Source organism: Pseudomonas paraeruginosa PA7, from assembly GCF_000017205.1.
Lineage (GTDB): Bacteria > Pseudomonadota > Gammaproteobacteria > Pseudomonadales > Pseudomonadaceae > Pseudomonas > Pseudomonas paraeruginosa.
On sequence record NC_009656.1, the window covers coordinates 224,330 to 447,924 of the forward strand.

The following is a 223,595-nucleotide window of genomic DNA, read 5'->3' on the forward strand; positions in this document are numbered from 1 at the left end:
GGTCGGCGGGGATGGCTCCCCGGGATGCCGGGCGGCTGTCGGCATGCTGTGGATAACTCTGTGCGCAAGGTGGTGATGACTGTTTCGCGAGAAATGCCCACGCTCGTTCGTCGCCGCGTTGCTCGCAAATGCGTCGTGGTCTGCGGGGCGTGCCCCGGTGTGGTGCCGGCGGCTGCCACGCCGCCACTGACGGCGAGCGGGGAAACCAGCGCCACGGGCTTTCCTGACTTCCTGGCCAGGTATTTGCAACGGCGGCGCAATCGCCGAGCCACCGACCGAGCCCGCCATGACTACTGTTTCCTCCCCCGCGCCGCCGCGCCTCGAATTGCGCGGGATCAGCAAGCGCTATCCGGGTTGCCTGGCGAACGACCGCATCGACCTGCGCATCGACGCTGGCGAGATCCATGCCCTGCTCGGTGAGAACGGCGCCGGCAAGAGCACGCTGATGAAGATCATCTACGGTGTGACCCGGCCGGACGCCGGTGAGATCCTCTGGCAGGGCGAGCCGGTGCGGGTGCGCGACCCGGCCGGCGCGCGGGCGCTGGGGATCGGCATGGTGTTCCAGCATTTCTCCCTGTTCGAGACCCTCAGCGTGGCGCAGAACATCGCCCTTGCCCTGGGCACCGAGGCGGGCGGCCCGCGCCGGCTGGAGGCGCGCATCCGCGAGGTCTCGCAGCGCTACGGCATGCCGCTGGAGCCGCGCCGGCTGGTCCATGGATTGTCCATCGGCGAGCGCCAGCGGGTGGAGATCGTGCGCTGCCTGATGCAGGACATCCGCCTGCTGATCCTCGACGAGCCGACCTCGGTGCTGACCCCGCGCGAGGCCGAGGATCTCTTCGTCATCCTGCGCCGTCTGGCGGAGGAGGGGTGCAGTGTCCTCTTCATCAGCCACAAGCTGGCCGAGGTTCGCGCGCTCTGCCGGCGCGCCACGGTGCTGCGCGGTGGGCGGGTGGCCGGGCAGTGCCTGCCGGCGCAATGTTCCGATCTCGAGCTGGCGCGGCTGATGGTGGGCGACGCCGAGGGCCTGGCGGCGGAGTATCCGAAAGTCGCCGGCGGCGCACCTTTCCTCCAGGTGCGCGACCTGTACTGGCGCAACCCGGACCCGTTCGGCGTGTCCTTCGCCGGCCTCGACCTGGAGGTGCGCAGCGGCGAGATCCTCGGTATCGCCGGGGTCGCCGGCAACGGCCAGGATGAATTGCTCGCCCTGCTCAGCGGCGAGGTCCGCCTGCCGCGCGTCCAGGCCGGGCGTATCCGCCTCGGCGGCACTGCCGGCGGACACCTGGCGGCGGATGCGCGGCGCCGCGCCGGCCAGGCCTTCGTTCCCGCCGAGCGGCTGGGGCATGGCGCGGTGCCGGAGATGAGCCTGGCGGACAATACCTTGCTCAGCGCCTTCCAGCGGGGACTGGTGAAGCGCGGGTTGGTCCGGCGGCGCAAGGTGCTGGCGCTGGCCGAGGAGATCATCCGCCGTTTCGCCGTGAAGACCCCGGGAGCCGGGGCGCCGGCACGCAGTCTTTCCGGCGGCAACCTGCAGAAGTTCATCCTCGGCCGCGAGATCCTCCAGAGCCCGCGCCTGCTGGTGGCGGCGCATCCCACCTGGGGCGTGGACGTCGGCGCGGCGGCGCTGATCCACCGCGCGCTGATCGCTTTGCGCGATGCCGGTACGGCGATCCTGGTGGTCTCCGAGGACCTCGACGAGCTGTTCCTGCTCAGCGACCGCATCGCCGCGCTGTGTTCGGGGCGGCTGTCCCCGGCGGTCGCCACCGCGAGCGCTTCGCCGCAGCAGGTCGGCGGCTGGATGGCCGGACAATTCGAGGCGCCGGCGGCGGTCGCCGGCGCTGTTGCCCAAGGGAGCCTGTGATGCTGTTGTCCCTGGAACCGCGTGGCCGGCAGTCGCGCTGGATACTACTGGCCTCTCCGCTGCTGGCGGGGCTGCTGACCCTGGTCTGCGGCGCGCTGCTGTTCGCCGGTCTCGGTCACGATCCGTGGCAGGCCCTGCATACCGTGCTGGTACAGCCGGTCAGCGATCTCTACGGGATCGGCGAGCTGCTGGTGAAAGCCATGCCGATCCTGCTTTGTGCCCTCGGCCTGGCGCTGGCCTACCAGGCGCGCGTGTGGAACATCGGCGCGGAGGGCCAACTGCTGATCGGCGCCCTGGCCGGCAGCGCGGTGGCGATCCAGTTGCTCGACTGGCAGAGCCGCTGGGCGCTGGCCGGGGTGCTGCTCGCCGGGAGCGCTGCCGGGGCGTTCTGGGCCGGGCTCGCCGCCTGGCTGCGGACGCGCTTCAACGCCAATGAGATCCTCACCACCATCATGCTCAACTACATCGCGCTGAACCTGCTGCTGTACGGCGTGCACGGGCCGTTGAAGGACCCGGAGGGCTTCAACTTCCCGCAGTCGGCGCTGTTCGGCGAAGCCAGCCGCCTGCCGGCGCTGTTCGAGGACAGCCGGGTGCACTTCGGCGCGCTGTTCGGCCTGCTGGCGCTGGCGGCGGTCTGGGTGCTGGCGCAGCGCAGCTTCCTCGGTTTCCAGGTCCGCGTACTCGGCCTGGATCGCCGCGCCGCCGGTTTCGCCGGTTTCCGCGAGAAGCGCCTGGTCTGGTTCGTCCTGCTGTTTTCCGGGGCGCTGGCGGGGCTGGCGGGCGTCTGCGAGGTCGCTGGCCCGATCGGCCAGCTGGTGCCGCAGGTCTCGCCGGGCTATGGCTACGCGGCGATCACCGTGGCCTTCCTCGGCCGCCTGAACCCCTTCGGCATCCTCGCCGCCAGCCTGCTGATGGCATTGCTCTACCTGGGGGGCGAGGCCGCGCAGATGAGCCTCAACCTGCCGCTGGCGCTGACCGGGCTGTTCCAGGGAATGATGCTGTTCTTCCTCCTCGCCTGCGACGTGCTGATCCTCTACCGCCCGCGCCTGCACGGGCACTGGCGCAAGCGCCCGGCACTGCGCGACGCCCTGGCCTGAAACCGCTTCGTCGAGGAACCACGATGGACATCGATCTGCTGAACAACCTGCTGTTCGCCATGGTCCGCACCGGTACGCCGCTGCTGCTGGTGGCGCTGGGCGAACTGGTCTGCGAGAGGAGCGGGGTGCTCAACCTCGGCCAGGAAGGGATGATGCTGTTCGGCGCGGTGATCGGCTTCATGGTCGCCTTCTCCAGCGGCAGCCTGTGGCTCGGCGTGCTACTCGCGGTGCTCGCCGGGATGCTGCTGGCGGCGCTGTTCGCCGGGGTCGCCCTGTACCTGAACGCCAACCAGGTGGCCTGCGGCCTGGCGCTGACCATCTTCGGCGTCGGCCTGTCGTCGTTCGTCGGCGCCGCCTGGGTCGGCAAGCCACTGCAGGGCTTCGCCCCGCTGGCGCTGCCGGTGCTGGGTGAGTTGCCGCTGCTCGGGCGCATGCTGTTCGCCCAGGACGCGCTGGTCTACCTGAGCCTGGCGCTGTTCGCCGCGGTCGCCTGGATGCTCCTGCGCAGCCGTGCCGGGCTGGTCCTCCAGGCGGTCGGCGAGAACCCCGACGCGGCCAGCGCGATGGGCTTGCCGGTACTGCGCGTGCGCACCCTGGCGGTGCTCTTCGGCGGGGCCATGGCCGGCCTGGCCGGCGCCTACCTGTCGCTGGCCTATACGCCGATGTGGGCGGAGAACATGACCGCCGGGCGTGGCTGGATCGCCCTGGCGCTGGTGGTGTTCGCCAGTTGGCGGGTATTCCGCGTGCTGCTCGGCGCCTGGCTGTTCGGCCTGGCCAGCATCCTGCACCTGGTGGCCCAGGGGGTCGGCCTGGCGATTCCGGCCAACCTGCTGGCGATGCTGCCCTACGTGGCGACCATCCTGGTGCTGGTCCTGCTCTCCCGCGACGCCTTGCGCACCCGGCTCTACGCCCCGGTTTCCCTGGGCCAGCCGTGGAAGGCGGGTCTCTGACCGAGGTGGGTTTTACGATTAGTTGTTTTAACTATTTATATATCCTTCGATAGATTTAGATAATTTCACTGATGGCCTAAATCAATGGGGCATTTTTGTCGAACCCCGTTAAGATTCTCCCAGTCGATTTGAAACACCCCCATTCAACTGAGAGAGGAACGACTGATGTCCCTGATCAACACTCAAGTCCAACCGTTCAAGGTCAACGCTTTCCACAACGGCAAGTTCATCGAGGTGACCGAGGAATCCCTGAAGGGCAAGTGGTCGGTCCTGATCTTCATGCCGGCTGCCTTCACCTTCAACTGCCCGACCGAGATCGAAGACGCCGCCAACAACTACGGCGAGTTCCAGAAGGCCGGTGCCGAGGTCTACATCGTGACCACCGACACCCACTTCTCGCACAAGGTCTGGCACGAAACCTCGCCGGCCGTCGGCAAGGCCCAGTTCCCGCTGATCGGCGACCCGACCCACCAGCTGACCAATGCCTTCGGCGTGCACATCCCGGAAGAAGGCCTGGCTCTGCGCGGTACCTTCGTGATCAACCCGGAAGGCGTGATCAAGACCGTCGAGATCCACTCCAACGAGATCGCCCGTGACGTCGGCGAGACCGTGCGCAAGCTGAAGGCCGCCCAGTACACCGCTGCCCACCCGGGCGAAGTCTGCCCGGCCAAGTGGAAGGAAGGCGAGAAGACCCTCGCGCCGTCCCTGGACCTGGTCGGCAAGATCTAAGACCGCGCCGGCGGCATTCGCCGCCAGCCTCTCCGGCGGACGATCCTTCCCGGATCGTCCGTCCTTCACCCAGCCAACGCGCCGTGCAGGGCGGATGTTCCATCCGCCGGGGACCCCGTTTGCCCGAATTTCGAGGAGCTGAACCATGTTGGACGCCAATCTTAAAGCCCAGTTGAAGGCCTACCTGGAAAAGGTCAGCCAGCCGTTCGAGATCGTCGCGTCCCTCGATGACAGCGACAAATCCCGCGAGCTGCTGGGCCTGCTGCAAGACATCGTCGGCCTGACCGACAAGATCACCCTGAAGACCGACGGCAGCGATGCGCGCAAACCGTCGTTCTCGCTGAACCGCCCGGGTGCGGACATCGGCCTGCGCTTCGCCGGTATCCCCATGGGCCACGAATTCACCTCGCTGGTGCTGGCCCTGCTGCAGGTAGGCGGCCATCCCTCCAAGCTCGACGCGGAGGTGATCGAGCAGGTCAAGGGCATCGAGGGCACCTTCGAGTTCGAAACCTACTTCTCGCTGTCCTGCCAGAACTGCCCGGACGTGGTCCAGGCGCTGAACCTGATGGCCGTGCTCAACCCGAACATCCGCCACGTCGCCATCGACGGCGCGCTGTTCCAGGACGAGGTCGAGGCGCGCCAGATCATGTCGGTGCCGAGCATCTACCTCAACGGCGAAGTCTTCGGCCAGGGCCGCATGGGTGTGGAAGAGATCCTCGCCAAGATCGACACCGGCGCCGCCGCCCGCGACGCCGAGAAGCTCACCGCCCGCGAAGCTTTCGACGTGCTGGTGGTCGGCGGCGGTCCGGCCGGCGCCGCGGCGGCGATCTACGCCGCGCGCAAGGGCATTCGCACCGGCGTCGCCGCCGAGCGCTTCGGCGGCCAGGTGCTGGACACCATGGCCATCGAGAACTTCATCTCGGTGCAGGAGACCGAAGGGCCGAAGCTGGCGCGAGCGCTTGAAGAGCATGTGCGCCACTACGAGGTCGACATCATGAACCTGCAGCGCGCCAGCAAGCTGGTGCCGGCGAAGAACGCCGGCGAGTTGCACGAAGTGCAGTTCGAGAGCGGCGGCAGCCTCAAGGCCAGGAGCCTGATCCTCGCCACCGGCGCCCGCTGGCGCGAAATGGGCGTGCCCGGCGAGCAGGAGTACAAGGCCAAGGGCGTGTGCTTCTGCCCGCACTGCGACGGCCCGCTGTTCAAGGGCAAGCGCGTGGCGGTGATCGGCGGCGGCAACTCCGGCGTCGAGGCGGCCATCGACCTGGCCGGCATCGTCGCCCACGTGACCCTGCTGGAGTTCGACAGCAAGTTGCGCGCCGACGCCGTGCTGCAACGCAAGCTCTACAGCCTGCCGAACGTCGAGGTGATCACCAGCGCCCTGACCAGCGAAGTGAAGGGCGACGGCCAGAAGGTCACCGGCCTGGTGTACAAGGACCGCAACTCCGAGGAGTTCAAGTCGATCGAGCTGGAAGGCATCTTCGTGCAGATCGGCCTGCTGCCCAACACCGAGTGGCTCAAGGGCAGCGTCGAGCTGTCGCCGCGCGGCGAGATCATCGTCGACGCCCGTGGCGAGACCTCGCTGCCCGGGATCTTCGCCGCCGGCGACGTGACCACGGTGCCGTACAAGCAGATCGTGATCGCCGTGGGCGAGGGCGCCAAGGCTTCGCTGAGCGCCTTCGACCACCTGATCCGGACCTCCGCCCCGGAGTGATCCCCCCTGTCGAAAGCGGAACGCCCGGGGCGCGACAGCGCCCCGGGCGTTTTCATTGGCGCGACCGCCGGCCTCAGGCCGGGATATCCAGGTTCGCGTGGCCCGGCGCGGCGGCCGCCTCGGCGTAGACCTTCTCGTCTTCCTCGATCACCCGCGAGGCCGGCCCCACCAGCAACGGATCGGGCTCATGGGCGATGCGCCGGTCCTTGCCCGGGTAGTCCAGCGCGTGCAGGAAGTGGCGGATGCAGTTGAGTCGCGCGCGCTTCTTGTCGTCGGACTTGATCACCGTCCACGGCGCGTCGGCGGTGTCGGTATGGAAGAACATCGCCTGCTTGGCGGCGGTGTAGTCGTCCCACTTGTCCAGCGACTTGATGTCGATGGGCGACAGCTTCCAGTGCTTGAGCGGATCGTCGCGGCGCGAGATGAAGCGCCGCAGTTGTTCCTCGCGGCTCACCGAGAACCAGTACTTGAACAGCAGGATGCCGCTGTTGGTGAGCATGCGCTCCAGCTCCGGCGCCTGGCGCATGAACTCCAGGTATTGCAGCGGCGAGCAGAAGCCCATGACCCGCTCGACGCCGGCGCGGTTGTACCAGGAGCGATCGAAGAAGACCATCTCGCCGGCGGTGGGCAGGTGCTGGATATAGCGCTGGAAATACCACTGGCCCTGCTCCTGGGAGGAGGGTTTCTCCAGGGCGACGATCCGCGCGCCGCGAGGGTTCAGGTGCTCCATGAAGCGCTTGATGGTGCCGCCCTTGCCGGCGGCGTCGCGGCCTTCGAACAGGACCACCACGCGCTGGCCGGTCTCCTTCACCCAGCTCTGCACCTTGAGCAGCTCGATCTGCAGGTCGTGCTTGGCCTTCTCGTACTCGTTGCGGCGCATCCGCGTGTGATAGGGGTAGTTCGCCGGCAGGCTCGCCGAAGTGCTGTCCTCGCTGCTGCCGTGGGGCGCGCTGGCGACCTGCAGGGCCACCGGCTTCTGGCTGATCGCCTGGATCTCCTCGCGAGCCTTCTGCGCCGGGCTGGCCACCCGCGGGCGGCGGGTCGCCGGCTTGCGCGGGGCGCGGCGGGCGGCGGGCCGGGCCGGCTTGGCCGGCTGCGCGGCGGGTTGCTCGGCGGAGGGGGGACTGACAGTGGGTTCTTCGCTCATGCGGGGCTCCTTCCGTTCTACGTTTTCAGCTATGCAGTCCCCCACTCTATGCCCCTGCCGGGGGACGTCCGTTGACCCCCATCAAACCGCGCCCGGCCGCCGCCGGGAGGAAAGCCTTACACCTCTCCAGAAATCCCTTGTAGGATATCGCCACGCGCGCGGCGTCCCGTCGCCCCGCGGACCTGGATCAGCAGACAGGGTGAACACTGAGCTGGCTCTCATCAACCGAGGGCCGGCAGCGTTCGCGCCGGCCCGCCGATCCGACGAAGGTCCGCACATGTCCCGCACCTGGATTCGCAACCCCCTCGCCATCTTCACCGCCAACGGCCTCGACGCCGCCGGCGGCCTGGTCGTCGAAGACGGCCGCATCGTCGAGCTGCTCGGCGCCGGCCAGCACCCCGCGCAACCCTGCGCCAGCCAGTTCGACGCCAGCCAGCACGTGGTCCTGCCGGGGCTGATCAATACCCATCACCACTTCTACCAGACCCTCACCCGCGCCTGGGCGCCAGTGGTCAACCAGCCGCTGTTCCCCTGGCTGAAGACCCTCTACCCGGTCTGGGCGCGGCTGACCCCGGAGAAACTCGAACTGGCCACCAAGGTGGCGCTGGCCGAGCTGCTGCTGTCCGGCTGTACCACCGCTGCCGACCACCACTACCTGTTCCCCGGCGGTCTCGAACAGGCCATCGACGTGCAGGCCGGGGTGGTCGAGGAGCTGGGCATGCGCGCCATGCTCACTCGTGGCTCGATGAGCCTTGGCGAGAAGGACGGCGGCTTGCCGCCGCAGCAGACGGTGCAGGAAGCCGAGACCATCCTCGCCGACAGCGAGCGACTGATCGCCCGCTACCACCAGCGCGGCGAGGGCGCCCGCGTGCAGATCGCCCTGGCGCCCTGCTCGCCGTTCTCGGTGACCCCGGAGATCATGCGCGCCAGCGCCGAGCTGGCGGCGCGCCATGACGTGCGCCTGCACACCCACCTGGCGGAGACCCTCGACGAGGAAGACTTCTGCCTGCAGCGCTTCGGCCTGCGCACCGTGGACTACCTGGACAGCGTCGGCTGGCTCGGCCCGCGCACCTGGCTGGCCCACGGCATCCACTTCAATGCCGAGGAGATCCGCCGGCTCGGCGAGGCGGGCACCGGTATCTGCCATTGCCCGAGTTCGAACATGCGCCTGGCCTCGGGCATCTGCCCGACCATGGAGCTGGAGGCGGCCGGCGCGCCGATCGGCCTGGGGGTCGACGGCTCGGCCTCCAACGACGCCTCGAACATGATCCTCGAGGCGCGCCAGGCCCTGTACCTGCAACGCCTGCGCTACGGCGCCGAGCGAATCACCCCGGCGCTCGCCCTGGGCTGGGCCACCCGTGGCTCGGCGCGCCTGCTCGGGCGCGGCGACATCGGCGAACTGGCCCCCGGCAAGCAGGCCGACCTGGCGTTGTTCAAGCTCGACGAGCTGCGCTTCTCGGGCAGCCACGACCCGCTCTCGGCGCTGCTGCTGTGCGCCGCCGATCGCGCCGACCGGGTAATGGTGGGCGGCACCTGGCGAGTGGTCGACGGTGCCGTGGAGGGCCTCGACCTGGCCGCCCTGATCGCCCGCCACCGCGCGGCGGCGAGCGCCCTGATCGCCGGTTGACGCGGTTGCCGACGGAGGAAGCGCTACGCTTCCTCTGTCGGTTCGCATAGGTCGGCGCGTGGCCCGCGACTGGCTAGACTGTGGCATTCCCCACCAGGAGCCACCCCCATGTCACGCGCCGCCCGCCCCCGCAACCGCTTTTGCCGCCTGCTGCTAGGACTCGCCCTGCTGATGCCCGCCAGCCTTCCCTTCGCCGCCGCCGAAACGGCCGCGCCGCAATCGCCGCGGACGCTGATCATCGACACCGATCCGGGCGCCGACGACGTGATCGCCCTGCTGTTCGCCATGGCCTCGCCGAAGGAACTGAAGATCCAGGCGCTGACCACCGTCGCCGGCAACGTGCCGCTGGAAAAGACCGCGCGCAACGCCCGCCTGGCCCGCGAGTGGGGCAAGCGCCCGGACATCCCGGTCTACGCCGGCGCCCCGCGGCCGCTGCTGCGCACGCCGATCTACGCCGCCGACGTGCATGGCAGCGAAGGCATCAGCGGCGTCGAGGTGCATGAGCCGAAGCAGCCGCTGGCCGAAGGCAACGCCGTGGACTACCTGATCCGCACCCTGCGCGCGGCGCCGGAGAAGAGCGTGACCCTGGCCATGCTCGGCCCGGAGACCAACCTCGCGCTGGCCTTGACCCAGGCCCCGGACATCGTCAAGGGTATCCGCGAGATCGTGATCATGGGCGGCGCCCACTTCAACGGCGGCAACATCACCCCGGCCGCCGAATTCAACATCTTCGCCGATCCGCACGCGGCGGAGATCGTGCTCAAGAGCGGGGCGCCGATCACCATGCTGCCGCTCGACGTGACCCACAAGATCCTCACCAGCCCCGAGCGCATCGCCAGGCTGCGCAACCTCGGCAACCGGGCCGGCAAGACCGTCGCCGACATCCTCGACGCCTACGTCCAGTACGACATCAAGTACTACGGTCTGGAGGGCGGCCCGGTGCACGACGCCACGGTGGTCGCCTACCTGCTCGAGCCCTCGCTGTTCAAGGGCAAGCGGATCAACGTGCAGGTCGACAGCCGCGAGGGCATCACCTTCGGCCAGACCGTGGCCGACTGGTACGGCGGCCTCAAGCAGCCGGCCAACGTCAACTGGATCAACGAGGGCGACGCCCAGGGTTTCTTCGACCTGCTCGCCGAGCGTATCGCCCGCCTGCCCTGAATCTTTCGGCCGGCTCAGCCGTGGTGCCCGGCGAGTTGGCGCAGGGCCTGCTCGGCGTCGCCGACGACTAGCGTTGCCGGCACCGCCAGCATCAGGTTGAGCGGCAGGCCGAACTCTTCCAGGGCCATGCCGTCGCGGTCGCGGCTCGGGTCCTGGCCGATCAGCGCGGGAGCGTGGCGGCGGATTCGTTCGGCGTAGCTGCCGGCGTCGTCGACGTAGCCATAGACCGGCTTGCCGAGGGCGGTGGCGTAGCCGACCTCGAAGGCGGTGCCGCTGTCGGGCTCGGCGCCGCGGAAGAAGTTCAGGTTGGCCAGCACCGCGTCGGCGCGTTCGATCAGGCCGAGATTGGCGCGGTAGATCCAGGCCGCCTGTTCGCGCGGATCGGCGATGCGCTTCGGCAAGGCGTTGTCCAGCGGGTAGAGGCCCTCGAAGCCGTAGCGTGCGCAGAGTGCCTTGAGCGCTTCGCCGTGGGCGACGGCGTCGGCGCGGAACACATCGGGACCGGCCAGGTAGAGTTTGCGCGGCCTGGCCGCGGCGCGTACGCCCGGCAGGCTGCCGAGCAGGGCGCCGGCGGGCAGCAGCAGGGCTGCCAGGCGCAGGAAGCTGCGACGGCTGCTGGAACCCTTGGATCGGCTCATCGGATGCTCTCCTGGAGGCCGGCCTCCCGGATGGGGCCGTTGTTGTCCAGGATTATGGCCGGCAAGCGGCGGGCCGGGCGGCGTCTATCTGCCAGCAGCTAGGCGACGGTTTTCACGCCGCGCTTCAGGTGTTCCGGCCGAGATCCTCGGCGAGACGCAGCAGGGCCTCGCGCGGGCCGCCCGCGACCAGCCGCGAAGGCACCGCCAGCATCAGGTTCAATGGCAGGCCGAAACCCTCCAGTTGCCAGCCGTCGCGGTCCACGCCGGGGCGCTCGCCGAGCCATTCCGGGGCCAGCCGGGCGAGACGCTCGGCGTAGGCGCCGGCATCGTCGAGATAGGCGTAGACCGGCTTGCCCAGGGCCAGGGCGTAGCCGACCTCGAAGGCGGTGCCGCTGTCCGGCTCGCTGCCGCGGAACGGGTCGAGGTTGGCCAGCACGCAGTCGGCGCGCTCGATCAGGCCGACATTGGCGCGGTAGATCCAGGCGGCCTGGGCGGCCGGCTCGCGGATGTCGGCGGGCAGGGCGTGGTCGAGCGGGTAGAGGCCGACGAAGCCGAACTCGGCGCAGAGCGCCTTGAGGGTTTCGCCGTGGGCCTCGGCGTCGGGGCGGAAGACGTCCGGCCCGGCCAGGTAGATCGCGGTCATCGCGTGCGTGCCTTGTTACGGAAAGCCAGCGCCCATGGTAGGCCATCGTGGTGGCGCCGGCATGCACCAGGCGATGGCGCGCTGCACCGTCCTGCAGCCGCGCCGGCATGGCGCGGCACGCAGAAGCGCGGGCTTGAGCGGAGTTGTCCGGGTGGTCAGGTAATTGCATCGGCGGGCGGGCTGAACGCGAAGCCACGTCCGATGGCCAACCCTGCACTCACCGGAGCACACCCATCCATGAAACACCGTCGCACGCAATCCCGCACCTCCGTCCTGTGCCGCCTTGCCGCCGTCCTCGGCCTCGGCGCCTGCGCTCTCGCCGCCGAGGCCGCCGAACCACTGAAGGTCGGCTTCGTCTATGTCGGCCCGGTCGGCGACCACGGCTGGACCTACCAGCACGAACTGGGCCGCCGCGAACTGGTGGAGCACTTCGGCGACAAGGTGAAGACCAGCTTCGTCGAGAACGTCGCCGAGGGCGCCGATGCCGAGCGGGTCATCCGCAACCTGGCGAAAGACGGCTACGGCCTGGTCTTCACCACATCCTTCGGCTACATGAACCCCACCGCCAAGGTGGCCCGGCAGTTTCCCAGGGTGACCTTCGAGCACGCCACCGGCTACAAGCGCGACAGGAACCTCGGCACCTACCTGTCGCGCTCCTACGAGGGCCGCTACGTCGGCGGCTTCCTCGCGGCGAAGATGACCCGCAGCCACAAGATCGGCTACATCGCCTCGTTCCCGATTCCCGAGGTGATCCGCGACATCAACGCGATCCGGCTGGCGCTGGACAAATACGACCCGCAGGCCGAGCTCAAGGTGATGTGGGTGAACACCTGGTTCGATCCGGGCAAGGAGGCCGACGCGGCCAACGCGCTGATCGACCAGGGCGTCGACGTGGTGTTCCAGCACACCGATAGCCCGGCGCCGATCCAGGCCGCCGAGCGTCGCGGGGTATACGCCGTGGGCTACGCCTCGGACATGCAGCACTTCGGGCCGAAGACCGTGCTCACCTCGATCGTCAACGACTGGGGCCCGCACTATATCCGCTCGGCCCAGGCGGTGATGGACGGCACCTGGAAATCCGAGGACTTCTGGGGCGGCCTGGCCGAGAGCATGGTGGTCCTGCCGCTGAACCAGGAGGTGCTGCCGGCGCCGGTGCGGGAAGAGGCGGGCAGGCTGATCGAGTCGATCCGCAGCGGCGCCTTCCATCCCTTCACCGGGCCGATCCGCGACCAGTCCGGCAAGGAGCGTTTCGCCGCCGGCGTCAGCGCGACCAATGCCGACCTGGCGTCGATGAACTATTACGTGGAAGGCATCAAGGCCGACCTGCCGAAGTGAACCCTGGCCTCGTATGAGACAAGACGCCGAGCGCAGGCACTTTCCGTACAGGGCCCATCGAGGAGAGCGCGAGTGGACCGTCTACCCATCATCGACATCGCCCCGCTCTACGGCGCCGACCGCGGCGCCTGGAACGACGTGGCGCGGCGGATCGACCAGGCCTGCCGCGAGTGGGGCTTCTTCTATATCGCCGGGCACCCGTTGCCGGCCGCGCGCTTCGAAGCCCTGCTGGCGGCGGCGCGGGAGTTCTTCGCGCTGCCCGTCGAAGAGAAGCTGAAGATCGATATCACCCGCAGCCGCAACCATCGCGGCTACGGCGCGATCGCCACCGAGCAGCTCGACCCGGCGTTGCCCAGCGACTTCAAGGAAACCTTCGACATGGCCCTGCACCTGCCGGCGGAGCATCCGGACGTGGGCGCCGGCACGTCCTTCTACGGGCCCAACCGGCACCCCGACCTGCCCGGCTGGGAGGCGCTGCTGGAGGGGCATTACGCCGACATGCTGGCGCTGGCCCGTACCGTGCTGCGCGCCCTGGCCATCGCCCTGGGGATCGAGGAGGACTTCTTCGACCGCCGCTTCGAGCAGCCGGTCAGCGTGTTCCGCCTGATCCACTATCCGCCGGCCGCCGACCGGCAGAGCGCCGACCAGCCCGGCGCCGGCGCGCACACCGACTACGGCTGCGTGACCCTGCTCTACCAGGACGCCGCCGGCGGCCTGCAAGTGCAGAACCGCCAGGGCGAATGGATCGACGCACCGCCGATCGACGGCACCTTCGTGGTCAACATCGGCGACATGATGGCGCGCTGGAGCAACGACCGTTATCGCTCGACCCCGCACCGGGTGCTCAGCCCGCGCGGAGTGGACCGTTATTCCATGCCGTTCTTCGCCGAGCCGCACAGCGACACCGAGATCCGCTGCCTGCCGGGCTGTTTCGACGCGGACAATCCGCCGAGGTACCCGCCGACCACCTGCGGCGAGTGGCTGACCTCGCGCTTCGCCCAGACCTATGCCTATCGGCGCGGCGAGACGGCCTGAGTTGCCGCTGGCAGCGGCCCGGGGGATTCCCTCGGGCCTGGCTCGCGGGACAGGTTAAACTTGCCGGCAACGACCAGCCTGATCGCGAGAACCCACCCCATGTACGAATGGCTCAACGCCTTGCCCAAGGCCGAACTGCACCTGCACCTGGAAGGTACCCTGGAGCCGGAACTGCTGTTCGCCCTCGCCGAGCGCAACCGCATCGCCCTGCCGTGGAACGACGTCGAGACCCTGCGCAAGGCCTACGCCTTCAACAACCTGCAGGAATTCCTCGACCTCTACTACGCTGGCGCCGACGTGCTGCGCAGCGAGCAGGACTTCTACGACCTGACCTGGGCCTACCTGCAGAAGTGCAAGGCGCAGAACGTGGTCCACGTCGAGCCGTTCTTCGACCCGCAGACCCACACCGACCGCGGCATTCCCTTCGAGGTGGTGCTCGCCGGCATCCGTGCCGCGCTGCGCGACGGCGAGAAGCAGCTGGGCATCCGTCACGGGCTGATCCTCAGCTTCCTCCGCCACCTCAGCGAGGAAGAAGCACAGAAAACCCTCGACCAGGCCCTGCCGTTCCGCGACGCCTTCGTCGCCGTAGGCCTCGACAGCTCGGAAGTCGGGCATCCGCCGCGCAAGTTCCAGCGCGTCTTCGACCGCGCCCGCAGCGAAGGCTTCCTCACCGTCGCCCACGCCGGCGAGGAGGGGCCGCCCGAGTACATCTGGGAAGCCCTCGACCTGCTCAAGGTCGAACGCATCGACCACGGCGTGCGCGCCTTCGAGGACGAACGGCTGATGCGGCGGCTGATCGACGAGCAGATCCCGCTGACCGTCTGCCCGCTGTCCAACACCAAGCTCTGCGTGTTCGACGACATGAGCCAGCACACCATCCTCGACATGCTCGAGCGTGGCGTGAAGGTGACGGTGAATTCCGACGACCCGGCCTACTTCGGCGGCTATGTCACCGAGAACTTCCACGCCTTGCAGCAGAGCCTGGGAATGACCGAGGAACAGGCCAGGCGCCTGGCGCAGAACAGCCTGGATGCGCGCCTGGTGAAGTGAGGGCCGGCGGGGTTCCACCGGGCGTTTCGTCGTCACCGGCTTCTCGGCATTGATGATAAGCATTATCATTTGAGGGTCTGCGCAGCATCCCCATGGCGCCGTTCCGGCGCCGGCTTTCGTGCAGCCGTCCCTCACCGATGTCCGACCGCGACCTACCCTCCGGCCCGCGCCCGGATGCCTTGCCGGCAGACGGCGAGGCGGCGCGCCGCGCGGATCTGCTCAAGGCCTTCCTGGCCCAGCGCCAGCGCATGGAAAGCCTGGTCAGGCGCCGGGTCGGCTGCCGGGCGACCGCCGCCGACCTGGTCCAGGAGCTGTTCCTGCGCTTCTGGCGGCGCCCGGCCGCCCCGGTGGAGGAGCTTGGCAGCTATCTGCTGCGCAGCGCGCGCAACCTGGCCATCGACCACTTGCGTGGCGAGGGCTCGCGGCAGCGGCAGCTGGACGACTGGCTGCCGGAGCAACGCCAGGGCGAGCCGGTCGGACCCGAGCAGGCGCTCGAGGCCGGCGACCAGTGGCGGCGGGTCGAAGCCGCTCTGCGCGACCTGCCCGAGCGGACCCGGCGGATCTTCCTGCTCAACCGCATCCATGGCCGCACCTACGCGGAGATCGCCCGGGCCATGCAGTTGTCCCAAAGCGCCGTGGAAAAACATATGATGCGCGCCCTCGACGCCTGCAAGGCGAGCCTGGCCGGCCCGGCCGGCGAGCAGACCCGGAGCGCCCAGCCATGACCCGAACCGACAGCGACGCCGCGCCCTGCGATCCGGCCCTGGAGCAGACCGCCCAGGCCTGGCTGGTGCGCCTGCGCGGCACATCCGACGTGGCCGTCCGGCGGGCTTTCGAGGATTGGCTGGCGCAGCGCCCCGAGCATGCCCAGGCCTACGCCCGCGCCGAGACGCTCTGGCGCCTGACCGAGATGCCGGCGACCCGGCTGGCCCTGGAAGAGGCCGACGCCCTGGAGATCTACCTGCGGCCGCGGCGGGCGCCGCGCAACCCACGGCGCTGGGCTTACCCGCTGGCCAGCGTGGCCTGCCTGCTGGCGATGCTCTGGCTGGGCGGCTGGTGGCAGCCCGGCGACTGGCTGCAGGACTGGCGCGCCGACTATGTCGCGGCGCCGGGGCAGGTCGCCGAATGGAAGCTGGCCGATGGTTCCTACCTGAGCCTGGACGCCGGCAGCGCGGTGCGCGTGCGTATCGACGGTGGCCAGCGGCGGGTCGAACTGCTGCGCGGCGCCGTGGCGTTGCGAGTGAAGCGCGACGCGCTGCCATTCGTGGTCGAGGCCGGCGAGGGCAGGGCGCGGGTGCTGGGCACCGAGTTCGAAGTCCGTCGCGGCGCCAGGGCGACCCGCGTCACCGTGCTGCAAGGGCGGGTCGCGGTGAGCGCCGGCACGGGCGCGGGCGCCGCCGAGGAAGTGCTGGGTGCCGGCCAGCAGGTCGGCTTCGCCGACGGCGAGCTGGGCCGGCCCGTGGCCGTCGACGCCGCCGCCGCGCTGGCCTGGCGCCAGGGCTGGCTGAGCTTCTACCGGCAGCCGCTGGCGGAAGTGCTCGACGAACTCGCTCGCTACTACCCCGGCCGCATTCTCCTGCTCGACGACGCGCTCGGCCGCCAGCCGGTCAGCGGCAGCTTCCGCAGCGACGATCCCGAAGCCGCGCTGAAGTCGCTGCAGGCGGTACTCGGCTATCGCCAGCAGATCCTGTTCGGACGCCTGGTGGTGATCCGCTGACGACGGCCCCGGTCCGTTCGGGTGCCGGAATTTTTCCCGGCGACGAATTTTTTTTGCGCCGCGGGGTGAGGTAAAACCACCGCCGCTTCGTGTAGTGCTCATGACCGCGATTGATTCGCATTGGAAAAGCGACCGACACGAGCAACCCATGACCCCGTTCCCGCGCTTCGCCCTGCATACTCTCCCCGCCCTGTTCCTCAGCCTCGGCTGTCTGGCCGCCACAGCGCAGGCCGCCGAGGCGGTGCGCTACCGCTTCAGCCAGGCCGCCGCGCCGCTGGCGCGGGCGCTCGACGCGTTCAGCCGGGCCAGCGGGCAGACGCTGCTCTACACCGCCGAACTGCCGCCGCAGGCGACCGCGCCGGCGTTGCACGGCTCGTTGGGCGCGGAGGAGGCGCTGCAACGCCTGCTGCAGGGCAGCGGCCTGCGCGCGCGGCGGGTCGACGAGCGGACTTTGACCCTGGAGCCGATCCCCGCCAGCGGCGCGCTCGACCTCGATGCCACCACGGTGTCCGCCGCCGCACCGGCGCAGGGCTACCGGCCGGCGGCCAGCGCCTCGATCAGCCGCGGCGATGCGCCGGTGCTGGAAATCCCCCAGACGATCAGCGTGGTCCCGGCACAGGCGCTACAGGACCAGCGTCCGCGCAACCTTGACGACGCGCTGGGCAACATCAGTGGCATCACCCAGGCCAACACCCTCGGCGGTACCCAGGACGCGGTGATGAAGCGCGGCTTCGGCGACAACCGCGACGGCTCGATCATGCGCGACGGCATGCCCTCGGTGCAGGGCCGCAACTTCACCGCCACCGCCGACCACGTCGAGGTGCTGAAGGGGCCTGCATCCCTGCTCTATGGCATCCAGGACCCGGGCGGGGTGGTCAACGTGGTCAGCAGGAAGCCGCAGTTGCAGCAAGCCAACGCCCTGACCCTGCGCGGCTCGGCCTACGCCCACGGGCGCAACGGCGGCGGCGGCCAGCTGGACTCCACCGGCCCGCTGGGCGACAGCGGACTGGCCTACCGGATGATCCTCGATCATGAGGACGAGGATTACTGGCGCGACTTCGGCAAGAGCCGCGAGACGCTGGTGGCGCCCTCGCTGGCCTGGTACGGCGAGGACACGACGGTCAACCTGAGCTACGAGCACCGCGAGTTCACCACGCCGTTCGACCGCGGCACGGCCATCGACCCGCGCACCAACCGCCCGCTGGACATCCCGCGCAGCCGGCGCCTGGACGAGCCCTTCAACATCACCGAGGGCCGCTCCGACCTGACCCGCCTGGACCTCGAACGCCAGCTCGACGACAGCTGGAAGGCCCACTTCGGCTACGGCTACAGTCGCGAGACCTACGACGACAACCAGGCCCGGGTGATGGCCGTGAACGCCGACGGCACCCTGACCCGGCGCATGGACGGCACCCACGGCGCGGTCAGCAGCGACAGCTTCGCCACCCTCGGCCTGAGCGGCGCGCTGCAACTGGCCGGGATGCGGCACGACCTGCAGTTCGGCATGGACCACGAGAAGCGCAAGATCTTCCGCGCCGACCTGCTGCGCGACAGCAGGACCAGCCGCTTCGACTACCTCGACCCGGTCTATGGCCAGGTGGTGCCGTCGACCCGGGTGGTCGCCGGCGACAGCGACCAGACCGACAAGCTGCGCAGCGACTCGTTGTACTTCCAGGACTCGATCCACCTGGACGACCGCTGGATCCTGGTCGGCGGCGCGCGCTACCAGATCTACGACCAGCTCGCCGGGCGCGGCCGGCCGTTCAACGCCAACACCGACATCAATGGGCAGAAGTGGGTGCCGCGCGGCGGCCTGGTCTATCGCCTGAGCGACGAGGTCTCGCTGTACGGCAGCTACACGCGCTCGTTCAAGCCGAACTCGACCATCGCCCCGCTGAGCACCGGCGAGACCATCGACTCGGCGATCCTGCCGGAGGAGGCGACCTCCTGGGAGCTGGGCGCCAAGCTGGATGTGCCGGGGCGTCTCAGCGGCACCCTGGCGCTGTTCGACATCCGCAAGAAGAACGTGCTGGTCAACGAACTCGACGGCGCCGGCAACAGCAGCGTGCGCGCCGCCGGCCGGGTCCGCTCGCGCGGCCTGGAACTGGACCTCACCGGCCAGCTTAGCGAACGCTGGAGCCTGATCGGCAGCTACGCCTGGCTCGACGCGGAAGTCACCGAGGACCCGACCCTGGAGGGCAAGCGCCTGCAGAACGTGGCGCGCAACACCGCGTCGCTGTCGGCGGTCTACGAACTCGGCGAGGTCCTTGGCGGCGACCGCCTGCGCCTGGGCGGCGGCGCGCGCTACGTCGGCGAACGCCCGGGCGACCCGGGCAATTCCTTCGACCTGCCGTCCTATACCGTGGCCGATGCCTTCGCCAGCTACGACACCCGCTTCGGCGGCCACGGGGTGAAGTTCCAGCTCAACGTGAAGAACCTGTTCGACCGCACCTACTACCCGTCCAGTGCCAATCGCCTGTACGTGGCGATGGGCGAGCCGCGGCAGTTCCAGGTGTCGACGACGGTGGAGTTCTGAGTCGGGGATCCCTCCAGGCGGGGCACCTGGACGACGGGAGGCAGGCCCGCCGCCCTCCCCCCACGCCCTGGCTAGGGAGAGGGATGCGGAGAGCCCCCGGGCACTACCTCGCCAAACGCCACCTCGTCCCCAGCCTGCCCGTTGGGTACCATGCCCGCACCACTCGCCGCCACGGCCGCCCCATGAACCTCGACAACCGCATCAAGTTCCGCCACCTCGCCTGCTTCCTCGAAGTCGCCCGCCAGCGCAGCTTCGCCAAGGCGGCGGACGCCGTGGCGGTGTCGCAGCCGGCGATCTCCAAGACCCTCAAGGAACTGGAGGAAATCCTCGGCGCGCGTCTGTTCGAGCGGAGCAAGGCCGGCGTCGAGCTGACCGAGGCGGGCGTGACCTTCCTGCGCTATGCCGGCCCCTGCGTGCAGGCCCTGCGCGATGGGGTGAACACCCTGCGGGGCCACGAGGCGCAGGTGGAGACGGTGCGCGTCGGCGTGCTCTCGACGGTGGAAAGCCTGGTGGTGCCCGAGGTGCTCCGCCGCCTGCACCGGCGCCACCGCGCGCTGGTGGTCAGCGTCGCCACCGGGCCCAGCGCCTACCTGCTGGCGCAGCTGAAGGTCGGCGAGCTGGACCTGGTGGTCGGGCGGATGACCGACAGCCCGGAAATCCAGGGCCTGACCTTCGAGCACCTGTACAGCGAGTCGATGATGCTGGTGGTGCGCCCCGGCCATCCGTTGCTCGCCGCACCGCTCCGCGACCCGCAGCGGCTGGCCGACTTCCCGCTGGTGCTGCCGCTGGCCGGCACCACCATCCGCCGCCATGCCGACAGCCTGTTCGTGCAGTGTGGCATCCCGCTCGCCGGGCAGCGCCTGGAGACACTCTCGCCGACCCTCAGCCGCAGCTACGTGCTGCGCAGCGAGGCGATCTGGGTGGCGCCGCGCGACGCGGTGCGCCTGGACGTCGGCAACGGCGAGCTGGTCGAACTGGACCTGGGCATCCGCGAGCCGGGCGGTTCGGTCGGGCTGTGTCACAACGCGGCCCTGCCATTGCCGCTGGGGGCGCAGTGGTTCAGCGTGGTGCTGCGCGAGGTGGCCGCCGAGCTGCACTGATTTCGCATAACCAAACGGTTATGTGTCTGGCCGGATAATTCACTGTCCCCGTCCCGCTTCCTGCGCAAGACTTCCCTCTCCATGCCTGAATCCACAAGCCTGGCGACCGACAATGCGAATAACAGGAGCCTGACATGCACGACGCCGAGAATCGTCGTTTCGTCATCCGTGACCGAAACTGGCACCCCAAAGCGCTGACCCCCGACTACAAGACCTCCGTGCCGCGCTCGCCGAGCCAGGCGCTGGTGAGCATTCCGCAATCGCTCTCGGAAACCAGCGGGCCGGACTTCTCCCATCTCAAGCTGGGCCGTCACGACAACGACCTGCTGCTCAACTTCGACCACGGCGGCCTGCCCCAGGGCGAGCGGATCATCATGTTCGGCCGGGTCTTCGACCAGTACGGCAAGCCGGTCCCGCATACCCTGGTGGAGATGTGGCAGGCCAACGCCGGCGGACGCTACCGGCACAAGAACGACCGCTACCTGGCGCCGCTCGATCCGAACTTCGGCGGTGTCGGCCGGACCCTCACCGACAGCGAGGGCAACTACTACTTCCGCACCATCAAGCCCGGTCCCTATCCCTGGCGCAACGGCCCCAACGACTGGCGTCCGGCGCACATCCACGTGTCCGTGAGCGGCCCGGCGATCGCCACACGGCTGATCACCCAGATGTACTTCGAGGGCGACCCGCTGATCCCCAGGTGCCCGATCATCCGTACCCTTGCCGACCCGGAGGCGGCGCAGAGCCTGATCGGCCGGCTCGACATGAGCATGGCCAATCCGATGGATTGCCTGGCCTACCGCTTCGACATCGTCCTGCGCGGGCAGCGCAGGACCTTCTTCGAGAACGCCTGAGGAGCCGACCATGAGCCACGAACTGCTGCGGGAAACCCCTTCCCAGACCGCCGGCCCCTACGTCCACATCGGCCTGGCGCTGGCCGCCGCCGGCAACCCGACCCGCGACCTGGAGATCTGGAACCGCATGGCCCGCGAGGACGCGCCGGGCCAGCACATCCTCCTGCTCGGCCACGTCTACGACGGCAACGGCCACCTGGTCCGCGATTCCTTCCTGGAGTTCTGGCAGGCCGACAGCGAGGGCCGCTACCAGGAACGCTACGACCCGGAACAGCCCTTCAACAGCTTCGGCCGCACCGCCACCACCTTCGACGCCGGCGAGTGGACGCTGCACACGGTCAAGCCGGGGGTCGTGCGCAATGCCCAGGGCGTACCGATGGCGCCGCACATCAACGTGGCGCTGTTCGCCCGCGGCATCAACATCCACCTGCAGACCCGCCTGTACTTCGACGACGAGGCCGAGGCCAACGCCGCCTGCCCGGTGCTCAACCTGATCGAGCAGGCGCCGCGGCGGGACACCCTGGTGGCGCGGCGCTGCGAGGTGAACGGGCAGCTCGCCTACCGCTTCGACATCCGTATCCAGGGCGATAACGAGACGGTGTTCTTCGACTTCTAGCGGTACCGGTCGCGCGCAGGACGCGCGGGGGAGGAGAGGCGCCCTTGCCGGAGCGGCAAGGGCGTTACCCAGAACCCGCCGATGGGTACCTGACATTACTCCCGGAGGGCGATGGGTAGCCCGACAGTACTACAGTCGGAGCCACCAGGGTCAATTGCGATTACCGCACAACTGTTCGATAATCGGCTCGTTTACCCGTGAAGCGAGCGCAAATGTCCATGAGCGAACATCCGGAACATCCCGCCACCCTGGCGCCGCCGAGCGTTCTCTCGCCGGCCAGGCGCATCGCGGCCTTCACCGGCGATCCCAACTTCATGACCTCGCTGGCCCGCGGCCTGGCGGTGATCCATGCGTTCCAGGAACGCAAGCGGCACCTGACCATCGCCCAGATCAGCCACCGCACCGAGATTCCTCGCGCCGCCGTGCGCCGCTGCCTGCATACGCTGATGCAGCTCGGCTACGCGACCACCGACGGGCGCACCTACTCGCTGTTGCCGAAGGTGCTCACCCTGGGTCACGCCTACCTGTCCTCGACGCCGCTGGCGATCACCGCGCAGCCGATCCTCGACCGCCTCAGCGAGCAGCTCCACGAAGCCTGTTCGATGGCCACCCTGGAAGGCGACGACGTGCTCTACATCGCTCGCTCGGCGACGCCGCAGCGGCTGATCTCGGTGGACCTCAACGTCGGCAGCCGGCTGCCCGCCTACTGCACCTCGATGGGGCGCATCCTCCTCGCCGCGCTGGACGACGACGCGCTGCACGGCTACCTCGGCGAGGTGGAGATGCAGGCCAAGACCAGCCGCACCCTCTATACCCCGGATACCCTGTTGCCGTGCCTGATGGATATCCGTCGCCAGGGTTGGTGCATCGTCGACCAGGAGCTGGAGGTCGGCCTGCGCTCGCTGGCGGTGCCGGTGCGCGATTCCGCCGGCCACGTACTCGCCGCGCTGAACGTCGGCACCCATGCCGGCCGGGTTTCCCGCGCCGAGCTGGAAAACCGCTTCCTGCCGTTGTTGCTGGAGGCCAGCCGCGAGTTGAGCGCGCGCCTGTTCAGCTGACGCCTGTAGCGAACCCCTCCACAAGTTTGGAAAAGGAACCCCCGCTTCCATCTGATAGTCGCAATCCTTGGGGACGCGGCTAGAATCCCTGCCAATTCTGGGAGTTTCCGGCCGGTTCGGCCGGTATCTGTATGGATCGCGAAGGGGAAGGCATGTCAGACGCCAGAGGCGCTTTTCATTGCAAACGTCACTGGCCACGGATGGCGCTGCCCGCCATCCTGTGCGCCAGCCTGCTGGCCGGCTGCGGCGCCGAGCCGCCTACCGAGGAACGCACCCGCGTGCTGGCGCAGACGGTGAAGCTGGCCGAGTTCGCCTCGGCCACCTCGATCACCGGCGACATCCAGGCGCGGGTGCAGGCCGACCAGTCGTTCCGCGTCGGCGGCAAGATCGTCGAGCGCCTGGTCGATGTCGGCGACCACGTCGCGGCTGGCCAGGTGCTGGCGCGGCTCGACCCGCAGGACCAGCGCAGCAACGTGGAGAACGCCCAGGCGGCGGTCGCCGCGCAGCAGGCGCAATCGAAGCTCGCCGACCTCAACTATCGGCGGCAGAAGGCGCTGCTGCCCAAGGGCTACACCAGCCAGAGCGAGTACGACCAGGCGCTGGCCTCGGTGCGCAGCGCGCAGAGTTCGCTGAAGGCCGCCCAGGCGCAGTTGGCCAACGCCCGCGACCTGCTTTCCTACACCGAGCTGCGGGCCTCCGACGCCGGGGTGATCACCGCCCGCCAGGCCGAGGTCGGCCAGGTGGTGCAGGCCACCGTGCCGATCTTCACCCTGGCCCGCGACGGCGAGCGCGACGCGGTGTTCAACGTCTACGAATCGCTGTTCAGCCACGACGTCGAGGGCCAGCGGATCAGCGTCAGCCTGCTCGGCAGGCCGGAGGTCACCGCCAGCGGCAAGGTCCGCGAGATCACCCCGACGGTGGACGAGCGCAGCGGCACGCTGAAGGTCAAGGTCGGCCTCGACGCGGTGCCGGCGGAAATGACCCTCGGCAGCGTGGTCAATGCCAGCGTCGCCGCGCCGGCGCAGCACAGCGTGGTACTGCCCTGGTCGGCGCTGTCCAAGCTCGGCTCCCAGCCGGCGGTGTGGCTGCTCGACCAGGAGCGCAAGGCGCGCCTGCAACCGGTACGGGTGGCGCGCTACGCCAGCGAGAAGGTGGTCATCGCCAGCGGCCTGGAGGCCGGTCAGACGGTGGTCACCGTCGGCGGCCAGCTGCTGCACCCGGGGCAGGTGGTCGAGGTCGCGCAGCCGCCGCAGCCGACCCAGACCACCGCCAGCCGTGACGCCCTCGGTGGAGGCCAGCCATGAAGCCGGTTGTCCTCGCCAGCCTGTTCGGCTGCGCCCTGTTGCTCTCCGCCTGCGGCGACGAGCAACCCTCGGCGCCGCCGCGACCGGTGCTCTCGGTGACCGTGAAGACCCTGAAGAACGATGACCTCGGCCGCTTCGCCGGAAGCATCCAGGCGCGCTACGAGAGCGTGCTCGGCTTTCGCACCAATGGACGGATCGCCTCGCGCCTGTTCGACGTCGGTGACTTCGTCGGCAAGGGCGCGCTGCTGGCGACCCTCGACCCCACCGACCAGCAGAACCAGCTGCGCGCCAGCCAGGGCGACCTGGCCAGCGCCGAGGCGCAGCTGATCGACGCCCAGGCCAATGCCCGGCGCCAGGAAGAACTGTTCGCCCGCAGCGTCACCGCCCAGGCGCGTCTGGACGACGCGCGGACCCGCCTGAAGACCAGCCAGGCCAGCTTCGACCAGGCCAAAGCGGCGCTGCAGCAGGCCAGGGACCAGCTTTCCTACACACGCCTGGTGACCGACTTCGACGGTGTCATCACCACCTGGCATGCCGAGGCCGGGCAAGTGGTCAGCGCCGGCCAGGCGGTGGTCACCCTGGCCCGGCCCGAGGTGCGCGAGGCGGTCTTCGATCTGCCCACCGAGGTCGCCGAGAGCCTTCCGGCCGACGCGCGCTTCCTGGTCAGCGCCCAGCTCGACCCGCAGGCCAGGACCACCGGCAGCATCCGCGAGCTGGGCCCGCAGGCCGACGCCTCGACCCGCACCCGCCGCGTGCGCCTGAGCCTGGCGCAGACGCCGGAGGCGTTCCGCCTCGGTTCGACCATCCAGGTCCAGCTGAGCAGCGCCGGTAGCGTGCGCAGCGTACTGCCGGCCAGCGTGCTGCTGGAGCGCGACGGCAAGACCCAGGTCTGGGTGATCGATGCGAAGCAGTCCAGCGTGGCCCTGCGCGAGGTACAGGTGCTCAGCCGCGACGAACGCCAGGTGGTGATCGGCCGCGGCCTGGTCGATGGAGACCGGGTGGTCAGAGCCGGGGTCAACAGCCTCGAGCCCGGGCAGAAGATCAAACTCGACGAGGATGCGCGATGAAGGGCGGTTTCAACCTGTCGGACTGGGCCCTGCGCCACCAGTCGCTGGTCTGGTACCTGATGGCGGTATCGCTGGTGATGGGTGTGTTCTCCTACCTCAACCTGGGCCGCGAGGAAGACCCCTCGTTCGCCATCAAGACCATGGTCATCCAGACCCGCTGGCCGGGCGCCACGGTGGACGACACCCTGGAGCAGGTCACCGACCGCATCGAGAAGAAGCTCGAGGAGCTGGACTCGCTGGACTACGTGAAGAGCTACACGCGGCCCGGCGAATCGACGGTCTTCGTCTACCTCAAGGACACCACCAAGGCCGGCGACATCCCGGACATCTGGTACCAGGTACGCAAGAAAATCTCCGATATCCAGGGCGAATTCCCCCAGGGCATCCAGGGGCCGGGTTTCAACGACGAGTTCGGCGACGTCTTCGGCAGCGTCTACGCCTTCACCGCCGACGGCCTGGACTTCCGCCAACTGCGCGACTACGTGGAGAAGGTGCGCCTGGACATCCGCTCGGTGAAGGACCTGGGCAAGGTGCAGATGATCGGCGCGCAGGACGAAGTCATCTACCTCAATTTCTCCACCCGCAAGCTGGCCGCCCTCGGTCTCGACCAGCGCCAGGTGGTGCAGAGCCTGCAGGCGCAGAACGCGGTGACCCCCTCGGGGGTGGTCGAGGCCGGCCCCGAGCGCATCTCGGTGCGCACTTCCGGCAACTTCCGTTCGGAAAAGGACCTGCAGGCCATCAACCTGCGGGTCAATGAGCGCTTCTACCGGCTGTCCGACCTGGCCAGCATCAGCCGCGACTTCGTCGATCCGCCGACCTCGCTGTTCCGCTACAAGGGCGAGCCGGCCATCGGCCTGGCGGTGGCGATGAAGGAGGGCGGCAACATCCTCGAGTTCGGCGAGGCGCTGAACGCGCGCATGCAGGAGATCACCGGCGAGCTGCCGGTGGGGGTCGGCGTGCACCAGGTGTCGAACCAGGCGCAGGTGGTGAAGAAGGCCGTCGGCGGCTTCACCCAGGCGCTGTTCGAGGCGGTGGTGATCGTCCTCATCGTCAGCTTCGTCAGTCTCGGCCTGCGCGCCGGGCTGGTGGTGGCCTGCTCGATTCCGCTGGTGCTGGCGATGGTCTTCGTGTTCATGGAGTACACCGACATCACCATGCAGCGGGTTTCCCTCGGCGCGCTGATCATCGCCCTCGGCCTGCTGGTGGACGACGCCATGATCACCGTGGAGATGATGATCACCCGCTTAGAGCTGGGCGATTCGCTGCACGACTCGGCGACCTACGCCTACACCTCGACGGCCTTCCCGATGCTCACCGGGACCCTGGTGACGGTGGCCGGCTTCGTGCCCATCGGGCTCAACGCCAGCTCCGCCGGCGAATACACCTTCACCCTGTTCGCGGTGATCGCCGTGGCCCTGCTGCTGTCGTGGATCGTCGCGGTGCTGTTCGCCCCGGTGATCGCCGTGCACATCCTGCCCAAGACCCTCAAGCACAAGTCGGAGCAGAAGAAGAGCCGCATCGCCGAGCGTTTCGACAGCCTGCTGCACCTGGCGATGCGCCGGCGCTGGACGACCATCTTCCTCACCGCGCTGCTGTTCGGCGTGTCGCTGTTCCTGATGAAGTTCGTCCAGCACCAGTTCTTCCCGTCTTCCGACCGGCCGGAACTGCTGGTCGACCTCAACCTGCCGCAGAACAGCAGCATCCACGAGACCCGGGCGGTGATGGACCGCCTGGAAGCGACGCTGAAGGACGACGAGGACATCGATCACTGGAGCGCCTACGTCGGCGAGGGCGCGATCCGCTTCTACCTGCCGCTGGACCAGCAGTTACAGAACAACTTCTATGGCCAGCTGGTGATCGTCACCAAGGACCTGGAAGCCCGCGAGCGCGTCGCCACCCGCCTGCGCGAACGGCTGCGCAAGGACTACGTCGGTATCAGCACCTACGTGCAGCCGCTGGAGATGGGGCCGCCGGTGGGTCGGCCGATCCAGTACCGGGTCAGCGGGCCGCAGATCGACAAGGTCCGCGAATACGCCATGGGCCTGGCCGGGGTGCTCGACGGCAACCCGAACATCGGCGATATCGTCTACGACTGGAACGAGCCCGGGAAGATGCTCAAGATCGACATCGCCCAGGACAAGGCGCGCCAGCTCGGGCTGTCCTCCGAGGACGTGGCGCAGATCATGAACAGCGTGGTGACCGGTAGCGCGGTGACCCAGGTGCGCGACGACATCTACCTGGTCAACGTCATCGGCCGCGCCGAGGACAGCGAGCGTGGCTCGCTGGAGACCCTGGAGAGCCTGCAGATCGTCACGCCCAGCGGCACCTCGATCCCGCTCAAGGCGTTCGCCAAGGTCAGCTACGAGCTGGAGCAGCCGCTGGTGTGGCGCCGCGACCGCAAGCCGACGATCACCGTGAAGGCGTCCTTGCGTGGCGAGATCCAGCCCACCGACCTGGTCGCCCGCCTGGCCCCGGAGGTCAGGCGCTTCGCCGACGGCCTGCCGGCCAACTACCGGATCGAGGTGGGCGGCACGGTGGAGGAGAGCGGCAAGGCCGAGGGCCCGATCGCCAAGGTGGTGCCGCTGATGCTGTTCCTCATGGCGACCTTCCTGATGATCCAGCTGCAGAGCGTGCAGAAGCTGTTCCTGGTGGCCAGCGTCGCGCCGCTGGGGCTGATCGGGGTGGTCGCGGCGTTGCTGCCGACCGGCACGCCGATGGGCTTCGTGGCGATCCTCGGGATCCTCGCGCTGATCGGCATCATCATCCGCAATTCGGTGATCCTGGTGACCCAGATCGATGCCTTCGAGAAGGACGGCAAGACGCCCTGGGAAGCGGTGCTGGAAGCCACCCACCACCGCACCCGGCCGATCCTGCTGACCGCGGCGGCGGCCAGCCTGGGGATGATCCCCATCGCCCGCGAGGTGTTCTGGGGACCGATGGCCTATGCGATGATCGGCGGCATCGTCGCCGCCACGCTGCTCACGCTGATCTTCCTGCCGGCGCTGTACGTCGCCTGGTACCGGATTCCGGAGCCGGGACGCTGAGCGCGGCGGAGAGGGAAAGGGGCGTCGCCGTAGCAGAGTCTGTGCGGGGGGAAGGAAGGCGGGCGGCGGGTGGGCCATCCGCCCCGACGCCGGGCAGGGTATGCCCGGCGTTGCTACGGCGACGAGGGCCAGTATAGGCAGCCCGGCGCCGCGGAAAATCCGACCAATTTACGAATCTGTTTTGCAACCGAGGTAACAGTGGACACATTGCAAGGCATGCGCGTGTTCGCCAGGGTGGTCGACAGCGGCAGCTTCACCTCCGCCGCCCAGGCCCTGGACCTGTCCACCGCGCAGGTGTCGCGGCTGATCTCCGACCTGGAGGCGCACCTGCAGACGCGCCTGCTGCACCGCACCACCCGGCGCCTGGCCCTGACCGAGGCCGGCGAACGCTACCTGGAGCGCTGCCGGGCGATCCTCGCGGACATCGAGGTCGCCGAGGCCGAGGCCAGCGGTGCGCACATCCGCCCCTGCGGACGCCTGCGCGTGCAGTCGCTGATGGGCCTGGGGCAGCACCACCTGGTGCCGATGATCGCCCGCTACGGCGCGCTGTTCCCCGACGTGGTGATCGAGCTGACCCTGTCCCAGCGCAACCCGGACATGCTCGAGGAAGGCCAGGACGTGCTGATCACCGGCGAGCGCCAGTTGCCCGACTCGGAGTTCGTCGCCCAGCGCCTGGGCAGTATCCACAGCGTGCTCTGCGCCAGCCCCGGCTACCTGCAGCAACGCGGAGTGCCGCGTTCGGTGGATGAACTGGAGCAGCATGTCTGCCTGCGCCTGCAGGACCCGGCCTATCCGGAGGGCTGGCTCTTCGTCGACGAGCAGGGCGAGCGCACCGTCAGCCCGCAGAACACCTTCATGGTCAATGTCGCCGAGGTCATGGCCCAGGCGGCCAGGGCCGGTCTGGGCATCGCCCTGCTGCCCAGCTACGTGGCCGCCCCGGCGCTGCGCAACGGCGAGCTGCGGCGGGTGATGCCCGGCCACACCATGCATGAACGGACCATCTATGCGCTGTATCCGTCGCGGCGCTACCTGGACGCAAAGATCCGTACCTGGGTCGACCTGTTGCAACAGGAATTGCCCCAGGCATTCGCTCGCGACGAAACCACCATGCAAAGTTCAAGTTACTGGGCGCAATGAGGGATTATTGTTATTGAGGTAATACTCTCTCGTCTGTTTGGCTATTTTTCCGACCATGGCGGTTAACTAATATGGCTCCCGTCCCAAGTGAAAAGGGTGTCATCGGAGACCCGCCATGAATCGCCAGATCCTTGCTGCCGCCGTACTCAGTCTGTTTTCCCTCGCATTTTCCCAGGTCGGTTTCGCCGAAGAGTCCTCGCTGATGACCAACCGCATGGTCGACGCCAACCAGCAGGCCATCGAGCACCAGCAGGAACTGTCCGCCTCCGCCGCGCCGGCCGAGACCCGCCGCGACTCCTGATCCAGTGCATGGCGCCGGGCGCGCCATGGCTTCCCCCGGGTACTCGGGAAGCGTGAGCCTGGGTACCCTGTCCTTGCGCCGCATACGATATGCGGCGTTTTTTTTGCCTTTCCGAGCGCCCGGATAATTCTTGCAAAATATGTAAAGGACTTTCGTTTGATAGCGGGGTTTTTCCAATAATGGCGGAAAAATATAATCGGGCCAGCTCAATGGATAATTATCGCCGGCTGTAGACGATTATCCGTTCTGTTTGCCTCGATCTCGCCAACCGAAGAGCGGGACGTGAAAAACATGATGCCCGATGAGTCGAAGAGACTTTCCATAGAAGAGTCCGACTGCGTTCCAACCGGTTTCCAGTGTCCGGTACATACACTGGAAAGACTTCCCGACGCCGAACCTTGATTGCTCCTATTCGACGTCTTCTCAAGGCCGCTGCTACCAGCGGCCTTTTTTTTCGGGTTGCGCCCGCCTGGGCGCCCCGTGGGAGCGATCGCCCGCGCGACGCCGCCAGAAGCGCCGCCGGAAACACCACAACACCTTTCCGGCCCTGCCGGATTTCAACACGCTGTAAAAGGAGCAACCGCAATGAGGAATCTGTTCGCCTTGACGCCATTGGCGCTGGCGCTGTTCAGCGCGCCTGGCGCCTGGGCCGATGAGGGGGAAGCCGAAGAAGGCTTCATCGAAGGCTCCAGCCTCCAATTGCTGACCCGCAACTACTACTTCAACCATGACCGCCGGCACGCCTCCGGGCACGACAGCAAGGAATGGGCGCAAGGCTTCATCGCCACCTTCCAGTCCGGCTATACGCCCGGCGTGGTCGGTTTCGGCGTCGACGCCTACGGCATGCTCGGGCTGAAGCTCGACGGCGGCGGCGGTACCGGCGGCACCAGCATCCTGCCGATCACCGCGCCGAGCAAGGAAGGCTACGAGTCCGGCAAGGCACCCGACGAATTCTCCAGCGGCGGCGCGGCGCTGAAGATCCGCGCCTTCGACACCGAGCTGAAGCTGGGCGACCAGTTCCTCGGCAACCCGGTGGTCGCCGGCGGCGAGTCGCGCATGCTGCCGCAGACCTTCCGTGGCGTGAGCCTGACCAACAACAGTTTCGAGGACCTGACCCTCACGGCTGGCCAGGTCAGTTTCACCAAGTACTACAACCAGAGTGGCCACCGTCGCCTCGGCTCGTACTACGGCGAACTGCCGGGCGACCGCGACAGCCATCACCTCAGCTGGCTGGGCGGCACCTGGGGCGGCATCGAGGGCTTCACCAGCAGCCTGTACGCCGCCGAACTGCAGAACGTCTGGAAGCAGTACTACGCCGACGTCGACTACACCTACGAGATCGACGAGGACTGGTCGCTGAATCCCGGCGCGCATTACTACAAGACCGTCGACAGCGGCGACTCGCTGCTCGGCCGGATCGACAACAACACCTACAGCCTGCATTTCGCGGTCGGCTACAGGCAGCACACCGTCACCGCGGTGCTGCAGAAGGTCAACGGCAACACGCCGTTCGACTACATCAACCAGGGCGACAGCATCTTCCTCGACAACTCGCAGCAGTATTCCGACTTCAACGGCCCCAACGAGAAGTCCTGGAAGCTGCAATACGACTACGATTTCGTCGCCCTCGGCATGCCCGGCCTGACCGCTTCGGCTTCCTACTCGCGCGGCAAGCTGGACCTGACCCGGGTCGATCCGGACAGCCCCGGCTACGGCGGCTGGTACAGCGCCGACGGCAACAACGCCAAGCACTGGGAACGTGACCTCGACCTGCAGTACGTGGTCCAGGGCGGTCCGGCCAAGGACCTCTCGCTGCGCCTGCGCTGGGCGACCCATCGTGGCACCGGCGGCTACAGCGCGGTGGACAACGACATCGACGAGTACCGGGTGATCGTCGACTACCCCGTCGACGTGTTCTGAGCCCGGCGCGCCGGGCCTCTCGCCGGGCTCAGCGCTGCCTGAACAGCTCGCCGGGCGTGAAGCCGAAGAGTCCCTTGAAGGCGGCGATGTAGGCCGAGGTCGAGTCGTAGCCGCTGTCCAGGGCGGCGCCGGTGACGCTGTCGCCGGCCTCCAGCGCGTTGAGCGAGGCGAGCAGGCGCTGGCGCTGGCGCCAGAGCCGGTAGTTCATCCCGGTCTCGCGCTGGAACAGGCGCGACAGGGTCTTTTCCGAGGTGCCCAGGCGCTGCGCCCAGTCGCCCATGGTCAGGCTCTGGGTCGGTTCGTCGATCAGTGCCTGGCACAGCCGCAGCAGGCGCGGCTCGCGCGGCATCGGCAGGGAGAAGGCGACCTCCGGCAGCAGCCGCAGCTGGTCCAGCAGCACCTGCACCAGCCGCGACTCGGCGCTGTCGCCCTCCGGGTAGTCCACCGGCAGTTCGCAGAAACTCTTGATCAGCTCGCGCGCCAGCGGCGTCACCTCCAGCACCCGGCAGCGCGTGGGCGCCCAGGCGCAGGCGTCGCCACGGATGTACAGGCTGCGCATCTCGGCGCGGGTGGAGGTGACCACCTCGTGTTCCAGTTGTGCCGGAATCCAGATCGCCCGTTGCGGCGGGGCGAAGAAGCTGCCTTCGGCGGTATGCACGCCGAGCACGCCGCTGATGGCGTAGGAAAGTTGCACCCAGGCGTGGTGATGGCGCGAGGTCCAGGAACCGGCGCGCAGGCTTTCCGCGCGCGCATAGACTGGTCGTGGCAGGCGTGCGAGGCGGGGAATGGGGCGGTGGAGTTCCGCAGGCTGTCCGTTCATCGTCATGACTTGGCGTCGTGTCGCTAGTCGGCAGAGTCTGGCAGGGCTAACCTGCCGCCTCAAGTTTCCCGGAGCCCACGCCGATGCTCGACTTCTCCGCCCACGCGCTTCCCTACGCCTCGCAACGTTCGCCGGTCCATGCCCGCCGTGGCATGGTCGCCACCTCGCAGCCGCAGGCGGCGCAGGTCGGGCTGGAGATATTGCGCCGTGGTGGCAACGCCATCGACGCGGCGATCGCCACCGCCGCCGCGCTGACGGTGGTCGAGCCGACCGGCTGCGGCATCGGCGGCGATGCCTTCGCCCTGGTCTGGACCCGCGGCCGCCTGCACGGCCTGGACGCCAGCGGGCGCGCGCCGGGCCTGCTCGACCGCGAGCGGGTGCGCGCTGCCGGTCATGACAGGATGCCGCTGTACGGCTGGACCCCGGTCACCGTGCCGGGTTGCCCGGCGGCCTGGGCCGAACTGTCGCGGCGCTTCGGCAAATTGCCGTTCGGGCAGTTGCTGCAACCGGCGATCGAGCTGGCCCGCGACGGTTTCCCGGTCTCGCCGGTGATCGCCCGCCTGTGGCAGGGCGGCCTGGACAAGTTCCGCGCGGCGCTGCCGCAACGGCCCGAGCTGCGGGCCTGGTTCGACGAGTTCCTCATCGACGGTCGGGCGCCGCGCGCCGGCGAGGTGTTCCGCCAGCCGGGGCAGGCCGACACCCTGGACGAGCTGGCGCGCAGCCAGTGCGAAAGCTTCTACCGCGGCGAACTGGCCAGGACCATCGCCGGCCACGCCGAGCACAGCGGCGGCTACCTGCGCCTGGACGACCTGGCTGGCTACCGGGCGCAGTGGGTCGAACCGATCGCGCTGAACTACCGTGGCTACGACGTCTGGGAGATCCCGCCGAGCGGCCAGGGCCTGATCGCCCTGATGACCCTGAACATCCTCAAGGGCTTCGAGTTCGGCGAGCGCGATTGCGCGCAGACCTGGCACCGCCAGCTGGAGGCGATGAAGCTGGCCTATGTCGATGGCCTGCACTACATCAGCCAGCCGCGGTCGATGCGGGTCTCGGTCGAGGAACTGCTGCACGAGGACTACGCCGCCAGCCGCCGCGCGCTGATCGGCGCGCACGCGCTCGACCCCACGCCCGGCCAGCCGAAGCCGGGCGGCACGGTGTATCTGGCCTGCGGCGACGAGGAGGGCAACCTGGTCTCGTTCATCCAGAGCAACTACCACGGCTTCGGCTCCGGCGTGGTGGTGCCCGGCACCGGCATCGCCTTGCAGAACCGCGGCGCCGAGTTCAGCCTCGACCCGGACCACGTGAATTGCCTGGAGCCGGGCAAGCAGACCTTCCACACCATCATCCCCGGTTTCCTCAGCAAGGACGGCATACCGCTCGGCCCGTTCGGCGTGATGGGCGCCTACATGCAGCCGCAGGGCCACGTGCAGATGGTGATGAACCTGGTGGACTTCGGCCTCAACCCCCAGGCCGCCCTCGACGCGCCGCGCTGGCAGTGGCTGGGCGGGCTGCGCGTCGGCATCGAGCACGCCGCGCCGCGCGCGCTGGCGACGGAGCTGGCGCAGCGTGGGCACCAGGTGGAGATCGCCTACGACTCGACCAGCTACGGGCGCGGCCAGATCGTCCTGCGTGACCCGGCCAGCGGCGTGCTCTGTGGCGGCACCGAGCCGCGCACCGACTCGCAGATCGCGGTGTGGTGAGGGACTCATGTGGGGGAGGCGGGCAGACCCGTCCGGCGGATAACGCCCGGGGCGCATCCGCTCTGCGGATGGCGAAACAGGAAGTCCCGGTGGGCATGAGAAGCAGCCAGGCTACGCGGTGCTCACGCGCGCTCCGCTACGCAACATCGAGGGTGTCATGACATTGGAGCCTTGCCGGCCCTGGCGAATCTATCCCCGGGCGTCCCGAAACCCGACGAAAAGCCCCATTCGGGGATGAATTCCGCCCGCCGTCTCTGGCATCATCCGCGCCGCTTCTCGCCCGTCTGCCGGGGCGGCGATGTGTAGAAACACCACGCACTTTTTTGTGTACAAAAGTCTGCTGATTCTTTTTGTCACAAATCGTTTTTGTGTATCCAGTTTTCTTCGCGCTGCCCACCCAAAGTCGAGCACGCCCCTCCCGGCCACGCACCAGCGCAAGGCAAAAGCTGTCCTTGGGGTCAGGTTTTTGCCGTCGTAGAGAGGTTGGAGGCACTTCGCCGCCTTTGTCCAAAACACTGAAAAAACAGGCGTTCCCTTCGCCGCAGGAAACCCGGCGAAGCGTCCGCGCCGTCTTGGCTTCGTTCTTGCTATCCATGGCGAGGCCTGACCGCTCGGACAGGTTCGCCCACTAGAAAAAAAGCTATCCACTCCAGGAGCGTTTCAATGAGCCGCACACTCGCCACCGTGATGCTAGCCGGGGGGCTGCTGGCCGCAGGCCAGGCCGTCGCCGAAGACCATGACATGACGCCGACCCACGAGACCGACTCGGGGCCGCTGCTCTGGCACAACGAGAGCCTGACCTACCTCTACGGCAAGAACTTCAAGATCAACCCGCCGATCCAGCAGACCTTCACCCTGGAACACGCCAGCGGCTGGACCTGGGGCGACCTGTTCATCTTCTTCGACCAGATCAACTACAACGGCAAGGAAGACGCCAGCAACGGCAAGAACACCTACTATGGCGAGATCACTCCGCGCCTGAGCTTCGGCAAGCTGACCGGCGCGGACCTGTCCTTCGGCCCGGTGAAGGACGTGCTGCTGGCCGGCACCTACGAGTTCGGCGAGGGCGACACCGAGGCCTACCTGCTCGGCCCGGGCTTCGACCTGGCGATTCCCGGCTTCGACTACTTCCAGCTCAACTTCTACTACCGCAAGCCCGACGGCAACCGCGTGCGCGCCGGCGCCTGGCAGATCACCCCGGTGTGGTCCTACACCATCCCGGTAGGCAACTCCGACATCCTCATCGACGGCTACATGGACTGGGTGATCAACAACAAGAGCGCCAGCACCAGCCGCCGCAACCAGAGCGACTACCACGCCAACCTGCACTTCAACCCACAGGTCAAGTACGACCTGGGCAAGGCCCTCGGCTACGAGCCGAAGCACCTGTACGTGGGCCTGGAGTACGACTACTGGTCCGACAAGTACGGTGTGAAGGACTCGCAGTACTTCACCACCGACCAGAACACCGCCAGCTTCCTGGTCAAGTACCACTTCTGAGTTCGTGGCGCGGGGCTCCGGCCCCGCCCCGCCAGCGCGCCCCGACATTGCGCGCCGTGCTTCGGCACGGTGCGCGGCGGTCACCTCCGTCGCCCTTGCGTTTGTCTATCGTTGCCTGCTCGACCCGCGCCGGGCGTGCCTTGCAGCCTGGGCGGCAGGAATAAGCTGATCACCTGGACAGTTTCTTGCAGAAGCCGTGCATTCTCCTCGCCGCCCGAGGAGCGCCACCCTGAGACGGCCCCGATGCACAGCGAAGAACAACGCCCCCACGACCTCATCTACGGCCTCGACGACCGGCCGCGCCCGCTTCCCGCCTTCCTTGCCGCGCTACAGCACGTGCTGGCCAGCTTCGTCGGCATCGTCACTCCGCCGCTGGTGATCGGCTCGCTGCTCGGCCTCGGCGAGCACCTGCCGTACCTGATCAGCATGGCGCTGACGGTTTCCGGCGTCGGGACCCTGATCCAGGCGCGCCGGCCGTTCGGCATCGGCGCCGGGATGATCTGCCTGCAGGGCACCAGCTTCGCCTTCCTCGGCGCGGTGCTGGCCGCCGGCATGCTGGTGAAGCAGCGCGGCGGCGGTCCCGAAGATATTCTCGCGATGATCTTCGGCGTGTGTTTCTTCGGCGCCTTCGTGCAGATCGTCCTCAGTCGTTTCCTCGGTCACCTGCGGCGGGTGATCACGCCGCTGGTGACCGGTATCGTCATCACCCTGATCGGCGTCAGCCTGATCAAGGTCGGCATCACCGACCTCGGCGGCGGCGCCGGGGCCGCCGACTTCGGCGCGCCGGCCAACCTGGCGCTGGGCGCGCTGGTGCTGCTGAGCATCGTCCTGCTGAACCGCTCGCGCCTGCCCTGGCTGCGCCTGGCGGCGATCGTCGGCGGCCTGGCGCTGGGCACCCTGGCGGCCTGGGCGACCGGTGTGTTCGTGCCGCGGCCGCTGCCCGAGCTGCCGCTGCTCAGCCTGCCGCAGCCGTTCCGTTTCGGCTTCGCCTTCGACTGGATGGCGTTCCTGCCGGTGGCGCTGATCTACCTGATCAGCAGCATCGAGACGGTCGGCGACCTGACCGCCAACTGCATGCTCTCGCGCCAGCCGCTGGACGGGCCGAAATACCTCGAACGGTTGCGCGGCGGGGTGCTCGGCGACGGCGTCAGCTGCCTGCTGGCAGCCACCTTCAGCGCCTTCCCGAACACCACCTTCGCGCAGAACAACGGGGTCATCCAGCTCACCGGGGTGGCCAGCCGGCACGTCGGCATCTACATCGGCGGCGTGTTGCTGGCGCTCGGCCTGTTCCCCTGGATCGGCGCGATCCTCCAGCAGATCCCCAAGCCGGTACTCGGCGGCGCCACCCTGGTGATGTTCGGCAGCGTCGCCGCCGCCGGCATCCGCATCCTCGGCCAGACCGCCATGGATCGCCGCAGCGTGCTGATCATCGCCGCCTCGTTCGGCGTCGGCCTCGGCGTCGCCGCCCAGCCGACCCTGCTCGACCAGATGCCGGCGGTGGTGAAGACCCTGTTCGATTCGGCGATCACCAGCGGCGGCGTCACCGCCATCCTGCTCAACCTGCTGCTGCCCGAGGAGCGTGTTGCCCAAGCGCCGCTGGGCAGCCCGGAGGGCGGCGCCCTGGCGCGCTGGCGCAAGCCGCTGGGTTGATACGCGCGTTTGCAAATTTTTCCACCCGCGGCTTGTGTGTCCCGGCCGCGCTGGGGTATCAACGCGGGGACCTCGTCGATGGAAGCCGCCGCATGACCCTGACAGTGCCCGCCCACGCCCCGGACGCCCGCGACAAGCCGGCCGGGCGCATTCGCCAGAAGAACGAGGAAGCGATCCTCGCCGCGGCCGAGGAGGAGTTCGCCCGCCACGGCTTCAAGGGCACCAGCATGAACACCATCGCGCAGAACGTCGGCCTGCCCAAGGCCAACCTGCACTACTACTTCGGCAACAAGCTGGGCCTCTACACGGCGGTGCTGAGCAACATCCTCGAACTCTGGGACGGCACCTTCAACACCCTCGGCCCCGGAGACGATCCGGCCGAGGCGCTGGCCGGCTACATCCGCGCCAAGATGGAATTCTCCCGCCGCTACCCGCTGGCCTCGCGGATCTTCGCCATGGAGATCATCAGCGGCGGTGAGTGCCTCACCGCGCACTTCAACCAGGACTACCGCAGCTGGTTCCGCGGCCGTGCGGCGGTCTTCGAGGCCTGGATCGCCGCCGGGCGGATGGACCCGGTGGATCCCGTGCACCTGATCTTCCTGCTCTGGGGCAGCACCCAGCACTACGCCGACTTCGCCACCCAGATCGGCCTGGTCACCGGACGCAAGCGCCTGTCGAAGCAGGACTTCGCCGCCGCGACCGAGAACCTGGTGCGGATCATCCTCAAGGGCTGCGGCCTGACCCCGCCGGCGGCCTGAACCGATGCCGAGCACCCTGCAAGGCCTCGCCGAGTTCCGCGAGGAGATCCGCAAGAGCCGTTTCCACACCATTGCCGCGCCGGTCGCCGACGAAGGCGCGGCGCAGGCGTTCATCGCCGCCCACCGCGATGCCTCCGCCGGGCATAACTGCTGGGCCTGGAAGTGCGGCGCGCAGTACCGCTTCAGCGACGACGGCGAACCCGGCGGCAGCGCCGGACGGCCGATCCTGGCGGCCATCGAGGGCCAGGACATGGACTGCGTGGCGGTGCTGGTCAGCCGCTGGTTCGGCGGCATCAAGCTCGGTACCGGCGGCCTTGCCCGCGCCTATGGCGGCGGCGCGGCCAAGTGCCTGCAGCAGGCACCGCGCCGCGAACTGGTCGAGCGTTGCCGGGTGCGCTTCGCCTGTGCCTTCGCCGAGCACGCGCTGCTCAAGGCGCGCAGCCTGGCGCTGGGTGCGCGGGTGGAGGAGGAAGAGTACCGCGCCGATGGCGTCGGCCTGGTCCTGGAATTGCCCGCGGCGCGCTTCGACGAGTTGCAGGCGTTGCTGGTGGACCTCAGCCGCGGCCAGGTGCGGCCACAGCGGCTGGAGGCCTGAGCGCTCAGCGCGCCGGAGCTGGGCGCGGGCTGGCCGGGGTCGCCGGGACGGCGGCGAACACGCATTTGTCGCGGCCGCTGCGCTTGGCGTCGAGCAGCGCGGCGTCGGCGCGGTTGACGGTCTGCGAGTAGGTTTCGCCGATGCGATGCTCGGTGACGCCGACGCTGGCGGTGACGCTCAGCGCCTCGGTGCCGACCCGCACCGCCAGGGTCCGCACGCTGTCGCGCACGCGTTCGAGCACCGGGCCGGCGTCCTGCAGGCGGGTCTGCGGCAGCAGCAGGAGGAATTCCTCGCCGCCCCAGCGCCCGCACAGGTCGTATTCGCGCAGCTCGGACTCCATCGCCCGGGCGATCTCCACCAGCACCCGGTCGCCGCTGTCGTGGCCCCAGGTGTCGTTGACCTGCTTGAAGAAGTCCACGTCGAGCATCGCCAGCACGTAGCTCTGGCCGTGGCGCTGGGAACGCTCGTTCTCTTCCCGCAGGCGCTCGAGCAACATGCGCCGGTTCGGCAGGCCGGTGAGCGGGTCGCGGATCGAGGCTTCCTTCAGCGCCAGGTTGAGGTCGCGCATCATCTGCTGGTAGCGGTCGGAAATCCGCGCCACCTTCTCCAGGCGCCGCAGTTGCTTGTGGTAGCGCTCGGACAGCGTCAGGTTCTGCTCCCGCGCCATCGACTGGAAACCGTCGGAGATCCGCGCGATGCGTTCCAGCCGCACCAGTTGTTCCAGCGACTGCTGGCGCAGGCGGCCCAGCGCCTCGTGCAGCGGATGCCCATGGAAGCGCGGGTCGGCCAGCAGGCCGTCGATCCAGGCGTCCAGTTCGCGTTCGCGGCTCATCGTCGGCTACTCGTCGTGGGCCTGGATGGCGAAGGGGAAGCTGCAGTCCTCGCGGAACTCCTCGGCCAGCTCGGCGACCCGTTCGTTGCGCCGGTCGTAGTGCCAGCGCAGGTCGATGGCACGGCCGCCCTGATGGGCTTCCTCGAGCAGGTCGAAGATGTCCATCATGGCCTTGATCGAACTGGTGTTCAGGTACAGCAGGCGCAGGTCGAGTTCCAGCGGACGGCGCTCCTCGGCGAGGAAGCGCTCGACCCAGTCGATCACCTGGCCGAATAGTTCGTAGGAGTTTTCCGGGTAGGAGTCGCCTTGCATGGACAGGCGTCCGGCCTGCCAGTCGCCCTGGATGGCGGGCGTGGACTGGGTGCCGGGTATGTGCAGGTCACTCATGATGGTGTTCTTCCTAAAACACGGGGTCAGATCACGGCGCGCAGGCTGAAGAAGGCGCGCCCGTCGGGCTGCTCCTTCAGCGATGCGGCCAGTGGTTCGCTGGACTTGCGGGCGATGTCCAGCAGGCCGAGACCGGCACCGCTGGCGCTGCCGCTGTCGCGCGGGCGGCGCAGCTGCTCCTTGTAGGCGGCCTTGAGGGCGGCCTTGTCGAGGTTGGCGATGGCCTGGATGCTCTGCACCAGGCGCTGGCCGTCGTCGCGTTCCACCAGGTTGCCGGCGGAGACCACGTAGTGGCCGTCCTCGTTGCGGGCGATGGCTACGGTGGCCGCCGCCTCGTGTTCGCCGTAGCCCTTGAGGTTGGCGTAGTGGCGGATGTTCTGGGTCATCTCGATGTACACCGCGAACACGTCCATCGCCTCGCTCGGCTTGGCCTGCTCGGCGTGCAGGTAGTTGCGCAAGGCGTGGCCGATCTCCTCGATCAGGCTGCGCGAGATCGGTCCGTTGAAGCAGAGCAGGATGCGTTGGCGGGTGTAGCTTTCACGCATGGCCAGCAGGTCTAGCGTTTCCATGGGTGCCCCTAGTCGAATCGGAAGGACAGGATGGTGATGTCGTCGCGTTGCGGGTGCTCGCCCTGGTACTCGGCGAGGGTCGCCACGAAGGCCTCGGCCTGCTCGGGGAGCGGCTGCCGCGCGTGGTCGCGGAGCATGTCGGCGAAGCGCCGGCTGCCGAAGCCGAAGCCGTGTTCGCCGCCGGCCTGGTCGAGGAAGCCGTCGGTGCTCAGGTAGAAGGTCCAGCCCGGCGCCAGCGGTACCTCGATGTTGCGGTAGTCGCCACGGCGCTTGTCGCCGATCGCCCGGCGCGCGCCCTTGAGTTCCTGGACCTCCTCGCCGTCGCTGGCGTAGAGCGAGATCTTCGCCCCGGCGAAGGCCAGCTGGCCGCGCCGACGGTCGACCCAGACCAGCCCGGCGTCCATGTTGGTGGCCAGTGCCTGGGGGATCTGCTCCTGGCTGAGCATGCTGCGCATCGCCTGGTCGGTCTCGTCGAGGATCGCCGCCGGGTCGCGGCTGCCGACCGCCTCGATGGCGTGGTCGATGGCGGCGCGCGCGAGCATGGTCATCAGCGCGCCGGGCACGCCATGCCCGGCGCAGTCGACCACGCCGATCAGGTAGCCGTCGGCCTGCTCGCGATACACGTAGAAATCGCCGCCGACCACGTCGCGCGGTTTCCACAGGATGAAGTGGTGCTCGCCGAGGGTGGCGCTGAGCTGGCGGTCGGGGAGGATGGCGCGCTGGATCAGGCTGGCGTAGTCGAGGCTGTCGCCGATCTTCTTCTGCGCGGCGGCCATCTCGCGGTTGGCTTCCTCCAGCGCCTGGGTGCGTTCCTGGACCTTGTCTTCCAGCTCGGCGGTGTGCCGGCGGACCTGGTCGGCCATGCTGGCGAAAGCCTTCGACAGCGAGCCGATCTCGTCCTGCCGGGCCAGCGGTAGCGGCGTGTCGTAGCGTCCGGCGGCGATCGCCTTGGCCGAACGCTTGAGGCTGCGCAGGGGACGCAGCAGCAGGCGCTCGACGGCATAGGCGAAGCCCAGCAGCAGGGCCACCAGCAACAGCAGGAAGGTCCCCGCCAGCGGCCATAGCCAGCGGTTGTCGAGGACCTGGGCGGCATGCAGGTCGACAGCGGTGAGCACGTACCAGCGCAGCTGCGGGATGTAGGCCACGGCGAACAGCTGCTGGCGGCCGTCGAGACCGGCCCACAGGCAGTGCACCGAGCCGGCCTTGGCACGGGCCAGGCGCATGGCCTCGCGCAGGGCGTCGCGCTGTTCCGGCCGGTCGAGCAGGTCGAACACCCGGTGGCGTTCGCTGGCGCCGCCGGCGGCCGAGCTGTAGGCGATCAGGCGGCGGTCCGGGTGGGCCTGGATGGCGCCGTCGTCGCCGACGATCATCGGCGTCACGCCCGGCTCGCGGGCGATGATGAAGTCGTCGAGGAAGCCGCTCAGGTCCAGGCCGCTGCCGGCCAGGCCGATGGGGCGGCCCTGGTCGCGGATCACCAGGTTGAACCAGACCTTGGTCAGGTTCAGCTTGCTGTCGACATTCACGTTGATGTTGTAGGCGGCGCTGTTGCGCAGGGTATTGAAGTACCAGGCGTCTTCCGGGTCGTCGGCTTCCAGGGTGTAGCGCGGCGCGTCGCTGTGGGCCTGGCGGCCGTCGTTGAAATAGTAGTGGCCGGAACCGCTGGCGATGATGAAGTAGGCGTGGTCGCGGAAATCGCCGCGGTAGCCTTCGGCCTCGCGGAAGAACAGGGCGCGGCGCGCCGGGTCGTCTTCCTTCAGCAGCCAGTCGCGGGTCACCACCGATTCGGCGAAACGGCGTGACAACGCCAGTTCGCGGGAGACCGGGGCGAGGATCTGCTGCCGATGCAGCAGGGTGAAGTTCTTCGCGTAGGCCAGGCCGAAGTGCGTACGGATGTCGTCCATCGCGCGCCAACCCAGCAGCACCGCCGGAACCAGTGCCAGGGCACAGGCCAGCAACAGCGCCACCACCGATTTGCCGCGCAACCCCCAGTTCGCCGCCATGGCTATCCCTATCAGTTTCTCGCCCGGCCCGCGGCCGAAATCATGGATCGAAAGCGTGTGTCGAACTTTTGGCGAAAGGGCCAATTGTGCAGTTGTGCATTATTTCAGGCAACGTAAATTGGTTTTATTTCGCCATTAATTTGACGTCACAATGATGGCGACGTCCTGGGCGCCCATGAACCGGGCCTGTCATGACGGGCGGATAGCGGGGGCGGGTTGCGGTGACGTCTGAAAAAGCGTGCGCGGTGGCGCAAATATCCTTCGCCACGTGCCTCAGAGGCGGTTGCCGCCGCCGCGTCGGCAAGCCTGCTGGAGCAGCGCCTGGGCGATCCGCTCGAGCGGCAGCACGTCTTCCGCGGCGCCCAGTTCCACCGCTTCGCGGGGCATGCCGTAGATCACGCAGGTAGCCTCGTCCTGGGCCAGGGTGTAGCCGCCGGCCTGGCGGATCGCCAGCAGTCCGCGCGCGCCGTCCCTGCCCATCCCGGTGAGCAGGCCGGCGAGTAGGTTGCGCCCGGCGCAGCGGGCCAGCGACTCGAACATCACGTCGACCGCCGGACGGTGGCCGTTGACCTGCGGCTGGCGGTTCAGGCGGACCATGTAGTCGGCCCCGGAGCGTTGCACCTGCATGTGATAGTCGCCCGGCGCGATCAACGCATGCCCGGGAAGGATGCGGTCGCCGTCGCGCGCCTCGCTGACGGCGAGGCGGGTCAGGCGGTCCAGGCGCTCGGCGAAACTGCGGGTGAAGCCGGGCGGCATGTGCTGGGTGATGACTACCCCGGGGCTGTTGGCAGGCAGGCCGAGGAGGACTTCCTTGAGCGCCTCGGTGCCGCCGGTGGAAGCGCCGAGGGCGATGATCTTCTCGGTGCTGAGCAGCGGCGCCGCGCTCTCCGGCGGCGCCGGCGCGTCCGCCGCGCGGCGCCGCAGGCGGGCGCGGGCGACGGTCTTGAGCTTGGCGCGGATTTCCTCGGCGTAGGCCTGCATGCCTTCGGCGATGCCCAGTCGCGGCTTGGCGATGAAGTCCACCGCGCCCAGTTCCAGCGCGCGCAGGGTGGCTTCGGAACCGCGTTCGGTGAGCGAGGAGATCATCAGCACCGGGGTCGGTCGCGCCTTCATCAGCTTGTCGAGGAAGGTCAGACCGTCCATCCGCGGCATTTCCACGTCGAGGCTGATCACGTCCGGCGCGTGCTGCCTGATCAGGTCGCGGGCGACGAAGGCGTCCGGCGCGCAGCCGACCAGGCGCAGCTCCGGGTCGGCCTGGATGATCTCCTTGAGCAGGCTGCGGATCAGGGCGGAATCGTCGACGACCAGGACGCTGATGGGCATGGCGGGATCTCCCGGCGAGTCAGAACAGGTCGATGGGGCCGCCGTCCGGATTGCGGTCGATACGGCGGCGGTAGTCGCGTTCACGCTGTAGCACGGTGTCGTTCTTCAGCTCCACCAGGGACTTCACCAGGACCCGGCCATTGCGCGGGAAGAAGTAGATCTTGCGCGGGAAGGCCTCCAGCACGTCGCTGGCGAGCAGCGGGATGCGCTCGGTGGCCAGGTAGCCAAGGGTGAACTCGACGTTGCGCTGGCCGATGGCGGCGCTGATCTGGCGCAGTACCGAACCGCCGCCGAAGACCTTGGCCTGCAGGCGCTCGCGGCGGGCGCCGAGGGCCAGCATGCGGTTGATCAGCAGTTCCATGGCGTGGCCGCCGTAGCGCGCCGAAGGCGAGGCAGGGTCGCTGCCGGCGCCGCGCTCGGGAAGCATGAAATGGTTCATCCCGCCGATGCCGTTGACCGGGTCGCGCAGGCACACCGAGACGCAGGAGCCGAGCACGGTGACGATCAGCAGGTCTTCGTCGCTGGCGAAGTACTCGCCGGGCAACAGTTTCACCGCATCGCAAGCGAAGTACGGATCGTAGTAGCGGTTCAGCGGCGCGCCTTCCCGGGCCTGGAGATTCATCGCGATCAGGCCGGGCGATAGACGGTCTGGCCGACGGAGCGCACCAGGTGGCTGGCATGCACGAAGTTCTCCGAGTGGCCGGCGAAGAACAGGCCCTCCGGCCGCAGCAGGGCCACCATGCGTTCCAGCAGGCGGGTCTGGGTCGGCTTGTCGAAGTAGATCATCACGTTGCGGCAGAAGATCGCGTCGAGTTCCCCGGCGATCGGCCAGTCCGCTTCCAGCAGGTTGATCTGGCGGAATTCCACCAGCTGGCGCAGCTCCTCGACCACGCGGGCCTTGCCGGCGTTGGGGCCGGTGCCGCGTAGGAAGAAGCGTTTCTTCAGCGGCGCCGGCAACTGCTCCAGGCGGTCCAGCGGGTAGACGCCCTGGCGGGCGCAGTCGAGCACCCCGGTGTCGATGTCCGAGGCGATGATCTTCACCGGTGGGTCGAAGCGGCCCAGCGCCTCCACCAGGGTAATGGCGATCGAATAGGGCTCCTCGCCGGTGCTGGCCGCCGCCGACCAGACGCGCAGCGGGCGGTGCCGCTGCAACTGGCGGCGGGCGAGGTCGGCGAGCAGAGGGAAATGGTGGCGCTCGCGGAAGAACGCGGTGAGGTTGGTGGTCAGCGCGTTGACGAACAGTTGCCGCTCGCCCGGCTCGCGGTCGAGGTGGGCGAAGTACTCGGCGAAGCTGGCCAGCCGCAGCAGGCGCAGGCGCCGCGAGAGGCGGCTGTAGACCATCTGCACCTTGCTCTCGGCCAGGCTGATGCCGGTCAGCCGGTAGAGCCGCTCGCGTACTTGCTGGAAGTCCTCGCGGGTGTAGTGGAACTCGTGGTTGCCGAACACCGGCGAGGGCGTGGAGATGGACATTGGCGTCGGGTTTCCCTGGTCTGCCCGAGGGGCTTGCCGCCCCTCCGCCGGGGGAGGGGCGGCGTGGTCTCAGAACTCTTCCCAGCCGTCTTCCTTGCGCGCCTTGCTGGCCCGCGCCATGCCGCCGCGGGCGAGCGGCGCCGGCGCAGCGGGACGCGGCGCGGGAGGACGCGCGCTGGCGAGCTGGACCACGCTCGGCGCGTTGTCCAGCCTGAACACCGCCACCGACTGGTTGAGCAGGCCGGCCTGCTCCTGCATCGCCTCGGCGGCGGCCGCCGCTTCCTCCACCAGGGCGGCGTTCTGCTGGGTCATGTCGTCCATCTGCGATACCGCGCTGTTCACCTCCTCGATGCCAGTGCTCTGCTCGGCGGAGGCGGCGGCGATCTCCGACATGATGTCGGTGACCCGGCGGATCGCCACCACGATGTCGCTCATGGTCTGCCCGGCCTGGGCCACCAGGGTATTGCCGTTCTCCACCTTGTCCACCGAGTCGGAGATCAGCGTCTTGATCTCCTTGGCCGCGGCGGCGGAGCGCTGGGCGAGGGTGCGCACCTCGCCGGCGACCACCGCGAAGCCGCGCCCCTGCTCGCCGGCGCGGGCCGCCTCGACCGCGGCATTGAGGGCGAGGATGTTGGTCTGGAAGGCGATGCCGTCGATCACCCCGATGATGTCGGCGATCTTGCGCGCCGATTCGTTGATCGAGGACATGGTGCTGACCACCTTCTGCACCACGGTGCCGCCCTGGGTCGCCACTTCCGAGGCATTGGCCGCCAGCGAGTTGGCCTGGCGGGCGTTCTCCGCATTGAGCTTCACCGTGCTGGTCAGCTCCTCCATGCTCGATGCGGTTTCCTCCAGGCTCGACGCCTGCTGCTCGGTGCGCGCCGACAGCTCGGCGTTGCCGCTGGCGATCTCGCCGGCGGCGGTATTGATGGTGTCGGCGGCATCGCGGATCTGCCCGAGCATGCGCGACAGGCTCTGCGCGGTCTCGTTGGAGAAGTCCTTGAGCTGGCCGAAGGTGCCCTGGTAGTCGGCCTCGATGCGCTGGGTGAGGTCGCCCTGGGCCAGCGCCCCGAGCATCCGCGAGACATCGCGCAGGCCGCGGTCGGCGGTGTCCACCAGGCTGTTCAGATCCTTCGCCAGCCTGAGGAAGAAGCCTTCCTTGCCGCTCTCCTCGACGCGCTTGCTGAAATCGCCGGCGGCCGCCGCCTGGACCAGCTGCGAGACTTCCTGCTCGGCGCGATGCTCCTCGGTGCGGTCGGTCCACTGCACGGCGGAGCCGAGCCGCTCGTTGGCGTCGTTGAACACCGGCACCACGTCGAGGGCGAAGCGCCGGCCGCCGAGGTTCAGCTCGGCCTTGTGCACCCCGGTGAGGTTGGCCAGCAGGTGCCGCTGGTGCGCCGGGTTCTTGTGGAACACGTCGATGTTGGCGCCCATCAGGCGGCCGGCATCGAAGTTCGGCAACTGCTTGCGGATGTCCGCTTCGGCGCGACCGAGCATCTCGCTGACGGTACGGTTCATATAGATGATGTTGAGGTCGTTGTCGGCGATCATCACGTTGGCCGAGACGTTGTCCAGCGCGCTCTTGATCCGCGCGTTGTAGGCCGCCGTGGCCAGTTGCGCCGCGGTCGCCTCGGCGGCGCCGCGCAGGCGTTCGCGAACGCCGTCGATGGCCTCGGTGATCTGCGCCTTCTTGCCCGGCAGGCGGTCCATCAGCGGCTCGAAGTCGCCCCGGCCGTAGGCGGTGACCACGCTGACCACCTTCATCTTCACCGCGATGTGCGCGGCGACCAGTTCGTTGATGCCCTTGCCGATGCGCGCCGCGCGGCCCTCCAGGCGCTCGTCGGGAATCGTCCGGTCGATCCAGCCGGCTTCGTGCTGGCGGCTCATCTCCGCCAGCCCCGCCTCCAGGCTTTCCACCTGCTGGAGTTCGGCGCGTTGTTCGCGCAGTTGCCGCTGCAGCGCCCGCAGGCTGTCATAAAGGCGCTCGTAGCCGGGCGCCGGGGCTTCGCCGACGGCGGTGTCGAGCTGGCCGTCGGCGAACGACTGGAGGAGCGTGGCGATCCGGTCGGCGCGTTGCTGCGCCACCGCATGTGCATTGAACAGACCCATTTCGATATCCCCTGCCTATCCCTCGTTGGCGCCGCTCAGGCCGCGGCTTCGTCGACCAGCGCCATTTCGCGGCTGGTCATCAGTCTCTCGATGTCCACCAGGATCAACATGCGCTCGCCCGCGGTGGCCAGGCCGAGCAGGTATTTGGTGTCGAAGCTGGCGCCGAACTCCGGCGGCGGCCTGATCGCGTCGCCGCCCAGGGCGATCACGTCGGAGACCGAGTCCACCACCACGCCGACGATGCGCCGGCCGATGTTGAGGATGATCACCACGGTGAACGGATCGTAGGTGACCTCGGCGAGGTGGAACTTGATGCGCAGGTCGACGATCGGCACGATCGCCCCGCGCAGGTTGATCACGCCCTTGATGAAGGGCGGCGCGTTGGCGATCGCGGTGACCTGGTCGTAGCCGCGGATCTCCTGCACGCGGAGGATGTCGATGGCATACTCCTCGCGGCCCAGGGTGAAGGTCAGGTATTCCTGCGCCGGGCCGTGCGCCTGGCTTGCCTCAGTGCCGTTCATCGGCGGTGTCCTCCCGCGCCGCCAGGCGTGGCAGCGCATCGACGTCGAGAATCAGGGCGACGCTGCCGTCGCCCATGATGGTGGCGCCGGCGATACCTTCCACGCGGCGGAAATTCTGTTCCAGGCTCTTGATCACCACCTGCTGCTGGCCGACCAGTTCGTCCACCTGCAGGGCGAAGCTGCGCCCTTCGGACTCGAGGATCACCACGATGCCCCGTTCCGGCGCCGGCGCCTCGCCGCCGATGCGCAGCAGTTCGTGCAGGCTGAATAGCGGCAGGTACTCGCCGCGTACCCGGATCATCGCGTTGTCCTCGCCGCCGAGACCGCGCACGTCCTCGCTGCGCGCCTGCAGCGACTCGACGATGTAGGTCAGCGGGATCACGTAGTTGACCGCCGCCACGGCGACGATCAGGCCGTCGAGGATCGCCAGGGTCAGCGGCAGGCGGATGCCGATGCGGGTGCCCATGCCGGGCGCCGAGTCGATGTCGATGCGCCCGCCCATGGCGCCGATGTTGCGCTTCACCACGTCCATGCCGACGCCGCGCCCGGACAGCTCGGTGACCGTCTCGGCGGTGGAGAAGCCGGGCATGAACACCAGTTGCCAGACCTCGGCGTCGCTCATCCCGTCATGCACCGGCAGGTTGCGCTCGCGGGCCTTGGCGAGGATGCGCGGGCGCGACAGGCCGCGCCCGTCGTCGGAAACCTCCACCACCACGCTGCCGCCCTGGTGGCTGGCGGCGAGCTTCACCGTGCCGCTCGCCGGCTTGCCGGCGGCGAGGCGTTCGGCGGGCGTCTCGATGCCATGGTCGATGCTGTTGCGGACGATGTGGGTGAGCGGATCGCTGAGTTTCTCGATCACGCTCTTGTCCAGTTCGGTGTGCTCGCCGTGCAGGTGCAGCTCGACCTGCTTGCCCAGGCGCGCGGCGGTGTCGCGCACCAGCCGGGGGAAGCGGCTGAAGATGAAGTTGATCGGCAGCATGCGGATCGACATCACCGACTCCTGCAGGTCGCGGGTGTTGTGTTCGAGCTGGGCGAGGGCGTGCTGCAGGCGCTCGTGGCGGCTCGGCTCGAGCTGCTCGCCGAGCTGGCCGAGCATGGCCTGGGTGATCACCAGTTCGCCGACCAGGTTGATCAGGCTGTCGATCTTTTCCACGCTGACCCGGATCGAGCCGGACTCGCCATCGCCACGCGCGGACGCGGCTGCGCCCCTGGCCGTCGCGGCGATGGTTTGCGCTGGCGCGCCGGGCGCGGCGGGGCTGCCGGGGGCGCCGTCGAACAGGCCGAAGGCGCGCTCCTGCGGCAACGGCGTGCCCGGCGAATCATCGAAGAGGCCGAACGCCTCGGTCCCGGACGCTTCCCCCGGCGCGCCCGGGGCATCGTCGAAGAAACCGAAGGCATCGTCGAGCGCGGCGTCCTCGGCGGGGCTGCCCGGGGCGCCGTCGAAGAAGCCGAAACCGTCCTCGGGCTGTTCCTCCGGCGCCCGCAGCCAGCCGCGCAGGCGCTCAACGGTCTCGTCCAGCGGCACGTCGGGGTCGGCGTGGCCGCTGCGGTGGGCGTCGAGCAGGCGCTGCAGCACGTCGCGGGCTTCGAGGAAGGCGCTGATCATGTCCGGCCGCAGGCGCATCTGCCCGCAGCGGATGCGGTCGAGCAGGGTCTCCAGTTCGTGGGTGACGGCGCTGATGTCGTCGAAACCGAACATGCCGCTGGAACCCTTGATCGAATGCGCGGCGCGGAAGATGCCATGCAGCGTCTCGCTGTCCGGCCGGTCCAGGTCGAGACCGATCAGGAGGAGTTCGAGGGTGGCCAGGTGTTCTTCGGTTTCCTCGAAGAACACCTGGAGAAACTGGCTCATATCCTGGGGCATGGGACCTCCCCCGCGGGGGAACGGGAATCAGGGCAGGACCTTGCGCGTCACTTCGAGCAGCTTCGGCGGGTCGAACGGTTTCACCAGCCAGCCGGTGGCGCCGGCGCTGCGCCCCTGCTGCTTCATCGCGTCGCTGGATTCGGTGGTCAGCATCAGGATCGGCACGCTGCGGTAGCCGGCCAGGTTGCGCAGGCTGCGGATCAGCGACAGGCCGTCCATGTTCGGCATGTTCTGGTCGGTGAACACCAGGCTGTAGTTCCTGCTCTGGGCCTTGCCCAGGCCTTCCTTGCCGTCCGCGGCCTCGTCCACCTCGTAGCCGGCGGACTTCAGGGTGAAGCTCAGCATCTGGCGGATCGACGCCGAGTCGTCGACGATCAGAATCGGTTTGCCCATGGTCTTGCTTCCTCACGGTGTCCCTACCGCAGCGCCAGGTTCGGCGGCGAAGGTGGTGTGCTCGTTGGCTGTGGCGGAAGGCTCTGATGGCCCTTTGCTAGCTCCAGTAAAGACGCTGTACGCTGGATTTCAATTATTGGCGCCGGTTTCTCGTCGGATAGTTATCCGGTTAGACGGATTGGCTATCGATGCGCTTCAGAACAATTCCACTTCGCCCACCTCGACGCTGTTCTGGCTCACCGGGCTGGGCAGCGGCCGGCGCAGTTCGGCGACCTCCTGCGCGACCCGCGCCGGCCACTCCTGGCGTGGCCGCGTCCGCAGCGCGCCGAGACCGAGGGCGAAGGCGCCGAGGCGCGCGTGGTGCTTGCGCATCTGGCCGAGCAGTTGGCTGCTCATGTCCTGGAACTGCAGGGCGGTGACCGCCGCGTTGACCCCCTGGCCGACCTCCAGGGACAGCCGGTCCAGCTCGTGGATGACTTTCAGGGTGTGGCGGTTCATCGCCTCCAGGTCGTCGAGCATGCCCTGGATCTTCTGCTTGGAGTCGAGGGCGAAGGACATGTCCTTGTCGGCCAGCTGCGAGATGGCGCCCTTGGCGTCCTGGATCTCGTGGTAGACCACGTCGACGTGCTTGCGGATGGCGGCGGAGAACTCGGTGGAGCGGGTCGACAGCGCGCGCACCTCGTCGGCCACCACGGCGAAGCCACGGCCGCTCTCGCCGGCGCGGGCGGCCTCGATGGCGGCGTTGAGGGCGAGCAGGTTGGTCTGCTTGGCGATGGCATCCATGTCCTGGGTCGATTGCAGGATCTCGGCGATCTTCTGCCGCACGTGGTCCATGCGCTCCACCAGTTGCTGCGAGGTGCGGCTGGTCTCCAGGGTGGCCTCGACGAACAGGCTGAGGGTTTGCTGGGTGGTGCGGATGAAGTCCTGGAAGTTGATTCCCTCGTCGACCTGGCCATGGCCGTCGTAGCGCTCGATCAGCGAGTGCGACAGGCCGCGCTGGGTGTCGATGCGCTCGGCGAGGCCATGGAAGCTGTCGCTCAACTGGCGGATCGCCGAATGCAGCAGTTCGTCGACCTGCCGGGCATGGCCGTCGAGCTGCGCGGTTTCCTCGCCGAGCGCGCGCTGCGCCTCGTCCCAGGCCGGCAGCGCGGCGTCCGCTTCGCTGCCGCTGTTCGTCGTGGCCGACTGGCGGTCGGCGCGCCGTAGCGGCAGGACGGCCGCCAGGCTGGCCAGCCAGCCGAGCGACAACGCCAGCCAGGTGTCGAGGCCCATGGCGTAGAGCCCGGCACACAGCGCCCAGGGCAGGGACAACAGGCCCAAGGTCAGGGCCAGGGAGCGGGATGGAACCGAAACACCGAGGGACTCGCGCATGCTGCACTCCATGTGCCGGATCGGAGCTGGACTTCCTGGCGGTCCCCGGGACCGTGCGGAAGGCGCCTTTCCAAGCTCGTCGGCGGCGCTTTCTAAAACTAGAGTCCCAATCGGTAATGTCAAACTGCCATTTTTCCGGCGAGGCCGGTGCCAGGGCCTTTTCCTTGCTGCCGAGGCGACGGACGGCTGGCGCTAGCCGGATGGGAAGGCGCAGAAGCGCCGGGCCAGTTCCTGGCGGCGGAAGTAATCGACGACGAAGTCGACGAAGACCCGGGTCTTGGCCGGCAGCAGCCTGTTCGCCGCGTAGTAGAGGCTGGTGTTGCCGGCATCGACGTACCAGTCCGGCAGGACCCGCACCAGGGCGCCGGACTCCAGGTAGGCGTAGGCGTGCTGCATGCATACCAGGGTGATGCCCAGGCCCATGGCGGCGACCTCGCAGGTGGCTTCCGGGTCGCTCATGGTCATGCGTTCGCGCAGCTCGATCGGTGCCTGCTCGCCGTCGCGCCGGCGCAGCGGCCAGGGGCGCACGCGGCCGGTCTGCGGCGAGCGGATGCGGATGCCGTCGAAGTCGCACAGGTCGCCGGGATGGCGGATCGGCGGCTTGTCGCGCAGGTAGGCGGGCGAGGCGAGGAGGATCAGGTGGCCCGGCGTCAGGTGGCGCGCGACCACCCCGGGAGGCAGCTCGAAACCGCCGCCGATGGCGGCGTCGAAGCCCTCGCCGATGAGGTCGACCTGGCGGTTGTCGAAATGCCAGTCGGGAACGATGCCGGGATAGCGTTCGAGGAACTCGCCGAGCAACGGCAGGATGTAGTCGCGACCGAAGGCCAGCCCCATGCTGACCTTGAGCGTGCCGCTAGGCTGGTTGCCGACGTTGGAGACATTGGCGAGGGCGGTCTGGATGCCGGCGAGGCTGCCGCCGACCTCCTGCAGGAAACGCTCCCCGGCTTCGGTCAGGGCCAGGCGCCGGGTACTGCGCTGGAACAGGCGCACGCCGAGGTTGCTTTCCAGGCGCGCGACGTTCTTGCCCACCCCGGCCGGGGTCAGGCCCAGGCGCCTGGCGGCTTCCGCGAAACTGCCGGCCTCGGCACTGCGGACGAAGCACTGGATGTTGCTGAGGGTTTCCATGGGAGAAGGGTTCCGCATAAACCATTGGTATCGACTGAATATAGCTATTACCTGCTAGCAGGTCTGCAATGGACGGCGGAAACTCAGGGCCTGTCTTCCTTTTCCGCTGGAGATTTCCCATGTCCGTATCCTCTGCATCCCTCGCCGGCAAGGTCGCCTTCGTCCAGGGCGGTTCCCGTGGCATCGGCGCCGCCATCGTCCGCCGGCTGGCCGCCGAAGGCGCCAGCGTCGCCTTCACCTACGTCAGCTCGGCGGACAAGTCCAGGGCCCTGGCGGCCGAACTCGAGGCCGCCGGCTCCAGCGTCCTCGCCCTGCATGCCGACAGCGCCGACGCGGCCGCGCTCGTCGCCGCCGTCGACGCAGCCGCGGCTCGCTTCGGCCGCATCGACATCCTGGTCAACAACGCTGCTATCCTCGCCTTCGGCTCGGTGGAAGAGCTGCCGCTGGCCGACTTCGAGCGGACCCTGGCGATCAACGTGCGCAGCGTGTTCGTCGCTACCCAGGCGGCGATCAGGCACATGGGCGACGGCGGCCGGGTGATCAGCATCGGCAGCACCAATGCCGAGCGCATGCCGTTCGCCGGCGGCGCCACCTACGCCATGAGCAAGTCGGCGCTGGTCGGCCTGACCAAGGGCCTGGCCCGCGATCTCGGCCCGCGCGGGATCACGGTGAACAACGTGCAGCCGGGTCCGGTGGACACCGACATGAACCCGGACGACGGCGACTTCGCCGAGACCCTCAAGGGCCTGATGGCGCTGCCGCGCTACGCCCGCAGCGAGGAGATCGCCAGCTTCGTCGCCTACCTGGCGGGTCCGGAGGCGGCCTACATCACCGGGGCCAGCCTGAGCATCGATGGCGGTTTCTCGGCCTGACCCCGGGTCGCCTCGTTCCACCCGGCGAAGTAGCCCCTCTCCCCGACCTTCTGGCCAGACGTTCCCTCCTGAAGGGAGAGGGCGGGGGGAGAGGTTCCGCTTATCGCACCAGGAAAGGCGAAGCCCCCTCTACGACACCGGTTTCGCTGACGTATCGCTTCCAATGCTCGATCAGCTCCGCCAGCTTGCCCGGCTGGCTGTCAGCGAGGTCGTGGATCTCGCCCGGGTCGCGAGCCAGGTCGTAGAGCTGCCAGGTGGCCGGGCCCACCGGTGCCGGCAGGTACACCGCCTTCCAGTCGCCCTGGCGGATCGCGCGCATGCCGAACAGCTCCCAGCCGGTCACGGTGTTCTCGTCGTGGGCCGCCTCGGTCTCGCCGGAAAGCCAACCCAGCCAAGACCTGCCGCGCGGCTCGGCGATCTCGCGGCCGCGCCAGCGCTTGCCTGGGTGGCGGACACCGGCGAGGTCGAGGAGGGTCGGGGTGACGTCCATCACCGTGGCGAAGGCATGGCTGATCGCACCCTGCCGGCTTAGCCGCGGGTAGCGCACCAGCGCTGGCACGCGAATCCCGCCCTGGGTGGTGAATGCCTTGTACAGGCGCGACGGCGCGGTGGCCGCCTGGGCCCAGCGCGGGCCGTACCAGACGTAGGAGTTGGCGCGGCCGATATTGTCCAGGCTGTTGTCGTAGTGCTGGTCGAGGAAGCCCAGCAGGTCCGGGCCGAACTTCGGGAATGCCTCCAGCAGGGCGCCTTCGGCTCCGTTGTCGGACATGAACAGGACGAAGGTGTTGTCCAGTTCGCCCTGTCGGCGCAGGTAATCCACGACCCGGCCGATGTTCCAGTCCATGCGCTCGACCATCGCCGCGTAGACCTCCATCGCCCGCGCCGACTTCGCCCTTTCCTCTTCATCCAGTCTCTCCCACTCGCGGCTCAGGGCGAGCACCGGATGGGCTTCGACGTCCGCTTCCACCAGGCCCAGCTCCTTGAGCCGGGCCAGGCGATCCTGGCGCAGCGCTTCCGGGCCGGCGTCGTAGCGGCCGCGGTATTTCTCGACGATCTCGCGGGGCGCCTGCAGCGGCCAGTGCGGCGCGGAGAACGGCAGGTAGGCGAAGAACGGCCGGCTCTGGTCGCGTTCCTTGAGGTATTGCAGCAGCTTGTCGCCGAAGGCGTCGGAGGAATAGAAGCCTTCCGGCAGCGTGTCGAGGTAGTGCTCGTCCTCCACGTAGAGCGCCGGCGTACCCTTGAGGATGCGCGGGGTGCTCTCGTCGTAGGGAGGCTCGAAGCCATAGTGGTTGGCGGCGCCCGGCAGCAGCGAGAAGGAACGCTCGAAACCGCGTGCATGGGGCGTCTGTTCCGGCTTCAGGCCGAGGTGCCACTTGCCGGCCATGAGGGTCTGGTAGCCGGCCTCGCGGAGCAGCTCCGGCAGCGCCGCCACGCGCTCGTTGAGATGCCCTTCGTAACCCGGCTTGCCTTCCAGTTCCGGGGTCAGCGCCTCGGCCATGGTGCCGATCCCGGCGATGTGGTGGTCGGTGCCGGTGAGCAGCATCGAGCGGGTCGGCGAGCAGGTCGAGGCGGTGTGGAAGTCGGTCAGGCGCAGGCCGGCGATGGCCAGGGCGTCGAGGTTCGGCGTGGCGATCTCGCCGCCGAAGGCGCCGATATCGGAGAAGCCCAGGTCGTCGGCGACGATCACCAGGAAGTTGGGGCGTTTGCTCATGCGCGGGTCTCGTCTGGATGGGAGGAGGGGTGGGGCCTTCGCCCCCGCCCTTCCCGCGGGGGGAAAGGGCCAGGGCGAGGGGCTTTTCAGCAAGCGAGGAATTCGAAGGGCAGGTTTTCCACCCGTCGCGGCGGCGGCGCGAGGTACTCGCCGTCGGCGGTCAGCTCGTGCAGCAACGCCTCGCGTTGGCGCAGGAAGTCGAAGCCGCCGCGCTCGCGCGGATGCGCCAGGTCCACCTCGACCACCCGCCTGATCCGCCCCGGACGCGGCTCCATCACCACTACCCGGTCGGCCAGGTAGAGCGCTTCCTCGACGTCGTGGGTGACCAGCAGGGTGGTGATGCGGGTGCGTCGACGGATCGCCAGCAGCTCTTCCTGCAATTGCTGGCGGGTCAGTGCGTCGAGGGCGCTGAATGGCTCGTCGAGCAGCAGCAGGCGCGGGCTGGCCACCAGGCCACGGGCGATCGCCACGCGCTGGGCCATGCCGCCGGACAACTGGTGCGGGTAGGCACGCTCGAAGCCGTGCAGGCCGACCAGGCGGATGTATTCGTCGATCCGCGCCGCCTTGTCGGTTTCGCCAAGGGCTTCGTTGACCAGGCCGAGGGCGACGTTCTGCTGCACCGTCAGCCAGGGGAACAGGCGGTGCTCCTGGAACACGATGCCGCGTTCGCCGCCGATGCCGGCGATCGGCCGGCCGTCGACGCTGATCTCGCCGTCGTAGTCGCGGTCCAGGCCGATCAGCAGGCGCAGCAGGGTAGACTTGCCGCAGCCGCTGGCGCCGACGATGGCGATGAACTCGCCCTCGCCGATCTCCAGGTCGAACTGCTGGATCGCTTCCAGTCGCCGGCCGTCCACGGCGAAGTGCTTGCGCACCTGGCGGAAGCTGACCAGCGGGGTGCCCGTGGCGGGCGCGGTGAGTGCGTTCATGCGTGTCTCCAGCGCGTGGCGCGCGCTTCGATGCGTTGGCCGAGGGCATTGAGCAGGGCGCCGGTGAGGCCGACTAGGAGCATGCCGGCGCCGATCAGGTCCATGCGGAACAATTGCTGGGCGCCGATCATCAGGCTGCCGATGCCGCCGTCGGAGGGCATGAAGTACTCGGCGCCGATGGTTCCCAGCCAGGCGTAGATCAGCGCCAGGCGCAGGCCGGCGAACACCGACGGGGCGGCCCCCGGCAGGGCCAGCCGGAGCAGCCGCCGCCAGGGACCCAGGCGCAGCACCCGGGCCGCCTCGCCGAGGCTTGGCGGCAGGCTGGCGATGCCGCGCTGGGTGGCCAGCAGCAGCGGGAAGAAGGCGGCGAGGGCAACGAACGCCAGCTTGGCCGGCTCGCCCAGGCCGAACCAGGCGGTGAGCAGCGGCACCCAGGCGAAGATCGCCACCTGCCGCAGTGCCGCGAAAGTGGGGCCGAAGAGGCGTTCCGCCGGGTGCCACAGGCCGAGCAGGAGACCGCCGAGGAAACCCAGGCCGCCGCCCAGCAGGAGGCCGCCGAGCGTGCGCTTCAGGCTGTCGAACAGGGCGCCCGGCAGGCTGCCGTCGAGCGCTCCGCTCCAGGTCGCCCGGGCCACTTCCAGAGGGCTGGCGAGGATCGCCGGATCGACCCATTCGGCGCTGCTCGCCGACTGCCACAGGAGCAGCAGCGCCAGCGGCGGCAGCCAGACCTGCAGGCGCTGCCAGCCGCGTCCCGGCGGGCGCCGGCGGAATTCGCCGGTGGCGGCTTGCGGCCAGTGCAGCAGGCGCCGGTCGAGCCAGTGGATGGCGCGGTCCATGCCCACCCCGACCAGGCCGATGACGAGGATGCAGACGAACACGATGTCGAGCATGAACAGTTGCCTGCCCTGCACCATCAGGTAGCCGATACCCTCGCTGGAAGCCAGCAGCTCGACCGCCAGCAGCGAGGTCCAGCCCTGCGCCAGGGCCAGGCGCAGCCCGGTGAGGAAGGCCGGCAGCGCCGCCGGCAGGATCAGCCGCCAGATCAGCAGACGTGGCGGCAGGCGCAGCACCGCGGCGGCTTCGCGCAGCTTGGGCTGGGCGTCGCGCACGCCGACCAGGGTATGGATGGTCACCGGCACCACGACCGCCTTCACCAGCACCACCAGCTTGAGCAGTTCGCCGATGCCGAAGAACAGCATGAACAGCGGGATCCAGGCCAGCGTGGGGATCTGCGCGAGGGCGCTGAAGGTGGGGAAGACCAGGCGCTCGGCACGCGCACTGAAGCCCAGCCAGGTGCCTAGCGCGGCGCCGCTGGCGACCCCGGCGAGCAGGCCCCAGGCCAGGCGCCGCAGGCTGATCGCCAATTCGCTCCAGAGTTCGCCGGCGAGCAACTCACGGGCGCTCTGCCAGACCAGCTCGGGAGTCGGCAGCACCTGGGCCGACATCCAGTGGTAATGGCTGGCGACCCACCACAGCAGCGCCAGCCCGAGCGGCAGCGACCAGGGCAGCAGGCTGTCCCCCAAGCGCCGGGCGAAAGCCGCGGAGGACGGTGGCGCCAGGCGCGGCAGGGGCCGGCTCCAGGCGGGCGAAAGGGTTTTATCGATATTCTTCATGGGAATATAAATCGCCGAATAAATGCATTTTTCCGCTAAGAAGGGCCATTTAAAGAACGGCACCAGGCAGCGGCAAATGCATTTGGAGAATATTTTCCATGCTCTGGCTGCATATGACGCGGAGAGGCCCGTGCGGCCTGTCATACTGCTTGTGGTTATAAAAAAATGAATTTTTATTATTTATTTTCCAGGCGCCGCTGTGCATAGCTAGCCGCACACCCGCTCCCGGCGGGAATCCCTCTCTTCCCGTTCCAAGGAGCCGCCCCATGAAAGCGCTTACGTCTTCCCTGCTCGGTCTGTTCGCCGCGCCTGTCCTCGCCGGCCTGCTCGGTGCCTACGTGCCGCTGGCGAGCGCCGCTCCGCCGAAGGAGATTCGCATCGCGGTGCCGGACGTCAGCGCCGGCAACTCGCATTCGGGCGGCGGAGTGGTCGACGTGCTCTACACCCGCCAGTTGCTGGAGAAGGAATTCGCCAACGACGGCATCGCGGTGAAATGGAGCTTCTTCAAGGGCGCTGGTCCGGTGGTCAACGAAGCCTTCGCCAACGGCCAGGTGGACTTCGCCTACCTCGGCGACCTGGCGGCGATCATCGGCAAGTCCGGAGGCCTGGACAGCCGCCTGCTGGCCGCTACCGCGCGAGGGGTCAACCACTATCTCGGCGTGCAGCCGGGCTCCGGGATCAAGACCCTGGAGGATCTCAAGGGCAAGCGCGTAGGCATCTTCCGTGGCACCGCCAGCCAGTTGTCGTTCGACAATGCCCTGGCCAGCGTCGGTCTCAGCGAGAAGGACCTGAAGGTGATCAACCTCGATTTCAGCGCCGCCCTGTCCGCCCTCGCAGCCAGGCAGATCGATGCCACCTGGGGCCTGGCCGGACTGTTCGCCCTGCGCGACCGCGGCCTCGCGGAAATTCCGCTGAGCACCCGCGACCTGAACGGCGCCGGCACCCTGCAGGCGCTGCTGGTCGGCTCCGGAGCCTTCGTCGATGCCCATCCGGACATCACCGAGCGGCTGCTCAAGGTGCAGTTGCAGGCCCAGGACTGGCTGGCCCGCGAGGAGAATCGCGATGCCTATATCGAACTGGTATCGAAGCAGGCCAGCTACCCGGTGGTGATCCTGCAGAGCGAGTACCGAGGCCGCAAGCTGGGCGACGCCCTGTCGCCACGCCTGGACGCCGACTTCCTCGGCCGGCTGGATGCCTCGATCCAGGCGGCCAAGCGTTTCGGCCTGATCCGTCGCCAATTCAGCGCCGAGCAGTGGGCCGCGCCGGAACTGCTGGAGGCGGCGGACAGGCTGGCGAAAGGCAAGGCCGTGGCGCAGGCCGGACAGTGAGCCAGCGGCGCCACGACCCGGCGCGTCACCAGATCGTCCAGGGGTAGTCGAGGATCAGTCGGGTCTCGTCGACGTCGCCGCCGAGGTAGGTCGGGTTGTCCCGGTGCCAGGCCTGCGAGGCGCGCAGCGCGAGGCCGGCGAGAGGCCCCGCCTTGACCCGGTAGGCGAGGCCGAGGTCGGTTTCCCGGTGCCGGCCGTCGCGTCCGTAGAGGCCGGCGTAGATGCTTTCGGCGGCGCTGTCGGCGCTGGCCCCGGCGCGTCCGCGCGCATGCAGGGCGTGCAGGCTGAGCCCGGGCAGGCCGAGGGCGCCGAGCTCAAGGTCGTAGCGCAGTTGCCAGGAGCGTTCGCCCGGCCCGTTGAAGTCGGAATAGCCCAGCGAGTTGGCCAGCACCATCGAGGCGCTGGAACGGCCGTCGCCGAAGGCCATGTAGTCGAACGGCTGCTCGCCGCGGACGTGCTGGTAGGCCAGGGTCAGGCGCTGCGGGCCCTGCTCGTAGCCCAGCGCCAGCGAGCTGGCCAGGGTGTCGATGCGGCCGAAGCGGCTCTGCCCGCTGTCGCGCGTGCGGTAGGCGTTGAAGTCGAGCAGCAGCGCGCGCTGTTCGCCGAGCGGCTGGCGGTAGCGGGCGCCAAGGTAGGCTTGCCGCCAGACGTCGTCGAAACGCGCGGCGTACAGCGACAGTTGCAGGCGTTCCCCGGCCTGCCACTGACCGCCGAGGAAGTTCACCGTGTCGAGCCGCACCGGGTAGGCGCCGAGGCGGCCGTAGACGGTGCTGATCTCGCCGTGCATCCTGGATTCGCCGGGGCCGGAGGCGGCGCTGAAGCGTCCGCCTTCGAGCAGCAGGCCGTCGAAGGTGCGGTCCTCCAGCAGCAGGCCGTAGGCCATGCCGGTCAGCGTGCGGTTGCTGCTGGCGGCGAACACCGGCGCGCTGGTGCTGGTCTGGCCGTATTTCAGGCGGGTCTCGCCGTGGCGCAGCTTGAGCGCGCCGCCGAGCTTGCCGTAGCGATGCTCGGGATGGCCGTCGGCGCCGACCGGCAGGTTGCCGGTGCCCGTGCGGCCGCCGCCGCTGTCCAACTGCAGGCCGAGCATGGCATGGGCGTCGAGGCCGAAGCCGAGGTTGCCCGGGGTGTAGCCTGAGCCGAACAGCAGGCGCAGGCCCTGGGTGGTTTCCTCGCGGTAGCCGTTGCGTTCGCTGCGTGGCTTGAAGCGGTTGCGCCCGGCGTTGTTCGGTCCGTCGCGGTAGTCGCGGTTGAAGTAGTAGGTGCGGGCGAGGAACTGCAGTTCGCTGTCCTCGATGAACCCGCCGGCCCCGGCCGTGGCGGCCGCCCCCTCGCAAAGCGTGCCGGCAAGCAGGCCGGCGAATACAGCGTGTCTGAGATCGTGCATTTGTTGTTTTCTCCCACCTGAATGCCAGGTGGGCGCAGTCTCGGAAGTCGTCCCATGGGTCGCTTGTGTTTCCCTGCCCCGCCAATTGGCTTCCCCTGCCATTGGCACGGGCAGACATGCGCGGCGGCAGGCCGGGTCAAGCACTTCGGAACGCGCCGACGGAGAGTGAGGTGGCCGGCCGTCATCCGCAGCGGCCGCGGGAGGGAGCCTCCGGCTCCCGATGCAACCTTGCCTCAGGGAATACGTCCCATGACCCACAACAAGACCCTACGCCCTTCGCTGTTGCTCTGCCTGGCGCTGCTCGCGCCGCTGGCCTGCCTCGGGGAAACCGCTGTGCCCTATGCGCTGGCCCAGCCGCCGCGCCTGGCCGACTACCTGCCGCCCCCGCCGTCGGCGGATTCGGCGGCGGCGGTCGCCGACCTCGGCGCGGTGCTGGAAGCGCAGCGCCTGCGCACACCCGAGCAGGTGCGCCGGGTACGCGCCCATGACCAATGGGAGGACAACGTATTTCCCTTCGCCGGCGACCTGCTGGGCGAGTCCTTCAGCAAGGAACGCCTGCCGCTGGCCCGCAGCTTCTTCAATCGCGCCCAGGAAAACCTGGTCGAGGTACTGATGCCGGCGAAGAAGCATTTCGCCCGTCCGCGTCCCTATGAGGTGACACCGCTGGTCAACCCGGTGCTGCCGCCGCCAGAGGGCGAGTCCTATCCCAGCGGTCATACCATGGATGGTTACCTCAAGGCCTCGCTGCTGAGCATGCTGGTGCCGGAGCGCCACGACGCGTTCTTCGCCCGCGCCGAGGAGCACGCGCAGAGCCGGGTGCTCGCCGGCGTACACTTCCCCAGCGACCTGGAAGGTGGGCGGACCGCCGCCGCGGCGCTGGTGGCGAGCCTGCTGGCCGAGCCGGCGGTGGCCGCCGACTTCGCCGCGGTGCGCGAGGAGGTGCGCGGCGCGCTGGGGTTGCCGAAACTCCAGTAGTGGAAGGAAAAACCGCGCGACGGCTCAGGCCGCCGCGTGTTGCGCCTGGTCCAGTTCCACCAGCGTCTCGATCATCGCCTTGGCCGCCGCCGAAAGCCGGTAGCCGCTGCGGCTGATGATGCCGCAGCGGGCGCTGAGGCTATCCAGGTTCTGCGGCAGGTTGCGCCATTGCAGCGGCTGCAGTTCGCCGCGCTGCAGGTAGGGACGCAGGGTCTCGTCGCTGGCGATGCCGATGGCGTCGGTCTGGCGGACGATGCGGATCAGAGCGTGCATGTTCTCGCAGCGGATGTTGGCGGCGAAGTCGATCTTGCCGCTGAGGTTCGCCAGCAACTTGCGGATGCCCGGGGGGATCAGGGTCGAGGCCAGCGGGTAGTTGAACAGGTCGTTGGTGGACAGGCTGTCCTTGCCCAGCAGCGGATGTTGCGGACGGCAGAAGAACTGGCCACGGCGCGGGGTCAGCGGGCGGGTCTGGAAGTTCGGGTCGGCCTCGAAGTCGCGGATATCGGCGACGAAGAACTCGAGCTCCTCGCGGAGCAGAGCGCGGCTGAGCTTCTCCCAGTTGTCCACCTCCAGGCTGATCTGCACGCGCGGGTGGCGCCTGATGAAATCCGCCACCGCGTCCGGCACCAGTTCCTGGGCCGGCGCCGGACCGCTGCCGAAGCGTAGCTCGCCGGCATCCAGCTTGTTCAACTGGGCGATCTCCTGGCTCAGGTTGGCGGCGCCCTGCACCAGGTTCAGGGCGTGCTGCAGCACCACCTGGCCTTCCGGGGTGGGGCGCAGGTCCTTGCTACCGCGGTTCACCAGCTGGCAGCCGAGTTCCTGTTCCAGCCCCTGGATGCTGCGGCTGAAGGCCGGCTGGGTGATGCCCATGGCGTCCGCCGCGCGGACGAAGCTGCGGTGTTCGGCGAGGGCGATGAAGTAACGCAGCTGGCGCAGATCCATGATGCTTTACCGGCATTGGAAATATTGGACAAAGGCATTTGCCGTTCGGGATGTGCTGGTTTTAAATGCAAGCTCTTATTCCGTCAACGAAGAATAAATTAGAAAAATATGCAATGTAGTAATAAGAATAGATAGACCCCCAAGGAGTCGAACATGGTCCACCGTGCCTTTGCCGCGCCACCCCCGCCGTTCCGAATGCCCTTGCGCGACGCCGCCGGCTGTCGCCCCTGACCGCCGCCCCTGGCTGAGCTGGCTCTGCCAGCCCGCTTCGAACCTTTCGCCAGATCGCTGCCTTGCGCGGCACGGCCGCCTGTTGCCCGCGTCCGGCCGGCGCCGGGAAACCGAGGACATTCACCGATGACACGCAGATTCCGCTTTCCATTGGACCGAACGCCGCCTAGCGGCACCGACTACACCCTGGCCCTGCTCCTCGCCCTGGGCGGCGCGCTGCCGGCCAGCGCCGCCGAGGCACCCGACGACGCGGCGCCGGCGACGAGCGTGGCCGCCGCCACCCCGGGCAGGGCCGATACCGCCCTGGGCAAGGTCACCGTCACCGCGCGGCGCCGCGAGGAGGACTCGCAGAAGGTGCCGACGCCGATTACCGTGCTCGGCGGCGAGACCCTGGAAGCCCAGCGCATCTCCCGGGTGCAGGACCTGCAGCAGGTTCTGCCCAGCGTCAATGTCGCCTACATCCACGCGCGGCAGTCGAGCGTCGCCGTGCGCGGCATCGGCAACAACCCGGCCAGCGACGGCCTGGAAGGCAGCGCCGGGATCTACCTCGACAACGTCTACCTGGGGCGGCCGGGAATGGCCGTGTTCGACCTGCTGGACATCGAGCAACTGGAGCTGCTGCGCGGTCCGCAGGGCACCCTGTTCGGCAAGAACACCACCGCCGGGGTGTTGAACATCAGCACCCGCGCGCCGACCTTCACCGCCGAGCGCACCGTCGAGGTCTCCGGCGGGCAGGACGGCTACTTCCAGGGCCGCGGCACGGTTTCCGGGCCGCTCGGCGAAACCCTCGCCGGACGCCTCTCGGCCTATCGCACCCGCGACGACGGCTACATCAAGAACATCCACGACGACAACTATCTCAACGGCGGCGAGCGCCAGGGCGCGCGCGGGCAATTGCTGTTCGAGCCGAACGAGGACTTCAGCCTGCGCTGGATCGCCGACTACAACGAGGAGGATTCGAGCAACGGCAGCATGGTGGTCTACGGCGCCGCCGAGCGCTTCTGGCAGCGCGCCGCGCTGGTCGGCGCTTCGCCGTTGCGCGATCCGCAGCGCAAGAAGGTCAACGTCAACGGCCGCCAGCACGTCAGCGTGCACCAGGGCGGTAGCTCGCTGGAGGCCAACTGGAACCTCGCCAGCGGCTACCGCCTGACCTCCATCAGCGCCTATCGCTACTGGCACTTCACCCCGGCCAACGACGAGCAACTGAACGTCTCGGCGATCAACGACACCGGGGTGGAAGTGCACGACCGGCAGTTCTCCCAGGAGATCCGCCTGGCCTCGCCCACCGGCGGTGCCTTCGACTACGTGGTGGGCGCCTACGCGTTCAGGCAGAACCTCGGCAACAAGACCTTCACCTCCTACGGACCGCTGGCCGACCTGTATCTGCTCGGCGCCAATCTCGGCGCGCTGAACGACACCTACTCGAAGGCCAACGGCAAGATCGAGACCGACAGCTTCGCGCTGTTCGCCCAGGGCACCTGGCACCTCACCGAACGCCTGGACTTCACCGCCGGGCTGCGCGGTACCTACGAGGAGAAGGACGCCAAGGTCGAGCGCTTCGCTCCGCTGGGCGGCGCGGCGGTCGGCGGGATCGGCGCGGCGGTGCGCAACGGCCAGCTCGGCGCCTACGATTCCGGCGATCTCAGCCAGTACAACTTCGCCCCCTCGGCGTTGCTCAGCCTCAGCTACCAGTTCAGCGACGAACTGCTCGGCTACGCCAGCCTCTCCCACGGCGAGAAGTCCGGCGGGGTCAACCTGGCGGTGGGCAGCGCGCCGAGCGCTGGCGCCGATTCGCTGCTGGTCGGGCCGGAGCGCGCCAACGACGCCGAGCTGGGCCTGAAGAGCACGCTCTTCGACCGGCGCCTGCTGCTCAACGCCAATCTGTTCTGGACCGGCATCCACGGCTACCAGGCCACCACCCTGTACCAGGCGCCGGGCTCGACCCAGTTGGTGCAGGTGCTGGCCAACGCCGGCAGCGTGCGCTCGCGCGGCCTGGAGTTCGAGGCCACCGCGCTGCCGTTGCGCGGCCTGACCCTGAACTTCAACGGTTCCTACAACGACGTCACCTACCTGTCGTTCAAGGATGCCCCGTGCCCTGCGGAAGTCAGCACCCGGCCCGGCGCGCCGAGCAGTTGCGACCTCACTGGGCAGCGCGTGGTCGGCGCCTCGAAATGGATCGCCAATCTCAATGGCGAATACCGGTGGCGCCTCGACGACCGCTTCCAACCCTACGTCAGCGCCAGCTACGCCTACCGCTCCGCCGCCGAGGGCACGCTGGACAACTCCGACCTTTCGAAGATCGACGGCTACGCCCTGGTGAACCTCGCCGCCGGCCTGCGCAGCGATCTCGGCGACGGTCAGCTGGACACTTCGGTATGGCTGAAGAACGCTTTCGATAAGGACTACTACCTGAGCGCCTTCGCCAGCATCAACGGCTCCTACACCGCATCGGTGGGGCAGCCGCGCACGCTTGGCGTATCGCTGCGCTACGACTTCTGAGCCTTCACCCACGCAGTACCCCACGCATGAGGAACATGACATGAGCAATGCAGCACAAGCCCTCGCCACGCCGGTACGGCTCGACATCCAGCCGGTCGCCGGAAGGATCGGCGCGGAGATTCGCGGCGTGACCCTGTCCGGCGAACTGGACGCCGCCACCGTCGAGGCGATCCAGGCCGCCCTGGTACGCCACAAGGTGATCTTCTTCCGGGGCCAGAGCCAGCTCGACGACCAGACCCAGGAGGCCTTCGCCCACTTGCTCGGCGAACCGGTCGCCCACCCCACCGTGCCGTCCCGCGAAGGCACCCGCTTCCTCCTCGAGTTGGATGGCGCCGAAGGCCGCCGGGCCAATTCCTGGCATACCGACGTGACCTTCGTCGAGGCCTACCCGAAGGCCTCGATCCTGCGCAGCGTGGTGGCCCCGGAGTCTGGCGGCGACACCGTCTGGGCCAACACGGCGAGCGCCTACGCCGACCTGCCGGCGGAGCTGCGCGAGCTGGCCGACCGGCTCTGGGCGGTGCACAGCAACGAGTACGACTACGCCGGGGTCAAGCCCAGCGCCTCGGTGGAGCAACTGGAGAACTACCGCAAGGTGTTCACCTCGACCGTCTACGAGACCGAGCACCCGGTGGTCCGCGTGCATCCTCAAAGCGGCGAGCGGACCCTGCTCCTCGGTCACTTCGTGAAACGCCTCAAGGGCCTTTCGCAGCATGACTCGGCGCACCTCTTCGCGGTGCTGCAGGGGCATGTCACGCGCCTGGAGAACACCGTGCGCTGGCGCTGGCAGGCCGGCGACGTGGCGATCTGGGACAACCGCGCGACCCAGCACTACGCGATCGACGACTACGGCAACCAGCCGCGCATGGTGCGCCGGGTGACCCTCGGCGGCGACGTGCCGGTAGGCATCGACGGACAACGTAGCCGGACGATCCGGAAGGCATGACGGACCCGTCTCTCCCCGGCCAGGGGAGAGACGCACCAGGCAGGACCGATCACAGAGGAGCCCGACATGAGCCAAACCGCAACCGCCCGGCCGCTCGACAGCGACGCCGCCGAGGCCTTCCGCATCACCCCCCTGCAAGCGCCGCTGGGCGCCGAGGTCCGTGGCCTCGACGCGCGTCGTCCGCTGGCGCCGGAGCAGGTCCTGGCGCTCAAGCAGGCGCTGCGCGAGCACCACATCCTGGTGTTCCGCCAGCAGCACCTCGACGATGAGCAGTACCTGCGCTTCGCTACCCTGTTCGGCTCGGTGTTCCAGCCGCCGGCGGACATCCCGGTGCTGTCCTCGGGCGGCGACGGCAAGGTACCGGACATCGTCAAGGTGGCCAACACCGGCGACGGCGAACTGGGCAACTTCGCCCTGCCGGCACACATCGACCACCAGTGGACGCCGGTGCCGTCCTCCGGCTCCTTCCTCTACGCGCTGGAAGTGCCGTCCAGTGGCGGCGAGACGCGCTTCACCAACCTGGCGCGCGCCTACGAGAGCCTCGACGAGGCGACCCGGCGCGAGATCGATGGCCTGCGCCTGATCAACTACAACCCCTTCATCCGCCTGCGCGAGGGCGGCTACGGCGGCGGTTTCGCCACCTACCGCACGCCGGACATCGAACCGATCCAGGGCAGCGAGCACCCGCTGGTACGCACCCACCCGGAAAGCGGCCGGCGCGTACTGTTCCTCAGCGCCCACACCGAGGTGGAGATTCCCGGCTACGATCCCGCGCGGGGCCAGGCGCTGATCGGTCGCTTGCGCGAACATCTGGCGCGCCCGGAACTGAGCTACAGCCACGCCTGGTCGGTGGGCGACATCGTCTGGTGGGATAACCAGGCCGTGCTGCATGCGCGCAACGCCTTCCCGGCCAGCGAGCGGCGGCGCCTGAAGCGCATCAGCCTGGCGGGCAGCCGTCCGTTCTGAGCCGGCATCCCCCAGCGTGCGCCGGCTCCTCCATTGCCGACCGGCGCCGGTCGCTGCGCGCCGCTCTGGCGAGTCCCTTCCGTTCCGGCGAATAGCTAGCAGAACTGCGACATGCTGTCGCAGTTCTGCCATTTCTCCGCGTCTATCCTGCCCATACGGCAATTCGCCTTTGGTCTAACGAGCTGGCCTGCAGCGCCCATGGAAAGGCGATCCTGACTTTGTAGTCAAAGTTTTGCTTTGCTACTTTGGCCAGGCATCAGGGATTGCTGATACAGCGTATTAAAAACATTAATTACCCCGGCATTCCGCGGCGCTGGCAGGATATTTTCCCGTCGAAGCCGTAGCGGCTTGACTTGATAGCCGGTCATTCACGGCAGGGATGTCATATTCTCGCGCGGGCTTCCCCGGATAGGCTGCACGCCAGTCAGGACGCGCCCGGCGGCGATGGGCGGGAATTGTTGGTCGGTTTATGACTTGTAGTTTCTCTGTCGTATGCCTTCAGAACTTGTTGAAGGCTTTTCGGCTCGATTGCACAATGCCGCGCCAGGGTTCGTTCGCGAATCGCGGTATGTGAGCTAGACCCTCCGCAGCCGGTGCGCCATCCGCAGTGCCCCGGACTACTCGACAATCACGCAGGAGATTCGTGAGTGCAGATCGGTGTCCCCCTCGAGACCCATGCCGGTGAGACGCGGGTTTCCGCCACCCCGGAAACCGTCAAGAAGCTGATCGGCCAAGGCCACCAGGTGATCGTCCAGAGCGGCGCCGGCGTCAACGCCAGCCAGCCGGACAGTGCCTATGAAGTCGCCGGCGCGACGATCGGCAGCGCCGCCGAAGCCTTCGGCGCCGACCTGGTGCTGAAGGTGGTCGCGCCCAGCGCCGCCGAGCTGGCCCAGATGAAAAGCGGTGCCGTGCTGGTCGGCATGCTCAACCCCTTCGACAACGAGAACATCGCCCGCATGGCCGAGCGTGGCATCACCGCCTTCGCCCTCGAGGCCGCGCCGCGTACCTCGCGGGCGCAGAGCCTGGACGTGCTCTCCTCGCAGGCCAACATCGCCGGCTACAAGGCGGTGATGCTCGCCGCCAACCACTACCCGCGCTTCATGCCGATGCTGATGACCGCCGCCGGCACCGTGAAGGCCGCCCGCGTGCTGATCCTCGGCGCTGGCGTCGCCGGCCTGCAGGCGATCGCCACGGCCAAGCGCCTGGGTGCGGTGATCGAGGCTTCCGACGTGCGTCCGGCGGTGAAGGAGCAGATCGAGTCGCTCGGCGCCAAGTTCGTCGACGTGCCCTACGAGACCGACGAAGAGCGCGAGTGCGCCGAAGGCGTCGGCGGCTATGCGCGGCCGATGCCGGCCTCGTGGATGGAGCGCCAGGCCAAGGCCGTGCACGAGCGCGCCAAGCAGTCGGACATCGTCATCACCACCGCGCTGATCCCCGGCCGCAAGGCGCCGACGCTGCTGCACGAGGCGACCGTGGCGGAGATGAAGCCGGGCTCGGTGGTCATCGACCTGGCCGCCGCCCAGGGCGGCAACTGCCCGCTGACCGAGGCCGACCAGGTCGTGGTCCGGCATGGCGTGACCATCGTCGGCCACAGCAACCTGGCCGCGCTGGTTCCGGCGGACGCCTCGGCGTTGTACGCGCGCAACATCCTCGACTTCCTCAAGCTCACCCTGAGCGCCGAAGGCTTCAGCGTGAACCTCGAGGACGACATCGTCGCCGCCTGCCTGATGTGCCGCGACGGCCAGGCGGTGCGCAAGAACGGCTGAGCCGCTGCGTCGGGAAGCTTCGATAACGATAAATGCGCACGCCTCGCGCCTGCGCCCTGAAGACCGGTGAAAACGATGGATATCATTTCTGACGGGATCTACAACCTGATCATCTTCGTGCTGGCCGTGTACGTCGGCTACCACGTGGTATGGAACGTCACTCCTGCCTTGCACACCCCGCTGATGGCGGTGACCAACGCGATTTCCGCGATCGTCATCGTCGGTGCCATGCTCGCCGCCGCCCTGACCGTGACCCCGCTGGGCAAGGCCATGGGCACCCTCGCCGTGGCCCTGGCCGCGGTCAATGTGTTCGGTGGCTTCCTGGTCACCCGGCGCATGCTGGAAATGTTCAAGAAGAAAGCGCCGAAGGCGGGGGGCCACTGATGAGCATGAACCTGGTCACCCTCCTGTACCTCATCGCCTCGGTCTGCTTCATCCAGGCCCTGAAAGGCCTGTCGCACCCGACCACCTCGCGCCGCGGCAACCTCTTCGGCATGGTCGGCATGGCCATCGCCGTGGCCACCACCGTCGGCCTGGTGTTCAAGCTGGGCGCGGAGATCGCCACCACCGGCGTCGGCTACATCCTCGTCGGCCTGCTGGTCGGCGGCAGCGCCGGCTCGATCATGGCCAAGCGCGTCGAGATGACCAAGATGCCCGAGCTGGTCGCCTTCATGCACAGCATGATCGGCCTGGCCGCGGTGTTCATCGCCATCGCCGCGGTGGTCGAGCCGCAGTCGCTGGGGATCGTCGCGCAGCTGGGCGACACCATTCCCACCGGCAACCGCCTGGAGCTGTTCCTCGGCGCGGCCATCGGCGCCATCACCTTCTCCGGTTCGGTGATCGCCTTCGGCAAGCTTTCCGGCAAGTACAAGTTCCGCCTGTTCCAGGGCACCCCGGTGCAGTTCTCCGGGCAGCACCTGCTGAACCTGGTGCTTGGCCTGGCGACCCTCGGCCTGGGCCTGGTGTTCATGTTCACCGGCAACCTCACCGCCTTCGCCGTGATGCTGGCGCTGGCCTTCGTCCTCGGCGTGCTGATCATCATCCCCATCGGCGGCGCCGACATGCCGGTGGTGGTGTCGATGCTCAACTCCTATTCCGGCTGGGCCGCGGCGGGGATCGGTTTCTCGCTGAACAACTCGATGCTGATCATCGCCGGCTCGCTGGTCGGTTCCTCGGGCGCGATCCTCTCCTACATCATGTGCAAGGCGATGAACCGCTCGTTCTTCAACGTCATCCTCGGCGGCTTCGGCGCCGAAGCCGACGCCGGCGGCCCGGCGGGTTCCAAGGAGCAGCGCCCGGTGAAGTCCGGTTCGGCCGACGATGCCTCGTTCCTGCTGACCAACGCCGACAGCGTGATCATCGTCCCCGGCTATGGCCTGGCGGTGGCCCGCGCCCAGCACGCGCTGATGGAGCTGGCGGAGAAGCTGACCCACCGCGGGGTCACCGTGAAGTTCGCCATCCACCCGGTCGCCGGGCGCATGCCGGGGCACATGAACGTGCTGCTGGCCGAGGCCGAGGTGCCCTACGAGCAGGTGTTCGAGATGGAGGACATCAACTCCGAGTTCGGCCAGACCGACGTGGTCCTGGTGCTCGGCGCCAACGACGTGGTCAACCCGGCGGCGAAGAACGATCCGAAGTCGCCCATCGCCGGCATGCCGATCCTCGAGGCCTACAAGGCCAAGACCGTGATCGTCAACAAGCGCTCCATGGCCAGCGGCTACGCCGGCCTGGATAACGAGCTGTTCTACCTGGACAAGACCATGATGGTGTTCGGCGACGCCAAGAAAGTCATCGAAGACATGGTCAAGGCGGTGGAGTGATTCCCTGCCGAGTCCACGAGAACCCCGGCCCAGACCGGGGTTTTTCGTTTATGCGGGTTGCCAGCGCAGCGCGCTCCGGCGCTTCCAACGCCGAAAATACCAGCCTTTCAGGAATATTTTTCATGCCTGCGAGGCATGGATTCTTCGTCGGATCGCTGTAGCCCGCCAATCACGCGGCCTGTGGCGAAACCGGGGAAACCCATAGCTCCAGAAGTTATTTCCATAACAAAAATAATTACTTCAAGCGCTAAGCCGCCTTGCCAATCATGCAACTCCCTGCGCCGCTAGGACTCCAGCACGGACCTGAGCGGCCATCGAGTTCGTCAGTGCAAGGAGCTTTTCCATGGCAACCCCCCAGCCCGTCGATGCCCGCACGCAGCCCTGGCGCGAGACGCCCGGCGGCGACCTGGTGGAGTTCGGCCGGCCGGTGCGCCAGGCGTTGCACCTGGTTCGCCACAACCCGGCACAGGGTCGGGTGCTCAGCCGGCGCGAGACGATCCTGCTGGTCCTGTTCGCCCTGACCCTGCACGGAGCGGTGATCCATTGGCTGAGCCAGCAGAGAACCCCGGCGCTGCCCGAGGTGCCGCCACAGGTGCCGCCGATGACCATCGAGTTCACCGCCCCGGCGCCGCCGGTGGTGGAACCGCCGCCGCCCGAGCCGTTGGCGCCGGTGGTCGAGGAACCGCCACCGCCGGTGGTCGACGAGAAGGCGGTGAAGCCGCCACCGCCGAAGCCGGTGCCCAAGCCGAAACCCAAGCCCAAGCCGCAACCCCGGCCCGAGCCGGCGCCGAAGGCCGTCGAGCCGGCTCCGCCCGCGCCGCCGCAACCCGCCGCGCCACCCGCCCCGCCGGCGCCGCTGACGCCGCCGTCGGCGAACGCCGGCTACCTGCACAACCCGGCGCCGGAATACCCCGCCCTGGCCATGCGCCGCGGCTGGGAGGGCACCGTGCTGTTGCGGGTGCATGTCCTCGCCAGCGGCAGCCCGAGCGAGATCCAGGTGCAGAAGTCGAGCGGACGCGAAGCCCTCGACCAGGCCGCGGTGAAAGCGGTCAAGCGCTGGTCCTTCGTTCCCGCCAAGCGCGGCGACAAGGCCGAGGACGGCTGGGTCGGCGTACCGATCGATTTCAAGTTGAACTGAATCTGCAGCGTCACGAGGAGCATCCGTCATGAGTCTGTTAACCACCCCGCTCGAATCCGTCGAAGGCGCCGTCATCTGGCTGCTGGTCGGCTTTTCCGTGGTCACCTGGGGCCTGGCCCTGGTCAAGGGCGTGCAGTTCGCCCGGCAGAAGCGCCAGGACCGCCAGTTCCAGAAGCAGTTCTGGAGCGCCACCAGCCTCGACTCCGCCGGCGAGCAGGCGCAGGACAAGCAGGGCGCCGGCGCCCGCGTGGCCCAGGCCGGCTTCGCCGCGATCCAGGTGCAGGACAACGGCCAGCCCGACCTGGCCCAGTCGATCAACCACCAGGACCGTCTCGAACGCGCCCTGCGCCAGCAGATCCAGCGCGAGCGGCGTTCCCTGGAGTCGGGCCTGGCGGTGCTCGCCTCGATCGGCTCGACCTCGCCCTTCATCGGTCTGTTCGGCACCGTCTGGGGCATCATGGAGGCGCTCAAAGGGATCAGCGCGGCCGGCTCGGCGAGCCTGGAGACCGTGGCCGGGCCGATCGGCAGCGCGCTGATCGCCACCGGCGTGGGAATCGCCGTCGCGGTGCCGGCGGTGCTGGTCTACAACTACTTCCTGCGGCGCCTGAAGCTGACCGCCGCCGACCTCGACGACTTCGCCCACGACTTCTACAGCCTGGCGCAGAAGAGCGCGTTCCGCGTCATCGTCCATCCCTCCGCCGCGCGCCAGGCCGGCAACCCTTCGCGCAACGTGAAGGAGGCGTCCTGACATGGCCTTCTCGACCCAGGACAGCGACGAAGTCCTTTCCGAAATCAACGTCACCCCGCTGGTCGATGTGATGCTGGTGCTGCTGGTGGTGTTCATCGTCACCGCGCCGCTGCTGACCAACTCGATCCCGATCAACCTGCCGAAGACCGAATCGGTGGCCCCGCCGGAGCAGAAGGATCCCCTGGTGGTGAGCATCGATGGCGCCGGCAAGCTGTTCGTCAACAAGGACGAGATCCAGCCGGAGCTGCTGGAGAGCAACCTGGCCGCGGCCAAGGCGAAGGACGCCGAGGTCCGCGTGCAGTTGCAGGCCGACGAAGGGGTGAACTACGGCCAGGTGGCGAAGGCCATGGCTTCCATCGAGCGCGCCGGGATCACCAGGCTGGCGGTGATCACCGCACGCTGAAGCGAATCCACGCCGTCCGGCGCAGGCCGGGCGGGCAACGGTTTCGACCGCTCCGATCCGGGCAGGGGAGAGCGGTCTTTTTTATTCCGGATGGACGCTCCTCGGGCGTGTCCGCCGAGGCCGGGCTCGCGAATGCGTCGCGCACCCTGTCCATCGCTTGCACGTCCCACGCCTGGGCGCTCAGGCCTGGCGTGCCGGCGCCTCCTGCTCCTTGGCGTCCTCCGTTCCTTCGACTTCCCATTCACCGGCCCAGTCCTCGCCGAACAGTTCGCTGGGATGCTGGGTGCGGCTGGCGCCGTTGCCGCAGCCCATCGATTGCGCCGAGCAATAGCGGTCGCAACCCCAGCAGATGCGCTCCGGGTGGCTGGGGTGGAGGGGAAATTTCTTGGCCATGGTCCTCTCCCGATACCTGATGCCTGCGCTCAGGTATACCGCCGATATGCGTGGGAGCCCAGGCAGATCCGCGGAAAACTGCCGTCGGCTTGCGCTGGATCAACGGAATCGTCTTATAGAAATATATAGAATAATAAAATTGCTTTTTATTCCTTAGAGAATAAAGCAGACTCCCTTACACTTTCCCGGTGATGATTTCTGGAGGGATCTCCATGCACAGCGAACGTGTCCGTTATGTGTTGGTGCCCGGCTGGTACGGCTCGGAAGACGCCCATTGGCAAAGCCACTGGCAGCGTACGCTGCCCAATGCCTCGCGGGTCGAGCAGAAGGACTGGATCGCCCCGTTGCGCGCCGACTGGATCGCCGGGCTGGATGCGGAGATACGTCGCCAGCCCGGGCCGGTGGTGCTGATCGCGCACAGCCTCGGTTGCGTGACCGTGGCGCTATGGGCCGCCCAGGCCGAGCGCCGGGTGCGCGACCGGGTGCGCGGCGCCCTGCTGGTAGCCCCGGCCGACGTCGAGCGCGAGAGCTGCGCCGAGGCGTTGCGCAACTTCGCGCCGATCAGCCGCGAGCCGCTGCCGTTCCCCGCCGTGCTGGTGGGCTCGGACAACGACCAGGCCTGCAGCCCGCAGCGCGCCATGCACCTGGCCCGCGCCTGGGGCGCGGAGACGGTGATCCTGCCCGAGGCCGGGCACATCAACGTGAAGTCCGGCCACGGCGCCTGGGAGGCCGGCTACCGTCACCTGTTCCGCTTGCAGTACCTGATCGATAGCCAGGCCCGTCGCCGCGCCTGAGCCCGCTTCAGCCCACCAGCAGCGGCGACGGCTGGCGTTCGAACCAGCGGCTGGCCTGCTCGTAGGCATGGGCCAGTTGCAGCACGGCGAAGTCGGCCTGGTGCGGGCCGATGATTTGCAGGCCCATCGGCAGTCCCTCGGCATTGAAGCCCGCCTGCACGTTGGCCACCGGGCAGCCGGACAGGCTGCCGGGAACTACCACTTCCATCCAGCGGTGGTAGGTGTCCATCGCCACGCCTTCGATGCTGCGCGGCCAGGGAATCTCCTTGGCGAAGGGAAACACCTGGGCGCTGGGCAGCAGCAGGTAGTCATAGCGTTCGAACAGCCGGCCAATGGCGCGGTACCAGTCGCTGCGGATGACCGAGGCGCGGTACACCGCGTCGGCGCCCAGGCGCAGGCCGTTCTCCACTTCCCAGAGCGCTTCGGGCTTGAGCTGGGTGCGCTTCGCCGGATCGGCGTGGAGTGCCCCGAGCGAGCCGGCCACCAGCCAATGACGCAGGGTGCGCCAGGACTCCCAGAGGCGTTCCGGAGCGAAGCCGAGGGCCGCCTCCTCGACCTCGCAGCCGAGGCTGCGGAAGTCACCGAGCGCGCGCTGGCAGAGTTGCAGGATGCCGTCCTGCATCGGCAGGTAGCCATCGAGGTCGCCCAGCCAGCCCAGCCGGGTGCCGGCGAAATCGCGCTCCAGCGGCGCGGCGAACGACGCGCCGGGTTCGGCGATGGACAGCGGCGCGCGGCGGTCGGCGCCGGCCTGCACCGAGAGCAGCAGGGCGGTATCGCGCACGCTGCGCCCCATCGGGCCCTCATAGCCGAGCTGGTCGAAGAACAGGTCGGCGCTGTCGTCGAACGGCACGCGTCCCTGGGAAGGGCGGAAGCCGATGACATTGTTGAACGCCGCCGGATTGCGCAGCGAGCCCATCATGTCGCTGCCGTCGGCCACCGGCACCAGGTGCAGGGCCAGCGCGGCGGCCGCGCCGCCGCTGCTGCCGCCGGCGCTGAGGCGCTCGTCGTAGGCGCAGGCGGTGGCGCCGAACAGCGGGTTGTAGGTCTGCGAGCCGAGGCCGAATTCCGGCGTATTGGTCTTGCCGATGAGGATCGCGCCGGCGGCCCTGATCCGCTCCACCATGATTCCGTCGCGCTCGGGAACATAGTCGCGGTACAGCGGTGAGCCCAGGGTGGTGCGGATGCCGCGGGTCAGCGACAGGTCCTTGATCGCATGCGGCAGGCCGTGCATCCAGCCACGGTACTGGCCATGGGCGAGTTCGTCGTCGCGGGCGGCGGCCTCGGCCAGCAGGCGTTCCGCCGGCAGCAGGCTGACCAGGGCGTTGACCCGTGGGTTGAAGCGCTCGATGTGCGCCAGGTAGGCCTGCATCACCTCGCGGCAGGACACCTGGCGCAGGCGGATGCGTTCGGCGAGCTGGTGGGCCTGGAGCAGCACCAGTTCGTTGATCGGGGGATAGCGGTTCATCGGCGGTCGGAACCCTGGCAGTCGGAAAAGAGCGCCCCGCGAGCGGGACGCGAAACGGTGGCGCGCTCAGCGCATCAGGTTGGTCCACAGGCGGTCGGCCAGGCGGATCGCGGCTTCGCCGCAGGTCTGGCTGAACACCACGCGGGTGCCTTCGGGGACATGCAACTCCGGGGCGTCCTTGAGGCCGGGTTCGAGGTAGGGCTCGACGCCCTTCACCGGACTCTGGTGCTTGAGGAAGTTCTGCGTCAGCGCGGCGTTCTCCGGCTGGGCGAGGAAGGCGATGAAGCGCCGCGCGTTGTCCGGATTGCGGCTGCCGCGCGGGATCACCAGGTTGTCGACCCAGGCCAGCACGCCTTCCTTCGGATACAGGTACTTCAGGCTCGGCTTGAGTTCGCGCGCGCGCAGCGACGAGCCGCCCCAGAACATCGACATGTCCACCTCGCCCGCGGCGAGGTTCTCGCGGATCGAGCCGGCCTTGGAGCTGTAGGTCTTGACGAAGGGCTTCTGCGCCTTGAGCAGGTCGAGGACGCGCTGCATCTGCTTCGGGTCCTCGCTGCAGAGCGGGATGCCCAGGTACAGGCTGGCCATGTCCACCACCTCGCTCACCGAGTCGAACATGTTGATCCGCCCGCGCAGTTCCTCCGGCGGCTGGTAGAGCACCGCGTAGCTGTCGGCCGGCCCGGCGTAGCGCGCGCCGTCCAGCACCACGCTGGTGGTGCCCCAGATGAAGGGCACGCTGTAGGCGCCCTCCGGGTCCCAGGCGGGTTTCTTCAGGTTGTCGACCAGGTTGGCGTAGTAGGGTTCGGCGGCCGGGTCGAAGCGCTCCAGCAACCGCTCCTCGACCAGGATCGGGACGAACTGCTGCGAGGGGATCGCCACGTCGTAGCCGGCGCCGCCCTGCTTGAGCTTGGCCAGCAGCGTCTCGTTGGAGTCATAGGAGTCCACGGTGACGCGGATGCCGCTCTCCTTCTCGAATTTCTCCAGCAGCTGCGGTGAGAAATAGCCGCTCCAGCTGACCACGTTGAGTTGCCCGGCGGCCTGGGCGCTGCCGCCGAGGACGATACTGAGGCCGAGGCCGATGCGTGCGATGCGTTGGTACATGGGAGTTCTCCGGCGTGGGGCTCAGGCGCGCGGCTTGCCGAGCAGGTAGGACAGGCTGACGAAGATCACGGAGACGCCGAGGATCAGCGTCGACACGGCGTTGACGTCGGGCGTGACGCCCATCCGCAGCAGGCCGAAGATGAAGATCGGCAGGGTGGTGGTGCCGGCCTGGGCGACCATCATCGAGATCACGAAGTTGTCCAGCGAGACGATGAAGGCGAGCATCAGGCCGGAGAAGATGCCCGGCGCCAGCAGCGGCAGGGTCACCTTGCGCAGGGTCCGCCAGGGACCGGCGTAGAGGTCGGCGGCGGCCTGCTCCAGGGACAGGTCCATGTCGTCGAGGCGGGCGCGCACCGGCAGGTAGGCGAACGGGATGCAGAACACCGTGTGGGCGATGATCAGGTTGCCGTAGCCCAGCGACAGGCCGAGGGTGGAGAACAGCGCCAGGGTGGCGACCCCGACCACGATCTCCGGCAGCACCAGCGGCAGCATGATCGTCCCCATCGACAGGCGCAGGCCCTTGAATCGCGCACCGCGCGAGGTGCCCAGGGCGGCCAGGGTGGCGATCGCGGTGGCCGCTGCGCTGGCGCACACGGCGATCAGCAGGCTGTTGCCGGCGGCCTGGCGCAGCGCCTGGTTGGCGAAGGCGGCGCGGTACCAGTCGAGACTGAAGCCGGTCCAGACGGTGGCCGACTGGTTGGCGTTGAAGGAATACACCACCAGCACCAGGATCGGCGCGTACAGGTACAGGTAGAACAGCAGGCTGAAGGCGCCGAAGCCGGGGAAGTCCTGGACGCTTCGACGTCCGCCTCGCCACAGGCGCGCGTTCATCGGCCGGCCCCCCGCGCGAGACGCCCGGCACGCCAGGCATAGAGGCTCAGGACCAGCATCACCGCGGCCATCAGCAGCAGCGACAGGGCGGCGCCGAGCGGCCAGTTCCGGGCGTCGGCGAACTGCCGGAAGATCAAGTTGCCGAGCATCATGCGGGTTCCGCCGCCGAGCAGCTCGGGGGCGATCATCGCGCCCAGGCAGGGCACGAAGGTCAGCATGGCGCCGGCCAGGATGCCCGGCCGGGCGAGCGGCAGGACCACCTTGCGCAGCGTGCGCAGGCGGCCGGCGTAGAGGTCCTGGGCGGCTTCGAGCAGGCGCATGTCCATCTTCTCCAGGGTCGCGTAGATCGGCAGCACCACGAAGGGCGCGTAGGTGTAGACCAGGCCGAGCAGCACCGCGCCGTCGCTGTAGAGCAGCGGCAGCGGTTGGTCGATCAGGCCGAGGCCGAGCAGGCCGTTGTTGATCACCCCGCTGCCGCGCAGCAGGAGGATCCAGGCGTAGGTGCGGACCAGCAGGTTGGCCCAGAACGGCACGGTGATCAGGAAGATCAGCAGGCCGCGCCGGCGTGGCGGCTGCATGACCAGCCAGACCGCCACCGGGAAGCCGATCAGCAGGGTGACGAGGGTGGTCAGCGCGGCGATGCCGAGCGAGCGCAGGGCGATCACCAGGTAGGAGTCGGCGAAGGCCAGGCTGTCGTCCATCTGCCGCTCGAAGAGCAGGGCGACGTACGACTCGCCGCTGAAGGTCCGGTTGACCCCGCCGTAGGGGTTGGCCTCCATCAGCGAATAGGCGCCGACGATGAGGATCGGCAGTACCAGGAACAGGCCGATGGCGACCAGTGCCGGGGTCACGCCGAGGAAGCTGCGCAGGGCTTGGCGACGCTGCAGGGCGGCGCCGGGGGAGGAGGTCGGATGCATGGTCGTGGTCCGTTGCCGAGGGGCTCAATCCAGCAGGACGCTGGCGCTGTCCCTGGCCACGGCCAGGCGCGCCGCCTCACCGGCGGCGAAGCGCCGGCCGGTGGCGTTCGGCGCGCGCACCGTCAGCAGGCTGCCGTCGGCCAGGCGCACGCGGTACTGCAGGTCGGTGCCGAGGTAGACCTGGCTTTGCACCGTGCAGGGCAGGCCGTCGCCCGTGCCGGCGTCCCGCAGGCCCAGGCGTTCCGGGCGGATCGACAGGCTGACCCGCGCGCCCGGCGCCAGGTCGTCGCGCGCGGCGGCTTCGAACGACTCGCCGCCGGGGCCGCGGTACAGCGCCAGCGAGCCGTCGCGACGGAGCAGTTCGGCCTCGATGAAGTTGGTCTCGCCGATGAAGTCGGCGACGAAGCGGTTGCCGGGACGCTCGTAGATCTCCTCCGGCGGGCCGACCTGTTGCACCTGTCCTTCGGAGAGCACGGCGATGCGGTCGGACATGGTCAGCGCCTCCTCCTGGTCGTGGGTGACGAAGATGAAGGTGATCCCGGTCTTCGCCTGGATCGCCTTGAGCTCTTCGCGCATCGCCTGGCGCAGCTTGAGGTCGAGGGCCGAGAGCGGTTCGTCGAGCAGCAGCACCCGGGGCTGCGGCGCCAGGGCGCGGGCCAGCGCCACGCGTTGCTGCTGCCCGCCGGAGAGCTGGGCGGGGCGGCGCTCGGCGAAGCGCTCCATCTGGACCAGGGCGAGCATCTCGCGGACCCGTTCGGCGACCCCCGCCTTGTCCAGGCTGCGTCCCGGCGGACGCGATTCGAGGCCGAAGGCGAGGTTCTCGGCGATGCTCATGTGCGGGAACAGCGCGTAGTGCTGGAACACGGTGTTCACCGGGCGCTCGAAGGGCGGCCGCGCGGCGATGTTCTCGCCGTAGAGGAGGATCTCGCCCTCGGTGGGAAATTCGAAGCCGGCGATCATCCGCAGCAGGGTGGTCTTGCCGCAGCCGGACGGGCCGAGGAGGGTGAAGAATTCGTTGTCGCGGATATCCAGGTCGATGCGCTTCAGCGCCACCGGGCCGCTCCCGGGATCGCCGTAGACCTTGCGTACCGCGCGGATGGACACTGCATGGGTGCGCAGCGAATGCAGGGCATTCATGGACTTACCTCCGATTCCCCTTCGTGCGTGCCGCAGCGCGGCGCGACGATGGTTGTTGTTGTTCTGGCAGGGCTGGAAAGTAGGCTTCCGCGAGGTGGCGGAAGAGCGGCGCCGGCTGTCGCCACCGGCTGCTGGGGCGGATGATGCGAAAAAGGGGCGGCTGTCGAAAGCTCAATTTTCTTATATAAGGTGTTAAAAAAACTAACACCGAGCGAGGTCCTCGACATCCATGTCCATCCCCCGTCTCCCGCCGCTCAATGCGGTGCGCGCCTTCGAGGCGGCCGCCCGCCTGGGCAGCTACGTGGCGGCGTCGAAGGCCCTGCACGTGACCCAGCCGGCGGTCGGCCGGCACGTCCGGCTGCTCGAGGACTGGCTCGGTGCGCGCCTGTTCGAGCGCACCTCGCGCGGCGTGCGGCTGACCCCGGCGGGGCGGCAGTACTACGCGGCGGTGTCCGCCGCGCTGCAGCAGATCGCCGAGGCCGGCGGCCAGCTCGGCGGCGCGCGCTGGTTGCGGATCATGGCGGTGCCGGCGTTCGCCCGGCGCTGGCTGACGCCGCGCCTGGAAACCCTCTGCGCGCAGCGGCCGGGGCTGAAGATCGCCCTCGAACCCAATCCCACCTTCGACCACGTGGAAGAGCGCAGCGCCGACCTCGGCATTGTCTATGGCCTGCCGGGCCAGTACGCGAACCCGCGCGCACTGCTGATCCGGCCCAAGGTCTTCCCGGTCTGCTCGCCGGCCTACCTGGCCGCGGCCGGGCCGCTGGAGACGGTCGAGCGACTGGTGGAGCACAAGCTGATCCATGTCGACGACGGCGAATGGTGGAATCTCTGGTTCTCCGCCGTCGGCGTCGACGTTCGGGTCAGTCCGGCGGTGCTCTACCTGAGCAACGACCACGCCCTGGCGCGCGCCGAGGAAGGCCTCGGCATCGCCCTGGCCAACGAGGTGCTGGTCCGCCAGGAGCTGCGCAGCGGCGCGCTGGTGCGCCCGCTGGCCGCCGAGGCGGCGCTGGAGAGCTACCAGGTGCTGACCCCGCCGGGCGTGCCGTCGGCGGACGTCGAGTGGTTCATCGACTGGCTCGGCGAGGCACTGCGCGAGGCCTTCCCGGACGCCGTGACCTGCTGAGGGCGGCGCTTGCGCTACATCGTTAACCCCAGCGTAACGATCACACCGGCTGCTTGATTGAAGGCCATCGCCGGCCTGCCTAAGTTGGCTCCCACGACAGCGTGAACCCCGGAGCCGACATGACGACAACCCTCTCCCCTCCGCCGCAGTGGTCGCGGCGCCGCCAGGAAAAGCAGCGGCGCCTGGAACGCGCGCGCAGCCTGGCCGACGGCGTGGTGCTGCCGCGCGATCGGATCGTCGCCGCGCTGGAAGCGCTGATCGCGCCGGGCGACCGGGTAGTGCTGGAAGGCAACAACCAGAAGCAGGCGGACTTTCTCTCCCGCTCGCTGGCGCGGGTCGACCCCGGCAGGCTGCACGACCTGCACATGATCATGCCCAGCGTCGGCCGCCCGGAGCACCTCGACCTGTTCGAGCTGGGCATCGCGCGCAAGCTCGACTTCTCCTTCTCCGGCCCGCAGAGCCTGCGCATCGGCCAGTTGCTCGAGGATGGGCTGCTGGAGATCGGCGCGATCCACACCTACATCGAGCTGTATGCGCGGCTGCTGGTCGACCTGATCCCCAACGTGGCGCTGGTCGCCGGCTTCATGGCCGATCGCGAGGGCAATGTCTATACCGGGCCGAGCACCGAGGACTCCCCGGCGCTGGTCGAGCCCACCGCGTTCAGCGACGGCATCGTCATCGTCCAGGTCAACCGTATCGTCGACGACCCGCGCGACCTGCCGCGCGTGGACATCCCGGCGTCCTGGGTGGACTTCGTGGTCGAGGCCGACCAGCCGTTCTACATCGAGCCGCTGTTCACCCGCGACCCGCGCCACATCAAGCCGGTCCACGTACTGATGGCGATGATGGCGATCCGCGGCATCTACCAGCGGCACAACGTGCAGTCGCTGAACCACGGCATCGGCTTCAACACCGCGGCGATCGAGCTGATCCTGCCGACCTACGGCGAGTCACTCGGTCTCAAGGGCAAGATCTGCCGGCACTGGACCCTCAACCCGCACCCGACCCTGATCCCCGCCATCGAGAGCGGCTGGGTCGAGAGCGTGCACTGCTTCGGCACCGAACTGGGGATGGAGGGCTACATCGCCCAGCGTCCCGACGTGTTCTTCACCGGCCGCGACGGCTCGCTGCGTTCCAACCGGATGTTCTGCCAGCTGGCCGGGCAATACGCCGTCGACCTGTTCATCGGCGCGACCCTGCAGGTCGATGGCGACGGCCATTCCTCCACCGTCACCCGCGGTCGCCTGGCCGGCTTCGGCGGTGCGCCGAACATGGGCCACGATCCGCGCGGGCGGCGCCACTCGACGCCAGCCTGGCTGGACATGCGGCCTGAACCCGAGGCGCTGCTTGAGCGCGGCAGGAAGCTGGTGGTGCAGATGGTCGAGACCTTCCAGGACGGCGGCAAGCCGACCTTCGTCGAGCGGCTCGACGCGCTGGAGGTGGCGCGCCAGACCGGCATGCCGCTGGCGCCGGTGATGATCTATGGCGACGACGTCACCCATGTGCTCACCGAGGAAGGCATCGCCTACCTGTACAAAGCGCGCTCGCTGGAGGAGCGCCGGGCGATGATCGCGGCGGTGGCCGGGATCAGCCCGATCGGCCTGCGCCACGACCCGCGCGAGACCCAGCGCATGCGTCGCGAGGGGCTGATCGCGCTGCCCGAGGACCTCGGCATCCGTCGCACCGACGCCTCGCGCGAGCTGCTGGCGGCGAAGAGCATCGCCGAGCTGGTCGAATGGTCCGGCGGGCTGTACCAGCCGCCGGCGCGTTTCAGGAGCTGGTGATGAACGCCATCGCGAACCTCGCGGCGACGCCGCGCGCCGACCTCGGCGAATGCCTGGCCGACCTGGCGGTGGACGCCCTCATCGACGAAGCCGAACTGTCGCCCAAGCCGGCCCTGGTGGACCGTCGCGGCAATGGCGCGCATGCCGACCTGCACCTGGGCCTGATGCAGGCCTCGGCGCTGAGCCTGTGGCCGTGTTTCAAGGAAATGGCCGACGCCGCCCAGCGGCATGCGCGCATCGATGCGCGCCTGCGCGGCGTCCTTGGCCAACTGGGGCGCGAGGGCGAGGTGGCGATGTTGCGTACCACCGAAGGCGTGAACAGCCATCGCGGAGCGATCTGGGCGCTCGGCCTGCTGGTCGCCGCCGCCGCCCTCGCACCGCGCCGCACGCAGGCCGGCGAAGTGGCCGCGCGCGCAGGACGCATCGCCCTGCTCGACGACCCGGCGGCCGCCAGCGGCGACAGTCACGGCGAGCGCGTCCGCCGGCGCTACGGCGTCGGCGGCGCCCGCGAGGAAGCCCGCCTCGGTTTCCCCCGCGCGGTGCGCCACGGTCTGCCGCAGCTATGGCGCAGCCGCGAGAGCGGTGCTGGCGAGCAGAACGCCAGGCTCGATGCGCTGCTGGCGATCATGAGCGTGCTCGACGACACCTGCGTGCTGCACCGCGCCGGCCGCGTCGGCCTCGCCGCGATGCAGGAGGGCGCCCGCGCGGTGCTCGCCGCCGGCGGCAGCGCCAGCCTCGCCGGGCGTCGCCGCCTGCGCGAGCTGGACCGCCGCCTGCTGGCCTTGAACGCCTCGCCCGGCGGCGCCGCCGACCTGCTCGCCGCCTGTCTTTTCCTCGATCGCCTGCCCGCCGCGCTCGGCGGGTGGGCTGGGAGTCTCTGAGATGGAAACCCTGACCTTCGAATTTCCCGCCGGCGCTCCGGCGCGCGGCCGCGCCCTGGCCGGCTGCGTCGGTTCCGGCGACCTGGAAGTGCTGCTCGAACCGGCCGCCGGCGGCGCGCTGAGCATCGAGGTGGTGACCTCGGTGAACGGCAGCGGTCCGCGCTGGCAGCAACTCTTCGCGCGGGTCTTCGCGGCGGCCACGGCGCCGGCCGCGGCGATCCGCATCCACGATTTCGGCGCCACCCCCGGGGTGGTCCGCCTGCGCCTGGAGCAGGCGCTGGAGGAGGCCGGCCATGACTGACGTCGCCCGCCTGCTGGCGCTGCGCAGCTTCACCGAGCTGGGCGCCCGCCAGCGCGCCCGCGCCCTGCTCGACGCGGGCAGCTTCCGCGAGTTGCTCGATCCCTTCGCCGGTGTGCAATCGCCCTGGCTGGAACGCCAGGGCATCGTGCCCCAGGCCGACGACGGCGTGGTGATCGCCCGCGGCCTGCTCGACGGCCAGCCGGCGGTGCTCGCCGCCATCGAGGGCGCCTTCCAGGGCGGCAGCCTTGGCGAGGTCAGCGGGGCGAAGATCGCCGGCGCGCTGGAACTGGCCGCCGAGGACAATCGCAACGGCGTGCCGACCCGCGCCCTGTTGTTGCTGGAAACCGGCGGCGTGCGCCTGCAGGAAGCCAACCTCGGCCTGGCGGCGATCGCCGAGATCCAGGCGGCCATCGTCGACCTGCAGCGCTACCAGCCGGTGGTGGCGGTGATCGCCGGGCCGGTCGGCTGCTTCGGCGGCATGTCCATCGCCGCCGGGCTGTGCAGCCATGTGCTGGTGACCCGCGAGGCGCGCCTCGGATTGAACGGTCCGCAGGTGATCGAACAGGAGGCCGGCATCGCTGAATACGACTCGCGCGACCGGCCGTTCATCTGGAGCCTCACCGGCGGCGAACAGCGCTTCGCCAGCGGTCTCGCCGACGCCTACCTGGCCGACGACCTCGACGAGATACGCGCCTCGGTGCTCGCGCACTTCGCCAAGGGCCTGCCGGCCCGGCCGCGTTGCCGCCGCGCCGGGGACTACCTGCGGCGGCTGGACGACCTCGACACCGCCGGACAGCCGGATGCCGCCGATGTGCGCCGGCTTTACCGTGGACTGAGCCAAGGAGACGTCGCATGAGCCAGCCTTCCGCATCCCGTGGTCAGGCCTGGTTCCAGGCGCTGGCCGGAAACCTCCCGCCGCGCGCCGGCGATCCCGCCTCGCTGCGCGTCGCCGACCTCGAGCTGGACGGCTACCCGGCGCGGGTCCTGGCAGTCGTGCCGGACGCCGGCAACCCCTTCCCGCGCGCCCGCCAGGGCGAGGTCGGGCTGCTCGAGGGCTGGGGCCTGGCCGCCGCCGTCGACGAGGCGCTGGAGGCCGACCGCGAGGCGCCGCGCAAGCGTGCGCTGCTGGCCATCGTCGACGTGCCGAGCCAGGCCTACGGCCGCCGCGAGGAGGCCCTGGGTATCCACCAGGCGCTGGCCGGGGCGGTGGACGCCTACGCCCGCGCCCGGCTCGCCGGGCATCCGCTGATCGGCCTGCTGGTGGGCAAGGCGATGTCCGGCGCGTTCCTCGCCCATGGCTACCAGGCCAATCGCCTGATCGCACTGCGCGATCCGGGGGTGATGGTCCACGCCATGGGCAAGGCCGCCGCCGCGCGGATCACCCTGCGCAGCGTCGAGGAACTGGAGGCGCTGGCGGCGCAGGTGCCGCCGATGGCCTACGACATCGACAGCTACGCCTCGCTCGGGCTGCTCTGGAAGACCCTGGAGGTAGAGGCCATCGAAGCGCCTACGACGAACGATCTGGCGCGGGTACGCGAATGCCTGGGCGCGGCGCTGCTCGACATCCTCGCCGGCCCGCGCGACCTGGGTGGCCGCCTCGGCGCGGCCAATCGCGAGGCGTCGGCGCGCGTGCGCCGGTTGCTGCGCGAGCAGTGGTGAGTTCAGGAGCGAGCCGTGGTCATCGCGAACAGCTCACAGCGGGGCTCCAGCCGGCGACGGCTCGCTCCTGTCCCTATGCGCGAGGCGTCTGCGCCGGAGCCCCACGACCTGCTCCTGGGCATGGCCCCGGAGCACCTGGCCGACGACGCACCGCCCTGGGCCCGCGAGGTCCTGGCGGCCGGCTGGCCGGTGGTGGTGCGGCGCGCGCCGGGAGATCCGGCGACGGTGGCCATCGGCGTGCGCGGCCCGGCGCGGGAGCAGCGCTGGGCCGGCTGGATGCCGTTGGTGGCGATCACCCGGCGCCTGCGTCCGGAAGCGCTGTGCCAGCGCGAACCGCCGTTGTCGCGCGACCTGCCGGCCTGGCGCGCCCTGCGCCAGTTGCGCGCGCCGCTGAACGCGCTGGGGTTGGCCTGGGGTGTGATCGGCGGCGCCGGTTTCGAGCTGGCCAGCGGGGTCGCCGTGCTGCATCCGGACAGCGACCTCGACCTGCTGCTGCGCACCCCGCGCCCGTTCCCGCGCGATGACGCGCTGCGCCTGCTGCGATGCTTCGAGCATTGTCCCTGCCGGATCGACCTGCAATTGCAGACTCCGGCGGGCGGCGTGGCCCTGCGCGAATGGGCCGAGGGACGGCCCCGGGTGCTGGCGAAAGGCGTCGAGGCGCCAGTGTTGCTGGAAGATCCCTGGCGGGTCGCGGAGATCGGGGCATGAGCACGCTGTTCGCCTATCCCGGTCAGGGCGCGCAGCGTCCCGGCATGCTTGCGGCGCTGCCCGACGAACCGGTCGTGCGCGACTGCCTGGCGCAGGCGGCGGATTGCCTCGGCCAGGCGCCCGCCGAGCTGGACAGCGCCGAGGCCCTGCGCGGCACCCGCGCGGTGCAGCTGTGCCTGCTGATCGCCGGGGTCGCCGCCAGCCGCCTGCTGGAACAGCGTGGCCATCGACCGGGCCTGGTCGCCGGCCTGTCCATCGGCGCCTATGCGGCGGCGGTGGCGGCCGGCGCGCTGGATTTCGACGACGCGCTGCGGCTGGTCGCCCTGCGCGGCGAGCTGATGCAGGCGGCCTGGCCGCAGGGCTACGGGATGAGCGCCATCCTCGGCCTCGACCAGGCGCAACTGGAAGCGCTGATCCAGGCCGTGCGCCGCGCGCATCCGTCGCTCTACCTGGCCAACGTCAACGGCGAGCGGCAACTGGTGGTGGCCGGCAGCGACGCGGCGCTGGCCGCCCTCGCCGAACGCGCCCGCGACGCCGGCGCCAGCGCGGCGAAGCGCCTGGCGGTAAGCGTGCCGTCGCACTGCCCGCTGCTCGACGAACCGGCCGCGCGCCTGGCCGAAGCTTTCGCCGGCATCCGCCTGCGCCGCCCGCGCGTACCCTACCTGAGCGGCAGCCGGGCGCGCCTGGTCGGCGATCCGGCTGCGCTGGCCGATGACCTCGCCGGCAACATGGCGCGTCGCGTCGAGTGGCTGGCGACGCTGCGCAGCGCCTACGAACGCGGCGCCCGCCTGCACCTGGAACTGCCGCCGGGACGGGTCCTCAGCGGGCTGGCGCGGCCGCTGTTCGGTTGCGCTACGCCGGCCTTCGAGGGCACCCACCCGGATACCCTGGACGCGCTGTTGCGCGAGGAGGAGAGGCGAACCCGATAGGCTCGTGCGAGGCAGAAAAACAACAATATCGATACGCAACCGGAGGACAACAACAATGATTATCTACGGTGTCGCACTGCTGTCCCTGTGTACCCTCGCCGGGCTGTTCATCGGCGAGGTCCTTGGCGTGCTGCTCGGCGTGCCGGCCAACGTCGGTGGCGTCGGCATCGCCATGCTCCTGCTGATCTTCGTCGGCAGCTACCTGGGCAAGCGCGGCCTGCTGTCGGCGAAGACCGAGCAGGGTGTGGAGTTCTGGAGCGCCATCTACATTCCCATCGTGGTCGCCATGGCCGCCCAGCAGAACGTGATCGGTGCGCTGAGTGGCGGGCCGGCGGCGATTCTCGCCGGGATCGCCGCGGTGGCCGTGGCCTTTGCCCTGGTGCCACTGCTCGATCGCGTCGGCCGGGGAAAGCCTGAGGGCGTCCCTCCCCTGAAGCCGCACACCAGTGCGCAGGGGTGAGCGCCATGATCGAGTCCCTGAACAAAGTCATCAACGGCTACGGCCTGATCAGCGGCTTCGCCATCATCGGCGTGACCATGGCGTTGTCCTACTGGTTGTCGGCGCGGCTCACCCGGGGGCGCCTGCACGGCTCGGCCATCGCCATTTTCCTCGGCCTGCTGCTGTCCTACGTTGGCGGCCTCGCCACGGGAGGCCAGAAAGGACTGGTGGACGTGCCGCTGATGTCCGGCATCGGCCTGCTGGGCGGCGCCATGCTGCGCGACTTCGCCATCGTCGCCACGGCCTTCGGCGTGAATGTCGAGGAGCTGCGCCGGGCCGGGGTTTCCGGGGTGGCCTCGCTGTTCCTCGGGGTCGGCTCGTCGTTCGTCGCCGGGGTCGGCGTAGCCATGGCTTTCGGCTACACCGATGCGGTCAGCCTGACCACCATTGGCGCTGGCGCGGTCACCTACATCGTCGGTCCGGTGACCGGCGCGGCGCTGGGCGCCAGCTCCGAGGTGATGGCCCTGAGCATCGCCGCCGGGCTGGTGAAGGCGATCCTGGTGATGGTCCTGACTCCCTTCATCGCCCCCTACATCGGCCTGAACAACCCGCGCACGGCGGTGATCTTCGGCGGTCTGATGGGTACTTCCAGCGGCGTCGCCGGCGGCCTCGCCGCCACCGATCCGAAGCTGGTGCCCTACGGCTGCCTGACGGCGGCGTTCTATACCGCCATCGGCTGCCTGCTGGGGCCGTCGCTGCTGTATTTCAGCGTGCGCGGCCTGGTGGGATGAGGACCCTCGCCCTCTCCCTTCGGGGAGAGGGCAACGGCCAGCGCCAAGACGGTCTGGCATGGACCTCCATTCGCCCCGCGGTGCATCGTCGGCGGCTGCGTTGCGTCTCCTCAGCCCGTCGCCTCCTGTTCCAGCCGCAGGCTATGCATCCGGCATTCCGCGAGCAGCGCCAGCAGGTTCGGGTCGCGCTCCTTGGCCTTGAGGAACACCACGCCGATGTGCTGTTGCAGGCGATAGCGCGGCTGCAGCGGGATCAGCCGCACACGGTTCTCGTAGACCGCCTCGATGCGCTTGGGCAGCAGCGCGTAGCCGACCCCGGAGCTGACCATGCTGAGCAGGGTGAAGATATCGTTCACCTGCATCGCGATCTGCGGTTCGAAGCCGGCCTGGCGGAACACCCGGGTGCCGTCCTGGTGGGTGGCGAAGCCCTGGGTGAGGGTGACGAAGGGCGCGTCGCGCAGGGTGCTGAGATCGATCTCGGCGAGCCCGGCGTAGGGTGAGTCGACGGGCACGGCGAGGTAGATGTCATCGGAGAACAGCGGCAGGCATTCGCAGTCGGGGTCGCTGACGCTGTCGTTGAGCGATACCAGGATCGCGTCCAGTTCCATGTTCTTCAGTTGGTAGAACAGGTCGACGTTGGAGCCGAGGATCAGGTCGATGTTCAGTGCGCTGCGCCGCAGCTTGAGGCCCATGATCAGCTGCGGCACGGTCTTCACCGTCAGCGAGTAGAGTGCGCCGAGCTTGAAGCGCTCGGCGGAGAAGCCGGCCGCCTCGCGGGTCAGACGCACCGTGTCGAGCACTTCCTGGACCAGCTTTTGCGCGCGTTCCTCGAGCACGTAGGCGCTTTCCAGCGGAGTCAGGTTGCGCCCCTCGTGCTTGAAAAGCGGGCAGCGCAGGGCGCTTTCCAGCGAGTGGATGGCACGGTGCACGCTGACGTTGCTGGTGCCCAGCTCCACCGCCGCGCGCGCCAGGTTGCCGGTGCGCATGAAGGCGAGGAAGGTCTCCAGCTTCTTGAGGGTGATTTCTTCGTCGATCAGCATCCGCGTTCCCCTGGCCGGTGGCGTCGGGGGATTGTGCCTGAGGCGGTGCGGGAGCGGTAAAAAGGACCGTCATGTCCTAGAGCGTGGCGGAGCATGACGGCCGGAAAACGCCACTGGTGGGCGGACTTGCACTAACGGGTTGAAACGGATGCTGGCGGGCGGAGGCCCGCCAGGCGGAAGGGGTGTCAGCGGATCGACTGGATGGTGCCCTTGCTGCCGGTGACCTTGACGTCGACCTTCTTGAACACGAAGTAGTCGTTCACCGCGACCTCGTAGCGCGGCGCCACGATCAGGTCGGCATCGGCGCTCTTCACCGCCTTGAAGGCGGCGGCGGCCTTGGTCGAGGAGATCGGGTCGAAGCCCAGGCCGAGGCCCGATTCGCCGCCACCGTAGGTCACGCCGTCGGCGAACTGGCTGTCGCCGCCGAACCTGATGAAGCCGAACAGGATATTGACCGAGGACTGGCCGCTGATCGGGGCGCCGACGGCTACGTCGGCCTTCAGGTCGGTCTTCACCAGGCCGTCCACCGGTGCGGACGGCTGGCTGATGTTGTAGCTGGTGCAGCCGGTGAGCGAGGCGGCGGCGAACAGGAAGGCGGGCAACAGGTACTTCTTCATCTGACTCTCCATGATGATTCATCGATGAGGCGGCAGGCCCGACTATCCATCGATCCCTGGGCGCTGCCGGACTGCCGAACCGGGGTGGTCCGGAGCGTCGGCCACCCTAGCAACGGAGGCTTTTTGCCACAGTCATCGGATTCGTCTTTGTCAGGAAGAAAATTCCTCTTGGAATGTCGGAAAGCTGAGGGTCAGTACCGGCGCACGGCGAGCTTGCCCAGCTGCTCCCGGCAGTAGTCGACGAACAATCGTGCCGGCTTGGTCAGTTGCGCGCGTTTCAGCCAGGCGGCGGCGAGCCCGGAGGTGGACACCGGTTCGGCGAGGTCGACCATGACTACCTTCTTGCCGTCGTAGGTGCATTCCGAATGCGGGCGGGTGACCAGCAGGGAGAAGCCGAAGCCCTGGCCGACCATGCCGCGGACCATCTCGATCGACGGCGAGCTGAAGGCGATGTTCGGCGTCAGGCCGAGCTCCTCGAACAGACTGACGAAGTAGGTACGGCTGGGCTGCACGTCGAGCAGGATCATCGGCTCCAGGCACAGGTCGCGCAGCGATACCTGCGCCTGGCCGGCGAAGCGGTGGCCTTCGGGGAGCAGCGCGTGGGGTCGTTGCGGCGGCATCAACGGCTCGGTCTCGATGGTCGAGTCGAGGTCGTGCTCGTAGAGAAAGGCCAGGTCGAAGCGCCCCGAAGTGAGGCCCTGCACCAGCTCCTGCTGCTCGCCGTCGCGGATGCGGATCTCCACCCCCGGATAGGCCTGGCGGAAGCCGGCGATCAGGCCCGGCAGGTAGAGCGGGGCGACCGTCTCGAAACAGCCGATGTCGATCTGCCCGGCGATCACGTCGTTGTCGGCCAGGGCGTTCTGCTCGAACTCGTGGGCCATCCGCAGCAGTTCCTGGGCCTTGCGGTAGAAGCGCGCGCCGGCGGGGGTCAGCGACACGCCCTGGGCGTGGTGGCGGATGAACAGCTGCACGCCAAAGCTTTCCTCCAGCCCCTTCACCGCCGTGGAGATCGACGGCTGGGCGATGTACAGCTTGCGCGAGGCCTCGGCCACGCTGCCGCATTCCACGGTGGTCACGAAATACTTGAGTTGCCGCAAGGTATAGGACGCCACTGCAAGACCTCATCGGCGCATCATCCTCCCCGGGCCGGGCGTGCGCGCCTCGATTGTTGTGTTCGCCGCGCTGCAAGCAAGTTGCAGGCCGCTGCCGAGCGTCGCGGCGCTGGCCGCGAAGACAATTGCCCGCCTGCACGATAACCCAGCACGACGCACTTTGCCGGGGCACGCCTGGCCAGCTTTTTCTTATGTCCCGAGGACATTTTTAATAATTTTCCTTCGCAGCGGCTTGCGCGACCATCCTTCCCCATCGACCCCATGGACAGCGGTCCGCCACCCGGCGGTCCGGGCCATGCGTGCACAACAACGACCGGCGCAGACCGGCGAGATGACAAGGAGAAGGTGGGGTGTTCGAACTCAGCGATTGGCAACGGCGCGCCGCGACACAGCGCTTCATCGACCAGGCCCTGATCGGCGGCCGCCAGCGTCCGGCCGCCAGCGGCGCTACCTTCGACGCCATCGATCCGGCGAGCAATCGCCTGCTGGCGCGGGTCGCGGCCTGCGACGCGACCGACGTCGATGCGGCAGTGGCCGCCGCCCGCCGCGCCTTCGACGAAGGCCCCTGGGCGCGTCTCGCCCCGGTCGAGCGCAAGCGCGTGCTGCTGCGCCTGGCCGAGCTGATGCTGGCCCATCGCGAAGAGCTGGCGCTGCTCGATTCGCTGAACATGGGCAAGCCGGTGATGGACGCCTGGAACATCGATGTGCCCGGCGCCGCCCACGTCTTCGCCTGGTATGCGGAAAGCCTCGACAAGCTCTACGACCAGGTCGCGCCGACCGCCCGGGAGGCCCTGGCCACCATTACCCGCGTGCCGCTGGGGGTGATCGGCGCAGTGGTGCCGTGGAACTTCCCGCTCGACATGGCCGCCTGGAAGCTCGCCCCGGCCCTGGCCGCCGGCAACTCGGTGGTGCTCAAGCCGGCCGAGCAGTCGCCGTTCTCCGCCCTGCGCCTGGCCGAGCTGGCCCTGGAGGCGGGGGTGCCGGAAGGCGTGCTGAACGTGGTGCCTGGCCTCGGCGAGCAGGCCGGCAAGGCCCTCGGCCTGCACCCGGAGGTGGACGCTCTGGTGTTCACCGGCTCCACCGAGGTCGGCAAGTACTTCATGCAGTATTCCGCGCAATCCAACCTCAAGCAGGTCTGGCTGGAGTGCGGCGGCAAGAGTCCGAACCTGGTGTTCGCCGATTGCCGCGATCTCGACCTGGCGGCGGAGAAGGCCGCCTTCGGCATCTTCTTCAACCAGGGCGAGGTCTGTTCGGCGAACTCGCGCTTGCTGGTGGAGCGTTCGATCCACGACGAGTTCGTCGAGCGCCTGCTGGCCAAGGCCCGCGACTGGCAGCCGGGCGATCCGCTGGACCCGGCCAGCCGCGCCGGCGCCATCGTCGACCGCCGGCAGACCGCCGGGATCCTCGCCGCCATCGAGCGGGCGCAAGGCGAGGGCGCGACCCTGCTCGGCGGTGGCCGCCGGTTGACGATCAACGGTTCGGACAACTTCATCGAACCGACCCTGTTCGGCGGCGTACGCCCGGACATGCAGCTGGCCCGCGAGGAAATCTTCGGTCCGGTGCTGGCGATCAGCGCCTTCGATTCCGAGGACGAGGCCATACGCCTGGCCAACGACAGCCGCTACGGCCTCGCCGCCTCGCTGTGGAGCGACGACCTGCACCGTGCGCACCGGGTGGCGCGGCGCTTGAATGCCGGAACGGTGTCGGTGAATACCGTGGACGCGCTGGACGTCGCGGTGCCTTTCGGTGGCGGCAAGCAGTCCGGCTTCGGTCGCGACCTGTCGCTGCATTCCTTCGACAAGTACACCCAGTTGAAGACGACCTGGTTCCAGTTGCGCTGAAGACGCGACGGACACGACACGACTCGATGCCGATAACGACAACAAGAGGACGATCGAATGAACGACACGCCGAACGTGCGTGAACCGGCCCTGCGCCGCGTGCTCGGGCTGGGGCCGCTGCTGGCGGTGGCCATCGGCCTGGTGGTTTCCCAGGGCGTGATGGTGCTGATGCTGCAAGGCGCCGGGACGGCCGGGCCGGGCTTCATCGTGCCGCTGGGAGTGGCCTACCTGCTGGCGCTGAGCTACGCCTTTTCCTTTTCCGAACTGGCCCTGATGATTCCCCGCGCCGGTGGCCTGAGCAGCTACACCGAGGTGGCCATCGGGCATTTCCCGGCGATCCTGGCGACCTTTTCCGGTTACGTGGTGGTGGCGATGTTCGCCCTCTCGGCGGAACTGCTGCTGCTCGACCTGATCATCGGCAAGGTCTACCCCGGCGCGTTGCCGCCGATGCTGGTGGCCTACGGCGTGCTCGGCCTGTTCACCCTGCTCAACCTGCTCGGCATCGACATCTTCGCACGCCTGCAGAGCGCCCTGGCGCTGCTGATGATGATCGTCCTGCTGGTGCTCGGCCTGGGCGCGGTGAGCAGCGAGCACGCCTCCGCGCAGACCGCCCTGGCGAGCGGCTGGAACCCGCTCGGGGTCAGCGCCCTGGCGCTCACCGCGATGGCCGTGTGGGGCTTCGTCGGCGCCGAGTTCGTCTGCCCGCTGGTGGAGGAGACGCGGCGCCCGGAGCGCAACATCCCGCGCTCGATGATCCTCGGCCTGAGCATCATCTTCCTGACCATCGCCCTCTACTGCTTCGGCGCGCTGCTGTGCATCCCGCAGGCGGAACTGGCCGGCGACCCGCTGCCGCACTTCCTCTTCGCCAACCGCGTGTTCGGCGAGTACGGCCAGCTGTTCCTGGTGATCGCCGCGATCACCGCCACTTGCAGTACCCTGAACTCGTCGCTGGCGGCGATCCCGCGGATGCTCTACGGGATGGCGCAGAACGGCCAGGCCTTCCCGCAGTTCAGGCAGCTCAGCCGGCGGGCGCGCACGCCCTGGGTGGCGGTGCTGTTCGTCGCCGCGATCACCGGCCTGCCGATCCTGATCCTCGGCCAGGACCCGGACTCGATCAACCTGCTGCTGCTCGCCGCCGCGCTGGCCTGGCTGCTGGCCTACATCATCGCCCACGTCGACGTGCTGGCCCTGCGCCGGCGCTACCCGCACATCGCCCGTCCGTTCCGCACGCCGTTCTACCCGCTGCCGCAGCTGTTCGGCATCGCCGGGATGATCTACGCGGTGGTCCACGTCTCGCCGACCCCGGAAATGACCGGACGGATCTTCGCCAGCGCCGGCGTGGTGCTGGGCGTGGTCTCGCTGGTGGCGGTGGTGTGGATCAAGGGCGTGATGCGCAAGCCCCTCTTCGTACCCGAACCGCTCGAGACGGCCGGTGAGACTGCCCAGGGCAAGTCCGTCGCCCTCGATCCCCTGCAATCCCCTTCGGCCTGACGCGCCAAGGGAACAAGGAGAACACAGACGATGACCGCTCAGCTCAACCCGCAGCGCGACACCCGCGACTACCAGCAACTGGACGCCGCGCACCACATCCACGCCTTCCTCGACCAGAAGGCGCTGAACCGCGAAGGCCCGCGGGTGATGGTCCGCGGCAACGGCCTGCAGCTCTGGGACAACGATGGCAAGCGCTACCTGGACGGCATGTCCGGCCTCTGGTGCACCAACCTCGGCTACGGCCGCCAGGACCTCGCCGCCGCCGCCAGCCGCCAGCTGGAACAATTGCCCTACTACAACATGTTCTTCCACACCACCCACCCGGCGGTGGTGGAGCTTTCCGAGCTGCTCTTCAGCCTGCTGCCGGACCACTACAGCCACGCGATCTACACCAACTCCGGCTCCGAGGCCAACGAGGTGCTGATCCGTACCGTGCGGCGCTACTGGCAGATCCTCGGCAAGCCGCAGAAGAAGATCATGATCGGCCGCTGGAACGGCTACCACGGCTCGACCCTGGGCAGCACCGCGCTCGGCGGGATGAAGTTCATGCACGAGATGGGTGGCATGCTGCCGGATTTCGCCCATGTCGACGAACCCTACTGGTACGCCAACGGCGGCGAGCTGAGCCCGGCCGAGTTCGGCCGCCGCGCGGCGCTGCAACTGGAGGAGAAGATCCTCGAACTGGGCGCGGAGAACGTCGCCGCCTTCGTCGCCGAACCCTTCCAGGGCGCCGGCGGCATGATCTTCCCGCCGGAGAGCTACTGGCCGGAGATCCAGCGCATCTGCCGGCAGTACGACGTGCTGCTGTGCGCCGACGAGGTGATCGGCGGCTTCGGCCGCACCGGCGAATGGTTCGCCCACGAACACTTCGGCTTCCAGCCGGATACCCTGTCCATCGCCAAGGGCCTGACCTCCGGTTACATCCCCATGGGCGGCCTGGTGCTCGGCAAGCGCATCGCCGAGGTGCTGGTGGAGCAGGGCGGGGTGTTCGCCCACGGCCTGACCTACTCCGGCCACCCGGTGGCGGCCGCGGTGGCCATCGCCAACCTCAAGGCGCTGCGCGACGAGGGCGTGGTCACGCGGGTCCGGGACGAGACCGGGCCCTACCTGCAGGGCTGCCTGCGCGAGGTGTTCGGCGCGCATCCGCTGGTCGGCGAGGTCCAGGGCGCCGGCTTCGTCGCCGCGCTGCAGTTCGCCGAGGACAAGGCGACCCGCAGGCGCTTCGCCAACGAGAACGAGCTGGCCTGGCGCTGCCGCACCATCGGCTTCGAGGAGGGCGTGATCATCCGCTCCACCCTCGGCCGCATGATCATGGCCCCGGCGCTGGTGGCCGGGCGTGCCGAGATCGACGAACTGATCGACAAGACCCGTATCGCGGTGGATCGCACCGCGCGTGAGATCGGCGTGCTTTGACGCGCCCCGGCGGCCCGGCCTCGGCCGGGTCGCCTGCGACACGGAGCGTCCCCCCATAACGACGACGCGGCGCCTGGCGCCCGCGCGCGGAACCGTTTCGGCCTCTGGCCGGCAACTGCCTCAGCAACATCACAACAATGCCAATCGGCTGTGGGAGTGTTCCATGTACAAGTCCTTGCACCAGTGCGCACACGTGTTTTCCCGGTTGTCCCTGTTCGGCCTGGCGTTCGCCGCGGCGGTCCAGGCGCAGGGCCAGAGCCTGACGGTGATCTCCTTCGGCGGCGCGACCAAGGCCGCCCAGGAGCAGGCCTATTTCAAACCCTTCGAGCGAAGCGGCGGCGGGCGGGTGGTGGCCGGCGAATACAACGGCGAGATGGCCAAGGTGAAGGCCATGGTCGACGTCGGCAAGGTCAGCTGGGACGTGGTCGAGGTGGAGAGTCCCGAACTGCTCCGCGGCTGCGACGAGGGGCTTTTCGAACGCCTCGACCCGGCGCGCTTCGGCGATCCCGCGCAGTTCGTCCCCGGCACTTTCAGCGAGTGCGGGGTGGCCACCTACGTCTGGTCGATGGTGCTGGCCTACGACTCGACGAAGCTGGCCCGCGCGCCGCAGTCCTGGGCGGATTTCTGGAACGTCCGCGAGTTCCCCGGCAAGCGTGGCCTGCGCAAGGGCGCCAAGTACACCCTGGAAGTGGCGCTGCTGGCCGACGGGGTGAAGGCGGAGGATATCTACAAGGTGCTCGCCACCCCGGAGGGGGTCAGCCGCGCCTTCGCCAAGCTCGACCAGCTCAAGCCGAACATCCAGTGGTGGGAGGCCGGCGCGCAGCCGCCGCAGTGGCTGGCCGCCGGCGACGTGGTGATGAGCGCCGCCTACAACGGGCGCATCGCCGCCGCGCAGAAGGAAGGCGTGAAACTGGCCATCGTCTGGCCGGGCAGCCTTTACGACCCGGAGTACTGGGCAGTGGTGAAGGGCACGCCGAACAAGGCGCTGGCGGAGAAATTCATCGCCTTCGCCAGCCAGCCGCAGACGCAGAAGGTGTTCTCCGAGCAGATCCCCTACGGGCCGGTACACAAGGGCACCCTGGCGTTGCTGCCGGAGACGGTGCAGGAAGCGCTGCCGACCGCGCCGGCCAACCTCGAAGGCGCGCGGGCGGTGGACGCCGGGTTCTGGGTGGATCACGGCGAGGAACTGGAACAGCGCTTCAACGCCTGGGCGGCGCGCTGAACCGGGTGGGGATGGCGCAAAAAAAACGACGGGCCCCAAGTCGTCCGGGCCCGTCGGTCAAAGCGCTGACGGGGTGATCAGCGCAGCTCTTCCAACAACCCCTGCAGATACCGACAGCCCTCGGTATCCAGCGCCTGCACCGGAAGGCGCGGCGCCCCCACCTCCAGGCCGGAGAGAGCCAGGCCGGCCTTGATGGTGGTCGGCAGGCCCCGGCGGAGAATGAAGTCGAGCAGCGGTAGCTGCCGGTAGAACAACGCCCGGGCCCGTTCCAGGTCGCCATCCAGGACCGCCTGGTAGAGCTGGCCGTTGAGCGTCGGGATCAGGTTCGGCGCGGCGGTGCACCAGCCTTTCGCGCCGGCCACGAAGGCCTCCAGCGCCAGCGGGTTGCAACCGTTGTAGAAGGGCACCCGGCCTTCGCCGAGCAGGCGCAGCTTGTGCATGCGCTGGATGTCGCCGGTGCTCTCCTTGACCATGGTCACGTTGTCCACTTCGCGGACGATGCGCAGGATCAGCTCCACCGACATGTCGATGCCGCTGGTGCCCGGGTTGTTGTAGAGCATCACCGGCACGCCGATGGCCTCGCCCACCGCGCGATAGTGCTGGAACACCTCGGCCTCGTTGAGCTTCCAGTAGGAAATCGGCAGGACCATCACCGCCTCGGCGCCGAGGGACTCGGCGAACTGCGCGCGGCGCACGGTCTTGGCGGTGGTCAGGTCGGAGACGCTGACGATGGTCGGCACGCGGTGGGCGACGGTCTTCAGGGTGAAGTCGACCACCTCGTCCCATTCCGGGTCGCTCAGGTAGGCGCCTTCGCCGGTACTGCCGAGCGGGGCGATGGCATGCACGCCGCCATTGATCAGGCGCTCGATGGAGCGGCCGAGCGCCGGCAGGTCGAGAGCGCCGTCGGCGGCGAAGGGGGTGATGGTGTAGCCGATGATGCCGTGGATCGGTGCGGACATTGGTTGTACCCGTGACATTGAGTGGGAAATGCCAGGTCGGACCTGGTGGGAAAGGTCGTTCAGCTCAGGCAGTCGCTGTTGCGCGGCAGGCAGCGCCGGGCGTAGTAGTTGAACGCGGCGCCGTGGCGCTTCGGGGTGGAGATCCAGTCGTGGGCCTCGCGCGCCAGGGTCGGCGGGATCGGCTTGATCTCTCCGGCGGCCATCGCCAGCAGTTGCATCTTTGCCGCGCGTTCGAGCAGCACCGCGATCACGCAGGCTTCCTCGATGCTCGCGCCGGTGGCCAGCAGGCCGTGGTGGGAGAGCAGGATGGCGCGCTTGTCGCCGAGGGCGGCGGAGATGATCTCGCCTTCTTCGTTGCCTACCGGCACGCCCGGCCAGTCCTTGAGGAAGGCACAGTCGTCGTACAGCGGGCAGAGGTCCATGTGCGAGACCTGTAGCGGCACTTCCAGGGTCGACAGCGCGGCGATGTGCAGCGGATGGGTGTGGATGATGCAGTTGACGTCCGGGCGGGCGCGGTAGACCCAGCTGTGGAAGCGGTTGGCCGGGTTGGCCATGCCGTGGCCGTGCAATACGTTGAGGTCTTCGTCCACCAGCAGCAGGTTGCCGGCGCTGATCTCGTCGAAGCCCAGGCCCAGCTGCTGGGTATAGTAGGTGCCCGTCTCCGGGCCACGCGAGGTGATCTGCCCGGCGAGCCCCGAGTCGTGGCCGGCCTCGAAGAGAATCCGGCAGGTCAGGGCCAGCTTTTGCCGGTCAGTCCACGTATTATCGCCGAGGCTGGATTTCATCTGCTTCAGCGCGTGCTGGATCAGTTGATCCTTGGGAAGTTCCAGTGTCGTAGCCATGCGAGGTTCCTTTGACGGAGCGGGTCGGAGGAAACGCCGGGCGGTTGCGCGCCACGCAACGGCCCGGCTGTAAATGACACGGATCAAGTTATATGACACAAAGTGTCATTGGCAAGAAAAAGTTTTACTGCCATCGGGAGAAGGCTGTCCGCAATGTCCATGCGCTTGAAATTGCTGAGAAAAAAACTCGGGGTGACGCTGGAGACCCTGGCCGAGAAGACCGGCCTGACCAAGAGCTACCTGTCCAAGGTCGAGCGCGGCCTGAACACGCCGTCCATCGCCGCCGCGCTGAAGCTGGCGAAAGCGCTGAACGTCCAGGTGGAAGAGCTGTTCTGCGAGGAAAACGACGGCCTCGACGGCTACAGCATCGTCCGCCGCGACCAGCGCAAGTCGCTTTCCAGCGGCGACGACGGCCCGGCCTATGCCTCCCTGGCGCAACAGATCGGCGCCCGCGCGCTGCTGCCGTTCATCGTCCACCCTCCGCGCGACTTCAGCCACTCGACGTTCAAGGAACACCTGGGCGAGGAGTTCATCTTCGTCCACGAAGGACAGGTGGAGGTCGACTTCATGAACCAGCGGATCATCCTCGAGCGCGGCGACGCCCTGCATTTCAACGCGCAGAAGCCGCACCGCATCCGCTCGCTGGGGGAGACCCAGGCGGAGCTGCTGGTGGTGATCCACAGCGAGGAATGAGGCGTGGGCTCGTCGCCTGCCCGAGGCTCTCCGGCGCAGGACAGGCCCATTGCAGCGTAGCGGGCAGCCAGGAGCCCGGAGGGGCGCGCCGAGGGGTCGGTTGCTTGCTAACGTTATGTTCGATTATCGAACTGTTAATCGATTATCGGATTGTGAGCCCTCGGACCCCGGCGTAAGGTCTTCGTCACGTGCCGTCCAGGCAGCGCACAACAAGACGAGACCCGACCGATGGCTGAAATCCTCTCCCTGCGCGAAGCGGTGCAACGCTTCGTCCACGATGGCGACAGCGTCGCCCTCGAAGGCTTCACTCACCTCATTCCGACCGCCGCCGGCCACGAGCTGATCCGCCAGGGCAAGAAGGACCTGACGCTGATCCGCATGACCCCCGACCTGGTCTACGACCTGCTGATCGGCGCCGGCTGCGCGAGGAAGCTGGTGTTCTCCTGGGGCGGCAACCCCGGCGTCGGCTCGCTGCATCGCCTGCGCGACGCGGTGGAGAAGGGCTGGCCGCAACCGCTGGAGATCGAGGAACACAGCCACGCCGACCTCGCCAACGCCTATGTCGCCGGCGCCTCCGGGCTGCCCTTCGCGGTGCTGCGCGCCTACGCCGGCTCCGACCTGCCGAAGGTCAACCCGCTGATCCGCAGCGTCACCTGCCCGTTCACCGGCGAAGTGCTGGCGGCGGTGCCCTCGGTGCGCCCGGACGTCAGCGTGATCCACGCGCAGAAGGCCGACCGCAAGGGCAACGTGCTGCTCTGGGGCATCCTCGGCGTGCAGAAGGAAGCGGCCCTGGCGGCGCGGCGCTGCATCGTCACCGTCGAGGAAATCGTCGACGAGCTGGACGCCCCGATGAACGCCTGCGTCCTGCCGAGCTGGGCGCTCAGCGCCGTGTGCCTGGTACCCGGCGGCGCGCATCCGTCCTACGCCCATGGCTACTACGAACGCGACAATCGCTTCTACCAGGACTGGGACCCGATCGCCCGCGACCGCGACGCCTTCACCGCGTGGATCGACGACTACATCCGCGGCACCGAGGACTTCGGTGCCTTCCAGGCCAAGCTCGCGGAGGGCAAGCGATGAGCAGCTACAGCACCAACGAGATGATGACCGTGGCCGCCGCCCGCCGCCTGCACAACGGCGCGGTGTGCTTCGTCGGCATCGGCCTGCCGTCGAAGGCCGCCAACCTGGCGCGCCTGACGTCCTCGCCGGACGTCGTGCTGATCTACGAGTCCGGCCCGATCGGCGCCAAGCCCAGCGTCCTGCCGCTGTCCATCGGTGACGGCGAACTGGCCGAGACCGCCGACACCGTGGTCCCCACCGGCGAGATCTTCCGCTACTGGCTGCAGGGCGGGCGGATCGACGTCGGCTTCCTCGGCGCGGCCCAGGTCGACCGCTTCGGCAACATCAACACCACCGTGATCGGCGACTACCGCCAGCCCAAGGTACGCCTGCCGGGCGCCGGCGGCGCGCCGGAAATCGCCGGCAGCGCCAGGGAAGTGCTGATCATCCTCAAGCAGTCGCACCGCACCTTCGTCGACAAGCTGGCCTTCGTCACCTCGGTCGGCCATGGCGAGGGCGGCGACTCGCGCCAGCGCCTGGGCCTGCCGGGCAAGGGCCCGGTGGCGATCATCACCGACCTGTGCATCATGGAGCCGGAAGCCGGCAGCAACGAATTCGTGGTCACCTCCCTGCATCCGGGCGTGACCCGCGAGCAGGTGGTCGAGGCCACCGGCTGGGCGATCCGCTTCGCCGAGCGGGTCGCCGAGACGCCGGCGCCGAACGAGGTCGAACTGACCGCCCTGCGCGATCTCGAAGCGCGCACCGCGGCCGCCCATGGTCAGAAGGGGAGCGACGAATGAGCCGCGAGGTATTCATCTGCGATGCCGTGCGCACGCCTATCGGTCGCTTCGGCGGCAGTCTCGCCGCGGTGCGCGCCGACGACCTCGCGGCGGTGCCGCTGAAGGCCCTGGTCGAGCGCAACCCGGGTGTCGACTGGTCGGCGCTGGACGAGGTGTTCCTCGGCTGCGCCAACCAGGCCGGCGAGGACAACCGCAACGTGGCGCGCATGGCGCTGTTGCTGGCCGGGCTGCCGGAAAGCGTGCCCGGGGTCACTCTCAACCGCCTCTGCGCTTCGGGAATGGACGCCATCGGCACGGCGTTCCGCGCCATCGCCAGCGGCGAGATGGAGCTGGCCATCGCCGGCGGCGTCGAGTCGATGTCGCGCGCGCCCTACGTGATGGGCAAGGCCGATAGCGCCTTCGGCCGCGGGCAGAAGATCGAGGACACCACCATCGGCTGGCGCTTCGTCAACCCGCTGATGAAGGAGCAGTACGGCATCGACCCGATGCCGCAGACCGCCGACAACGTCGCCGACGACTACCGCGTGTCGCGCGCCGACCAGGACGCCTTCGCCCTGCGCAGCCAGCAGCGCGCCGGGCGGGCCCAGGCGGCCGGCTTCTTCGCCGAGGAAATCGTCCCGGTGACGATTCGCGGACGCAAGGGCGATACCCTGGTCGAGCACGACGAGCACCCGCGTCCGGACACCAGCCTGGAGGCGTTGGCCCGGCTCAAACCGGTCAACGGGCCGGAGAAGACCGTCACTGCCGGCAACGCGTCCGGGGTCAACGATGGCGCCGCCGCGCTGATCCTGGCCTCCGCCGAAGCGGTGGAGAGGCATCGCCTGACTCCGCGCGCGCGGGTGCTGGGCATGGCCAGCGCCGGCGTGGCCCCACGGATCATGGGCATCGGCCCGGTGCCGGCGGTGCGCAAGCTGTTGCGGCGCCTGGACCTGGCGATCGACGCCTTCGACGTGATCGAACTCAACGAAGCCTTCGCCAGCCAGGGCCTGGCCTGCCTGCGCGAACTGGGCGTGGCCGACGACAGCGAGAAGGTCAACCCGAACGGCGGCGCCATCGCCCTCGGTCACCCGCTGGGGATGAGCGGCGCGCGGCTGGTCCTCACCGCGCTCCACCAACTGGAGAAGAGCGGCGGGCGGCGCGGCCTGGCGACCATGTGCGTGGGCGTCGGCCAGGGCCTGGCGCTGGCCATCGAGCGGGTCTGACCGGGCAGGAGCGGGTCGCTCGCCCCGTATCAATGAGACGCGCGTCGCGCGGCGCCATCCGGGACTCGTGGATGGCGCCGCGTGCGTGCAGCGGAACAGGACGCTCCGTCACACGGTCAGGATGAAACGGACCCTGTCGAGAGAACAACAGCATGACTGCCCCTGTTCACCAGTACAGCCACGAAGAGCGCCGCAAGCGCATCTTCGCCATCGTCGGCGCCTCTTCCGGCAACCTCGTGGAGTGGTTCGACTTCTACGTCTACGCCTTCTGCGCGATCTACTTCGCCCCGGCCTTCTTCCCCTCCGACAACCCCACGGTGCAGCTGCTGAACACCGCCGGGGTGTTCGCCGCCGGCTTCCTCATGCGACCCATCGGCGGCTGGATGTTCGGCCGCATCGCCGACAAGCACGGGCGCAAGACCGCCATGCTGATCTCGGTGGTGATGATGTGTGCCGGCTCCCTGGCGATCGCCTGCATGCCCACCTACGCCAGCATCGGCACCCTGGCGCCGACCCTGCTGTTGCTGGCGCGGATGTTCCAGGGCCTGTCGGTGGGCGGCGAATACGGCACCAGCGCCACCTACATGAGCGAAGTGGCGCTCAAGGGCCAGCGCGGCTTCTTCGCCTCGTTCCAGTACGTCACCCTGATCGGCGGACAGTTGCTGGCGGTGCTGGTGGTGGTGATCCTGCAGCAGTTGCTGAGCGAAGACGAACTGCGCGCCTGGGGCTGGCGGATTCCCTTCGTGATCGGCGCGATCACCGCGGTGATCGCCCTCTGGCTGCGCCGCTCGCTGAACGAGACCGCTTCGAAGTCGACCCTCGAGCGCAAGGAGTCCGGCACCTTCGCCGAGCTGTTCGGCAAGCACAAGCGGGCCTTCTTCACCGTGCTCGGCTTCACCGCCGGCGGCTCGCTGATCTTCTATACCTTCACCACCTACATGCAGAAGTACCTGGTCAACACCGCCGGCATGAGCGCGAAGACCGCCAGCGCGGTGATGACCTTCGCCCTGCTGGCGTACATGCTGATGCAACCGCTGTTCGGCATGCTCTCCGACCGTATCGGGCGCAAGACCTCGATGCTCTGGTTCGGCGCCCTGGGCACCCTCTGTACCCTGCCGATCCTGCTCGCGCTGAAGACCGTGAGCAGTCCCTACATGGCCTTCTTCCTGATCATCCTGGCGCTGGCCATCGTCAGCCTGTACACCTCCATCAGCGGCCTGATCAAGGCCGAGATGTTCCCGCCGGAGGTGCGCGCGCTCGGGGTCGGGGTGTCCTACGCGGTGGGCAACGCGATCTTCGGCGGCTCGGCCGAGTACGTCGCCCTGGGGTTGAAGTCGGTGGGGATGGAGAACGTCTTCTACTGGTATGTTTCAGCCATGTGCCTGCTGGCGCTGCTGGTCTGCGTGAGCCTGCCGGACCTGCGCAAGGTCAGCTACCTGAACGACGAGCCCTGACGGGCCGGGAAAAAGGAAAACCATGAGCGACGTACCCGCCAACCAGTTGTTCGACGCCTACTTCACGGCGGCGCCGATGCGCGCGGTGTTCTCCGACCGGGGCCGCCTGCAGGGCATGCTCGATTTCGAGGCCGCCCTGGCTCGCGCCGAGGCGCGGGTCGGGGTGGTTCCCGCGACGGCGGTGGCACCGATCGAGGCGGCCTGCCGCGCCGAGCTGTACGACCCGCTGGCACTGGCCGAGGCGGTCGCCAATGCCGGCAACTCGGCGATCCCCCTGGTCAAGGCGCTGGGCCGCCAGGTGGCGGCTGGCGACGCCGAGGCCGAACGCTACATTCACCTCGGCGCCACCAGCCAGGACGCCATGGACAGCGGCCTGGTGCTGCAACTGCGTCGCGCGCTGGCCTTGCTCGAGGAGGATCTGCAGCGTCTTGCCGCGGCTCTGGCGGACCAGGCCGCACGGCATGCCGACACGCCCCTGGCCGGACGCACCTGGTTGCAGCACGCCACCCCGGTGACCCTGGGCATGAAGCTCGCCGGCCTGCTCGGTGCCTTGACCCGGCACCGCCAGCGCCTGCGCGAGTTGCGCCCGCGCCTGCTGGTGTTGCAGTTTGGCGGCGCCTCGGGGACTCTCGCCGCGCTCGGCGAGCAGGCCCTGCCGGTAGCCGCGGCGCTGGCCGAGGAACTGGGCCTGGCTTTGCCCGAACAGCCCTGGCACACCCAGCGCGACCGCCTGGTGGAATTCGCCAGCGTGCTCGGCCTGGTGGCCGGCAGCCTCGGCAAGCTCGGTCGTGATGTCAGCCTGCTGATGCAGACCGAGGCCGGCGAGGTCTTCGAGCCTGCCGGCACCGGGCGTGGCGGTTCCTCGACCATGCCGCACAAGCGCAACCCGGTGGGCAGCGCGGTGCTGATCGCCGCCGCCACCCGTGCGCCGGGGCTGGTCTCGACCCTGTTCGCGGCGATGCCGCAGGAGCACGAGCGCAGCCTCGGCCTCTGGCACGCCGAGTGGGAAACCCTGCCGGAACTCTGTTGCCTGGTTTCCGGCGCGCTGCGACAGGCGATCGGCTTGCTCGAAGGCCTGGAAGTGGATGCCGGACGGATGCGCCGCAACCTCGGCCTGACCCACGGCCTGGTGCTCGCCGAGGCGGTGAGCATCGCCCTGGCCCGCCGTATCGGCCGCGAAGCCGCCCATCACCTGGTGGAACAGTGCTGCCGCCGCGCCGTCGAGCAGCGCCGCGGGTTGCGCGCGGTGCTTGGCGAAGAGGCGCGGGTGAGCGCCGAGCTGTCCGGCGACGAACTGGACCGCCTGCTCGATCCCGCCCATTACCTCGGCCAGGCCCGCGCCTGGGTCGAGCGCGCGCTCGCCGAACACCATGCCCTGGGCTTCGAACCCCATCCCGCCTGACTGGAGATCCCTTCGTGCCAACCGTACGCCTCGCCGACGGCGACCTGAACTACTCCCTGGAAGGACCGGCCGGCGCGCCGGTGCTGCTGTTGTCAAACTCGCTGGGCACCGACCTGGGCATGTGGGACACGCAGATCCCCGCACTCACCGCCCACTTCCGCGTGCTGCGCTACGACACCCGTGGCCACGGCGCCTCGCTGGTCACCCCCGGACCGTACACCATCGGCCAGCTCGGCGCCGACGTGGTTGCCCTGCTCGATGCCCTCGACCTGCCGCGCGTGCATTTCTGCGGGCTGTCCATGGGCGGCCTGATCGGCCAGTGGCTGGGCATCCATGCCGGCGCGCGGATCGGCCGGCTGGTGCTGTGCAATACCGCGGCGAAGATCGCCAGCGACGAGGTCTGGAACACCCGCATCGACACCGTCCTGAAAGGCGGCGAGCAGGCCATGCGCGACCTCCGCGACGCCTCGCTGGCGCGCTGGTTCACCGCAGGTTTCGCCGAGCGCGAGCCGGCTCAGGCCGAGCGCATCGTGGCGATGCTCGCGGCCACCTCGCCGCAGGGCTATGCGGCCAACTGCGCGGCGGTGCGCGACGCCGATTTCCGCGAGCAGCTCGAGCTGGTCCAGGCGCCGACGCTGGTCGTCGCCGGCAGCCACGATGCCGTGACCACTCCAGACGACGCCCGCTTCATGCAGGCGCGCATCGCCGACGCGCAGCTGGTCGTGTTCGCCGCCGCGCACCTGTCCAATGTCGAGGCCGGCGACGCCTTCAGCCGCCGCCTGGTCGACTTCCTGCTGTCCGCCTGAGGAGCCGCCGATGGACGAGAAACAACGCTACGAAGCCGGCATGCAAGTGCGCCGCGCGGTGCTCGGCGACGCCCATGTCGACCGCAGCCTGGCCAGCCTGACGCCGTTCAACGAAGAGTTCCAGGAGATGATCACCCGCCACGCCTGGGGCGACATCTGGACCCGCCCGGGGCTGCCGCGGCACACCCGTAGCCTGGTGACCATCGCCATGCTGATCGGCATGAACCGCAACGAGGAACTCAAGCTGCACCTGCGCGCGGCGAAGAACAACGGCGTGAGTCGCGACGAGATCAAGGAAGTGATCATGCAGAGCGCCATCTACTGCGGCATTCCGGCGGCCAACGCGACCTTCCACCTGGCCGAGTCGGTGTGGGACGAACTGGGCGTGGAATCGCAGCAGGAGACCCGCTAGGCCGGTGGCGTTATTGCCGATACACCGGCAATGACGGATAGCCGCAAGTGCTTGTCCGCGCTGCGCGAGGGCCGGCGAGGCGGTGCTTCCCCTTGCCATTCGCCGGCGTTTCCCGGAAGGTCGACAGCTCCGTCACCCCTCTGGTCCGCCATGAGCCGCAAGCTGCACATCCACGCGCCCGCCATCCATTACTTCGACATGGTCCGCCGTTGCGATTCGATCCGCGAAGCCGCGCGGCGCCTGAACGTCGCCTCGTCGGCGGTGAACCGGCAGATCCTCAAGCTGGAGGACGAGATCGGCGCACCGCTGTTCGACCGCCTGCCCGGCGGCCTGCGCCTGACCGGCGCCGGGGAGATCTTCGCGCGCCACGTCACCGTGGTCCTGCAGGACATGGAGCGGGTGCGCTCCGAACTGGACGCGTTGCAGGGCCTGTGCACCGGGCATGTGGAAATCGCCACCATCGAGGCAGTGACCAGCGACCTGCTGCCCTGCGTGCTCAAGGCCATGCGCGAGCGCTATCCGGATGTCACCGTCGGTGTCACCCTGCTCGGCTCACAGGCGATCCCCGATGCGGTGGCCAGCGGCGCGGTCGACCTCGGCCTGGCCTTCGCCCTGCCGCGCAGTGCCGATCTGCAGCAGATCAGCGTCGGCCATTTCCGCCTCGGCGCCATCGTCGCTCCGCAGCACCCGCTGGCGCGGCGCGACGCCATCACCTTCGCCGACTGCGCCGGACATGGTCTGATCATGGCCAAGAGCGAACTGTCCATTCATCACCTGCTGGCGCCGCTCCAGCGCCGCCTGCGCGAGCCTTGCCGGGCGGCGCTGGAAAGCAGTTCCCTGGAACTGTCGCGGCAACTGGCGCGGCGCGGTCTCGGCGTGGCGTTCCAGACCCGCCTGGGGATCGAGGCGGACATCGCCAGCGGCGAACTGCGCTTCCTGCCGTTGCAGGACAACGGCGGTATCCACAGCGATCTCGGCCTCTACGTGCGTACCGGGCGCTACCTGCCGGTGGCGGTGGATGCCCTGGCCCGGCAGATCGCCGAGGAAGTGCGCCTGCGCGAGCGTGAGGAAGCCCGCCTGAACGACGCTTGAGCCCATGCCGGACGGGGCGGGTCCGGTGGTGGCATCGCTGATGCCGTTTCGGCATCGGTGTGATCGATATTCTGTGCTTTGGTCAGCGCGGCGATATGCCGATACTGCCCCGCGACCCCGGCGCGAAACCGGGGGCTGAGTCGCCACAAGAACAACAAGCAACCAGCAGGACACACAGCATGAAGAAGATGATGCGGGGCGCCGCCGCCCTGGTCGCGCTCGTCGGCGCCGGGGAGAGCATGGCGCTGGAGTGGATGAGCAACAGTGTCGGTTTCCGCTACGGCCAGCAGTTCACCAACCCGAACAACCCGGACAAGTTCGCCAAGCGCATATACAGCTTCACCCACGCCGACGGCTATCGCTACGGCAGCAATTTCTTCAATCTCGATGTGTTCCTTTCCGACAGCCGCGACCCGCGCAAGGGCACCGACCACGGTGGCAGCGAGGTCTATGCGGTCTACCGCCACCAGCTCTACGCCTCGCGGGTGTTCGACCGGCCGCTGGGCACCGGCCTGGTCAAGGACTACGCCTTCACCCTGGGCTTCGACGCCAGCCGCAACAACAACCTGGCTTCGGCCAAGAAGCGCGCCCTGGTGTTCGGTCCGACCCTCAAGTTCAACGGTCCCGGCGTGCTCGACCTGAGCCTGCTCTACTACCGCGAGAAGAACCACTTCGGCGTGCCCGGCGCGCGCCATCCCGACCACACCTTCGACACCACCTACATGCTCAACCTGACCTGGATGCGGCCGTTCAAGGTCGGCAACCATGCGGCGAAGTTCCAGGGTTTCGTCAACTACGTGGGGGAGAAGGGCGAGGACTACAACGACAAGGACACCGCGGCGGAAACCCTGGTCCGCGCCGCCCTGATGGTCGCCGCCCTGCCAGGCGACAAGCGCCAGCCGAACCTGTGGCTCGGCGTCGGCTACGAGTATTGGCACAACAAGTTCGGCGTCGACGGCGGCACCGGCAGCCGTACCTCGACGCCGACATTGAACATGGAGTTCACCTTCTGAGGCGATGCGCCGCCGATACACCGGCGTCCGAGGGCGGATGACCGCGAGCGGTCATGCGCCCTGCGCGCTGTCGCGATCCCGGGGTAGGGCAAATAACGCCAACGGCGTTATCCGTCGTCTCACCCCGCATCCGCGTGACTGACCAGCCCCTTCAGCAGCACCGCGGCGGTCGCCAGCGCGGCCGGCAGCACCAGGGCGGTCAGCACCTGTTCGAAGTTCCAGCCCAGGCCCAGCAGGGTGGCGCCGATCCAGGCGCCGAGGATAGCGCCGAAACGGCCGATGCCGAGCATCCAGGAGACCCCTGTGGCACGCCCCTGGGTCGGATAGAAGCGCGCTGCCAGCGACGGCATCGCCGACTGCGCGCCGTTGATGCACATGCCGGCCAGCAGCACCAGGGTCGCCAGCAGGGTGACCTGGCCGAGGCTCTGGCCGACGCACCAGGCGAACACCCCGGCCAGCAGGTAGAACAGGCCGATCACCTTGTGCGGGTTGAAGCGGTCCATCGCCCAGCCCACCGCCACCGCGCTGAGCACACCGCCGAACTGGAACAACGCGCCGATGAACGCCGCCTGCTCCAGGCTCGCGCCGCTATCGCGCATCAGGGTCGGCAGCCAGCTGGTCAGCAGGTAGACGATCACCAGGCCCATGAAGTAGGTCAGCCAGAGCAGCAGGGTGCCGGCGCTGTAGGTGCCGGAAAAGATCACCGCGAACACGTTGCGGGCCTGCACCGTGTGCTGCTCGGGGACGTGGAAACCCTGTGCCAGCGCCACCTGCGCCGGGGCGATGGGAGCCAGCGCCCGGCGTACCCGCTCGCTGCCGCGGTTGCGCACCACCAGGTAGCGCGCCGATTCCGGCAGGCGGAACAGCAGGACCAGCGCCAGCGCCAGCGGCAGCAGGCCGCCGAGCAGCAGCAGGCTGTGCCAGCCGAACAGCGGGATCAGCTTGGCCGAGACGAAGCCGCCGCAGGCCATGCCCAGGTTGAAGCCGCAGAACATGCTGGTCACCAGCAGCGACTTGAGGCGCTCGGGGGTGTATTCGGAAAGCAGGGTGGTGGCGTTGGGCATCGCCGCGCCGAGGCCGAGGCCGGTGAGGAAGCGCAGCGCCAGCAGTTGCTCGACGTTGGTGCTGTAGGCAGAGGCGAGGCTGAACAGGCCGAACAGGAACACCGCCGCCACCAATACCAGCTTGCGCCCGTAGCGGTCGGCCAGCGGCCCGGAGCCGAGGGCGCCGAAGACCATGCCGATCAGCGCGGCGCTCATCACCGGGCCGAGGCTGGCGCGGTCGATGCCCCAGTCCTGGGTCAGCGCCGGGGCGATGAAGCCCATCGCGGCGGTGTCGAGGCCATCGAGGAAGACGATCAGGAAGCACAGCAGGACGATCCGCCACTGATAGGGGGAAAGAGGCTGGGCATTGATGAAGGCTTGCACGTCGAGACGCTCGACGGCGGGCAGGCTGGAACTGTTCATGAGGCGGCTTCCGCGGCGAGAGGGAGGGGCGTGGGACGCAGTCGCACGCGGACTCAGGTGCCGGCGGTGGAGCGTGGGGTGTGCAGCGGCATGTCGGAATTCCCCTGTTGTTCTTGTATGGGCAGCCAGGCTGCCAGGGCGAGGAACACATTAGGGAGAGAGGGGGGAGCCCGCAATCCGGTAATCGATTGATGGTGCGTTGATCGAACGCTTCCGTCTGTGGCCATTTCCCCGCGGCGTCTGGCATGCTCGGATACCCGCGCCATTCATTCATCCCGGTACCGCCCAATGAACGCGACCTCCTCCGCGCTACCCGGCAACGACCAGCCGTTGCGCGGGATCTTCCTGATCTGCGCCGCGGTGTTCCTGTTCGCCAGCCATGACGGGCTGTCCAAGTTCCTTTCCGGTTTCTACCCGATCGTCATGGTGGTCTGGGCCCGCTACCTGGTGCACACCCTGCTGATGGTCGTGGTGTTCGTGCCGCGCAACGGCCTGGCGGTGATCCGTACCCGGCGGCCGTTCATGCAATTGGCGCGGGCGCTGTGCCTGATCGGCACCAGCCTGTTCTTCACCACAGGCCTGCGCTACCTGCCGCTGGCCGAGGCGACCGCGGTGAACTTCCTCGCGCCCTTGCTGGTGACCGCGCTGTCGGTGCCGCTGCTGAAGGAGAAGGTCAGCCCGGGGCAATGGCTGGCGGTACTCACCGGCTTCGTCGGGGTGCTGTTCATCGTCCGTCCCGGCGGCGCGCTGTTCACCCCGGCGGCGCTGTTCCCGCTCGGCTCGGCGTTGTGCTTCGGGCTCTACCAGCTGCTTACGCGGATGCTCGCCAACAGCGACAGCCCGACCACCAGCAACTTCCTCGCCGGCATCTTCAACACCCTGATCATGAGCCTGCTGGTGCCGTTCTTCTGGCAGACCCCAAGCCTTCTCCACGGCCTGATGATGATCGCCCTGGGCGGCTGCGGCATGGGCGGCCACCTGCTGCTGACCCAGGCCTTCCGTCACGCGCCGCCAGCGACCCTGGCACCGTTCAGCTACGGCCAGATCATCTTCGCCGGGCTGCTCGGCCTGCTGGTCTTCGGCCACGCGCCGGATGCCTGGGCGTTGCTCGGTATTCTCGTCATCTGCGCCAGCGGCCTGCTGGTGGCCTGGCGTCGCGGTCGCTGAAGGCGTCGGCGCAGTGGCGCGTGGGATTCAGAACAGGCCCAGCGGATAGCTGACGATCAGCCGGTTCTCGTCGAAACGGGTATTGCTGCCCCAGTCGCGGCGCTGGCTGGAATTGCGCCAGCGCAGGTTGAGGCGCTTGAAGGCGCCGCCCTGCACCGTGTAGCCCAGCTCGCTCTCGCGTCCCCATTCGCTACCATCGTCGGTGACTCCGGCCAGACGCACATGGCTGCCATGCAGGTAGCGGGTCATGAAGGTCAGGCCGGGCAGGCCGAGGCCGACGAAGTCGAAGTCGTAGCGCAACTGCCAGGAACGTTCGCCGGGGTTGTCGTAGCTGGCGTTGTAGCTGTCGTTGGCCAGGGTGCCGCCGCTGGTGCCGTTGACCCGCATCCAGCCGTCGTCGCCGCCGACCTTCTGCAGGCCGAGGTAGAGGGCATGCAGGCCGTGGCGCACGGAGAACAGCGCGGAAACGGTGCGGTTGTCGAGTTCGCCGGCGCGCGCGCTGCCATCGTCGCGGCCACGGAACCAGCCGAGGTTGGCGCCCAGCAGCCAGCCGCCGAGTGGCTGGCTGTGTTGCAGTTGCAGGTACTGCTGGCGGTAGATGTCCTTCAGCTCGGCGTGCCACAGGCCGAGCAGGGTGCGTTCACCGTTGAAGCGATATTCGCCACCGACGAAATCGAAACGGTCGGAAGTGGCGGCCGGCCGGCCGAACAGCGACATGTCCTGCATGCTTGCGTCGTTGCGCGGGCTGTTGCCGCGCAATTGGCCGGCGTGGAGGGTCAGGCCGGCGATCTCGCTGGCGCTGAGCTGGCCGCCGCGGAAGGTCTGCGGCAGCGAGCGGCCATCGTCGGAACGGAGGATCGGCAGCACCGGCATCCATTCGCCGAGCTTCAGTTCGGTATTCGACACGCGCAGCCTGCCGGCCACCGCCAGGCGTCCGAAGTCGTCGGCCGGGCGGCCGTCGCCGTGGGTCGGCAGCAACTGGGTGCCGGCCGTTCCCTTGCCGCCATCCAGCTTCAGGCTGTACAGGCCGAGGACATCGAGGCCGAAGCCGACGCTGCCCTCGGTGAAGCCGGAGCGGGCGTCGAGGATGAAGCTCTGCGTCCATTCCTCGGCCTTGTCCTGGCTGGCGTGGCCGACGAAGTCGCGGTTCAGGTAGAAGTTGCGCGCGGTGAGGCTGACCTTGGCGTCTTCGAGGAAACCTCGCTCGGCGTGGACCGGCAGGCCGGCGCCGAGGCAGAGGGACGCGCAGAGCGCGCGGACGAGGCTCGGGTGCGACATGGGAATGTCCCTTCGTTCTTGTTCTCGGGGCAGGGAAGCGCCCGGCGAGCGCCGGGCGCCGGGACTCAGGCTTCGATCCGACGCGGCGCCATGAAGTACAGCCAGGCCAGGGCGATGAAGTACATCGCCGGGATCATGCAGAAGAGCACCGCGTAGTTGTTGTTCGTCGCGGTCAGCACGCCGCCGACGAGCTGCGTCATGAACATCCCGCCCAGCGCCGCGCACATGCCGCCGAAGCCGAATACCGTGCTCATCAGGTGCCTGGGCGTGTAGTCCATCACCAGGCTCCAGATGTTCGCCGTCCACGCCTGGTGCGCACCGACCGCAAGGGCGATGGCCAGTACCGCGATCCACAGGCCATCGGCATTGGCGGCGAACACCACGCCGACGATGGTGCAGGCGAACAGCAGCATCGACAGCAGGCGCGCGCGGACCGCCGGCATGCCCCTGCCGACCAGCCAGGAGGAAAGGATGCCACCGCCGATGCTGCCGAAGTCGGCGGTCAGCCAGATCAGGATCAGCGGAATGCCCATCTGCGTCACGCTGATGCCCAGGCCGTACTGCTGGTTGAGGAACGGCGGCAGCCAGTAGAGGTAGAACCAGAACACCGGGGCGGTGATCGAGTAGGCCAGGGCGAAGGCCCAGGTGCCGCGGCGGCGGAGGATCCGCGAGAAGGGCACGCGGGTGACGGGAGGCTCTTCCTGCTGCTGGATGTAGTCCAGTTCGCTCCGTCGTACCCGGGGATGTTCTTCGGGGTTGTGGTAGTTGCGCCACCAGAACGCCAGCCAGACCAGGCCCAGCGCCGACATGCAGAGGAATGCCGCCTGCCAGCCCCAGACGCTGAGGACCAGCGGCAGGAGCGCCGGGGTGACCATCGCGCCGACGTTGGTGCCGGCGTTGAAGATGCCGGTGGCCACCGCGCGCTCGCCGGCGGGGAACCAGAGGCGGGTGGTCTTCACGCAGGCCGGGTAGTTGGCCGCCTCGGTCAGGCCGAGGACGAAGCGGCAGAGCATGAAGCCCGCCGCCGAGGTCGCCAGGCCGTGGAGGCCGGTGGTCAGGCTCCAGAGCAGCACGGCGAGGAAGAAGGCGCGCTTGACCCCGACCCGGTCGATGAAGCGGCCCTGGAGGATGAAGCCGATGGCGTAGCCGACCTGGAACCAGAAATTGATGTTGGCGTAGTCCATCGCCGTCCAGCTCATCTTCTCGGCGAGGATCGGTTGCATCACGCCGAGGGCGGCGCGATCGATGTAGTTCAGGGTGGTGGCGAAGAACACCAGGGCGAGCATGCCCCAGCGGGTGTGGCCGACGGCGAGGGCGCTGCGCATCCTGCCGCCGCGGGTAGCGCGCGCGGCGGTGTCGGCGGCGGGCAGCCGGGAACTGGAGGAGTGGATCATCGGTGGGGCCATCCTTTCGACGGCCGGTGCGCGAGCGCCCGGCCTGGATTTGTCGTTCTGGTTTCGCACGCGGGCGTCAGCGTGGCAGGAGCGCTCGGTCCGGGCGGGCGGCCGGGGGATGGAGCGGCGGAGCAAGGGCGAAGTCGGTGAGAGACATGGCAGGTACCCGATTATTGAAATTGTTATGTCGCTTGGGTTGCGCAGGTTCCCGGAGGGAAGCGGCGAGCGCTTCCGGCAGAGCGGGATGGCCTGCACCGGTGGCAGCGATGGTGAGCGATTGGTCGAAAAATCGTCAATTCGATAATCGCGCTTATGTTCGATGTTCGAACGGAATACTAACCGGTTCGTACATTTTGCATTGCCCGGTTCGCGCCGCAAACCAATAATCGGTCTGCCAGCCGAGCGCGCGCGTTCCTGCGCGGCGGCTCCCCGGCATATCCGCGCGGTTTCCCGCGCCTCCCTGGTTCCACTTCGTCACCCGCGCGATGCCAGGCGCCGCGGGGCGTTTTGAGTTGAGGAGTCGAAGCATGCAGCGTTCGATCGCCACCGTATCGCTGAGCGGTACCCTGCCGGAGAAGCTCGAAGCCATTGCCGCCGCCGGATTCGATGGAGTGGAAGTCTTCGAGAACGACCTGCTCCATTACGACGGCAGCCCTCGCGATGTGCGCCGGCTGTGCGCCGACCTGGGACTCGATATCCTGTTGTTCCAGCCGTTCCGCGACTTCGAGGGCTGCCGCCGGGAGCGCCTGGCGCGCAACCTGGAGCGCGCCGAGCGCAAGTTCGACCTGATGCAGGAGCTGGGCACCGACCTGGTGCTGGTCTGTAGCAACGTCGCCGCGGACGCCCTCGGCGAGCCGGCATTGCTGGTCGACGATCTTCGCCTGCTGGCCGAACGCGCTGCCGCCCGGGGCCTGCGTATCGGCTACGAGGCATTGGCCTGGGGCCGCCAGGTCAGCACCTGGGAGCAGGCCTGGGAATTGGTGCGGCGGGCCGACCAGCCGAACCTCGGTCTGATCCTCGACAGTTTCCACACCCTCTCGTTGAACGGCGATGCTCGTGGCATCGCCGGGCTACCCGCGGAGAAGATCTTCTTCGTACAGATGGCCGATGCGCCGTTGCTGGCCATGGACGTGCTGGAGTGGAGCCGGCATTTCCGCTGCTTCCCGGGGCAGGGCGGCTTCGACCTGGCGGGCTTCCTCGCGCCGATCGTCGCCAGCGGCTACCGTGGGCCGCTGTCGCTGGAGGTCTTCAACGACGGCTTCCGCGCCGCGCCGACCCGCGCCAACGCCGCCGACGGCCTGCGCGCGCTGCTCTACCTGGAGGAAAAGACCCGCGAGCGCCTGCGCCGCGAGGCACCGCAGGTGGCCGTGGACGGGCTTTTCGCGCCGCCGCCGGCGAGCGTCTGCGACGGCATCGAGTTCCTCGAGTTCGCCGTCGACGAAGCGTTGCGCGCGCGCCTGGGTCAGTGGCTGCGCCAACTGGGCTTCGCCAGGGTCGGGCAGCATCGTTCGAAGAATGTCAGCCTGTTGCGCCAGGGTGGGATCAACCTGGTGCTGAACGCCGAGCCCTATTCCTTCGCCCACGGCTTCTTCGAGGCCCATGGGCCTTCGCTGTGCGCCACCGCCCTGCGCGTGCGCGACGCCGGCCAGGCGCTGGAGCGCGCGCGCCGCTACGGCGGCCAGCCCTATCGCGGGCTGGTCGGTCCCAACGAACGGGAAATCCCGGCGGTGCGTGCCCTCGACGGCAGCCTCCTGTACCTGGTCGAGCAGGAGGGCGGGGGGCGCGACATCTACCAGACCGACTTCGAGATGACCGGCGAGGCGACGCCCGGCCTCGGCCTGCGGCGCATCGACCATGTGGCCATGGCGTTGCCCGCCGAGGGCCTGGACAGCTGGGTGCTGTTCTACAAGAGCCTGTTCGACTTCAGCGCCGACGACGAGGTGGTCCTGCCCGATCCCTACGGCCTGGTCACCAGCCGCGCGGTGCGCAGCCGCTGCGGCCAGGTGCGCCTGCCGCTGAACATTTCCGAGGACCGCAACACCGCCATCGCCCGTGCGCTGTCCAGCTATCGCGGCTCCGGCGTGCACCACATCGCCTTCGACTGCGCGGACATCTTCGCCGCCGTGGCCCAGGCCAAGGAGGCCGGCCTGACGCTGTTGGAAATCCCGCTGAACTATTACGACGACCTCGCCGCGCGCTTCGACTTCACCGAGGAGTTCCTCAGCGAGCTGGCCTATTACAACGTGCTCTATGACCGTGACGCCCAGGGCGGCGAGCTGTTCCACGTGTTCACCGAGCCGTTCGAGGAGCGCTTCTTCTTCGAGATCCTCCAGCGCCGCCATGGCTACGCCGGCTATGGCGCCGCCAACGTGGCGGTGCGCCTGGCGGCGATGGCCCAGGCCCGGCGCGGTGTGCGCCGGGTCAAACTGTGAGAATTATCGGTGCTCCGGCAGGTGCTCTTCCTACAGTCGGCCGCGGCCCGCATAATCGGCCGCAGTTTCCGCCGGCCACGAGTGAGCCACCGATGTCCAATCCCGATCCCGCCGCCGTGGAAGCGCCCGCACCACGGGGCAAGGGGCGCAAGAACAATCCCGAGAAGACCCGCCAGGACATCCTTCGCGCCGCGGCCGACGAGTTCGTCGCCCAGGGGCTGTCCGGCGCGCGGGTGGACGCCATCGCCGAGCGCACCCATACCTCCAAGCGGATGATCTACTACTACTTCGGCAGCAAGGAACAGCTCTACCAGGCGGTGCTGGAGAAGCTCTACAGCGATATCCGCGGTATCGAGAACAGCCTCCAGCTGGGCGAGCTGCCGCCGGTGAAGGCGATGCGCAAGCTGGTGGAGTTCAGCTTCGACTACCACGACCGCCACGTGGATTTCGTCCGCATCATCAGCATCGAGAACATCCACAAGGGCGAGCACATCGCCAGCAGCGAACTGGTGCAGAGCGTCAACGGCTCGATCGTCCAGGGTATCGCCGAGATCCTCCGTCGCGGCGAGGCGGAAGGGGTGTTCCGCCCCGGGCTGGTGGCGCTCGACGTGCATCTGCTGATCAGCTCGTTCTGCTTCTACCGGGTCTCCAACCGCTACACCGTGTCGCGGATCTTCCGCACCGACCTGCACGACGCCGGGGTCCGGCAACGGCACCTGGAGATGATCTGCGAGGCGGTGCTGCGCTATCTCCGCGCCTGAGCACCGACGCCTGCCGCCAGCCCGGCCCCTCTCGCGTTCCCGGTCGGAGGGGCCGCGGTCCGCTTCAGTCGCCGAGACTGGCGAAATGCGCCTGCATCCGCGCCGCGTCGGCCTTCACCCCGCTGAACAGCTCGAACGCCTTCACCGCCTGGAACACCGCCATGCTGCCGCCGTCCAGGGTCCGGCAGCCGAGGGCGCGGGCCTGGCGCAGGAGCTCGGTTTCCAGCGGAAAGTAGATAACCTCGGCGACCCATAGCTCGCTGCGCAGCAGTTCCGCCGGCAGCGGCATGCCGGGCAGCTTGGCCATGCCCACCGGGGTGGTGTTGACCAGTCCCTGGGCGGCGCCGAGGGCGCTGGCCAGGTCGTTGCCGGCGAGCGTCCGCGCCGCGCCGAAGTGCGCGTTGAGATTGTCCGCCAGGGCTTGCGCGCGTGCCGTCTCGACATCGAACAGGATCAGCCGCTCGACGCCCTCGGCGAGCAGCGCATGGGCCACCGCCGCGCCGGCGCCGCCAGCGCCCAGTTGCACCACCCGCTGGCGCGGCGCGTCCGCCAGGCCGCGCCGGAAGCCTTCGGCGAAGCCCAGGCAATCGGTGTTGTGGCCGATGCGCCGGCCGTCGCGCAGCACCACGGTATTCACCGCGCCGATACCGCGCGCCTCGGCGGAAAGCTCGTCGAGCAACGGGATGATCGCCTGCTTGCAGGGAAAAGTGACGTTCAGCCCGGTGAAGCCGAGGTCGCTGGCGGCGGCGAGCAGGGATTCCAGGTCGTCCGCCGACTTGCCCAGCAGGTCGAGATCGATCAGCCGATAGAGATAGCGGATGCCCTGGGCGTCGCCCTCGTGTTCGTGCAGGGCGGGAGTGCGCGAGGCCTGGATGCCGGCGCCGATCAGGCCGGCGAGCACCGAGCGTGGGCGGCTCATGCGGCGGCCTCGAACTGGCTGGCGAAGTATTCCAGGGCCAGGCGATAGCCAAGGCCGCCGAGGCCGCAGATCACCCCGGTCGCCAGCGGCGAGACGTGGGAGTGGTGGCGGAACGGCTCGCGCTGGTGCACGTTGGACAGGTGCACCTCGAGCACCGGCAGCTCCACCGCCGCCAGCGCGTCGCGCAGGGCCACCGAGGTGTGGGTCCAGGCGGCTGGGTTGATGACGAGGCCGGCGATCCGGCCGCGCGCCTGGTGGATCCAGTCGAGCAGCTCGCCCTCATGGTTGGTCTGCCGGAACTCCACGGCGAAGCCGCGTGATTCGGCGAAGGCCGCGCATTGCGCGGCGATCCCGGCAAGGGTCTGCCGACCGTAGGTGCGTGGCTCGCGGGTGCCGAGCAGATTCAGGTTGGGACCGTTCAGGACCAGTACCGTGCGCGTCATGGCGCAGCCTCCACAGCAGTGACATTGTCGATGCCGGGAAAATGTACCGAACGGTTACTTTTGTAAATCGGACACGGCCGCTACCAGGACGAATGCGTTCGATTATCGGTGCGCGCTCACTCCCCGGCCGCCGGCTCCGCCACCGGGCGACCGCGCAAGGGCATGTCGGGCAGCGCCGCGGCCACCGCCAGGCCAAGTAGGGCCACCGCCGCGTTGATCAGGAAGAGCACCTTGAAGGCATCCGCGAGGACGTGCTGGAAGATGATCTGCGCCGGTCCGCTGGCGGCGTTCAGGCTGCTCAGCAGGGCGCTTTCGGAGAACCCCTGGTCGATGCCGCCGCCGATCCGCAGATGCTTGAGCAGGGCCAGCAGGATCGCCGACATCAGCGCCACCCCGACCGCGCCGCCGAGGGAGCGGAACAGCGTCGCGTTGCTGGTGGCCACACCGATATGGCGTTGTTCCACGGCATTCTGCGCAGCCACCAGGCTGGTGGGGAACTGGGTGCCGACGGCGATCCCGGTGAGCAACATGAAGAGCCCCGACAGCCAGGGGTGCGTGGCCGGGGTCAGGGCCAGGCCGGCGATGCTGCACGGCAGGAGCAGGGCGCCGCCCAGGATCAATGGCTTGTAGCGCCCCAGGCTGGCGGTCAGCCGGCCGCAGCAGTAGGCGCCCAGCGGCAGGCCCATGACCAGCGGCAGCAGGTGCAGCGCGGCGCTGTCGGCGCCGGCGCCGGTGACGCTCTGGTAGCGCAGCGGCACCAGCACGGTCAGCGAGATGGCCTGGAAGCTGGCGAAGAACGCCACCAGCCAGCTGAGGGTGGCGGCGCGGATGCAAAACAGCTGCATCGGCACCAGCGGCTCGCGGAAACGCCGCTCCTGGAGAATGAACAGCAGCAGGACGACCGCCGCCAGGGCGAACAGGCCGAGCAGCGCCGGGTCGTTCCAGGCCACGCCCTGGCCGATCTGGGTGATGCCCAGCAGCAGGGCGGTGAGACCGACCACCATCAGCGCGATGCCCGGGTAGTCGATCAGCGGCTGCCGGCGCGGCACCGGCAGGCCGACCAGGGTTCGCCGCGAGATGGCCAGCGCGAGCAGGCCGATCGGCAGGTTGATCCAGAATACCCAGCGCCACGACAGGTATTCGGTGAGCAGGCCGCCGAGCACCGGTCCGGCGACGCTGGCGATGGCGTACATGCTGCTGAAGTAGCCCTGGTAGCGCCCGCGTTCGCGCGGCGGGACGATGTCGCCGACGATCGCCTGGCTGACCGCCATCAACCCGCCCGCGCCGATCCCCTGCAGCACCCGTCCCAGCACCAGTTGGCCCATGCTCTGCGCCAGCCCGCAGAGCAGCGAGGCGGCGCTGAACACGGCGATGGCGAAGAGCATCAGTCGGCGCCGCCCGTAGAGATCGCCGAGCTTGCCATAGATCGGCATCGACACGGTCATCGCCACCATGTAGCCGGAGATCACCCAGGCCAGCAGGTCGAGGTCGGCGAAGTCGGCGGAGATCGCCGGCAGGGAGACGGCGACGATGGTCTGGTCGAGGGCGCTGAGGAAGATCGACAGCATCAGGCCGACGAGGACGGTACGGACGACGGGCGGGTTGTGGGCGAGCTCTGGCAAGACGGCACCTGGGACGGACGCGACGCGAAGGGCAGCGGGCATGATACTGCGCCTGGGGTTGGACGGGTGCCGGGGAATGTTCGATCCCTTGGCGTCGCGGAGTCGCCATGCAGAGACGCCTGGAGCGCGTCCCGCGCTGCCGCTAAGCGGCGTCGCGGGTCATTCGACGGCCTCGTAGGGCAGTCCCACGTAGTTCTCGGCGATGGTCGCCAGCCCCGCCTCGGAGCCGAGGTAGTACTCCAGCTCGGTCTGCTGGATGCGCTGGCTGAACGCGTCGGTGTCGGGGAAGCGATGCAGCACCGAGGTCATCCACCAGGAAAAGCGTTCGGCCTTCCAGATTCGCCGCAGGCAGATCGCCGAGTAGCGTTCCAGCAGGTCGGCGCGGTCTTCGCGGTAGGCTTTCAGCAGCAGGTGGTACAGCGTGGCGACGTCGCTGGCCGCCAGGTTCAGGCCCTTGGCCCCGGTCGGCGGAACGATGTGCGCGGCGTCGCCGGCGAGGAACAGCCGGCCATGCTGCATCGGCTCGACCACGAAGCTGCGCAGCGGCGCGATGCTTTTCTCCAGCGCTGGGCCGGTCACCAGCCGTTGCGCGACTTCCGCCGGCAGGCGCGCCTTGAGTTCCGTCCAGAAGCGCTCGTCCGACCAGTCCTCGACCTTCTCCGTCAGCGGCACCTGCACGTAGTAGCGGCTGCGCGTCGCCGAGCGCTGGCTGCACAGGGCGAAGCCGCGCGGGTGGCTGGCGTAGATCAGTTCGTGACTGACCGGCGGGGTGTCGGCGAGCAGGCCGAGCCAGCCGAACGGATAGACCCGCTCGAAGACCTTCAGCCGCTCCGCCGGGATCGACTGTCGCGAGACGCCGTGGAAGCCGTCGCAGCCGGCGATGTAGTCGCAGTCCAGGCGAACCCGCTCGCCGTCGCGCTCGAAGGTCACGTGGGGGTGCTCGCCCTCGAGGTCGTGCAGGCGCACCTCGGCGGCCTGGTAGATAGTGGTGGCGCCGCAGGCGGCGCGGGCCTCCATGAGATCGCGGGTGACTTCGGTCTGGCCGTAGACGGTCACCGTCCGGCCGCCGCTCAGGCGTTTCAGGTCGATACGCCGGCGCTGTCCGGCGAAGGCGATCTCGACGCCCTCGTGGACCAGCCCGTCGCGCGCCATGCGCTGGTCGACGCCCGCTTCGCGGAGCAGGTCGACCATCCCCTGTTCCAGCACCCCGGCGCGGATGCGGCCGAGCACGTAGTCAGGCGCCTGGCGTTCGAGGATCACGTTGTCGATGCCGGCCTTGTGCAGCAACTGGCCGAGCAGGAGGCCGGACGGACCGGCGCCGATGATGGCGACTTGAGTCTTCATTGCGGATAGCCCTCTCGCTGTTATGGCGGGCCGGCATGGGTGGCGCCGGCGCGGATCTTGTCTGGAGGTGGCTGTATTTTTGTTTGCCATGGATGCCTGGAGAAGGCAAATTGGCTTTCTATTCCTGGACTTTTCCAAACTCTGTTCGGCAATCGGCCATTTCGGCAGGAGGTGGCGATGACGCTTCCCACAGGCGCTGTTCCGGTGTTCAAGCTCTATGGCGAGCCCCTCGAGTGGCCGACCCCGGACCTCCTGCACTGCGAGTCGATCCCCGCCCGCAGCCGCCTGCATGACTGGGAGATCAAGCCGCACCGGCATGCCGATCTCGGCCAGTTGCTGTACGTGCGCAGGGGCTGGGCGCAGTTGCAGGTGGAAGGCGAACTGACCCGCGTCGAGCGGCCCGCCATCCAGTTCGTGCCGCCCTTGTGCATCCATGGCTTCCAGTTCTCCGAGCGTATCGACGGCTACGTGCTGACCCTCGCCGCGCCGCTGCTGGCCCGCTTGCAGGCGCACCTCGGCGCGCAGCGCCAGGCGCTGGAGGCGCCGGGGCTGTATCCGGTGGGTGCGGACCGGCGCTACATCGACACGCTGTTCGACGCCATCGACGGCGAGTACGCCGGCACTGCGCCGGCGCGCGAACTGCTGCTGCAGTCGCTGATCGGCGTGCTGGCGGTGTGGCTGGGGCGGCAAGTGATGGTCCGGCGGGCGGAGGCGCGGCCTGGGCGTGGGCAGGAGTACCTGTCGGGCTTCTCGCAACTGGTCGAGCGGCATTTCCGCGAGCACCTGGGGATCGACGAGTACGCGCGTCGCCTGGGCATCACCCCGGCGCACCTTAACGGCGTGGCGCGCCGCCTCAGCGGGCAGACCGCGCTGGGCATCGTGCACCAGCGCCTGCTGCTGGAGGCCAAGCGCGACCTGGTCTACACGGCGATGACGGTGAACGAGATCGCCGACCGCCTCGGCTTCAGCGAGCCGGCCTACTTCACCCGCTTCTTCAAGCGCCTGAGCGGCGTGGCGCCGAGCGTTTTCCGCAAGGGGGGCTAATCGCCGCGACGCAGGTGGACGATTTCCAGCGGCCGTCCCTCGTCGTCCTCCTTGCGCCGGCCGGTTTCGACGAAACCGCAATGCCCATAGAACCCCAGTGCCTCGCGGTTGGCGGCGTAGACCTCGACTTCCAGCGCGCCCTTCAGGGCCGCGGCATGTTCCAGCAACTGCCGGCCGATGCCGCGGCCGTGGGCCGCCGGTGCGACGAACAGGCCGCCGATGAAGGCGTCGAGCAGGCCGATGAAGCCCAGTGGCGTTTCGCCGTCCAGCGCCAGCCAGGTTTCCGAAGCGTCCAGGTAGTGATCGCGCACCAGCGCCTTCTGCTTCTGCAGTTCGGCTTCGCCGAGGAAGCCGTGGCCGATCCGCGAGGCCTCCAGCCAGATGGCCAGGGTGGCGTCGCGGTCGGCGGGAGTGTAGCGGCGGAACTGCAGCGGGGATGACATGGCGGCGGGCTCGGAGTGGGGCCAGCCGGGATTATCGCCAAACCTGGAGGGAAAAGGGCAGGGGCCGCCATATCGGGCCGGCCCGACCGGTTCAGTCGCCGCGGATGTATTGTTCCAGTTGCTGGATCAGTTCGGCCTGCTCGGCGATCGCCGCCTTGACCAGGTCGCCGATGGACAGCAGGCCGAGCAACCGGCCCTCCTCCACCACCGGCAGGTGGCGCAGGTGGCGGTCGGTCATCAGGTTCATGCAGGTGTCGACGCTCTGCTTCGAGTCCACGCTGACCACCGGCGCGCTCATGATCGCGCTGATCGGCGTGCCAATGGACGACCGACCCTTGAGGACCATCTTGCGCGCGTAGTCGCGTTCGCTGACCACCCCGACTACCTCGCCATGGTTCAATACCAGCAGCGCGCCGATGTTCTTTTCCGCCATCAGCCGCAGGGCGTCGAGCACCATCTCGTCCGGTCCGATGGTGTACACCTGCTGGTTCTGCTTGGCGTTCAACAGTTGTGCCACGGTTTTCATGCGCGCTCCTCCGGAGCCGTCCTCACGTCCAGCAAGAATCGTAGACGGCGGACGGATCGGCAAGCGGGGAAAACGGCATCGAACCGATTGAAAAACGTCATCGGTGGATTGCCCGACGAAGGTCGGGGGCATCGGCAGGGCTCAGTGCAGGACCCGGCCGAGGCCCTCCGGGCGCTCGCCGGTCACGTAGCAATGACGGTGGCGGTCGAGGCTCAGCGGATGGGCGGACTGGCTTAGCAGCGCGCCGATGCCTTCCAGGTTCCTCTTCACCTTGACCTGGTATTCAGGCTCGGTCAGCGGCACCACCCAGAGCAGGTCGACCGGGTAGGCGGAGTCGGCGAAGCCGTCGAACAGGCCGGCGTCCTCGCGGTCGGGGGTGCCGAGCAGGAGGAAGTGCCGCAGCAGGCTGTATTCGTAGAGCGGGAAGCCGAACGCCACGCTGTGCCCGCGACCGAGCGCCAACTGGTCGTGGAACGGCATCCCGGCCAGCCACTGCAGATGGCGGAGGTCCTCGCCGCCCAGGTGATCCAGGTAGCAGATCAGTTCGGTCGACCAGCGCGCCTTGCCCATGTACGGCGCGAAATGCATGGGACGCTGGCTCATCCCGGCGGTGATCGCCACGTGGTGCGCCCGCCGGCTGTTCTCCAGGCGATAGGCGAAGACGGCCATGTCCGGCACTGCCGCGCAGTGTTTCCAGAAGCCGCGGCAGTCCAGCGTCATGGCGGGCGCGCAGCCGAAATGCTCATCGTAGCGAGCGCGCAGGCGGGCGATGTAGTCGTTCATCCTCGGTCCTCGGGTTGGGCGGATAAGGGCCGGACATGGGCGGGTGCGAGGCGCGTCCGTGTTCCATGCGAGGGCCGCCCGGTCATGGCTGGTCCTCGTTGCCGTTGGGTGACCAATGGAATGCGAACGGCATCGGCCGAGAAATCGGCTCGTTCCGAGAGGGGTGAGAGGTTTTCCTCCTTGGTGTGTGGGAAAAATCCAGGGTCGCCGGACGGGCAGGAAAAAAGCCCGTCGGGAACGGGCAAAGAAGGGGTGTTGCCAGGGGTGCGACAGCCAGGGGGCGTGCCGGCCGCGCAGCCGTATGGGCGGTGCGGCGGAACTCGGCGCGCTGGTGTCCGGCATGGCGTGACCAGGCGAGCTTGCCAAGGCTCCATGCTATCAACCGGCCAGCAGTCTTGTGACCGTCCGCTCAGTCTATCCCCGGGTTGGGAGCTGCTTCGCAAACCGCGCGTCTGCGGCGAAAGAGGGTTGCATCACTCAGGAACGCCCGTCCAAGGCGCGCAGGAGTTTTCCCAGGGCGACGACCAGCGTGCCGTCCTCGCCCGCCTCCAGGCTTGCCAGCAGCGCCTCGTCGAGGCGCGCGACCCGTTCCAGGGCCTGTTCGAACACCGCCTGTGCCGCGCGGCTGCGGCGCACCAGCACGGCACGACCGTCTTCCGGATCCGGCAGGCGGCTGGCCCAGCCACGCTGCACCAGCCGTTCGATGGTGCGGCCCAGCGCGGTCCGGTCGGTCTGCGAATGTTCGATGAGCAGGCTCATCGGTACGTCGCCGTCGAACGCATGGATGATCCGCAACGCGCGCCATTCGTGCAGGCCAAGGCCGAGCGGGGCGAGCAGGGCGGTCAGCTGCCGCTCGCGCTGGCGCACGATCTCGGTCATCAGGTTCAGCGGGCCGCGCGGCAGCCCCAGTGCGTTGGTCTCGTTCATCGGCCTTCGCCCCCTTGGTCGAGCCTTTTCCGCCAGGGCGGGATTGTAGCGCTCAGTCGTCGGCGAATCCGTATTCGCGCCAGCGCTCCTCCACCCGCTGGCGCAGCGCCGGCGGATAGGAGTGGCGGAACGACGCCGTGCTGGCGCGCATCCGCCCGGCGAACTGCTCCGGATACAGGCAGTTGATCACCAGCCGGCCGCCGCTGCCGCGGGCCCTGTCCTCGGCATCGAGGTAGGGCACCATCGGGAAGTCGCGGATGGCTGGGAAGACGAAGTGATCGTGCAGCGGGTGCGCGCGGGTCGCCAGGGCCCAAACCACCTGGTCGATCTCGCTGACGTCGATGTCGTTGCCGACCAGGATCAGCTTCGGTACCAGGTGCCCGGGGTGCGAGCCGAACGCCACCTCGGCGATCCGCGCGGCGAAGGCGGCGGCGTCGGTGCGCAGCGCCGCCAGTTGTTGCACGTCGATCGACAGCACGGCCCAGCAGGTCGCCGCCTCGTAGGAGCACCAGGTCATGTCCACCGGCAGCCCGGCGTCCTGCAGCACGTCGAGCAACTGTGCGGAAATCATCGTGCCCCAGATGGTGTGGTTCTCCTCCGGTGGCGTGCCGGCGACGCAGATCGGCAGGATCGGCTGGTCGCGGAAGGTCACCGCATGGACGTGGAACAGCGGTTGCGGCTTGCCGGTGGGGAAGCAATAGCCGTGGTATTCGCCCATCGGGCCCTCCAGCGCGGTTTCGTCCAGGCTGATCTCGCCCTCCAGAACGATCTCGGCGTTGGCCGGCACCCACAGGCCGTTGGTCCGGGCCCGCACCACCTCCACCGGTTCGCCGACCAGGGCGCCGACATAATCGGCCTCGCTGACCCCCTCCGGCAGCGGCATGCCGGCCGCCGCCAGCGCCGCTGGCGGCGCGCCGAGGGCCATCGCCCAGGGTGTCGGCCTGCCCTGCCGGCGCCACTGCTCGCGGATGATGCCGATGTGCTGGGTGGGAATGGTCGGGCCCGCCAGGGTATTGCGGTCCACCAGCATCAGCCGGCCCACCGACCAGCTGTCCCAGCGGCGGTCGGGCGTCTGCACGATGTGGAAGCCGTAGGTGCCGAAGTAGCGCCCGCCGTCCTGGGCATGGAGCAGGGGAACCGGGAAGCGGGTCAGGTCCACCCGTTCGCCGATCCAGACGTTCTCCTGCACCGGCCCGCGTTCGACGCGCCGCGGCGCGATCGGCGCCGCGCGCATCGCCGCCCGTAGCGCGGCGACGATCTCCCGGGGGCCGCTGTGGTCCGGCAGGCCGAAATGCAGCGCCAGGCGTCCATGGGCGCGCGCCTTGTCAGCCCGCAGGCCGGCCGGCGCACCGAGGATCCGCGCGCCGGGAAGGCTGCCGCGGATGGTGTGGAACAGCGGCGCGGGCGCGCCCCTTTCGTAGACCCGGCGGGTGATGGCGCCGATCTCCAGGTCGGCGTCGACTTCGGCATGGATGTCCACCAAGTCGCCCTGGTGGCGCAGGTGGTCGATGAAATGACGGAAGTCGAGAGCACTGCGGTTCATCGGTTCGCCACTCATTAAAGTGCATGTGCACGCATCTTATTGAGCGATTCCGGACGAGGTCAAGAAACGTCGCCATCCTCCCCGTCGGGCCTTCCTTCTCCGGCGGCGGGGCGCAGGGCAGGCTTGGCGGCTCAGCGCGCCATATAGTCCATCTGCCACGGTCGCGGGATCACCAGCGCCGCCAGCGCGAGGAGCGCCGCCAGCGCCGCGCTCGCCGCCATCGCGGCGAGTCCCAGTCGCTGTTCCAGCAGGGCGCCGAGTACCGCGCCGATGCACATGCCGCTCCAGGGCACCAGTTGTACCCGCCAGCCGTTGCGCCGCTCGCCCAGCAGCCAGCGCCCGAGGCCGCGGCCGAAGCGGGAGAGGGCGCCGGTGACGTAGGTCAGGCCGATGGGCAGGCCGTTGACCTGCTCGACCACCGCGTTGAGCATGCCCATCGCGATGATCGCCGCGACCAGCGCCGGCACGTTCCAGTCGAACGGCCAGACCGCCGACAGCGCCAGCAGCATCGCGCAGCAGACCAGGATCGGCGCCGCCCGGCGTCCGCTGAAGCGGGCCAGGATCACCCCCAGGGCGTTGCCGGCGACGAAGCTGGCCAGGGCGATGGCCAGGCGCGCCATGCCGCCCAGGTCGCCCTCGCCCAGGGATACCGCCAGACGGGTGGTATTGCCACTCATGAAGGACACGAAATCGCCAGTGGCGAGGAAACCGATGGCGTCGGTCATGCCAGCCAGCACCGAGAGCCCGGCCACCAGGCCAAGCCCGACACGCCCGCGCACCCGGCGCAGACGAAGGCGCCGCGCGCTGCTACCCACCACGCTGTCTGGAAGCATCCGGAGAAACCACCCGCAGAATTAGAGAAGGCCCGCCCCAATGCGGACTCCCGATCTTAAGGCGGCGCCTGGGGAAAAGGCCAGGGCGGCGGATTGCGCCCTCGGCGCGCGCCACGCCGTTCCGTACCCCGCCGGCCTGCCGCGAGCCGACTCTTTTCCTGGCGAAAGGGCTCTGCTAGATTTTTTCCGCCGGGCTGGGAAGACAGCAGCCCAGGCAAAGGCCGCGCCTCACTCCTGCGCGGCCTTTTCGTTTCCGCCGTCTTCCGCGGGCACTGGTCGGGATGGAGCGACAGGCACAAAAAAGCCCGCTCGGTCTGGCGGGCTTTGCGGGTGCTCGGTTCGCAGGGCGAATCGAGGAGGGAGATGGCGCATCCGGCGGGATTCGAACCCACGACCCCTGCCTTCGGAGGGCAGTACTCTATCCAGCTGAGCTACGGATGCAACGCCGCGGCTCGCGCGGCAGGGCGCAATCATACGCATCTCGTCCGCGTGCGTCCATTCCATGTGTTCACGTTCGTGATTTCGAACGGAAACGACCATCCGTCCGCGATGTGCTCAGCAAAGCAGTAGAATTTTCTGTCTTTCGTTGATTTTATCGAACGGGGTATTGCCCTTTGTCAGTGGGGGCCCTAGGATTCGTTTGAGATTTCAAACGCCCCCAAAGCCACAACAATAGGAGACCGGGGAATTGGCTTCAGTTCAGCCGGCCGCGTGCCCCTGGAATGACCTCTTTCTGACCTGCCCGTCGCTCGTCCAGCCTTCCGTGCTGTCGGGCCACCGTGGCGCCGGCGTGGCGTTTGCTTCGCAATCCCTTTCCCGCGTGACTCTTTCGTATCCTCCCCGACGTTCGTCGGCGGCCGGCTTCGCTCCTGCCCGCCCATTGCGCGCGGTGGCCGGCCGGTAGCGGCGGCGCCGCTGGCACAGGGCGAAGGAAATGGAGCACCGGGGCGCTGGCCCTCTCGAATAACCAGCAGGCAACACTTTCCGGTTACAACCGAACCAGACAACCAGGCACGCGGGGTAGTCGAGGTAGACCCGCTGCTCACGGCATTCCTCGAAGGAGACAGGTCATGCAACTCAAAGATGCCAAGCTGTTCCGTCAACAAGCGTACATCGATGGCGCCTGGGTGGATGCCGACAGCGGCCAGACCATCAAGGTGAACAACCCGGCCACCGGCGAGATCGTCGGCAGCGTGCCGAAGATGGGGGCCGCCGAGACCCGCCGCGCCATCGAGGCCGCCGACAAGGCGCTGCCGGCCTGGCGCGCGCTGACCGCCAAGGAGCGCGCCAACAAGCTGCGCCGCTGGTTCGACCTGATGATCGAGAACCAGGACGACCTGGCCCGCCTGATGACCATCGAGCAGGGCAAGCCGCTGGCCGAGGCCAAGGGCGAGATCGCCTACGCCGCCTCCTTCCTCGAATGGTTCGGCGAAGAAGCCAAGCGCATCTACGGCGACACCATCCCCGGCCACCAGCCGGACAAGCGCATCATCGTGATCAAGCAGCCGATCGGTGTCACCGCGGCCATCACCCCGTGGAACTTCCCCTCGGCGATGATCACCCGCAAGGCCGGCCCGGCCCTGGCCGCCGGCTGCACCATGGTGCTCAAGCCCGCCTCGCAGACCCCGTACTCCGCCCTGGCCCTGGCCGAGCTGGCCGAGCGCGCCGGCATTCCGAAGGGTGTGTTCAGCGTGGTCACCGGCAGCGCCGGCGAAGTCGGCGGCGAGCTGACCAGCAACCCGATCGTGCGCAAGCTCACCTTCACCGGTTCCACCGAGATCGGCCGCCAGTTGATGGCCGAGTGCGCCCAGGACATCAAGAAGGTGTCCCTGGAGCTGGGCGGCAACGCGCCGTTCATCGTGTTCGACGATGCCGACCTGGACGCCGCCGTCGAGGGCGCGCTGATTTCCAAGTACCGCAACAACGGCCAGACCTGCGTCTGTGCCAACCGCCTGTACGTGCAGGACGGCGTGTACGACGCCTTCGTCGACAAGCTGAAGGCCGCCGTGGCCAAGCTGAACATCGGCAACGGCCTGGAGGCCGGCGTGACCACCGGTCCGCTGATCGACGCCAAGGCCGTGACCAAGGTCGAGGAACACATCGCCGACGCGGTCTCCAAGGGCGCCAAGGTGGTGTCCGGCGGCAAGCCGCACGCCCTCGGCGGCACCTTCTTCGAGCCGACCATCCTGGTCGACGTGCCGAAGGACGCCCTGGTGTCCAGGGACGAGACCTTCGGCCCGCTGGCGCCGGTGTTCCGCTTCAAGGACGAGGCCGAGGTCATCGCCATGTCCAACGACACCGAGTTCGGCCTGGCTTCCTACTTCTACGCCCGCGACCTGGCCCGCGTGTTCCGCGTCGCCGAGCAGCTGGAATACGGCATGGTCGGCATCAACACCGGCCTGATCTCCAACGAAGTGGCGCCGTTCGGCGGCATCAAGGCCTCGGGCCTGGGCCGCGAAGGTTCCAAGTACGGGATCGAGGACTACCTCGAGATCAAGTACCTCTGCCTGGGCGGTATCTGAGCCCGGCGAGGCACCTATCCGGAGGGGCCGGACGGCAGGCAAGAGCTGCGCCGTCCGGTGTCGACGTTGCCGGTGGTGGCACCGGACGAACCGGGAGCCGCGGTCGCCGATCGCGAAGCGGCTCCGAGCCCTGGCGGGCCTGCAAGTCCCGAGACAGTCGATCATCGTATGCTGCCTTGGGGAGCTTCCTTCCCGCCTTCATCCTTTGACCCGGCCGACCCGATGAGCGGCCACTGAGGAAGCCATGAGCAAGACCAACGAATCCCTGCTGAAGCGTCGCCAGGCCGCGGTACCCCGCGGCGTGGGCCAGATCCACCCGGTCGTCGCCGAGCGCGCCGAGAACTCCACCGTCTGGGACGTGGAAGGCCGCGAATACATCGACTTCGCCGGCGGCATCGCCGTACTGAACACCGGCCACCTGCATCCGAAGGTGATCGCCGCGGTCCAGGAACAGCTGGGCAAGCTGTCCCACACCTGCTTCCAGGTGCTGGCCTACGAGCCCTACATCGAGCTGGCCGAGGAAATCGCCAAGCGCGTGCCGGGCGACTTCCCGAAGAAGACCCTGCTGGTGACTTCCGGCTCCGAGGCCGTCGAGAACGCCGTCAAGATCGCCCGCGCCGCCACCGGTCGCGCTGGCGTGATCGCCTTCACCGGCGCCTACCACGGCCGCACCATGATGACCCTGGGCCTGACCGGCAAGGTGGTCCCGTACTCCGCCGGCATGGGCCTGATGCCGGGCGGCATCTTCCGCGCCCTGGCGCCCTGCGAGCTGCACGGCGTGAGCGAGGACGACTCCATCGCCAGCATCGAGCGCATCTTCAAGAACGATGCCCAGCCCCAGGACATCGCCGCGATCATCATCGAGCCGGTGCAGGGCGAGGGTGGCTTCTACGTCAACTCCAAGTCCTTCATGCAGCGCCTGCGCGCCCTGTGCGACCAGCACGGGATCCTGCTGATCGCCGACGAAGTGCAGACCGGCGCCGGCCGTACCGGCACCTTCTTCGCCACCGAGCAACTGGGCATCGTTCCTGACCTGACCACCTTCGCCAAGTCGGTCGGCGGCGGCTTCCCGATCTCCGGCGTGGCCGGCAAGGCCGAGATCATGGACGCCATCGCTCCCGGCGGCCTGGGCGGCACCTATGCCGGCAGCCCGATCGCCTGCGCCGCGGCCCTGGCCGTGCTGAAGGTGTTCGAGGAAGAGAAGCTGCTGGAACGTTCGCAAGCCGTCGGCGAGCGCCTGAAGGCCGGCCTGCGCGAGATCCAGGCCAAGCACAAGGTGATCGGCGATGTCCGTGGCCTGGGTTCGATGGTGGCCATCGAGCTGTTCGAGGGCGGCGACACCCACAAGCCGGCCGCCGAGCTGGTCAGCAAGATCGTCGTGCGCGCGCGTGAGAAGGGTCTGATCCTGCTCTCCTGCGGCACCTACTACAACGTCATCCGCTTCCTGATGCCCGTCACCATCCCCGACGCGCAACTGGAGAAGGGCCTGGCCATCCTGGCCGAGTGCTTCGACGAACTCGCTTAAGCTTCACCGGCAAAGCGATACCCCCGAGGCCCGCGCGTCCGCGCGGGCCTTTCTTTCAGAGGCTTCACGGAAACGGAAGCCTCTTTTTTCTGCCAGGGTTTCTTCGCGAAATACCCGACGGACGGTTCCCTCCTGCTACTCTTGCGCGTCTGGCGCCTCTGCCTCCGCGAGCGTGCCGTCCGAGCCATTTAGGACGGGTCCTAGAGTCGGCCCGCGCTCGTCCGTCATACCGTTATGCGCCCGCGGGTGTCGTCGCCCGCCCCGTCACGCCTGGCGAGGCCCGGCCGGCCCACCAGGATCGAAGAGGAAAGCCATGAGCGCCGCGAAGAAGGCCCCCGTCATCCTGATCGCCGACCCGGACCCCTGGAGTCGCGACCTGCTCGGCCAACTGGTCCTCAGCGTGCGCTGCGATGCCCGCCTGATCCTCTGTGGCGACGGCGGCGAGGCGCTGGAGCACTGTCGGCGCCGGAGCTTCGCGCTGGTTCTGGCCGAATCGAACCTGCCGCAGGTCGACGGCTTCGAGCTGCTGCGCGAGGCGCGCCTGCGGCGGCCGGTCGCCGAGCAGCCGTTCATTCTCATCAGCGACCGTGCCGACCAGGCCAGCGTGCGTGCCGCCGTGGCGCTGGCGCCGACCGCCTACCTGGTCAAGCCGTTCCAGGCCGGGAACCTTCTGCAACGCCTGCGCGGTCTGTTGCTCAAGGACGACGAAGTGATTGCCTGTCCGCTGCCCGAAGTGACACCGGACGAGGATCTGCTCGCCTTCCTCGAGCGTGCCCGGGATGCCACCGAGGGCGCGCCGCTGCTGGCCGATGTCCGCGCGGCCAGTGACCGCTGCCTGGGCGCCGAGGAGCAGCCGCTGCGGGTGCTGGAGGACGAGTTCGGGCGCGATCCGCAGATCACCGCCGGGCTGATCGCCGCTGCCAACAGTGCCGCGCGGCATGTCGGACCGCCCTGCCAGACCCTGGGCCAGGCCCTGAGGCGGCTGGGCCTCGGACACAGCCTGAACCTGGTGCTCGGCTTCAGCCTGCAGCGCGCCATCCAGCTCGACGAGCCGCTGCTGGCGGCGCGTGCGCTGCAGTTCTGGGAACTGTCCCAGCGTTGCGCGGATATCGCCTGGGAACTGGCCGACGCCCTGGGGGCCGATGTCGAGCGCTGCTATACCGCGGGCCTGCTGCATCGGCTCGGCGACCTCGCGTTGTTGCGCACCCTGCAGGACTGGTGCGATGGCGGCGGTGCGCTGGACGAGGCGCGACTGGACGAAGCGCTGGGGCGCTTCGGCGCCAGCTTCGGTTCGGCCCTGCGGGCGCGCTGGCGCCTGCCGCTGGAGCTGCGCCGGCTGATCGCCGCGGCGTACCAGTTCGGTGGCGTGCTGTCGCGCGAGGAGCTGATCCTCAGCCTGGCGACCCAGGCCGCCAGCCTGCCCGAAGCGGAAACCGGACAACTGGCCGACAGCAAGGCCGCGCGCATGCTCGGGCTGGATGGCGAACGGCTGGTGAAGCTGTTGCAGCCCTGAGTCCTTCCTGCCGGCCTGGTCGGCGGTCATTCCTGCTATCCGCATCGCGCTGCGCCACGCGATGCATCGTTCCGCTCATCCGGCCTGGTCCCCCCGCTGGCAGCCAACCACGAGCTGCGCCATCGGCGCGGGCCGAGAGACTCCGGCGTTCTCGCCGCTCCGGGAGCATGTCCGCGGTCCCGGCGTGCGCGCCGCCGAGCGGGTGGCCGAAGGCATGCGGGAGCGCCTGCCGCTCTATCCGCCGCTGCGTTGCAGTTCGGCGCGCAGCAGGTCCAGCGCCGGGTCGATGTCGTCGCATTCGATGCAGCCGAAGCCGAACAGGAACCCGGCCTGTGGCGGGGTTTCCGCGTAGAAGGGTGGCAGGGTGCCCACCTCCAGGCCCTGCTGGCGCAGGTGGCGGGCGATGCGGTCGACATCCAGCGGCTCGCGGCAGCGCGCCGCGAGGTGGATCCCGGCCACTGCCGGCAGGGCCTCGAGCCAGGGCTCCAGGTCACCCCGCAGGCGTTCCAGCAGGCGGTCGCGGCGTTGCGCGTATTCGCGCTGCAAACGCCGGGTGTGGCGGGCGAAGTCGCCACGCTGGATGAACAGCGCGAGGGCGCGCTGCTGGAGGGTCTCGCTGTGCCGGTCGACCAGCTTGCGCGCCGCCAGCACGGCTTCGCGCAGGCTCGCCGGCGGCAGCAGGTAGCCCAGGCGCAGCTCGGGGAACAGGGTCTTGGAGAACGTCCCGAGGTAGGCCACCTGGCCGTGGCGGTCGAGGCTGCGCAGCGACTCCAGCGAGCGCCCGTCGAAGCGGTACTCGCTGTCGTAGTCGTCCTCGATGATCAGCGCGCGTTGGCGCTGTGCCCAATCCAGCAGTTGCAGGCGGCGCTCCAGGCTCATCGGCATGCCCAGCGGGAACTGGTGCGAGGGGGTGACATAGACCAGCTTGGCGTTGTCCGGCAGCAGGTCGACCCGCAGCCCCTCGGCGTCCACCGGCACTCCGCGCACTTCGGCGCCGGTGGCCAGCAGGCTGGCGCGGGCCGGCGGGTAGCCGGGCTCCTCGACCACCGCCAGATCGCCGGGCTCGAGCATCACCCGGCCCAGCAGGTCGAGGCCCTGCTGGGCGCCCTGGGTGATCATCAGGGCGTTCCAGTCGCACTGCACGGCGCGGCTGATCGCCAGGTAGCGGGAGGTGGCCAGGCGCAGCTCGGGATCGCCCTCGGTGTCCTTGTAGAACGCCGGGGTCCGCTGTTGCAGGCGCAGCGCCTGGAGCACGCAGGTGCGCCAGGCGTCGAAGGGGAAGCGGCGCTTGTCGGTGGTGCCGCCGGCGAAGCTGTAGCGCAGCGCCGGACGCTGGTCCATCAGCCCGGATTGCGGCTCGATCCGCGCCCAGCGCGCGGCCGGTCGCAGCGGACCCTCGGCGCCGGCGGGCGGCTGCTGCTGGGCGAGGCCGCGGGCGACGAAGGTGCCATTGCCTACCCGGCCTTCGAGGAAACCCTCGCTGGCCAGTCGCTCGTAGGCTTCGCTGACGGTCTTGCGCGACACCTCCAGGCGCTCGGCGAGGTAGCGCGTCGGCGGCAGGCGGTCGCCGGTGGCCAGGCGTCCGCGCAGGATGGCGTCGCGCAGCTGGCGGTAGAGCTGGCCGACCAAGTCGTGGCGGCCGTCGAGGGTCAGTTGCAGTTCCATGGCGGGATTGGCTACCTGGTATTTCTGGTGATTGGCTCTTCGTGGAAGCCAAAGGCAGGCTTAGTGTTACCCCATGCCGCGCCGCTTTCCACTGCCGCGGCGCCCTTTCAACCAAGGAGATTCGCCATGACCACCCGCCTCGAATGGGCCAAGGCCGCGCCCGACGCCTACACCGCCATGCTCGGCCTGGAGAAGGCCCTGGCCAAGGCCAGCCTGGAGCGTCCGCTGATCGAACTGGTCTACCTGCGCACCTCGCAGATCAACGGCTGCGCCTACTGCGTGAACATGCACGCCAACGACGCGCGCAAGGCCGGCGAGACCGAGCAGCGCCTGCAGGCGCTCTGCGTCTGGCAGGAAACCCCGTACTTCACCCCACGCGAGCGCGCCGCCCTGGCCTGGACCGAGCAACTCGCCCGCCTCAGCCAGGGCCCGCTGCCGCATGCCCTGCTCGACGAACTGCGCGAGCACTTCGACGACAGGGAAATCGCCGAGCTGACCCTGGCGGTCTCGGCCATCAACGCCTGGAACCGCTTCGGCGTGGGCATGGGCATGCAACCGGAGTGAGGTGAACCGCGATGAGACTGTCCCGAACGTTCGCCTGCCTGCTGTGCGCGGTGCTGCCGGCCCTGGCCGCGGCCCATGATGCGGAAAAGGTCGTGACCCTGCGCGACCAGCCGCTGGCGGAGCCGCCCGGCTATCGCGGATTGATGCTGACCGTGTCGTTCAAGCCCGGCCAGGTGTCGGCGCCGCACGTGCACCCCGGCCCGGTGTTCGTCTACGTCCTCGAAGGCACCGTCCAGACGCAGCTGGAAGGTGGTCCGGTGGAGACCTATACGGTCGGCCAGAGCTGGTACGAACCGGCCAACGTGGCGCACGTGCTGGCGCGCAACCCCGACCCGATGAGGCCGGCCAAGCTGCTGGTCTGGGAACTGCTCAAGGACGGCGAGCCGGTCCTGAAGCCCCTGTCGCCCGGCGCCCACTGAGGCGCCGCACCCCGGAGGAAATGCCGACATGAGCGCCAGCCAGGTGATTCGCATCCGTGCGCGCAAGGGCCAGTCCGACCGTCTCGGCCTGCGCCTGCGGCAATTGTCCGGACCGGGGCGGGAGGCGCCGGGATGTCTGGACTTCCAGGTGCGCAGGGATGCGCTCGAAGCGGACGTCTGGCTGATCCGCAGCCAGTGGCGGGAGCCGCAGCAGATGCTCGACTACCTCTGCGGCGAGATCCAGCAGGTGTTCGCCGAGGTGCTCTGGCGCTCGCTGGCGGCGAGCCTGGAGGTCCGCGACGAGGAAGGCTAGAGCAAACCTGCTCGGCGCAGACAGATGAGTATCTGTTCGCGCAGCCAGAGGTTCGCCGGGTTCTGGTCGGCGCCGCGTGGCGAGCGGCGAGGTTATCCGCCCAGCGCGGCAGGCCCCTCACTCCGCGCTCAAGCGCATCAGGCTGTCGCTCAGGACCCGCGCGTGGCGGTCGACGATGATCGGGGCCCAGGGCCTGCCGGAAGCGCTGACCAGCGCGCTGCTCTTGCTGTTCAGGTCGCGCAGGGCCTGGCTCAGGTACTCCCAGCGGTTCTCCAGTTTCTTCAGCCCCGCCGGGTTGGCGCTGTTCGCCACCAGCAGGGCGATGCGCCGGTCGATCAGCGGGACCAGCACGCTCTCGTCCTGGCCGAGATAGTCCCGGGGCTGCTCGCGGGCGATCTCCAGCCCGCCCAGGTAGGCGCGCGCCAGGTATTGCAGGGACAGGTACTCGACCCGCGCCGGCAACTGCCAGAGCGGCAGGGGCTGCCCAGGCGGAGTCGGCGGCACCTGGCGCTCCACCAGGTTGAGGAAGTCACGCAGGGCGCGACTCAGTTGCTGCGGGTAGCGCCAGGGCAGGTCCTCTTCGCGGGGACCGTAGGCCGCGCCTTCTCGGATACGCGCCACCAGGGCCTTTTCGCCCTGCCGCAGGAGCACTCCCTCGGGGACGGCGGCGAGCGCCCGGTCGAGGCTGGCGAGGTCCTTCTCCAGTTGCGCCGCGTGCTGTTCCTGGAAACCTTCGCCGCGCAGCAGCAACAGGCTGCCCACCACGCGACAGGCCTGGACCTGCAGTTGTTGCAGGGCGCGTTGCTGGTCGTCGAGGGCGGCGCGCGCCGGCAGTGTCGACAGCAGGCTGCAGAGGCAGAGCAAAGCGGACAGCGCGAGGCGGGGCATGGGGAGATCCTGTTGTTGTCGTTATGGATATCCGCACCGGGGGCAGGTGTCCTGCACACGGTAGCTGGTCATGGCGCGCCTGCAAGCGTTCGAAAGTGTGATTCGCGCGCTCAGCCGTGGCTGGCGGCGCGCAGGCCGGCGAGATCGAGGATCTCGATGCCGCCATAGCTGAGCTGGAGAATGCCCTGGGCCTCGAGATCCTTGAGGATCTGGTTGGTGGTCTGCCGCGACAGCGACAGCATCAGCGCCAGTTGTTCCTGTGGCAGGTGCAGGATCTGCCGGCTGCGGCTGTTGTCGTAGCCCTCGGCAAGCATCAGCAGGCGTCGGGCCAGGCGTTGCGCGGCCGGCAGCAGGGCCATTTCCTCGAGGGCGATGAACGCCAGGCGCAGCTTGTGGCTCATCAGCAGGGCCATGTCGCGCCAGTAGCGCGGCTCGCGCCGGAGCAGCTCGAGCAATGCCGCCTGCGGCACCTGCAGCAGTTCGGTGGGACCTTCGGCGTAGGCGTCGTGGGTGCGCGCCTGGCCGTCGAACAGGGCGATCTCGCCGAACCAGTGCGGCGGCTCCACCAGGATCAGCAGCGCCTCCTTGCCGTGCTCGCTGACCGCGCTGATGCGGATCGCCCCCTCGACCACGCAGTACAGTCCGCAGGGGGCGTCGCCGCGCGCGAACAGGCGTTGCCCGGGCGGCAGCTGGCGCGGCTGGGCGAGCGCCAGCAGGTGCGTCTGCAGGGCTTCCGGCAAGCCCTGGAACCAGCGGCCGGCCTGGAGCTGCGAGCGGTAGTCGGTACGCGCGTTCATGTTTGTCGTCTAGCTGACAGAGTGGGGAGGTGGGCAGGCGCGATGATGCGAAGACCCTGGCGTGAGACCACAACAATGAAAACCCTAGTCGATCACCTTGCGCAATACGCTGCCTACCACCGCGACCGGCGCAATATCCTCAGCCACTTCATCGGCATTCCGATGATCGTCCTCTCCATCGCCGTGTTGCTGGCGCGACCGTCGCCGGGCTTCGGCCTGTCGCCGGCATCCCTGCTGGCGCTCGCCGCGGTGCTGTTCTACCTGCGCCTGGACCTGCGCTTCGGCGCGACCATGGCTGCGCTGCTGGCGCTGACGGTATGGAGCGGCGCGCAGCTGGCGGCGGGCAGCACCGCGGCCTGGCTGGGCTGGGGCATCGGTCTGTTCGTGGTCGGCTGGATCATCCAGTTCGTCGGCCACTACTACGAGGGACGCAAGCCGGCCTTCGTCGACGACCTGAGCGGGCTGATCGTCGGCCCGCTCTTCGTGCTGGCGGAACTGGCCTTTCTGCTGGGCCTGCGCGGCGAGGTGCAGCGCGAGGTCGAGGAGCGCGCCGGGCCGACCTGCATCCGCGAGCACAAGCGGGCGGCGTGAGGTGGTCTCCCGCGAGCGCGGGAGACCGGGTCCGGAGCGTTACTTGCGATCCGCGGCGATGCGCTGGCGGATATGATCGGCGCGCGCCTGGGAGCCCGGGTGCGAATCGAACATGCTGCTGTCGCCGCCGCCCAGCCTGGCCAGCTTCTCGAAAGCGGTGACCAAGCCCTGGGTATTCACCCCGCGCTTCTTCAGCAGTTCGTAGGAGAAATCGTCGGCGTCGGATTCCTGCGACTGGGAGAACTGCGCGTTGATCAGCGACTCGGTGAGCTCGCCCAGCTGCGAGCCGGACAGGGCGGCCAGCGTGCCGCTCTTCGAGGCGCCGGCGGCGCCGCGCACCGCGGCTGCCGCATAGGTGGCCTGGGCGGCCTTGCGGGTGTGGCCGAGGGCGACGTGGCCCATTTCGTGGCCGAGCACGCCTTCGATCTCGTTGTCGCTCATCAGCTCCATCAGCCCGCTGTAGACGCGGATGCAGCCGTTGGCCATGGCCCAGGCGTTGACGTCCTCGGTGAGGTAGACCTTGTAGTTCACCGGCACGCCGTCGATCTGGTCGCCCAGGGCCTTGGCGATCTTGTCCAGGCGCTGGCCATACTTGCTGTTGGCCGGGGCGATGCGGTTCTGCTGGTCGGACTCGGCGCAGGCCTGGTCGGCGACCTGGCGGACCTCGGCGTCGCTCAGGGTGGCGGCCTTCATCGCCATCATGCCGTGCTGCATCAGATCCTGCTGGGACAGGTTCTGGCAGCCGGCCAGGGCGGCGCAGGCGAGGGCCAGGGCGGAAAGGGAAAGGCGGGTGTTCATCGTGTGCTCCTTGCTTGAAGTGGCGTTCCGTGCCGGACGGGCGTGTTCCGCCCGCTGCCGCGTGCCCGTCAGGGACCCGCGCGGCGGCGGATGATAGCGGTTCGCGCCGTTCGTCGGAAGTGCCTGGAGGGTCGCAGGAGCGTTCCGGCGCGAAGCTGGCTCAGTGGAAGCCGCGCCAGGCCAGGTCGGCGCCCAGCAGCAGGAGGCCGACGAAGAAGCAGCGCCTGAACAGCGTCGCGCTGATCCGTTGGCGCAGCCACTGGCCGAGGAGCATCCCGCCCAGCGCCGGGACCAGGGTCAGCAGGGAGGCGCCGAGCATCTGCGGTTCGAGCAGGTCGCCGTGCACGCCGAGGGTGACCGCCAGGGCCAGGGTCGAGGCGCTGAACGACAGGCCGAGGGCCTGGACCAGTTCGTCGCGCTGCAGCCCCAGGGCGCCGAGATAGGGCACCGCGGGAATCACGAAGACCCCGGTGACCGCCGTCAGCGCTCCGGTCGCCAGGCCCACCAGCGGGCCGACCCAGCGCTCGTGGCGCGCCGGCAGATGCAGGGCGATCGCCGCCAGGCCGAGCAGCGCGTAGACCACCAGGGCCAGGCCGAGCACGCCGGTGGCCTGCCTTGGCGCGTCGTCGCCGAGCCAGGCGCCGACCAGCAGGGTGCCCACGACCACCCCGAAGAGCATGCCGGCCAGGCGCTTCATCAGGCCGAGGAAGCTCGGGCCGCAGGCGAGCTGCCAGAGGTTGGTCAACTCCGTTATATATATTTTGAATATATATAACTATATGAATTTATTGAGTTTAATTTTATTTTCTTTTTTGCGTCTACCGAATTATCCCCGTTACTAACCCGTATCTGCATCTATCCTCTGTGCCACCTCGGCCTCCCCTGCCTGCTAGCATTTCCCTTGATCGACCTGACGTGCTTGCCGAACCCTGCTAGCACCCCATGTCCACGCCTCCATAGAGTGCTAGCAATTCCGCGATCGATCACCAGGTGCCAGCACCTGAGTTGCTAGCACTCCGCCGAACATGTCTGCTAGCATTCGCCCGCCTGGTGCACGTGCTCCAGGTGCAAAATTGCTAGCAAGGTAGAAGTGATGACCGAACACCGTAAAGTGCTGACCATCCGCGACCCCGACCCCGAGTTGATCCGTCAAGCCAAGATCGCTACCGGCAGGGGCACCGGCAGCCAGGCGCTCATTGCGAGCGCCGAAAAGATGATCCACCAGCGTGAGCAGATCGAGCAGATGCAAGAGCAGATCGCCCAGATGCGCGAGCAGATCAGCGCCTATCAGGCGGTGTTGGCTGATGCGCACTCGGCGGCCACCCGCCTGGCGGAAGTGGCTGGGCAGGGTGACATTTTTGCCCCATCGAACCCGCTTCGCCTTGGGCACCGCCGCCAGCGCTAGCACTTCCCGTCCTCGATCTGTCGCACCAGGTCCAGGATTGCTAGCAGAGCCGCCTCCAGGTATCGCCCTGGACCTTGCCGCCTGCTAGCAGCCTGGGCGACCCGCTTACACCTTCCCTTGCCCGCCCCTACCAGCTCAGTACGTATCGCCTCCAGCGGCAGCCTCTATTTTTCGTTACGCGTAACGGAAATTCCTCTGGCACTTCTCCGGGTCTACGGCAGGCTCCAGACGACTTACCGTGGGCATGCCTCCGCCGCGCAAGGCTTGGAAATTTCCAAATCGCCGGCAATCAGCCTGCATCCCGCGTCCTGACTGGGCTGTAGCGATTTTCCATTTCTCACGCCCCGCACTTTTTCACACTGTTGGCGTATGGGTGTTCGTTTGAAAAAATCCACCTCAAACCCTTGGTAGCCGTGGGCTGTAGCGGTTTTCCCCGGCGCTCGACTGAGCCTTTGCGGCTGAAGTTTTCTTTCCAATTTCTTCATCTTTTTTCACAGAATGAAATTCTGCTTTCCCGTGCAAGGCCCAGTAACGGCGCGGCCTGGCGGTACGGTTTCACTACCACCGGGGTTTTCACAAAATTCTGAGACAGGGCGCGCCGGCGGGAGGGGGATAAGTGCGTTCTCGAGTCGAATTTTTTTCTGGCGGGATTTTTTCCAGCCCGGCAACCGCCTAGAGCGGCGCGAGGTGAGACGATTCGCTCAACGTCGAGGGCGACCACTGCTATTCGTTCGAAACGCGCCTGTGGCCTTCTGCGGGGCGTAAAAAAGCCGCACAGGCGTGCGGCTTGGGCAAGTGGGGCGAAAGCGGTCTCAGCGTAGTGCGGTGCGCCCATTGAGCGGACTGGCGGACGCCTGTCGGAGCCGGTACAGCTCGCCCGGCGTCTCGGCCACCACTTCGTCGCGCAGAGGCGATGGCAGGCTGGCGAGCATGGGCGAACCCATGCCGTTTTCCGCCCCCGCAAATAGCCGCTTCAGCTCATCGGCAAAGGCTTCCCAGATACCCTGGGCGATGAACGCCTGCCGCTCCCGCTGACCGCTGCAACGGGCCGCCAGTACGGGTTCCAGACTGTCCAGTTGGCTCAGGTAAATATCGCGACTCAGGGTGAAGGCTTGCAGCAAGGCGTCGCGCAAACCGTCCTGGGCCAACACCTGGTCGAGCAGCGCCCGCCAGTAGGCCGTATTAATCGCGGCAGGCTCCTTTTGCAGCCCGGCGCGTAACTCGGCCATTTCGAGCAGCACGGGCGCGGTCAGGCCGCTACGCGCCTCGACAGTCGCTCGGAGCGCCTGGACCTGGCGCTTGAGGGCCGCGCCGCGCTCGATCTCCGCGCTGATCTCGGTCTGATCCACTTGCGGCTGAATGGCCCGCTTGCGCCATGCCTGTTCGGTGGCCTCGGCCTGGGCCTCCAGCTTGGATGCCTCGGCGGCCAGGCGCGTGTCTTCCTGGGCGATATCGCTGAAGCGCTGCTGGGCGTCGGCGTAAGCGTGACGGTTCATCTCGAAGTGCGCTAGGCGCTCTTTCAGTGCGGGGTTCAGCGTACCGCGGTCGATGGTCTTGAAGCTCATGTGGTGGTCTCCTGTTTCTGTCTCAGCGCACCAGTTCCAGCGACGATCCTTCCAGCGCGGCGAACTTGCCAAGCTGCTCGATCACGTAGCCTTCGTTACGCCCGTTGAAGTCCTCGGCGCGGGAGCGCTTGGGGTTCTCCAGCAGATGACGCCGCCAACTGCTGTCCTGGTAGTAGATCGACAAGTTGTCCAGGCTGGTGACGACAACGCCCATCACCGGGAAGAACGGCACCAGCAGCGAGGGCAGGCCGCCATAGGTCTCAGTGACCTTGACCTCTTCGATTCGCTCCTTCTCGGTCGGCTTCTGGCCCTGGGCGGCGTACAGCGTGCTCTTCTCCGCTGCCAGCAGGTCGGAACCGATGATCGCCACCAGGTCGCCTTCATCGCGCAGTACCGGGTCGATCATCTGTTTCACGTCATGCACCAGGGCATCCAGGTTGGCGTAGTCGCCGCCTGGGCCAAGGGTGATTTTCTTGGCCGGGTCTTCGGACCTGAGCACCTGTTCGGGAATCTGCTCGCGAGCGATCTGGAGCCAGCCCTTGTTCACGTCTTCGAGCTGGGGATATTTCGCCGGGTCGGTCTGAGTGGCGGCGTGCGTCCCCGACCAGCCGACCAGGATACGGTCCAGGGCGATGCGCTTCTGCACCGCCGTCAAGTAGCGGTCTACGAAGTCCGGGAACTTGGCCCAGGCGTCGATGGTGGCGAAGGACAGCGCCACGTCGGTTTCCGTGTGCGCGAGTTCGTAGGTGTTGTTCTTCAGGTCCAGCAGGTGGCGCGGCTCGCGGTCTCGGGCGTTGGTGTCGGTGCGACTGGTGGCCGGGCCGGACAGACCGAGCATGACTTTCTCGCCCTTGACCTCACTGACCGGAATCACGTTGATGCGGCCCAGGAAGTCCACGCGCTCTGTGATCTGGTCATTGAGTTCCTGGGCGTGGGTCGGCTCGACGGCGAAGGTCCGGGCCGCGTCGTCAACGTGGTACGCCTCGGCCACGGTGCGTTGCAGTTGGAAATACTGGGTCGAGGCCCGAGCGCTAAGGTATTTGCTCATCATGGGGTCCTTGGTTGGGGAGATGCTGCGTGTGGGTCTGCTAGACTTGCGCCTGGCTCTGCTTTCGATGGGTTTGTGGGGCCATCCAAGCCCTGAGTGCGTGCCGGATTCTCGTCCCGGCCCGTTACTCGGGGCTTTTTCGTTCAGGTCATTGCACAAGCGCTCGACGCCTCAAGCGAAAGCACAATATATGTACATGAATGTAGAATCAGACACTACATATTGTGTTTTATCGATTCTAGCAGGAGGTAGAAGTGCGAATCTATTGCCCCGAGTGCGACAGCAAGGCTCGGATAGCAACGCGTGAAGAGATTTCCCGGCAGTTCGTGAAGCTGTATTGCCAGTGCACGAACGGCCATTGCGGCCACCGGTTCGTCATGCAACTGACCTTCTCGCATGCCTTGTACGGGCCATCCAAGCCGCTGGACAAGCTGCTGTTTGACCGGCTGCGCGAGATGCCGAGCCAAGAGCGCCGCGTCTTGTTCGATCAGTTGGAAAATATGGGCGTCATGGACCGCAACACCTAGGAGGAACAGGATGAAAATCGAATGCCCCAAGTGCGGCGGAAAAGCCCGTATCTACACGCGGCAGAAAGTGACCTCGGATTTCTGCAAGCTCTACTGCCAGTGCCTTGACACGAAGGCATGTCATCAACGCTTCGTCATGAATCTGTCACTTTCGCACTGCCTCGAACGCCCCGAAACGGTCCTGGACGAACTGGTGCACGAGCGACTGCGCGGACTCAGTGTCCAGCAGATTAAAGAGATGCAAGACAGGATCGAGAGGACGGCGATCTGAGGTTTAGTCCGCCTATCCGCCGCTCCAGCCCCAACGACAAAGCCCCGCCGGGAGACCGTGCGGGGCTTTGTTGCGTCAGGGCGTCAGCGTCGTGAGGCGGGCCGCTTGCGCGTGGTCCGCCACTGCTCGTAAAGCCTATGGCAGGTTTCGAGCGCCTTGCCTCGGGACCAGTCCAGCAGCTCGCAGGCAATGGCATGCTCCCCGGCTACCGCCATAGCGGCGAAACGATCCGCCACGCGCCAAACGTGGGGTGTCTCCACTTCAAGCAGGCGTTTCCGCACTTCGTGGAACATCGGCACCAGTGTGTCCGGCCCACCACAGGCCAGCAGGCTTTCGACGAAGGCCGGGCCTAGGTGTCCGTAATGAGTCTCCAGGGCATGCCCCACGTCAAGCCGAGCTGCTTGCGCAGGCCGATCCGTCGCAATGTCCACCAGCGGCCAGTCGGTGCGCGCATCGGAGAACAACCGACGCCGACCGTGGGACAACATCAGCACGCGCCAGGCCAGCGTCGAGCAACTGCCATGGCGGTAAATGTCCAGCCGCCCCCTGGCGATGGCATCCCCCAGCTTCTCGGCGTTCAGGTCGGGCCAGTCGCCGCCATTGAGCGGCAGCACCGTGTTGTTACGCTGGATGGCTTCCTGGATCAAGGCAGCTTGGGTCGAGTGCCAGGAAGCGGTCAGGTCGAAAGGATCGCCCCACACCGAGGCCGCAACCCGCACCGCCAGCGGCGCGCTGCTGTCCGTTCCGCCCAGCAGATGCACGCCGCCACCGGGCACGCCCAGGGCATCGAGCAGCGGCCCCGCCAGGGCCAGGCAGACGGCCAGTTCTAGCGCCGGATCGCCCAGGCAGCCGAGGCCGACGCTTTGCCGCCAGCCGTCGAGCGTGCCGCGCCGATGGTACAAGCTGGCTTGCTGCCGACTCGCGTCCAGGTACACGTCCGCCGCCCCGATGGGCTTGCCCGGCAGAACGAACACCCCCGAATCGTGCCAGCCCGGTTTCGTCGCGATCTGGATCAACCGTTCAGGCCGTGGGTGTTCGCGCAGGTAGGTCAGCACTTGGCGGTGCCCTTGGTGGTCGGCGGTGAACCCCTGCCGGAAAAGCGCCTTGAGCACGTTCCCGCCGTGCGTCGCCAGCATGCCCATGGGCAACACCCATCTGACGGGCCGTCCGCGATTCGTGAAGCGCAGCAAGCGCCCCGTATAGCCATTCTCGTCGAGGGTCTCCGCCTCAATATGCAAGGGGATGGATACCCACTGGTCCACGGGTTCGACTGTTCGGGCCGCGCCCTTACGTTCTTGCCCGTGATACCAGAGGCCCGCGCGGTACGCCTTCCCGTCAATCGTTACGTCCTGGTCGTACACGGCGAAGCCGGGGCGCACTTGGGCGGACACGGCACCGAGGGTCATGTCATTCATGGACGCACCTCCGCTCCCGGAAACCGCACCCGCTTGCGGACTTCATCCAGACTCATCGGCTCGCTGACGGCGGTGCACACGAACTCGCCGCGCAGGTACACCCGCCATACACAATGCCGCGCGATGCCGTCACCCGCCGCCAGCTCGGCCAGCAGTTCGCTGCGGTGCAGATTGATCCACAGGCGCAAGGAAGGCGTCAGGTTTTCGAGGGGGAATACCGTGACATCCTGCCCCACGGACGCGACTTCAAAGCCCCGCTCGCGCAGGTAATCCAGATGCGACTTCATCCCCGAACCTCCTCATACGAAACCTGGCTTGTTGCTCCCTTTTTTCCGCCCTTTCTGCCGGGAGGGGGTGTTTTATCCGAAACATCGAAACAACCCGCGTGGTTACTGGGCTGTAGCGTTTTTTTATCCGAAACACCGTCCCCCAATGTTTCGTTTGAAAAATCGCTGGAGGCCGCGTGGTTGCTGGTTTGTTTCGATGTTTCGCTTGCAGAGGGGGGATTAGCCGAAAGGTAGCGGTTAAAGGCGTCCAAAAAGTCCTTGATCTCGTATCCCTTTTTGCTGTCGGAGCCGATGCGGATTTGCTTGGACTTGATCCCAAAATCACCCAGTTTCCCCGACAACTGCCGGGTCGATATCGGCTTGCCCCGGTTCCAGGTCGCCCAGGGCGATTCGTCGTCGCTCAGCAGTGCGTCCAGCAGCTCGCCACTGAAAATCTTGGTGATGTTCTTGTCCTCGAACACCGCTTTCACGTCCTGGAGCAGTTCCGCGCCGATGCTCGGCGCTTCCCCCTCCAGGCCATGCAGGACAATCGCGGCTTGCCGGGCCGACTTCGGCCAGTGCCCACCCGCCGCCTCGGCAATCGCCAGCAGCGGCTCCCAGCAGTCGTTGGCGCGGTCGTTGAGTCCCTGGATGGGGGCGGGGCGAGCATCGCCCACCGTGACCGCGTTATCCGCCGTCCAGCGAGCCAGCTTCGCCTGGAGCCGTTCCCACATGACCGGATCGGAGTGGCGTAGCCGCTCCACTTTCTCGCCCGCCACACGGCGGCGCAGGCGCAAGGGGATGCTGCGGTCGGCCAGGGTATCGGCGATCTTGCCGATGCCGCACAGCGCCTTGGCTCCCCACACGTTGAAGCGCGTGGGCATGTGGTCGTCGCCGACGCAACGAATCACCGAGGCGCTGTCGCGTGTGAAACCGGCGTTGAGGATGCCCCTGGCGTCGTCGTAGGCTGCCAGGAAGGCGTCTACCTCGTCGATCAGTAGCGTCGGCGACCACAGTTCGATGGCGCGATACAGCGCTGCCGGAGCGATATTCGAAACCTGCATCGGGCGATAGGCCAGCTTGCCCAATGCAGTCAGCAGGATCGACTTGCCGCAGCGTTTTTCCGGCGCGGTGATATTGGCGATGGGCGCAACCTGAACCACATCGATCAGCCAGGTGAAGGTGGACCACAGCGCGGCGGCGCGAATGGTCTCTTTGTCGGCGGCGACGTAGCGGCGCAGCACGGCACAGATTTCATCCAGCAGCTCATCACCCTTGACCGGCTTCGGCCAGGCTTCCACCTCGGTGAAGATGTCGCCGCCTGCCGCCACCTCTTCATCCTCGGCGGGAATCGTCAGGCGGTCGAACTCGGCCATGCTGAGCATCTTCGAGTCCTTCACCTTGGCGCGCAGCCGCGCGAAGGCGGCCGGGTCGCTGCCGCGCATTTTCTTCAACTGCGCCAGGGCCTTGGTTTCATACAGTGCACCGGCATCGGTGCCCAGCTTCTTGATGGCGTCGTTGAGCGTGTCGGAACCGGCCCACTGATCGCCGTAGGGGTCTTTCTTGACAGCCATTACTGCACTCCCAAACGTTGCTTGGCCAGGTTGAAGCGCTCCAGGTCTTCGGCGCTCATCTCGCCGCCCTGGTCGAGCTGGTTCTTGCCGATCAGGTAGATCGTGCGTTCGTGACGGACGGCGGCGGGGCTAGGGCCGCTGCGCTCGCGCTTCTCGCCGGGGAACAGGTCGCGCAGTTCCAGGCCGATGGCACCGACGATCTCGGCAGCGCTGCAACCGACCCAGCACTTGAGCAGCACGGTGCCGTCCTCGGCCTCGGTAACATCCAGGCTGGGCGACTTGTCATCATGGGCCGGGCAGCAGGCTTTCCAGCGGTGCTTGCCGTTGACCTTCACCCGCTTCACCTTGTCCAGGCGGCCAAGTACCTTGTCGATAGGCGTCATACGCGGGCCTCCCGCTCCGTCTTGGCCGGGACGAACTGGTGACTGCTGTCGAGGGTGTAGAAGGTGTCCGCCAGCAAACCATCCTCGCCGATATAGCCGACCGCCGTGCGGTAGCGCTTGCTCGGACTGTCCCAGTAGGTAAGGCGCAGTTCGCCGAACTCACCCGCTGCGACCGCCCCCTGAAAACCGGCACTGGCAATGCCCCGGAAACCGGCCCGAGCGCTGCCGCCATCGCACGCGGACGCCATACCGCAGTCACCGGCAATCGCCTTGCCGAACTCGCCGACCATGGCCGTGCCGAAATCGCCCGCCCGCGCCGTGCCGCGATCACCGGCCAGGGCGAAACCGCTTTCGCCCGCCAGGGCATAGCCCCGCTCACCCGCGACCGCCGTGCCAAAATCGCCAACCTGGACGCACTGCCGGTCGCCAACGTGGCGGCATGTGCGTTGTGGCGCGACGTAGCCCTCACAGTTGTCGGTCCGGTCCTGGTGCAGAGTGTCATCGGCCTTTTCCGGGCAAGCCGAACCCGTCAGCGCCGAACGGCGCTCTTGAATATTCTTCATCGCATAGATTCCCGTAGGGAGAGGGAAAGGGGTCGCAGCGGTTAACCGCGACCCGCTACACGGCGCTTACGCCGACTGGACCGGAGCGGTGCCCGCTCGCCGCTGCCTGGAGAGAAAGGCATCGACCGCTTGCGGCTCCCAGCGCAGCATTCGCCCGATGCCGGACGCCACCGGAAAGCCCGGCAGCTTTGTCCAGCGCCACAGGGTGGCCCGGCTGATCTGATAGCGCTCGCACAGCTCATCAGCGCTCAGCCCCTTGGGTAGGAAGGCGTCAACCTCTCCCGCATCCCAGCGCAGCACGCGACCCACGCGCACGGCCTTCGGGAAACCGGGGGTCTTCGCCCAGCGCCACAGGGTGGTGAGACAGACCTGGTACTTGGCGCACAACTGCGAGGCGCTGAGCCACTCGGTCAGGATCGGTGCGGGGGATGCCTTGCGGCGTGCGGCGGTCATTGCTCACCCCCTTGTTCCAGGGCAAAGGCGCGAAGCTCCGCACGGCTATCGAAATCGGCGTGGTGCCAGCGCCAGGTGGACAGGTCGATACGCCCCAGGGCCAGCAGCGTGTGCAACGCACCAAGCCCCTGATCCCAGGCAACGTCCAGTCCTTCGCGGCATTGCGCGGCTTCGATCCGCTGGCGGGCGTTATCGATCACTTGAGTTGAGGTCAGGCCGGTCATTTGGCACCCCCGATGACGGCTTGCCGTTCCAGTTCGGAGACCATCGACACGGCATAGGCCATATCGGCCAGGGCGAGCAGCCGGGTGCGGCTGGCGGACGTGCCGGTCACGCGGTTGACGATGACAGCCTCGCCGAGCAGGGCCAGGACAGAGAACCGAACCGAGGTCCGGGGTGGGGCGGGAACAAGTGCGGACATGCGCGTAGCTCCTTTGTCTGGATGGGAGCTGCCACGAATCGCTGCTAAACGATGGGAGGCAGCTGTACGCGGGTTAGCAGACCGGGGACAAAGGAACCCGGCGCACCCGAAGGTGCCCCGCGCACAGCCGCCATAACTCGGCATTGCAGACACAAAAAAAACGCCTGCAATGGGGAATTGGGCGCTGGTGCGCCTTTGTCGAAACGGGCTGCTAAACCCGGTCGCCGATTTTGCGGCGACGGGCAGACGATAGCGCCGTGTGAAACGCTTTGCAATCCTGTGAGACAGAAATTCCATGCCTCATCCCTCCCGACTGGTCAGGAAGGCTTCGACGGCAGCGCTATCCCAGCGCACGGCGCGCCCGAAGCGGACGGGGGCGGGAAAGCCCGGCGTCTTGCTCCAGCGCCACCAGGTGGTGCGGCAGACTTTGAAATGCTTGCAGAGCTGTTGTGCGGACTCCCAGGACACGGGGGAAGGCGGGGTTTGTTGCATGTCGGTCTCTCGTCGGATGTAGAAGAAACCGAGGGGTGCAAAGGCTTGCGGAAGAGAGGGCGCAGGGATAATGTCCCCGTGCGGCCTGTCCGCATGCTGTATATCGAAGCCCTGTCACACGCTTCACCCCTCGGAACGCTCACTGGTCAGCCCGGTGGCAGAGGACGCTCCCACGTCCTTTCCGAATCGGCCCCGGTACTCCCATACCGGGGCTTTTTCTTGTCTGCCGACTACGCGGAACCCACTGTTCATGCGAGTTCGCCGCTGTAGCTGGATGTTTAACCAGTGACCGCATGCTAGCGTCTGGCACGGCGCTGTCGCAAGGGTAACGGTCAGACGGAAAGACCCGTTTCAGATAGGTGCTTGGCGTTCGTTAGAGTTCATCGGAGTGCGCCGACGTTGCAGTGTCATGCCTGCCAAGCGCCTACCGTTCGTCAGATTCTTTTCTGTTTCTCGACAACAGCATGACGTTATCCGCAGGGGCGTCTCCTCGGGCCAGGCCGTCCAGGTAGTCGCCCCAGCGCTCCAGCGCGGCGCGCTTCTCCGGCAGATAGCTGTAGCGGTCGTAATGCTTGGCCTGCACGCCACTGCGTCCGTGGGAGAGTATCCAGGCGCGAATTTCCGAGCTGATGCCCAGGTGCGCCATGAGGGTTTCGGCAGTGACGCGGACGTTGCGGTAACTGAATGGGCGGGCCTTGCCGCTAGCTGCCAGTGATTGACCCGCCGCGCCGAAAATCTTCATGACCGATGAAGGGCTGGCGGTGTTGCTCTCGCGAAGAGAGAACGGACCCGGCCCAATCCGGTGCTGGAGCAATGGATGCATGATCTCGGTCAGGCGCGGCGTGATCGGCAGAATGTGCTCCCAGGGACGTTCTTTCTTGCCCTTGCTGTCCAGCAGACTGATAGTGCTGTCGGTCACAGCGGCCCACGGCACGGCGCAGAACTGGGCGATACGCTGGCCTCCGAAGTAGATCAACGCCTGAGCAATGGCGCGGTGTGCTTCGGGCAGAGTCTCTAGATGGCGCAGCAGCACACCTAGTTCGTCGGGAGTCAGTGACTCGGTGATGGCGCGGCGCGCCCCTCGGATCGCCGGAATGTCCCGTACGGGGTTAGAGCTGATGGCGAAGGTTTTTCCTCGGGTGGCCAGGCGTTCAGGTGATAGGTGGGCTTTGGCGGCATGGCTGAAGGCGGCCTGAAGGGCAAGGCGTAGGTTTTCGCACACGGTTCGCATGCCGTTGGCAGCGTGGGCTTTCGCAGTTCTTCCCGCTCCGCCGGGGAGTGGGGGGCGATTTAAAACCTGCGACAGAACGAGCTGGATATCTTCAGGCCGAACCTTCGAAGCAGGCCGCCTCAGTAAGGCCGGGTGGTGGGCTTTCACGTGAGCGTCAAGCATGCGGCGCACCGGGCGAGCGCTCACCTTTCCGGCCTGCTCCAGGTGGTCGCAATAGCTATCCAGCAGATCCCCGAACGAACCTTCTCCCGAGGAATGCAATTGCTTGGCTGCGGATAGTTTGACGTGCTCCAGTCCACCGGCTTCCAGGGCTGTTTGAGAGAGGCGCAAGGCCGCTAATCGCATGGCGTCCAAGGTGAGTTCGTCGGTGCCGCTGCGAGGCTTTCTGTTGAGGGTACCCAGGTATATCCGCTTGTCCTTGCCCTCGACCCGCTCCCGGTAATAGCCGCTGATGGTTCCGGCTGCTTTTCGCTCCAGGAGCAGGGTGCCTTTTCCGCGTGCGCCGACTGGCTCGGATTTCCGTTTTTTGACCGAGTAAGCCTCCATCTCGGTGAGCCGATTTCGCTTCGCCATATCCCCGTGTATTCCCCGTATTGCATGCAAAGGTCGTTAACCCGATTAAACAACAGGAAAACTGTAGAAACACAGAGGCATGATAAATAAAGGGTTTTAATGAACTTGGAGGGTATGTCGCGAACTTGTAGAAAATCATTTATCGGACGTTGGTCACCATCGACGGCACGATCAGCAACGCCGCCGCCTGCATCGGCGGCATGGCCAGGCCGAGCAGGCCCACCGAGACCGTCGGCAGGCCGAGCCCGACCACGCCCTTGACGAAGCCGGCGAGGAGGAAGGTCAGGGCGATCAGCGGGATCAGGGCGTGGAGGTCGACGGACATGCGGGCTTTTCCTTGTCTCGGGGCTGGCGCGAGCGGGCGATGGCGGCCAGTATCTCCCGACGTCGAGAGGGAATGTTTCATCCGGAGGTGAAGCATGCAATTCAATCCCGGTTTCAGTTCGCTGGCGGCGCTGCTCGCCGATCCCGGCCGCGCGCAGATGATCTGGGCACTGATGGATGGCAGCGCCCGCCCGGCCAGCGAGCTGGCGCTGCTGGCAGGCGTCTCGCCGTCCTCCGCCAGCGGCCACCTGGGACGGCTGGTCGAGGGCGGCGTGCTGAGCCTGGAGGCGCGCGGGCGCAATCGCTTCTATCGCCTGGCCGGGCCGGAAGTGGGACAGGCGGTGGAAGCGCTGGCCAGCGCCTCCCTGGCCCTGCAGCCGCAGCGGCGCAGCCTGCCGCCGAGCCACGGCACGCCGTCGGCGTTGCGCGAGGCGCGGACCTGCTACGACCACCTGGCCGGCGAACTCTCGGTCGGTGTGTTCGCACGGATGCTGGATGCCGGCTGGATCGAGCAGGAGGGCAGGACGGTGCGCCTGAGCGCGACCGGCGAGGCCGGGCTGGCCGGGTTGGGTATCGACCTGGTGGAGGCCCGCCGCCGCCGTCGGCAGTTCGCCTGCGCCTGCCCCGACTGGAGCGAGCGCAAACCGCACCTCGGCGGCGCGCTGGGGGCTGCGTTGCTGGAGGCCTGTCTGCGCCAGGGCTGGCTGCGGCCTCAGGACGGCTCGCGGGCGCTGCGCGTGTCGCCGAAGGGCCGCGCGGGGTTGCGCGGCCTGGCGGAACGCACGGCGGGCTGAGCCCGCCGCCGGTTCAGAGGTTGGCCACCGGCTGGAAGGCCTTCGGCTTGAAGTAGAGGGTCTCGCCGCGGGCGAGGCCGGCCAGGCTGTCGTGGTCCTTCACCACTTCGGCCTCGATCAGCTCGTCCTGGCCGTCGACCTTCAGCGTTACCCGGGTGATGGCGCCCAGCGGACGGATGTCGCGGACCTCGGCGGCGCGGTGCTCGGCCACCGCGGAACGCGACAGCGAGACTTCGTGCGGGCGGAACAGCAGGTGCTGGTCGTCTCCCAGTTGCAGGCGGTTGGAGTCGCCGAGGAAGTGGTAGACGAAGTCGCTGGCCGGGTTCTCGTAGACCTCGCCGGGCGAGCCGATCTGCTCGATCACGCCCTTGTTCATCACCACGATGCGATCGGCGACTTCCATCGCTTCTTCCTGGTCATGGGTGACGAACACCGAGGTCAGGTTGATCTCCTCGTGCAGGCGCGCCAGCCAGCGGCGCAGCTCCTTGCGGACCTTGGCGTCGAGGGCGCCGAAGGGTTCGTCGAGGAGCAGGATCTTCGGCTCCACCGCCAGCGCGCGGGCCAGGGCGATACGCTGCCGCTGGCCGCCGGAGAGCTGCTCGGGGTAGCGGTCGGCGAGCCAGTCGAGCTGCACCATGCTGAGCAGCTCGTGGACCTTGGCCTTGATCGCCGACTCGCCCGGCCGCTCGCCCTTGGGTTTCATGCGCAGGCCGAAGGCGACGTTGTCGAACACCGTCATGTGGCGGAACAGCGCGTAGTGCTGGAAGACGAAGCCGACGTTGCGGTCGCGCACGTCATGCTGCGAGACGTCCTCGCCGTGGAACACGATGTTGCCGGCGTCCGGGGTTTCCAGCCCGGCGATGATCCGCAGCAGGGTGGTCTTGCCGCAGCCGGAGGGGCCGAGCAGGGCGACCAGCTCGCCGCTCTGGATGTCCAGGTTGATGGCGTCCAGGGCCTTGAAGGCATTGAAGTTCTTGCTGACGTTACGGATTTCGATGCTCATGCTTCATTCCTCGTCAGCATTGCTTTTCAGTCGGGACATGCGGGATTCGCTCCACTGCTTGAGCAGAAGGATGACCAGCGCCATCAGCAGCAACAGGCTGGCGACGCTGAAGGCGGCGACGTGGTTGTATTCGTTGTAGAGGATCTCGACGTGCAGCGGCAGGGTGTTAGTGACGCCGCGGATGTGCCCGGAGACCACCGACACCGCGCCGAACTCGCCCATCGCTCGCGCGGTGCAGAGCACCACGCCGTAGATCAGGCCCCACTTGATGTTCGGCAGGGTCACGTGCCAGAACATCTGCCAGCCGTTGGCGCCGAGCAGGCGCGCGGCCTCCTCTTCCTGGGTACCCTGTTCCTGCATCAGCGGGATCAGCTCGCGGGCGACGAAGGGCACGGTGACGAAGAGGGTCGCCAGGACGATGCCGGGCACCGCGAAGACGATCTGGATGTCGTGCTCGCTCAGCCATTCGCCGAAGTAGCCCTGGGCGCCGAACAGCAGCACGTAGATCAGGCCGGCGATCACCGGCGAGACCGAGAACGGCAGGTCGATCAGGGTCACCAGGATGCTCTTGCCGCGGAACTCGAACTTGCTCACGCACCAGGCGGCGGCTACGCCGAACAGCAGGTTCAGCGGTACCGAGATGGCCACGGCGAGCAGGGTCAGCTTCAGCGCGGCCAGCGCGTCGGGTTCGAGGATCGCCTCGAAGAACGTGCCGAAGCCCTGCTTCAGCGCCTCGCTCAGCACCACGTAGAGCGGCAGCAGGAGGAACAGGGCGAACACCAGCCAGGCCAGGACGATCAGGGTGAGGCGGCCGCCGGCGTGGCCCCGGCGGGCGCTGGCGGTCGCAGCGGAAATGCTTGCACTGGACATGGCGCCCTCCTTACGGGGTTTCGATGCGGCGCTGCAGCAGGTTGATCAGCAACAGCAGGATGAAGGAAACCACCAGCATCAGCACGCCGATGGCGGTGGCGCCGGTGTAGTCGTACTGGTCCAGCTTGACCATGATCAGCAGCGGCAGGATCTCGGTCTTCATCGGCATGTTGCCGGCGATGAAGATCACCGAACCGTACTCGCCGACGCCACGGGCGAAGGCCAGGGCGAAGCCGGTCAGCCAGGCCGGCAGCAGCGCTGGCACGAGAATGTGGCGGAACACCTGCAGCGGCCGGGCGCCCAGGCAGGCGGCGGCTTCCTCGACTTCCTTGGGAATGTCGGCGAGCACCGGCTGCACCGTGCGGACCACGAACGGCAGGGTCACGAAGGTCAGCGCCAGGGTGATCCCCAGCGGGGTATAGGCGATCTTGAAGCCGAGGTCGCTGGCGAACTGGCCGACCAGGCCGGCCGGCGCGTAGAGCGCGGTGAGGGCGATGCCGGCGACGGCGGTGGGCAGGGCGAACGGCAGGTCGATCATGGCGTCGATGATCTTCCGTCCTGGGAATTCGTAGCGCACCAGGACCCAGGCCAGCAGCGTGCCGATCAGGCCGTTGAGCACGGCGGCGGCGAGCGCGGTGCCGAAGCTCAGCTTGAGCGCGGCGAGCACCCGCGGCGCGCTGACGATGGCCCAGAATTGCTCCCAGCTGAGCTGGGTGGTCTTGAGGAACATGGCCCCCAGCGGGATCAGGACCAGCAGGCTGAGGTACACCAGGGTGTATCCCAGGGTCAGCCCGAAGCCGGGTATGACCGGGGAGATGCGTCGTGACATGTTCTGTCCTTACTCTGCGTTGGAACGCTTGGTGGCTCTCCCGGTGCCGGATCCTTCCGGCCGTGGGCCCGGTACGGGACCGGGCCTGGCGTCCCCTCTCCGTCCGGGAGCGTATGGGAGAAGGGCCGAGGTTCTGGCGACGGACTTGTCGTCGCGCTCATTGCGCCTGGTAGATCTGGTCGAAGATGCCTCCGTCGTTGAAGAACTTCGGTTGCGCCGACTTCCAGCCGCCGAAGTCGGCGTCGACGGTCACCAGGTCGAGCTTCGGGAACTGCGCGGCGAACTCGGCGGCGACCTTCTGGTTGCGCGGCCGGTAGAAATTCTGCGCGGCGATGCGCTGGCCTTCCTCGCTGTACAGGTATTGCAGGTAGGCCTCGGCGACCTTGCGCGTGCCCTTCTTCTCGACCACCTTGTCGACCACCGCGACCGGCGGTTCGGCGAGGATCGAGAGGGAGGGTACGACGATCTCGAAGTTTTCGCCGCCCTGTTCCTTCTTCGCCAGGAACGCCTCGTTCTCCCAGGCCAACAGCACGTCGCCGATCTGGTTGTTGACGAAGGTGATGGTCGAGCCGCGGGCGCCGGTGTCGAGCACCGGTACGTGCCTGTACAGCGCCTGCACGTAGTCCCTGGCCTTCTCGTCGCTGCCGTACTGCTTCTTCGCCCAGGCCCAGGCGGCGAGGAAGTTCCAGCGCGCGCCGCCGGAGGTCTTCGGGTTCGGTGTGATGACTTCCACGCCTTCCTTGGTCAGGTCGCCCCAGTCCTCGATGCCCTTGGGGTTCCCCTTGCGCACCAGGAACACGATGGTCGAGGTATAAGGGGTGCTGTTGTCCGGCAGGCGCGCCTGCCAGTCGGCCGGGAGCAGCTTGCCGAGCTTGTTCAGTTCGTCGATGTCGCCGGCCAGGGCCAGGGTCACCACGTCGGCCTTGAGCCCGTCGATCACCGCGCGGGCCTGCTTGCCGGAGCCGCCATGGGACTGCTGGACGGTCAGGTCCTCGCCACCCTGGGTCTTCCAATGCTCGATGAAGGCAGCGTTGTAGGCCTGGTACAGCTCGCGGGTCGGGTCGTAGGAAACGTTCAGCAGTTGCGTGGCGGCGGCCGCCGGGCCGGATAACAGGGCGCTGGCGAGTGCGGCCAGGGCGAAACGACGAAGGGACATGTGCAGCTCCTGGATGTGCTGATTCGATGGTTCTAGTTGATGTGTTGGCGAAACGACGGAAACACGGGGCGTCAGGCGCGCATTCGCGGCCGACGGCTGCAATACCGGTGCGGATGGGGAATCGAACGGATGTTCATCGCGGGACGCCTCCGGTGGTCCAGTCGGGTCGCGGGCTTCAGGCCTGCTTGACGCTCGGTTGCTGCAGACGGAATTTTTCCTTGCGCTCGATCTGCACCACCTGGCCGTTGTGCACGGTGATCTCGACCGCGCCGAAGCGCAGGCCGCGCAGGGCGCTCTGGATTTCACGCAGGATGGTGGCTTCGTCCTGGCCATCCAGGCTTCTGAGGGTTGCGCTCATGGGTCTCTGCTCCTGTGGCTCGAGGTGCCGCACTGCTCGACGAAGGGGGGCGGCGTGAGCGTATGGTAAGCAGAGCGCAATATTCTTAAAAATACTGTTTAAGAATCTTTATAGGTAAACTGGTTATAAGTCGGCGCGGCGACCGGCCGCCCGCTCTCAGTCTTCCGGCAGCGCCACCGGCGGTGCGTCGAAGCGCAGCGTTTCCGGTGGTTGCGGGCGCCCGTACCAGTAGCCCTGGCCGAAGTCGCAGCCGTGCTCGCGAAGGAACAATGCCTGGTCCTGGTGCTCGATGCCTTCGGCCACCACCCGCAGACCCATGCTCTGGGCCAGGGCGATGATCGCGCGGGCGATCGCCGCGTCATCCACCGCGCCGGGCAGGCCGGCGACGAAGCCCTGGTCGATCTTCAGCTTGTGCACCGGCAGGCGCTTGAGCCGCATCAGCGAGGAATAGCCGGTGCCGAAGTCGTCGATGGCCAGGTTCACGCCGAGGATGCGCAGGCGGCAGAGCAGGTTGAGGGACTGCTCGAAGTCCTCCATCACCGCGCTCTCGGTAACTTCCAGTTCCAGATAGCGTGGTTCCAGGCCGGATTCCTCCAAGGCATTGGCGATCCGCTCCTCCAGGCCGCCGCGGTTGAATAGCCGGCTGGAGACGTTGACCGCGATGAACTCCAGTCCGACGCCTCGGTCCTGCCACTCGCGCATCTGCCGGCAGGCGCGCTTGAGCACCCAGTTGTCCAGCGCGGCGATCAGCCCGCACTCCTCCGCCACCGGGACGAACTCGCCCGGCGGCACCAGGCCGCGCTCGGGATGCTGCCAGCGCACCAGCGACTCGACGCCGACGATCCGCCCACTGGCCAGGTCGTGCACCGGCTGGTAGTGGACGCGCAGCTCGTCGTGGTCCAGCGCGTGGCGCAGCGCCGATTCCACCTGGACGTGGGCGCGAGCCCGGGCGGTCAGTACGCGGGTATAGAAGGCGTAGGCGTTGCGCCCGCTGTCCTTGGCCTGGAACAGCGCGGCGTCGGCGTGCTGCATCAAGTGGTCGACATCGCTGGCGTCCTCCGGGTAGAGGCTGACACCGAGGCTGGCGCTGATATAGATCGGCTGGCAGTGGATGTCGAACGGCGCGTTGAAACCGTCGAGGATGCGCTGCGAGAGACGCGCGACGGCTTCCGGGTCGTCGTTCTCGACGAGAATGGCGAACTCGTCGCCGCCCAGGCGTGACAGCAGGCAGCGTTCGCCGAGCTGGTGCTGCAGGCGCTTGCTGACTTCCTTGAGCAGCATGTCGCCGGTGGTGTGGCCGAGGCTGTCGTTGATGTGCTTGAAATGGTCGAGGTCGATCAGCAGCAGGGCGCCGGCCACCGCCCGGTCCTTGCCGTCCTCCAGCGCCTGCTCGATGCGCTGGCGCAGCAAAACGCGGTTGGGCAGCCCGGTCAGCGAGTCGTGGTGGGCGAGGAAGTCCAACTCGTTCTCCGAGCGCTTGATGCTGCTCAGGTCGGAGAACACCCCGACGTAGTGGGTCAGCTGGCCCTGATCGTTGCGCACCGCGCGGATGTGCAGCCACTGCGGGTAGATCTCGCCGCTCTTGCGACGGTTCCAGATCTCCCCGCTCCACACGTCCTGTTCACGCAGGGCCAGCCACAGGCGCTGGTAGAACGCCTGGTCTTGGCGGCCGGAACGGAGGATCGCCGGGGTCTTGCCGAGCACGTCCTCGGAGCGGTAGCCGGTGATGCGCTCGAAGGAAGGATTGACGTGGACGATCACCGCCTGGGCGTCGGTGACCAGCACACCTTCGCGGGTGCTGTCGAACACCGCCGCGGCCTGGCGCAGGTGGTCTTCCTTGAGCCGCTGCAAGGTGATGTCGCGAGCCACTCCGGTGTAGTGCAGCGGCTTGCCCAGGGCGTCGCGCAGGACCCGGCCGCGCGAGTGGATCCAGCGGTAGTCGCCGTCCTTGTGACGCAGGCGGTAGATGTGGTCGAGGTTGTCGGTCAGGCCCTGCAAGTGGTTGCGGTGGGCCTCCAGCACGGTGGCGAACTCCTCCGGGTGCAGGCGCTTCTTCCAGGTCTCGATGGGGTCGCCGAGCTCCTCCGGCGTCAGCCCCACCAGGGCCGCGTAGCCGGGCGAGACGAACATCCTGCCGGTCACCAGGTCCCAGTCCCAGAGCCCGTCGCGCACTGCCTCCAGGGCCCGGTTCAGACGCTGTTCGCTGCCGTGCAACTCATCGTAGGCCTGGGCCTTGCGGCGGAACTGGCGTACCAGGTAGAGGTACAGGAGCAGGCCGGTGGCGGCGAAGAAGAACAGACGCTTGGCGGTCATCCAGAAGACCAGTTGGTCGTGGTCCTGTACCTGGTTTTGTAACAAATGATCGCTCAGGAAGGCCCAGGCGATGGCGACTGCCAGGTAGGCCAGGCTCAGGCGAAGGGCACTCAGGCGGGGGTTCATGGGATGTTCAGTGGGCAATTATTGGCCGGGCAGTATAAATGATGGCCATCCGGGCCTGTTCATATCTAAAAGAACGGATGGTAATCCCCCGCTGCTTGGTGATAATGCCCCCAGGTTTTGTCAGACAAGGCCCCTCATCACTCCCATACCCCCCCGAGGTTCAGTACCGCCTATGTGGTTCAACGGTTTTCTCGACCTGTCGCCGTGGCAACTGGTGGCAGTTACCCTGGTGCTGACGCATATCACCATCGTCAGCGTGACCGTCTACCTGCATCGCTATTCCGCCCACCGTGCACTCGACCTGCACCCCGCGCTGCAGCACTTCTTCCGTTTCTGGTTGTGGTTGACCACAGGGATGAACACTCGCGAATGGACCGCGATCCACCGTAAGCACCATGCCAAGTGCGAGACCGTCGAGGACCCGCACAGCCCGGTGCACAAGGGCCTGTTCACCGTCCTGCGCGCTGGCGCGGAACTGTACAAGGCCGAGGCGAAGAACCAGGACACCCTGCGCATCTACGGCAAGAACTGCCCGGACGACTGGATCGAGCGCAACCTCTACTCGCGCTTCCCGATCGGCGGCGTGGTGCTGATGGCGCTCATCGACCTGGCCCTGTTCGGTGCCCTCGGCCTGACCGTCTGGGCGGTGCAGATGGCATGGATTCCATTCTGGGCCGCCGGCGTGGTCAACGGCCTCGGCCACGCGGTCGGCTACCGCAACTTCGAATGCCGCGACGCCGCCACCAACCTGGTTCCCTGGGGCATCCTCATCGGCGGCGAAGAGCTGCACAACAACCACCACACCTATCCGAACTCGGCCAAGCTGTCGGTGAAGAAGTGGGAGTTCGACCTGGGCTGGGCCTGGATCAAGCTGTTCAGCTTCCTGCGCCTGGCCAGGGTCGCCCGGGTCGCGCCGATCGCCCACCGGGTCGAAGGCAAGCACAGCCTGGACATGGACACCGCCATGGCGATCCTCAACAACCGCTTCCAGATCATGGCGCAGTACCGCAAGCTGGTGATCGCGCCGCTGGTCAAGCAGGAAGTGGCCAAGGCCGACGAGTCGGTGCGCCATCTGTTCCGCCGCGCCAAGCGCCTGCTGTCGCGCGAGACCAGCCTGCTGCAGGACCGCCACCACGTGCGCATCGACTCGATGCTGGCCCACAGCCAGGCGCTGAAGGTGATCTACGAGAAGCGCCTGGCGTTGCAGCAGATCTGGGCCAAGACCAGCGCCAACGGCCACGACATGCTGGCTGCGATGAAAGACTGGGTGCACGAGGCGGAAGCCAGTGGCATCCAGTCGCTGAAGGAGTTCGCCGCGCAACTGAAGACCTACTCGCTGCGTCCCGCCTGACGCCTGGCGCATCCTCGCGGGTGCGTCAGCCGCCTCTCCAACGCGCCGGCTCCTGCCGGCGCGTTGCGTTTCGGCGTCTCCAGGGCGACATCCCGCCGTTACTTCTCTTCCTCCGCAAGTCGGCTTGCCTGATCCGGGATTCAGCGCGGGCGGCGCCCGGCCTATCTTCGGCGTGCCCCGGCGTTGCGCCGGGCCTCACGCAGAACAACAAGAAGAGGAGCGCGGGCGATGTTGCTGGATTACCTGATCATGCTGGTCTACGCCCTGGCCATGCTGGGCCTGGGCTGGTACGGAATGCGCAAGGCGAGGAGCCAGAGCGACTTCCTCGTCGCCGGACGCCGTCTCGGCCCCGGCCTCTACCTGGGCACCATGGCGGCGGTGGTGCTCGGCGGCGCCTCGACCATCGGCACGGTCAAGCTCGGCTACCAGTTCGGCCTGTCCGGCTTGTGGCTGGTGTTCATGCTCGGCCTGGGGATCATCGTCCTCAGCCTGGTGTTCTCGCGGCAGATCGCGCGCCTGCGGGTATTCACCGTGACCCAGGTGCTGGAACAGCGCTACCAGGCCTCCTCGCGGCTGATCGGCGGGGTGGTGATGGTCGCCTACGACCTGATGGTGGCGGTCACCGCGACCATCGCCATCGGCTCGGTTACCGAGGTGGTCTTCGGTATCCCGCGGATCCCGGCGATCCTCTGCGGAGGCGGGATCGTCATCGTCTATTCGGTGATCGGCGGCATGTGGTCGCTGACCCTCACCGACATCATCCAATTCGTGATCAAGACCATCGGTATCTTCCTCGTCCTGCTGCCACTGTCGATCGACGGCGCCGGCGGCCTGGGGGGCATGCGGGAAGCGCTGCCGGCGGGCTTCTTCGACCTCGGCCAGATCGGCCTGGACACCATCCTCACCTACTTCCTGCTGTATTTCTTCGGCGCGCTGATCGGCCAGGACATCTGGCAGCGGGTGTTCACCGCGCGTAGCGAGACGGTGGTGCGCTACGCCGGGCTCGGCGCCGGGGTCTACTGCATGCTCTATGGCACCGCTTGCGCGTTGATCGGCGCGGCGGCACGGGTGCTGCTGCCGGACCTGGCGGTGCCGGAGAACGCCTACGCCGAGATCACCCGCGAGGTGCTCGCGCCGGGCCTGCGCGGCCTGGTGGTGGCGGCCGCGCTGTCGGCGATCATGTCCACCGCCAGCGGCTGCCTGCTGGCGGCGGCCACCGTGCTGCAGGAAGACATCTACGCGCGTTTCCTGCGCCCCGGAACTACCAGCGACATCCGCCTGAGCCGTTGCATCACCCTGCTGATGGGCGTGGCGATGCTGGCCCTGGCGTGCCTGGTCAACGATGTCATAGCCGCCCTGAGCATCGCCTACAACCTGCTGGTCGGCGGCCTGCTGGTACCCATCGTCGGCGCATTGCTGTGGCGCCGCGCCAGCCCGCAGGGGGCGATCGCCAGCATCGTCGTCGGCTGCCTGGCGGTGGTCGCCTGCATGGCTCGCGACGGCCTGCTCGCCAACTCGCCGATCGTCTACGGCCTGCTGGCCAGCCTGGCGACCTTCGTCGTGGTCAGCCTGGCCACGCGCCCCGCCGCCGGCCTGCGCGCCCAGCCGGAATGATCCATGCGGCGCCGGGCGTCCGGCGCCTTCTTCCCGCCACACGGAGATTCCTTCATGTCCAACGACAATCCGCAGCCCCTCGACGCCGCCGAGATTCCCCGCTTCGCCGGTATCCCGACCTTCATGCGCCTGCCGGCCTTCACCGACCCGGCCGCGGTGCGGGTCGGCCTGATCGGCGTGCCCTGGGACGGCGGCACCACCAACCGCGCCGGCGCCCGCCATGGCCCGCGCGAGGTGCGCAACCTGTCCAGCCTGATGCGCAAGGTGCATCACGTCAGCCGCATCGCGCCCTACGACCTGGTGCGGGTCGGTGACCTCGGCGACGCGCCGGTGAATCCCATCGACCTGCTCGATTCGCTGCGCCGTATCGAAGGTTTCTATCGCCAGGTACATGCCGCCGGCACCCTGCCGCTGTCGATCGGCGGCGACCACCTGGTGACCCTGCCGATCTTTCGCGCCCTGGGTCGCGAGCGGCCGCTGGGCATGGTGCATTTCGATGCGCATTCCGATACCAACGACCGCTACTTCGGCGACAACCCCTACACCCACGGCACGCCGTTCCGCCGGGCCATCGAGGAGGGCCTGCTCGATCCGCGGCGCACGGTGCAGATCGGCATCCGCGGCTCGGTGTATTCGCCGAACGACGACGCTTTCGCCCGCGAATGCGGGATCCGGGTGATCCACATGGAGGAGTTCGTCGAGCTGGGCGTCGAGGCGACCCTGGTCGAAGCGCGACGGGTAGTGGGCGACGGGCCGACCTACGTGAGTTTCGACGTCGACGTGCTCGACCCGGCCTTCGCCCCTGGCACCGGCACCCCGGAGATCGGCGGCATGACCAGCCTCCAGGCCCAGCAACTGGTCCGAGGCCTGCGCGGGCTGGACCTGGTCGGCGCCGACGTGGTCGAGGTCTCGCCGCCGTTCGATGTCGGCGGCGCCACCGCGCTGGTCGGCGCGACCATGATGTTCGAACTGCTCTGCCTGCTCGCCGAGTCGGCCGCGCGAAGCGCCTGACGGCGTTCCGCGGGGTCGGCTTTGGCGCTATAACGGAGAGGGTCCTGGACGCCACGGGAGCGGGGAATGCTGGGCAATCTCAACGACATCGACCTGCGCCTGCTGCGCACCTTCTGCGCCATCGTCGAGGCCGGCGGTTTCACTGCCGCCCAGGCGCGCCTGAACACCAGCCTGTCGCGCCTTAGCGTGCTGGTCCGCGATCTGGAGGTGCGCCTGGGCTATTCCTTGTGCCGGCGCGGCAACGGCGGGTTCCAGCTGACCGAGGAAGGCCAGGAGCTGTACGACGCCGCGCTCGGCCTGTTCAGCGATATCGCCCGTTTCCGCGAACAGGTTCGCGGCCTCGGCGGGCGCGACCGCGAGGCGCTGCACCTGGGCTGCGTCGACGGGGTCATCGGCCAGCACTGCCTGCCCCTGCCGCTGGCCATCCGGTTGTTCCGCCAGCGCGCTCCGGAGGTCCGGCTCAACCTGCACACGCGGCGTCCCGACGAGCTCGAGCACGCGGTGCTGGAGGAACGCCTGCAACTGGCGGTGGGGGCCTTCCATCATCGGCTGTCCGGGCTCTGCTACCAGCCGCTGTTCCGCGAGGAGCAGAACCTCTATTGCGGCCGCGCGCATCCGTTCTTCGCCCGTGCGGACGACGAGCCGACGCTCGACGAGATCTGTGCCGCCGACTACGTCGGGCGCGGCTACATGGCGGAGAACCAGCGACCGCACGACCTGCGTTTTCGCCACGGAATCAACGCCTATACCATGGAGGCCATCGCCACCCTGGTCTTCAGCGGTACCTACATCGGCTACCTGCCGACCCACTACGCCGCCAACTGGGTCGCCGAGGGCCGCATGCGGGCGATCCGTCCCAGCCAGCTGGCCTACGATTCGGAGTTCCACTGCGTCACCCGCCAGGGCCACGACGAACGGCCGACCCTGAGCCTGTTCCTGAGCTCGCTGTTCGAGGCGCAGGAACAGTTGGGCGCGCAGGCACCGGCGAATATGAGCGGCATCGCTCGACAACTGTGACCGGGCGCACTTGCTGAAGGCTTTTCCTGCCGTTCGGCGGGCATTTCCGTATTGCCGCGACCCCTGCGCTAAGTTGGCGGTCGAAGCGGTTCCGCAAGCAGAGCGACGATCCATGGACGATCTACCCAGCATTCCCGAAGACCCCCAGGAGGCCGCGCTGGCCCTGTTGCACAGCCGCGCCGAAGTGGCCCGGCTGAAGGAGCGCGAGCAACTTTTCAGCGCGCTGTTGGCCAGCGTCAATTCGGTACTCTGGGCCTACGACTGGCAGAACCGGCGAATGGTCTACGTCAGCCCCGCCTACGAGAAAATCTTTGGCCGTTCCGCGGCGCTGCTGCTGGCGGACTACGAGGAATGGCGCAACAGCATCTACCCGGACGACCTCGACTATGCCGACAGCAGCCTGCGCCAGGTGCTCGAGCGCGGCGCCGTGGAGCAGCGCGAATACCGCATCGTGCGCGGCGACGGCGAGGTCCGCTGGCTCAACGACAAGTGCTTCGTCAGCCGCCAGGGCGAGGCGGGACTGCCGCTGATGGTGGTCGGCATCGCCGAGGACATCACCGACAAGAAGCGCATGGAGAGCGAGCTGCAACGGCTGGCCACCACCGACGTGCTGACCCAGAGCAGCAACCGTCGCTACTTCTTCGACAGTGCCGAGGCGGCCTTCAAGGAGTGTCGCCGCGAGGGGATACCGTTGGCGTTCCTGCTGCTGGATGTCGATGACTTCAAGAAGATCAACGACCGCTTCGGCCACCAGGTCGGCGACCAGGTCCTCCAGCGTATCGCCCAGAGCGGCAGCGCCGCGCTGCGCCGTGGCGACCTGTTCGGGCGGATCGGCGGCGAGGAGTTCGCCGTGCTGCTGCCCGGCTGCGATGAGCAGACCGCGCGACAGATCGGTGAACGCCTGCAGCGCGAGGTGCAACGCCTGCGCTTCCAGGAGGGCGAGCACAGCTTCGGGATCACCGTCAGCCAGGGCCTGACGGTCCTCCAGGCCGATGACGAGGGGCTCGGCGCCCTCTACAGCCGGGCCGACGCCGCGATGTACTCGGCCAAGCGCCAGGGCAAGGACTGCATCGTGGTGGGCTGAGCAGCGGGCAAACGTTTCCGTTTTGTCGACAGGACCACGGAATACCTCTTTGGGGAGGCGACCGGAAGTCGGCGCTGCGGTAGAATATTCCTTAAAGCTATTAAATGTGAATAATTAATTCTTTTTAGGTTTATTGCGAATATTTTACTGTTTATTACCTACGCGCTATAAAGCGAGGGAAATAACGACTTCTGAAACTTGGCGGTAACTCGCCAGAAAGAAAGCTGTAATAGGCGGTTTTCTGCCGATACCCTTCGGCCCCGTCAGCCGGGAGAAGGGCAGGAAGCCCGAGAGGACGCGAAGGCGGAGCCTGATGGAAAGATTGGCTTACAAATTGCCTTCACTGGCGGTGGGTCGAGACACCCGCCGCACAATAACAAGACACGAGTACGCCCATGCACACGCTTCCGTTCGCTGCCTTCCTGCCTGCTTGCCTGCCCCGTCGTTCCATCGCCGCGGGTTGCGCCGTTTCCTGATCCATCGAATACCGAGTTTCGCGCGCGCCATCTTCCGGGATGGTACGGCGCTCAGTGTTTCAACGACCGGTCGGGCCCACGCGATCCACCTCCCCCGACCGGAAGACAATTAGCAATACCAATGGGGAAAAGACCAATGAAGAGTCGCAAGATCAACAAGTCACGACTGGCTCTGGCCATCACCGCCGGTACCCTCGGTGCCCTGGCGCAGCAGGCGGTCGCCGCCGGTTTCATCGAGGACAGCAAGGCATCGCTGACCCTGCGCAACTTCTACATCAACACCGACAACCGCAATGGCAGCGCCTCGCCGAGCAAGCAGGAAGAGTGGGGCCAGGGCTTCATCCTGAATTACCAGTCGGGCTTCACCCAGGGCACCGTCGGCTTCGGCGTCGACGCGCTGGGCCTGCTCGGCGTGCGCCTGGACGGCGGCGGCCGTGCCGGCAAGAACGGCCTGGACCGGCAGCCGGGCACCGTGTTCCCGCTGGAAAGCGACGGCGAGCCGGTGCACGACTTCGCCAGCCTGGGCCTGACCGCCAAGGCCAAGGTGTCCAACACCGAGTTCCGCTATGGCACCCTGCAGCCGAAGCTGCCGGTGGTCACCTACAACGATGGCCGCCTGCTGCCGGTCACCTTCGAGGGTGGCCAGGTCACCTCGACCGACCTCAAGGACTTCACCCTGGTCGCCGGCCAACTGGAGCATTCCAAGGGCCGCAACTCCACCGACAATCGCAGCCTGAGCATCGCCGGCGCCAACGGCAGCAGCGCCAGTTCGCGCGACAGCAACAAGTTCTACTACGCGGGTGGCGACTACAAGGTCAACAAGGACCTGACCCTGCAGTACTACTACGGCAACCTGGACGACTTCTACAAGCAGCACTTCCTCGGCCTGATCCATAACTGGCAGATCGGCCCGGGCGTCCTGAAGACCGACCTGCGCGCCTTCGACAGCAGCTCCGACGGCAAGAACGGCAGCCGTTCCGGCCGTGCCGACGGCTATGTCAGCAGCGGCTACTACGGCAGCGGCGTGACCAAGGGCGAAGTCGACAACCGCGCCTTCAGCGGTCTCTTCACCTATACCGTCAGCGGCCACAGCATCGGCGCCGGCTACCAGATCCTCAACGGCGACAGCGACTTCCCGTTCCTGAACCGTGGCGATGGCGAAGGTTCCACCGCGTACCTGATCACCGACGTGCAGATCGGCAAGTTCCAGCGTGCCGGCGAGCGCACCTGGCAGGTCCGCTACGGCTACGACTTCGCTACCGTCGGCGTGCCGGGCCTGACCTTCAACACCATTTACCTGAGCGGCGACAAGATCAAGACCGCGCGCGGCGACCAGAGCGAGTGGGAACGCGATATCTCCCTGGCCTACGTGATCCCGGACGGCACCTTCAAGGGCCTGGGCTTCACCTGGAAGAACGCCTCCTTCCGCAGCGGCCTGCCGGCCGCCGGTTCGAGCAACAACCAGCGCGACCAGGACGAGAACCGCCTGATCGTCAGCTACACCCTGCCGCTGCTGTAAGCGCCGGCCGGGCACGAAAAAGCCCGCATCCTCCCGGGGGGACGCGGGCTTTTTCGTTCGGGACACCACCCGGCGTTGCGGGCCGGCCCGTCAGGCCTTGCGTGGCGCCGGTTGCTGCTGGGTGATGCAATGGATGTTGCCGCCGCCGAGGAGGATCTCGCGGCCCGGCACCATCACCACCTCGTGCTCGGGGAACACGCGCTGGAGGATTGCCCTGGCCTCGGCGTCCTTCGGATCGTCGAAGCTCGGCGCGACGATGCCGCCGTTGACGATGAGGAAGTTCACGTAGGAACCGGCCAGGCGGATCGACGGATCGCGCGGCTGGCTGCCCTCGACGATGTCCACCCCGTCGCACTCTTCCTGGGTCGCGTACAGCGGGCCGGGAATCGGCATCTTGTGCACCACCAGCTTGCGGCCCTTGGCGTCGCGGCTTTCTTCCAGGATACGGAGTGCGGCCTGGCAGCGCAGGTAGTTCGGGTCGTCCTGGTCGTCGGTCCAGGCCAGTAGCACCTCGCCGGGACGCACGTAGCAGCAGAAGTTGTCGACGTGGCCGTCGGTCTCGTCGTTGTACAGGCCGTTGGGCAGCCAGATGATGCTGTCCACCGCGAGGTGGTCGCGAAGGATCCCTTCGATCTCCGCCTGGCTCAGGTGCGGGTTGCGGTTGTGGTTGAGCAGGCATTCCTCGGTGGTGATCAGGGTGCCTTCGCCGTCGACATGGATCGAGCCGCCCTCGAGGACGAAGTCGTCGGTGCGGTAGCGGGCGCGCCGCTCGATCTCGAGGATCTTACGCGCCACCTGGTCGTCGCGCTGCCAGGGGAAATACAGGCCGCCTTCGAAGCCGCCCCAGGCATTGAAGCCCCAGTCGACGCCGCGTACATCGCCCTGGTCGTCGATGACGAAGGTCGGTCCGGTATCGCGGACCCAGGCGTCGTCGGTGCTGATCTCCACCACGCGGATGTTGGTGTCGTCGAGGCGCGCGCGGGCATTCTCGTATTGCGCGGCGCTGGCGCAGACGGTGACCGGTTCGAAGCGGGCGATGGCCTTGGCCACCGCGGTGAAGGCCGCCTGCGCCGGCTTGCCGCCGTTGCGCCAGTTGTCCGGACGCTCCGGCCAGACCATCCAGGTCTGCTCGTGGGGTTCCCATTCGGCGGGCATGCGGAAGCCGTCGGCGCGTGGGGTGCTGGTCGGATTGCTCATCGCTGCTCCTGAAATCGTTGCTATGCGCGGCGGACGCCGGCGCGGATCGTTTTCCGAGTCCTCAGGACTCCAGCGAACCGTCCAGGGTCTTCAACGGACCGTAGAGGTTCGGCCGGCGGTCGCGGAACACGCCCCAGGCACTGCGGGTGCGCTCCAGCGCATCGAGGTCGAAGGTGTGGACAAGGATACCTTCCTCGGTGCGGTTCAGCTCCTCGACTTTCTCGCCGAACGGGTCGGCGATGAACGAAGAACCATAGAAGGTGATGTCGTAGCCGTCCTGCTCCTCGCGGCCGATGCGGTTGGAAGCCACCAGCGGCATCAGGTTGGCCCCGGCATGGCCCTGCTGCACGCGCTGCCAGTGATCGCGCGAGCTGATGCTGGCGTCGTGCGGCTCGCTACCGATGGCGGTCGGGTAGAACAGGAGTTCCGCGCCGAGCAGCGCCATGCTGCGCGCCGATTCGGGGAACCACTGGTCCCAGCAGATACCGACGCCGATCCGGGCGTAGCGGGTCTGCCAGACCTTGAAGCCGGTGTCGCCCGGATTGAAGTAGTACTTCTCGTGGTAGCCCGGGCCGTCCGGGATGTGGCTCTTGCGGTAGATTCCCAGATTGCTGCCATCGGCGTCGATGATCGCGATGCTGTTGAAGCGGGCGCGCCCTGCACGTTCGAAGAAGCTGATCGGCAGCACTACCTGCAATTCCCGGGCGAGGGCCTGGAAGTGGGCGATGGCGGCATTCTCCTCGACGGTGGTGGCCAGCTGCAGGTAGTCCGGGTTCGGCTTCTGGCAGAAGTACGGGGTCTCGAACAGTTCCTGGATCAGGATGATCTGCGCACCCCTGGCGGCGGCCTGGCGCACCAGTTTCTCGGCGCGGGCGATGTTCGCCGGGCGATCCCAGGAGCAGGCCATCTGGGTGGCGGCGACGGTGACGTTGCGGGACATGGAACACCTCGTGTGCTGGCTCGGTTGGCTGCCGGGCTTGGTGGCGGCCGGTTGCGGGTCGGGCGGGCGGCAACGGGGTGTCGCGCCCGTTCGAGGAACGGGCGGATTTATATCCGATAAAAATCGGCTAGTGAAGCGGTTTTTTCAAATAAATAAGGTTTTATATTGATTTTAATCGGATAAAAATCTGTTTAAGGTTCACTGCGTTTTTCCAGAAAAGGCGGCAGGTACAGGCCCAGGTAGGCGTCGAAAACCCGCATGCCTTCTTCCGCCAGGCGCGCGTCGATGGTCCCGTGACGCTGTACCGACAACGCGTAGACGCGATCGCCGAGTTCCATGGCCAGGCTGAAGATCTCGATATCGGTCGGCAGCGGTGGCAGCAGGAAATGCCGTTCGAACAGGGCGCGCATGGCCTGGCCGAGTTGCACGTCGTGCTGGCGATCGGCCTGGGTGACTTCGGCCAGGCCGTGGCTGGCGAGAATCAGCTGGCGGGCCGCCGCGTCGCGGGCATAGACCGCTAGCATGCGCTCCTCGACGATCCGCGACAGGTCGCGCCAGCAGCGCAGGCCGGCGTGATCCACCGGCCGTTCGAGGCAGGCGCGGAAGGCGGCGTGGACCTCGCCGGTCAGCCCCTGGAGCAGGGCCGGCACGCTGGGGAAGAAGTGGTAGACCGACGACGGCGGCATTTCCGCGCGTTCGGCCACGCTGTAGATGGACAGGCCGCCGATGCCTTCGTCGGCGAGCAGGCCGCGGGCGGCATCGAGGATCGCGGCGATCCGGGCCTGGCTGCTGGCGCGGGGCTTGCGGGTGGGCGAGGTGGGCTGCATGGCGGGTCTCCGGGCGTGAGCGGCTATTGGACGCCAGCTCACGCGGCCGGGGCAAGCCGCTCAGTGGGCGGCGTCGCGGAATGCCTGCCAGATTTCTCCGAGCACCGGCTGGAGCTTCTCCGGCGGCGTTTCCAGGGCGAACAGGCGGCGGCTGGTGTCGCGGTCCGGGTACAGGCCCGGTTGCTGGCGCAGGGCGGGATCGAGGAAGCCGGCGGCGTCGGCGTTGCCGCTGGGATAGAGGGTGGCGGCGGTGATCTGCGCGGCGACCTGCGGCTGCATCAGGTAGTCGATGAAGCGCAGCGCCTGCTGCGGATGCTGGGCGCTGGCGGGGATCACCAGGTTGTCGATGAACAGCACCGAGCCCTCCTGCGGCACCGTGAAGCTCACCGGCTGGCCGGCCTTGGCCGCGCGCAGGGCATCGCCGACCCAGGCCATCGCCACGCAGAGCCTGCCGCCCTCGAGATCGGCGATGTAGCGTTCGCTGTCGACGTAGCGCAGGTTCGGCCGCAGCCCGTGCAGCGCATCGGCGGCGCGGCGTACCTGGCTCGGCGCGGTGCGACCGAGGTTGCGCCCCTGGTAGTTGAGGAGGATCGCCAGGGTTTCGTCCGGGGCGTCCAGCAGGCTGATGCCGCAGCTCTTCAGGCGCTGGCTCTGGCTGGCGTCGAACAGCAGGCTCCAGCTGTCGGGCAGCGGCCCGCCATAGGCGGCTTCGGCCTGCGGGGTATTGATCGCCAGGCCGACGGCACCCCATAGATAGGGTATGGCGTGGCGGTTGTCGGGGTCGACCGCGGCCAGCTTGCTCAGCAACTGGCGGTCGAGGTGGCTGCGGTTGGGCAGCCGGGCGAAGTCCAGCGGTCGCAGCAGGTTGTCCTTCAGCAGGGCCGGCAGGGTGTCGTGGGAGGGCACGGCGACGTCGATCGGCTCGCCGCTGCGCAACGCCCTGTCCAGTTCCTCGGCGGTGGCGAAGGTGTGGTACTCGACGCGGATGCCGGTGTCCTTCTGGAAGGCCTCGAGCACCTGCGGGTCGATGTAGTCGTTCCAGTTGTAGACGCGCAGGGTTTCCTCGGCCTGGGCCAGCCAGGGCGCGAAAGCGAGGAACAGCAGGACGGAAAGGCGGGGCATGGGGTCTTCTCGCTGGACGGAACGGAGCGGACGATGGTGCCGCAGCCGGAAGGTCGCGGCATTGATGCAGGCCAGCCTCGAGTCTGGCGGGAGGCGTGGCGGCAGGCTGTGCCGTGGCGCACATTTCCCGGTTGCGAGAAAAGGACCGGGGCGGTTTCCCAGACACAGACGCCCCCGCGTTGAGTGTCTGCGAAACCGCCCCGGATTTCGCTGCGTACGGCGCCGGCCCGGGGCCGGCGCGCCGATACCGCTACCTCAGACGGTATGCAGGTACCAGTTGTACTCGAGGTCGGAGATCGAGTGCTCGAACTCCTCCAGCTCGCTTTCCTTGCAGGCGACGAAGATGTCGATGTACTTCGGGTCGATGTACTTCGCCATGATCTCGCTTTCGTCCAGCTCGCGCAGGGCGTCGCGCAGGTTGTTCGGCAGGCTCGGCTCCATCTGCTCGTAGGAGTTGCCTTCGATCGGCGCGCCCGGCTCGACCTTGTTGCTCAGCCCGTGGTGGACCCCGGCCAGCACCGCTGCCAGCAGCAGGTAGGGGTTGGCGTCGGCGCCCGCCACGCGGTGCTCCAGGCGCACCGCGTCCGGGCTGCCGGTGGGCACGCGCAGGGCCACGGTGCGGTTGTCCAGGCCCCAGCTCGGCGCGTTCGGCACGTAGAACTGCGAACCGAAGCGGCGGTAGGAGTTGACGTTGGGGCAGAGGAAGGCCATGGAGGCCGGTAGGGTCTCGAGCACACCGCCGATCGCATGGCGCAATGCGGCGTTCTGCTCGGGATCCTCGCTGGTGAAGATGTTGTTGCCGTGCTTGTCGAGCAGCGAGATGTGCACGTGCAGTCCGTTCCCGGCCTGGCCCGGATAGGGCTTGGCCATGAAGGTGGTGTCCATCTCGTGGTCGTAGGCGATGTTCTTGACCAGGCGCTTGAGCAGCACCGCGTGGTCGCAGGCCTTGAGGGCATCGTTGACGTGGTTGAGGTTGACCTCGAACTGCGCCGGAGCGGATTCGGCGACGATGGCGTCGGCCGGGATGCCCTGGGCGCGGGCGCCGTCGATGATGTCCTGAAGGCACTCGACGTATTCGTCGAGGTCGTCGATGGAATACACCTGCACCGACTGCGGACGCTTGCCGGAGATCGGCGAGCGCGGCGGCTGCGGCCGGCCGTTCACGTTCTCCTGGTCGATCAGGTAGAACTCCAGTTCGAAGGCGGCGACGATGGTCAGTTCCATCTCGGTGAATTTCTCCACCACCTGGCGCAGGACTTCGCGGGGATCGGCGAAGAAGGGCTCGCCTTCCAGCTCATGCATGGTCATCAGCAGTTGCGCGGTGGGGCGCTTCTGCCAGGGCTCCATGGAGAGGGTGCCGGGGATCGGATAGCAGATCCGGTCGGCGTCGCCGATGTCGAGACCCAGGCCGGTGCTCTCCACGGTGGAGCCGGTGATGTCGAGGGCGAACAGGGAAGCGGGGAGATTGATACCTTTCTCGAAGACTTTGTTCAGACTGTTGCGTTCGATCCGCTTGCCGCGAACCACGCCATTCATGTCTGCAATAAGAAGGTCGACGAACTGGACCTCGGGATGTTCCTTGAGGAACTCGCTCGGTTCAGTGAGCTGAACGGCACGCTGGGGTACCGACATGATGCAACACCTTTTTTGTTAAAAATTTCAATCATGCGGGGGGTAGGCTATGAGTCAATCCGAAAGCCTGTGGGATGTCAATAGCCGCCAAAAACGCCCTCTTGTGGGGCGTTGAGGCCGTTTTCAGGGCATTTTCGCCAGGCGAAAAGCCGAAAAAAACCTCGCGTCGAAGGGTGTTCAGGAACGCGTGTTCAATTTTTTACAGGCCTATTGTGTAAAAAAATGAACAACGCTAAGCTCGGCCAAACCCCATAACATCTACAAACAACGGGTGTCTCATGTCTCGCCTGCCGTTAATCGGCGTCACCGCCTGCACCAAGCAGATCGGTCTTCATCCCTACCACATTGCCGGCGACAAATACCTGCGTGCCGTGGTCAACGGCGCTGGCGGCCTCCCGCTGATCATTCCTGCGCTGGGCGAACTGCTCGACCAGGCAACCCTGCTGGACAGCATCGACGGCTTGCTCTTCACCGGCTCGCCGTCGAACGTCGAGCCCCGTCATTATAGTGGGGCGGCGAGCGAGCCCGGCACTCTTCACGATCCCGACCGCGACGCCACCACGCTGCCGCTGGTCCGCGCCGCCATCGACGCCGGCATTCCGGTCCTCGGCATCTGCCGTGGTTTCCAGGAAATGAACGTGGCTTTCGGCGGCAGCCTGCACCAGAAGGTGCACGAGGCCGGAACCTTCATGGACCACCGCGAGCCGGCCGACCAGCCGCTCGAGGTTCAGTACGCGCCGCGCCATGCCATGCATGTGCAGCCGGGCGGAGTGCTCGCCGGCATCGGCTTGCCGAGCGAGTTCCAGGTCAATTCCATCCATGGCCAGGGCGTTGATCGTCTGGCGCCGGGCCTTCGAGTAGAAGCACTGGCGCCTGACGGGTTGGTCGAAGCCATCTCCGTAGAAGGTGCAAAAGCCTTCGCTCTTGGTGTGCAATGGCACCCGGAGTGGCAGGTTCTGACGAACCCCAACTATCTCGCTATCTTCCAGGCTTTCGGTAAGGCCTGCGGCAAGAGGGCGGGGCAACGTTGAGTCCGGCTGTTGGGGCCGGACTCTCAACCCTGAGGTCTTTATGACTACCAAGTTAGACCAGCTGACCAGCTGGCTGAAGGAACGCAAGATCACCGAAGTGGAATGCCTGATTTCCGACCTGACAGGCATCGCCCGCGGCAAGATCTCGCCGACCAACAAGTTCATCGCGGAAAAGGGCATGCGCCTGCCGGAGAGCGTTCTGCTGCAGACCGTCACCGGCGACTACGTGGAAGACGACATTTACTACGACCTGCTCGACCCGGCCGACATCGATATGGTCTGCCGCCCGGACGAGAATGCCGTGTTCCTCGTCCCCTGGGCCATCGAGCCCACCGCGATGGTGATCCACGATACCTTCGACAAGCTCGGCAACCCCATCGAACTGTCTCCGCGCAACATCCTCAAGCGCGTGCTGAAGATGTACGCCGACAAGGGCTGGCGGCCGATCGTGGCGCCGGAGATGGAGTTCTACCTGACCAAGCGCAGCGATGACCCCGACTACCCGTTGCAGGCCCCGGTGGGCCGCTCCGGCCGCCAGGAAACCGGGCGCCAGTCGTTCTCCATCGACGCCGCCAACGAGTTCGACCCGCTGTTCGAGGACATGTACGACTGGTGCGAGGCCCAGGGCCTTGACCTGGATACGCTGATCCACGAGGAGGGCACCGCGCAGATGGAGATCAACTTCCGTCACGGCGACGCCCTCGACCTGGCCGACCAGATCCTGGTGTTCAAGCGCACCATGCGCGAGGCCGCGCTCAAGCACAACGTCGCCGCCACCTTCATGGCCAAGCCGATGACCGGCGAGCCGGGCAGCGCGATGCACCTGCACCAGAGCATCGTCGACGTGAAGACCGGCAGGAACATCTTCTCCAATGCCGACGGCACCATGAGCGAACTGTTCCTGCACCATATCGGCGGCCTGCAGAAGTTCATCCCGGAAGTGCTGCCGCTGTTCGCGCCCAACGTGAACTCGTTCCGCCGCTTCCTGCCCGATACCTCGGCGCCGGTGAACGTCGAGTGGGGCGAAGAGAACCGTACCGTCGGCCTGCGCGTGCCGGATTCCAGCCCGGAGAACCGCCGGGTCGAGAACCGCCTCGCCGGCGCCGACGCCAACCCTTACCTGGCGCTGGCTGCCAGCCTGCTGTGCGGCTACATCGGCATGGTCGAAGGCATCAAGCCGAGTGCCCAGGTCAAAGGTCGCGGCTATGAGCGCCGCAACCTGCGCCTGCCGCTGACGATCGAAGCGGCGCTGGAGCGCATGGAGAACTGCAAGCCCCTCGAGCAGTATCTCGGCAGCAAGTTCATCAGCGGCTACGTCGCGGTGAAACGTGCGGAGCACGAGAATTTCAAGCGGGTAATCAGCTCCTGGGAGCGGGAATTCCTCCTGCTTTCCGTTTGATCCTGGCCGGGGGCGGCCGGCGTGGACCGCCGCTCCCGGACAGTCTTGAATAGAAGAGGTGTGACATGAACAGCCAAATCACCAACGCCAAGACCCGTGAGTGGCAGGCGTTGAGCCGCGACCACCATCTGCCGCCGTTCACCGACTACAAGCAGTTGAACGAGAAGGGCGCGCGGATCATCACCAAGGCCGAAGGCGTCTACATCTGGGACAGCGAGGGCAACAAGATCCTCGATGCGATGGCCGGCCTCTGGTGCGTCAACGTCGGCTACGGCCGCGAGGAGCTGGTCCAGGCCGCTACCCGGCAGATGCGCGAGCTGCCGTTCTACAACCTGTTCTTCCAGACCGCCCACCCGCCGGTGGTCGAGCTGGCCAAGGCGATCGCCGACGTCGCCCCGGAAGGCATGAACCATGTGTTCTTCACCGGCTCCGGCTCCGAGGCCAACGACACCGTGCTGCGCATGGTCCGCCACTATTGGGCGACCAAGGGCCAGCCGCAGAAGAAAGTGGTGATCGGCCGCTGGAACGGCTACCACGGCTCCACCGTCGCCGGCGTCAGCCTGGGCGGCATGAAGGCGCTGCATGAACAGGGCGATTTCCCCATCCCGGGCATCGTCCACATCGCCCAGCCCTACTGGTACGGCGAGGGCGGCGACATGTCGCCGGACGAGTTCGGCGTCTGGGCCGCCGAGCAACTGGAGAAGAAGATTCTCGAAGTGGGCGAGGAAAACGTCGCCGCCTTCATCGCCGAGCCGATCCAGGGCGCCGGCGGCGTGATCGTCCCGCCGGACACCTACTGGCCGAAGATCCGCGAGATCCTCGCCAAGTACGACATCCTGTTCATCGCCGACGAAGTGATCTGCGGCTTCGGCCGTACCGGCGAGTGGTTCGGCAGCCAGTACTACGGCAACGCCCCGGACCTGATGCCGATCGCCAAGGGCCTCACCTCCGGCTACATCCCCATGGGCGGCGTGGTGGTGCGCGACGAGATCGTCGAAGTGCTCAACCAGGGCGGCGAGTTCTACCACGGCTTCACCTATTCCGGTCACCCGGTGGCGGCCGCCGTAGCCCTGGAGAACATCCGCATCCTGCGCGAGGAGAAAATCATCGAGAAGGTGAAGGCGGAAACGGCACCGTATTTGCAGAAACGCTGGCAGGAGCTGGCCGACCACCCGTTGGTGGGCGAAGCGCGTGGGGTCGGCATGGTCGCCGCCCTGGAGCTGGTCAAGAACAAGAAGACCCGCGAGCGTTTCACCGACAAGGGTGTCGGGATGCTGTGCCGGGAGCATTGTTTCCGCAACGGTTTGATCATGCGCGCGGTGGGCGACACTATGATTATCTCGCCGCCGCTGGTGATCGATCCGTCGCAGATCGATGAGTTGATCACCCTGGCGCGCAAGTGCCTCGATCAGACCGCCGCCGCCGTCCTGGCTTGAGTCCCTGAGCGGACTTTTGCCAGACTGCGCCAGTGCGTTGGCCAGGCTCACCGGGTGGTGACGCGATCGGTTGCGCCACCGCCCGGATACTTCAACAAAAATGGAGCTACCCCGCATGATGAAACGTTTCGGTAAGACCCTGCTCGCCCTGACCTTGGCGGGCACTGTGGCCGGTATGGCGCAGGCTGCGGACAACAAGGTGCTGCACGTCTACAACTGGTCCGACTACATCGCGCCGGACACCCTGGAGAAGTTCACCAAGGAAACCGGGATCAAGGTCGTCTATGACGTCTACGACAGCAACGAGGTGCTGGAAGCCAAGTTGCTGGCGGGCAAGTCCGGGTACGACGTGGTGGTGCCGTCCAACTCCTTCCTCGCCAAGCAGATCAAGGCCGGGGTCTACCAGAAGCTCGACAAGTCCAAGCTGCCGAACTGGAAGAACCTGAACAAGGACCTGATGCACACCCTGGAAGTCAGCGACCCGGGCAACGAGCACGCGATTCCCTACATGTGGGGCACCATCGGCATCGGCTACAACCCGGACAAGGTCAAGGCGGCCTTCGGCGACAACGCGCCGGTGGATTCCTGGGACCTGGTGTTCAAGCCGGAGAACATCCAGAAGCTGAAGCAGTGCGGCGTGAGCTTCCTCGACTCGCCGACCGAGATCCTTCCGGCGGCCCTGCACTATCTCGGCTACAAGCCGGACACCGACAATCCCAAGGAACTCAAGGCGGCCGAGGAACTGTTCCTGAAGATCCGTCCCTACGTCACCTACTTCCACTCGTCGAAGTACATTTCCGACCTGGCCAACGGCAACATCTGCGTCGCCATCGGCTACTCCGGCGATATCTACCAGGCCAAGTCGCGCGCCGAAGAGGCGAAGAACAAGGTCACCGTCAAGTACAACATTCCCAAGGAAGGCGCCGGCAGCTTCTTCGACATGGTCGCCATCCCCAAGGACGCCGAGAACACCGAAGGCGCCCTGGCGTTCGTCAACTTCCTGATGAAGCCGGAAATCATGGCCGAGATCACCGACGTGGTGCAGTTCCCCAACGGCAACGCGGCGGCCACCCCGCTGGTGTCCGAGGCGATCCGCAACGACCCGGGCATCTACCCGAGCGAAGAGGTCATGAAGAAGCTGTACACCTTCCCCGACCTGCCGGCCAAGACCCAGCGGGCGATGACCCGCAGCTGGACCAAGATCAAGTCCGGCAAGTGATCCGCGTGGACGCCGGCGGCGCCTGAGCCCGCCGGCGCTCCGCCACGAGTGAACCGGAACGCGGCCGGGTTTCCTCCGGTTGCGCTCCCCCTGCGAAGAGGTTCGACTCTTTTGCCCGTTCGTCCAGACGCTTCCTCCTGGGGGCCCGACGACCGGACGCAGTATCGACGACGAAGACGCTGCCACGGGCGCTGCGCCAATCTGCCGCGCCGGGGACGTTCACGCCGTTCGCACGGGGCCCCGGGCCCGGAAAACCTGAAACCAACACGTCGGTGGGGAACCCAACTCACTCATGTTTCCCGGCGCAATCGCCGGGTTGTCATGAAACCCGAGTGATCTGGGCTTACATCGGCACTTGAAGAACACGGGTCGAACAGGCAGGGTGCTGCCGTGAAAAGGCCCGGAACAGGAGTCGGACATGCAACATCCCATTGGAAAGACACTGCTGGTGGCCACGCTGGCCGCGGCGATCGCGGGCCCCGTACAGGCGGAGAAGAAGAGCCTGCACATCTACAACTGGACCGATTACATCGCTCCGACCACCCTCAAGGACTTCACCAAGGAGAGCGGGATCGACGTCAGCTACGACGTCTTCGACTCCAACGAGACCCTGGAGGGCAAGCTGGTATCCGGGCATTCCGGCTACGACATCGTGGTGCCATCGAACAACTTCCTCGGCAAGCAGATCCAGGCCGGCGCCTTCCAGAAGCTGGACAAGAGCAAGCTGCCGAACTGGAAGAACCTCGACCCGGCGCTGCTCAAGCAGCTGGAAGTCAGCGATCCGGGCAACCAGTACGCGGTGCCCTACCTGTGGGGCACCAACGGCATCGGCTACAACGTGGCCAAGGTCAAGGAAGTGCTCGGCGACCAGCCGATCGACTCCTGGGCGATCCTCTTCGAGCCGGAGAACATGAAGAAGCTCGCCAAGTGCGGCGTGGCCTTCATGGACAGCGGCGACGAGATGCTGCCCGCCGCCCTCAACTACCTGGGGCTGGATCCCAACACGCACGACCCGAAGGAGTACAAGAAGGCCGAGGAGGTACTGACGAAGGTGCGTCCCTACGTCAGCTACTTCCACTCCTCCAAGTACATTTCCGACCTGGCCAACGGCAACATCTGCGTCGCCTTCGGCTATTCCGGGGACGTCTTCCAGGCGGCCGCCCGTGCCGAGGAGGCCGGCAAGGGCATCGACATCCAGTACGTGATTCCCAAGGAAGGCGCCAACCTGTGGTTCGACCTGATGGCGATTCCCGCCGACGCCAAGGCCGCCGATAACGCCTATGCGTTCATCGACTACCTGCTGCGTCCGGAAGTGATCGCCAAGGTCAGCGACTACGTCGGCTACGCCAACGCGGTACCGGGGGCTCGCCCGCTGATGGACAAGAGCGTCAGCGACAGCGAGGAGGTGTATCCGCCGCAGGCCGTGCTCGACAAGGCCTACGTTTCCGCCGTGCTGCCGGCCAAGGTGCTGCGCCTGCAGACCCGCACCTGGACCCGGATCAAGACCGGCAAATAAGTTCAAATTCCGCCCGGTAGCGTGAACCGGGCATCAACGACTTGGGAGTTGTGGTAATGGCGATAGCCTCCGGTGCCTACAAGAAAGCCCTAGAGGGCAGCCAGCAGCCGAAAGAGGTGCTGGTAAAGATCGACCGGGTAACCAAGCAGTTCGACGAGACGCTGGCGGTGGACACCGTGTCCCTGACCATCAACAAGGGCGAGATCTTCGCCCTGCTCGGCGGCTCCGGCTCGGGTAAATCCACCCTGTTGCGCATGCTCGCCGGCTTCGAGCGACCCACCGAGGGGCGGATCTTCCTCGATGGCCAGGACATCACCGACCTGCCGCCCTACGAGCGGCCGATCAACATGATGTTCCAGTCCTATGCGCTGTTCCCGCACATGAGCGTGGCGCAGAACATCGCCTTCGGCCTCAAGCAGGACGGCCTGCCCAAGGCCGAGATCGACGAGCGCGTGGCCGAGATGCTCAAGCTGGTGCACATGACCCAGTACGCCAAGCGCAAGCCGCACCAGCTCTCCGGCGGCCAGCGCCAGCGGGTGGCCCTGGCGCGCTCGCTGGCCAAGCGGCCGAAGCTGCTGCTGCTCGACGAGCCGATGGGCGCGCTGGACAAGAAGCTGCGCTCGCAGATGCAACTTGAACTGGTGGAGATCATCGAGCGCGTCGGCGTGACCTGCGTGATGGTGACCCACGACCAGGAAGAGGCCATGACCATGGCCCAGCGCATCGCCATCATGCACCTGGGCTGCATCGAGCAGATCGGCAGCCCGATGGACATCTACGAAACCCCGGCGAGCCGCCTGGTCTGCGAGTTCATCGGCAACGTCAACCTGTTCGACGGCGTGCTGGTGGAGGACGTGCAGGACCATGCGGTGATCGCCTGCCCGCAATTGGAGAACCCGATCTACATCGGCCACGGCATCAGTACCCGCGCCGAGGACAAGCGCATCACCTACGCGCTGCGGCCGGAGAAAGTGATGATCAGCGCGCAGAAGCCGGACAACCTGGAACACCCCGGGCACAACTGGGCGCAGGGCACCGTCTATGACATCGCCTACCTCGGCGGCCACTCGGTGTACTACATCAAGCTGGCTTCGGGGATGATCGTCCAGGCCTTCATGGCCAACGCCGAGCGCCACGTCGCACGGCCGACCTGGGACCAGTCGGTGTACATCAGCTGGTACGACGACAGCGGCGTGGTACTGCAGTCATGAAATTCGCCAACAGCCTGAAAAAGCGCATGCCCGGTGGGCGGCATGCGGTCATCGGGGTGCCGTTCCTGTGGCTCTTCCTGTTCTTCCTGCTGCCCTTCGCCATCGTGCTGAAGATCAGCCTGGCGGAAGCGGACGTGGCCATCCCGCCCTACACCGAGATCTTCGCCTACGCCGACCAGCAGCTGCAGGTGCTGCTGAACCTCGGCAACTACCTGATGCTGACCGACGACCCGCTCTACATCGACGCCTACCTCGGCTCGCTGAAGATGGCCTTCGTCAGCACCCTGATCTGCCTGCTGGTGGGCTACCCGATGGCCTACGCCATCGCCCGCTCCAGCCAGTCGACGCAGACGGTCCTGCTGCTGTTGATCATGATGCCGACCTGGACGGCGATCCTGATCCGGGTCTATGCCTGGATGGGCATCCTTTCCAACAACGGCCTGCTCAACAGCGTGCTGATGGGGCTGGGGATCATCAGCGAGCCGCTGACTATCCTCAACACCAACGTCGCGGTGTACATCGGCATCGTCTATTCCTACCTGCCGTTCATGATCCTGCCGCTCTACGCCAACCTGGTGAAGCACGACCCGAGCCTGCTGGAAGCCGCATCCGACCTGGGCGCGCGCAACTTCACCAGCTTCTGGAAGATCACCGTGCCGCTGTCGAAGAACGGCATCATCGCCGGCTGCATGCTGGTGTTCATCCCCGCGGTGGGCGAGTTCGTCATCCCGGAACTGCTCGGCGGCCCCGAGACCCTGATGATCGGCAAGGTGCTCTGGCAGGAGTTCTTCAACAACCGCGACTGGCCGGTAGCGTCCGCCCTGGCGGTGGTGATGCTGGCGATCCTGATCATCCCGATCATCCTGTTCAACAAGAACCAGGCTAAAGAACTGGAGGGCAAGGTATGAGCCAGCACCACGTATTCTGCTCTTCATCCTGTTCAACAGGCTCTCCATCCAGAAGCGTGGCTAAAGAACTGGAGGGCAAGGTATGAAGCGCTGGAATTTCTCCAACGTCATGCTGATCGTCGGCCTGCTCTTCATCTACCTGCCGATGCTGATCCTGGTGATCTACTCGTTCAACGCCTCCAAGCTGGTGACGGTGTGGGGCGGCTGGTCGGTGAAGTGGTACGTCGGCCTGCTGGACAACACCCAGCTGGTCAGTTCGGTCGGCCGCTCCCTGGAGATCGCCTTCTACACGGCGTTCTCCTCGGTGATCCTCGGGACCCTGGCGGCCTTCGTCCTCACCCGCATCCCGCGCTTCCGCGGCCGCACGCTGTTCGGTGGCATGGTCACCGCACCGCTGGTGATGCCGGAAGTGATCACCGGCCTGTCGTTGCTGCTGCTGTTCGTGGCCATGGCGCAACTGATCGGCTGGCCGCAGGAGCGGGGTATCGTCACCATCTGGATCGCCCACACCAGCTTCTGCTCGTCCTACGTGGCGGTGGTGGTGTCGGCGCGCCTGCGTGAACTCGACCTGTCGATCGAGGAGGCGGCGATGGACCTGGGCGCCAAGCCCTGGAAGGTGTTCCTGCTGATCACCATCCCGATGATCGCGCCCTCGCTGGCGGCCGGCGGCATGATGTCCTTCGCCCTGTCGCTGGACGACCTGGTGCTGGCCAGCTTCGTCTCCGGCCCCGGCTCGACCACCCTGCCGATGGAAGTCTTCTCCGCCGTGCGCCTGGGCGTGAAGCCGGAGATCAACGCGGTGGCCAGCCTGATCCTGCTGAGCGTCTCGTTGTTCACCTTCCTTGCCTGGTACTTCACCCGCCAGGCCGAGGAGCGGCGTCGCCGGGCGATCCAGCAGGCGATGGAAGAGACCGCCAGCGACTGGCAGAAAGGCTCGCCGACCCCGGCCTGAGCCTGCCGCCGGAAAAGAAAAGGCCACCTTCGGGTGGCCTTTTTCATTGTGGCGTCGGTGGCGGGAAATGCCTGGCTACGCTCCGTAGGGCGAATAACGCCCGAGGCGTTATCCGCCGATACCCCGTTGTATCCGGCGGACAACCACCATGCGGTTACTCGCCCTACTCCACGCCGGCCGGCTCAGCGCTTCGGCTCCAGCACCAGCACGCCCTTGCTGTTCGCCTTCACCTCGTTTTCCTCATAGTGCTGTGGCAGGTAGTGGCCCTCGATGTAGGCTTCGGCCTGGTCGTCGTAGTGGCCATCGAAGGGCACGCCGCTCTGCCCGACCGGGTTGATGCCGAGGCTGTGGGTCGGGTCGGCGAAGTCCACCAGGCGCCGGGTCGAGGGGCCGTAGGTGACCGGCCAGGGGGCCGGACCGATCTTCGCCGACAGGTTGTTCGGCACTTCGTGGGTGCCGGGGGCGGCGAACGGGCCGACGTTGAGGAGGCGCCTGAGCAGCGGCTGCTGGCCCAGCGCGTGCTCGTGGGTCAGGGTGTGCGCCTTGCCCCACAGCCAGCCGGACGGGTCGTTGCCGAGGGTGCCGCGCAGGTGCGCGAGGGAGGCGGCCCAGGCGGCCTTGACGATATCCGCGCGGCTTTCCCGGCGCTCTGTGCGGCGGTCGTCCCACCAGGGGGAGTCGGCGTCGGCGGCCAGTCGTGGCAGCGCGCTGTCGATGGCGCGGGTGGCGATCAGGTTGTCGAAGAAGGCATCGCCCAATTCGTCGTGCAAGGCGCCCTCGGCGATCTGGAACAGCAACTGGTTGAACAGCGTGGCGGCGGTCGAGTCGACCGGGTAGTCGCCCTTCCAGGCCGCCAGTTGCTCGACCAGACGCTTGCCTTCGGCGTCGTCGACCGCCTCGCGCAGCACCGGCAGCAACGGTGCGAGCAGGCGCGGCGCGTAGCCGGTGCGGTTGCCGAGCTGCAACGCGCGGCTGTTGTCCAGGTTCCACTTCACGCTGCGATCGGCCAGTTGCGCATCCAGCCACTGGCCGCGGTCGGCCAGGTTGTAGTAGCCGGGGATCGGCCGGCCGTTGGCCGGCACCGGCTGGAAGTTGGCGGAGACGATGTAGCCGCGCGCCGGGTTTTCTTCCTGTGGATTGTCGGCGAAGGGATAGAAGCCGGATTTGTCCGCCTCGCCCTGGCTGCCATCGAGGATGAAACTCGGATTCACTCCCTCCGGCCGCTTCGGCAGTGCCGCCGAGGCCCACCAGCCGATGTCGCCGGCGGCGTTGGCCCAGACCAGGTTGAGCCCCGGCGAATGGATCTTCGAGGCCGCCGCGCGGGCCTTGGCCAGGGTGTCGGCGCGGTTCAGCTCGTAGAAGGCGTCGAGCACCGGGTTCTCGCTCTCGAGGAAGGCCCACCACATGGCGATCGGGGTCTTGCCGGAGCTGGCGCCGAGCGCGTCGTTGACGATCGGACCGTGGGGCGAGCGGCGCAGGGTGAGCTTCACCGGCGCGGCGCCCTTGACCGCGATTTCCTGCTCCTCGCTCTGCAGGTCGACCCACTTGCCCTGGTACCAGACCTGGTTGGGGTTGTCCGGGTTGACCTTCTCGGCGATCAGGTCGAGGTCGTCGTTCTGGAACATGGTCAGGCTCCAGCCGAACGCGCGGTTGTGGCCCAGCGAGGCGAAGGGGTTGAGCGCCTGGTGGTGGCCGTAGAGCTCGAAGCCGGGCGCGCTCAGCTGGGCCTCGTACCACACCGCTGGCGCGGCGAAGCGGATGTGCGGGTCGCCGGCCAGCAACGGCTTGCCGCTGGCGCTGCGGCTGCCGGCGACGACCCAGGCGTTGCTGCCCTCGAACTGCGGCAGGCCGGCGTCCTCCAGGGCCTGCTGGCTGAGACGGGCGAGGGCGCCGAGGTCCTGCCAGTCGCCGGCGCCCAGTGCGCCGGAGGGCGTCAGCACGCCCTGCGGATGCCAGTCGAGGTCGAAGATGCGCAGGTAGTCACCGCCCAGTTCGTCGCGCACATAGGTCAGTGCCGGCTCGGTGCGGAACGCGGCGGCGAAGCTGTAGGCCATGTAGCCGGCGATGCTCAGGGTGTCCTCGGGGGTGAAGGGACGCCTGGGTATGCCCAGCAGGTCGAATTCGAGCGGAGCGGGGTTGTTTTCCTGGAACTGGTTGACCCCGTCGAGGTAGGCCTCCAGCACCTTCCACGGCTGCGACTGCTTGTCCTGGCGCGCGCTGTACGCGGCGGCGTGGTCGCGGATGCGCAAGGTGCGGAACAGCCGGTCGGTGTCCACCAGCCTGGGGCCGAGTACCTCGGCCAGTTCGCCGCGCGACAGGCGCCGCAGCATTTCCATCTGGAACAGGCGGTCCTGGGCGTGCACGTAGCCGAGGGCGCGGTAGAGGTCGGTCTGGTTCTGCGCGTACAGGTGCGGCACGCCGCGCTCGTCGTAGCGCACGTCGACCGGCGCCTGCAGGTGGGCCAGGGCCAGCGAGCCGCTGCGCACCGGCTGCTTGGCATGGAGATACCAGGCGGCGCCGGCGGCCGCGGCGGCTACCGCCACGGCGATCACGGTCAGGGTGCGTTTCATCGGACCTTTCTCCTTGTTGTAGTGGCGAGCATTCTGCGGATGCCATCGACGCGCGGCATTGACCGAATGCTCGGAGCCTGGAAGTCTTTGGTCAATCACGAGGAGCCGCCATGCAGGACGACCCGTCCACCAGTCCCCTGACCCATTCCGCCACGTTGCGGCGCCTGTTGTACGAAGCCTTCGACGCCCTCGGCCTGGACCCGACCCGGGTCTATCGCAGCGTCTACCGGCGCACGCCGCTGCCGCCACCGGTCCTGGGTGGCCGCCTGGTGCACGACAACGCCCCGTTGTTCTGGACCGAACTGGCGGCGGTGACCGGCGATGCCGACATCGGCCTGCACCTGGGCGAGGCGATGAAGCCGCGCCTGCTCGATGTGGTCGGCTACCTGCTGCTGTCCGCGCGCGATCTGGAGGAGGCGCTGCGCAGCTTCGTGCGTTTCCAGCACATACTCTCCGGTGGTTTCGCCGCGCGCCTCGAGGTCGAAGGGGATTCGGCCAGGCTGATCCTCGACATCAACTACCTGGGCCATGCCTCGCTGCGCCAGCAGATCGAATGCCTGATGCTGCTGTTCCTCAAGCTGCTGGCGCTGATCAGCGACGACGAGTTCGTCGCCGAACACATCGAGTTCCGCCATCCGGCGCCGGCCCGCCTCGGCGAGCACCGCCGGCTGTTCGGCCGGTTGCCGCTGTTTTCCCGCGAGCACGACGCGCTGCTGTTCCCCGCCGCGCTGCTCCGGCGACCGTCGCGCAACGCCAATCCGGACATGCATGCGCTGCTTACCCGTCACGCGGAAGAGCAGAGCCGCGAGCTCAGCGAGAACCGCCTGCTCAATCGCGTGCGCTACCTGGTCGAACTGCGCCTGGGCGAGGGCTACGGCATGCGCCAGTGCGCGGCCGAGCTGGGCCTGGGCGCCGGCGCGCTGCAACGCGCGCTGGCCGCCGGCGGGGCGAGCTTCCGCCAGGTGCGCGAGGAGGTCCGCCGGCAGCGCGCCGGCGAAATGCTGCGGGCCGGCAGCGCGATCCGCGAAGTGGCCAAGGCCTGTGGCTTCGCCGAGCTGTCGCCGTTCTACCGGGCCTTCCGCCGCTGGTACGCCGCGCCCCCTGAACAGTACAGGGCGCGGCTGGCGAGGGAGGAGAGGGATTATTCGACCAGCGGCACCTGACGGCCGATCTCCAGGGTGGCGATGGCGTCGAGCTGGATCTCGATCTGCAGGAAGCGCATGGCGCGCTTGGGCGAGACGTTCTTGGCGATGCGCTTGACGTACTTGTCGCGCAGTTCCAGGCGGTCTTCCTGGAGCTCCTCGACGCGGTCGATCAGCTTGCTCGCCTGGTCGTCGGTGACGTTGCCGCTGTTGTAGGCCTGCGCGTAGTCCAGCAGCAGCTTGAGGGTTTCCTTGCTGAGCTTGTCCGACTCGGTGCGGTAGGTGTTGTAGATCGGCCAGAATTTCTCGCCTTCCTGGTCGGTGAGGTTCATGTTGGCTTCGACGATGCGCTTGCGCTTGTAGTCGACGTCGGCCAGGTCGTTCTGGATCTGCGCCTGGTGTTCCTTCATCAGTTCCTTGCTGCTGGGCTGCGGATCGTTCTGGGCGGCCATCAGCGGCAGGCTGACGAGGGCGGCGAGCAGGGCGAGGGTGGGGCGTAGGGACATGCAGCGACTCCTTGGTTCGGAAACGGCCCTTCGTGGACCGACCCGGGCAGTGTAGCCGCTGCGCCGGCCCGTGCCCTCTGTCGAAAGCCTGGCCTTGAGCCAGGTCAGTCTTTTTCCCCGGCCCAGGGGCAATAGCAGCCCACGGCGAGGGTATGGGTGGCGTTCACCGGGCGGCCTTGCAGCAGCGCCTCGAGGATCGGCTCGATGAAGCTGTTGCTGGAGGTGCATACCGCGCCTTCGCTATAGGGGCCGAAGTAGGCCAGGCGGCCGTCGCGGTCCCAGATCGCCACGGCCGGGCTGGCCGGCAGTTGCTCGGAACCGGGCAGGCCGGCGAGGGGACGCAGGGCGGCCAGGTTGTCCGGCAGGCGGCCCTGGCTGCCGGGCTTCTGCAGGACGTGGAACTCCACGCCCTGGCCGGCGAAGCGCTCGATCAGCTCGCCGAGATGCTGCTGGTTGCCGACGTTGCAGGGACAGGCCGGGTCCCAGAAATGCACCAGGCGGATCGGGCCCGGCCCGGCCAGCCCGGCAGGCAGGCGCAGGCTGTCGCCGGAGAACAGGGTGGTCTGCTCGCTGAACGGGCGGATGTAGCGGATCTCGAACCACCAGTAGGCGGTGAGCAGGCCGCCGGCCCAGAGCAGGCCGACGAGGCTGACGAGGAGCGTCTTGCGGCGGGGAGTCATGGCGTTCACACGGAAAACGGGTGCCAAGCTTGCCATGTGTTCGCGCGCAGCTGAATATCCCAGGGTTTCGCCCGTGGCCCGGCCACCTATAGTCCCCAGCCCGGAATCGCCGATGTCAGAAGCCTTCAACCCCGATTACCTGCGCCAGCACCTGCGACCCTTGGCCGCGGCCGAGGCGGATGCCGCTGTCCTCGCCTACCAGGCCTACTACGGCCTGGACCTGCGCGCCCGCCATCCGGACCTGCGAGCGCGGCTCGGCAGCATGCTGGTCGACGGGCGCCGCCTGGCGGTACAGGCCTGGCTGCTGCCGGAGGCGCGCGGTAGCCTGCTGCTGATGCATGGCTATTACGACCACATGGGGTTGTACCGGCACGTGGTCGACTGGGCGCTGGGCATGGGCTTCTCGGTGCTCGCCTGCGACCTGCCTGGGCATGGCCTGTCCGAAGGCGAGCGCGCCAGCATCCGCGACTTCGCCGAATACCAGGCGGTGTTCAAGGGCCTCCTGGGCCAGGCCGCCGAACTTGCCCTGCCGCAGCCCTGGCACCTGTGCGGACAAAGCACCGGCGGGGCGATCCTGCTGGACTACCTGCTGCACGGCGGCGAGCGTCCCGAGCTGGGCGAGACCATCCTTATGGCGCCGCTGGTGCGTCCGCGCGCCTGGGGCTGGTCGAAGCTCAGCTACCGCCTGCTGAGCCCGTTCGTCGACTCGATCCCGCGGCGCTTCTCGGAGAACTCCAGCGACCCGCGCTTCCTCGACTTCCTCCGCGAGCACGATCCGTTGCAGCCGCGCACCCTGCCGACCGCCTGGGTCGGTGCGCTGACCCGCTGGGTGCCGCGCATCGAGCGGGCGCCTCGGCGCGCCCTGAGTCCCCTGGTGGTGCAGGGCGAGGCCGACGAGACGGTGGACTGGCGCCATGGCCTGAAGGTGCTGCGGGAGAAATTCGACGAGCCGCGGATACTGTTGCTGGATGAGGCGCGCCATCACCTGGCGAACGAAAGCGAGGGGTTGCGGCGGCGCTATTTCGATTTCCTGAGCGACGCGCTGGGGGCCTGACCCGCAGGCCCCGCGTCGATCACTGGGCGACCGACTGGTCCACCGCCAGGCCGGCTTTCAGCGCGGCCAGGGCCGCCTGGTAGTAGCTGCGCCCGGCGGACGATTCGGCGAAGCTCACGTACTGGGTGAGCTCCGCGTCGGAGAGGCCGCGGTAGACATACAGCAGGGTGTTCTCCAGGTCCGCGCCGATCTGTTGCACCAGACGCTGGCGCTGGCCCTCCAGCAACTGGCCGGTCTGTCCGCCGCCAAGCAGGCCGGGCAGCCCCGGAAGCATCTGGCTGAGGCTGTCGGCGGCGACCCCGGCCAGGGCCAGGCTGACTTCCGCGCCGGCCTCGCGCGCCGGGAGGACCTGGGCCAGGCGCTTGACCAGGGCGCGGCGCGGCTCGCTGGCGGTCTGCCGCGGCAGGCCGTTGCTGTGCTGTAGCAACTGGTCGCGGCGGGTAGCGAGGACCTCGGCGGCGACCACCTTGCGCCCCAGCGGCGACTCGAAGAAGTTCAGTGGATTGGCGCTGTCCGGAAGGTTCTCGCGCAGGCCGTTGAGCGCGCGCCGGTCGACCTCGGCCGGGGCGAAGCGACGATTGCTGTTGTCCACCAGGGTCTGGTAGAGCGCCGGCGGCAGCTTGTCCTGGTAGCGCTTCTGCGCCGCGTCCAGGGCATCGCTGAAATGCGCGCGCTGGTCGGGCCAGCCAGCGGCCTGGTACAGGCGTTGATAGGGGTCGGCCAGGGCGGGCAGACCAACCAGCAGTAAAGCGAAGGCGAGCAGGGCGCGCATTGATACTCCTTTGGCGGCGAAAGCCTCGTCGTTCGGGTGGTGCCGTCCATGGGGCGCTATTGTCGACATGCAGCGGACCGCTTGTCGAGACACTCGGGCGGCACGCTAGAATGGACGATGCACATCAACGTCGATCATCCACTCCTGCAGCGCATCGTCGATGAACTGGTCGACCAGGGCTGGTCGCACCAGAGCGTCTTCATGCCTGAGCGTCTGACCACCAGACTGGCCGAAGAGTGCCGCAGCCGCGCCTGCGCCGGCGAACTGACCCCGGCGGCGATCGGCCGCGGCGACGGCCAGGTGATCCGCGAAGGTATCCGCGGCGACCTCACGCAATGGCTGGAGCCCGCTGAATCCGCGGCCTGCGACGAATACCTGGGGGTGATGGACAGTCTCCGGCAGGCACTCAACGCCTCGCTGTTCCTCGGTCTCGAGGACTTCGAGTGTCATTTCGCGCTGTATCCGCCGGGCGCCTACTACCAGAAACATGTCGACCGCTTCCGCGACGATGACGCGCGCACCGTTTCCGCCGTCCTCTACCTCAACGACGCCTGGCTGCCCGAGCATGGCGGCGCGCTACGCCTGCACCTGCCGGGGCGGCAGCTGGATATCCAGCCGACGGGCGGTAGCCTGGTGGTGTTCATGTCCGCCGGCACCGAGCACGAAGTCCTGCCGGCCAGCCGTGACCGGTTGTCCCTGACCGGCTGGTTCCGCCGGCGCGACGAGTCGCCCCTGCTGTTGCCCTGAGCCTGGGGCGGCGCCTCAGTGCCCCCGGACCTTGAGCGTGCCGCGCAGGTCGGTGATGTCGCGCAGTTCGAGGCGGCCGATCGAGTTCTCGCCGATGTGCAGGTCGCTGGCCACCCGCAGGCGGATGCGTTGTGCCGGCAGGCCGCTGGCGATCAGTTGGTCGTTGATGGTGGCGAGGTCCGGCAGGCTGATCGCCAGTTGCTGCCTGCCGCCGCTGCCGGTGGTCACGTCCAGTGCCAGGGTCGGCTGCTCGACGCCGAAGATCGGCAGGCTCAGGCCGAGCTGGGCGGCGCCCAGCGGGATGTTGCCGCCGCGCCCGTCCGGGCAGTCGCCGGCTTTCGCGCAGCCGTTGTCGATCACCAGGTTGCGCAGCGACAGGCTGCCGCCGTCGTCCACCCAGGCGACCCTGGCCGCGCCGGCGCGCAGGTCCAGGCGCAGGTTGATCCCGGCCTGGCCGGTGACCTGGCTGAGGCTGTGGTTGTCCAGGGCCTCCATGGCGGCCTGGCTGGCGCCGCTGGCCAGCAGGGCGGAGGTCAGGAGGTACGGCAGGAGCGAGCGGGTGGGGAACATGGTCGGCGGATCCTTCGCGGTTGCGCGGGAGGCCAGTCTGCGCGGGCCCGCGGCGGTTCGCCATGGGCCGCCGGCAGTTCTATCCTAAGGATCGGCAAAAAACCGCCAGGCCCCGCCAGCCGTGACCTGGAACGTTACCCGGGAGTCTGGCTCCGGTTCGCTCGAGGGAGTGTCTCCCCGGGTTCTTCCAGGGACTGTTACCGGGCGTGACCATCGCTGGGCGCCGGGCTACTCTGTGTGCCTGTCAAAGGGGGTGGAGCATTCATGCAGAAGGTTCTGGTCAGCCGTTGCCTGCTGGGCCACTTGGTGCGCTACGACGGTGGCAGCCACGGCCCGTTCGACCTGCTCTCGCGCTGGCAGGCGCAGGGGCGGATCGTCGCGCTTTGCCCGGAAGTCGCCGGTGGCCTGCCGACGCCCCGCCCGCCGGCGGAAATCCCCGGCGGCCAGGGCGGCGAAGTGCTGGACCGGCTGAACCAGGTGCTCACCGTCGACGGCGAGGATGTCAGCGAGGCATTCCTGCTCGGCGCCGAGGTCGCCGTGCAACTGGTCCGCCGTCACGACATCCGCATGGCCGTGCTCAAGGCGCGCAGCCCTTCCTGCGGCAACCTGGAGAACTACGACGGCCGCTTCAACGGCAGCCGGATCGCCGGCGAGGGCGTCACCGCCGCCGCCCTCAAGCGCATGGGCGTGCTGGTCTTCAACGAGGACGAACTGGATCGCGCGGCGGTCTGCCTGGCCGGTCTCGACGCCGGCGGCTGAGCGCTCAGCGCCGCAGCGGCGCGGTCAGGCGGTTTTCCAGGGCCTTCTGCACGCGCTCGAAGAGTGCCGAGAGCAGCCAGTAGATCCCGGCGGCGGCTAGGTACAGCGGCAGTGGCTGGAAGGTCTCGGCGATGACCTCCTTGGTCGCCAGCATCAGCTCGGTCACCGTGATCACCGAGATCAGCGAGGTGTCCTTGATCAGGCTGATCAGGCTGTTCGACAGGCTCGGCACCGCCAGGCGCAGGGCCTGCGGGGTGATGATGTTCCACAGGGTCTGGCCCCAGGTGAGGCCGACCGACAGCCCGGCTTCCCACTGCCCCTTGTCGATGCCGAGGATCGCTCCGCGCATGGATTCGGAGAGGTAGGCTGCGACGTTCAGGGTCAGCGCCAGGATGCCCGCGGTGACCGGGGTGAACTCGATGCCGACGCTCGGCAGGCCGTAGTACAGGACGAAGATCTGCACCAGCAGCGGCGTACCGCGGAAGGCGCTGACGTACACCGCGGCGATCTGCGACACCAGCGGTACCTTGGTAACCCGGACCACGGCGACGCTGAAGCCGAGTACCAGCCCCAGCACCATCGATACCGCGGCGAACAGCACGGTATACATCGCACCCTGGAGCAGGAAGGGCCAGGCCATCCCGAGCAGCTCGACCAGGTTGGCCAGCCATTCGAGCAGTTTCTGCAGCGAATTCATTCAACACTCCATCGACAAACACGACGACCGCGCCCCGGAAGCGCGGCCGCTTCCCGCCCGTTCGGGCGGGGATTCACTTCGGCGGCTGGCTGACGTCCAGGCCGAACCATTTTTCCGACAGCCTGGCGAAGCGGCCGTCGGCCTTGAGTTTTTCCAGCGCCGCGTCCAGCGCTTCGCCGAACTTCGGATTGTTCTTCCGGTAGGGAATCGCCATGTTCGCCACCGGTCCCACCGCCGCGCCGGGCTTGACCGGCAGCCTGGCCTCGCGGATGGCGAACGGGATCAGCAGGCGGTCGTTGAGCGCCGCGTCGATGCGCTTGCTGGCCAGGTCCTGCAGGTACTCCGGGGCGCCCGGATAGGTGCGCACGTTGACCCCGGCCACCGACTTCGCCAGATCAGCGTAGTTGGTGCCCTGGCCGACGCCGAGCTTGAGGCCCTTGAGGTCTTCCAGCGACTTGAACTGGCGGGTCTCGTCGGCGCGCACGATCAGTTGGGCGCTGGAGATGGTGTACGGCGCGCTGAAGTCGAAGACCTTGCGCCGCTGCTCGTTGACCGAGACCTGGTTCAGGGCGATGTCGTACTTGCCGCTCTGCAGGCCGGCGAGGATGCCGCTCCATTCGGTGGTGACGAATTCCGGCCTGACCTTCAGCTCGGCCGCCAGCAGTTCGCCCAGTTCGGTCTCGAAGCCGGTGAGCTTGCCACCCTGTTTGAAGTTGAACGGTGGATAGGTGCCTTCCAGAGCGATGCGCAGGGCGCCGCGCTGGTGGACATCGTCGAGCAGTTCGGCGTGGGCCAGCGGAGCGGCCAGGGAAACCAGCATCAGCAGGCGGGGCAGAAATCGCATGTAGTACTCCTCGGGTGGGAATGAACGTCGGTCGGGCCTATGCTGTTCGTTCAGCTTAGCCGGGCCCGCGTCCTGGACAATCGCGAACCTACTGGGTTGCATGCGGTCTTTCCAGAGGTTGCGGGCTTTGGCCCGGATTATGTGCGCAAGCGCCGCTCTACGACGGGCTTCGCAACGAAAATCGCTGTGCCAGCGATGCCTTTCCCTGATGCGAAAGGCACGGAAAGTGCCGGGGAAATTCCGTCCAGTGGCGTTTCCCGGTGCTAACGGAAGTGAAAACAGGAGACTCCCATGAGAGTGACATTGCCTTGCCTCGGTCTAGCCGCCCTGATGTTCGGCGCATCCGCCAGCCTGATGGCTGCCGACCTGCCCCGCACGAAGGCACCCGAAGGGGCGAAAGTGTATTTCATCACGCCGGCCGATGGTGCAACCGTCGACAAGACCTTCACCGTGAAGTTCGGCCTGAAGGGCATGGGCGTGGCGCCGGCCGGCGTCGACATGCCGGATACCGGACACCACCACCTGCTGGTGGACCTCAAGGAGCAGCCGGCGATGAACCTGCCGCTGCCGATGACCGACAACATCCGTCATTTCGGCAAGGGCCAGACCGAAACCGAGATCACCCTGCCGCCGGGCAAGCACACCCTGCAACTGCTGGTGGGCGACAAGAACCACGTGCCGCTGGAGCCGACCGTGGAGTCGGAGAAGATCACCGTTACCGTCAAGTGACGGAAACGAAAAAAGGAGGCCGCTGGGCCTCCTTTTTCCTTTCCGCCGGACGCTGCCTTAGAACAGCACGCGGCTACGGATGGTGCCGTTGACCTGCTGGAGTTTCTCCAGGGCCAGGTCCGAGTACTCGGCATCGACGTCGATCACCACGTAGCCGACCTTCTCGTTGGTTTGCAGGTACTGGCCGGAAACGTTGATGCCGTTGTCGGCGAAGACCTTGTTGATCTCGCTCATCACGCCGGGGATGTTGGCATGGATGTGCAGCAGGCGGTGCTTGCCCGGGTGCGACGGCAGGGCCACTTCGGGGAAGTTGACCGAGGACACCGAGGTGCCGTTGTCGCTGTACTTGACCAGCTTCTCCGCCACTTCCAGGCCGATGTTGGCCTGTGCCTCGGCGGTGGAGCCGCCGATGTGCGGGGTCAGGATCACCCGGTCCAGGCCGCGCAGCGGGCTGGCGAATTCCTCGTCGTTGGATTTCGGCTCGACCGGGAACACGTCGATGGCGGCGCCGATCAGGTGCTCGTCCTTGATCGCGGCGGCCAGGTGGTCCAGCTCGACCACGGTGCCGCGCGCGGCGTTGATCAGGATGCCGCCCTTCTTCATCGCGCGGATTTCCTTCTCGCCGATCATCCACTGGGTGGAAGGCAGCTCGGGGACGTGCAGTGAGACGATGTCGGACATGCCCAGCAGTTCGTGCAGGCTGCCGATCTGCACGGCGTTGCCCAGCGGCAGCTTGGTCACCGTGTCGTAGAAGAACACCTGCATGCCCAGGGCCTCGGCGAGCACCGAGAGTTGGGTGCCGATCGAGCCGTAGCCGACGATACCGAGCTTCTTGCCGCGGATCTCGAAGGAGTTCGCCGCGCTCTTGATCCAGCCGCCGCGATGGCAGGAGGCGTTCTTTTCCGGGATGCCGCGCAGCAGCAGGATCGCTTCGGCCAGCACCAGCTCAGCCACAGAGCGGGTGTTCGAGTAGGGCGCGTTGAACACGGCGATGCCGCGTTCGCGGGCGGCGTTGAGGTCGACCTGGTTGGTGCCGATGCAGAAGCAGCCGACCGCGATCAGTTTCTTCGCGCAGTCGAAGACCTCTTCGGTCAGCTGGGTGCGGGAGCGAATGCCGATGAAGTGCGCGTCGGCGATCCTTTCCTTCAGCTCGTCGCCGGAAAGCGCGGTCTTGAGGTACTCGATGTTGGTGTAGCCGGCGGCCTTCAGCGTGTCCACGGCGTTCTGGTGGACACCTTCGAGAAGAAGGAACTTGATCTTGCTCTTGTCGAGAGAGGTCTTGCTCATCTGCGTAAACCTGTTGTCCCGGAGGAAGTGGCTGGAAAGCGAACTGCGCGAAGCGGGTCCGGCCGGCGCTGGCCGGCTCCCGCGAGTCGGCGCCCGGAGGCACTAAGCGCGGGGGGCGTATGCTAGCATGTTCTCCCTTTTCCTTGCCCGGTTGCGACCTGAGTTGTTCTCAGGACGACCATGAACCATTTGAGAGTTCCCGAATGACCCGCGAAGCCCTGATCGAATCGCTCAAGCCCCTGGTCGAGCCTGGCAAGCTGCTCGACGACGCCGCCTCCCTGGACGCCTACGGCAAGGACTGGACCAAGCATTTCGCCCCGGCGCCGCTGGCCATCGTGTTCCCCAAGAGCGTCGAGCAGGTCCAGGCGATCGTCCGCTGGGCCAACCAGCACAAGGTCGGTCTGGTCCCGTCGGGCGGGCGTACCGGGCTCTCCGCCGCGGCGGTGGCGGCCAACGGCGAGGTCGTGGTGGCCTTCGACTACATGAACCGGATCCTCGACTTCAACGCCTTCGACCGCACCGTGGTCTGCCAGCCGGGGGTGGTGACCAAGCAGTTGCAGACCTTCGCCGAGGAAAACGGCCTGTACTACCCGGTTGACTTCGCTTCCTCCGGTTCCAGCCAGATCGGCGGCAATATCGGCACCAATGCCGGCGGGATCAAGGTCATTCGCTACGGCATGACCCGCAACTGGGTGGCCGGCCTGAAGGTCGTGACCGGCAAGGGCGACCTGCTGGAGCTGAACAAGGACCTGATCAAGAATGCCACCGGCTACGACATGCGCCAGCTGTTCATCGGTGCCGAAGGCACCCTGGGCTTCGTGGTCGAGGCGACCATGCGCCTGGAGCGCACGCCGAAGAACCTCACCGCGATGGTCCTCGGCGCGCCCGACTTCGACTCGATCATGCCGGTGCTGCACGCCTTCCAGAGCAAGCTCGACCTGACCGCCTTCGAATTCTTCTCCGACAAGGCCCTGGCCAAGGTCCTGGCCCGTGGCGACGTACCGCGCGCGTTCGAGACCGACTGTCCGTTCTACGCCCTGCTGGAGTTCGAGGCGACCACCGAGGAGGTCGCCAACGAGGCGCTGGCCACCTTCGAGCACTGCGTCGAGCAGGGCTGGGTGCTGGACGGGGTGATGAGCCAGAGCGAGCAGCAGTTGCAGAACCTGTGGAAGCTGCGCGAATACATCTCGGAGACCATCTCCCACTGGACGCCGTACAAGAACGATATCTCGGTCACGGTTTCCCGGGTGCCGGCCTTCCTCAAGGACATCGACGCCATCGTCGAGGCCAACTACCCGGACTTCGAGGTGGTGTGGTTCGGCCACATCGGCGACGGCAACCTGCACCTGAACATCCTCAAGCCGGAAAACCTCGGCAAGGACGAGTTCTTCGCCAAGTGCGCGACCGTCAACAAATGGGTGTTCGAGACCGTCGAGAAGTACAACGGCTCGATTTCCGCCGAGCACGGCGTGGGCATGACCAAGCGCGACTACTTGACCTACACCCGCTCGGAAACCGAAATTGCCTACATGAAGGCGCTCAAGGCGGTGTTCGACCCCAACGGGATCATGAACCCCGGCAAGCTCTTCGCCGAGTAACAGGTTTCGCAACGCAGAGGGCCGGTCATCCGGCCCTTCTCGTCTGTGGCGGATGTCACGGACGCCTTCCCACCCGTTCAGGAGTCGGTACATGAGTTACCAGCATCACTATATCGACGGCACCCCCATCCACTTTTCCCTGGGCAAGCTGGTCTGCGTCGGGCGCAACTACGCCGAACATGCCAGGGAGCTGAACAACCCGGTGCCCAGCGAGCCGCTGCTGTTCATCAAGCCCGGCTCCTGCGTGGTGCCGGTGGGCGGTGGGTTGAGCCTGCCGCAGGCGCGTGGTTCGGTGCACTACGAGGCGGAAATCGCCGTGCTGATCGGCAAGCCGCTGTCGCGCAAGCCGAATCGCGAAGAGGTCCTGGACGCGATCTCCGGCTATGCGCCGGCGCTGGACCTGACCCTGCGCGAAGTCCAGGCGAAGCTGAAGGAGAAGGGCCTGCCCTGGGAGCTGGCGAAGAGCTTCGATGGCGCTGGCGTGCTGGCGCCGTTCGTCAATGCCGACCAGTTCCCCGACCCGACCGACATCGGCATCCGCCTGACCATCAACGGCGAGGTGCGCCAGGACGGCAACAGCCGCGACATGCTCAATCCGATCGTGCCGCTGATCCAGCATATCGCCGGGCATTTCTCGCTGCAGGCCGGCGACGTGGTGCTGACCGGCACGCCGTCCGGGGTCGGGCCGCTGCACAGCGGCGACGAACTGGTCCTCGAGTTGCCGGGCGCCAGCCGCTTCGAGACCCGCGTGCTCTGAGACGAACCGGCCGCCGATGGGCGGCCGGCTGTTCCCGGGCGGCATCGGAAGCGACTGTCGGTCGGCTGGCCGGGACTCCGATTGACAGGGCGGGGCCAATGCCCTTTCATGGCGACGCTCATGAAAACACCTGGCCAAAAAGTCGAGCCTCGCCCATGTCCCTTGCCTCCAAGCTTCCCCGTTTCCGCTGGCTGCTGCTGGCGTTCGTCGCGCTCGTCGGCGTGGTACTGACCGTCATCATGCACTGGGACGATCGCGCCGGCCTGTGGTGGAAGGAGAGCCAGGCCAGCCAGCAGCTGCGCGACGAGAGCATCTGGTTGCCGGGCTACCGGGTGGTGATCGACGCCAAGCCGTTGCAGGGCCTGGAAGAGGAAGAAACCTCGGACCTGGCCTACAACCCGGCGACCAGAACCCTGTTCACCGTCACCGGCAAGCGTCCTCTGCTGGTGGAACTGTCGCTCACCGGCGACGTGCTGCGCACCATCCCGCTGCTCGGCCTGAGCAATCCCGAAGGCGTGGCGGTGCTGGAGAACGGCAACGTCGCGGTGACCGACGAGCGCCGCAATACCCTGACCATCTTCCACGTCGACCCGCAGACCGCCGAGCTGAGCACCAAGAGCCTGGCCGAATTCCCGCTGGGCAACCTCGGCAAGAAGAACAAGGGCTTCGAGGGCATCGCCTGGGATCGGCGCCAGCAGCGCCTGCTGCTGAGCAAGGAGCGCGATCCGATGACCCTGTTCAGCTGGAAGAGCGACGGTGGCCCGCGCCTGAGCGGGGCGATGACCGCGCTGCCGAGCGACGACCTGTACATGCGCAATGTCTCGGCGCTCAGCGTCGACCCGCGCACCGGGCACACCCTGGTGCTGTCGGCAGAGTCGCACCTGCTGCTGGAGTTGGACGAGAAGGGCGAGCCGGTCAGCTTCATCAGCCTGCTTGGCGGCTTCAACGGCCTGGACAGCAGGATCCCGCGCGCCGAAGGGGTGGCCATCGACGACGACGGCACCATCTACATGGTCAGCGAGCCGAACCTGTTCTACGTGTTCCGCAAGAAGAGCGGCGAGCGCCTGGCCACCAGCGATGCCGATTAAGCTTCGCTTAAGCGCCGATTAAGCCTGGTTTCAGCAAGGCCTCGTAGCCTGGACCCATCGAAACCAAACACGAGGCGTTACCCATGAAACTTCGTCACCTGCCCCTGATCGCCGCCATCGGCCTGTTCTCCACCGTCACCCTGGCCGCCGGCTACACCGGCCCGGGCGCCACGCCGACCACCACCACGGTGAAAGCCGCGCTGGAAGCCGCCGACGACACCCCGGTGGTCCTGCAGGGCACCATCGTCAAGCGCATCAAGGGCGACATCTACGAGTTCCGCGATGCCACCGGCAGCATGAAGGTCGAGATCGACGACGAAGACTTCCCGCCGATGGAAATCAACGACAAGACCCAGGTCAAGCTGACCGGCGAAGTCGACCGCGACCTGGTCGGCCGCGAGATCGACGTCGAGTTCGTCGAAGTGATCAAGTAAGACCCTGAATCGAAACGGCCCGCCTCTCTTCCGGGAGGCGGGTCGTTTCGCGTTCCGACCGGGCGAAGTTGCGGGTGGGCTTACCGGTGAACCCCTTCGAAACCCTGTAACACATTCACCGCGTTGATGCCGATCTCTTCCACCGCGTAGCCACCTTCCATCACGAACAGCGTGGCCAGGCCGAGCTTGCCGATCGCCTCGCCCATCCGCAGGTAGTCCGGGCTGTCCAGCCTGAACTGGGAGATCGGGTCCTCCTTGAAGGTATCCACCCCCAGGGAAACCACCAGCACGTCCGGTGCGTACGCCTGGATCTGGCGGATCGCCGCCTGCAACGCCAGGCTCCAGGTCGCCCAGTCGCTGCCGGACGCCAGCGGGTAGTTGCAGTTGTAGCCCTCGCCGACACCCTTGCCCTTCTCGTCGGCGTAGCCGAGGAAGTAGGGGTACTCGAAGCGCGGGTCGCCGTGGATCGAAGTGAACAGCACATCGGCGCGGTCGTAGAAGATGTCCTGGGTGCCGTTGCCGTGGTGATAGTCGACGTCGAGGATCGCCACCCGCCCGGCGCCCCGGTCGAGGAAGGCCTGGGCGGCGATGGCGGCGTTGTTGAGGAAGCAGTAGCCGCCCATGTAGTCGGCGGCGGCGTGATGGCCTGGCGGGCGACAGAGCGAAAATACCGAGCGAGCGCCGCCGGCGAGTTCGGACTGGCCGCTGAGGGCGACGTTGGCCGAACTGGTGATCGCCTGCCAGGTGCCGGCGGTGATCGGCGCGCCGGCGTCGAAGGAGTAGTAGCCGAGGCGACCGTCGATGTTGTCCGGCTCCGTCTGCCGCAGGCGCCGGGTCGGCCAGGCGATCGGCAGCATGTCGTGGCTGCGGCCGCTGGCCAGCCAGTCCTGCCAGGCGTTCTGCAGGAAGCGCACGAAACCTTCGCTGTGCACCCGGCGGATCGGCTCCAGGCCGAAGTCGCGTGGCGCGCGGACATCGCCGAGACCGACCGCCCTGATCCGGTCGAGGACCATGTCGGCGCGGCTGGGCTTTTCGAAGCAGGGGGTGAACTGGCCGCCGATCAGTTCGTGGCGGCCGTGATGCAGGCGATGGTCGTCGCTGTAGATCGTCAGCATGTCGGGATCCCGGGCTCAGTTCTGTTCGGAGAAGGTCACGCTCGGTGCCTTGCGGCGGAAGCCGCCGGTATGGAACGCCAGGTAGGCGAGGCCGGCGGCGAACCAGGCCAGGCCGATCACCAGGGTCAGCGCCGAGAGGCTGGTCCACAGCCACAGGGTCAGGCCCAGGCCGATGGCCGGCACCAGACCGTAGCGCAGCAGGTCGCGCGGGGCGCGGCGGCCGTCGAGCAGCAGGTAGCTGCGGATCACCGCCAGGTTCACCGCCGAGAACGCTACCAGCGCGCCGAAGCTGATCATCGAGGCCAGGGTGGTGAGGTCGATCACCACCGCCAGCAGGGAAATCAGCGAAACCACCAAGATCGCGATCACCGGTGTCTGGAAACGCTCCGAAAGACCGCCGAACACCCGTCGCGGCAGGATGCCGTCGCGGCCCATGCTGTAGAGGATGCGCGACACCGAGGCCTGCGAGGCCAGCGCCGAGCCGGCGGCGCCGGCGACGTAGGCGGCGGTGAAGAAGCTGGCGAGGAACTGGCCGCCGGCCGCCAGCATCACCTCGTTGGCCGCCGATTCGGCGTCCTGGAATACGCTGCCGGGGAACACCAGTTGGCTGAAGACGGCCAGCACGGTGAACAGCAGGCCGGCGCCGACCGTGGTGATGACGATGGCGCGCGGAATGTCGCGCTGCGGGTCGCGGGTCTCCTCGGCCAGGGTGGAAACCGCGTCGAAGCCGAGGAACGACAGGCACAGCACCGCCGCGCCGGCCATCAGCGGGGTGAAGCCCGGCTGGCTGCCGTCGCCGACGAAGGGCAGGGAGAAGTCCAGCGAGGGAATGCCGGCCAGGTGCTTGATCGCCATGGCGATGAACACCAGTGCGAAGACGAACTGGGCGCCGACGATCACGTTGCTCATCCCGGCCACCGAGCTGATGCCGATCACGTTGAGCAGGGTGACCAGGGCGATCGCCGCGAGCACGAAGACCCAGGCCGGCACCATCGGGAAGGCGATATTGAGGAACAGGCCGATGAGCAGGTAGTTGATCATTGGCAGGAACAGGTAGTCGAGCAGCAGCGACCAGCCAGCGAGGAAGCCGACGCAAGGGCCGAAGCTGAGGCTGGTATAGGAATAGGCTGAGCCGGCTATGGGGTACTTCCTCACCATGAAACTGTAGGAAAAGGCGGTGAAGAGCATCGCCGCCAGGGTGATCAGGTAGGCGCCGGCGGTGCGCCCGCCGGTCATCTCGGTGACCACTCCATAGGTGGTGAACATGGTCAGCGGGACCATGTAGACCAGCCCGAAGAACACCAGGGCGGGCAGCCCGAGGATGCGCCGCAGGCCGGTGCCCTGGGCGCTGTGGACGTACTCGGGGCGCTTGCCGCCGATGAGGATGCCGTTGTTGCGTTCGCTGGCCATGCTCCGCTCCTCGCGAAAATGCCGTATCGATCCCGCAGGCGGCCGCGCGGGCGGGCCGCTCCTGCGCCGGTTGGGGACGCGCTAGGGAAGAACCGCCGGGGTTTCCGTCGGGTCGCTGGAAAGGGCAGTGGTGAAGAGCCGGGGCGCGGCGTGCGTGGGCACGGCCGTTCGGGGTGTGATCGTGTTCATGGCGGTCTCAGGAAGCGTTCTTGTTGGATTTATCGCTCGCGCTGGCGAGGTTCCCTTGGGCACTGTCGGCACCATTTCCGCGGCGCCGAGCGTCGTTCGGGGAAGGACGCGGTTCGACTCTAGCAATCCGGTTTCGCCGGTGAGAACCCTGTAGACGGTCAAAAAGGGATCGAAGTGGCCAAGCTGGATGGCCGGCCAGCGCTGACGGGAAAGCGCCGCATCGAGCATCTCTTCAGCCTGGTCCAGACCTTGCCGCAGCGCCAGGGCTTTCAGGCCTTGGCCAGGAGCAGCGGATTCCATGCAGTCAGGCAGTTGTCATTGCGAGGATTTGCGGTTTCTGCGGCCCGCTTCACCTGCTGCGGTTCGATAATGACCGGGACGCCGCGGCTGCAGAACGATGGAGGTGGCCAAAGGATCGAACAGGCCAGTCTGCTGGCGGTGAGGAAGACGGTGGCGGCCTTTCTCATCATCTCTTTCGGACAGAAAACTCGGACCCGTCCGAGTGATCCGGTCGGCTGGCGGACTTTAAGCTTGGCTTCAGCCTGGAACCGTAGTTTGCGTACGAAAGGTCGGGCGCAGCCCGTTTCCATACAGCCCCAGGCTCTATGCTATGAATATCCACGCCCGAACTCCCGAGCCGTTCTCCATGTCCCGAGCCTTCACGCCTCGCCGTCTGCTGCTGGCCGTCCTGCTGGTCGCGCTGGCCGCGCTGGCCCTTCTCGGCCAGAACTTCCGGGTCTTCGACCGGGCCTGGTTCGCCGTCCAGGAATGGCGTCACGCCGATGCCTGGAAGGAGCGGTCGATCTGGCTGCCGGACTACCGCGTGCGGGTCGAGGCGCAGCCCATCGAGGGCCTGAGCGACGACGTGTCCGCGCTGACCTTCGATCCCGACCGGCGCACCCTGTTCACCGTGACCAACCAGCCAGCGCAGATCATCGAGCTGTCCCTGCAGGGCAAGGTGCTGCGGACCATCCCGCTGACCGGCTTCGGCGACGCCGAGGCCATCGAGTACATCAGCCGCGGCGTCTACGTGATCACCGACGAGCGCGAGCAGCGCCTGGTCAAGGTACGCCTGGAGGACGACACCCGTTTCATCGACGCTGCCGACGCCCAGCAGCTTTCGCTGGGGATCGGCCTCAACGGCAACAAGGGTTTCGAGGGGCTGGCCTACGACGCCGAGGGCAAGCGCCTGTTCGTCGCCAAGGAGCGCGACCCGGTGCGCATCTACGAGATCCACGGTTTCCCCCACACCCAGGCGGACAAGCCGTTCGCCGTGCACGTGGTGGACGACCCCGGGCGCGACCGGCGCCTGTTCGTCCGCGACCTGTCCAGCCTGCAGTTCGACGAGGGCACCGGGCACCTGCTGGCGCTGTCCGACGAGTCGCGCCTGGTGGTCGAGCTGGACACCGACGGCGAGCCGGTCAGCACCCTGTCGCTGCTGCGCGGCATGCACGGCCTGAAGCGCAGCGTGCCGCAGGCCGAGGGTGTGGCGATGGACGACCGCGGCGTGCTCTACCTGGTCAGCGAGCCGAACCTGTTCTACGTGTTCAGCAAGGACGAGCCGGCGCAGCCCTGAGGCGGCCGGCGACCGTCCCGCCGGCCTGCTCAGAACTGCCAGTTCACCCCGAGCGAATAGCCCGCCTGGTTGCCTTCGCTGTGGGCGAAGCGGCTGTTGGCTTCGGCGAAGATCCCGAGCTGCTCGGTGATCGCCAACTGCGCGCCGAACTGGGCGCGGCCGAAGTCCTTGTCCACGTCGCCCATGTCGGCGACCCGGATCCGCCCGTCGCCGCGGCTGGTCAGATCGATATCGTCCAGCCGACCGTCGGCCAGCTCGCGTACCCAGCGCAGGCTGGCGTAGGGTTGCAGGCGCATCCTCGCGCCCAGCGCCAGCTCGCCGCGCAGGCGCCAGCCGAGGCTGGCCTCCAGCGAGTCGTAGTCCTGCTTCTCATAGCCGAGCGCGGTGCGCAGGGCCTCGTCCTCGCGGAAGTCGTCGATGCGGTAGCGCATGTAGTCGAGGCCGGCCAGCGGCCCGCTCCGCAGTTCGCCGAAGCTGAAGTCATAGCCGCCTTCCAGCCGCGCGCCCCAGGACCAGGCCGAGGTGTCGCCGGAGAGGCGCTGGTCGAGTAGCACCGGGCCCCCGGCGGCCTGCAGGTAGACCGGGCGCTTGCTGTCGTAGCGGGTATGCCCGAGGTTCAGCTCGCCGGCCAGCCATTGCGGACCGCCGTCGTGGTACAGGCCGAACAGGCCGAGCTGCCAGGTGTCGCCCTCGATGCGCCCGCCATGGTCCAGCTTGTCGCGGCTGCGCTGGAAGGCCAGGCTGGCGCCGAGGGTCAGGGCCTCGCTGTAGCGGTAGTCGCCGAGCAGGTGCACGCCGGCGCGCCTGGACTCGGGATCGCCGGGCATGTCGAAGCCGCTGTCCGGCGAGACCTCGCCCTCCGCGCCCACTTCGCCGTCGAAGCTGCCCACCGGTCGGCTGCTGCCGAGCAGCGTCAGCCAGCGCCGGTCGTGCAGGCGGGTCAGCGCCTGGTGCTGGCGTTGCAGTTGGTCTTCCATCTGCCGTGCCAGGGCGCCGCCGGAGGCGGTGGAGGCGAGCAGGTCGGCGTTGGTCAGCTCCAGCACCAGGCGTGTCAGCAGGCGGGAGAAGTCGCGCATGCGCTGGTCGATGCGTTCCTGGCCGAAGGCGCCGGTCAGCACTTCCTTGTTGTCCTCGGCCGGGTCGTGCCAGGTGGAGCCGCCGGGAATCGCCGGGTTGTCGGTCTGCTCGTAGCCGTCCAGGTCGCCCAGTTCCCAGTTGGTCGCCTCGATGAACAACACCGGGATGTCCATCCCGTTGAAGCTTTCGCCGTCGCTGCAGCAGCCGGTACCCGCCGGGTATTCGGCGTTCAGGCCGGGGTTGGTGAACAACGGGATGTCCAGCTCGCGGGCGATGCGCAGGATCTGTTCGCGGTAGGCGCCGAGGGCCGGGTTGGCCACGCTGTTGGAGCCGGCATGGGCGTACATCCTGTCGCCGGTGACCAGGCTGTCGAGGTTGATCATCCCCAGCAGGTTGGCGCGCTGGCTGGCGTCGAGGGACTCGACGTAGGCGCGCGAGCCACGCAGGCCTTCCTCCTCGGCGCCGAAACCGACCACCTCCAGGCCGTTCTCCAGGGCGATGCCGCCGAGGTTGCGGGCGATCTCGGTGAGCACCGCGGCGCCCGAGGCGTTATCGTCCAGGCCCTGCAGGGTCGGGCGGCCGTAGTAGGTGTCGTAGTGCGCGCCGAGCACCAGGACCTTGCCGCTGCTGCCGGGCGCCGAGGCGATGACGTTCTGCGAACTGCGGTTGCCGGCCCAGGTGAAGTCCTGGCGGCTGGTCTGGTAGCCGAAGCCCAGGCGCGACTGCATCAGCTCGGTGGCGCCGGCGAAGCTGGCGGTGCCGCGGTAGCGGCCGGGATAGTCGGTGATCAGGCGCTCCAGGGTCTCCCCGGCATACTCCCCATACTGGTAGGCGTTGGCGCCCGATGACAGCGCAGCACATCCCAGGCTTACAGCGACAGCTAATGGTTTGAACACGGCACTTTCCTCTGTGTCGGTACGATGGTGCATCGAATGATGCTCGCGCCGCGCAAAGCAGGATGCGGACCGTTTCATGTCCCGCATGGCTGAATTGACGCCTGGTCGACCTGCGGTGTCGCCAGGTTGTAAGAAGCCCTCCCATCGGACGCGCGGCAACGCTCCGCGTCGTCTGCAGTGTTACCCGCGCGAGGTGCGAGATGGGGCGTGACTTCCCGTTTCGGGGCTTGGTAACCGCGAGAGGGCGATTTACAGTGCTTGCCCTGTCGTGCCGCCCTGGAACCCGTCCGATGAACATCTTCCGCGAAGCCCTGCTCAACCGCCGCCTGAGGAAGGCCCTGGCCCGGCACGGCTGCCGCATGGCCAGCGGGGTCGAGACGCTGCGCGACGGCACGCTGGTGACGCTGGAGCCGAACGTGAAGCTGGGCAAGGCGAAGATCTACTCGCCGGCGCTGGAGATCGGCGCCTACACCGATGTGGTCAGCGGCTGCGAATTCATGGAGGTGGCCAGCATCGGCCGCTTCTGCTCGATCGCCGCCGGGGTGGTGATCGGCCAGCCGCGCCGGTCGCATCCGATGCACTGGCTGAGCACCCATGCCTTCACCGCCAACCCGAAGCTGTTGCGCAAGCCGTTGCAGCCCGAGCGCGAAGCGACCCCGGCGCGCATCGGGCACGATGTGTGGATCGGTCGCGATGCGCTGATCCTCGATGGGGTGGAGATCGGCACCGGGGCGGTGGTCGGCGCGCAATCGCTGGTCAACCGCGACGTGCCACCCTACGCGGTGGTGGCCGGGTCGCCGGCGCGGGTGATCCGCTATCGATTCGAGCCGGAGCTGATCGAACGGCTGCTGGCCAGCCGCTGGTGGGAATTGCCGCTGGACCTGCTCGGCGAATTGCCGCTGGACGATCCGCGGGCCTGCGTCGAGGCGCTGGAGCGCCAGCCGCCGAAGGCGCGGCAGGAGACCCGGCGCCTGCGCATCCGGCACAAGCCGTTCGCCATCGAATGGCTGGACTGAGGCCAGCCGCCGCCGTCGCCGACGGCGGCCGGAGAATCAGCTCTCGTCGCTGAGGCCGGCTTCCGGCGCCGCGCGCTTGACCGACTGCACGCCGGCTTCGGCGTTGGCCTGGCTGGCATACAGCTGGCTCTGGCCGACGACCTGGCCGTTGGTGGCCTTGAGCACGAAGTGGAACTTGCCGTTGCTGGCCGGCTTGACCTCGAAGGCGCCGTCGCGCTGGGCGTTCTTGCGCACCGAGTCGATGCCGTTGAGCGCCGAGTCCTTGGCCTTGTACAGCTCGCTGGTGAGGATGATCTCGCCGTTGGCGGCATGCAGGTTGAAGTGGAACTGGCCGTCTTTCGCTTTCTTCAGGTGGAATTTGGCTGCCATGTCTAGCTCCTTGTTCACGGAATGAGGCGGATCGCAACGGACCAGCCGTCTGCTGAGACACAGCGTAGCCGCTTTTGTTGCAGTGTCGCCCCGAGCCGGTGATCGGCGCGGGGCATGAGGGACTCAGGCCTTGAGGGTCTGCACGCCGTCGGCGGTGCCGAGCAGCAGCAGGTCGGCCGGGCGGGCGGCGAACAGGCCGTTGGTGACCACGCCGACGATGGCGTTGATCTTCTCTTCCAGTTCCACCGGGCTGTCGATGCGCAGGTTGTGCACGTCGAGGATGATATTGCCGTTGTCGGTCAGCACGCCTTCGCGGTAGACCGGGTCGCCGCCGAGCTTCACCAGTTGGCGGGCGACGTGGCTGCGGGCCATCGGGATGACTTCCACCGGCAGCGGGAACTGGCCGAGGATGGGCACCAGCTTGCTGGCGTCGGCGATGCAGATGAAGGTCCTGGCCACCGCGGCGACGATCTTCTCGCGGGTCAGCGCGGCGCCGCCGCCCTTGATCAGCTCCAGGCGCTCGTTGCTCTCGTCGGCGCCATCGACGTAGAACTCCAGCTCGCTGACCGTGTTCAGTTCGTAGACCGGGATGCCATGCTCCTTCAGGCGTTTGGCGGTGGCCTCCGAGCTGGCCACGGCGCCGTCGAACTCGGCCTTGTGACGGGCCAGGGCATCGATGAAGAAGTTCGCGGTGGAGCCTGTGCCGACGCCGACGATGCTCTTGCTGTCGAGGTGCGGAAGAATGTGGTCGACGGCGGCCTGTGCCACTGCCTGCTTGAGCTGATCCTGGTTCATCCCGGGTGCCTGTCTGGTTGCCTGGCCGGCCGTCCCGGCGGCGCAGGCGGAGGGTGCGCGCGGCCGGGGCGGCCCGGCGGGTTTCCGGCACGTCCTGTGCCGCTGCGATACGAAGGGACGAATTATAGCGGCCTGGCGGCCTCCGGTCTTGCTCCGGATGACCGGCAGTCGCGGCGTTTTCCTGCGGCGCGCCGGTAGTCCGCCCGGCGGGCCTGGAGTAGACTCCGGGCTTCCGTGAAGTCCGCCGAACCGCCTCCGATGCTCGAACAATACGTCAAGAAGATCCTCACCTCGCGCGTCTACGACGTCGCGGTGGAAACGCCCCTGCAACCCGCCCGCCAGTTGTCCGAACGCCTCGGCAACCAGGTCCTGCTCAAGCGCGAGGACCTGCAGCCGGTGTTTTCCTTCAAGATCCGCGGCGCCTACAACAAGGTCGCGCAGCTCACCGAGGAGGAGAAGGCCCGCGGGGTGATCGCCGCCTCGGCCGGCAACCACGCCCAGGGCCTGGCCCTGGCGGCCAAGCGGCAGGGGATCAGGGCGGTTATCGTGATGCCCAAGACCACCCCCGAGATCAAGGTCCAGGCGGTGCGCGCCCACGGCGCCAAGGCGGTGCTGCACGGCGACGCCTTCCCCGAGGCGCTGGCCCACGCGTTGAAGCTGGTCGATGAAAAGGGCTATACCTTCGTCCACCCCTACGACGATCCGGACACCATCGCCGGCCAGGGCACCGTGGCCATGGAGATCCTCCGCCAGCAGCCCGGCCGCCTCGACGCGATCTTCGTCCCGGTCGGCGGTGGCGGGCTGGTCGCCGGCATCGCCGCCTACGTCAAGTACCTGCGTCCGGAGATCAAGGTGATCGGCGTCGAGCCGGACGAGTCGAACTGCCTGCAGGCGGCCATGGCCGCCGGCGAGCGGGTGGTGCTGGGTCAGGTCGGGCTGTTCGCCGACGGGGTGGCGGTGGCGCAGATCGGCCAGCACACCTTCGACATCTGCAAGGACCACGTCGACGAGGTGATCACCGTCAGTACCGACGAGATCTGTGCGGCGATCAAGGACATCTACGACGACACCCGCTCGATCACCGAACCGGCCGGCGCGCTGGCGGTGGCCGGGATCAAGAAGTACGTCGAGCGCGAGCGCGCCGAGGGCCAGACCCTGGTGGCGATCGACTCCGGCGCCAACGTCAATTTCGACCGCCTGCGCCACGTCGCCGAGCGCGCCGAGCTGGGCGAGCGCCGCGAGGCGATCATCGCGGTGACCATTCCCGAGCGGCCGGGCAGCTTCAAGGCCTTCTGCGAGGCGGTCGGCAAGCGCCAGATCACCGAGTTCAACTACCGCTATCACAGCGGCAGCGAGGCGCACATCTTCGTCGGCGTGCAGACCCATCCGGAAAACGACCCGCGCGAGGCGCTGGTGGCCTACCTGCGCGAGAAAGGTTTCCCGGTCCTCGACCTGACCGACAACGAGCTGGCCAAGCTGCACATCCGCCACATGGTCGGCGGCCACGCGGTGAAGGTCAGCGACGAGATGGTGTTCCGCTTCGAATTCCCCGAGCGGCCCGGCGCGCTGTTCAACTTCCTCACCAAGCTCGGTGGGCGCTGGAACATCTCGATGTTCCACTACCGCAACCACGGCGCTGCCGACGGCCGGGTGGTGGCCGGGCTGCAAGTGCCGGAGGACGAGCGCCAGTTGATCCCGCAGACCCTCGAAGCGATCGGCTATCCCTACTGGGACGAGACCGACAACCCGGCCTACCAGCTGTTCCTCGGCTGACCCGCGGCGGCTCGCCGACGCGGGCTGCTAAGCTTCACCGGCAGGTGTTTCCCTCTTCGGGAACTGAGCCCGCCCCCGGCCCCTCAAACGGGCCGGGAACACGGACAAGGATGCGCTGATGGAACATTTTCTCCAGATCAAGATTCTCCACGGGGTCGCCACCGTGCTGCTGTTCGGCGGCCTGCTCGGCCTGGCGTTCTACGCCTGGCGCAGCTGGCGCTCGGCCGACGCGGCGCGGATCGCCCGCGGCTTCCGGCGGATCCGCCTGATCGGCTGGCCGCTGCTGGGTCTCAGCCTGCTGGCCCTGCCGGTCAGCGGCTGGTGGCTGGTGCACCTGGCCGGATGGCCGCTGGGCCAGAGCTGGCTGCTGTTCGGCGCCTGCCTCTATCTGCTCGGCTGCATTTTCTGGCTGCTCCTCGCCGGCCGCCTGGCGCGGGTCCAGCACCAGGCCGGCGCCGCCGAGACGGCAGGGGCCGCGCTGGGCGAGCAGACCCTGCGCGAGATCAAGGTGGGCCTGGTCATGGCCCTGCTCGGTGCGGCCAGCTTCATCGCGGTGGCGGTACTGATGGTCAGCAAGCCGCTCTGAAACGCCAACGAAATGGACTTCACCGGCCTTCGCCGGTTCTGTAGGAACGCATGCGTATTCTGCTGGTAGGCGCGGGAGGTTTCGTCGGGCGGCACCTGCTCCCGGCGCTGCTCGCCGCCGGACACGAACTGCTCCTCACCGCGCGCCGCCCGCCGGCCGATGCGCCTGCCGGCGCACGCTGGCTGGCGCTCGACCTGGAGCGGCTTGCGGAAAGGCCGGACAGCTTCGCCTGGCCCGCCGGGGTCGACCTGCTGGTCAACGCCGCCGGCGTCATGAGCCTGGACGAGGCGAGCATGGCGCGGGTCCAGGATAGTGGCGCGCGGGCACTCTTCGATCTCGCTGCCGGCCATGGGGCCAAGATCCTGCAGATTTCCGCGCTGGGTGCCGGCGAGCACCCGGATGTGCCCTTTCTCGCCAGCAAGGCGGCGGCCGACCGCCACCTGCTGGGGCTGGGCATTGCGGCGCTGGTGCTGCGCCCGTCCCTGTTGCTGGGACCGGGCGGCGCCAGCAGCGCCTGGCTGGAGCGCCTGTCGCCGCTGCCGCTGATTCCCTTGCTGGATAATCGCGCGCGGCTGCAGCCGCTGCATGTCGATGACCTGGTCGGCGCGGTGCTGGCGCTGTTGCGCGACTGGCCGGAGCGCGCACAGGTGATTCCGCTGGTGGGGCCGCAGGCATTGACCCAGGGCGAGCTGCTCGACCGGCTGCGCCGGGCCCAGGGCTGGCCGCGCGGACGCTACCTGGTGCCGCCCGCGGCGCTGCTGGATGCGCTCGGCGGGCTCGGCCGGCGCCTCGGCTGGCGGGTCCTGAGCCCGCCGATGCTGAAGCTGGTGCGCCAGGACAACCTGGCCGACCCGGCGATTCTCCAGGCCGCCTGCGGCTACCGCTGCGCGCCGCTGTCCAGCCGCCTGCTCGGCTGGCCGCAGGCGCAGAACGCCCTGGCGAGCCTGCTGCGACCTCTGATGCTGGCGGCGCTGGTGCTGATCTGGCTGGGCACCCTGGTCGCCTGTCTCGGCCCGGGGTATGCCTGGGGCCTGAGCATCCTCGGCGAGGCCGGCATCCACGGCTGGCCGGCGAGCCTGGCGGTGATCGCCGGGGCCCTGCTCGATGGCGCGCTCGGCGTCGGCCTGCTGCTCCGTCGCTGGCGCCGGCGCGCGCTGCTGGCGCAGTTCTGGCTGATGCTCGGCTACAGCCTGGTGATCAGCCTGATCCTGCCGCACTACTGGTACGACCCCTACATGGCGGTCGGCAAGAACCTCGTGCTGATGGTGGCCACGCTCTGGCTGCTGGGCGGCGAACCTCGAGCCAAGGAGGCCCGCGGATGAACCTCTACCTGCTGCTGAAGACCCTGCATATCCTTTCCTCGACCATCCTCTTCGGCACCGGCCTCGGCTCGGCCTACTACGCCCTGCGTGCCTGGCGCAGCGGGCAGTTGCCGGTGATCGCGGTGACCTTCCGCCACCTGGTCACCGCCGACTGGCTGTTCATCGCCACCACCGCCGTGTTCCAGCCGCTCAGCGGCCTGGCCATGGTGCATGTCGCCGGCTGGCCGCTGACCCAGGGCTGGTTGCTGTGGAGTCTGGGCCTCTACGTATTCGCCGGGCTCTGCTGGCTGCCGGTGGTGTGGTTGCAGATCCGCGTGCGCGACATGGCCGAGTCGGCCCTGCGCGAGGCGCGACCGATCGAGCCGCTGGCGCATCGCTACATGCGCGCCTGGTTCATCCTCGGCTGGCCGGCCTTCATCGCCTTCATGGCGATCTTCTACCTGATGGTCAACAAGCCGGTCTGAGGATTCGTTCGACGCAGCCAGAGCAGCGCCAGCAGCAGGAACGCCAGCGAGCCGCCCCAGTACAGCCAGGCGAAGCCGCCGGGCCGCTCCAGTAGGAGGAAGGCCAGCGCCGGGCCGAGCGCGGCGCCGAGGTCCTGGACGATGGAGTAGCGGGTCATGAAGCCGACCACGTCGCCGGCACGGGCGACGTCGGCGGCCAGGGCGTCGGTCAGGGTGGTGAGGGCGGTGGCGACCAGCATCACCAGCAGCGCGAGGGCCAGCCAGGCGAGGATCGGCAGCGCGGTGGAGAGCAGGCCGAAGCCCAGCGCTCCGGCCAGCAGCGCGGCCACGTAGTAGCCCTGGCGCCCGCGCGGGCCGTCCGACCAGGCACCGAAGCGCCCGGCCAGCCAGGGCTCCCAGGACCAGCGCAGGGCCTGGATGATCCCGGAGAGACCGGCGGCGCTGAGCGCCAGGCCGAGCAGGCTGACCTCCGTGCCGAAGCTGCGGGCGATCAGCGCGCTCAGGGTGGCGGCGAGCACGCCCTGGATCAGGAGCGCGGTACCGAAGCCGCTGAGGATCACCAGGCCGCGCGGCGGCGGGAGCCTGGCGACGCTGGTGGATGCCGTTGCGGCGGGGGGCCGCGCATGTCCGGCGGGATTCTCCGGCAGGACGAAACCCTTCGCCAGCAGCGGCAGGCCGAGCAGCGCCAGGATCGCGAAGGACAGCGCCAGCGCCGGCAGGCCGAGGACCGGCACCAGCAGCCCGCCGAGCAGCATGCCGACCAGGCTGCCCAGGCGGTAGAGGCCGTTGTACAGGCCCATGGCACGGCCGCGCTGGTGGTCGGCGGCGCAGTAGACCACCGCCGAGAGCCCGCCGATGCGGAAGAACGACCAGCCGATCCCCCATAGCCCGCGCAGCAGTACCCAGGCCAGGAACCCGCTGGCCAGGCCGTAGCCGGCGGTGCTCAGCACGCCGATGACGACCGCCAGGAGCAGCCCGGTCTTCAGCGCCAGATGCTTGTACAAGCGGCCGATCAGCGGATTGAAGGGCAGGCGGATCAGGCGGTTGATCGACAGCAGCACGCCGACCTGCCAGAGCGCCTCCAGGCCAACCTCGCGCCAGTAGATCGGCAGGGCGATGTAGAGCATCGAATCGCCGGCCAGGCATAGCGCGGTGACCAGGGCGACGATCACGACCGGCCGCAGCGAGCCGGGAGCGGGGGCGGTGTGGGGCATCCTGGGTCCGCCGTGGCGCCGCCCGTCGGACGGCGCGGTTGTCAGTGGGTCAACGCAGGGAAATGATCGGCCAGCCGCGTTTTTCCGCCTCGGCGCGCAGGCGAGGATCGGGGTCGACGGCCACCGGCCGGCTGACCTTCTCCAGCAATGGCAGGTCGTTCAGCGAGTCGCTGTAGAAGCTGGCGCCTTCCAGGTCCAGGCCGTTCTCGTCGAGCCAGCGTTGCAGGCGCACCACCTTGCCGCCCTGGAAGCAGGGTACGTCGAAGGTCTGCCCGGTGTAGCGGCCGTCGCGCATCTCGCACTCGGTGGCGATCAGGGTATCCACCCCGAGTCGTTCGGCGATCGGGCCGGTGACGAAGCGATTGGTGGCGGTGATGATCACCAGCCGGTCGCCGGCGGCGCGGTGCTCGGCGAGCAGCGCTTCGCCCTTGGCCAGCACGATCGGCTCGATGACTTCCCGCATGAACTGGCGGTGCCAGGTTTCCAGCTGGGCCATCTCGGTGCGGCCGAGAATCGCCTGGGTGAAGGCCTGGTAGGCGAGGACGTCGAGCTTGCCGGCCACGTAGTCGGCATAGAAGGCGTCGTTGCGCGCCTGGTATTCGGCGGCGTCGACCAGGCCGCGCTGGCACAGCCATTCGCCCCAGCTATGGTCGCTGTCGCCGGCGAGCAGGGTGTTGTCGAGATCGAAAAGGGCCAGACGCACGGGGTAACTCCATCGGTTGGCGGGTGGCGGAGGGGCCGCGAGAGCCTTTTGCGAAGGATCCCGCCGGGCCTTGGGAAAACCCCTAGCCTACCGGCTTTTGCCGGCCCTGTATCCTCCCCGCACGAGTCGCAAAGCCGCGCGTTGCCGCTATCACAAGCTTTATGGAACAATGCGGGCACATGCGATTTCGAGGATGTCCCAGCGTGATCGATTCCGATGGTTTTCGCCCGAATGTCGGCATCATTCTCGCCAACGAGGCGGGGCAGGTGCTGTGGGCGCGGCGTATCAATCAGGAAGCCTGGCAGTTCCCGCAGGGAGGCATCAATGATCGCGAAACGCCGGAAGAGGCGCTGTATCGCGAACTGAACGAAGAAGTCGGCCTGGAGGCCGGCGACGTGCGCATCCTGGCCTGCACCCGTGGCTGGCTGCGCTACCGCTTGCCGCAGCGCCTGGTGCGGACCCATAGCCAGCCGCTGTGCATCGGCCAGAAGCAGAAGTGGTTCCTGCTGCGGCTGATGTCCGACGAGGCGCGCGTGCGCATGGATATCACCAGCAAGCCCGAGTTCGATGGCTGGCGCTGGGTGAGTTACTGGTACCCCCTGGGACAGGTGGTGACCTTCAAGCGCGAGGTCTACCGCCGCGCCCTGAAGGAACTGGCCCCGCGCCTGCTGGCGCGGGACTGAACACGGAGACAAGGCCCCCGAGCATGCTCAACACGCTGCGCAAGATCGTCCAGGAAGTGAACTCCGCCAAGGATCTGAAGGCGGCGCTGGGCATCATCGTGCAGCGGGTCAAGGAGGCCATGGGTACCCAGGTCTGCTCGGTCTACCTGCTCGACACCGAGACCCAGCGTTTCGTCCTGATGGCCACCGAAGGCCTCAACAAGCGTTCCATCGGCAAGGTCAGCATGGCCCCCAGCGAAGGCCTGGTCGGCCTGGTCGGTACCCGCGAGGAACCGCTCAACCTGGAGAACGCCGCCGCCCACCCGCGCTACCGCTATTTCGCCGAGACCGGCGAGGAGCGCTACGCGTCGTTCCTCGGCGCGCCGATCATCCACCATCGGCGGGTGATGGGGGTGCTCGTGGTGCAACAGAAGGAGCGCCGCCAGTTCGACGAAGGCGAGGAGGCCTTCCTGGTCACCATGAGCGCGCAGCTCGCCGGGGTCATCGCGCATGCCGAGGCGACCGGCTCCATCCGTGGCCTGGGCAAGCTCGGCAAGGGCATCCAGGAGGCCAAGTTCGTTGGCGTGCCCGGCGCCCCCGGGGTCGGCGTGGGCAAGGCGGTGGTGGTATTGCCGCCGGCCGACCTGGAAGTGGTGCCGGACAAGCAGGTCGACGACATCGACGCCGAGATCGCCCTGTTCAAGCAGGCGCTGGAGGGCGTCCGCGCCGACATGCGCGCGCTGTCGAGCAAGCTCGCCAGCCAGTTGCGCAAGGAAGAACGCGCGCTGTTCGACGTCTACCTGATGATGCTCGACGATGCCTCCATCGGCAACGAGGTCAAGCGCATCATCCGCACCGGCCAGTGGGCCCAGGGCGCCCTGCGCCAGGTGGTGATGGAACACGTGCAGCGCTTCGAACTGATGGATGACGCCTACCTCCGCGAGCGCGCCTCCGACGTCAAGGACATCGGCCGGCGCCTGCTCGCCTACCTGCAGGAAGAGCGCAAGCAGAACCTGACCTACCCGGAACAGACCATCATCGTCAGCGAGGAACTCTCCCCGGCGATGCTCGGCGAGGTGCCGGAAGGGCGCCTGGTCGGCCTGGTCTCGGTGCTCGGCTCGGGCAACTCGCACGTGGCGATCCTCGCCCGCGCCATGGGCATCCCCACGGTGATGGGGGCGGTCGACCTGCCGTATTCCAAGGTCGACGGCATCGACCTGATCGTCGACGGCTACCACGGCGAGGTCTACACCAACCCCTCCGCCGAACTGGTGCGCCAGTACAGCGACGTGGTCGCCGAGGAGCGCGAGCTGAGCAAGGGCCTGGCGGCCCTGCGCGAACTGCCCTGCGAGACCCTCGACGGCCACCGCATGCCGCTCTGGGTCAACACCGGCCTGCTCGCCGATGTCGCCCGCGCCCAGGAGCGCGGCGCCGAGGGCGTCGGCCTGTACCGCACCGAAGTGCCGTTCATGATCAACGACCGCTTCCCCAGCGAGAAGGAACAGCTGGCGATCTACCGCGAGCAGCTCAGCGCCTTCCACCCGTTGCCGGTGACCATGCGCACCCTGGACATCGGTGGCGACAAGGCGCTGTCCTACTTCCCGATCAAGGAAGACAACCCGTTCCTCGGCTGGCGCGGCATCCGCGTCACCCTCGACCACCCGGAGATCTTCCTGGTCCAGACGCGCGCCATGCTCAAGGCCAGCGAGGGCCTGGACAACCTGCGCATCCTGCTGCCGATGATCTCCGGCACCCACGAGCTGGAGGAGGCGTTGCACCTGATCCACCGCGCCTGGGGCGAGGTCCGCGACGAGGGCGTCGACATCGCCATGCCACCGATCGGGATGATGGTCGAGATTCCCGCGGCGGTGTACCAGACCCGCGAGCTGGCGCGCCAGGTCGATTTCCTCTCGGTCGGCTCCAACGACCTGACCCAGTACCTGCTCGCCGTCGACCGCAACAATCCCCGTGTCGCCGACCTCTACGACTACCTGCACCCCGCCGTCCTCCACGCGCTGAAGAAGGTGGTCGACGACGCCCACCTGGAAGGCAAGCCGGTGAGCATCTGCGGCGAGATGGCCGGCGACCCCGCCGCCGCCGTGCTGCTGATGGCGATGGGCTTCGACAGCCTGTCGATGAACGCCACCAACCTGCCCAAGGTGAAGTGGCTGCTGCGCCAGATCTCCCTGGACAAGGCCCGCGACCTGCTCGGCCAGTTGCTCACCTTCGACAACCCGCAGGTCATCCACAGCTCGTTGCACCTGGCGTTGCGCAACCTCGGGCTGGGCCGGGTGATCAACCCGGCGGCCACCGTCCAGTCCTGACTCCCCGCGCGCCGGTCGCTTCGTCGTCCGGCGCTTACGCTTTGCGCGCAAGCGTATAGACTGCCTGCCATTCGGTAGAGGCCACTGGCCAGTCGAACGTGCGAGGGATTGCCGCAAATGGATGAACGGGCGTCGAAACCGCCGGGTCTTCTTCCGCTGTCACGCGAAGACCTTGAGAAGACCCTGCGTTATGCCCTGGAGATCGTCAGCGACGGGATCTGGGACTGGAATATCGCCACCAACCAGGTGAGCCGCAGCGCCGGCTGGTACCTGATGCTCGGCTATCCGCCGAACAGCCTGCCGGAGAGCGTGGACACCTGGAAGGGCATCATCCACCCCGAGGACTACCCTGGGGTGATGGCCAGCTTCCAGGCCTATCTCGATGGCGAAAGCCCGGAATACTGCGAGGAATACCGCTGCCGGACCTACAGCGGCGATTACCTGTGGATCAGCGATCGCGGACGCTTCGTCGAGTTCGACGAACGTGGCGAGCCGCGGCGGATGATCGGCGCGCACCATGAGATCCACCAGCGCAAGCTGGTCGAGCTGGAGCTGCAACAGCGCAACGAGGAGCTGTTCGACTGGAACCTGCGCCTCGAGGAACTGGTGGCCGAGCGCACCGAGGCGCTGCATCGGGTCAACCAGGCGCTGGCCCTGAAGATGGCCGAGGCCCAGCGCCTGAGCGAGATCGACCCGCTCACCGGGCTGTACAACCGGCGCAAGTTCGAACAGTGCCTGCACCAGGAGTGGATGCGCCGGCAGCGCCACGGACGCTCCACGGCGCTGGTGATGATCGATATCGACCACTTCAAGCGGATCAACGACCTGTTCGGCCATTCCATCGGCGACAGCGTGCTGGTGGACTTCGGCCACCTGATCGCCGGCGAGCTGCGCGAAGTCGATGTTCTGGCGCGCTGGGGGGGCGAGGAGTTCATCCTGCTGCTCCCGGAAACCGCCTTGGAGGCCGCCGCGGCGCTGGCTGAGCGGCTGCGCCAGCGGGTCCGTGGCCAGCCGTTCGAGGTCTGCGGGCGCTTGACCGCGAGCTTCGGCGTCGGCGTGCTGGACGACGGCGAAACCCTCGACCTGCTGCTCTGCCGGGTCGACGACGCGCTCTACCGGGCCAAGCAACGGCGCGACTGCGTGACCTGCTGCTGAGTCTTCAGTCCGGCGGCAGCACCAGGCTGACTTCGCCGAGGCGGGCGCCGGAGGGGCCGAAGCTGCGCTCGACGATCTCCCGCGAGCCGTCGGCGTGCACCCGCAGCGCGGTGCTGGCCCGGGTGCCGTAGCTGGGGCTGGCGATGAACACGCTGGAGAGCAGGCGCTCGGTGGCCAGGCCGACGCCGGTGTCCGGCAACTGGCCGTCGGTGGCCGGCTGTGGGTCGGCCAGCAGCTCCAGCAGGGCGTGCGGATGCGGCTCGGCGAGGCGTTCGGCAAGCGCCGCGCGGGCCTTGAGGAGTTTCGGCCAGGGACTGTCGAGCGCGGCGTTGGACAACCCGTAGACGCCCGCCGGCAGCAGTAGTGGCGGGCCGACGCGGGGGTTGTAGTGCCAGAGCTGGTGGCGGTCGCCGACCAGCAGGTTGAAGCCGGAATAGTCCGCGGCGCGCTCAGCGACCCGGGCCAGGTAGTCGGCCGGGTTGCCGCCGTCGCGCAGGAAGTCCGCCACCAGTTCGCCGCGCGAGCGCTTGCCGAGCGGCTGTGACGGATCGCGGACATTGGTCAGGGCGGCGAAGCGGCCGGCCGGGCCGAGCCCCAGCCAGGTGCCGCCGGCCTCCAGGTCGCGCCCGGCGAATACCCCCTCGGCGTCCTCCCAGGCCGCCAGCGGCAGGCTTGGACGGGCGTAGAACTCGTCACGGTTGGCGGCGACCAGCAGCGGCAGGGCGTGTCCCGGTTGCCAGGCGAAGACGATCAGGCACATGCGCGATCCTTGGAGTGGGCAGGCCGTCAGGCTAAAGGCATCGGCCATCGCCGTTCAAGCACGACGCCTGCCGCGCCGCGCGCAATTCCGTTACCATGCCGGCTTTCCAACGGGGGCGTGCATGGAGTTTCTCCTCTATATCGTGCTGGGCGCCTGCGCCGGCGTGCTGGCCGGACTGTTCGGCGTCGGCGGCGGCCTGATCATCGTCCCGGCGCTGGTGTTCAGCTTCACCGCGCACGGTTTCGGCGGCGACGTCCTGACCCAGATGGCGGTCGGCACTTCGCTGGCGACCATCGTCTTCACCTCGATCAACTCCATTCTCGAACATCACCGGCGCGGTGCGGTGCGCTGGCCGGTATTCGCCTGGATGACCCTCGGCATCCTCATCGGCAGCGCCCTCGGCGCGCTGACCGCGGCGCAGATCAAGGGACCGCTGCTGCAGAAGATCATCGGTGTGTTCGCCATCCTGGTCGCCCTGCAGATGACCCTCGACCTCAAGCCCAGGGGCCGACACGAGGTGCCCGGCAAGGGCGGGCTGACCGTCGCCGGCGCGGTGATCGGCTGGGCCTCGGCGATCTTCGGCATCGGCGGCGGTTCGCTGACCGTGCCTTTCCTCAGCTGGCGCGGCGTGCCGATGCAGCAGGCGGTGGCGACCTCCTCGGCCTGCGGCCTGCCTATCGCCATCTCCGGCGCGCTGTCGTTCATCGCGGTCGGCTGGCATAACCCGCAGTTGCCGGAGTGGAGCCTGGGCTACGTCTATCTGCCGGCGTTGGTCGGCATCGCCGCCACCAGTATGCTGTTCGCCCGCTTCGGCGCGCGCCTGGCCCACCGCCTGTCGCCGCGCGGGCTCAAGCGCCTGTTCGCCCTGCTGTTGTTCAGCGTGGGCGTGAGTTTCCTGATCTAGCTTTCTTGCCCTAGGAGTTATCGATGCTGACGTATCCCCAGATCGATCCGGTTGCGCTGGCCATCGGCCCGTTGAAGATCCACTGGTACGGGCTGATGTACCTGATCGGGATCGGCGGCGCCTGGCTGCTGGCGTCGCGCCGGATGAAACGCTTCGACCCGAGCTGGACCAAGGAGCGCCTGTCCGACCTGGTGTTCTGGGTCGCCTGCGGCGTGATCCTCGGCGGTCGCCTGGGCTACGTGCTGTTCTACAACCTGGACGAGTACATCGCCAATCCGACGCTGATCTTCGAGGTCTGGAAAGGCGGCATGTCCTTCCATGGCGGGCTGCTCGGCGTGATGCTGGCGGTCTGGTGGTTCGGCAAGCGCCATGGCAAGAGCTTCTTCCAGCTGATGGACTTCATCGCCCCGCTGGTGCCGATCGGCCTGGGCGCCGGGCGCATCGGCAACTTCATCAACTCGGAGCTGTGGGGCAAGGTCAGCGACGTGCCCTGGGCCATGGTCTTCCCCAACGGCGGCCCGCTGCCGCGGCATCCGTCGCAGCTGTACCAGTTCGCCCTGGAAGGCGTGGCGCTGTTCGTCATTCTCTGGCTGTTCACCCGCAAGCCACGGCCGACCGCCTCGGTCTCCGGCCTGTTCGTGCTGTGCTACGGGATCTTCCGCTTCGTCGTCGAGTTCGTCCGCGTGCCGGATGCCCAGCTCGGCTACCTCGCCTGGGGCTGGCTGACCATGGGGCAGGTGCTCTGCGTACCGATGGTGCTGGCCGGCATTGCCCTGATGGTCTGGGCCTACCGCCGCGACGCGGCGCAGCCGAAGGCGGCCTGAGGGGCCGCTTCCGATGGTCGGGGCGGATAACGTCGCAGGCGTCATCCGCTCCGGGCGGCCGGCCTTCCCCGCCAGGGCGCGCATGGCTTGCGCCGGTCGCGGCGAACTGGCGATGCAGCCGCCGCCACCGTAGACTTGGCCATCTTTCTTTCATCCCTCGGTGGGAGCCGCGACGCCGGCGCCGCACCGATATCGATCCGGGCCTCCGATGAAACAGTACCTCGACCTGATGCGCCATGTGCGCGAGCACGGCACCTTCAAGAGCGACCGCACCGGCACCGGCACCTATAGCGTGTTCGGCTACCAGATGCGCTTCGACCTGGCCGCGGGCTTCCCCCTGGTGACCACCAAGAAGTGCCACCTCAAGTCGATCGTCCACGAGCTGCTGTGGTTCCTCCAGGGCTCCACCAATATCGCCTACCTCAAGGAACACGGCGTCTCGATCTGGGACGAGTGGGCCGACGAGAACGGCGACCTCGGTCCGGTGTACGGCTACCAGTGGCGCTCCTGGCCGGCACCGGACGGCCGGCACATCGATCAGATCGCCAACCTGATGACGATGCTGAAGAAGAATCCGGACTCGCGCCGGCTGATCGTCTCCGCCTGGAACCCGGCGCTGATCGACGAGATGGCGCTGCCGCCGTGCCACGCGCTGTTCCAGTTCTACGTCGCCGACGGCAAGCTCAGCTGCCAGCTCTACCAGCGTTCGGCGGATATCTTCCTCGGCGTACCCTTCAACATCGCCAGCTACGCCCTGCTGACCCTGATGGTGGCGCAGGTCGCCGGCCTGCGGCCGGGCGAATTCATCTGGACCGGCGGCGATTGCCACCTGTACGCCAACCACCTGGAGCAGGCCGACCTGCAGCTGACCCGCGAACCGCTGCCGCTGCCGAGCATGAAGCTGAATCCCGAGGTGAAGGATCTGTTCGACTTCCGCTTCGAGGACTTCGAGCTGGTCGGCTACCAGGCCCATCCGCACATCAAGGCGCCGGTCGCGGTCTGACCGGCCGGCGGAGCCTCCGGGCTCCGCCTGTTCCTCTCATTCACCGCTGTCGGCCAGGTGTTCGGCCAGCGCGTCGATCTGTTCCTGGCGGTCGCCGCCGCCCGCACGCCTGCCGTTGAGCGACGACCACTCCGGATGCGCGCGCGCCTTGCGCAACGCTTCCGGCAGCTTGCCTTCGCGCCACTGCCTGTCTTCCGGGGTCTCCAGGCGGATCGCCTCGAGCGCCGCGTGGCCGCGTGTCTGCAGGGCCGCCAGGAGTTGCCGTTGGCGCAGCGCGAGCAGGCGCAGCACGGCGTCGTTGACGGTCAGCTCGCGGGCGCCCTTGAGCTTGCCGAGCAGGCGCGAACCGTAGTGGCCGACGGTCTGCCAGGCGCCGCCGGCGAGGGCGCCGAGGGCGGCGGCGGCGCCAAGGGTGACGCCGCCCACCAGCAGGTCGATGCCGGCGCCGGCCGCGGCGCCGGCCGCAACCCCGCCGCCGAGGCGGATACCGAGCTGGCGCAGGGTCTCCGGATTGAACAGATCGTCGCCCCAGCGGCCGTCGAGCAGCGGCAGGTCGGCGGCGCGGGCGTCGTCCCTGGCGAAGGCGTAGAGCCGCAGCAACGCTTCCACGCAGGCCTGTTCGCGCTTGCGCACCTGCTGGTGCAGATCGCGGGTGGCTTCCTGCACCGCGCTTTCGGCGCTGGCCACCAGGCGCCGGCAGGCGGCGACGTCGACCAGCAGTTCGGCGATCAGCCGTTGCCCGGCGCGCAGGCGCGCGGCGGCCTGTGCCTCATGGTCGGCGATCAGCCGGTCGAGCTGCGGCCGGGCGCGCTCCAGCAGCAGCGCCAGGCTCTCGTAGAGGCGCCGTTCGCCGTCCAGCGGCGGGGCCACGCTGTCGAAACGCACCAGGGCGTGCAGGCCGAGGCGGGCGAGGGCGGCGCGCCACTCCTCCTCGCGATGCCGCGGGCTGGCGACGAAGTTCAGCACCGGCAGCAGCGGCCGGCCGCAGCCGGCGAGCACCGCCAGTTCGTCGCGATACTTGGCCAGCACCGGTTCGCGGGCGTCGATCACGTAGAGCCCGGCGTCGGAGGCGAGCAACTGGCGGACCACCTTGGATTCCTGTTCGAAACGCCCGCGCGCTTCGTTGCTGTCCAGCAGTCGGGCCATGCGTTCCGGGCCATCGAGACGCTCGCCGGGGCGCTCCAGGGCGTCCAGGTAGTCGAGCAGGGCGATGGCGTCTTCCAGGCCGGGCGTGTCGTAGAGCTCCAGCAGCGCTTCGCCGTCCACCGACAGCCTGGCGCCCTCGACGTGGCGGGTGGTGCTGGGGCGATGGGAGACTTCGCCGAATCCGCGGTCGCGGGTCAGGGTGCGCAGCAGCGAGGTCTTGCCGGTATTGGTGTGGCCGACCACGGCCAGGATCAGCGGCTCAGTCATGGCCGGTCTCCAGCCAGGCCAGCGGCGAGGTCTCGCCGTGCGGCAGTTGCAGGCGTTCCAGGGCGGCGTGCCAGTCGCCCAGGCGGTCGCTGTCGAGCGCTTCGCCGGGCGGAGCCTGGAGCAGCCAGATGCGGGTGCTGGCGGCGCAGCGGGCGAGTTCGCCGAGCAGCGCCAGGCTGCCGCGGTCCGGCGAGCGGCGCGGGTCGCAGGCGATGGCCAGGCGCGCCGGCGGGTAGCGTGTCAGTTGTTCGAGCAGGCGGCGGCGCTGTTGGCCGTCGTCGAGGATGCCGGCGTCGGCGATGCCTTCGGCGAGCTTCGGCGGCCAGGGCCGGCGATCGTCCACCGCCACCAGTACCGCTCCGGCGGCTTCCTGGGCGGACTGGCCGCCCTGCGGCTCCGGCAGCCAGTCCGGCGCCGCGTCGCTGACGCCAAGGCGTTCGCTGGCCGGCATCAGGCGTTCGCGCAGCAGGCTGTAGCCGGGGTCGTCGAGGTCCAGGTCGAGACCGGCCAGGCCGCGTTTCCAGCGCCACAGGCAGAACAGCCCGAGCAGCAGGCGTGGCAGCACGCCGTAGACCAGCAGCACGCCTACCAGCCAGCCGGCCCAGGCATGTCGCGCCGTTTCGCCGGCCAGGGCGGCATCGCCGCTGGCGCGGATCAGCTCGGCGTCCGGCAACGGGAAGCCAAGCAATGCCGGCAGGGCGCCGAGCGCCTGGGTGAGGCCGACGAAGGTATCGCTACCGAGGATGGTGGTTTCCCAGACGAAACCGTAGCGGCGGGTCGCCAGCAGGCCGAGCAGCAGCGCCAGCGCGGCCAGCAGGCCGAGCAGCCAGAGCCCGTGGACCAGCGCGCCGAGGCCCCAGCGCGCCAGCCGGCGCCGGCCGAGCAGGACCAGTAGCGCCGGCGCCAGGTGCGCGGCGCGGGCGTCGCGCGCCAGCTTGCCGCTGAGCCACAGCCAGAGCCGGCCGAGCGCGCCCGCGGCCTCACCGCCGGCGAGCAGGCCGATGGCCCAGCCGAGCAGGGTCAGCAGGTGCAGGCCGAGCAGGCTGGCCAGCGCCCAGAACACGTTGACCGGACGCTGGCCGTCGCCGAGCGCGGCGAAGGCCAGTCCGGCGCCGCTGGCCAGGGCCAGCACCAGCAGCAGGGCCAGCGCCAGCCTCGATCCTTGGCGCCAGGTGCGCTGGGCCTCCAGCAGGCCTTCGCGGCGGCCGAGCCAGTGGGCACGGGTGAGAATGCGGCGCGGCAGGGAACCGCCCTGGGCC

Annotated in this window: 208 protein-coding genes, 1 tRNA gene and 1 pseudogene (1 of these 210 cut by a window edge); 115 read left to right on the forward strand and 95 right to left on the reverse strand. The window is 67.8% G+C overall.

Annotation, left to right across the window (positions count from 1 at the left end; all coding sequences use genetic code 11):
• The first annotated feature begins 286 nt into the window (after positions 1-286).
• From PSPA7_RS01015 to ahpF, 5 genes are all read left to right on the forward strand, one after another.
• Positions 287-1,858 carry an ABC transporter ATP-binding protein gene (locus tag PSPA7_RS01015; RefSeq protein WP_011979175.1) on the forward strand — a complete coding sequence of 524 codons (1,572 nt, stop codon included), beginning with the start codon at positions 287-289 and terminating at the stop codon, positions 1,856-1,858.
• The gene (locus PSPA7_RS01020; protein ID WP_011979176.1) at positions 1,858-2,955 is read left to right on the forward strand and encodes an ABC transporter permease; all 1,098 of its coding nucleotides are present in this window, start codon (positions 1,858-1,860) and stop codon (positions 2,953-2,955) included. The genes PSPA7_RS01015 and PSPA7_RS01020 overlap by 1 nt, the downstream gene beginning before the upstream one ends.
• Positions 2,956-2,978: 23 nt before the next feature.
• Positions 2,979-3,905 carry an ABC transporter permease gene (locus PSPA7_RS01025; RefSeq protein ID WP_011979177.1) on the forward strand — a complete coding sequence of 309 codons (927 nt, stop codon included), beginning with the start codon at positions 2,979-2,981 and terminating at the stop codon, positions 3,903-3,905.
• A 165-nt stretch (positions 3,906-4,070) separates the two neighbouring features.
• Positions 4,071-4,634, forward strand: coding sequence for an alkyl hydroperoxide reductase subunit C (gene ahpC / locus PSPA7_RS01030; protein ID WP_003083828.1), 564 nt, complete (start codon positions 4,071-4,073; stop codon positions 4,632-4,634).
• A gap of 145 nt (positions 4,635-4,779) precedes the next feature.
• On the forward strand, positions 4,780-6,345 hold the full coding sequence (ahpF, locus tag PSPA7_RS01035) for an alkyl hydroperoxide reductase subunit F (RefSeq protein WP_011979178.1): 1,566 nt from the start codon (positions 4,780-4,782) through the stop codon (positions 6,343-6,345).
• A 73-nt stretch (positions 6,346-6,418) separates the two neighbouring features.
• On the opposite strand, the gene ppk2 is transcribed toward ahpF, so the two are convergent.
• Positions 6,419-7,315 (reverse strand): polyphosphate kinase 2, encoded by an 897-nt coding sequence (gene ppk2, locus PSPA7_RS01040; protein ID WP_074197357.1) that lies wholly within the window; start codon positions 7,313-7,315, stop codon positions 6,419-6,421.
• Positions 7,316-7,769: 454 nt separating this feature from the next.
• Between ppk2 and PSPA7_RS01045 the strand changes: the two genes are divergently transcribed.
• Together PSPA7_RS01045 and PSPA7_RS01050 are read left to right on the forward strand one after the other, a co-directional pair.
• Complete coding sequence (locus PSPA7_RS01045) at positions 7,770-9,119, forward strand: 8-oxoguanine deaminase (RefSeq protein ID WP_011979180.1); 1,350 nt, start codon at positions 7,770-7,772, stop codon at positions 9,117-9,119.
• A gap of 108 nt (positions 9,120-9,227) precedes the next feature.
• On the forward strand, positions 9,228-10,280 hold the full coding sequence (locus tag PSPA7_RS01050) for a nucleoside hydrolase (RefSeq protein ID WP_011979181.1): 1,053 nt from the start codon (positions 9,228-9,230) through the stop codon (positions 10,278-10,280).
• Positions 10,281-10,294: 14 nt separating this feature from the next.
• Here the strand turns inward: PSPA7_RS01050 and PSPA7_RS01055 are convergent, their stop codons facing one another.
• Together PSPA7_RS01055 and PSPA7_RS01060 are read right to left on the reverse strand one after the other, a co-directional pair.
• Positions 10,295-10,918 carry a nucleoside 2-deoxyribosyltransferase gene (locus tag PSPA7_RS01055; RefSeq protein WP_011979182.1) on the reverse strand — a complete coding sequence of 208 codons (624 nt, stop codon included), beginning with the start codon at positions 10,916-10,918 and terminating at the stop codon, positions 10,295-10,297.
• Positions 10,919-11,042: 124 nt separating this feature from the next.
• Positions 11,043-11,561 carry a nucleoside 2-deoxyribosyltransferase gene (locus PSPA7_RS01060; RefSeq protein WP_011979183.1) on the reverse strand — a complete coding sequence of 173 codons (519 nt, stop codon included), beginning with the start codon at positions 11,559-11,561 and terminating at the stop codon, positions 11,043-11,045.
• A 237-nt stretch (positions 11,562-11,798) separates the two neighbouring features.
• On the opposite strand from PSPA7_RS01060, the gene PSPA7_RS01065 reads away from it, so the two are divergent.
• From PSPA7_RS01065 to PSPA7_RS01145, 16 genes are all read left to right on the forward strand, one after another.
• Positions 11,799-12,896, forward strand: a complete 1,098-nt coding sequence (locus PSPA7_RS01065; RefSeq protein ID WP_011979185.1) for a BMP family ABC transporter substrate-binding protein — start codon at positions 11,799-11,801, stop codon at positions 12,894-12,896.
• A 72-nt stretch (positions 12,897-12,968) separates the two neighbouring features.
• Positions 12,969-13,931: an isopenicillin N synthase family dioxygenase gene (locus PSPA7_RS01070; protein WP_011979186.1), complete on the forward strand. Its 963-nt coding sequence runs from the start codon at positions 12,969-12,971 to the stop codon at positions 13,929-13,931.
• A gap of 99 nt (positions 13,932-14,030) precedes the next feature.
• On the forward strand, positions 14,031-14,981 hold the full coding sequence (locus PSPA7_RS01075) for an adenosine deaminase (RefSeq protein ID WP_011979187.1): 951 nt from the start codon (positions 14,031-14,033) through the stop codon (positions 14,979-14,981).
• Positions 14,982-15,160: 179 nt separating this feature from the next.
• Positions 15,161-15,706, forward strand: coding sequence for an RNA polymerase sigma factor (locus PSPA7_RS01080; RefSeq protein ID WP_074197231.1), 546 nt, complete (start codon positions 15,161-15,163; stop codon positions 15,704-15,706).
• On the forward strand, positions 15,703-16,698 hold the full coding sequence (locus PSPA7_RS01085) for a FecR family protein (RefSeq protein ID WP_011979189.1): 996 nt from the start codon (positions 15,703-15,705) through the stop codon (positions 16,696-16,698). The genes PSPA7_RS01080 and PSPA7_RS01085 overlap by 4 nt, the downstream gene beginning before the upstream one ends.
• A 148-nt stretch (positions 16,699-16,846) precedes the next feature.
• Positions 16,847-19,234, forward strand: coding sequence for a TonB-dependent siderophore receptor (locus tag PSPA7_RS01090; protein WP_011979190.1), 2,388 nt, complete (start codon positions 16,847-16,849; stop codon positions 19,232-19,234).
• 182 nt (positions 19,235-19,416) lie between these two features.
• Entirely contained in the window at positions 19,417-20,334 is a 918-nt protein-coding gene (gene pcaQ / locus PSPA7_RS01095; RefSeq protein WP_003155604.1) for a pca operon transcription factor PcaQ, read from the forward strand.
• A 134-nt stretch (positions 20,335-20,468) separates the two neighbouring features.
• Complete coding sequence (pcaH, locus tag PSPA7_RS01100; RefSeq protein ID WP_003155602.1) at positions 20,469-21,188, forward strand: protocatechuate 3,4-dioxygenase subunit beta; 720 nt, start codon at positions 20,469-20,471, stop codon at positions 21,186-21,188.
• Between the two features lie 10 nt (positions 21,189-21,198).
• Positions 21,199-21,804 carry a protocatechuate 3,4-dioxygenase subunit alpha gene (gene pcaG / locus PSPA7_RS01105; RefSeq protein WP_011979191.1) on the forward strand — a complete coding sequence of 202 codons (606 nt, stop codon included), beginning with the start codon at positions 21,199-21,201 and terminating at the stop codon, positions 21,802-21,804.
• A 218-nt stretch (positions 21,805-22,022) separates the two neighbouring features.
• On the forward strand, positions 22,023-22,862 hold the full coding sequence (locus PSPA7_RS01110; RefSeq protein ID WP_003155598.1) for an IclR family transcriptional regulator domain-containing protein: 840 nt from the start codon (positions 22,023-22,025) through the stop codon (positions 22,860-22,862).
• A 152-nt stretch (positions 22,863-23,014) separates the two neighbouring features.
• On the forward strand, positions 23,015-24,166 hold the full coding sequence (locus PSPA7_RS01115; RefSeq protein WP_079262223.1) for an efflux RND transporter periplasmic adaptor subunit: 1,152 nt from the start codon (positions 23,015-23,017) through the stop codon (positions 24,164-24,166).
• The gene (triB, locus tag PSPA7_RS01120; protein ID WP_003155781.1) at positions 24,163-25,233 is read left to right on the forward strand and encodes a triclosan efflux RND transporter adaptor protein TriB; all 1,071 of its coding nucleotides are present in this window, start codon (positions 24,163-24,165) and stop codon (positions 25,231-25,233) included. Before PSPA7_RS01115 ends, triB begins: the two co-directional genes overlap by 4 nt.
• Complete coding sequence (gene triC, locus PSPA7_RS01125) at positions 25,230-28,277, forward strand: triclosan efflux RND transporter permease subunit TriC (RefSeq protein WP_011979194.1); 3,048 nt, start codon at positions 25,230-25,232, stop codon at positions 28,275-28,277. Before triB ends, triC begins: the two co-directional genes overlap by 4 nt.
• 198 nt (positions 28,278-28,475) lie before the next feature.
• Positions 28,476-29,414, forward strand: coding sequence for a LysR family transcriptional regulator (locus PSPA7_RS01130; protein ID WP_041025268.1), 939 nt, complete (start codon positions 28,476-28,478; stop codon positions 29,412-29,414).
• Between the two features lie 115 nt (positions 29,415-29,529).
• A complete protein-coding gene (locus PSPA7_RS01135) occupies positions 29,530-29,715 on the forward strand; it encodes a hypothetical protein (RefSeq protein WP_011979196.1) in 186 nt (61 codons plus the stop codon).
• Positions 29,716-30,300: 585 nt separating this feature from the next.
• On the forward strand, positions 30,301-31,635 hold the full coding sequence (locus PSPA7_RS01145) for an OprD family porin (RefSeq protein WP_011979200.1): 1,335 nt from the start codon (positions 30,301-30,303) through the stop codon (positions 31,633-31,635).
• Positions 31,636-31,663: 28 nt separating this feature from the next.
• Here PSPA7_RS01145 and PSPA7_RS01150 read toward each other — a convergent pair whose 3' ends face one another.
• Entirely contained in the window at positions 31,664-32,461 is a 798-nt protein-coding gene (locus tag PSPA7_RS01150) for an AraC family transcriptional regulator (protein WP_003155775.1), read from the reverse strand.
• 77 nt (positions 32,462-32,538) lie between these two features.
• Here PSPA7_RS01150 and PSPA7_RS01155 point away from each other — a divergent pair, with 77 nt between their 5' ends.
• From PSPA7_RS01155 to PSPA7_RS01175, 5 genes are all read left to right on the forward strand, one after another.
• A complete protein-coding gene (locus PSPA7_RS01155; protein ID WP_011979201.1) occupies positions 32,539-34,155 on the forward strand; it encodes a gamma-glutamyltransferase family protein in 1,617 nt (538 codons plus the stop codon).
• 663 nt (positions 34,156-34,818) lie between these two features.
• On the forward strand, positions 34,819-35,655 hold the full coding sequence (locus PSPA7_RS01160) for an outer membrane protein OmpK (protein ID WP_003102209.1): 837 nt from the start codon (positions 34,819-34,821) through the stop codon (positions 35,653-35,655).
• A gap of 243 nt (positions 35,656-35,898) precedes the next feature.
• Positions 35,899-37,305 (forward strand): uracil-xanthine permease family protein, encoded by a 1,407-nt coding sequence (locus tag PSPA7_RS01165; RefSeq protein ID WP_011979202.1) that lies wholly within the window; start codon positions 35,899-35,901, stop codon positions 37,303-37,305.
• Between the two features lie 92 nt (positions 37,306-37,397).
• A complete protein-coding gene (locus PSPA7_RS01170) occupies positions 37,398-38,063 on the forward strand; it encodes a TetR/AcrR family transcriptional regulator (RefSeq protein WP_011979203.1) in 666 nt (221 codons plus the stop codon).
• 4 nt (positions 38,064-38,067) lie between these two features.
• Positions 38,068-38,658 carry an IMPACT family protein gene (locus tag PSPA7_RS01175; RefSeq protein WP_011979204.1) on the forward strand — a complete coding sequence of 197 codons (591 nt, stop codon included), beginning with the start codon at positions 38,068-38,070 and terminating at the stop codon, positions 38,656-38,658.
• Positions 38,659-38,662: 4 nt separating this feature from the next.
• On the opposite strand, the gene siaD is transcribed toward PSPA7_RS01175, so the two are convergent.
• The 13 genes from siaD to PSPA7_RS01240 form a co-directional block, all read right to left on the reverse strand.
• Complete coding sequence (gene siaD / locus PSPA7_RS01180) at positions 38,663-39,490, reverse strand: biofilm formation regulator diguanylate cyclase SiaD (RefSeq protein WP_011979205.1); 828 nt, start codon at positions 39,488-39,490, stop codon at positions 38,663-38,665.
• Between the two features lie 6 nt (positions 39,491-39,496).
• Positions 39,497-39,877 carry a biofilm formation regulator SiaD modulator protein SiaC gene (gene siaC / locus PSPA7_RS01185; protein WP_003150848.1) on the reverse strand — a complete coding sequence of 127 codons (381 nt, stop codon included), beginning with the start codon at positions 39,875-39,877 and terminating at the stop codon, positions 39,497-39,499.
• Positions 39,878-39,903: 26 nt separating this feature from the next.
• Positions 39,904-40,446: a biofilm formation regulator kinase SiaB gene (gene siaB / locus PSPA7_RS01190; protein WP_011979206.1), complete on the reverse strand. Its 543-nt coding sequence runs from the start codon at positions 40,444-40,446 to the stop codon at positions 39,904-39,906.
• Between the two features lie 8 nt (positions 40,447-40,454).
• Complete coding sequence (gene siaA / locus PSPA7_RS01195; RefSeq protein ID WP_011979207.1) at positions 40,455-42,446, reverse strand: biofilm regulation protein phosphatase SiaA; 1,992 nt, start codon at positions 42,444-42,446, stop codon at positions 40,455-40,457.
• A gap of 273 nt (positions 42,447-42,719) precedes the next feature.
• Positions 42,720-43,769 (reverse strand): protein-glutamate methylesterase/protein-glutamine glutaminase, encoded by a 1,050-nt coding sequence (locus tag PSPA7_RS01200; protein ID WP_011979208.1) that lies wholly within the window; start codon positions 43,767-43,769, stop codon positions 42,720-42,722.
• A 19-nt stretch (positions 43,770-43,788) separates the two neighbouring features.
• Entirely contained in the window at positions 43,789-44,391 is a 603-nt protein-coding gene (gene cheD, locus PSPA7_RS01205; RefSeq protein ID WP_011979209.1) for a chemoreceptor glutamine deamidase CheD, read from the reverse strand.
• Positions 44,392-44,396: 5 nt separating this feature from the next.
• Positions 44,397-45,239: a CheR family methyltransferase gene (locus tag PSPA7_RS01210; RefSeq protein ID WP_011979210.1), complete on the reverse strand. Its 843-nt coding sequence runs from the start codon at positions 45,237-45,239 to the stop codon at positions 44,397-44,399.
• Between the two features lie 69 nt (positions 45,240-45,308).
• The gene (aer2, locus tag PSPA7_RS01215) at positions 45,309-47,348 is read right to left on the reverse strand and encodes an aerotaxis transducer Aer2 (protein ID WP_011979211.1); all 2,040 of its coding nucleotides are present in this window, start codon (positions 47,346-47,348) and stop codon (positions 45,309-45,311) included.
• Between the two features lie 35 nt (positions 47,349-47,383).
• Positions 47,384-47,869 (reverse strand): chemotaxis protein CheW, encoded by a 486-nt coding sequence (locus tag PSPA7_RS01220; protein WP_011979212.1) that lies wholly within the window; start codon positions 47,867-47,869, stop codon positions 47,384-47,386.
• Complete coding sequence (locus tag PSPA7_RS01225; RefSeq protein ID WP_011979213.1) at positions 47,856-49,733, reverse strand: chemotaxis protein CheA; 1,878 nt, start codon at positions 49,731-49,733, stop codon at positions 47,856-47,858. The genes PSPA7_RS01220 and PSPA7_RS01225 overlap by 14 nt, the downstream gene beginning before the upstream one ends.
• A gap of 27 nt (positions 49,734-49,760) precedes the next feature.
• On the reverse strand, positions 49,761-50,126 hold the full coding sequence (locus tag PSPA7_RS01230) for a response regulator (protein ID WP_011979214.1): 366 nt from the start codon (positions 50,124-50,126) through the stop codon (positions 49,761-49,763).
• A 195-nt stretch (positions 50,127-50,321) separates the two neighbouring features.
• Complete coding sequence (locus tag PSPA7_RS01235; protein ID WP_374214368.1) at positions 50,322-51,509, reverse strand: methyl-accepting chemotaxis protein; 1,188 nt, start codon at positions 51,507-51,509, stop codon at positions 50,322-50,324.
• 180 nt (positions 51,510-51,689) lie between these two features.
• Entirely contained in the window at positions 51,690-52,622 is a 933-nt protein-coding gene (locus tag PSPA7_RS01240) for a LysR family transcriptional regulator (protein ID WP_011979216.1), read from the reverse strand.
• A gap of 119 nt (positions 52,623-52,741) precedes the next feature.
• On the opposite strand from PSPA7_RS01240, the gene PSPA7_RS01245 reads away from it, so the two are divergent.
• A complete protein-coding gene (locus tag PSPA7_RS01245) occupies positions 52,742-53,494 on the forward strand; it encodes a 3-oxoacyl-ACP reductase family protein (RefSeq protein WP_003149588.1) in 753 nt (250 codons plus the stop codon).
• A 100-nt stretch (positions 53,495-53,594) separates the two neighbouring features.
• On the opposite strand, the gene atsA is transcribed toward PSPA7_RS01245, so the two are convergent.
• The 3 genes from atsA to PSPA7_RS01260 form a co-directional block, all read right to left on the reverse strand.
• The gene (atsA, locus tag PSPA7_RS01250) at positions 53,595-55,205 is read right to left on the reverse strand and encodes an arylsulfatase AtsA (protein WP_011979217.1); all 1,611 of its coding nucleotides are present in this window, start codon (positions 55,203-55,205) and stop codon (positions 53,595-53,597) included.
• 86 nt (positions 55,206-55,291) lie between these two features.
• The gene (locus PSPA7_RS01255) at positions 55,292-56,131 is read right to left on the reverse strand and encodes an ABC transporter ATP-binding protein (protein WP_011979218.1); all 840 of its coding nucleotides are present in this window, start codon (positions 56,129-56,131) and stop codon (positions 55,292-55,294) included.
• Entirely contained in the window at positions 56,128-57,744 is a 1,617-nt protein-coding gene (locus PSPA7_RS01260; protein ID WP_011979219.1) for an ABC transporter permease, read from the reverse strand. Before PSPA7_RS01260 ends, PSPA7_RS01255 begins: the two co-directional genes overlap by 4 nt.
• Before the next feature lie 266 nt (positions 57,745-58,010).
• On the opposite strand from PSPA7_RS01260, the gene PSPA7_RS01265 reads away from it, so the two are divergent.
• Positions 58,011-59,072, forward strand: a complete 1,062-nt coding sequence (locus PSPA7_RS01265; RefSeq protein WP_003157453.1) for an ABC transporter substrate-binding protein — start codon at positions 58,011-58,013, stop codon at positions 59,070-59,072.
• Positions 59,073-59,097: 25 nt separating this feature from the next.
• Here the strand turns inward: PSPA7_RS01265 and PSPA7_RS01270 are convergent, their stop codons facing one another.
• A complete protein-coding gene (locus PSPA7_RS01270) occupies positions 59,098-60,456 on the reverse strand; it encodes an OprD family porin (RefSeq protein WP_011979221.1) in 1,359 nt (452 codons plus the stop codon).
• 249 nt (positions 60,457-60,705) lie between these two features.
• Between PSPA7_RS01270 and PSPA7_RS01275 the strand changes: the two genes are divergently transcribed.
• The gene (locus PSPA7_RS01275; protein WP_011979222.1) at positions 60,706-61,431 is read left to right on the forward strand and encodes an acid phosphatase; all 726 of its coding nucleotides are present in this window, start codon (positions 60,706-60,708) and stop codon (positions 61,429-61,431) included.
• Between the two features lie 24 nt (positions 61,432-61,455).
• Here the strand turns inward: PSPA7_RS01275 and PSPA7_RS01280 are convergent, their stop codons facing one another.
• Entirely contained in the window at positions 61,456-62,373 is a 918-nt protein-coding gene (locus PSPA7_RS01280) for a LysR family transcriptional regulator (RefSeq protein ID WP_011979223.1), read from the reverse strand.
• A gap of 357 nt (positions 62,374-62,730) precedes the next feature.
• Here PSPA7_RS01280 and PSPA7_RS01285 point away from each other — a divergent pair, with 357 nt between their 5' ends.
• From PSPA7_RS01285 to PSPA7_RS01325, 9 genes are all read left to right on the forward strand, one after another.
• Complete coding sequence (locus PSPA7_RS01285) at positions 62,731-65,103, forward strand: TonB-dependent receptor (RefSeq protein WP_011979224.1); 2,373 nt, start codon at positions 62,731-62,733, stop codon at positions 65,101-65,103.
• Between the two features lie 40 nt (positions 65,104-65,143).
• A complete protein-coding gene (locus tag PSPA7_RS01290; RefSeq protein WP_012073837.1) occupies positions 65,144-66,046 on the forward strand; it encodes a TauD/TfdA dioxygenase family protein in 903 nt (300 codons plus the stop codon).
• Between the two features lie 66 nt (positions 66,047-66,112).
• The gene (locus PSPA7_RS01295; protein WP_012073838.1) at positions 66,113-67,012 is read left to right on the forward strand and encodes a TauD/TfdA dioxygenase family protein; all 900 of its coding nucleotides are present in this window, start codon (positions 66,113-66,115) and stop codon (positions 67,010-67,012) included.
• Between the two features lie 647 nt (positions 67,013-67,659).
• Positions 67,660-68,778, forward strand: a complete 1,119-nt coding sequence (locus tag PSPA7_RS01300) for a Re/Si-specific NAD(P)(+) transhydrogenase subunit alpha (protein WP_012073839.1) — start codon at positions 67,660-67,662, stop codon at positions 68,776-68,778.
• A gap of 75 nt (positions 68,779-68,853) precedes the next feature.
• A complete protein-coding gene (locus PSPA7_RS01305) occupies positions 68,854-69,162 on the forward strand; it encodes an NAD(P) transhydrogenase subunit alpha part 2 (protein ID WP_003083974.1) in 309 nt (102 codons plus the stop codon).
• Positions 69,162-70,598: an NAD(P)(+) transhydrogenase (Re/Si-specific) subunit beta gene (locus PSPA7_RS01310; RefSeq protein WP_012073840.1), complete on the forward strand. Its 1,437-nt coding sequence runs from the start codon at positions 69,162-69,164 to the stop codon at positions 70,596-70,598. The genes PSPA7_RS01305 and PSPA7_RS01310 overlap by 1 nt, the downstream gene beginning before the upstream one ends.
• 343 nt (positions 70,599-70,941) lie before the next feature.
• A complete protein-coding gene (locus tag PSPA7_RS01315; RefSeq protein WP_012073842.1) occupies positions 70,942-71,736 on the forward strand; it encodes an energy transducer TonB in 795 nt (264 codons plus the stop codon).
• Positions 71,737-71,764: 28 nt separating this feature from the next.
• A complete protein-coding gene (locus tag PSPA7_RS01320) occupies positions 71,765-72,484 on the forward strand; it encodes a MotA/TolQ/ExbB proton channel family protein (RefSeq protein WP_003083979.1) in 720 nt (239 codons plus the stop codon).
• Position 72,485: 1 nt separating this feature from the next.
• The gene (locus PSPA7_RS01325; protein ID WP_003106175.1) at positions 72,486-72,887 is read left to right on the forward strand and encodes an ExbD/TolR family protein; all 402 of its coding nucleotides are present in this window, start codon (positions 72,486-72,488) and stop codon (positions 72,885-72,887) included.
• A gap of 180 nt (positions 72,888-73,067) precedes the next feature.
• Here PSPA7_RS01325 and PSPA7_RS01330 read toward each other — a convergent pair whose 3' ends face one another.
• Positions 73,068-73,280: a DUF3079 domain-containing protein gene (locus PSPA7_RS01330; protein ID WP_003157027.1), complete on the reverse strand. Its 213-nt coding sequence runs from the start codon at positions 73,278-73,280 to the stop codon at positions 73,068-73,070.
• Between the two features lie 212 nt (positions 73,281-73,492).
• Here PSPA7_RS01330 and PSPA7_RS01335 point away from each other — a divergent pair, with 212 nt between their 5' ends.
• Entirely contained in the window at positions 73,493-74,074 is a 582-nt protein-coding gene (locus PSPA7_RS01335) for an alpha/beta hydrolase (RefSeq protein ID WP_012073844.1), read from the forward strand.
• A gap of 7 nt (positions 74,075-74,081) precedes the next feature.
• Here PSPA7_RS01335 and PSPA7_RS01340 read toward each other — a convergent pair whose 3' ends face one another.
• From PSPA7_RS01340 to PSPA7_RS01360, 5 genes are all read right to left on the reverse strand, one after another.
• On the reverse strand, positions 74,082-75,539 hold the full coding sequence (locus PSPA7_RS01340) for an amidase (RefSeq protein ID WP_012073845.1): 1,458 nt from the start codon (positions 75,537-75,539) through the stop codon (positions 74,082-74,084).
• Between the two features lie 66 nt (positions 75,540-75,605).
• Positions 75,606-76,640, reverse strand: coding sequence for an ABC transporter substrate-binding protein (locus PSPA7_RS01345; protein WP_012073846.1), 1,035 nt, complete (start codon positions 76,638-76,640; stop codon positions 75,606-75,608).
• Between the two features lie 21 nt (positions 76,641-76,661).
• Complete coding sequence (locus PSPA7_RS01350) at positions 76,662-77,471, reverse strand: ABC transporter permease (RefSeq protein ID WP_003158002.1); 810 nt, start codon at positions 77,469-77,471, stop codon at positions 76,662-76,664.
• Positions 77,468-78,388, reverse strand: a complete 921-nt coding sequence (locus PSPA7_RS01355; RefSeq protein ID WP_003158003.1) for an ABC transporter permease — start codon at positions 78,386-78,388, stop codon at positions 77,468-77,470. Before PSPA7_RS01355 ends, PSPA7_RS01350 begins: the two co-directional genes overlap by 4 nt.
• A 24-nt stretch (positions 78,389-78,412) precedes the next feature.
• Positions 78,413-79,525 carry an ABC transporter ATP-binding protein gene (locus PSPA7_RS01360; RefSeq protein ID WP_012073847.1) on the reverse strand — a complete coding sequence of 371 codons (1,113 nt, stop codon included), beginning with the start codon at positions 79,523-79,525 and terminating at the stop codon, positions 78,413-78,415.
• A gap of 229 nt (positions 79,526-79,754) precedes the next feature.
• Here PSPA7_RS01360 and PSPA7_RS01365 point away from each other — a divergent pair, with 229 nt between their 5' ends.
• The 10 genes from PSPA7_RS01365 (at position 79,755) to madM (ending at position 88,140) form a co-directional block, all read left to right on the forward strand.
• A complete protein-coding gene (locus PSPA7_RS01365) occupies positions 79,755-80,648 on the forward strand; it encodes a LysR substrate-binding domain-containing protein (protein ID WP_012073849.1) in 894 nt (297 codons plus the stop codon).
• Between the two features lie 119 nt (positions 80,649-80,767).
• Positions 80,768-82,432 carry a malonate decarboxylase subunit alpha gene (gene mdcA, locus PSPA7_RS01370; RefSeq protein ID WP_012073850.1) on the forward strand — a complete coding sequence of 555 codons (1,665 nt, stop codon included), beginning with the start codon at positions 80,768-80,770 and terminating at the stop codon, positions 82,430-82,432.
• Positions 82,432-83,313, forward strand: coding sequence for a triphosphoribosyl-dephospho-CoA synthase (locus tag PSPA7_RS01375; RefSeq protein ID WP_012073851.1), 882 nt, complete (start codon positions 82,432-82,434; stop codon positions 83,311-83,313). The genes mdcA and PSPA7_RS01375 overlap by 1 nt, the downstream gene beginning before the upstream one ends.
• Before the next feature lies 1 nt (position 83,314).
• Positions 83,315-83,614: a malonate decarboxylase subunit delta gene (locus tag PSPA7_RS01380; RefSeq protein WP_012073852.1), complete on the forward strand. Its 300-nt coding sequence runs from the start codon at positions 83,315-83,317 to the stop codon at positions 83,612-83,614.
• Positions 83,607-84,470 carry a biotin-independent malonate decarboxylase subunit beta gene (locus PSPA7_RS01385; protein WP_012073853.1) on the forward strand — a complete coding sequence of 288 codons (864 nt, stop codon included), beginning with the start codon at positions 83,607-83,609 and terminating at the stop codon, positions 84,468-84,470. Before PSPA7_RS01380 ends, PSPA7_RS01385 begins: the two co-directional genes overlap by 8 nt.
• Complete coding sequence (gene mdcE, locus PSPA7_RS01390) at positions 84,467-85,273, forward strand: biotin-independent malonate decarboxylase subunit gamma (protein ID WP_012073854.1); 807 nt, start codon at positions 84,467-84,469, stop codon at positions 85,271-85,273. The genes PSPA7_RS01385 and mdcE overlap by 4 nt, the downstream gene beginning before the upstream one ends.
• Before the next feature lie 15 nt (positions 85,274-85,288).
• Positions 85,289-85,981 carry a malonate decarboxylase holo-ACP synthase gene (locus PSPA7_RS01395; RefSeq protein WP_012073855.1) on the forward strand — a complete coding sequence of 231 codons (693 nt, stop codon included), beginning with the start codon at positions 85,289-85,291 and terminating at the stop codon, positions 85,979-85,981.
• Positions 85,978-86,910 (forward strand): malonate decarboxylase subunit epsilon, encoded by a 933-nt coding sequence (gene mdcH, locus PSPA7_RS01400; RefSeq protein WP_012073856.1) that lies wholly within the window; start codon positions 85,978-85,980, stop codon positions 86,908-86,910. The genes PSPA7_RS01395 and mdcH overlap by 4 nt, the downstream gene beginning before the upstream one ends.
• A gap of 55 nt (positions 86,911-86,965) precedes the next feature.
• Complete coding sequence (gene madL, locus PSPA7_RS01405) at positions 86,966-87,370, forward strand: malonate transporter subunit MadL (RefSeq protein ID WP_012073857.1); 405 nt, start codon at positions 86,966-86,968, stop codon at positions 87,368-87,370.
• Between the two features lie 5 nt (positions 87,371-87,375).
• The gene (gene madM / locus PSPA7_RS01410) at positions 87,376-88,140 is read left to right on the forward strand and encodes a malonate transporter subunit MadM (protein WP_003156934.1); all 765 of its coding nucleotides are present in this window, start codon (positions 87,376-87,378) and stop codon (positions 88,138-88,140) included.
• A 110-nt stretch (positions 88,141-88,250) separates the two neighbouring features.
• Here the strand turns inward: madM and PSPA7_RS01415 are convergent, their stop codons facing one another.
• The 3 genes from PSPA7_RS01415 to PSPA7_RS01425 all read right to left on the reverse strand — a co-directional run bounded on the left by PSPA7_RS01415 (position 88,251) and on the right by PSPA7_RS01425 (position 90,909).
• A complete protein-coding gene (locus PSPA7_RS01415) occupies positions 88,251-89,180 on the reverse strand; it encodes a LysR family transcriptional regulator (RefSeq protein ID WP_012073858.1) in 930 nt (309 codons plus the stop codon).
• Positions 89,181-89,365: 185 nt separating this feature from the next.
• Positions 89,366-89,797, reverse strand: coding sequence for a hypothetical protein (locus PSPA7_RS01420; RefSeq protein ID WP_003156935.1), 432 nt, complete (start codon positions 89,795-89,797; stop codon positions 89,366-89,368).
• Between the two features lie 191 nt (positions 89,798-89,988).
• The gene (locus PSPA7_RS01425) at positions 89,989-90,909 is read right to left on the reverse strand and encodes a LysR substrate-binding domain-containing protein (RefSeq protein ID WP_012073859.1); all 921 of its coding nucleotides are present in this window, start codon (positions 90,907-90,909) and stop codon (positions 89,989-89,991) included.
• A gap of 350 nt (positions 90,910-91,259) precedes the next feature.
• Between PSPA7_RS01425 and PSPA7_RS01430 the strand changes: the two genes are divergently transcribed.
• The 4 genes from PSPA7_RS01430 (at position 91,260) to PSPA7_RS01445 (ending at position 96,876) form a co-directional block, all read left to right on the forward strand.
• Positions 91,260-92,750, forward strand: coding sequence for an aldehyde dehydrogenase (locus tag PSPA7_RS01430; protein WP_012073861.1), 1,491 nt, complete (start codon positions 91,260-91,262; stop codon positions 92,748-92,750).
• 57 nt (positions 92,751-92,807) lie between these two features.
• Entirely contained in the window at positions 92,808-94,241 is a 1,434-nt protein-coding gene (locus PSPA7_RS01435) for an APC family permease (RefSeq protein ID WP_012073862.1), read from the forward strand.
• A 30-nt stretch (positions 94,242-94,271) separates the two neighbouring features.
• On the forward strand, positions 94,272-95,654 hold the full coding sequence (locus PSPA7_RS01440) for an aspartate aminotransferase family protein (protein WP_012073863.1): 1,383 nt from the start codon (positions 94,272-94,274) through the stop codon (positions 95,652-95,654).
• 163 nt (positions 95,655-95,817) lie between these two features.
• Entirely contained in the window at positions 95,818-96,876 is a 1,059-nt protein-coding gene (locus tag PSPA7_RS01445) for a gamma-aminobutyric acid-binding protein (protein ID WP_012073864.1), read from the forward strand.
• A 77-nt stretch (positions 96,877-96,953) separates the two neighbouring features.
• Here PSPA7_RS01445 and PSPA7_RS01450 read toward each other — a convergent pair whose 3' ends face one another.
• Both PSPA7_RS01450 and PSPA7_RS01455 read right to left on the reverse strand, forming a co-directional pair.
• The gene (locus tag PSPA7_RS01450) at positions 96,954-97,835 is read right to left on the reverse strand and encodes a dihydrodipicolinate synthase family protein (RefSeq protein ID WP_012073865.1); all 882 of its coding nucleotides are present in this window, start codon (positions 97,833-97,835) and stop codon (positions 96,954-96,956) included.
• 59 nt (positions 97,836-97,894) lie between these two features.
• On the reverse strand, positions 97,895-98,677 hold the full coding sequence (locus tag PSPA7_RS01455) for an aldolase (RefSeq protein ID WP_012073866.1): 783 nt from the start codon (positions 98,675-98,677) through the stop codon (positions 97,895-97,897).
• 153 nt (positions 98,678-98,830) lie between these two features.
• On the opposite strand from PSPA7_RS01455, the gene erfA reads away from it, so the two are divergent.
• The 10 genes from erfA (at position 98,831) to PSPA7_RS01505 (ending at position 108,610) form a co-directional block, all read left to right on the forward strand.
• Positions 98,831-99,370 carry a transcriptional regulator ErfA gene (erfA, locus tag PSPA7_RS01460; RefSeq protein ID WP_003156148.1) on the forward strand — a complete coding sequence of 180 codons (540 nt, stop codon included), beginning with the start codon at positions 98,831-98,833 and terminating at the stop codon, positions 99,368-99,370.
• Between the two features lie 228 nt (positions 99,371-99,598).
• Positions 99,599-100,450, forward strand: a complete 852-nt coding sequence (locus PSPA7_RS01465; RefSeq protein ID WP_003156146.1) for a CoA transferase subunit A — start codon at positions 99,599-99,601, stop codon at positions 100,448-100,450.
• Entirely contained in the window at positions 100,447-101,229 is a 783-nt protein-coding gene (locus tag PSPA7_RS01470) for a CoA-transferase subunit beta (RefSeq protein WP_003156144.1), read from the forward strand. The genes PSPA7_RS01465 and PSPA7_RS01470 overlap by 4 nt, the downstream gene beginning before the upstream one ends.
• On the forward strand, positions 101,226-102,431 hold the full coding sequence (gene pcaF, locus PSPA7_RS01475) for a 3-oxoadipyl-CoA thiolase (protein WP_012073867.1): 1,206 nt from the start codon (positions 101,226-101,228) through the stop codon (positions 102,429-102,431). The genes PSPA7_RS01470 and pcaF overlap by 4 nt, the downstream gene beginning before the upstream one ends.
• A 152-nt stretch (positions 102,432-102,583) precedes the next feature.
• Positions 102,584-103,885, forward strand: a complete 1,302-nt coding sequence (locus PSPA7_RS01480; RefSeq protein ID WP_012073868.1) for an MFS family transporter — start codon at positions 102,584-102,586, stop codon at positions 103,883-103,885.
• A 22-nt stretch (positions 103,886-103,907) separates the two neighbouring features.
• Positions 103,908-105,287, forward strand: coding sequence for a 3-carboxy-cis,cis-muconate cycloisomerase (locus tag PSPA7_RS01485; protein ID WP_012073869.1), 1,380 nt, complete (start codon positions 103,908-103,910; stop codon positions 105,285-105,287).
• Positions 105,288-105,301: 14 nt separating this feature from the next.
• Positions 105,302-106,093 (forward strand): 3-oxoadipate enol-lactonase, encoded by a 792-nt coding sequence (gene pcaD / locus PSPA7_RS01490; RefSeq protein WP_012073870.1) that lies wholly within the window; start codon positions 105,302-105,304, stop codon positions 106,091-106,093.
• Positions 106,094-106,103: 10 nt separating this feature from the next.
• Positions 106,104-106,505, forward strand: coding sequence for a 4-carboxymuconolactone decarboxylase (pcaC, locus tag PSPA7_RS01495; RefSeq protein WP_003151089.1), 402 nt, complete (start codon positions 106,104-106,106; stop codon positions 106,503-106,505).
• Positions 106,506-106,655: 150 nt separating this feature from the next.
• Entirely contained in the window at positions 106,656-107,597 is a 942-nt protein-coding gene (locus PSPA7_RS01500; protein WP_012073871.1) for a LysR family transcriptional regulator, read from the forward strand.
• A gap of 179 nt (positions 107,598-107,776) precedes the next feature.
• Positions 107,777-108,610: a hypothetical protein gene (locus tag PSPA7_RS01505; RefSeq protein WP_003151092.1), complete on the forward strand. Its 834-nt coding sequence runs from the start codon at positions 107,777-107,779 to the stop codon at positions 108,608-108,610.
• Positions 108,611-108,729: 119 nt separating this feature from the next.
• Here the strand turns inward: PSPA7_RS01505 and pcaK are convergent, their stop codons facing one another.
• Positions 108,730-110,076, reverse strand: a complete 1,347-nt coding sequence (pcaK, locus tag PSPA7_RS01510) for a 4-hydroxybenzoate transporter PcaK (protein ID WP_012073872.1) — start codon at positions 110,074-110,076, stop codon at positions 108,730-108,732.
• 288 nt (positions 110,077-110,364) lie between these two features.
• On the opposite strand from pcaK, the gene PSPA7_RS01515 reads away from it, so the two are divergent.
• The gene (locus PSPA7_RS01515) at positions 110,365-111,243 is read left to right on the forward strand and encodes a DMT family transporter (RefSeq protein WP_003151095.1); all 879 of its coding nucleotides are present in this window, start codon (positions 110,365-110,367) and stop codon (positions 111,241-111,243) included.
• A gap of 27 nt (positions 111,244-111,270) precedes the next feature.
• On the opposite strand, the gene PSPA7_RS01520 is transcribed toward PSPA7_RS01515, so the two are convergent.
• Both PSPA7_RS01520 and PSPA7_RS01525 read right to left on the reverse strand, forming a co-directional pair.
• Positions 111,271-112,521, reverse strand: a complete 1,251-nt coding sequence (locus PSPA7_RS01520) for an OprD family porin (RefSeq protein WP_012073874.1) — start codon at positions 112,519-112,521, stop codon at positions 111,271-111,273.
• A 65-nt stretch (positions 112,522-112,586) separates the two neighbouring features.
• Positions 112,587-113,915, reverse strand: coding sequence for an MFS transporter (locus tag PSPA7_RS01525; protein WP_003151100.1), 1,329 nt, complete (start codon positions 113,913-113,915; stop codon positions 112,587-112,589).
• Positions 113,916-114,442: 527 nt separating this feature from the next.
• Here PSPA7_RS01525 and quiC point away from each other — a divergent pair.
• Positions 114,443-116,347 carry a 3-dehydroshikimate dehydratase QuiC gene (gene quiC / locus PSPA7_RS01535; protein WP_012073876.1) on the forward strand — a complete coding sequence of 635 codons (1,905 nt, stop codon included), beginning with the start codon at positions 114,443-114,445 and terminating at the stop codon, positions 116,345-116,347.
• Positions 116,348-116,439: 92 nt separating this feature from the next.
• A complete protein-coding gene (locus PSPA7_RS01540) occupies positions 116,440-117,108 on the forward strand; it encodes a TetR/AcrR family transcriptional regulator (RefSeq protein WP_003157798.1) in 669 nt (222 codons plus the stop codon).
• Between the two features lie 64 nt (positions 117,109-117,172).
• On the opposite strand, the gene PSPA7_RS01545 is transcribed toward PSPA7_RS01540, so the two are convergent.
• The 4 genes from PSPA7_RS01545 to pobA all read right to left on the reverse strand — a co-directional run bounded on the left by PSPA7_RS01545 (position 117,173) and on the right by pobA (position 121,436).
• Positions 117,173-118,027: a shikimate dehydrogenase gene (locus PSPA7_RS01545; RefSeq protein WP_041025271.1), complete on the reverse strand. Its 855-nt coding sequence runs from the start codon at positions 118,025-118,027 to the stop codon at positions 117,173-117,175.
• Positions 118,024-118,470 carry a type II 3-dehydroquinate dehydratase gene (gene aroQ, locus PSPA7_RS01550; protein WP_012073878.1) on the reverse strand — a complete coding sequence of 149 codons (447 nt, stop codon included), beginning with the start codon at positions 118,468-118,470 and terminating at the stop codon, positions 118,024-118,026. Before aroQ ends, PSPA7_RS01545 begins: the two co-directional genes overlap by 4 nt.
• A 116-nt stretch (positions 118,471-118,586) precedes the next feature.
• Positions 118,587-120,092 carry an MDR family MFS transporter gene (locus PSPA7_RS01555; protein ID WP_041025272.1) on the reverse strand — a complete coding sequence of 502 codons (1,506 nt, stop codon included), beginning with the start codon at positions 120,090-120,092 and terminating at the stop codon, positions 118,587-118,589.
• A 159-nt stretch (positions 120,093-120,251) separates the two neighbouring features.
• Positions 120,252-121,436: a 4-hydroxybenzoate 3-monooxygenase gene (pobA, locus tag PSPA7_RS01560; RefSeq protein ID WP_012073880.1), complete on the reverse strand. Its 1,185-nt coding sequence runs from the start codon at positions 121,434-121,436 to the stop codon at positions 120,252-120,254.
• A gap of 177 nt (positions 121,437-121,613) precedes the next feature.
• Here pobA and PSPA7_RS01565 point away from each other — a divergent pair, with 177 nt between their 5' ends.
• Positions 121,614-122,480, forward strand: coding sequence for a helix-turn-helix domain-containing protein (locus PSPA7_RS01565; RefSeq protein WP_012073881.1), 867 nt, complete (start codon positions 121,614-121,616; stop codon positions 122,478-122,480).
• Here PSPA7_RS01565 and PSPA7_RS01570 read toward each other — a convergent pair.
• The 7 genes from PSPA7_RS01570 to PSPA7_RS01600 form a co-directional block, all read right to left on the reverse strand.
• Positions 122,477-122,923 carry a GNAT family N-acetyltransferase gene (locus PSPA7_RS01570; protein ID WP_003152138.1) on the reverse strand — a complete coding sequence of 149 codons (447 nt, stop codon included), beginning with the start codon at positions 122,921-122,923 and terminating at the stop codon, positions 122,477-122,479. The two genes, PSPA7_RS01565 and PSPA7_RS01570, sit on opposite strands and share 4 nt — an antisense overlap.
• Positions 122,924-123,014: 91 nt before the next feature.
• A complete protein-coding gene (locus PSPA7_RS01575) occupies positions 123,015-123,449 on the reverse strand; it encodes a CBS domain-containing protein (protein WP_003152136.1) in 435 nt (144 codons plus the stop codon).
• Between the two features lie 141 nt (positions 123,450-123,590).
• Positions 123,591-124,232, reverse strand: coding sequence for a suppressor of fused domain protein (locus PSPA7_RS01580; protein ID WP_003152134.1), 642 nt, complete (start codon positions 124,230-124,232; stop codon positions 123,591-123,593).
• A gap of 477 nt (positions 124,233-124,709) precedes the next feature.
• Positions 124,710-125,159, reverse strand: coding sequence for a MarR family transcriptional regulator (locus PSPA7_RS01585; RefSeq protein ID WP_012073882.1), 450 nt, complete (start codon positions 125,157-125,159; stop codon positions 124,710-124,712).
• A gap of 52 nt (positions 125,160-125,211) precedes the next feature.
• Positions 125,212-126,702, reverse strand: coding sequence for a UbiD family decarboxylase (locus PSPA7_RS01590; protein WP_012073883.1), 1,491 nt, complete (start codon positions 126,700-126,702; stop codon positions 125,212-125,214).
• A gap of 131 nt (positions 126,703-126,833) precedes the next feature.
• On the reverse strand, positions 126,834-127,520 hold the full coding sequence (locus PSPA7_RS01595) for a YoaK family protein (protein ID WP_079262224.1): 687 nt from the start codon (positions 127,518-127,520) through the stop codon (positions 126,834-126,836).
• 379 nt (positions 127,521-127,899) lie between these two features.
• Positions 127,900-127,976 (reverse strand) — tRNA-Arg (locus tag PSPA7_RS01600).
• Between the two features lie 629 nt (positions 127,977-128,605).
• On the opposite strand from PSPA7_RS01600, the gene gabD reads away from it, so the two are divergent.
• The 3 genes from gabD to PSPA7_RS01615 all read left to right on the forward strand — a co-directional run bounded on the left by gabD (position 128,606) and on the right by PSPA7_RS01615 (position 133,095).
• On the forward strand, positions 128,606-130,057 hold the full coding sequence (gene gabD, locus PSPA7_RS01605) for an NADP-dependent succinate-semialdehyde dehydrogenase (RefSeq protein ID WP_012073886.1): 1,452 nt from the start codon (positions 128,606-128,608) through the stop codon (positions 130,055-130,057).
• 244 nt (positions 130,058-130,301) lie between these two features.
• Positions 130,302-131,582, forward strand: coding sequence for a 4-aminobutyrate--2-oxoglutarate transaminase (gabT, locus tag PSPA7_RS01610; protein WP_003106268.1), 1,281 nt, complete (start codon positions 130,302-130,304; stop codon positions 131,580-131,582).
• A gap of 313 nt (positions 131,583-131,895) precedes the next feature.
• On the forward strand, positions 131,896-133,095 hold the full coding sequence (locus PSPA7_RS01615) for an HDOD domain-containing protein (protein ID WP_012073888.1): 1,200 nt from the start codon (positions 131,896-131,898) through the stop codon (positions 133,093-133,095).
• Positions 133,096-133,329: 234 nt separating this feature from the next.
• On the opposite strand, the gene pdxR is transcribed toward PSPA7_RS01615, so the two are convergent.
• Positions 133,330-134,760 (reverse strand): MocR-like pyridoxine biosynthesis transcription factor PdxR, encoded by a 1,431-nt coding sequence (gene pdxR, locus PSPA7_RS01620; protein WP_012073889.1) that lies wholly within the window; start codon positions 134,758-134,760, stop codon positions 133,330-133,332.
• A gap of 126 nt (positions 134,761-134,886) precedes the next feature.
• On the opposite strand from pdxR, the gene PSPA7_RS01625 reads away from it, so the two are divergent.
• From PSPA7_RS01625 to PSPA7_RS01635, 3 genes are read left to right on the forward strand one after another with little or no spacing between them, the layout of a single operon-like run.
• On the forward strand, positions 134,887-135,324 hold the full coding sequence (locus PSPA7_RS01625) for a carboxymuconolactone decarboxylase family protein (RefSeq protein WP_012073890.1): 438 nt from the start codon (positions 134,887-134,889) through the stop codon (positions 135,322-135,324).
• Positions 135,325-135,335: 11 nt separating this feature from the next.
• On the forward strand, positions 135,336-135,743 hold the full coding sequence (locus tag PSPA7_RS01630; RefSeq protein ID WP_012073891.1) for a cupin domain-containing protein: 408 nt from the start codon (positions 135,336-135,338) through the stop codon (positions 135,741-135,743).
• Positions 135,744-135,771: 28 nt separating this feature from the next.
• Entirely contained in the window at positions 135,772-136,056 is a 285-nt protein-coding gene (locus tag PSPA7_RS01635) for an antibiotic biosynthesis monooxygenase family protein (protein ID WP_012073892.1), read from the forward strand.
• Between the two features lie 117 nt (positions 136,057-136,173).
• Here PSPA7_RS01635 and PSPA7_RS01640 read toward each other — a convergent pair whose 3' ends face one another.
• Positions 136,174-136,944 carry a hypothetical protein gene (locus PSPA7_RS01640; protein ID WP_012073893.1) on the reverse strand — a complete coding sequence of 257 codons (771 nt, stop codon included), beginning with the start codon at positions 136,942-136,944 and terminating at the stop codon, positions 136,174-136,176.
• A gap of 110 nt (positions 136,945-137,054) precedes the next feature.
• Positions 137,055-137,741: a Crp/Fnr family transcriptional regulator gene (locus tag PSPA7_RS01645; RefSeq protein WP_012073894.1), complete on the reverse strand. Its 687-nt coding sequence runs from the start codon at positions 137,739-137,741 to the stop codon at positions 137,055-137,057.
• A gap of 75 nt (positions 137,742-137,816) precedes the next feature.
• Between PSPA7_RS01645 and PSPA7_RS01650 the strand changes: the two genes are divergently transcribed.
• Positions 137,817-138,332: an Mpo1 family 2-hydroxy fatty acid dioxygenase gene (locus tag PSPA7_RS01650; RefSeq protein WP_041025273.1), complete on the forward strand. Its 516-nt coding sequence runs from the start codon at positions 137,817-137,819 to the stop codon at positions 138,330-138,332.
• 39 nt (positions 138,333-138,371) lie between these two features.
• Here the strand turns inward: PSPA7_RS01650 and loiP are convergent, their stop codons facing one another.
• Both loiP and PSPA7_RS01660 read right to left on the reverse strand, forming a co-directional pair.
• Positions 138,372-139,130, reverse strand: coding sequence for a metalloprotease LoiP (loiP, locus tag PSPA7_RS01655; RefSeq protein WP_012073896.1), 759 nt, complete (start codon positions 139,128-139,130; stop codon positions 138,372-138,374).
• Between the two features lie 160 nt (positions 139,131-139,290).
• Positions 139,291-139,875, reverse strand: a complete 585-nt coding sequence (locus PSPA7_RS01660; protein WP_012073897.1) for a sulfite exporter TauE/SafE family protein — start codon at positions 139,873-139,875, stop codon at positions 139,291-139,293.
• Between the two features lie 348 nt (positions 139,876-140,223).
• On the opposite strand from PSPA7_RS01660, the gene PSPA7_RS01665 reads away from it, so the two are divergent.
• Positions 140,224-140,535 (forward strand): hypothetical protein, encoded by a 312-nt coding sequence (locus tag PSPA7_RS01665; protein WP_012073898.1) that lies wholly within the window; start codon positions 140,224-140,226, stop codon positions 140,533-140,535.
• 812 nt (positions 140,536-141,347) lie between these two features.
• On the opposite strand, the gene PSPA7_RS01670 is transcribed toward PSPA7_RS01665, so the two are convergent.
• Positions 141,348-142,100, reverse strand: coding sequence for a hypothetical protein (locus tag PSPA7_RS01670; RefSeq protein ID WP_012073899.1), 753 nt, complete (start codon positions 142,098-142,100; stop codon positions 141,348-141,350).
• Between the two features lie 22 nt (positions 142,101-142,122).
• A complete protein-coding gene (locus PSPA7_RS01675; RefSeq protein ID WP_034000943.1) occupies positions 142,123-143,148 on the reverse strand; it encodes a phage major capsid protein, P2 family in 1,026 nt (341 codons plus the stop codon).
• A 254-nt stretch (positions 143,149-143,402) separates the two neighbouring features.
• Between PSPA7_RS01675 and PSPA7_RS01680 the strand changes: the two genes are divergently transcribed.
• Positions 143,403-143,675: an Ogr/Delta-like zinc finger protein gene (locus PSPA7_RS01680; RefSeq protein ID WP_012073901.1), complete on the forward strand. Its 273-nt coding sequence runs from the start codon at positions 143,403-143,405 to the stop codon at positions 143,673-143,675.
• Positions 143,676-143,685: 10 nt separating this feature from the next.
• Positions 143,686-143,946, forward strand: a complete 261-nt coding sequence (locus PSPA7_RS01685; RefSeq protein ID WP_012073902.1) for an ogr/Delta-like zinc finger family protein — start codon at positions 143,686-143,688, stop codon at positions 143,944-143,946.
• A gap of 83 nt (positions 143,947-144,029) precedes the next feature.
• On the opposite strand, the gene PSPA7_RS01690 is transcribed toward PSPA7_RS01685, so the two are convergent.
• The 11 genes and pseudogenes from PSPA7_RS01690 to PSPA7_RS01735 form a co-directional block, all read right to left on the reverse strand.
• Positions 144,030-145,361, reverse strand: coding sequence for a DUF927 domain-containing protein (locus tag PSPA7_RS01690; RefSeq protein WP_012073903.1), 1,332 nt, complete (start codon positions 145,359-145,361; stop codon positions 144,030-144,032).
• The gene (locus PSPA7_RS01695; RefSeq protein ID WP_012073904.1) at positions 145,358-145,648 is read right to left on the reverse strand and encodes a hypothetical protein; all 291 of its coding nucleotides are present in this window, start codon (positions 145,646-145,648) and stop codon (positions 145,358-145,360) included. Before PSPA7_RS01695 ends, PSPA7_RS01690 begins: the two co-directional genes overlap by 4 nt.
• Positions 145,645-147,201 (reverse strand): DUF3631 domain-containing protein, encoded by a 1,557-nt coding sequence (locus PSPA7_RS01700; protein WP_012073905.1) that lies wholly within the window; start codon positions 147,199-147,201, stop codon positions 145,645-145,647. Before PSPA7_RS01700 ends, PSPA7_RS01695 begins: the two co-directional genes overlap by 4 nt.
• Complete coding sequence (locus tag PSPA7_RS01705) at positions 147,201-147,584, reverse strand: virulence-associated protein E (protein WP_012073906.1); 384 nt, start codon at positions 147,582-147,584, stop codon at positions 147,201-147,203. The genes PSPA7_RS01700 and PSPA7_RS01705 overlap by 1 nt, the downstream gene beginning before the upstream one ends.
• Complete coding sequence (locus PSPA7_RS01710) at positions 147,581-148,147, reverse strand: YdhT family protein (RefSeq protein ID WP_012073907.1); 567 nt, start codon at positions 148,145-148,147, stop codon at positions 147,581-147,583. Before PSPA7_RS01710 ends, PSPA7_RS01705 begins: the two co-directional genes overlap by 4 nt.
• A 66-nt stretch (positions 148,148-148,213) precedes the next feature.
• Positions 148,214-148,600 (reverse strand): helix-turn-helix transcriptional regulator, encoded by a 387-nt coding sequence (locus PSPA7_RS32595; protein ID WP_012073908.1) that lies wholly within the window; start codon positions 148,598-148,600, stop codon positions 148,214-148,216.
• Positions 148,597-148,824 carry a hypothetical protein gene (locus PSPA7_RS01720; RefSeq protein ID WP_012073909.1) on the reverse strand — a complete coding sequence of 76 codons (228 nt, stop codon included), beginning with the start codon at positions 148,822-148,824 and terminating at the stop codon, positions 148,597-148,599. The genes PSPA7_RS32595 and PSPA7_RS01720 overlap by 4 nt, the downstream gene beginning before the upstream one ends.
• Positions 148,821-149,021: a hypothetical protein gene (locus tag PSPA7_RS32335; RefSeq protein ID WP_012073910.1), complete on the reverse strand. Its 201-nt coding sequence runs from the start codon at positions 149,019-149,021 to the stop codon at positions 148,821-148,823. The genes PSPA7_RS01720 and PSPA7_RS32335 overlap by 4 nt, the downstream gene beginning before the upstream one ends.
• A gap of 300 nt (positions 149,022-149,321) precedes the next feature.
• Positions 149,322-149,513: a helix-turn-helix transcriptional regulator gene (locus PSPA7_RS30650; protein ID WP_071534359.1), complete on the reverse strand. Its 192-nt coding sequence runs from the start codon at positions 149,511-149,513 to the stop codon at positions 149,322-149,324.
• 424 nt (positions 149,514-149,937) lie between these two features.
• Positions 149,938-151,317: a tyrosine-type recombinase/integrase gene (locus PSPA7_RS01730; protein ID WP_034000937.1), complete on the reverse strand. Its 1,380-nt coding sequence runs from the start codon at positions 151,315-151,317 to the stop codon at positions 149,938-149,940.
• Between the two features lie 145 nt (positions 151,318-151,462).
• Positions 151,463-151,642 (reverse strand): annotated as a pseudogene (locus PSPA7_RS01735) (sulfite exporter TauE/SafE family protein); the annotation flags it as partial.
• Positions 151,643-151,736: 94 nt separating this feature from the next.
• Between PSPA7_RS01735 and PSPA7_RS01740 the strand changes: the two are divergent.
• Entirely contained in the window at positions 151,737-152,435 is a 699-nt protein-coding gene (locus tag PSPA7_RS01740; RefSeq protein WP_012073913.1) for an ArsR/SmtB family transcription factor, read from the forward strand.
• Between the two features lie 13 nt (positions 152,436-152,448).
• Here PSPA7_RS01740 and PSPA7_RS01745 read toward each other — a convergent pair whose 3' ends face one another.
• The 6 genes from PSPA7_RS01745 to PSPA7_RS01770 all read right to left on the reverse strand — a co-directional run bounded on the left by PSPA7_RS01745 (position 152,449) and on the right by PSPA7_RS01770 (position 159,090).
• Positions 152,449-153,438 (reverse strand): sulfate/molybdate ABC transporter ATP-binding protein, encoded by a 990-nt coding sequence (locus tag PSPA7_RS01745; RefSeq protein WP_012073914.1) that lies wholly within the window; start codon positions 153,436-153,438, stop codon positions 152,449-152,451.
• 3 nt (positions 153,439-153,441) lie between these two features.
• The gene (gene cysW, locus PSPA7_RS01750; protein ID WP_012073915.1) at positions 153,442-154,308 is read right to left on the reverse strand and encodes a sulfate ABC transporter permease subunit CysW; all 867 of its coding nucleotides are present in this window, start codon (positions 154,306-154,308) and stop codon (positions 153,442-153,444) included.
• Positions 154,309-154,318: 10 nt separating this feature from the next.
• The gene (gene cysT / locus PSPA7_RS01755) at positions 154,319-155,137 is read right to left on the reverse strand and encodes a sulfate ABC transporter permease subunit CysT (RefSeq protein WP_003151763.1); all 819 of its coding nucleotides are present in this window, start codon (positions 155,135-155,137) and stop codon (positions 154,319-154,321) included.
• Between the two features lie 157 nt (positions 155,138-155,294).
• Positions 155,295-156,293 (reverse strand): sulfate ABC transporter substrate-binding protein, encoded by a 999-nt coding sequence (locus PSPA7_RS01760; protein WP_003151765.1) that lies wholly within the window; start codon positions 156,291-156,293, stop codon positions 155,295-155,297.
• A 175-nt stretch (positions 156,294-156,468) separates the two neighbouring features.
• Positions 156,469-156,651 carry a sulfur starvation response protein OscA gene (gene oscA, locus PSPA7_RS01765; protein ID WP_003151767.1) on the reverse strand — a complete coding sequence of 61 codons (183 nt, stop codon included), beginning with the start codon at positions 156,649-156,651 and terminating at the stop codon, positions 156,469-156,471.
• Positions 156,652-156,807: 156 nt separating this feature from the next.
• Positions 156,808-159,090 (reverse strand): putative bifunctional diguanylate cyclase/phosphodiesterase, encoded by a 2,283-nt coding sequence (locus tag PSPA7_RS01770; protein WP_012073916.1) that lies wholly within the window; start codon positions 159,088-159,090, stop codon positions 156,808-156,810.
• Positions 159,091-159,262: 172 nt separating this feature from the next.
• On the opposite strand from PSPA7_RS01770, the gene desA reads away from it, so the two are divergent.
• From desA to PSPA7_RS01800, 6 genes are all read left to right on the forward strand, one after another.
• Positions 159,263-160,441, forward strand: coding sequence for a delta-9 fatty acid desaturase DesA (gene desA / locus PSPA7_RS01775; protein WP_003151768.1), 1,179 nt, complete (start codon positions 159,263-159,265; stop codon positions 160,439-160,441).
• Positions 160,442-160,669: 228 nt separating this feature from the next.
• Entirely contained in the window at positions 160,670-162,055 is a 1,386-nt protein-coding gene (locus PSPA7_RS01780; protein ID WP_012073917.1) for a sodium:solute symporter family protein, read from the forward strand.
• 54 nt (positions 162,056-162,109) lie between these two features.
• Positions 162,110-163,066 carry an agmatinase gene (speB, locus tag PSPA7_RS01785; protein ID WP_012073918.1) on the forward strand — a complete coding sequence of 319 codons (957 nt, stop codon included), beginning with the start codon at positions 162,110-162,112 and terminating at the stop codon, positions 163,064-163,066.
• 66 nt (positions 163,067-163,132) lie between these two features.
• Entirely contained in the window at positions 163,133-164,083 is a 951-nt protein-coding gene (locus PSPA7_RS01790) for a LysR family transcriptional regulator (protein ID WP_012073919.1), read from the forward strand.
• A 112-nt stretch (positions 164,084-164,195) separates the two neighbouring features.
• A complete protein-coding gene (locus PSPA7_RS01795) occupies positions 164,196-165,167 on the forward strand; it encodes a GGDEF domain-containing protein (RefSeq protein ID WP_003154582.1) in 972 nt (323 codons plus the stop codon).
• Positions 165,168-165,779: 612 nt separating this feature from the next.
• Positions 165,780-167,162 (forward strand): OprD family porin, encoded by a 1,383-nt coding sequence (locus PSPA7_RS01800; RefSeq protein WP_003154584.1) that lies wholly within the window; start codon positions 165,780-165,782, stop codon positions 167,160-167,162.
• A gap of 90 nt (positions 167,163-167,252) precedes the next feature.
• Here PSPA7_RS01800 and aguA read toward each other — a convergent pair whose 3' ends face one another.
• The 5 genes from aguA to PSPA7_RS01825 form a co-directional block, all read right to left on the reverse strand.
• On the reverse strand, positions 167,253-168,359 hold the full coding sequence (gene aguA / locus PSPA7_RS01805) for an agmatine deiminase (protein WP_012073920.1): 1,107 nt from the start codon (positions 168,357-168,359) through the stop codon (positions 167,253-167,255).
• Positions 168,360-168,420: 61 nt separating this feature from the next.
• Complete coding sequence (gene aguB / locus PSPA7_RS01810) at positions 168,421-169,299, reverse strand: N-carbamoylputrescine amidase (protein WP_003154588.1); 879 nt, start codon at positions 169,297-169,299, stop codon at positions 168,421-168,423.
• A 191-nt stretch (positions 169,300-169,490) separates the two neighbouring features.
• Positions 169,491-170,126: a TetR/AcrR family transcriptional regulator gene (locus tag PSPA7_RS01815; RefSeq protein WP_003154590.1), complete on the reverse strand. Its 636-nt coding sequence runs from the start codon at positions 170,124-170,126 to the stop codon at positions 169,491-169,493.
• A gap of 60 nt (positions 170,127-170,186) precedes the next feature.
• The gene (locus PSPA7_RS01820) at positions 170,187-171,248 is read right to left on the reverse strand and encodes a polyamine ABC transporter substrate-binding protein (RefSeq protein ID WP_003154592.1); all 1,062 of its coding nucleotides are present in this window, start codon (positions 171,246-171,248) and stop codon (positions 170,187-170,189) included.
• Between the two features lie 255 nt (positions 171,249-171,503).
• Entirely contained in the window at positions 171,504-172,880 is a 1,377-nt protein-coding gene (locus PSPA7_RS01825) for a glutamine synthetase family protein (RefSeq protein ID WP_012073921.1), read from the reverse strand.
• Positions 172,881-173,158: 278 nt separating this feature from the next.
• Between PSPA7_RS01825 and PSPA7_RS01830 the strand changes: the two genes are divergently transcribed.
• From PSPA7_RS01830 to PSPA7_RS01865, 8 genes are all read left to right on the forward strand, one after another.
• Positions 173,159-173,911, forward strand: coding sequence for a gamma-glutamyl-gamma-aminobutyrate hydrolase family protein (locus PSPA7_RS01830; RefSeq protein WP_012073922.1), 753 nt, complete (start codon positions 173,159-173,161; stop codon positions 173,909-173,911).
• A 40-nt stretch (positions 173,912-173,951) separates the two neighbouring features.
• Positions 173,952-175,310, forward strand: a complete 1,359-nt coding sequence (locus PSPA7_RS01835) for a glutamine synthetase family protein (protein ID WP_012073923.1) — start codon at positions 173,952-173,954, stop codon at positions 175,308-175,310.
• A gap of 65 nt (positions 175,311-175,375) precedes the next feature.
• Positions 175,376-176,746, forward strand: a complete 1,371-nt coding sequence (gene spuC, locus PSPA7_RS01840; RefSeq protein ID WP_003084297.1) for a putrescine--pyruvate aminotransferase — start codon at positions 175,376-175,378, stop codon at positions 176,744-176,746.
• Positions 176,747-176,861: 115 nt separating this feature from the next.
• On the forward strand, positions 176,862-177,965 hold the full coding sequence (gene spuD / locus PSPA7_RS01845) for a putrescine-binding protein SpuD (RefSeq protein WP_012073924.1): 1,104 nt from the start codon (positions 176,862-176,864) through the stop codon (positions 177,963-177,965).
• 418 nt (positions 177,966-178,383) lie between these two features.
• Positions 178,384-179,481: a spermidine-binding protein SpuE gene (spuE, locus tag PSPA7_RS01850; protein ID WP_003153285.1), complete on the forward strand. Its 1,098-nt coding sequence runs from the start codon at positions 178,384-178,386 to the stop codon at positions 179,479-179,481.
• Positions 179,482-179,537: 56 nt separating this feature from the next.
• Positions 179,538-180,692, forward strand: a complete 1,155-nt coding sequence (potA, locus tag PSPA7_RS01855; RefSeq protein ID WP_012073925.1) for a polyamine ABC transporter ATP-binding protein — start codon at positions 179,538-179,540, stop codon at positions 180,690-180,692.
• A gap of 26 nt (positions 180,693-180,718) precedes the next feature.
• Positions 180,719-181,600, forward strand: coding sequence for an ABC transporter permease subunit (locus tag PSPA7_RS01860; RefSeq protein ID WP_074197249.1), 882 nt, complete (start codon positions 180,719-180,721; stop codon positions 181,598-181,600).
• Positions 181,601-181,682: 82 nt separating this feature from the next.
• Positions 181,683-182,552 carry an ABC transporter permease subunit gene (locus PSPA7_RS01865; protein ID WP_003153279.1) on the forward strand — a complete coding sequence of 290 codons (870 nt, stop codon included), beginning with the start codon at positions 181,683-181,685 and terminating at the stop codon, positions 182,550-182,552.
• A gap of 182 nt (positions 182,553-182,734) precedes the next feature.
• Here PSPA7_RS01865 and hacB read toward each other — a convergent pair whose 3' ends face one another.
• Positions 182,735-185,122, reverse strand: coding sequence for an N-acylhomoserine lactone acylase HacB (gene hacB / locus PSPA7_RS01870; protein WP_012073926.1), 2,388 nt, complete (start codon positions 185,120-185,122; stop codon positions 182,735-182,737).
• Between the two features lie 110 nt (positions 185,123-185,232).
• Here hacB and PSPA7_RS01875 point away from each other — a divergent pair, with 110 nt between their 5' ends.
• Positions 185,233-186,285, forward strand: coding sequence for an AraC family transcriptional regulator (locus tag PSPA7_RS01875; protein WP_012073928.1), 1,053 nt, complete (start codon positions 185,233-185,235; stop codon positions 186,283-186,285).
• Here the strand turns inward: PSPA7_RS01875 and PSPA7_RS01880 are convergent.
• Both PSPA7_RS01880 and PSPA7_RS01885 read right to left on the reverse strand, forming a co-directional pair.
• Positions 186,264-186,770, reverse strand: coding sequence for a hypothetical protein (locus tag PSPA7_RS01880; RefSeq protein WP_012073929.1), 507 nt, complete (start codon positions 186,768-186,770; stop codon positions 186,264-186,266). The two genes, PSPA7_RS01875 and PSPA7_RS01880, sit on opposite strands and share 22 nt — an antisense overlap.
• Before the next feature lie 104 nt (positions 186,771-186,874).
• Positions 186,875-187,486: a DUF6436 domain-containing protein gene (locus tag PSPA7_RS01885; RefSeq protein WP_049791992.1), complete on the reverse strand. Its 612-nt coding sequence runs from the start codon at positions 187,484-187,486 to the stop codon at positions 186,875-186,877.
• A gap of 76 nt (positions 187,487-187,562) precedes the next feature.
• On the opposite strand from PSPA7_RS01885, the gene bipL reads away from it, so the two are divergent.
• Positions 187,563-188,504: a phospholipase BipL gene (bipL, locus tag PSPA7_RS01890; protein WP_012073930.1), complete on the forward strand. Its 942-nt coding sequence runs from the start codon at positions 187,563-187,565 to the stop codon at positions 188,502-188,504.
• Positions 188,505-188,523: 19 nt separating this feature from the next.
• Here the strand turns inward: bipL and PSPA7_RS01895 are convergent, their stop codons facing one another.
• Entirely contained in the window at positions 188,524-189,276 is a 753-nt protein-coding gene (locus tag PSPA7_RS01895) for a hypothetical protein (protein WP_012073931.1), read from the reverse strand.
• A 48-nt stretch (positions 189,277-189,324) separates the two neighbouring features.
• Here PSPA7_RS01895 and PSPA7_RS01900 point away from each other — a divergent pair, with 48 nt between their 5' ends.
• Positions 189,325-190,023, forward strand: coding sequence for a 2OG-Fe(II) oxygenase (locus PSPA7_RS01900; protein WP_079262150.1), 699 nt, complete (start codon positions 189,325-189,327; stop codon positions 190,021-190,023).
• 15 nt (positions 190,024-190,038) lie between these two features.
• Here the strand turns inward: PSPA7_RS01900 and PSPA7_RS01905 are convergent, their stop codons facing one another.
• The gene (locus PSPA7_RS01905) at positions 190,039-190,593 is read right to left on the reverse strand and encodes a DUF6160 family protein (RefSeq protein ID WP_012073932.1); all 555 of its coding nucleotides are present in this window, start codon (positions 190,591-190,593) and stop codon (positions 190,039-190,041) included.
• 264 nt (positions 190,594-190,857) lie between these two features.
• On the opposite strand from PSPA7_RS01905, the gene PSPA7_RS01910 reads away from it, so the two are divergent.
• Complete coding sequence (locus tag PSPA7_RS01910; protein ID WP_003148633.1) at positions 190,858-191,352, forward strand: 2-thiouracil desulfurase family protein; 495 nt, start codon at positions 190,858-190,860, stop codon at positions 191,350-191,352.
• A gap of 4 nt (positions 191,353-191,356) precedes the next feature.
• Here the strand turns inward: PSPA7_RS01910 and PSPA7_RS01915 are convergent, their stop codons facing one another.
• Both PSPA7_RS01915 and PSPA7_RS01920 read right to left on the reverse strand, forming a co-directional pair.
• A complete protein-coding gene (locus PSPA7_RS01915; RefSeq protein WP_003148631.1) occupies positions 191,357-192,049 on the reverse strand; it encodes an amino acid ABC transporter permease in 693 nt (230 codons plus the stop codon).
• A 73-nt stretch (positions 192,050-192,122) separates the two neighbouring features.
• Positions 192,123-192,893: a cystine ABC transporter substrate-binding protein gene (locus tag PSPA7_RS01920; protein ID WP_012073933.1), complete on the reverse strand. Its 771-nt coding sequence runs from the start codon at positions 192,891-192,893 to the stop codon at positions 192,123-192,125.
• 291 nt (positions 192,894-193,184) lie between these two features.
• Between PSPA7_RS01920 and PSPA7_RS01925 the strand changes: the two genes are divergently transcribed.
• The gene (locus PSPA7_RS01925) at positions 193,185-193,622 is read left to right on the forward strand and encodes a DUF4399 domain-containing protein (protein WP_003084345.1); all 438 of its coding nucleotides are present in this window, start codon (positions 193,185-193,187) and stop codon (positions 193,620-193,622) included.
• A 57-nt stretch (positions 193,623-193,679) separates the two neighbouring features.
• On the opposite strand, the gene serA is transcribed toward PSPA7_RS01925, so the two are convergent.
• Complete coding sequence (gene serA, locus PSPA7_RS01930; RefSeq protein WP_003112947.1) at positions 193,680-194,909, reverse strand: phosphoglycerate dehydrogenase; 1,230 nt, start codon at positions 194,907-194,909, stop codon at positions 193,680-193,682.
• A 203-nt stretch (positions 194,910-195,112) separates the two neighbouring features.
• Between serA and PSPA7_RS01935 the strand changes: the two genes are divergently transcribed.
• The 4 genes from PSPA7_RS01935 (at position 195,113) to carO (ending at position 198,786) form a co-directional block, all read left to right on the forward strand.
• Entirely contained in the window at positions 195,113-196,507 is a 1,395-nt protein-coding gene (locus tag PSPA7_RS01935) for a D-2-hydroxyglutarate dehydrogenase (RefSeq protein WP_012073934.1), read from the forward strand.
• Positions 196,508-196,598: 91 nt separating this feature from the next.
• Entirely contained in the window at positions 196,599-197,264 is a 666-nt protein-coding gene (locus PSPA7_RS01940) for a fumarylacetoacetate hydrolase family protein (RefSeq protein ID WP_003148625.1), read from the forward strand.
• A 98-nt stretch (positions 197,265-197,362) separates the two neighbouring features.
• Positions 197,363-198,352 carry an SdiA-regulated domain-containing protein gene (locus tag PSPA7_RS01945; RefSeq protein ID WP_079262151.1) on the forward strand — a complete coding sequence of 330 codons (990 nt, stop codon included), beginning with the start codon at positions 197,363-197,365 and terminating at the stop codon, positions 198,350-198,352.
• 83 nt (positions 198,353-198,435) lie between these two features.
• Positions 198,436-198,786: a calcium-regulated protein CarO gene (gene carO / locus PSPA7_RS01950; RefSeq protein ID WP_012073936.1), complete on the forward strand. Its 351-nt coding sequence runs from the start codon at positions 198,436-198,438 to the stop codon at positions 198,784-198,786.
• A gap of 80 nt (positions 198,787-198,866) precedes the next feature.
• On the opposite strand, the gene aphB is transcribed toward carO, so the two are convergent.
• From aphB to PSPA7_RS31920, 3 genes are all read right to left on the reverse strand, one after another.
• Positions 198,867-199,901 (reverse strand): acetylpolyamine amidohydrolase AphB, encoded by a 1,035-nt coding sequence (gene aphB / locus PSPA7_RS01955; RefSeq protein WP_012073937.1) that lies wholly within the window; start codon positions 199,899-199,901, stop codon positions 198,867-198,869.
• Positions 199,902-199,916: 15 nt separating this feature from the next.
• Positions 199,917-201,311, reverse strand: a complete 1,395-nt coding sequence (locus PSPA7_RS01960) for an APC family permease (protein ID WP_012073938.1) — start codon at positions 201,309-201,311, stop codon at positions 199,917-199,919.
• An 81-nt stretch (positions 201,312-201,392) separates the two neighbouring features.
• A complete protein-coding gene (locus tag PSPA7_RS31920) occupies positions 201,393-201,800 on the reverse strand; it encodes a hypothetical protein (RefSeq protein ID WP_003148617.1) in 408 nt (135 codons plus the stop codon).
• A gap of 310 nt (positions 201,801-202,110) precedes the next feature.
• Between PSPA7_RS31920 and carP the strand changes: the two genes are divergently transcribed.
• Positions 202,111-203,076, forward strand: coding sequence for a calcium-regulated protein CarP (carP, locus tag PSPA7_RS01970; RefSeq protein WP_012073941.1), 966 nt, complete (start codon positions 202,111-202,113; stop codon positions 203,074-203,076).
• 29 nt (positions 203,077-203,105) lie between these two features.
• On the opposite strand, the gene PSPA7_RS01975 is transcribed toward carP, so the two are convergent.
• Positions 203,106-205,049, reverse strand: coding sequence for an autotransporter outer membrane beta-barrel domain-containing protein (locus tag PSPA7_RS01975; protein WP_012073942.1), 1,944 nt, complete (start codon positions 205,047-205,049; stop codon positions 203,106-203,108).
• A 290-nt stretch (positions 205,050-205,339) separates the two neighbouring features.
• On the opposite strand from PSPA7_RS01975, the gene PSPA7_RS32865 reads away from it, so the two are divergent.
• The gene (locus tag PSPA7_RS32865) at positions 205,340-206,065 is read left to right on the forward strand and encodes a CatB-related O-acetyltransferase (protein WP_012073943.1); all 726 of its coding nucleotides are present in this window, start codon (positions 205,340-205,342) and stop codon (positions 206,063-206,065) included.
• A 36-nt stretch (positions 206,066-206,101) separates the two neighbouring features.
• On the opposite strand, the gene PSPA7_RS01985 is transcribed toward PSPA7_RS32865, so the two are convergent.
• Positions 206,102-206,434, reverse strand: a complete 333-nt coding sequence (locus tag PSPA7_RS01985; protein ID WP_012073944.1) for a YegP family protein — start codon at positions 206,432-206,434, stop codon at positions 206,102-206,104.
• Positions 206,435-206,557: 123 nt separating this feature from the next.
• Positions 206,558-207,229 carry a ribose-5-phosphate isomerase RpiA gene (gene rpiA / locus PSPA7_RS01990; RefSeq protein WP_003148607.1) on the reverse strand — a complete coding sequence of 224 codons (672 nt, stop codon included), beginning with the start codon at positions 207,227-207,229 and terminating at the stop codon, positions 206,558-206,560.
• Between the two features lie 258 nt (positions 207,230-207,487).
• Here rpiA and ilvA point away from each other — a divergent pair, with 258 nt between their 5' ends.
• The 4 genes from ilvA to PSPA7_RS02010 all read left to right on the forward strand — a co-directional run bounded on the left by ilvA (position 207,488) and on the right by PSPA7_RS02010 (position 211,374).
• Positions 207,488-209,002, forward strand: coding sequence for a threonine ammonia-lyase, biosynthetic (gene ilvA / locus PSPA7_RS01995; protein ID WP_012073945.1), 1,515 nt, complete (start codon positions 207,488-207,490; stop codon positions 209,000-209,002).
• Between the two features lie 118 nt (positions 209,003-209,120).
• A complete protein-coding gene (locus tag PSPA7_RS02000) occupies positions 209,121-209,588 on the forward strand; it encodes a DUF2269 domain-containing protein (RefSeq protein ID WP_012073946.1) in 468 nt (155 codons plus the stop codon).
• 50 nt (positions 209,589-209,638) lie between these two features.
• Complete coding sequence (locus PSPA7_RS02005) at positions 209,639-210,910, forward strand: SDR family oxidoreductase (RefSeq protein ID WP_012073947.1); 1,272 nt, start codon at positions 209,639-209,641, stop codon at positions 210,908-210,910.
• Entirely contained in the window at positions 210,907-211,374 is a 468-nt protein-coding gene (locus PSPA7_RS02010) for a DUF2269 family protein (RefSeq protein ID WP_003157143.1), read from the forward strand. Before PSPA7_RS02005 ends, PSPA7_RS02010 begins: the two co-directional genes overlap by 4 nt.
• Here the strand turns inward: PSPA7_RS02010 and PSPA7_RS02015 are convergent.
• Positions 211,347-212,588: an MFS transporter gene (locus tag PSPA7_RS02015; RefSeq protein ID WP_003157142.1), complete on the reverse strand. Its 1,242-nt coding sequence runs from the start codon at positions 212,586-212,588 to the stop codon at positions 211,347-211,349. The two genes, PSPA7_RS02010 and PSPA7_RS02015, sit on opposite strands and share 28 nt — an antisense overlap.
• Positions 212,589-212,637: 49 nt before the next feature.
• Positions 212,638-213,291 (reverse strand): histidinol-phosphatase, encoded by a 654-nt coding sequence (locus PSPA7_RS02020; RefSeq protein WP_012073949.1) that lies wholly within the window; start codon positions 213,289-213,291, stop codon positions 212,638-212,640.
• Positions 213,292-213,494: 203 nt separating this feature from the next.
• Here PSPA7_RS02020 and PSPA7_RS02025 point away from each other — a divergent pair, with 203 nt between their 5' ends.
• The 3 genes from PSPA7_RS02025 (at position 213,495) to PSPA7_RS02035 (ending at position 217,432) form a co-directional block, all read left to right on the forward strand.
• On the forward strand, positions 213,495-213,974 hold the full coding sequence (locus PSPA7_RS02025; protein ID WP_003084400.1) for an RNA pyrophosphohydrolase: 480 nt from the start codon (positions 213,495-213,497) through the stop codon (positions 213,972-213,974).
• A 23-nt stretch (positions 213,975-213,997) separates the two neighbouring features.
• Positions 213,998-216,277 carry a phosphoenolpyruvate--protein phosphotransferase gene (ptsP, locus tag PSPA7_RS02030; protein ID WP_012073950.1) on the forward strand — a complete coding sequence of 760 codons (2,280 nt, stop codon included), beginning with the start codon at positions 213,998-214,000 and terminating at the stop codon, positions 216,275-216,277.
• A 117-nt stretch (positions 216,278-216,394) separates the two neighbouring features.
• The gene (locus PSPA7_RS02035; RefSeq protein WP_012073951.1) at positions 216,395-217,432 is read left to right on the forward strand and encodes a sensor domain-containing diguanylate cyclase; all 1,038 of its coding nucleotides are present in this window, start codon (positions 216,395-216,397) and stop codon (positions 217,430-217,432) included.
• A 4-nt stretch (positions 217,433-217,436) separates the two neighbouring features.
• On the opposite strand, the gene PSPA7_RS02040 is transcribed toward PSPA7_RS02035, so the two are convergent.
• The gene (locus tag PSPA7_RS02040; protein WP_012073952.1) at positions 217,437-218,192 is read right to left on the reverse strand and encodes an NRDE family protein; all 756 of its coding nucleotides are present in this window, start codon (positions 218,190-218,192) and stop codon (positions 217,437-217,439) included.
• Between the two features lie 121 nt (positions 218,193-218,313).
• Here PSPA7_RS02040 and PSPA7_RS02045 point away from each other — a divergent pair, with 121 nt between their 5' ends.
• The 3 genes from PSPA7_RS02045 (at position 218,314) to PSPA7_RS02055 (ending at position 220,923) form a co-directional block, all read left to right on the forward strand.
• Positions 218,314-219,096 carry a sulfite exporter TauE/SafE family protein gene (locus tag PSPA7_RS02045; protein ID WP_012073953.1) on the forward strand — a complete coding sequence of 261 codons (783 nt, stop codon included), beginning with the start codon at positions 218,314-218,316 and terminating at the stop codon, positions 219,094-219,096.
• 23 nt (positions 219,097-219,119) lie between these two features.
• A complete protein-coding gene (lgt, locus tag PSPA7_RS02050) occupies positions 219,120-219,920 on the forward strand; it encodes a prolipoprotein diacylglyceryl transferase (protein ID WP_012073954.1) in 801 nt (266 codons plus the stop codon).
• A gap of 208 nt (positions 219,921-220,128) precedes the next feature.
• Positions 220,129-220,923 (forward strand): thymidylate synthase, encoded by a 795-nt coding sequence (locus PSPA7_RS02055; protein WP_012073956.1) that lies wholly within the window; start codon positions 220,129-220,131, stop codon positions 220,921-220,923.
• A 36-nt stretch (positions 220,924-220,959) separates the two neighbouring features.
• Here PSPA7_RS02055 and PSPA7_RS02060 read toward each other — a convergent pair whose 3' ends face one another.
• Positions 220,960-222,336, reverse strand: coding sequence for a GTPase/DUF3482 domain-containing protein (locus PSPA7_RS02060; RefSeq protein ID WP_012073957.1), 1,377 nt, complete (start codon positions 222,334-222,336; stop codon positions 220,960-220,962).
• Positions 222,329-223,595 carry the 3' portion of a DUF2868 domain-containing protein gene (locus PSPA7_RS02065; protein WP_012073958.1) on the reverse strand. 113 nt of this gene lie beyond the right edge of the window, so 1,267 of the gene's 1,380 nt are visible here — the last part of the coding sequence; its start codon lies beyond the right edge, outside the window — the gene reads right to left on this strand; its stop codon occupies positions 222,329-222,331. Before PSPA7_RS02065 ends, PSPA7_RS02060 begins: the two co-directional genes overlap by 8 nt.

Coding starts and splice junctions, on each gene's coding strand:
- gabD (WP_012073886.1), top strand. CDS start 128,606: ATGCAACTCAAAGATGCCAAGCTGTTCCGTCAACAAGCGTACATCGAT.
- PSPA7_RS01365 (WP_012073849.1), top strand. CDS start 79,755: ATGTCCATCCCCCGTCTCCCGCCGCTCAATGCGGTGCGCGCCTTCGAG.
- PSPA7_RS01875 (WP_012073928.1), top strand. CDS start 185,233: ATGCAGGACGACCCGTCCACCAGTCCCCTGACCCATTCCGCCACGTTG.
- cysW (WP_012073915.1), bottom strand. CDS start 154,308: ATGTCCAGTGCAAGCATTTCCGCTGCGACCGCCAGCGCCCGCCGGGGC.
- PSPA7_RS01800 (WP_003154584.1), top strand. CDS start 165,780: ATGAAGAGTCGCAAGATCAACAAGTCACGACTGGCTCTGGCCATCACC.
- PSPA7_RS01860 (WP_074197249.1), top strand. CDS start 180,719: ATGCCCGGTGGGCGGCATGCGGTCATCGGGGTGCCGTTCCTGTGGCTC.
- PSPA7_RS01590 (WP_012073883.1), bottom strand. CDS start 126,702: ATGAACCGCAGTGCTCTCGACTTCCGTCATTTCATCGACCACCTGCGC.
- PSPA7_RS01985 (WP_012073944.1), bottom strand. CDS start 206,434: ATGGCAGCCAAATTCCACCTGAAGAAAGCGAAAGACGGCCAGTTCCAC.
- PSPA7_RS01830 (WP_012073922.1), top strand. CDS start 173,159: ATGTCTCGCCTGCCGTTAATCGGCGTCACCGCCTGCACCAAGCAGATC.
- PSPA7_RS01295 (WP_012073838.1), top strand. CDS start 66,113: ATGAGCCAAACCGCAACCGCCCGGCCGCTCGACAGCGACGCCGCCGAG.
- PSPA7_RS01580 (WP_003152134.1), bottom strand. CDS start 124,232: ATGAACGACTACATCGCCCGCCTGCGCGCTCGCTACGATGAGCATTTC.
- ahpC (WP_003083828.1), top strand. CDS start 4,071: ATGTCCCTGATCAACACTCAAGTCCAACCGTTCAAGGTCAACGCTTTC.
- siaC (WP_003150848.1), bottom strand. CDS start 39,877: ATGAGTGACCTGCACATACCCGGCACCCAGTCCACGCCCGCCATCCAG.
- rpiA (WP_003148607.1), bottom strand. CDS start 207,229: ATGAACCAGGATCAGCTCAAGCAGGCAGTGGCACAGGCCGCCGTCGAC.
- PSPA7_RS01920 (WP_012073933.1), bottom strand. CDS start 192,893: ATGCGATTTCTGCCCCGCCTGCTGATGCTGGTTTCCCTGGCCGCTCCG.
- mdcH (WP_012073856.1), top strand. CDS start 85,978: ATGAGCACGCTGTTCGCCTATCCCGGTCAGGGCGCGCAGCGTCCCGGC.
- pcaQ (WP_003155604.1), top strand. CDS start 19,417: ATGAACCTCGACAACCGCATCAAGTTCCGCCACCTCGCCTGCTTCCTC.
- PSPA7_RS01880 (WP_012073929.1), bottom strand. CDS start 186,770: ATGTCCCTACGCCCCACCCTCGCCCTGCTCGCCGCCCTCGTCAGCCTG.
- PSPA7_RS01505 (WP_003151092.1), top strand. CDS start 107,777: ATGAAGAAGATGATGCGGGGCGCCGCCGCCCTGGTCGCGCTCGTCGGC.
- spuE (WP_003153285.1), top strand. CDS start 178,384: ATGCAACATCCCATTGGAAAGACACTGCTGGTGGCCACGCTGGCCGCG.
- PSPA7_RS32335 (WP_012073910.1), bottom strand. CDS start 149,021: ATGTCCGCACTTGTTCCCGCCCCACCCCGGACCTCGGTTCGGTTCTCT.
- PSPA7_RS01420 (WP_003156935.1), bottom strand. CDS start 89,797: ATGAAGAAGTACCTGTTGCCCGCCTTCCTGTTCGCCGCCGCCTCGCTC.
- PSPA7_RS01690 (WP_012073903.1), bottom strand. CDS start 145,361: ATGAATGACATGACCCTCGGTGCCGTGTCCGCCCAAGTGCGCCCCGGC.
- siaD (WP_011979205.1), bottom strand. CDS start 39,490: ATGAGCCGCGAACGCGAACTGGACGCCTGGATCGACGGCCTGCTGGCC.
- siaB (WP_011979206.1), bottom strand. CDS start 40,446: ATGGAAACGCTAGACCTGCTGGCCATGCGTGAAAGCTACACCCGCCAA.
- PSPA7_RS01575 (WP_003152136.1), bottom strand. CDS start 123,449: ATGAAAACCGTGGCACAACTGTTGAACGCCAAGCAGAACCAGCAGGTG.
- PSPA7_RS01255 (WP_011979218.1), bottom strand. CDS start 56,131: ATGAACGCACTCACCGCGCCCGCCACGGGCACCCCGCTGGTCAGCTTC.
- PSPA7_RS01135 (WP_011979196.1), top strand. CDS start 29,530: ATGAATCGCCAGATCCTTGCTGCCGCCGTACTCAGTCTGTTTTCCCTC.
- PSPA7_RS32595 (WP_012073908.1), bottom strand. CDS start 148,600: ATGACCGCCGCACGCCGCAAGGCATCCCCCGCACCGATCCTGACCGAG.
- cheD (WP_011979209.1), bottom strand. CDS start 44,391: ATGAATCTCCAGGCCCGGGAAGGCGCGCCGCTGAACCGCTACTACGAT.
- PSPA7_RS02000 (WP_012073946.1), top strand. CDS start 209,121: ATGGAACATTTTCTCCAGATCAAGATTCTCCACGGGGTCGCCACCGTG.
- PSPA7_RS01670 (WP_012073899.1), bottom strand. CDS start 142,100: ATGAGCTTCAAGACCATCGACCGCGGTACGCTGAACCCCGCACTGAAA.
- PSPA7_RS01630 (WP_012073891.1), top strand. CDS start 135,336: ATGAGACTGTCCCGAACGTTCGCCTGCCTGCTGTGCGCGGTGCTGCCG.
- PSPA7_RS32865 (WP_012073943.1), top strand. CDS start 205,340: ATGAACATCTTCCGCGAAGCCCTGCTCAACCGCCGCCTGAGGAAGGCC.
- PSPA7_RS01730 (WP_034000937.1), bottom strand. CDS start 151,317: ATGGCGAAGCGAAATCGGCTCACCGAGATGGAGGCTTACTCGGTCAAA.
- PSPA7_RS01945 (WP_079262151.1), top strand. CDS start 197,363: ATGCCCTTTCATGGCGACGCTCATGAAAACACCTGGCCAAAAAGTCGA.
- PSPA7_RS01835 (WP_012073923.1), top strand. CDS start 173,952: ATGACTACCAAGTTAGACCAGCTGACCAGCTGGCTGAAGGAACGCAAG.
- PSPA7_RS01045 (WP_011979180.1), top strand. CDS start 7,770: ATGTCCCGCACCTGGATTCGCAACCCCCTCGCCATCTTCACCGCCAAC.
- pcaC (WP_003151089.1), top strand. CDS start 106,104: ATGGACGAGAAACAACGCTACGAAGCCGGCATGCAAGTGCGCCGCGCG.
- madM (WP_003156934.1), top strand. CDS start 87,376: ATGATCGAGTCCCTGAACAAAGTCATCAACGGCTACGGCCTGATCAGC.
- erfA (WP_003156148.1), top strand. CDS start 98,831: ATGTCCATGCGCTTGAAATTGCTGAGAAAAAAACTCGGGGTGACGCTG.
- PSPA7_RS01795 (WP_003154582.1), top strand. CDS start 164,196: ATGGACGATCTACCCAGCATTCCCGAAGACCCCCAGGAGGCCGCGCTG.
- PSPA7_RS31920 (WP_003148617.1), bottom strand. CDS start 201,800: ATGGAATCCGCTGCTCCTGGCCAAGGCCTGAAAGCCCTGGCGCTGCGG.
- PSPA7_RS01060 (WP_011979183.1), bottom strand. CDS start 11,561: ATGACCGCGATCTACCTGGCCGGGCCGGACGTCTTCCGCCCCGACGCC.
- PSPA7_RS02060 (WP_012073957.1), bottom strand. CDS start 222,336: ATGACTGAGCCGCTGATCCTGGCCGTGGTCGGCCACACCAATACCGGC.
- carP (WP_012073941.1), top strand. CDS start 202,111: ATGAATATCCACGCCCGAACTCCCGAGCCGTTCTCCATGTCCCGAGCC.
- PSPA7_RS01025 (WP_011979177.1), top strand. CDS start 2,979: ATGGACATCGATCTGCTGAACAACCTGCTGTTCGCCATGGTCCGCACC.
- PSPA7_RS01540 (WP_003157798.1), top strand. CDS start 116,440: ATGTCCAATCCCGATCCCGCCGCCGTGGAAGCGCCCGCACCACGGGGC.
- PSPA7_RS01685 (WP_012073902.1), top strand. CDS start 143,686: ATGAAAATCGAATGCCCCAAGTGCGGCGGAAAAGCCCGTATCTACACG.
- PSPA7_RS01380 (WP_012073852.1), top strand. CDS start 83,315: ATGGAAACCCTGACCTTCGAATTTCCCGCCGGCGCTCCGGCGCGCGGC.
- lgt (WP_012073954.1), top strand. CDS start 219,120: ATGCTGACGTATCCCCAGATCGATCCGGTTGCGCTGGCCATCGGCCCG.
- PSPA7_RS01635 (WP_012073892.1), top strand. CDS start 135,772: ATGAGCGCCAGCCAGGTGATTCGCATCCGTGCGCGCAAGGGCCAGTCC.
- atsA (WP_011979217.1), bottom strand. CDS start 55,205: ATGAGCAAACGCCCCAACTTCCTGGTGATCGTCGCCGACGACCTGGGC.
- PSPA7_RS01960 (WP_012073938.1), bottom strand. CDS start 201,311: ATGGCCAGCGAACGCAACAACGGCATCCTCATCGGCGGCAAGCGCCCC.
- PSPA7_RS01525 (WP_003151100.1), bottom strand. CDS start 113,915: ATGATCCACTCCTCCAGTTCCCGGCTGCCCGCCGCCGACACCGCCGCG.
- pcaF (WP_012073867.1), top strand. CDS start 101,226: ATGAGCCGCGAGGTATTCATCTGCGATGCCGTGCGCACGCCTATCGGT.
- PSPA7_RS01885 (WP_049791992.1), bottom strand. CDS start 187,486: ATGGCAAGCTTGGCACCCGTTTTCCGTGTGAACGCCATGACTCCCCGC.
- PSPA7_RS01320 (WP_003083979.1), top strand. CDS start 71,765: ATGAGTCTGTTAACCACCCCGCTCGAATCCGTCGAAGGCGCCGTCATC.
- ilvA (WP_012073945.1), top strand. CDS start 207,488: ATGCTCGAACAATACGTCAAGAAGATCCTCACCTCGCGCGTCTACGAC.
- PSPA7_RS01625 (WP_012073890.1), top strand. CDS start 134,887: ATGACCACCCGCCTCGAATGGGCCAAGGCCGCGCCCGACGCCTACACC.
- PSPA7_RS01720 (WP_012073909.1), bottom strand. CDS start 148,824: ATGACCGGCCTGACCTCAACTCAAGTGATCGATAACGCCCGCCAGCGG.
- cysT (WP_003151763.1), bottom strand. CDS start 155,137: ATGTCACGACGCATCTCCCCGGTCATACCCGGCTTCGGGCTGACCCTG.
- PSPA7_RS01705 (WP_012073906.1), bottom strand. CDS start 147,584: ATGACGCCTATCGACAAGGTACTTGGCCGCCTGGACAAGGTGAAGCGG.
- PSPA7_RS01090 (WP_011979190.1), top strand. CDS start 16,847: ATGACCCCGTTCCCGCGCTTCGCCCTGCATACTCTCCCCGCCCTGTTC.
- PSPA7_RS01155 (WP_011979201.1), top strand. CDS start 32,539: ATGCTCGACTTCTCCGCCCACGCGCTTCCCTACGCCTCGCAACGTTCG.
- ptsP (WP_012073950.1), top strand. CDS start 213,998: ATGCTCAACACGCTGCGCAAGATCGTCCAGGAAGTGAACTCCGCCAAG.
- PSPA7_RS01915 (WP_003148631.1), bottom strand. CDS start 192,049: ATGAATTCGCTGCAGAAACTGCTCGAATGGCTGGCCAACCTGGTCGAG.
- PSPA7_RS01940 (WP_003148625.1), top strand. CDS start 196,599: ATGAGTTACCAGCATCACTATATCGACGGCACCCCCATCCACTTTTCC.
- PSPA7_RS01440 (WP_012073863.1), top strand. CDS start 94,272: ATGACCGCTCAGCTCAACCCGCAGCGCGACACCCGCGACTACCAGCAA.
- PSPA7_RS01545 (WP_041025271.1), bottom strand. CDS start 118,027: ATGAGCCGCCCACGCTCGGTGCTCGCCGGCCTGATCGGCGCCGGCATC.
- oscA (WP_003151767.1), bottom strand. CDS start 156,651: ATGAGCGCAACCCTCAGAAGCCTGGATGGCCAGGACGAAGCCACCATC.
- PSPA7_RS01315 (WP_012073842.1), top strand. CDS start 70,942: ATGGCAACCCCCCAGCCCGTCGATGCCCGCACGCAGCCCTGGCGCGAG.
- PSPA7_RS01225 (WP_011979213.1), bottom strand. CDS start 49,733: ATGCCCCAGGATATGAGCCAGTTTCTCCAGGTGTTCTTCGAGGAAACC.
- PSPA7_RS01865 (WP_003153279.1), top strand. CDS start 181,683: ATGAAGCGCTGGAATTTCTCCAACGTCATGCTGATCGTCGGCCTGCTC.
- PSPA7_RS01150 (WP_003155775.1), bottom strand. CDS start 32,461: ATGACGATGAACGGACAGCCTGCGGAACTCCACCGCCCCATTCCCCGC.
- PSPA7_RS01935 (WP_012073934.1), top strand. CDS start 195,113: ATGACCCGCGAAGCCCTGATCGAATCGCTCAAGCCCCTGGTCGAGCCT.
- PSPA7_RS01055 (WP_011979182.1), bottom strand. CDS start 10,918: ATGAGCCGATCCAAGGGTTCCAGCAGCCGTCGCAGCTTCCTGCGCCTG.
- aguA (WP_012073920.1), bottom strand. CDS start 168,359: ATGAGCAATCCGACCAGCACCCCACGCGCCGACGGCTTCCGCATGCCC.
- PSPA7_RS01275 (WP_011979222.1), top strand. CDS start 60,706: ATGACCCACAACAAGACCCTACGCCCTTCGCTGTTGCTCTGCCTGGCG.
- bipL (WP_012073930.1), top strand. CDS start 187,563: ATGTCAGAAGCCTTCAACCCCGATTACCTGCGCCAGCACCTGCGACCC.
- PSPA7_RS01165 (WP_011979202.1), top strand. CDS start 35,899: ATGCACAGCGAAGAACAACGCCCCCACGACCTCATCTACGGCCTCGAC.
- PSPA7_RS01675 (WP_034000943.1), bottom strand. CDS start 143,148: ATGAGCAAATACCTTAGCGCTCGGGCCTCGACCCAGTATTTCCAACTG.
- PSPA7_RS01825 (WP_012073921.1), bottom strand. CDS start 172,880: ATGTCGGTACCCCAGCGTGCCGTTCAGCTCACTGAACCGAGCGAGTTC.
- PSPA7_RS01435 (WP_012073862.1), top strand. CDS start 92,808: ATGAACGACACGCCGAACGTGCGTGAACCGGCCCTGCGCCGCGTGCTC.
- quiC (WP_012073876.1), top strand. CDS start 114,443: ATGCAGCGTTCGATCGCCACCGTATCGCTGAGCGGTACCCTGCCGGAG.
- PSPA7_RS01760 (WP_003151765.1), bottom strand. CDS start 156,293: ATGTCCCTTCGTCGTTTCGCCCTGGCCGCACTCGCCAGCGCCCTGTTA.
- triC (WP_011979194.1), top strand. CDS start 25,230: ATGAAGGGCGGTTTCAACCTGTCGGACTGGGCCCTGCGCCACCAGTCG.
- PSPA7_RS01450 (WP_012073865.1), bottom strand. CDS start 97,835: ATGTCCGCACCGATCCACGGCATCATCGGCTACACCATCACCCCCTTC.
- serA (WP_003112947.1), bottom strand. CDS start 194,909: ATGAGCAAGACCTCTCTCGACAAGAGCAAGATCAAGTTCCTTCTTCTC.
- ahpF (WP_011979178.1), top strand. CDS start 4,780: ATGTTGGACGCCAATCTTAAAGCCCAGTTGAAGGCCTACCTGGAAAAG.
- PSPA7_RS01465 (WP_003156146.1), top strand. CDS start 99,599: ATGGCTGAAATCCTCTCCCTGCGCGAAGCGGTGCAACGCTTCGTCCAC.
- PSPA7_RS01065 (WP_011979185.1), top strand. CDS start 11,799: ATGAAACACCGTCGCACGCAATCCCGCACCTCCGTCCTGTGCCGCCTT.
- PSPA7_RS01900 (WP_079262150.1), top strand. CDS start 189,325: ATGGGGCGCTATTGTCGACATGCAGCGGACCGCTTGTCGAGACACTCG.
- PSPA7_RS01160 (WP_003102209.1), top strand. CDS start 34,819: ATGAGCCGCACACTCGCCACCGTGATGCTAGCCGGGGGGCTGCTGGCC.
- PSPA7_RS01115 (WP_079262223.1), top strand. CDS start 23,015: ATGTCAGACGCCAGAGGCGCTTTTCATTGCAAACGTCACTGGCCACGG.
- PSPA7_RS01305 (WP_003083974.1), top strand. CDS start 68,854: ATGGATATCATTTCTGACGGGATCTACAACCTGATCATCTTCGTGCTG.
- PSPA7_RS01480 (WP_012073868.1), top strand. CDS start 102,584: ATGACTGCCCCTGTTCACCAGTACAGCCACGAAGAGCGCCGCAAGCGC.
- mdcE (WP_012073854.1), top strand. CDS start 84,467: ATGAGCCAGCCTTCCGCATCCCGTGGTCAGGCCTGGTTCCAGGCGCTG.
- PSPA7_RS01200 (WP_011979208.1), bottom strand. CDS start 43,769: ATGCCCATCAGCGTCCTGGTCGTCGACGATTCCGCCCTGATCCGCAGC.
- PSPA7_RS01640 (WP_012073893.1), bottom strand. CDS start 136,944: ATGCCCCGCCTCGCGCTGTCCGCTTTGCTCTGCCTCTGCAGCCTGCTG.
- PSPA7_RS01355 (WP_003158003.1), bottom strand. CDS start 78,388: ATGCATCCGACCTCCTCCCCCGGCGCCGCCCTGCAGCGTCGCCAAGCC.
- triB (WP_003155781.1), top strand. CDS start 24,163: ATGAAGCCGGTTGTCCTCGCCAGCCTGTTCGGCTGCGCCCTGTTGCTC.
- pcaH (WP_003155602.1), top strand. CDS start 20,469: ATGCACGACGCCGAGAATCGTCGTTTCGTCATCCGTGACCGAAACTGG.
- pcaK (WP_012073872.1), bottom strand. CDS start 110,076: ATGAACAGTTCCAGCCTGCCCGCCGTCGAGCGTCTCGACGTGCAAGCC.
- PSPA7_RS01815 (WP_003154590.1), bottom strand. CDS start 170,126: ATGCAGCCCACCTCGCCCACCCGCAAGCCCCGCGCCAGCAGCCAGGCC.
- PSPA7_RS01170 (WP_011979203.1), top strand. CDS start 37,398: ATGACCCTGACAGTGCCCGCCCACGCCCCGGACGCCCGCGACAAGCCG.
- PSPA7_RS01290 (WP_012073837.1), top strand. CDS start 65,144: ATGAGCAATGCAGCACAAGCCCTCGCCACGCCGGTACGGCTCGACATC.
- PSPA7_RS01615 (WP_012073888.1), top strand. CDS start 131,896: ATGAGCGCCGCGAAGAAGGCCCCCGTCATCCTGATCGCCGACCCGGAC.
- PSPA7_RS01700 (WP_012073905.1), bottom strand. CDS start 147,201: ATGGCTGTCAAGAAAGACCCCTACGGCGATCAGTGGGCCGGTTCCGAC.
- desA (WP_003151768.1), top strand. CDS start 159,263: ATGTGGTTCAACGGTTTTCTCGACCTGTCGCCGTGGCAACTGGTGGCA.
- PSPA7_RS01325 (WP_003106175.1), top strand. CDS start 72,486: ATGGCCTTCTCGACCCAGGACAGCGACGAAGTCCTTTCCGAAATCAAC.
- PSPA7_RS01415 (WP_012073858.1), bottom strand. CDS start 89,180: ATGCTGATCGACGAAGAAATCACCCTCAAGAAGCTGGAGACCTTCCTC.
- PSPA7_RS01520 (WP_012073874.1), bottom strand. CDS start 112,521: ATGTCGCACCCGAGCCTCGTCCGCGCGCTCTGCGCGTCCCTCTGCCTC.
- pcaG (WP_011979191.1), top strand. CDS start 21,199: ATGAGCCACGAACTGCTGCGGGAAACCCCTTCCCAGACCGCCGGCCCC.
- PSPA7_RS01780 (WP_012073917.1), top strand. CDS start 160,670: ATGTTGCTGGATTACCTGATCATGCTGGTCTACGCCCTGGCCATGCTG.
- PSPA7_RS01385 (WP_012073853.1), top strand. CDS start 83,607: ATGACTGACGTCGCCCGCCTGCTGGCGCTGCGCAGCTTCACCGAGCTG.
- PSPA7_RS01020 (WP_011979176.1), top strand. CDS start 1,858: ATGCTGTTGTCCCTGGAACCGCGTGGCCGGCAGTCGCGCTGGATACTA.
- PSPA7_RS01485 (WP_012073869.1), top strand. CDS start 103,908: ATGAGCGACGTACCCGCCAACCAGTTGTTCGACGCCTACTTCACGGCG.
- PSPA7_RS01445 (WP_012073864.1), top strand. CDS start 95,818: ATGTACAAGTCCTTGCACCAGTGCGCACACGTGTTTTCCCGGTTGTCC.
- pobA (WP_012073880.1), bottom strand. CDS start 121,436: ATGAAGACTCAAGTCGCCATCATCGGCGCCGGTCCGTCCGGCCTCCTG.
- PSPA7_RS02015 (WP_003157142.1), bottom strand. CDS start 212,588: ATGCCCCACACCGCCCCCGCTCCCGGCTCGCTGCGGCCGGTCGTGATC.
- carO (WP_012073936.1), top strand. CDS start 198,436: ATGAAACTTCGTCACCTGCCCCTGATCGCCGCCATCGGCCTGTTCTCC.
- PSPA7_RS01230 (WP_011979214.1), bottom strand. CDS start 50,126: ATGGGCAAACCGATTCTGATCGTCGACGACTCGGCGTCGATCCGCCAG.
- pdxR (WP_012073889.1), bottom strand. CDS start 134,760: ATGGAACTGCAACTGACCCTCGACGGCCGCCACGACTTGGTCGGCCAG.
- PSPA7_RS01350 (WP_003158002.1), bottom strand. CDS start 77,471: ATGAACGCGCGCCTGTGGCGAGGCGGACGTCGAAGCGTCCAGGACTTC.
- PSPA7_RS01310 (WP_012073840.1), top strand. CDS start 69,162: ATGAGCATGAACCTGGTCACCCTCCTGTACCTCATCGCCTCGGTCTGC.
- PSPA7_RS01260 (WP_011979219.1), bottom strand. CDS start 57,744: ATGAAGAATATCGATAAAACCCTTTCGCCCGCCTGGAGCCGGCCCCTG.
- PSPA7_RS01175 (WP_011979204.1), top strand. CDS start 38,068: ATGCCGAGCACCCTGCAAGGCCTCGCCGAGTTCCGCGAGGAGATCCGC.
- PSPA7_RS30650 (WP_071534359.1), bottom strand. CDS start 149,513: ATGCAACAAACCCCGCCTTCCCCCGTGTCCTGGGAGTCCGCACAACAG.
- PSPA7_RS01515 (WP_003151095.1), top strand. CDS start 110,365: ATGAACGCGACCTCCTCCGCGCTACCCGGCAACGACCAGCCGTTGCGC.
- spuC (WP_003084297.1), top strand. CDS start 175,376: ATGAACAGCCAAATCACCAACGCCAAGACCCGTGAGTGGCAGGCGTTG.
- aguB (WP_003154588.1), bottom strand. CDS start 169,299: ATGTCCCGCAACGTCACCGTCGCCGCCACCCAGATGGCCTGCTCCTGG.
- PSPA7_RS01050 (WP_011979181.1), top strand. CDS start 9,228: ATGTCACGCGCCGCCCGCCCCCGCAACCGCTTTTGCCGCCTGCTGCTA.
- PSPA7_RS01340 (WP_012073845.1), bottom strand. CDS start 75,539: ATGAACCGCTATCCCCCGATCAACGAACTGGTGCTGCTCCAGGCCCAC.
- PSPA7_RS01335 (WP_012073844.1), top strand. CDS start 73,493: ATGCACAGCGAACGTGTCCGTTATGTGTTGGTGCCCGGCTGGTACGGC.
- PSPA7_RS01360 (WP_012073847.1), bottom strand. CDS start 79,525: ATGAATGCCCTGCATTCGCTGCGCACCCATGCAGTGTCCATCCGCGCG.
- PSPA7_RS01745 (WP_012073914.1), bottom strand. CDS start 153,438: ATGAGCATCGAAATCCGTAACGTCAGCAAGAACTTCAATGCCTTCAAG.
- PSPA7_RS01470 (WP_003156144.1), top strand. CDS start 100,447: ATGAGCAGCTACAGCACCAACGAGATGATGACCGTGGCCGCCGCCCGC.
- speB (WP_012073918.1), top strand. CDS start 162,110: ATGTCCAACGACAATCCGCAGCCCCTCGACGCCGCCGAGATTCCCCGC.
- PSPA7_RS01910 (WP_003148633.1), top strand. CDS start 190,858: ATGCAGAAGGTTCTGGTCAGCCGTTGCCTGCTGGGCCACTTGGTGCGC.
- PSPA7_RS01345 (WP_012073846.1), bottom strand. CDS start 76,640: ATGTACCAACGCATCGCACGCATCGGCCTCGGCCTCAGTATCGTCCTC.
- PSPA7_RS01650 (WP_041025273.1), top strand. CDS start 137,817: ATGAAAACCCTAGTCGATCACCTTGCGCAATACGCTGCCTACCACCGC.
- PSPA7_RS01245 (WP_003149588.1), top strand. CDS start 52,742: ATGTCCGTATCCTCTGCATCCCTCGCCGGCAAGGTCGCCTTCGTCCAG.
- PSPA7_RS01235 (WP_374214368.1), bottom strand. CDS start 51,509: ATGGAGTGCAGCATGCGCGAGTCCCTCGGTGTTTCGGTTCCATCCCGC.
- PSPA7_RS01500 (WP_012073871.1), top strand. CDS start 106,656: ATGAGCCGCAAGCTGCACATCCACGCGCCCGCCATCCATTACTTCGAC.
- aroQ (WP_012073878.1), bottom strand. CDS start 118,470: ATGACGCGCACGGTACTGGTCCTGAACGGTCCCAACCTGAATCTGCTC.
- PSPA7_RS01330 (WP_003157027.1), bottom strand. CDS start 73,280: ATGGCCAAGAAATTTCCCCTCCACCCCAGCCACCCGGAGCGCATCTGC.
- PSPA7_RS02005 (WP_012073947.1), top strand. CDS start 209,639: ATGCGTATTCTGCTGGTAGGCGCGGGAGGTTTCGTCGGGCGGCACCTG.
- PSPA7_RS01455 (WP_012073866.1), bottom strand. CDS start 98,677: ATGGCTACGACACTGGAACTTCCCAAGGATCAACTGATCCAGCACGCG.
- PSPA7_RS01770 (WP_012073916.1), bottom strand. CDS start 159,090: ATGAACCCCCGCCTGAGTGCCCTTCGCCTGAGCCTGGCCTACCTGGCA.
- aphB (WP_012073937.1), bottom strand. CDS start 199,901: ATGCTGACGATCTACAGCGACGACCATCGCCTGCATCACGGCCGCCAC.
- PSPA7_RS02055 (WP_012073956.1), top strand. CDS start 220,129: ATGAAACAGTACCTCGACCTGATGCGCCATGTGCGCGAGCACGGCACC.
- PSPA7_RS01145 (WP_011979200.1), top strand. CDS start 30,301: ATGAGGAATCTGTTCGCCTTGACGCCATTGGCGCTGGCGCTGTTCAGC.
- PSPA7_RS02035 (WP_012073951.1), top strand. CDS start 216,395: ATGGATGAACGGGCGTCGAAACCGCCGGGTCTTCTTCCGCTGTCACGC.
- PSPA7_RS01285 (WP_011979224.1), top strand. CDS start 62,731: ATGACACGCAGATTCCGCTTTCCATTGGACCGAACGCCGCCTAGCGGC.
- madL (WP_012073857.1), top strand. CDS start 86,966: ATGATTATCTACGGTGTCGCACTGCTGTCCCTGTGTACCCTCGCCGGG.
- PSPA7_RS01270 (WP_011979221.1), bottom strand. CDS start 60,456: ATGCACGATCTCAGACACGCTGTATTCGCCGGCCTGCTTGCCGGCACG.
- PSPA7_RS02010 (WP_003157143.1), top strand. CDS start 210,907: ATGAACCTCTACCTGCTGCTGAAGACCCTGCATATCCTTTCCTCGACC.
- PSPA7_RS01015 (WP_011979175.1), top strand. CDS start 287: ATGACTACTGTTTCCTCCCCCGCGCCGCCGCGCCTCGAATTGCGCGGG.
- PSPA7_RS01895 (WP_012073931.1), bottom strand. CDS start 189,276: ATGCGCGCCCTGCTCGCCTTCGCTTTACTGCTGGTTGGTCTGCCCGCC.
- PSPA7_RS01695 (WP_012073904.1), bottom strand. CDS start 145,648: ATGAAGTCGCATCTGGATTACCTGCGCGAGCGGGGCTTTGAAGTCGCG.
- gabT (WP_003106268.1), top strand. CDS start 130,302: ATGAGCAAGACCAACGAATCCCTGCTGAAGCGTCGCCAGGCCGCGGTA.
- PSPA7_RS01085 (WP_011979189.1), top strand. CDS start 15,703: ATGACCCGAACCGACAGCGACGCCGCGCCCTGCGATCCGGCCCTGGAG.
- PSPA7_RS01710 (WP_012073907.1), bottom strand. CDS start 148,147: ATGAAGAATATTCAAGAGCGCCGTTCGGCGCTGACGGGTTCGGCTTGC.
- PSPA7_RS01265 (WP_003157453.1), top strand. CDS start 58,011: ATGAAAGCGCTTACGTCTTCCCTGCTCGGTCTGTTCGCCGCGCCTGTC.
- PSPA7_RS01280 (WP_011979223.1), bottom strand. CDS start 62,373: ATGGATCTGCGCCAGCTGCGTTACTTCATCGCCCTCGCCGAACACCGC.
- PSPA7_RS01565 (WP_012073881.1), top strand. CDS start 121,614: ATGACGCTTCCCACAGGCGCTGTTCCGGTGTTCAAGCTCTATGGCGAG.
- PSPA7_RS01905 (WP_012073932.1), bottom strand. CDS start 190,593: ATGTTCCCCACCCGCTCGCTCCTGCCGTACCTCCTGACCTCCGCCCTG.
- PSPA7_RS01210 (WP_011979210.1), bottom strand. CDS start 45,239: ATGTCCATCTCCACGCCCTCGCCGGTGTTCGGCAACCACGAGTTCCAC.
- PSPA7_RS01570 (WP_003152138.1), bottom strand. CDS start 122,923: ATGTCATCCCCGCTGCAGTTCCGCCGCTACACTCCCGCCGACCGCGAC.
- PSPA7_RS01075 (WP_011979187.1), top strand. CDS start 14,031: ATGTACGAATGGCTCAACGCCTTGCCCAAGGCCGAACTGCACCTGCAC.
- spuD (WP_012073924.1), top strand. CDS start 176,862: ATGATGAAACGTTTCGGTAAGACCCTGCTCGCCCTGACCTTGGCGGGC.
- PSPA7_RS01375 (WP_012073851.1), top strand. CDS start 82,432: ATGAACGCCATCGCGAACCTCGCGGCGACGCCGCGCGCCGACCTCGGC.
- PSPA7_RS01220 (WP_011979212.1), bottom strand. CDS start 47,869: ATGAACGGCACTGAGGCAAGCCAGGCGCACGGCCCGGCGCAGGAATAC.
- PSPA7_RS02045 (WP_012073953.1), top strand. CDS start 218,314: ATGGAGTTTCTCCTCTATATCGTGCTGGGCGCCTGCGCCGGCGTGCTG.
- hacB (WP_012073926.1), bottom strand. CDS start 185,122: ATGAAACGCACCCTGACCGTGATCGCCGTGGCGGTAGCCGCCGCGGCC.
- PSPA7_RS01240 (WP_011979216.1), bottom strand. CDS start 52,622: ATGGAAACCCTCAGCAACATCCAGTGCTTCGTCCGCAGTGCCGAGGCC.
- aer2 (WP_011979211.1), bottom strand. CDS start 47,348: ATGGGTCTGTTCAATGCACATGCGGTGGCGCAGCAACGCGCCGACCGG.
- PSPA7_RS01740 (WP_012073913.1), top strand. CDS start 151,737: ATGCAATTCAATCCCGGTTTCAGTTCGCTGGCGGCGCTGCTCGCCGAT.
- loiP (WP_012073896.1), bottom strand. CDS start 139,130: ATGAACACCCGCCTTTCCCTTTCCGCCCTGGCCCTCGCCTGCGCCGCC.
- PSPA7_RS01820 (WP_003154592.1), bottom strand. CDS start 171,248: ATGCCCCGCCTTTCCGTCCTGCTGTTCCTCGCTTTCGCGCCCTGGCTG.
- PSPA7_RS01790 (WP_012073919.1), top strand. CDS start 163,133: ATGCTGGGCAATCTCAACGACATCGACCTGCGCCTGCTGCGCACCTTC.
- PSPA7_RS01665 (WP_012073898.1), top strand. CDS start 140,224: ATGACCGAACACCGTAAAGTGCTGACCATCCGCGACCCCGACCCCGAG.
- PSPA7_RS01645 (WP_012073894.1), bottom strand. CDS start 137,741: ATGAACGCGCGTACCGACTACCGCTCGCAGCTCCAGGCCGGCCGCTGG.
- PSPA7_RS01585 (WP_012073882.1), bottom strand. CDS start 125,159: ATGAACGAGACCAACGCACTGGGGCTGCCGCGCGGCCCGCTGAACCTG.
- PSPA7_RS01110 (WP_003155598.1), top strand. CDS start 22,023: ATGAGCGAACATCCGGAACATCCCGCCACCCTGGCGCCGCCGAGCGTT.
- potA (WP_012073925.1), top strand. CDS start 179,538: ATGGCGATAGCCTCCGGTGCCTACAAGAAAGCCCTAGAGGGCAGCCAG.
- siaA (WP_011979207.1), bottom strand. CDS start 42,446: ATGGCGGCGAACTGGGGGTTGCGCGGCAAATCGGTGGTGGCGCTGTTG.
- PSPA7_RS02040 (WP_012073952.1), bottom strand. CDS start 218,192: ATGTGCCTGATCGTCTTCGCCTGGCAACCGGGACACGCCCTGCCGCTG.
- PSPA7_RS01925 (WP_003084345.1), top strand. CDS start 193,185: ATGAGAGTGACATTGCCTTGCCTCGGTCTAGCCGCCCTGATGTTCGGC.
- mdcA (WP_012073850.1), top strand. CDS start 80,768: ATGACGACAACCCTCTCCCCTCCGCCGCAGTGGTCGCGGCGCCGCCAG.